Source organism: Vibrio tarriae, assembly GCF_002216685.1.
Classification (GTDB): Bacteria; Pseudomonadota; Gammaproteobacteria; order Enterobacterales; family Vibrionaceae; genus Vibrio; species Vibrio tarriae.
The window spans coordinates 1,730,146-1,960,831 of sequence record NZ_CP022353.1 but is presented as its reverse complement, the minus strand read 5'-3'; the positions used below and the strand labels follow the sequence as shown (position 1 = coordinate 1,960,831).

Below are 230,686 nucleotides of genomic sequence, written 5' to 3'. Positions count from 1 at the left end.
GTGAGTCGTTCTGCCTTGGTCTCGTTTAGTGCAGAGCAGATGTTTCATTTGGTCAATGATGTGGCGCGCTATCCTGAGTTTTTGCCCGGTTGTTCGGGTTCTCGTGTGCTGGAGCAGAGTGAGGCACATATGGTGGCATCGGTGGATGTTTCAAAAGCGGGGATCAGTAAGACGTTTACCACTTCGAATCAATTGACGCCCGGGGTGTCGATTGCCATGAGCTTGGTGGATGGGCCTTTTAAAACGCTACGCGGTGGATGGTTTTTCACTCCGTTGGATGAAGCCGCGTGTAAAGTTGAGCTGCGTTTGGAGTTTGAGTTTTCCAGCAAGATGATTGAGTTGGCGTTTGGCAAAATTTTTAATGAATTGACCGGCAATATGGTGAATGCGTTTACTCGCCGAGCAAAACAGGTGTATGGAGAGTGATGATGAGCAGTGAAATGATTCATGTTGAAGTGGTGTATGCGTTACCGCATGAGCAGCGTGTACTCAAGCTGGTGGTTGAGCAATCGGCAACGGTGGAAGAGATCATCCGTACCTCAGGCATTTTGCAGATGTATCCTGAGATTGATCTGACGGTCAATAAGGTGGGCATTTTCAGCCGGAATGTGAAGTTGGATGCTAAGGTGCGAGATAAAGATCGGATTGAGATTTATCGCCCATTATTGGCTGACCCGAAAGAGATTCGCCGTAAGCGTGCGGAACAAGCCAAAGCTGCTGCTAATCAAAGTTAATGTGACGGCTGAAGAATCAACACCAAAAAAAGAAAAGGCTTGTGAAAGCCTTTTCTTTTTTAATCAGCAAAGTGCGCTTAGTTGACGCCTTCGAAGAAAGAATCGCCAGCAGGGAAATCTCCCGCGACATTCACGAGCTTGCCACCATCGTTAAATTTCACGATCAGGTTCTTTTGTACCGGATCGTTATGGCCTTGGGTGTGGTGGTAAATGTAATACCAAGTATCTGGGTAGCCATTTTCAACCAACATAGGTGAGCCGAGAACAAAACGAACTTGATCTTTGCTCATGCCAAACTTGAGCTGATCAACGGATTGTTGATCAACATAGTTACCCTGATTGATATCGATTCGATACACCAAGCGCTCTAATAAAGAGCAGCCGGATAAGGCGGTGACGGCAAGGGGAAGGGCGATGAACCACTTAGTAAACTGCATTGTTAAAACTCTCTGTCCCTCAGGGCTAAAAACTTGGCTGATAATAAACAAGCTCAGAGCAGATGTAAAAACCTCGATCGTGCTCTGAGCCTATTGAGACTGTGAATTTTGAGTTTGGTTGCAAAGCTGAACAAAAAATCCAGTGATGCGATATGAAATTAGGCTGCGATTAATAGCTCTTTAGCATTCGCGAGCGTGGATTCGGTAATTTGGCTCCCTCCGAGTAAGCGTGCCAGTTCAGCAATGCGCTGTTCCTGATCCAATTTGAGCATTTGCGTTTCGGTTTTGCCTGCTTTGGTCTGTTTGGCGACAAACAGTTGATGGTGTCCACAACCTGCCACTTGTGGTAAGTGGGTGACACACAGTACTTGAGTCGACTCGCCCAACTTACGTAACAGTTTACCGACCACGGCTGCTGTTGGCCCTGAAATACCCACGTCAACTTCATCGAAAATCAGGCTTGGAGTATCGACCTTCTGCGCAGTAATCACTTGGATCGCCAATGACATACGTGATAGTTCACCACCAGAGGCCACTTTGGCGATGGGTTGCAGCGGTTGACCCGGGTTCGTCGAGACTAAGAAAGTCACGGCATCAAAACCTAATGGCGATGAGTGCGCGCTGTCTTGCAGCACTTCGATTTTGAATTGCGCTTTTTCCATGCTCAGCTCATGCATGCTTTGGCTAATCAATTTATCCAATTCTTTGGCATAGCGAACACGAGATTTGTGCAGTTTGTCAGCGGCCGCAACAAAGGTTTGGTAGAGCACGTCGACTTCACTCGCGAGTGCTGACATTTTCTCGTCAGAACAATCTAGCTGAGCAATTTGCTGCAAGAGCGCTTGGTGATGCTGATACAGCTCTTCTGGCAGTACATGATGTTTACGCGCGAGCGACATTACTTTCGAGTAGCGCTCTTCTACATACGCCATGCGTTCAGGGTCGACATCAATCGAATCCAAATAGTTGCGTAGTTCATGGTAAGTCTCTTCAAGCTGAATCAGCGCCTCGGCCACCATAGAAGGGAGCGCTGTCAGTTTGCTATCCATTTCAGCCAGATCAATCAGCGTATGGCTAACACTTTGTAAAAGGCCTAAGGCGTTTACTTCTTCCCCTTCATTGAGCAGTTCAATCGCGCGTTGGCAGTTGAGTGCCAGATCGCCGCTATTGGCTAAGCGTTTATGCTCTTGTTCTAGCTCGACAAACTCATCCTCACCGAGAGCCAATTCGTTGAGCTCTTTGATTTGGTATTCTAAAAGTTGTAACTGTGCCTGATTTTGTTGGCTATTTTCGCGCAGCTGTTTGAGTTGATTGCTCGCTTGACGCCAATTTTGATAGGCGTGACGCGTGGCTTTGAGCAAGTCTGCATGACCTGCGTATTGATCAAGCATGCTGAGTTGATATTCCGGTTTCATCAGTTGCTGATGTGCGTGTTGACCATGCACATTGATCAGCAGTTGCCCCAATGTTTTGAGTTGAGAGAGCGGAACTGGGCTGCCATTAATAAAGGCTTTAGAGCGCCCATCTTTGGTGATGATTCGGCGCAGAATGCACTCTTTGCCTTCAAGCAGTTCATTATCTTCTAACCAACGGCTGGCGAGCAGATTGTTATCCAGATGAAAGGCGGCGCTGACTTCGGTTTTATCTTCACCTTGACGCACCATGCTGGCTTCGGCTCGACCACCGAGACATAAACCTAAAGCATCAATCGCAATGGATTTACCAGCACCAGTTTCACCGGTGATGGTGGTCATTCCTTTTGATAATTCGAGTTGTAGTGACTTTACGATAGCGAAGTTATTGATACTTAAGTGAGCCAGCATGTTTGCACCTGTATGATTAACCAATACTGTATGTTTAAACAGTTTATACTGTTTCTTTATACAGTAAAGTCACTCAGGTAAAATTTTTTGGTCACTTTTACGCTCTATGAGCAAAATCTGTGAACGAAATCAAAACAGTTTGCTCGACCAGCCAAGCTTAGTGCGCAGTACGTGGTAGTAACTGTAGTCTTGAGGGTGGATAAGTTTCAGCACATTGGGGCTTTGATAGATGTGGATTTCATCACCAGGCGACACAGGTAATGAGACTTGTCCATCACAGCTCACTTCTTGAGTGCCGCGGTTTTCAGGGGAAACCACCAGTTTAATGCGTTGATTTCCGCCCACCACTAATGGGCGGCAGGAGAGGGTATGCGGAAACATAGGCACTAAAGTAATGGCATTCAGGCTTGGCGAGAGGATCGGGCCTCCGCCGGAAAGTGAATAAGCAGTCGAGCCGGTTGGGGTTGAGACAATTAACCCATCGGAGCGCTGAGAGAAAGCAAAGTTATCATCAATATAGACTTCAAATTCAATCATATGCGCTATTTTTCCTGGATGAAGCACGGCTTCATTCAAGGCGGCATTATGGCTTTTCACTTGACCGTGGCGATGGATTTCCGCTTCAAGCAAAAAGCGAGTTTCTTGCAAATAGTGACCATCCAACACTTCTTGTAAGCGCTGTTGGAAATCTTCTGGGTTTAAATCGGTCAAAAAGCCTAAATTGCCACGATTAACCCCGATCACACTGATATCAAAGCGGGACAACACGCGCGCAGCACCAAGCATGTTGCCATCGCCACCGACCACAATCGCCAAATCGGCTTTTTTGCCCAGTTCAATCAGGCTTGCAAAATGTTCGGTGGGTAAATCGGTCAGAATTTCCCGTAAACGATCATCGATAAACACGGTATATCCGAGCGATCTTAGCCAGTGGTAAATCTCTTTATGAGTTTGAATGGCTTGTTGATCGCGCGGTTTTCCAATGATGGCAAGAACGTTGAACGGCTTTTTCATAAGGTTTCCAACCGATTTAGGCTTGAATCAGAATTCATCGTCCCCATAATAAGGGCAAGTTGTGCTTTTATGCGAATTTTTGTGTTGGGAAATCGACGATTAGACGATTTCTCCTGACCAGTATGAAGTGAATTTTGGAGATATCATGAGCAACGAAGAGATCAAGAACAAAGACGAGCAGCTGCAACAAGACGCGGTTGAGACTGAAGCTGAAGTTGTAGGAACAGATGCCGATATCGACTGGAACCAAGCCGCTGACGAAATCGATGAGAAAGAAGCGAAAATTGCTCAGTTAGAAGCGGCGCTGCTTGTGAGCGAAGAGCGCGTGAAAGAGCAGCAAGACAGCGTACTGCGTGCCCGCGCGGAAGTCGAAAACATGCGTCGCCGTAGCGAGCAGGAAGTGGATAAAGCACGTAAATTTGCGCTGAGCCGCTTTGCTGAAGAGCTGCTGCCAGTGATTGATAACCTTGAGCGTGCGATTCAAGCCGCCGATGGTGAAGTTGAAGCGATCAAACCTCTGCTGGAAGGTGTAGAACTGACGCACAAAACTTTCGTTGATACGATTGCTAAGTTCGGCTTGAAAGAGATTAACCCGCACGGTGAAGCGTTTAACCCTGAATTCCACCAAGCGATGTCGATTCAAGAAAGCGCCGAGTATGAGCCAAATACGGTGATGTTTGTGATGCAAAAAGGCTATGAACTGAATGGCCGCGTATTGCGCCCTGCCATGGTGATGGTGTCTAAGTAAGTTCAATCTTGTTCTGTACACGGATTTTGGCGAACATGTGGCCATGCTTCATGGTGGTTTGGCAAAATCGTTGAATCCTTCTTTTAAAAATTAAGGGCTTACGTAAATGTAAGCCCTTTGTTTTTTCAGCCATTTAATTTGTTAATTAGGCGTACCCAAACCGAACAAGCTGTCGCAAGGGGTATGGCTTAAATTAATGTTGATGATCTTCTTTAGTTGTTCCAAGCCAAGTGATAGAACCAGGAACAAAGCTCAATTGATGCTCTTTGATACTTGGTGTTGAGCTGACGGTCACCTCTAACAAGGTACTGTTGGCTGGGTTTGTAACGATAATATTACCTGTACGTTTATCCTCCGCTAGCTGGATGCGTTGTCCGTTGGCGAGCGTTGGTACTGTGTCCCATAATTTGATGCTGTGGATCTGAGTGAAATTAGTCGCGGCATTAAACACTTTCAGTGCACCGGTAGAGCTGACGATGATGAGCTTATCCTGGGTTGCATAGTAAGCTAGGGATCTTTCATCCGCGGATGATTTCCACGTTACCTCTTTGAGTTGACCTTGAGAGAGATAAAATGCTTGAAGTTTAGAGGTAACAAATAGCAGTTGGTCAGCGGAAGGGAAGCCGATTACGGTTCCAATGCGAGTGTCTACTTCCAAACTTGCTGGGTTCGGCAGTTTGGTAAATTGCGGTGTAGTGTCTGGATTATTCACTATCATCACGCCATCATCACATCCAAAACCTAAGTAGGTTTTTGCTTGCGCACTGCCGTGCAGCTCAGGGCAGAGATCAGTGGCTGCGCTCAATTCATGGAAATGATCGCCATGTAATTCAAGTGCCACCACTTTATTCGGCAGAGGTTCCGGGGTGGTGCTGTCGACAATCCCAGTAAAAACATGGTCACCAAAAATCTGCGCTGTACCGTGAACCGGATAATCGAATGTGTAACGCGCCACTTGAGTTGCGTTGGCTATCGTCGCATCGGTTAGAACACTGAAACTGGCATTTTGTGTCTGATTTCCATCCCAAAAGAGCGCCACACTACTACTTGCAAGATCATAATGTGTAGGTTTCGGTCCTTGATAATTGCTAGAAAGTAATACCGGCGGTTGGGAGTGTACGTGGAAGTGATCGCCATGTGCTTCGGCGTAGATACCGCCATCAATGATTTCGACTAAATCGAAATTTCGTTGAAGGGCTAAAGCGTAGCGACCATCAGGGCTGGTTTTTAGTCCCGACGGTTTATTTTGTATCGTAAATTGTGCCAACGTATCGAGAGTTGAACCATCCATCACATAAATGCTGTTGGTATTGAATTCGTTGATGGCGAATCGACTCATGTTTATCTTTTTCTCTACAACGGGTGCAGATACTGCCCCTGAGCCGGGTTTTGTTGCTTGTGTTGCATCTACACTATTACTTCCCTCTTGGCATCCGCCAATTGCGGCCAGAGTTATGAGCCAAATCGGCATGTGTTGCATCTTTTGCATTGGGCTAAATTTCATCGAGTATTCCTTTCTGTTAGTTAAATAACTATTCATCAAGTTGATATGTATCATGATTGACATAGTGTCATGTTATAACATAACATTCTGTCTCTTCAATATATTTGTTAATGATTATCATTTGTTCTAGAGGGTTTTATGAAGGGTTTACAAATCAGTAAGTTATTGGCCGCATCACTAGGTGTTATCTTGGCTAATCCAACTCTGGCGCAAAATAGTTTAGATATAGGTGTCGTACTTGATGGAAGCTATCAAAATGAGGCTCGCCATTGGGGATCCCGTGATGAAGGTTTTGCTCTTGGCCATTCAGAGTTGGTACTAAGTAGCAATATTGATCATCATTTTAAAGGTCAATTAGTGTCCGTATTGGCAAGCCATGGCGGTGAGACAGAATTAGAACTTGAAGAAGCTTGGATAGAAACACTGAGTTTGCCTTTCGGGGCAAAATTGAAAGCGGGGCGCATGCTTTCTAACATTGGGTATTTAAATAGTAAACATATGCATGAAGATGCTTTTGTGGAGCGGCCTGCCGTATACCGCGCGTTACTTGGCGGACATTATTTTGATGATGGCGTGCAACTAAGTTGGTTGCTGCCTACAGATTTTTATTTACAAACCAGTTTTGAGATATTAAGCGGTAAGTCGATTGATGCAGGGTATAAGGATCCGGTTACTCTCGGTGTTTATACAGCGAATCTACAGATAGGTGCAGATCTCGGTGTTGAACACAGCTGGCGTTGGGGATCAGTTCTCTCTACAATGCGAATGGGCGACAATTCTCCGCTGAGCATACCCACGCTGCACACAGGCATGCTCATGATCATGTCCATGATCACGCCGGACATTCACATGGCCCTTCATTCACTGGGCGAAACCTCTACGGTACGGATTTCACCTGGAAATGGGCACCGGAAGGGAATTATCGCCAAAGTAACGTTAGGGCTACCAGTGAATTCTGGTATCTAGACAATCGATTTGATGAACAAATGTCAAAAGCCCCTGGAGCGGAGCAAAATGCTCATGGTTGGTATGCTGAACTGGCTTACCAATTTTTACCGAGTTGGACAGTGAGCACTCGTTATGGAGAAATGCGTACAGTAGATGGCGATGTACATGCGCATATTGATCATTTCCATGGTGAGTTTTCTCGTGATGACCTCAAGGAATTGGATTTGGCGCTCGATTGGCATGCCTCCCATTTTGGTCGCGTACGTGGCCAAGTGACTTACGAAAAACAAATTCATCGCGATGAGACACTATTTAGTTTGCAATACGTCATGTCTTTTGGAGCTCATCATGCGCATGCGTTTTAACTGGCTAAGTGTATTTGCCCTATTCAGTTTTCCTAGCGTAGCTAGCCTAAATGTCTTTGTTTGTCAGCCTGATTGGGAGGATTTGGTTCGCCAGCATGCGCCAAGCGCGCAAATCTACTCCGCGACGACAGCGATGCAAGATCCGCACTACATTCAAGCGAGGCCATCATTGATCGCGAAGATGCGCAGCGCCGATTTGGTCGTCTGCTCGGGGGCTGAACTTGAAATTGGCTGGCTGCCTGAATTGCAAAGACAAAGCCGCAACCCCAAAGTGCAACCGGGGCAAGCGGGTTTATTTTGGGTGAGTGACTACGTGGATGTGCTTGATAAACATGAGCATGTCGACCGCGCGATGGGCGATGTTCATGCACACGGTAATCCTCATGTACAGTTTGCTGTCGCCGATATGCCAGACATATCGCATGCGTTGGCCAAGCGTTTGTCGGAGATCGACCCTGAAAACCAGGCTTTGTATCAAGGCATGGGCTTGCGCTTTCGTGCAGATTGGCAAAAGCGAGTCTCTGCATGGCGTGAACAGGGCAAGGCATTACAAGGTATGCGAGTGGTTGGGTACCACCAAACCCACCGTTATCTGTACGCTTGGTTGGGTGTTGAACAAGTTGCAGATTTGGAGCCAAAGCCAGGGTTACCCCCTACAATGGCACACCTGAATGAACTCGCTCGGACGGATTTTAGTCAAGTCAGTGGCATTGTGTATTCGAGCCATCAGCCAGTTGATGCCGCGAATTGGTTGGCTCAGCGCAGTCAGTTACCGATTGTTCAACTCGCTCAGAGCGTAGGGGGCAGAGAGAATACCGACAGCTTAGTCGAATTGATCGATGACAGCATTGCCCAGTTACTCAAGTTGAGAGCGGAGCCATGACCGAGTATAGCTGGCTGATCGCGCCTATTACGATTGGCCTTTTTGCACTGGTTAGCAACATCATTTTGGGGCGGCAAGTGCTACTTCGTGGCGTGGTGTTTATTGACCTTGCAATGGCTCAAGTCGCCGCGTTAGCTATGGTCTTGGTTGAACTGTACACCGGCTTAGAAATCAACGTCTTTATCAAACTGATTGCATCGTATTTGCTTACCCTTCCGACCGCTTTACTGTTGGTGTACTTAGAACGCCACCTTGCTGCACATTTAGAAGCCTTGATCGGGCTGCTGTATGTGGTTGCAGCTTGCTTGGCGGTCAATCTCATCAGTACTCAGGCGCATGGTAAGGAATTAATTGATTCCTTGCTCAATGGCAGGCTGCTGTGGGCGGATACTCGAGACATATGGCCTGTGGTCGTTGTGACGATTATTTTGTGTTGGGTCAATTGGCAAAAGAGTGCTTGGCTAACCGGGCCGGCATTCTATGTATTATTTGCACTTGCGATTCCCCCGTTGGTGATTAGCCTAGGCGTCTACCTTGAGTTTGCTGCGTTAATCATGCCAGCCTTGTTTGCGCTGCTGTTTAAGCCTAGCCAATACTGGTGGGCTGCTTTCGGGATTGGATTGACGGGCGGCGCTATCGGATTTTTCACCTCGTTATGGTGGGATTATCCGCTTGGACCCAGTGTGGTGATTGCGATGGCAAGTTTTGGTATTTTGGGAGCCCTCTGCTATTGGCGCTTGGCGGTGGTTAAACGACCTTATTTTTGCGTTAAGCAATAATTAAACATTCATCCACACATTGTGACGTTCAATTTCAGTCACCTTGTTGAATTTATGATGATTAGCGAAGCCGATTGGCTTCGCTTTTTTATGCCTTAAAACATAATAAATTTGAATTTTTTTCACTTTTACCCTTGAAATGGCTTTTGAAGACCTTATTTAAGGGGCATACGAGAAGCAAACAAGCCCGTTTTGGTTTGTGAGTAGGGGTTGAAACCCGATTCTCCATCCCCACATTAGGGGTATACAAATCGAACATAGAATTTTTTTGGAGATAGCCTGATGGGTAAAATCATTGGTATTGACTTAGGTACTACAAACTCATGTGTTGCTGTGTTGGACGGCGACAAGCCTCGCGTAATTGAAAACGCAGAGGGTGAGCGTACTACTCCTTCTGTAATCGCCTATACAGACGGTGAAACTCTGGTGGGTCAACCTGCAAAACGTCAAGCAGTCACTAACCCACAAAATACGCTATTTGCAATCAAGCGTTTGATCGGTCGTCGTTTTGAAGACGAAGAAGTTCAGCGCGATATCAAAATCATGCCTTACAAAATCGTTAAGGCTGACAATGGTGATGCTTGGGTTGAAGCGAAAGGCCAAAAAATGGCGGCTCCTCAAGTGTCTGCTGAAGTGCTGAAGAAAATGAAGAAAACCGCGGAAGATTTCCTCGGTGAACCAGTTACTGCAGCGGTTATCACTGTACCTGCTTACTTTAACGATGCTCAGCGTCAAGCAACCAAAGATGCTGGCCGTATCGCAGGTCTAGAAGTGAAACGTATCATCAACGAGCCAACCGCAGCCGCTCTGGCTTACGGCCTAGACAAGCAAGGCGGCGATCGCACAATCGCGGTATACGACCTTGGCGGTGGTACATTCGATATCTCTATCATTGAGATCGATGAAGTTGAAGGCGAGAAAACCTTCGAAGTTTTGTCTACCAACGGTGACACTCACCTAGGTGGTGAAGACTTTGACAACCGCATGATCAACTACCTGGTTGACGAATTCAAAAAAGACCAAGGTATCGATCTGCGTAACGACCCGCTAGCAATGCAACGTCTGAAAGAAGCGGCTGAGAAAGCGAAAATTGAACTTTCTTCTGCGCAGCAAACTGACGTTAACCTGCCATACATCACGGCAGATGCGACCGGTCCTAAGCACATGAACATCAAAGTGACTCGTGCGAAACTGGAAGCGCTGGTTGAAGATTTGGTTCAACGTTCTCTGGAGCCTCTGAAAGTTGCTCTGGCTGACGCTGGCCTGTCTGTGAACGAGATTACTGACGTTATCCTTGTCGGTGGTCAAACTCGTATGCCAATGGTTCAGAAGAAAGTGGCTGAATTCTTTGGTAAAGAGCCACGTAAAGACGTGAACCCTGATGAAGCGGTAGCGGTAGGTGCTGCGGTTCAAGGTGGTGTTCTGGCGGGTGAAGTAAAAGACGTTCTGCTGCTAGACGTAACGCCTCTGTCTCTGGGTATTGAAACCATGGGCGGAGTGATGACCAAACTCATCGAGAAAAACACCACTATCCCAACCAAAGCGAACCAAGTGTTCTCTACGGCGGAAGATAACCAAAGCGCAGTAACCATCCATGTACTGCAAGGTGAGCGTAAGCAAGCGATGTACAACAAATCTCTGGGTCAATTTAACCTAGAGGGTATCAACGCAGCGCCACGCGGTATGCCACAAATCGAAGTAATCTTCGACTTGGATGCGGACGGTATCCTGCACGTTTCAGCAAAAGACAAGCAGACAGGCAAAGAGCAGAAGATCACTATCCAAGCTTCTGGCGGTCTGAGCGATGCTGAAATCGAAAAAATGGTTCAAGAAGCAGAAGCGAACAAAGAAGCGGACAAAAAGTTCGAAGAGTTAGCGACTGCACGTAACCAAGCAGACCAGATGATCCACGCGACTCGCAAACAAATCACTGAAGCAGGCGAAGCACTGCCAGCGGATGAGAAAGCGAAGATCGAAACGGCGATTAACGAGCTAGAAACAGCGAAAAAAGGCGAAGACAAAGCGGAAATCGATGCCAAAGTGCAAGCACTGATGGCAGCGGCACAGAAGCTGATGGAAATCGCGCAGCAACAAGCTCAAGCACAAGGTGCAAACGCTGAACAGTCTTCAACAAAAGAAGATGACGTAGTTGACGCTGAGTTTGAAGAAGTTAACGACGATAAGAAGTAATTGAGCTATACCGCACGAAATAACTCGTGCGGTTTGCTGAGTTCTTATTGAACTTTGAAACAGCGGGCGTTTGAGGTAACTCTTACGCCCGTCTGTTTGAAGCGTGTCGCTAAAGATAAAGGCAACTTGATCCCCTTATCTATATCGATACCCACCGAGCGGCGTAGCCGTTGGCAGTAATAAATTGGTGACTGAGAACATGTCAAAACGTGATTTTTACGAAGTATTAGGCGTAGGCCGTGACGCCTCCGAGCGTGATATTAAAAAGGCATACAAACGCCTTGCGATGAAATACCACCCGGACCGCAACTCGGGAGATGCTGGTGCGGCGGAAAAGTTTAAAGAAGTCAAAGAAGCGTATGAAATTCTGACTGATGCGCAGAAGAAAGCCGCTTATGACCAATACGGCCATGCGGCGTTTGAGCAAGGCGCAGGTGGTTTTGGTGGTGGCGGCTTCGGCGGTGGCGGTGCTGCTGACTTTGGCGATATCTTTGGTGATGTGTTTGGTGACATCTTCGGTGGTGGTCGCCGTGGCGGCGGCCCAAGAGCACAGCGTGGCTCCGACCTACGTTACAACATGGAACTGAGCCTTGAAGAAGCGGTTCGTGGCTGCTCGAAAGAGATTGAAGTACCGACATTAGTACACTGTGACGCTTGTGATGGCTCAGGTGCGAAAAAAGGCACCTCAGCACAAACTTGCGGAACCTGTCATGGTCATGGTCAAGTTCAGATGCGTCAGGGCTTCTTTGCGGTGCAGCAAACCTGTCCAACCTGTCATGGTAAAGGCAAGATCATTAAAGATCCTTGTAACGTCTGTCATGGCCAAGGTCGTAAGCAAAAGACCAAAACACTCAATGTGAAAATTCCAGCCGGTGTGGATACGGGTGATCGCATCCGTCTGGCTGGTGAAGGTGAAGCGGGAGAAATGGGGGCGCCAGCAGGCGATTTGTACGTACAAGTGCATGTCAAAGAGCACCACATTTTCGAGCGCGATGGCAATAACTTGTACTGTGAAGTGCCAGTGAGCTTTGCGATGGCGGCTCTGGGCGGTGAAGTGGAAGTTCCCACACTTGATGGCCGTGTGAGCTTAAAAGTGCCGGCTGAAACCCAAACCGGCCGCATGTTCCGCATGCGCGGTAAGGGTGTGAAAAGCGTTCGCTCTGCAGCATTAGGCGATCTGATTGTCAAACTTGTGGTCGAAACCCCAGTCAATTTGAGTGCTCGTCAGAAAGAGCTGTTGAAAGAGTTTGAAGACTCCTGTGGTGGCGAAGCGGCAACCAAACACAAGCCGAAAGCCGAAGGCTTCTTTAACGGTGTGAAGAAGTTTTTTGATGATCTAACCAGTTAAGTACGACGGAATAAGTCACTTAGAGAAAAGACCAGCAAGCTGGTCTTTTCTTGTTTCAGGCAAAGCGAAATGAACCGGGTTGCTATTTCCAGCACGTACTCGGTGATGTGACCCCTTTCTCATTTAATGTGAGGGATGTGTAGGTGTTCCCTGCACATTTATCACTATTTTGCCCTTTACTAGATTGTGGGGTAGCTGTAATCGTGTAGCTGCTCGTTGTTGTTTCGATAACAATCTTGTAGCGGTCGCTGTTTACGCTGCAAAACGCATTACATACCTTCTGCGCATCAACGATGCCCGTAGCTGTATAACCATTGTTATATTTTTCTTCTAAGTAGAGCTGAATTTTGGCCATATCTGCCATCGCCTGCTTACGATGCCCCTCTTTGACATAGTTGGTATAAGCAGGATAGGCGATGCTCGCTAATACACCCACAATCACCACGGCGATCATTAATTCGATCAATGTCATACCTTGTTGCCGACTCATGCTTGGCTTGCAGAAAATTTTTCGAATCATTTCCATTACTTCTCTTTATAAAACAACACCATTGTTGATAGCTGTTAGCATCTATGCAAGTTGATTCATCATCCTCTCACAGTTTGCAAAGGATTTTGGGAAATGCATCGCGGCTTTACTTTATTGGAGCTTCTTATCACTGTCGCAGTTTTAACTGCGCTATTGCTTTTTGCTGCCCCTAATTTTTCCAAAGTCAGCCAGCAAACTAAAATGGTGAATTTAGCCAATGAATTGCAGGGTTTTTTGATTCAAGCGAAATCTGAATCAGTGTTGAGAAACCAAGACTTGTGGGTTCACATCCAAGACTTTCCGTCATCCACCGGGAATTGGAAGTTATTGCTCGCGAGTGTATCTGATGTTGCCGCAATTACGACAGCTAATACGGTTGCTGAACTTCAAGGTAATCGATATCGGAATTTGGTGGTCTCGAGTACGAACTCTTTAACTAGCGTGAAATTTGATCATGTAATGGGGAATCCGCAAGAAGCGGGAAGTATAGCGATTAAGCAATCTGAATCGGATACGAATCCGATAAAAATTACGGTTCATAATCGAGCTGGACGGATAAAAGTATGCACTGAGAGTGAGGCAAAATATGGCTTTGAAAAGTGCTAAACAACAAGGTAATACGCTCATTGAATTTATGATCGCAGCCTTGGTTGGAGCGATAGCACTGGGAATTGTTGGGGCTGTGTTTCTTTCTAACCAGAAAGCTGCCGCACAGCGTAGTAAAGAAATTATGCTGCTGCAACAGATGAGCAGTGTGATGCAACAAATGAAAGAGGATATTCAGCGTGCGGGGTTTGATGGAATAGCAACAAACTCAATGATGCTTTCTGGCTCAGCTAATGTTCTATATCAACAAGCGAATAAAATCGGTTATGTCTATAGAAAGACTGCGAGTGAAGCGAGCAATACTGTATATCAGCTCAACAATAATATGTTGAATTATTGCCAAAAGGACTCCATTTCACCTTTGAACATCGTTTCGGCAGCGACAGGATGTTTTGATCTCTTTGATCCAAAACAAATTAAAGTAACTCAGTTTGAAGTTCATCGAACAGTGTTATCAGGTTCTGCAGTTGAAAGTGCATTTATTTCTATCTCTATGGCGGCTGAGTTAAAAAATGATCCCTCGATTTCTCATGCAATGTCATTACAGGTTCAACAAAGGAATTGGCAATGATGCGTCAATATCAACAAGGGGTAGCGACCTTATTAATCACGTCTATATTACTTTCTGTTGCTTTAGTGGTCACCTTAGGCTCCTATAAAAATCTGTTTTACCAAATTAAGCGGGCGCAGAATGAGGTTAAAGCGAGGCAAGAACATTGGTTAGCTGAGGGTGGATTAGAGTGCGGATATTCCCAGTTCTTAATTACCAATGGCCTTCCTGGGATAGTTAACGATTGCGATAGTGGGTTGGGCGTAATTCCTCAATTTAGTTTAATCAGTTCAGGGTATAAAGTTATTTCTCGATATAGTTATACATTATTAGTTAAAGATATTCTTATCTCAGGAAACAGGGCTCACGGTGCAATCCAATCGGCTTCTGATATTTATGTTCGAGGAAGTATCGATATTATTCCAGACCCAGGGGTTTTCAATATTGATGGCTGGGAATGTATAGCACTAAGGTATAAGAATATTTTTGATGCATCAGGTGCTATACAAAATGATGGAATATTGATTCCGAATAAACCACCCTATTCTGGTTTCGTAAATCCAAGCGGTAAAGATTGCAAAACTACATATAAATCTAGTGCGACTGGAGAATTGCCTTCTGGACATGATTTTGTTAAACAGCCAGATATGAGTTTGTTTGAAGAGTTTTTCGGTGTAAGTGCAGAACAGCACGAAAAAATAAAAAATAATCCAAAGTTTACTCAAATAACCGCACCTGAAAACAGTGGTGGGCAGCCTAAAGTTGTTCCTGAATGTGGCAAAAAAATATTGGAGCAAATAGAAAGTAAAAATTATCACCTATGGATAGAGGGAGGGTGTGAGCTTGATGCTAGTTACACAGAAAAAATTTCTTCAGCCTCTCAAAAAACACCTGGAGTGTTGATATTAGTACATGAGGGGATATTTTCTGTTATGGGAAATGGAGAACTGAAAGGTGTTCTTTTTCATTTTAATAAAGACTATGTGCCATCGACTGAACATTGGGCTTCTTTTGACGCTAATGCTCATTTAAACCACAATCCTAGTGTGATACCAGATTCTTTCAGAACCATTGCATCTTATTATCAGCATGGCTCTTTTACCGTAACTGGAGGACAATTTCTTGATAGTTCCGGACAAGCTGCTGCATTTAATAATTCTCTAGTGTTTAATTTTAATAAAGATGTGATTGATAATATTACAAGGAATTTTGTTAATCCTCGTTGGAAAGAAGGTAGCTGGAATGCGCAATAAGCAAGGTGGTTTTAGCTTAATTGAAGTAATGCTCTCTTTTGTGCTGATTGGGGTTGGTGCGCTTGGTCTGGTGAAACTGCAAGCTTACATTGAGCAGCGTGCCGATTTCGCCATGCACAGTATCGAGGCTCTGAACCTTGCCGAGCAAAAATTGGAGTGGTTTCGTACTCGTGGCGCTTCTTCGGCCAACCCAGCGATGCCTGCAGCTGATTTCGCGACCGATATTGTATCTGGGAATGATGCTTCACATCCTTTCTATACCTTGTCTTGGTCTGTACCTGCTGCAACGTTATCGGGGTCATTAAAAACTATTCGTATCGAAGCGTCATGGGAAGATCGTCATGGTGAAACTCAGTCGGTGGAGTTGAAAACCATGATCTCTAAATACAGCGAATTTGATTGAGAAAGGGCTATGAGGAAAGTATTGCTCTCGCTTTGTTCTATTGTGATTTTCGCATTCGTATGTACTTCCCTACCATTGTTTGCCGCTTTCAATTCTGTTGGCGGCGATATTTGCAAACTCATGTTTTGCAAATTCGTTTCTTAAATGTATGTGTTGTTTTTTCGATAATGTTTCGAGTGTGTATCTTTGGTTTTCTTTTTTTGCAAAATATGTCTCTAAATATGTAAAAAAAGAACGAACACTGTGCTTTGGTTTAGGCGTTTCTATACAATGCCAAACGACAAATCGCCGTTTCATTGTGACCAATCTCAATGGCTACAGGGAAACTCGAAACGGATACAGAAGGCCACTCTAACAAGGCCTCACGCAGCAACATCACATTACGGAATTTTCTATGAGTAACCAAGCTATCAATCAAGCGCCATCGGCCAAATCAAGTGGGATGGACCGCTTTTTAAACTTTATTGAACGGGCAGGGAACAAAATCCCAGATCCTGCGATTCTTTTCTTTTGGGCATTAGTTATCGTCTGGGTTTCCTCTGCTCTGCTCTCTAACGTTAGTTTTGATTTGACTAACCCTCGTACTAATGAAGCTCTTGAAATCAAAAATTTACTGACCGGCGAATCACTGGCTCATTTTCTTGCCAATATGGTGACCACGTTTACCAGTTTTGCGCCATTGGGGATTGTTCTTGTCGCTATGCTAGGGGTGGGCGTTGCTGACTCTTCAGGCTTTATTACCACTGGCCTAAAGAAAATGCTTAATGTCACGCCTGCGAAACTACTAACACCTATGCTGATTTTGGTGGCGATTGTTTCGCATACTGCGGCCGATGCAGGCTATGTACTGGTGATTCCACTGGGCGGTATTATTTTCCATGCTGCAGGTCGTCATCCGCTCGCAGGTATTGCTGCCGCGTTTGCTGGCGTATCTGGTGGTTTCTCGGCAAACTTTATTCCGTCAGGTATCGATCCGCTGTTGGCGGGCTTTACGCAAACGGCAGCGCAAGTGTTGGATCAGTCCTACCAAGTAAACCCATTAGCCAATATTTACTTCACTGGCCTTTCTTCTATCGTCATCGTTGCTATTGGCTGGTATGTCACCGATAAAGTCATCGAACCTCGTCTAGCGGCCACTAAAGTGGATGAAGATGCAGAATCAGCTCCTGATTTGGGCTCTTTCACTGCGATTGAATCAAAAGCTTTCCGCTACGCAGGCTGGGCAATGATCGCTGGTATCGCACTGTTAGTGGCGGCAGTATGGCCTGACAATTCGGCACTGCGTTCTCCTGATGGACAAATTACGGCCTTCACTGCGCCGATCATGAAGTCAATTGTGCCATTGATTTTTATCCTGTTTATCATCCCTGGTATCGTCTATGGCCGTGTTGCGGGAACCTTCAAGAATAGTAACGATGTAATCAAAGCGATGTCGGCAACCATGTCGACCATGGGCGCGTATATTGTAATGTCGTTTTTCTGTGCGCAGTTTTTGTCTGCTTTTGGTCAATCGAACATTGGTACTATGTTGGCACTTTACGGTGCCGAAGGTTTGAAAGCTATGGATCTGCCAGGCCAAGCCACTATTGTGGGCATGATTCTACTCACCGCTATGGTCAACTTGCTAGTGGGTTCAGCATCGGCCAAGTGGGCTCTGATTGGTCCAATTTTGGTGCCTATGTTGATGGCTGTGGGCATTTCTCCTGAACTGTCTCAAGCGGCGTACCGTGTGGGTGATTCGGTGTCTAACATTATTTCGCCATTGATGGTGTTCTTCCCACTGGTGGTGGTGTATTGCCAACGCTATGTGAAATCAACAGGGATTGGTACTTTGGCTTCGATGATGATGCCGTACTCAATTGCTATGCTGATTGGTTGGTCACTGTTCCTGCTGGTTTACTGGGCATTGGGGATCCCGCTGGGTATTCAAGCGCCATACACCTATACAATGTAATCTCATTGGATAAGCAAAAAGCCTGCAATGCAGGCTTTTTGCTTTAAACGGAAAGATGTTGCCAATGGAAGGTAAGATGTTCAGCAATAAAGCTCTGAATGAAAAAATAGCTGTGGTCATAGCCGGGCTGCTGACGAATCTCTATTTTCTTGGTTTCACTCGGTATCACTTGTTTAAGCGCTTCAATTTGCAACTGTTCTTCAAGGAAAGGGTCTGCCATTCCTTGGTCTATCAATATTGGCAGTTCAAGAGGCTGAGTTTTGAGTAACTGAACAGTGTCATACTGTTGCCAATCTTCGGTATTTTCCCCTAAATAATGACGAAAGGCTTTTTGCCCCCATGGTGCATTAATTGGATGGCAAATCGGACTAAATGCAGAGATGGAGCAATAGTGCCCTTGGTTACGTAGGCCGATAGTTAGCGCACCATGTCCTCCCATGCTATGCCCTGCGATTGCTTTTTTTTGAGTGACAGGGAAGTTTTCTTCAATCAGCTTGGGTAATTCGTAGGCTATGTAGTCATACATTTGATAATGCCTTTTCCAAGGTTGCTGAGTGGCATTGAGATAAAATCCCGCACCAAGACCTAAGTCATATTGTCCATCTGGATCATCAGCCACTCCTTCTCCTCTCGGGCTAGTATCAGCTGCTACTATTGCCAACCCAAGTTCAGCAGCTTTTTCAAATGCTGCAGCTTTTTGCATAAAGTTTTCGTCGTTACAGGTGAGACCAGACAACCAATACAAGACTGGAACTTTGTGGTTATTGGTAGCTTGTGGAGGCAAAAATATCGAAAATCGCATCATGCAGTTGAGTACTTCTGAGCGATGTTGGTATTGCTTATGCCAACCCTGGAAAACTCTTGATTGACTAAGATGTGTTAAAACCATGCAGACTCCTTTGGCGAGCATGAGCTCGCCAATCTACTGTTTATTAATAATTTATTCGAAGTGAACTACCGATCGAATGCTCTCTCCAGAGTGCATGAGTTCAAATGCATCGTTAATTTCTTCCAGTGGCATGGTGTGTGTAATGAATTCTTGTAATCCAAACTCACCAGCGAGGTATTGTTCAACGATTGTTGGTAATTGAGTGCGGCCTTTTACACCACCAAATGCACTGCCCCGCCAGACTCGGCCAGTGACTAACTGAAACGGGCGAGTAGAGATTTCTTGCCCAGCACCTGCAACCCCGATGATGATCGACTCCCCCCAACCTTTATGACAGCATTCGAGAGCTTGGCGCATCACATTGACATTACCGATACACTCGAAAGAAAAATCAACACCGCCATCGGTCATTTCGATAATGACTTCTTGAATCGGTTTATCAAACTGTCGAGGATTAATACAATCTGTCGCGCCTAGTTGTTTAGCCAGTTCAAATTTTTTGTCGTTAATGTCTACGGCAATGATACGGCTTGCTCCGACCATGCGTGCTCCAATAATAGCTGAGAGGCCAATACCGCCAAGGCCAAAGATAGCCACTGTATCGCCTTGCTTCACCTTAGCTGTGTTTAATACTGCTCCCATGCCTGTGGTAACACCACAGCCGAGTAAACAGATCTCTTCCAAAGGGGCATCTTTATTGATTTTCGCCAGCGAGATTTCCGGTAACACTGTATATTCAGAAAAAGTTGAACAACCCATGTAATGGAAAATAGGCTTACCATCTTTATAAAAGCGAGTGGTGCCATCAGGCATTAGCCCTTTGCCTTGTGTTTCACGAACTGCTTGGCACAAGTTGGTTTTGCCAGAACGACAGAACTTACATTCACCACATTCTGCGGTGTACAAGGGAATAACATGATCGCCAACCGATACACTGGTAACGCCTTCGCCAACCATTTCTACAATACCGCCACCTTCGTGTCCTAAAATTGCAGGGAAGACACCTTCTGGATCGTCTCCAGAAAGCGTGAAGGCATCAGTATGACAAACGCCTGTCGCAACGATACGAACGAGAACTTCTCCATATTTCGGTAACATTACATCGACTTCTTCGATGCTCAGTGGTTGATTTGGCCCCCAAGCAACTGCTGCACGTGATTTGATGAATTTATCTTGAGTCATGGAATGGATCCTTTAATTGTCTAACTAAGCGGAGGTTTATCTACACACCGAACGATGAGGTTTAGTATAGTTATTTCAATTTGGTTTATAATCCTGTTTAATTGATAATTACTTTTACTAAATTGTAATAATGCAAGTGAGGTAGTGATGTAATGGCGAATATTCATTGGGAAGGTGTGAATGAGTTTGTTGCAGTGGCTGAAACTAACAGCTTTACTCTTGCTGCGACGCGCCTTGAAACTTCTGTAGCTAATGTGAGTCGACGAGTCGGCCAATTGGAAGATCGTTTAGGTGTGAAGCTGTTGTTGCGTTCTACAAGAAAGGTCTCATTGACTGAAGCGGGGCTGATCTATTTTCAACATTGTCGTAGTCTATTAGAAGGGCTTCATCAAGCCGAACTTGCTGTGACACAAATGCAGGAGACTCCTCAAGGCAAATTAAGAATCACAGCACCAGTCACTTATGGTGAGCAAAAAATTGCCCCCTTGTTGAATGATTTTCTGTTGCTCTACCCCAAAATTGATTTGGAACTGGTACTCAACAACCAAAAACTTGATTTGATTGAGCAAGGAGTGGATGTCGCGATTCGCCTTGGCCAACTTGAAGATTCCAGTTCCATAGCCCGTCGATTGAACGACCGACACCTTCATGTTTGTGCAACACCAGACTATTTTGCACAACACGGTATGCCCCACACTTTATCGGATTTGTCTTCGCACAATTGCTTAGTTGGTACGCACGATCATTGGCGTTTTAAAGAAAATCAACAAGGTCGCACTGTCAAAGTGAATGGGCGAATTCGTTGTTCTAGCGGCGTTGTTTTATTGGATGCTGCATTAAAAGGGATTGGCTTAGTTCAGTTGCCCGATTATTACGTTGATGAGCATCTGAGCTCCGGCCGGCTTATCGAAGTATTGGTTCATTTCCGAGATGATCGTGAAGGAGTTTGGGCTCTCTATCCGCACAATCGACATTTATCACCAAAAGTTCGTTTACTGGTTGAGTATTTGGCACAGCATTTATGTACCTCCGATTAACCGTTATAATTTCCGCCCTAGACGATAGAGGTAAACATGGCAGAGAAATTCCCATCATTTTCCCTTCTCGATGAGCAATTTATGCGCCGAGCCATTGCGTTAGCTGCTCAAGCAGAGGAACTGGGAGAAGTCCCTGTTGGAGCTGTGTTGGTTCGAGATGGGCAAATCATTGCAGAAGGCTGGAATTGTTCTATTACGCATCATGATGCAACTGCGCATGCGGAAATTGAAGTGATTCGAAAAGCAGGGAAAGCGCTGAATAACTATCGACTACTCGATACCACCTTGTATGTCACACTGGAACCTTGCCCCATGTGTGCAGGAGCACTGTTGCATAGTCGGGTAAAACGTATTGTGTATGGCGCGCCAGATTTGAAAGCGGGCGCGGCGGGAACGGTGATAAATCTGTTTAGCAGCCAAGCGGCTTACCACTACGCGACGGTTGAGAAAGGGCTTTTGGAAGAGGAATGCCGAGCTCAGCTACAAGCATTTTTCCAGCGTCGAAGAAAAGAGATCAAAGCGAAACGGGATGCGGAAAGGAAAGAAAAGAAGTAAATCTTTGGCAAACATCGACAATGATGTTTGCCATTCGAGTGGTATCTAGCAGCTTAACTGGACGAACGCACGGTGACGAGCCAAGACTTTTTTCTTGCTATTGGCCAGCATACGGCGTCTGCGGTTAGCGGATACGGTTTTGTTCAGGAGTTTTGATTGACGTTTACGTCTCAACATAAAACACCCTCCTACGACTGACTGACATAAAAACCCTGACTACTTAACGTCAGGGAACCTAATAAATCGCTTATCGATCTGCTTTATTATTGCATTGGAATGTTACCTGTTTCTGACAACAGGAAAGCGATTTAATTCACACATTGATTTACGTGTTTTCTTCCTAAAAATCAAGTGGCTAATTTTTGCTCTCAGTGGATGGCTTGGCAGATGGCTCGGCGCTAGATTCACTACTTTCAAGTGAATCAGATTCGAGTGTTACCGCTTCTTCATCCAAAGCTTCACGGCTGGTTTCTTCATTGAAAAACTCGTCATCAAGAGCAATCACGGCAAGATCTTCAATGCTTTCATCGCCTGTCGCCAATTGACGCTGCTCAAGATGGCCGATGATGCTTTGGTAGTAACGGCGGATGTTTTCTACATAGCTGCGTGCCTCATCGCCACGCGCATAACCATAGCGGGTTTGAGTGAAATATTTTTTCTGCTGTAACTGCGGCAGGCGATCTTTCACATCCGCCCATGAGTCAGGATCTGCGCCTTGGCTTTTGGTTAAGCGCCGCGCATCCATCATATGTCCGTAGCCAATGTTGTAAGAGGCTAAGGCAAACCAAATTTTTTCATGTTCGGAAATCGAATCAGGAACGCGTTCCATCATACGCCGCAGGTATTCCACACCGCCACGAATCGACTGTTCTGGATCGAGGCGATCGCTTACCCCTACGCTGCGCGCGGTTGGAAGTGTCAACATCATCAAACCACGGACACCTGTGGGCGATTTTGCGTACGGATTCCAGTGCGATTCCTGATACGCAAGCGCTGCAACTAAGCGCCAATCAAACTCTGCCGAGTACTTTTGAAAGAGAGGTGTCCATCGAGGTAATCGAGTATCCAGCGCGCGAATAAAGGCGCGGGTATCGACATAATCAAAGGCACCGATATGGCCGATGTATTTTTCTTCCAAAGACGCCAAATAGCCCGATTGCTTGAGATTGCCAAAGAATTCAATCATTAAGGCATACAGACTTTCATCGTCGGAACGGCGGATAAACCATGAGATCGGCTGATCTTCGGTTAATTCAAATGCCGCTGCCAGTTCAGGATAGATGCGTTGAGAAAGCGACACCTCAACAGAGTCGGCCATAGTAAACAGTAACTCGCCTTGTGAGACCTTTTTCAGTAAGTCATTCACATCGGAATTGCTGTCGACGTGAAATTGAAAATCGGGGTATTTCTGCTGTTTGGCTAGCAAGGTGTGCTCAAAATGTGAGTCGTCCACCACGCTGAAAAAGGATAATTCAGGATTGTCCTTTAATAAGGCTTGCTGACGTTCGACCAACTGTTTGAAGCTGCGTGGTCGCCAGTCACCTTTTTTATAGACCACTTGCTGTGAGACGTAATAATAAGCAGGCCCGGCACGAAAATCCTTAAGTCGCTGTTCGGATTGGCTTAAGCCGGCGGCAATGATGTCCACTTCGCCGTTTTTTAAGGCAGGAAACAGGCTAGATAGGCGGTATGCCGGCTTCATTTCCAATTTTACGCCAAGCTCTTTGGCAAATTCGCGGGCTAACTCGTAATCCAATCCCGTTGGACCATCAGGGCCGATGTAATAGGAGAGGGGGTTGTTGAGAGTACCGACGCGTAAAACACCACGTTCACGAATTTTCTCTAGCTCGCTTTTGGGCTCTGAGTCGATTTGGCAACCGACTAAGAGCAGGCTTAATAGGCCTAGCCAGAGTGCGCGAACGGGGAATTTATAAGCAAAAGGAGTCATCAATTTGGGTTTTCTCTCATCAAGACAGATGCCTTTATATCAAAGGCGCTGGTTTTGGCAAAGTCCTCACTGATTAAGCTGTCATTTTGCTCGAAGATTTGTGCAAATGGGTCGTAACTCAAAATTAACGAAAAAAATGACGCAAACGGTTGCTTTTGGTGTTACGTCACAAAAAGAAATCCTCTATAATGCGCAGCCATTAGTAGAGGTGAAATCGGCATACATTCAACAAATAGAGTTTAATGTTCTGTATTTGAAAGAGTTTATGCCAATTACACCTCAATCAATTGGACATAGAGACCTAAGCACATGAGAATTTTGCGTGGCTCCCCAGCTCTTTCAGAGTTTCGTGTTAACAAGCTCCTCACCGCGTGTCGTGAACAACACCTCCCAGTGACAGGCATTTACGCCGAGTTTATGCACTTTGCCGATCTCAAGGCAGAGCTCAATCCGCAAGAGTTGGAAAAGCTCGAAAAACTGCTCACTTACGGTCCAACGATCCAAGAACATGAACCGCAAGGTTTACTGTTATTGGTCACGCCGCGTCCGGGTACCATCTCACCTTGGTCTTCTAAAGCCACCGATATTGCACACAACTGTGGTTTACGCAGTATCAAGCGTCTTGAGCGCGGTACGGCTTATTATGTTGAGACAGAAATGCCGCTTACCGAAGCTCAAGTTGTCACTCTAAAAGCCTTGCTACACGATCGCATGATGGAAGTCGTATTCGCAGAACTCACCGATGCCCAGCAACTGTTCAGCGTGGCGGAACCTGCACCGATGAGTCAGGTCGATGTGTTAGCGGACGGTCGTCGTGCGCTTGAAGAGGCAAACGTTTCCCTTGGTCTGGCATTGGCGGAAGATGAAATTGATTATCTGGTTGAGAGCTTCACTAAACTGGGGCGTAATCCTAACGACATTGAACTCATGATGTTTGCGCAGGCGAACTCAGAGCACTGCCGCCACAAGATTTTCAACGCCGATTGGACGATTGATGGGGTTAAGCAAGACAAGTCACTGTTCAAGATGATCAAAAACACCTTTGAACAGACGCCGGATTATGTGCTTTCGGCTTATAAAGATAATGCCGCGGTAATGACTGGCTCGACGGTTGGCCGTTTCTTCCCCGACCCCGAGAGCCGTCAGTACTCTTATCACCATGAAGATGCCCACATTCTGATGAAAGTGGAAACGCATAACCACCCAACTGCGATTTCGCCTTGGCCGGGGGCTTCAACGGGCTCTGGCGGTGAAATTCGTGATGAAGGCGCAACCGGTATTGGCGGCAAGCCTAAAGCGGGCTTGGTGGGCTTTACCACCTCGAACTTGCGTATTCCCGGTTTTGAACAGCCATGGGAAAGCGATTTTGGTAAGCCAAGCCGTATTGTGAATGCGCTGGATATCATGCTGGAAGGGCCACTTGGCGGCGCGGCGTTCAACAACGAATTTGGTCGCCCGAACCTACTTGGGTATTTCCGCACTTATGAAGAAAAAGTGACCTCACATGCCGGTGAAGAGGTGCGTGGTTATCACAAGCCGATCATGATTGCCGGCGGTATGGGCAACATTCGCGCCGAACATATTCAGAAGAAAGAGATCCCTGTGGGGGCAAAACTGATCGTGCTCGGTGGTCCTGCGATGAACATTGGTCTCGGTGGTGGCGCAGCCTCTTCGATGGCTTCTGGCCAGTCTGCTGAAGATCTGGATTTTGCTTCTGTGCAGCGTGAAAACCCTGAGATGGAGCGCCGTTGTCAGGAAGTGATTGACCGCTGCTGGCAGCTTGGTGACAAAAACCCAATCGCCTTTATCCACGATGTGGGCGCGGGCGGTATCTCTAACGCACTGCCTGAGCTGGTGAATGACGGCGATCGCGGTGGTAAATTCCAACTGCGCAATGTGCCGAATGATGAGCCGGGCATGAGCCCATTAGAAATCTGGTGTAACGAATCGCAAGAGCGTTATGTGCTGGCGGTTGCAGTGGAAGATATGCCGCTGTTTGATGCGATTTGCCAGCGTGAGCGCGCCCCTTATGCTGTAGTGGGTGAAGCGACCGAAGAGCGCCATTTGACGCTGGAAGACAGCCACTTTGCTAACACGCCGATTGATATGCCGATGGATATTCTGCTGGGTAAGCCGCCGAAAATGCATCGTGAAGCGAGCACGCTGAAAGTTTCAAGCCCAGCGCTAGAGCGTTCTGGTATTGAGCTCAATGAAGCGGTGGATCGCGTACTGCGTTTACCGGCAGTAGCAGAAAAAACGTTCCTGATCACCATCGGTGACCGCTCAGTGACTGGCTTAGTCGCGCGGGATCAAATGGTCGGTCCATGGCAAGTTCCTGTCGCAAACTGCGCGGTAACGGCCGCGAGTTTTGATTCTTACCACGGCGAAGCCATGTCGATGGGGGAGCGTACCCCAGTTGCGCTGTTGGATTTCGGTGCCTCTGCACGTTTAGCGGTCGGTGAAGCCATTACCAACATTGCCGCAACCGATATTGGCGATCTGAAACGTATCAAACTCTCTGCGAACTGGATGTCACCAGCGGGCCATCCGGGTGAAGATGCTGGTCTGTATGAAGCAGTGAAAGCGGTCGGTGAAGAGCTTTGTCCAGCACTGGGTATCACTATCCCAGTCGGTAAAGACTCGATGTCGATGAAAACTAAGTGGCAGGAAAATGGTGAGCAGAAAGAAGTGACTTCGCCGCTGTCACTCATCATCACCGCTTTCGCACGTGTGGAAGACATTCGCAAGACCGTGACCCCACAACTGCGTACTGACCTTGGTGAGACAAGCTTAATCTTGATTGACTTGGGTAATGGTCAAAATCGTCTTGGCGCAACCGCATTGGCGCAAGTGTACAAACAGTTGGGTGATAAGCCGGCTGATGTGGATAACGCGGCGCAGCTCAAAGGCTTTTTTGATGCAGTACAAACGCTGGTGCGTAACGACAAGCTGGTGGCTTACCACGACAAAGGTGACGGCGGTTTATTGGTGACGTTGGCGGAAATGGCCTTTGCGGGTCACTGTGGTATTAAAGCCAATATTGAAACCTTGGGTGATGATGCACTGGTGGCACTGTTCAATGAAGAGCTTGGCGCTGTGATTCAGGTGAAAAATGATGAGCTGAATGCCGTTCTGGCAACGCTTGCCGCCCATGGCTTAGATGCGTGTGCTCACGTGATTGGTGAAGTAGAAGCATCCGATCGTCTGCTGATCACTTGTGGTGAAGAAGTCTTGATTGAGCGTTCTCGTACTGAGCTGCGCACCATCTGGGCGGAAATGACCCATAAGATGCAAGCGCTGCGTGATAACTCGGTGTGTGCCGATCAAGAGTTTGCGGCCAAACAAGATAACCGTGACCCGGGCTTGAATGCGAAGTTAACTTACGATGTGCAAGCCGACGTTGCTGCGCCTTACATCGCCAAAGGTGTGCGTCCGAAAATGGCGATTTTGCGTGAGCAAGGCGTCAACTCACATGTTGAGATGGCGGCAGCGTTTGACCGCGCTGGTTTTGATGCGGTTGATGTGCATATGAGCGACATTCTGACTGGGCAAACCGTGCTCGATGCTTACCAAGGTCTGGTGGCTTGTGGTGGCTTCTCTTACGGTGACGTACTGGGGGCGGGCGAAGGTTGGGCGAAATCGATTCTGTTTAACGCCCAAGCGCGTGAGCAGTTTGAGCAATTCTTCCAACGTAAAGATACTTTCTCACTTGGGGTGTGTAACGGCTGTCAAATGCTGTCTAACCTGCGTGATTTGATCCCGGGCGCAGAGCTGTGGCCACGTTTTGTGCGTAACGAGTCGGATCGTTTTGAAGCACGCTTTAGCTTGGTCGAAGTGCAAAAATCACCATCGCTGTTCTTTAGCGAGATGGCGGGCTCAAGAATGCCGATTGCGGTTTCTCATGGTGAAGGTCGTGTGGAAGTGCGTGATGCTCAGCATCTGGCGGCAATTGAGCAATCTGGCACCGTAGCGATTCGTTTCGTGGATAACTTTGGTCAGCCAACCCAAGCTTACCCAAGCAACCCGAACGGTTCACCGAATGCGATTACCGGTTTAACCACTCAAGATGGTCGTGTGACGATTATGATGCCGCACCCTGAGCGTGTATTCCGTACCGTCGCCAACTCGTGGCACCCTGATAACTGGGGTGAGAATGGCGCTTGGATGCGTATGTTCCAAAATGCCCGTAAATACCTTGGTTAAGTAGGCACCTTAAACTTAAGGACAAACAAAAAGCGCAGAGAACTTCTGCGCTTTTTTCGTTTTTTCAGACCCGATTTGAAAGGGCGCTTTGCGATAACCGTTGATTTAGCGGAATTGGCCGACTTGCGGTAAAAATTCAAAACCAGCGCTTGCTAACTTAGCTTCTAACGCGCTGCGATCAATATCGAAATAGCTGACGAGTTTATCTAGATCACCACCAAAGTCGTCACGCAGTTTCATGTTAATGATGCTCATCAGCATGATCGGATCCATAGTGGCAAAATTCGCGAGATTCATGGTGATTAATCCTCAAAATCGGAAATCAGTAAATTCGCCGCCGCAAACGCCGCTTTTTCTCGTGCTGCCAGTGGTAGGGCGGTATCAGCCGCAATCTCGTTTAATGCACGTACAGCGCAGCTGATGGCTTGCGGAATATAGCCTTGATCACCACTACCAATTTGCGCGTAAAGCTCGCGTACCAGTTCGCAACAGTCATAAACTTTCATCAGGGTGTCCTCAAATGATAACTGCTCTCAATATACCTTGAGAGCAGAAAAATACCAAACCTACAGCTTGCGTTGGCTCAAGGAATCCGTATGACTGACTAATTACTGACCAGTAACTTGTAAGTTCAGTTGCGCGACCAATTGATCATCCAAGCCGAGCTGTTTAGCCAGTTCGTTGAGATAGGCTTTTTCCATAAAGTTCTGTTCATCCGCAATCAATAATGAAGCCAAATAAAGCTCAGAGGCTTGAGCTGTATTTTGCGCAAAGCGAGCAATTTCAGCAGGATCCAGAGGCTTGCGTAGCTCTTGTTCCACCAATTGTTGTACTTGATTATCCGCGCCCAGTTCATCAATCGCTTGTTGGATTCGTGCCATCTCCTGCTCATCGACATGTCCATCCGCTTTCGCGGCGGCGATCATCGCTTTTAAAATGATCAACTCATGGCGAGGATTGCTTTCATCAAAAGGGGTTGGTGCTGTATTGCCTTTTTGATTGGCATTCCAATCGTTGTAGACCTTATAGGCGAGCGCACCGAGCGCCGCCGCTCCACCAACTTTTAAAGCGCTTTTGCCCCATTTTTTGCTTTTTTTAGAGCCAAGCAACATACCAAGCAGACCGCCACCTAAAGCTCCTGCTCCTAGCGTGCTGAGTTGGTTTTTATCTTGGCTTAAGGTTTTCAACTGCTCGCTGCCTTTTTTGACAAGGTCTGAGCTCAGTGCTTGGTTGAGTAATGATTTAAGATCCATGGCTTATCTCCTCTGGTTTTGACTCAGTGTAGGGGGAGAAAAATGAATCCAGTATTAATGGCGGGCAATAAAAAAGGCTGCTCGAAGGCAGCCTTTGTAAGTGAATGTGACCGAAAATTAGGCCAGTTTAGCGTGGATAAAGTCGATGATGGATGCCATCGCCACGGCTTCTTTTTCACCACTACGACGATTTTTGTATTCGAAGTTGCCTTCATCCATGCTGCGATCACCAATGATGATGGTGTGTGGCACGCCGATCAGTTCCATATCTGAGAACATAACACCTGGGCGCTCTTTACGATCATCAAACAACACTTCGATGCCAGCGGCAGTCAATTCTGCGTATAGCTTTTCTGCTGCTTCCTGAACGCGCTCAGATTTGTGCATGTTCATTGGCACAATCGCCACTTGGAAAGGCGCTAGCGCATCTGGCCAGATGATGCCGTAATCGTCATGGTTTTGTTCGATGGCAGCAGCCACGACACGAGATACACCGATGCCGTAACAACCCATCTCAAGGATGACGTTTTTACCGTTTGAATCGAGCACGCCACAGTTCATTTTTTCAGAGTAGTTGGTGCCCAACTGGAAGATGTGACCGACTTCAATACCGCGCTTAAGCATCAGTGTGCCTTTGCCACATGGGCTTGGATCACCTTCTACAACATTACGCAGATCTTCGACTTTGCCGAGTTCAACGTCACGACCCCAGTTGATACCGAAGTAGTGTTTGCCGTCGATGTTCGCGCCAGCGCCGAAATCGCTCATTACTGCAACCGTACGGTCAACGATGAATGGCAGTTTTAGGCCTACAGGACCTAATGAACCAGGGCCTGCTCCGATCAACGCACGAATCTCTTCTTCGTTGGCCATTTCCAGTGGAGAGGCAACTTCTGGCAGATTTTCTGCTTTGATTTCGTTCAGTTCGTGATCACCACGGATGATCAGTGCAATGATAGATGCATCGATCGCATCAGAGGCTTTTACAAACAGCGTTTTCACGGTTTTTTCGATTGGCAGACCGTGTTGCTCAACCAATTCCGCGATGGTTTTCGCGTTTGGAGTATCCACCAACGTCATTTCCTGAGTTGGCGCCGCCGCTTCAGTCGCTGGTGCCAGTGCTTCTGCTTTTTCGATGTTCGCTGCGTAGTCCGATTCGGTTGAGAATACGATCAGATCTTCGCCGCTTTCTGCCAGAACGTGGAACTCTTGTGAACCGTTACCACCAATTGCACCGCTGTCTGCCAGCACTGGACGGTAATCCAGACCCATGCGATCGAAAGCTTTGCAGTAAGCTGCGTGCATCGCGTCATAAGATTTTTGCAGGCCGTCTTTGTCGATGTCGAAGCTGTAAGCATCCATCATTGAGAATTCACGCGCACGCATCACACCAAAACGTGGACGACGCTCGTCACGGAATTTGGTTTGGATTTGGTACAGGTTCAGTGGCAGTTGCTTATAAGAGTTCACTTCATTACGAACGAGCGCGGTGATCACTTCTTCTGCGGTTGGGCTTAATACAAACGGACGTTCATGGCGATCAGTAAAGCGCAGCAACTCTGGCCCCATTTTTTCAGAGCGACCAGTCTCTTCCCACAATTCAAACGGCTGTACCACCGGCATCAAGGTTTCGATTGCACCAGCATTATCGATCTCTTGGCGAACGATGGTTTCGACTTTACGCAGTACACGCAGACCGGTAGGCAGCCAAGTATAAAGACCTGAAGCCAGCTTACGGATCATACCTGCACGTAGCATGAGCTTATGGCTCACGACTTCTGCGTCGTTTGGAGTCTCCTTCAGAGTGGAAAGAAGATATTTACTGGTACGCATTCTATGGTATCCGTTTCATCAAAGTTTAAGGGATCGCTTTATTTATAGGAGTAACGTTATAAAGCGAATTTGGGCGCTAATAATATCAGCCAAATGGTTTTGTCAAAAGGGTTCAATTGCGTTGACAACGATTGCTTCAGTGTTAACCGTAAATTTCACGTTCCAATCGTACAAATTCACCGCATATAACTTATCGTCAGCGCGATGTTTTTTGTAAGCCGGGCGCGGATCTTGCGCTAACACTTCACAGAGTACCGCTTGGCGAATCTTACCTTCAGGATGTGCTTGGAGCATTTGCCGCGCTGCATCACTGAAGGTAACCGCCATGCGTTGTGGCTCTTGCTCAGCATAGCCACCTTGCGCGTCGGTAATGGAGTCGGAGTAGGGGATATAAGGTTTGATATCAATGATCGGTGTGCCATTGACCAAGTCGACGCTTCCGAGCTCTAAATAATATTGATCGCCTTCTTTGCTTACCCCTTTTAACTCGACCGCTGACATGCCAATCCCATTAGGGCGAAAAGTTGCTCGTGAAGCGAAAACACCGACTCGTTCATTACCACCCAGACGAGGAGGACGTACGGTCGGTTTCCAACCTGCGGCGAGGTTTTGGTCGAACAAAAATAGCAGCCACACATGGCTAAATTGCTCTATGCCACGAATGGATTCAGCGCAGTTGCACTCACCGAGCAATTTGACTCTTGCGGTCGCGCTTGGCACCAAACGTGGTTGACGAGGTACGGCAAATTTTTCTTGGTATGGGCTTTCAATAATTGCAATAGGTTCAATGGGATACATGTTTTTTATCGATATTTACGCGATGTTGGGGAAAAAAAATAGCATAGCTAGACGTAAAAATCGCTTGCAAATCACCTTGAGAATAATTATTAATTAAAATGTTATAACATAACAATTTGAGGTTTTGAGTTTAAGATGAAAGCAGGCATTCATCCCGATTACCGTAAAGTGGTGTTTCACGATACCACGGTTGATCACTATTTTGTGGTTGGTTCTACTTTGCAAACCGATCGCACCATTGAGTGGGAAGGCACAACTTACCCCTACATTACCATCGAGGTTTCGTCAGAATCTCACCCGTTCTATACCGGTAAACAACGTGTGGTACAAAAAGAAGGTCGCGTTGCGAACTTCACTCGTCGTTTCGGTCAGTTTGCTAAGGAGTCAAAATGAAAGTGCTCAGCTCGCTAAAAAGCGCTAAAAATCGTCACCCAGATTGTCAAATCGTCAAACGCCGTGGCCGTTTGTATGTGATCTGCAAATCAAATCCTCGCTTTAAAGCCGTTCAGCGCTAGTAGCAAGATTTTTATCTAACCAGATGATCATTTATGCTCATGATCATCTGGTTATTTTTATTTTTTGGTCAAAAAATAGTCTTGTTGATAAATTTTGTAACATCTTTGCTTTTTAATTTACCTTTCTTGTCGAGTACTCTGCGCGCGCTTTTGACATTTCTGTCACAAATGCATAGGAATCAAAACAAGGAGGGAACAGATGAGTTCATCTGCTTCAATAAATCAAAACGCACCTAAGAAACCTTTACTTACCCGTTTTCTTGATGGTGTGGAATATTTGGGAAATTTGTTACCCCATCCCATCACATTATTTGCCATTTTCTGTGTTGTACTACTGGTTGCTTCGGGTATCGCTGGGTACTTCGAACTGTCAGTTGTGGATCCTCGTCCTGAAGGCGCGAAAGGTCGTGCTGCAGATGGCATGATCCATGTTGTTAGCTTACTCAATGCCGATGGATTAGAGCTGATCGTAACCAACTTAGTGAAAAACTTTGTCGGCTTTGCTCCTTTAGGCACCGTATTGGTGGCCATGCTGGGTGTTGCGATTGCGGAGCACTCTGGGTTGCTCTCTGCGGCAATGCGTGGTCTGGTGATGGGCGCTTCAAAGCGCATGGTCACCTTCACTGTCGTGTTTGCCGGTATTATCTCTAACACGGCATCTGAATTAGGCTACGTGGTTCTTATTCCACTGGCAGCCATGCTGTTCCATTCGCTAGGCCGTCACCCGCTCGCGGGACTTGCTGCGGCGTTTGCCGGTGTTTCTGGTGGTTACTCGGCAAACCTGTTAATTGGCACCGTCGACCCTTTGCTTTCAGGGATTACCGAAACCGCCGCTCGTATGATTGATCCTACTTACAGCGTTGGTCCTGAAGTCAACTGGTACTTTATGGCGGCTTCTACATTTGTGATTGCGATTTTAGGTGCATTCGTGACCGAGAAAATCGTTGAGCCCAAACTGGGCAAATATGATGTATCAGAAGCCAGCGATGACTTAAGCCAAGACAAAATGGGTTCTCTGACGGCGCTAGAGAAAAAAGCGCTGGCCTATGCTGGATTAGCGGTTGTTGTGGTGAGCGTATTATTGGCTTGGACAATAGTACCGGCGGATGGCGTGCTGCGTGGAGAGGATGGCCTCGTTTCTGGTTCGCCATTTTTAAAGAGCATCGTCGCCTTTATCTTTATCTTTTTTGCCATTCCCGGCTATGTCTATGGCCGTGTGGTTGGCACGATGAAAACCGATCGTGATGTGATTAATGCGATGGCGAAATCGATGTCTTCTATGGGCATGTACATTGTGCTGGTATTTTTTGCGGCGCAGTTTGTTGCCTTCTTTAGTTGGACTAAGTTTGGCCAAGTATTGGCGGTATTAGGCGCAGATTTCCTGAAAGACATCGGACTGACGGGACCCATGCTGTTCTTCGCCTTCATTTTGATGTGTGGTTACATCAACCTGATGATTGGCTCTGCCTCTGCGCAATGGGCAGTCACCGCGCCGATTTTCGTGCCTATGCTGATGTTGGTGGGCTACGCTCCAGAAGTGATTCAAGCGGCCTATCGTATCGGTGACTCGGTCACTAACATCATCACCCCGATGATGAGCTACTTTGGCTTGATTCTGGCGGTGGCGACGCGTTATATGAAAAACCTCGGTATCGGTACTTTGATCGCAACCATGTTGCCGTATTCGGTGGTGTTTATGGTGGGTTGGAGCTTACTGTTCTACGTGTGGGTATTTGTGTTAGGTCTGCCGGTTGGTCCTGGCGCCGCCACGTACTACACACCATAGAGTTTTCTCTGAATACGAAAAAGCCTGCGCATATCGCAGGCTTTTTTACACATCAGAAAATGTCATTACCCAGTGCGCTTAGCCAAAATTCTGTCCAGATGATTGGCAAACTCGCGCCGTTCGGTCTGCGAAAGCGCGGCAGGGCCACCGGTTTGAATACCGCTGGCGCGCATAGTATCCATAAAATCGCGAATATTCAGGCGCGCTTTGATGGTCTCTTTGGTGTAGAGCTCTCCACGGGGATTCAATGCCAAACCACCTTTGCTGATCACTTCATCGGCGAGAGGGATATCGGCCGTTATGACTAAATCACCCACTTCAGTGCGTCTTACGATTTCGTTATCGGCAATATCAAACCCAGAAGAGACTTGCAGCGCGCGAATGTTGTCGCGTTTGGGCAGTGGGATCAGATGGTTGGCGACAAAGGTGCATTCAACGCCTGTACGCTCAGCCGCGCGGATCAGCGTTTCACGGATCACTTTCGGACACGCATCGGCATCGACCCAAATTTTCATCGTTGAGTTCCTTTAGTCGTGTTTTCGAGCGCTTCAATACGTGCTGTGAGCTGCAAAATTGTTTGCTCTAACATTTCAATGCGTTGCTCAAGGTTGTTGCCGGTATTGGCGGTGGCGACTTCCACCTTGGGGATACGCTGAGTGCTTTTCCAGCTTTTAATGGTGGCAATAATCGCAGGCATAGGTACAGGCGTTTTTAAGCGAGCTTTGACTAGCGCGACGCTAGGCTCTTTGCCTTGCTGCTGAAGGATATTGAGGATCTCTTCTAGCTCTTGAGACACGTCTTTGGTCAGCATAATCGTTCCTTATTCGGGTTTGCCGCCATCTTACTGAGAAACACTCGCGAGCAAAAGGGGCAATCGTTTGTGAGAGATCGCTTACACCTTGTGTAAGCAAAAACAGTGAATTGATGCAGGAATAACGAGGGATTTTGTTTATCTGTTTGATTTTTAATGTCTATTTTATTGGTTGGGTTTGGGGGCTTAGCCTGTAGGCCCGTAGCCGCTTGTACGAAAAAGCAAAACGGGTAAATTATCTCTTGTCGAAGGAAATGACCTAGGAACTGTGATTCTCAGGATGAGAAGTGGTGAGGATGACCACAAGCAGGAAGCTGGACACGCTAAGGATAGCGTTAGCGCACAGTGACGTGAGCTGCAAGGATGATTCAGGATACTCTAGGGATGTGAGAGGGAACCCCATCAGGACGATGGCAAGGACACCGCTCAAGGAACAAGTGATGAAGGCTGAATAGGATTATTCGGCATCAGGATGAATAGGACACCGCTAGGATGGCGATGCTCGGAGTTCGCTGAAAGGATCAGCCCGTTATGGATGATGCATGGAGCACATTCAAGTAGCCGGATGCTGCGACTAAGATTAAGCCCCGACACGTGTGTCGGGGCTTTCCTTAATCTCCCTTTCGAGTACTAGTACTCGCGCTAATAAGGCTTTGTAGGCCAACCATAGAATGAGTGCGCGGCTGTTTCTTCAGGAACATAATGAATATAACAATGTCACTAGGCTAGATCTTACATCACTGGTGTATTCAGGATGTTGAGATAACTTGATTGAGTTCAGGTAAAAATAAATAGCGCCTTCCTATCTGGGAAAGGCGCTGTTTCCGTTTGATTGATTTTGCTATACAAGGAATGTCCGTGACTATAGCGACCCGAAGAACGCTACTTATCCCTTACACTGAGGCGTTTGAGTCAGATTTTCTGGTGCTCAATTACTGTGCGAAAAACCGTGCCCTGATGAACGGACCAACGACCGTCGCGGCAGCGAAGCAGCTTTTTCAGCGGGTATTGCATGATTCTTCTCTGTACGCGATGGCCGTGCTGGATAACTATAACCGTGAATACATGGGGCATGTCTTCATCGAGTTTGAGAGTGAAGGTCGCGCTGAGTTGGGTTTTCTATTTGATAAAGCATACTGGGGACAAGGATTAGCCAGTGAAGCTCTGAATGCCTTTTTCCCCAATATGTGTCAGCGTTTTGGTTTACAGCGTGTGGTCGCAACCATTAAAGCGCAACATGAAGCTGCGCGTACTATTTTGCAAAAGCTCAGTTTTATCCACGCCATGGATTTGGATGAATTTTATGGCCCATGTAGCCAATTTGTCTGGACGGCTGAAACGGATAGGCTTAGCCCATCCGGTGTGGTGGCAGAGCAAAACCTACCGTTCTAAATCCCTGCATTTCTAGCTTACCTTGGTAACAATCATCGCCAAGTGAGGAAAACTCAAACAAGTAAATGGTGTGCCAACGCCACTGGCCAGAGGGCGTTTTGAGTTTATGTTGGCCAAAGGCGACGTTGAGCAACTGTAAATCAAGCTTGTCGCAGTGGCGTTGAATCGCTTGTTTGGCGATTTCCGCTTGATGGCGTTGCTGCCAAAACAGAAAACCGGCAAAACAGAGCGCCAGTATCAAGAGTAAATCGCCAATCATGAATTATCCTCGCGTCATCTGCTGTAACTGCTCTAGAGCTTGTGCCAACTCTGGTGATGGGCTGGCGTGCAATAAAGGCAGCATCACTCCCCGTAGTGCGGGCAGCATGACCACGTCCGCGAACAATTGATTAAATAAGGGTTGATTTTGAGTTTGCGCTAAGCGGATCAAAAAGCGTTGCGCACGGCCGCTATTTTCTAAGCTCATCCAACTGCGTCCTGCAAGCGCAATCAGCACTTCCGGATGGCAAACTGCGGGAGAGGCGAGAATCGCATCGCAAGTCGCATCAAGGATATTGGCAGGCGCTCCAGCCAAAGCTCGCACTAAGGCAGCGAGCAAAAACAGATCTGGATCGCTGGCTTTGACTTCCGCCTCCGCAAGCTCACTTAAGCGTTTCGCCAGTTTTTCCGGTAAGGTGACATGCTCTAATGCCCCGAGCACAGCGTAAAGTGGCTGGGCGGGCAAATGAGTCAGGGCTTTACGGAGCAATACGCCGTTTTGTTCTTGCTCTAAACGGGCACAAAGATCGGTAATCCCTTGCAAACCCACCGTATGCCACTTATCCCAGCCTAAACCGCCTGAAAAATAGTGCTGAGCGTGTTCGTAGTATTGGCTGCAGGCTAGACCAATCTGCATGCGAATCTGGCTATGCAGCATCGCGAGCTTGTCTTCACTGGGTTTGAAAGTGTAAGGATTATTGGCGAGCTTCTGTTGCTGCTCTTCCGTCAAAGATTGATGGAGTCGGCTGCCCATTGCTTCGAGCAGATATTGAATAAATAGCCCGACATCGGCTTGTTGCAGTAAGCCACGTTCATCAAGTGCAAATTTTAGCATCCAGATCCAAGGTTGACGCTGTTCATTCCAATACACGATAGCGAATTGCGCATGACGTTGTAGCGGAAACGGGTAAGCTTGTTGACCTAATTCCACTTGAGCAAATTGGCGGTTATCCATCGCTTGCACGCGGCGTCCGAGATCAAAAATTTGGTACTGGCAGCCGCTATTTTGCAGCAGAGCCGTGAGGGTACGAATAGTGTCCATGCGGAAATTGATCCTAACTTTCTTTCTCCAATAAATGGTACTCTATGGCACTTTTTCAAGGTCATCATAGAAATAAACCGGACGAATTATGCAGTTCAACGCCGTATTGGTGAAGTTACTCGATGAGTTGGAAGTCAGATTGCGTGCTGCGCAATTGTGGCAAGCGGCACCGCCTTCTTCACAAGCTCTCGCCAGCCAAGAGCCCTTTGCAGTGGATACACTGTTGCCCCATGAGTGGCTGCAGTGGATTTTTCTGCCCAAAATGCAACAGGCGATCGCCCAAAATGCGGTACCGCGTGGTTTCGCGCTGGAGCCGTATTTCTCAGAAGTGTGGCAAGGTGAGCCCCGTTATCAAGCGGTGCTTGCGGTCATTCAACAAATCGACAAGGTGTGCCAATAGATGCTCGAGATTGTTTATCAAGATGAATATTTGGTGGCGGTCAATAAACCGGCTGGCATGTTGGTGCACCGTTCATGGCTCGACAAGCATGAAACCGAGTTTGTGATGCAGACCCTGCGCGATCAAATTGGTCAGCACGTTTTCCCGCTACACCGTTTGGATCGCCCGACATCTGGCGTTTTAGTGTTTGCGCTTTCGAGTCAAATTGCATCCGATGTGATGCCGATGTTTGCCAATCATGAGATGGAGAAAACCTACCACGCCATTGTGCGCGGCTGGATTGAAGAGGCGGATGTGCTCGATTATCCACTCAAAGAAGAGCTCGACAAAATTGCCGATAAATTTGCCAAGCAAGATAAAGAAGCGCAGTCGGCGGTGACAGCTTATCGGCCACTCGCCAAAGTGGAACTGCCCATTTCCACAGGAAAGTTTGCCACTACCCGCTATTGCTTGATGGAGATGCAACCGAAGACCGGGCGCAAACATCAGCTGCGTCGTCATATGGCACATCTGCGTCATCCGATAGTCGGTGATACCACGCATGGGGATGGTGTGCATAATCGACTGTTTCGTGAACACTTTTCCGCGCAACGTTTGATGCTGCATGCCAGCGAGTTACGTTTTATGCATCCTTATACTCAGCAACCGTTAGTGATTCGCGCTGGACTAGATGAAGTGTGGCAAGGCTTGCTTAGTGAGTTTGGTTGGCAAGAGTCGCTGTTAATCAACGCTTGATGATTTTCTCAATCAGCCCAATAAAAAAGCCTTCATCATGAAGGCTTTTCTCTTTCTGATTTCTACCTCAGCGACGTTAAGCGGCGGGTGGAAAGGACTATTTGACCAGATAGTCGCGAATTGCTCGCTCAATGCCTGCACCATCAAGTCCAAGTTCTGCATGCATCTCTTCTTGCGTGCCTTGCACGATGAACTGATCTGGTAGGCCGAGATTGAGAACCGGCTTGAGCTGCTTCTCTTTCATCAGAAACTCAATCACGCCAGCCCCTGCGCCACCGGCAATCGCATTTTCTTCCAATGTCACGAGGACATCATGAGTTTGGGCGAGTTGCTTGATGAGGGCTTCATCCAGTGGTTTAACAAAGCGCATGTCAGCCACTGTCGCGTTGAGTTTTTCAGCGGCTTGTAAAGCGTTAGGCAGCAGAGTACCGAAACTCAAAATCGCGACTTTCTCACCTTCGCAGGCCGTGCTTTCACGCATTAAGCGGCCTTTGCCGATTTCCAACGCGGTAAAGCTGCTCTCTAACTCAACGCCCATGCCATTACCGCGTGGGTAACGCACGGCACTTGGGCCTTGATGTTGATGACCCGTGTAGAGCATTTGGCGACATTCATTTTCATCCGCCGGAGCCATGATCAGCATGTTGGGAATGCAGCGCATGTAGCTTAAATCAAACGCACCTTGGTGAGTTTGACCATCGGCTCCGACAATCCCCGCGCGGTCGATGGCAAACATCACCGGCAAGTTCATGATCGCCACATCGTGGATCAGTTGATCGTAACCACGCTGTAAGAAGGTGGAGTAAATCGCCACAATCGGGTGATACCCCGCAATAGCCATACCGGTTGCCAGCGTGACTGCGTGCTGTTCGGCAATCGCCACATCAAAGTATTGGCTTGGGTACTCTTTGGAGAAACGCACCATGCCAGAGCCTTCACGCATGGCTGGGGTAATCGCCATCAACTTAGGATCTTGCGCCGCCATATCACACAGAAAATCGCCAAAGATTTTCGAAAAGGTGGGCTTAGTATTGCTGCTTTTGGGCAAGCTGTGATGGCTCGGATCAAACTTAGGCACGCCGTGATAGCCAATCGGATCTTTTTCCGCAGGCGCGTAGCCTTTGCCTTTTTTGGTCATCACGTGGAGGAACTGTGGCCCTTTTAGCTCACGCATGTTTTTCAGGGTTTTGATCAGTTCCAGTACGTCATGGCCATCCACAGGGCCAATGTAGTTAAAGCCGAGCTCTTCAAATAGCGTTCCGGGGACCACCATGCCTTTGAGATGCTCTTCGGTGCGACGAACCAGCTCTTTGATTGGCGGAATGCCAGACAGCACTTTCTTGCCGCCTTCGCGAATAGAAGTGTACAGACTGCCAGACAGCACTTGCGCTAAATGGTTGTTCAGTGCGCCGACATTCTCTGAAATCGACATTTCATTGTCATTAAGTACGACCAGCATATCAGGGTGCACATCCCCCGCGTGGTTCATCGCTTCAAACGCCATACCGGCGGTGATCGCGCCATCGCCAATCACACTGACCACTTTACGGTCTTTACCTTCTTTACCTGCACAGATTGCCATGCCGAGTGCAGCACTGATCGAGGTGGAAGAGTGACCCACCGAGAGGGTGTCGTATTCACTCTCTTCACGCCATGGGAAAGGGTGTAGCCCATCTTTCTGGCGAATGGTTGGCATCTGATCACGACGACCAGTCAAAATTTTATGTGGGTAAGCCTGATGACCCACATCCCAGATCAGATGATCAAATGGGGTGTGGTAGACGTAATGCAGCGCAACCGTCAGCTCAACGGTGCCTAATCCTGAGGCCAAATGGCCGCTGGATTGGCTCACCGAGTTGAGCAAATAGGTACGTAACTCGTCACACAGCTTAGGCAGCACTTCTTTTGGAAGGCTACGCAGTTCGTCTGGCGTATTCGCCAGAGCCAGTGTTGGGTATTTTGAGATATCAAGAGTCATAAGTATGCGCGCTTATTGTTTAGTTCTTGCGCTCGACGACATATCGGGCGAACTCTTCCAGATGCTCCGTATTGTAGGGAATTGCTTCTAAAGCCAGAAGCGCTTCTTGTAACAGAGTGTGTGCTTTTTGTTGTGCTCCCTCTAAGCCTAAAAGAGCAGGGTAGGTACTTTTATTTAATTCTTGGTCAGAACCCTGTGGTTTACCAAGGGTTTCGGTATCGCTAATGATATCGAGAATGTCATCTTGAACCTGAAACGCGAGGCCAACCGCTTCTGCATAGCGATCAAGATGCGGTAGCATGGCGCGGCCTTTTTCACCTGCGGCTAAAGCACCTAAACGGATCGCGCAGCGCATTAAAGCGCCGGTTTTATTGCGATGAATGGTTTCCAATTCTTCTAGCGAAATTAAGCGATTTTCCGCCGCCAGATCTAACGCTTGGCCAAGGCACATGCCTTGTGCGCCAGAAGCTTCGGCAAGAGCTTGGATCATGGCGACGCGCTGCGTTTCGCCTGCAGCAGAAAGAGCGCCTTCCGCCAAAATAGTAAACGCCAAGGTTTGCAGGGCGTCGCCGGTCAAAATGGCGGTGGCCTCATCAAACTGGATATGGCAAGTGGGCTTGCCGCGGCGCAGCTCATCATCATCCATGGCGGGCAAATCATCATGGATCAGCGAATAGGCGTGAATACACTCCACGGCAGAGGCAGGAGTGTCTAAGTCGCTAAGTTCACAGCCAAGCATTTGCCCCGTGATGTACACCAAATATGGCCGTGCCCGTTTGCCGCCGAGCAGTAGCCCGTAACGCATCGCCTCGATTAAAGGCAAGGTTTGAAAGGGAATACGGTTCAGCCACTGATCCAGTTGCTGGTTATTTCGCTGTTGGTATGAGGATAACGCCTCAATCATAGGACACTCATCTTTGTCGGTTGTTCTGGCTGGTGGAGCGGGTTACTCTGCTACATCGCTAAAATCGCTGAGCGGGGCATCATCACTGTTACTGAGCAAAATCCGCACACGTTGCTCGGCGTCGTCTAGTTTGAGCTGGCCAGCTCTGGCTAAAGAGATGCCACGCTCGAATTTGCGCAGTGCTTCGTCCAGTGCCAGATCGCCACTTTCTAGCTGTTCGACCAACTGCTCCAGCTCTTCGATGGTTGACTCGAAGGACATGTTTTCCGGTTTCTTGCTCGCCATATTTTTTATGCCTTACTTAAGATGCACGAAAGTTACCTCAGGGGGCTTGGCTGGTCAAATTTAACCAAGCGATTTTGTCAGAAATAGAAGGCTTTTTTACCGCGCCAGATAACGAAATGGAAAAAAGTCCACAAAGTCATAATTCGAAGGCTAAAAACTCTGCGCGTGACAGGTGCATCTCTGCCAGTTTTACGTATACACTTGACTAAGGTTTTCACCTTCTATTCTGACAATTTCGTTAAAGAATTTATTCTGTTGCCGATAATGAAGGTAAGATTTTCATTATCGCGAATGTGTAGCCTGAGGAGTGCTTCGTGGATTTAGCAACACTGGTTGGTCTTATTGGCGGCATGGCTTTCGTGGTCATGGCGATGATACTGGGCGGCAGCATAATGATGTTCGTTGACGTGGTATCAGTTCTTATCGTGGTCGGCGGTTCGGTCTTTGTCGTACTCATGAAGTTCGAGATGGGGCAGTTTTTTGGTGCGGCCAAAATCGCTGGTAAAGCCTTTATGTTTAAAGCTGATGCTCCCGAAGATCTGATTGCAAAAATCGTCGAGATGGCGGATGCCGCACGTAAAGGTGGCTTTTTAGCGTTGGAAGAGATGGAGATCCCCAATCCTTTCATGCAAAAAGGGATCGACCTTTTGGTGGACGGCCATGATGCGGATGTGGTGCGTGCCACCTTGCAAAAAGATATTGTGTTGACCGATGAGCGCCACAGCAAAGGAACCCAAGTTTTTCGCGCCTTTGGTGACGTTGCGCCCGCGATGGGGATGATCGGGACACTGGTTGGTCTGGTTGCCATGTTGTCTAACATGGACGACCCCAAGTCAATCGGTCCTGCAATGGCGGTTGCTTTGCTGACGACTCTGTACGGTGCGGTACTTTCCAATATGATTTTCTTCCCGATTGCCGATAAGCTCGCGCTGCGTCGTGATCAGGAAACCCTCAACCGTCGTTTGATCATGGACGGTGTTTTAGCGATTCAAGATGGGCAGAACCCAAGGGTTATCGATAGTTATTTGAAGAACTACCTCAACGCAAGTAAACGCATTCTTGATGTTGATAAAGAGTAGCGGAGCCGACTATGGATGACGAACAACAATGTAAATGTCCCCCTCCCGGTTTGCCCGCATGGCTGGGGACGTTTGCGGACTTGATGTCACTGCTGATGTGCTTCTTCGTACTCTTGCTCTCGTTCTCGGAGATGGACGTACTGAAATTTAAGCAGATCGCTGGCTCAATGAAGTTTGCCTTTGGTGTGCAAAATCGTTTGGAAGTGAAAGATATTCCTAAAGGTACCAGTATTATTGCCCAAGAGTTTCGTCCCGGTCGTCCTGAGCCGACACCGATTGATGTGATCATGCAGCAAACCATCGATATCACCCAACAAACCTTGGAATTCCAAGAGGGTGAGTCAGACAGAGCGGGCGGTAATCAACGCGATTCCGGTCAGCTTACTGGCGGTCAGTCGGCAGAAACCTCAGTGCAAGATAGCCAGAACACCCAATCCGAAATGCAACAGCAGCAAGCTCAAGCGATGTCGGAGCAAATGGAAACCGTTGCAGAAAGCATCAAAAAAGCGCTGTCTAGAGAAATTGAGCAAGGAGCCATTGAAGTGGAAAACTTGGGGCAGCAGATTGACATTCGGATCCGCGAAAAAGGCGCGTTCCCAGAAGGTTCGGCATTCTTACAACCTAAGTTCCGCCCTCTGGTACGCCAAATTGCTGAGTTGGTCAAAGACATTCCCGGTAAAGTGCGGGTGACTGGGCATACCGATAACCAGAAACTGGACTCTGAACTGTATCGCTCGAACTGGGATCTCTCTGCGCAGCGCGCAGTTTCGGTGGCGCAAGAGATGGAAAAGGTCAAAGATTTTGACCATCTACGACTGCAAGTGCGTGGATTGGCTGATACCCAACCGTTAGGGCCTAACGATACCGAAGCGCAACGGGCAACCAACCGCCGCGTTGAAATCAGTATCTTGCAAGGCGATCCAGTCTACAGTGACGAAGTTCCTTCACTAGACAGCGGACAACAATAACCGAAGATATACACACCGACTGTAAACTAAAAAAGGCAAGCCATTGGGCTTGTCTTTTTTATGGGCTTTCCTCAATAAAGCGTGATCGTGTATAATCGCGCCCCTTTAGCGGTAAGCGCCTTGCCAAGGTTTACCTGCTGCTCGCCAGATTGTCTAACTCAGATTGCGAATAACTGTATGAAATTTATCGTTAAACCCCATCCGGAAATTTTTGTGAAAAGTGAATCGGTACGTAAGCGTTTCACAAAGATCCTTGAGAGCAATATTCGAATTATTGTGAAAGCCCGCACACAAGGGGTGGCGGTATTCAATCGTCGTGATCATATTGAAGTGACGTCAAACAGCGATACTTATTACGCCGAAGTGTTGGAGATACTGACGACCACACCGGGTATCCAGCAAGTGTTGGAAGTGCAGCAATCAAGCTTTACCGATCTGCACAACATCTACGAGCAAGTGCTGGAGCTAAATCGCGCTAACCTCGAAAACAAAACCTTTGTCGTGCGCGCGAAACGCCGTGGTAAGCATGATTTTACCTCTATTGAACTCGAACGTTATGTTGGGGGTGGCCTCAATCAAGCCATCGCCAGTGCTAAGGTAAAATTGATTAACCCTGATGTGACCGTGCAAGTGGAAGTGGTCGATGAGCTGCTCAACCAAGTGATCGCGCGGCATAAAGGTTTGGGTGGTTTCCCTCTGGGTACCCAAGAAGATGTATTGAGCCTGATTTCTGGTGGCTTCGACTCAGGTGTGTCGAGCTATCTGCACATCAAACGTGGTTCAAAAGTGCATTACTGCTTCTTTAATCTGGGGGGACCCGCCCACGAAATTGGTGTGAAGCAAACCGCTTATTACCTGTGGCAAAAATACGGTTCATCGGCCAAAGTGCGATTTATCGCGATCGATTTTGCCCCTGTGGTGGCTGAGATTCTCGAGAAAATCGATGATGGTCAAATGGGTGTAGTGCTCAAGCGTATGTTTATGCGCGCCGCAGGCATGGTGGCAGAGAAGTTTGGCATTCAAGCTTTGGTTACGGGTGAAGCGTTAGGCCAAGTATCTAGTCAAACCCTGACCAACCTGCGCCATATCGATAACGTGACCGATACTTTGATTCTGCGCCCACTCATCAACTGGGATAAAGAAGACATCATCCGTCTGGCGCGTGAAATTGGTACTGAAGATTTCGCCAAAACCATGCCTGAATTCTGCGGTGTGATTTCCAAAAGCCCAACCGTAAAAGCGGTAAAAGAGAAGCTGGATGAAGAAGAAGCCAAATTCGATTTTGCTCTGCTTGATCAAGTGGTGTACAACGCACGTCAAATCGACATTCGTGAGATTGGTAAAGAGTCACTGGAAAAAGCGCCTGAAGTAGAACTGGTAAATAGTGCGGAAGAGAGCAATGCCGTCGTGCTAGATATTCGTAGCCCAGACGAAGAAGACGAAAGCCCGCTTGAGATTGATGGCGTTGAAGTGAAACATCTGCCTTTCTACAAGCTTGCGACTCAATTTGGCGATCTCGATCAGTCAAAAACCTACTTGCTGTACTGTTCACGTGGTGTGATGAGCCGCTTACAAGCGCTCTACCTGCAAGAGCAAGGCTTTAACAATGTGAAAGTTTATCGCCCATAGTAGTTCATTGCCCATAACGCGATCATGAATGGATGAAACGCAGAGTTTGCTCAGCAGGCTCTGCGTTTTTTTCGCTTTATCCCCTTCCTACTTGAAGCTGCAGCGGTGTTGGCTACGCTCATTCACCCCAATCACATAGTTTGCCTATGCTCATGGGGATTATGAGAGCCATCCTTGGCTCTCACCAAAGGCCAGCCGATGGCTGTGCAAATTTGTTCCAGACAAATTTGTCACTCACTTGCCGCCTACCTGCAACTCCAAGTAGTTTGTGTATAAGCGTAGTATTTGCTGGGTTGGAGCTAAAAATGCAGATAAAAAAACACCGCCCAAAGGCGGTGCTAAAAATTTGACAGACAGGTCAAAAATAAATACAGGAAGTATTTGTTTTGTGGCAGGGATAACTGCACAAAACGGATGGTAGAAACTACCTAACTCGAATTTCGAGTTTGCAAACACAACATCGCAACAACTAAGCCTATTGATTTACAAGGAAATCAAGCCGTTCAGGCCGCTGCTGCGCGATGAAATATAGATTTTCTCTGGTCGGTTAGCAACGGACAAATTATAATGTTTCAGATTAAAAAAACTAATCTTTAACCGAGTATCCCTATGTCCAGAAGATTGCCCCCTCTCAATTCGTTAAAAGTGTTTGAAGCGGCTGCTCGCCATTTGAGTTTTACCCGAGCTGCCGAAGAATTATTTGTGACACAGGCCGCAGTTAGCCACCAAATCAAAGCATTAGAAGAGTTTTTAGGCTTGAAACTTTTTCGTCGTCGTAACCGCTCTTTGTTGCTCACGGAAGAAGGTCAAAGTTACTTCCTCGACATAAAAGATATTTTTAGTTCATTAGCTGAAGCGACCGATAAATTACTTGAGCGCAGTGAAAAAGGGGCGCTGACCATCAGTTTGCCGCCGAGTTTTGCGATTCAATGGTTAGTGCCACGTTTGGCGGATTTTAACCAGCAAGAGCCGGATATTGACGTGCGCATTAAGGCCGTCGATATGGATGAAGGTTCGCTGACCGATGATGTGGATGTGGCGATTTATTATGGCCGAGGCAGTTGGCCGGGCTTGCGCGCGGATAAGTTGTATCAGGAGTTTTTGATCCCACTCTGTTCTCCGGCGTTGTTGTTGGGTAACAAGCCAATGGAGAAGTTAAGCGATTTGGCTTATCACACCTTGTTGCACGATACCTCGCGTAAAGACTGGAAACAATTTGCTAAAGAGAACGGCCTTGATAACGTTAATGTTAACCATGGGCCGATCTTCAGTCACTCAACCATGGTGTTGCAAGCGGCTGCGCATGGGCAAGGGGTCGCGTTAGGCAATAACGTGTTAGCGCAACCAGAAATTGATGCTGGTCGCTTGATAGCCCCTTTTGATGAGGTATTGATGACCAATAACGCCTTCTATGTGGTGTGTCATGAAAAGCAGGCGGATATGGGACGCATCGCCACTTTCCGCGATTGGATGCTGAAAAAGGCGCGCAGTGAACAAGTGGATATTTTGCAACATAAGCACAACCAGTAAATTCGGGTTATGAGGTAAAGGATGAACAGTAAGTATTTACTCGCTCTCGGGGGCTTGCTATCGGGTGTTGCGGTGGGTTTAGGCGCCTTTGCGGCGCACGGTTTAAAAAAGATGTTAAGCCCGTATTTACTCGGTGTGTTTGAGACGGGCGTGCAGTATCAATTTATCCATGCATTGGCTCTGCTCGTTTGCGGCGTATTATTGTTGCTGCCACTCCATGAAGCCGCGCATAAAGGCTTTCGCCGCGCTGCACTGTTTTTCTTGGTCGGGATCGTCTGTTTTAGCGGTAGCTTGTACGCGCTCTCACTCACGGGTGTGAAGTGGTTTGGTCCTATCACGCCTTTTGGCGGCGTGATGTTCATCTTAGGCTGGATCTGGTTTAGTTACGCGGCGTGGAAAAGTCAGTAGTCTGTGTTGTGATGCCTAATCAGAGGGGATTTAGTCCGCGGACGATGAGTTAAAACGGATATCTTGCAAGTTAAACCCAAGCTCGATGTCCGTTTTCAAGGCACTGACTTGTTTACAGATGCGCGCCATTTCAATGTGAGGATCAAGTTTTTTGCGATACTTTGCCGGTAGTTCAGGGCTGGCATACGCCTCTTCAATGCTCGAGAACTGGTTTAAAATCTCTTTCGCCGCTTTCGGGCCAATGCCGGCCACGCCGGGAATTTGGCTTGAGCTGACGCCCGTCAATCCCCAATAGTCGGTTAATTGTGCGGGAGTAACGCCAAACTCCTGAGCGATAAAAGGCTCATCTAACCAACGTTGCTGAAAGTAGTCGCGGATTTGTAAGGTCGGAGAAAGTAACTGACAGTAGCCCTTATCGGTCGAGATAATTGTCACTTTTTCTTGATGAGCCGCCACTTTACAAGCCAATGTCGCAACCAGATCGTCCGCTTCATCGCCTTCCGATAACAGCGAATCAATCCCCAGTTGCCACCACGCATCTTGAATGGAGTCTAGCCCTTGCTGCAAAACGTCTGGCATGGGTTTGCGATTGGCTTTGTAAGTTGGGAGTAACTCAGCGCGCCAGCCACGATCAGATAAATGATGATCAAACACCGCAATCATATGACTGGGCTGCGCTTCATTAATGATGCGCTGCAGAGTGCGTGTTGTGGTTTCCGCGGTTCTGGCGATGTCATTGGGATCGGGCTGCGCGGAGTGAACGCGGCGGATCAAATTAAGCGCATCAATAATGACAAGATGAAGAGACATAACCAAAAACCATAAAAAATAAGGGCTTGTGAGGCCCTTATTGTAATCAAATCCGTCAAGATTACTACCCAAGCGACGGGTTTAGGCTTGAGCAAAGATTGGCTTTAGGTTTAAGTCACTATCTTATAGCAAGGCTCGTATGCGCTACCGCCTGGAAGTTTCATCCGGTTTTGGGCGACGAAATCATTGAGTAGCTGATCCATTTTTTTCATTAACACTGGGTCACCATGCATTTCAAAGGGACCATGGCGTTCAATTTCACGGATCCCTTCCGCTTTGACGTTGCCCGCCACAACACCAGAGAAGGCTCGGCGCAGATTGGCGGCAAGTACTTCTGGGCGTTGGTTCAAGTGCAAATCAAGGTTCGCCATGCTCTCGTGATTGGGTTCAAACGGCAGTTGGAATTCAGGCTCAATCTTGAGTGACCAGTTAAAACTGTACGCATCTTCTTTATCTTTGCGATGTTGGCGCACCAGAGGCATGGCATTACTCATAATGCGTGCCGCTTCCGCTGGATTATCAATAACAATGCTGTAATGTTTGCGAGCGGCTTCACCCAAGGTATCGGTAATGAATTTATCCAAAGAGCGGAAATAGGCTTCACTCTGTTTAGGCCCAGTCAGCACAATAGGCATCGGCTGATCGGCGTTTTCAGGGTGCATCATGATGCCCAAAATATACAGCAGCTCTTCCGCTGTACCGGGACCTCCGGGGAAAATGATGATGCCATGTGCCATACGCACGAAAGCTTCCAAACGTTTTTCGATATCTGGCATGATCACCAGCTCATTAACGATAGGGTTGGGCGGCTCGGCGGCAATAATTGAAGGTTCGGTCAATCCGAGGTAGCGGTATTCCGAATAACGCTGTTTGGCGTGGCCGACCGCCGCGCCTTTCATTGGGCCTTCCATCGCACCAGGGCCACAACCGGTACAAATATTCAGTTCACGCAAACCGAGCTCATGACCTACTTCGCGAGTGTATTGGTATTCAATTTCATTAATCGAGTGGCCACCCCAGCATACGACAAGGTTGGGCGTGGCGCCGGGAATCAGCGCTCCTGCATTGCGCAAAATACCAAAGACAAGATTAGTAATGTGTATTGCGTTAGTTAGGTTGAGGCGCTGACTATCGGCCAAATGCATATTGACGTAAACAATATCGCGCAACACGGCAAATAAATGTTCTTGAATTCCTTTGATGATCTGTCCATCGACAAACGCATGCTCGGGGGGATTCGCCAGTTCAAGTTTAATGCCGCGTTCACGGCGCATGACGGTGATATCGAAACTCTTATACTTATCCAGCAACTCTTTCGAGTTATCGGTATGGCTGCCGGAGTTCAACACGGCAAGGCTGCAATTGCGATAAAGCTGGTAGAGATCGCTCGAGGCTGTCTTCTTCAGACGTTCGACTTCGAGTTGTGACAGTAGGTCCATACTGCCGGCTGGGCTGACTTGAATAATCATAGTGTCCTCCTTCAACCTGAGGTTGAGGTCATGCTAGAGCATGAAGTTGAGCATTTGTTATAAAACAAGAGTAGCAGAGATACCCAGAGAATGGGTTGATAACTTCTTGATATATCTGGCTTCAATCTAGAGGTATCTAGTCTGGTAAGAAAATAGAGTGAAGGGGTAATTGTGAAATTGAGCACAAATTAATAGCTAATTAGCTTAAATATTAATCAGTTATTTCCAAACTAACTGACTTGTACCCATATGCTTGGCTTCACTTAGCGTCAGATTCAAACGATCCAGAACCGTTTCTGGGGTATCAGAATCCATGAAACGGATGCTCGCCGCAGACAGTGTGATGGTTAGGCTCTTATCGCGGAACTTGAACGGCAGCTTCGACACGTTGAGCTGAATTTGGTGAATGATCTGATAATTTTCGTTATCAGAGCGTTCTGGCAGTAGCAGAATAAATTCTTCACCGGAGAAGCGAGCTACGGTGTCACTGTCTCGCAATTCTTTTTTGATGGTGCGAGCAATGATGCTTAAGGCTTTATCGCCTGCTGCATAACCAAAACTGTCGTTAATCGATTTGAATTTATCAATATCAAATAGAACCACCCGCAAATTGTGTTGCGTGCGGATCCAGCGGCGGTACTCATGTTCAAGCCGTTCGGTAAAGCTACTGCGGTTGTACACTTTGGTCAGAGGGTCGAGTTGTGCTCGTAACGCCTGATCTTCAAGGCGGCGGCGATAGTCTTGCGCCAAATCAGACAGAGCTTCCATTTGATCTTTGCTGTAGCGCATACGTTCGAGAAGAGCTTGCTCACGTTGTTCTGCTAAGAGCAAGCGTTCAGAAAGCGAAGACATTTCCCGTAGTAACGGGGTCATTTTTAGCTTGAGTTGTTCTAATTCAGTTTGCTCTTTGAGAGCCGTCTGGCTACGAGCGACTAAACTGCTCAGCTCGCCATTCATCTCTTGGCGGTGTGCCATGTAACTCTGACTTTGTTCAAGGTTTTGGGTTGCGCTTTTTAGGTTATTGCCAATCGAGAGATTCACTTGCTCTAAGAAGGCTTCTGCTGCCTTTCGCTCTGCATGGCTTCCATCAACGACTAAACGCAGGACTTCGAGTGTCAGCTCAAGCAGAGTGTGAGTATTGACCCCAAGCAGAAGCTTAGTTCGGATATCCGTTAGTTGGTCACCCGATTCACCATTGAAGTCCAGCTCAGTAATCAAGTGTTGCAAATCGACAGAAAGACGCTGCAGTAGATCGCGATCCGCTTGTTGAGTGATTTCATTGAGTGCCAGATTGGGATTCGCACATTGAATTTTGACCGCGCGTTCATAAATTTCCAGCAAACGCAGAGCTTGCTGAGTTTTTTCCAGCGGTTGTGCGGCGGCAAAGCTCAGCAAATTACGAAGATCACGTTTGATCTTGGCGGGTAAGCCGGGAACACGCAGTAGCGTTTCACCACTGTGCTGTAGTTGGCTATCCAGATGACTATTTTGTTTGTCCATGGCCAATGACTGTTGTTTCAACATGCGTTCTAGCACGGCTAATTTCGGGATCAGCGTACTGATGTCTTTTTGTTGTTCTAATGCAAAACAGAGCTCTTCTAAACTTTGGTTTAGTCTAAGACTACTGCCGTGGCAAGTCGTAGCCAAGGAGGTGACCATTCGTTTAAGAACTTGCTGCTCTCGGTTAAATTTGAACGAAGTATCCCTATGTGTCAAACGTACTTGTTCTAACTGAGATTTCAGTTTTTGAAGCTCTGCTTGGATATCTTGTTCTAGAACGCCCATGTACAACAAACTGGATAGTTGAGGATCAATCCTGATCCTATTTATTGATTTGTCGATAATAGCAAATATTTTGCTGGCGTCACTCTGTGTTTATGCCGACTGGGTAGCATTTATCCATCTTTTAAGAATTTTTTGATGTTGTCCTCATTCTTATAAGAGGAGTGGACTTTGATCAGCCCTTGATTTATTGCTTGTTTACAAGAAAGCCGAATATTTTCTGAAGCAAAACTGGCGGCAGGGGCATTATCAATCGCTTTTAAATAGACCCATTGACTTTGACCTTCGCTTAGACTTAGCTCTCTGGCAATATTGGTTGCCATTAACAAAATATCCAGCAATTCTTTATCATTGATAGCGGTATAAGCCCGAGGTAAAAATGGGTAATCGGCAATACCTATACGAATTATTCGGTTTATTTTTCGTTCTGGTGAAAAATCATTCAGCCAAGTTTGAATCTGGTTGAATAATATTTCTGGCTCACTTCGCTCACTGCCATTTTTTTCGATATACAACAGGCTTGCATCTGAAAAGTGATACAAACGATCAGGTTCTTTTATTTTAGTTTTAAGAAATTTACCAAAAGCGCGCTCTAATTCTAAACCTGCCGTGTAGCCATTTTGCAGATACATGTTGCGCATGAAAGGGATATCAATCAGCACAAAACGTAACCTATCGTTGAGCGGTTGTTGAATGAGTTCTCCTAGCTGCCACTGTTCGTAGTTGCGGTTACTATTTTCTAATGAACTTGGTAGCTTAGCATTGAGCATCCGCAGGTTGCTCAGGCGCGATCTTGAGTGGGTAAATAAGGTGTCGTGTAACTCAGAGACTTCATCTTGATAGCGTTGAATAAGATAACCACGTCGCAAATTAATCATAAAAAGGATTAAGCTGACACTCAGTAGAAACAGGGCAATTTTGCGTAATTGGCTGAGTTGATTTTTTGTCTCTTGTAGTTCTTTCTCTTGTCCAACTAAATGTAAGGTTTGTTCAATAAACTCGCGCTGTTGGCGAAATGCATCTTCACTTATTTGATTAAGTTTATTTTGTCGCTTTTGGGCGAGACTCTGACTCTTTTTAAAATTATCTAACGCTTTGGTTGCCTGTCCCGTTCTTTCATAACCGAGAGAAAGTAAACGGTAAGCTTGCTCTTGAAGATAATCATCTTTAATCGATTCACCAATTTGCAGTGCCATTTCTGCATAGCGAACAATATCTTGGTTTATTTCTTGATAATAAGCTAACCCAGAATGCAACAAAGCGGCGTGCCCATTTAAACGAGGAATATCAGCTAATCCTAATAACTCTTCAGCGTTGGTTAAATATTGTTCAGCGATCGGATAGTTGTAGAGTTGTAAATAGGTAGCGGCGAGATTGATACGAATTTCAATTTCATCACTGAGCTGAGATTGACTATTTTTATGATCAATAACATTGAAATAATGCACTAAGGCTAAGTTATATTTTCCTTGCTGGTAGTAGACATCACCCATTTGTTTGAGAACAGCAGATAAAAATGGCGATTGTTCGTAGCGACCATAAAAATCTGCTGCTTGCGAGAAGTGGTCGAGGGCTTTATCTAAAACCTGACGGTTGAAAAAAAGCTTGCCTAACAGCGTATTCGCTTGGGCTAACAACACACTGGCGTTGTTTTCAATCGCACTCCAATAGGCGAGCAGTAACTCTGAAAGCGCCAGATTATAACGCTCATGACTGAGATGGTGTTCGCCTAAGGTTAAGTGATACTCGATAGCAGGTTTTTCGTTTTGTAAGGTTTCAAGATAAGGCTTGGCCTTTGCAAACAGCTTATCGGCCAATTCAATATCATTGGCTTTCGAAGCTATTTCGGCACTGAGTAACGTAAGTTTGTAATCAATGCTTTTCGCGATGTGATCGGCATTTTCGATCACCTGATACTGCTCATTAATCTGACGCAGTCTTTCACGCGCGGCCAGCGCATCGCCCTCTTTTTGCCAAATAAGGCGCGTGCTAAGGATTTGCACATCGAGGTGTAAATAGGGGAGTTGGTACTTCTCGGTCAGCGCGTTGGCATCGCGCAATATTAGTTGAGCTTGTTCATGCTCACCAAGATTATCCAGCGCTTGTGCCAAAATCATCAAAGCATCAACGGTACTGCCTGGCGTGCGAGTACGACTGTCAGCTTCATCTCGAGCTATCGTCGCTGGGTGTTTTTCCAGTTTTTCGGCTAAATGGCGCTCGTTAAGGTACTGTTGCGCCATTTTTTTTGCTTGTAAGGGAGAGACCTCGACCAAGCCGCTGGCTTCATTGAGCATAGGTGAAGAGTAAATTGTGGCCTGAGCCCAACTTGAAGTCAGCAGTAAGATCGCTATGGTTATCCAGCGCAGAAATCTCATCCTTAGTTTTGTCCTTATTGTCGCGCCATGCGCTGGTTATGCTCCGGTGCTGACTGGCAATTCGAGCGAAATGGGTTGATGTCTAAACCTCCGCGCCGAGTGTAACGGGCATATACAGTCAAACGCTGCGGATGGCAGTAACGCATAATATCGGTGAAAATACGCTCAACACACTGCTCATGAAATTCATTATGCTCACGGAAAGAGACTAGATAACGCAGTAGGGCTTCACGATTAATCTTGGCTCCGCGATAAGCAATTTCTACGCTGCCCCAGTCGGGTTGATTGGTGATAAGGCAGTTAGATTTGAGCAAATGACTGTGCAGCACTTCATTGACGATGTCACCCTGCGCGGCCTGTTGCAGTAGCGTATCATCAAACTCGTAGCCAGAGATCTCAATATCTTGTGCATCAATGCACTCGCCTTGCATGGTCACAATCGGCTCTGCGGTGTAATCACTCAGTGGTTTCACTTTAACGGAGACGGTTTCACCCGCGCAGGCCGAAAGATCGTGCACTAAGCGCGTTTGCACTTCATTCCAAGACGCAAAACGAGTCTGGTTGTAGCTGTTAAGGTAGAGCTTGAACGATTTGGATTCGATCAAATTGGTACTGGTTGCCGGAATCGACACTTCACCGATAGCCACTTGTGGTAGGCCTTTCTGATTTAGCCAAGAGAGCTCATACAGCGTCCATATATCACAACCTTGAAAAGGCAGAGTAGCGCTAAGATGCAGATCATTGCGGTTCAAGCTGCGTGGCACAGGTTGCAGTAAGCTTGGGTCATACTGGTTGGCATACTCGGTTTTTTTACCCAGAGTTAAACCAGTTAGCTCTTTGGCATCGGAATATTTGCTCATGTTTTTCAGTCGATTCAATTAGAATGTGCAGAATTTTACGCAATCCCAGTGCCAGTGTCATTAACGAGGCGGCGCAAACTCAACATGGAGATGATTATGACGCAAAGCGTAGTGCAAGCCTTGAGTGCATTTAGTCAGCGTTTTGTACAACAATGTGCACAGCAAACCTGCCAGTTACCGGCAAATGATGAATTGTTGGGACTGGCTTCGCCTTGTGTGGTTGAAGAGCTAACCGATGTGGTGCGCTGGCGTCCCGTCAATCGGGAGGTGTGGGCGGATTTCAGTAATGTCGAGCGAGCGATTGAGCTTACGCTGCACGAGGATATTAAAGCGTTTTACGCCAGCCAGTTTAGTGCAGATATGCCCGCGCATTGGCGCGGTCGTGAATTAACCCTGCTGCAAGTTTGGAGTGAAGATGATTTCACCCGCTTGCAGGAAAACATCTTGGGTCATTTAGTGATGCAGCGTCGCTTAAAGCAAAAACCAACCGTGTTTATCGCGACTACCGAGGATGAAATGGCGGTGGTTTCAGTGTGTAACCTGAGTGGCAATGTGATCCTAGAAAAGCTTGGCACGGCGCAACGAGAAGTGTTGACAGCTGACCTTGCCGCATTTTTAGAACAACTTGAACCTGTGGTGAATTGAGATGTACGTGGTTGAGTTGGAATTTGAGTGTTTTGATAACACCACCATCAGCGCCGTGGATAAAGCCATCAATGGTTTGATGGATGCGCTGCGCTATAACGGACAAGTATTGGGGCGTGAGTTTCCTATTGTGCTGGGCGACGGGGTGTTTTATGTGCGCGCCGTGTGTCCTGAAAAAGAGAGCTTGCACCCGAAATTTCATTCCGAATATGTTGAAACTTGTGTGAGCCGTTTAAGTGAGGCCAGTTTGCTCGCGCCGAAAGTTCGCGTGCTTGGGTTAGATATTAACTCAGAACAAGCTGCAGAAGAGGAAACTCCGAGTTGGCAAGTGCTGTACACTACCTATGTTCATACTTGTTCACCACTGCGCAGTGGTGAAAGTCTGTTGCCTATTCCACTGTATCGTAATCCGCCGACCTTTAATGGTGACCACAAAGCGGTGATCAAATGGCAAACTGAGTGGCAAGCGTGTGATGAGTTGCAAATGGCCGGAGCGTGCAAAGCTGAGCATGCCGCACTGCATGAGATATGCGATGTGGATAGTGATTTGTTCCGCCGAGGTTGGGATTTACGTGGCCGGATTGAATTTTTGACTAAAGTACCCACGTATTACTACCAGTATCGGGTGGGGGGCAGTAGTTTAGCGCAAGAAAAAGCGCGCCTTTGCCCTAAATGTGGCGGTCACTGGCTGCTTGATGAGCCACTGCATGACATCTTCCATTTCCGTTGTGAGCCGTGCCGAATCGTCTCCAATATTTCTTGGGATCATTTGAAATAGCGTTGGGAGAGCATCCACATTCGCGGTCTTTCTATACCCTTCCTACTTGAAGCTGCAGCGGTGTTGGCTACGTTTGCTCACCCCAATCACATAGTGTATCTATGCTCATGGGGATGAACTCACTTGCCGCCTACCTGCAACTCCAAGTAGTTTGGGTATCTCAGGATTAAAAGGATCGCCAGTATTAAAAGGATCGCGGTAATAAAAAAGGTTGGCTTAAAGCCAACCTTTTTTGATCTTATTTCAATGCTTTGTTTTTAAAGGCTAATGCTTAATGTTAAGCCATTACCAACCCTTAACTGCGCCACCTTGGAAGATTTCAGAAGCAGCTTTAGCGACTTCTTCGGTTTGGTAGGCTTTCTTGAAGTTTTGTACGTTTTCCGCGTTCACGTTTGCTTCACGTGCTACTAGGAGGTTTACATATGGTGACTCTTTATTTTCAACAAAGATACCATCTTTTTCTGGTGTTAAGTTGATTGAGCTCGCATAAGTGGTGTTGATGATAGACAGAGCAACATCATCCAGTGAACGTGGTAGCTGTGCAGCATCTAATTCGAGGATCTCAAGTTTCTTTGGATTTTCAACGATGTCACGTACGGTCGCTAGCAGACCGACGTCTTCACGCAGTTTGAGCAGACCTTGTTGTTGCAGCAGCAACAGTGAGCGACCTAGGTTAGTTGGATCGTTTGGAACCGCGATGCGTGCGCCATCTTGTAGATCATCAACCGATTTGACCTGTTTTGAGTAACCTGCGATTGGGTAAACGAAGGTGTTACCGACGATCGCTAGCTTGTAACCACGATCAGCGACTTGTTTATCTAAGTATGGTTTGTGCTGGAAAGCGTTCGCATCGATAGAACCGTCATCCAATGCCGCGTTTGGTGTTACGTAATCGGTAAAAGTCACCAGTTCGACATCCAGATTGTATTTTTCTTTAGCCACTTTGGCTGCCACTTCCGCAACTTGTGCTTCAGCCCCTGCCATAACACCAATTTTCACTTTGTTGTTATCCACGGCTTTTTCACCACAGCCGGCCAAAATCAGGGTTGAGGCTGCAGCAGCAATAGTCAGTAAACTTTTCAGGCTAAACTTCATGATGAACTCCTTGTTCAAAAAAGGCTTTTGTTTTGCTTATCGATGATCGACACGGCGTACCAACGCATCACCGATGGATTGAATAATTTGTACCAGTACAATCAGCATGACTACTGTGACCGCCATGATGGTGATGTCGTAACGGTGGAATCCGTAACGGATAGCCACATCGCCCAGACCACCACCGCCAACGGTACCTGCCATGGCTGAGTAGCTGACCAGTGTCACAAGTGTAATCGTGACTGAGTTTAAAATCGTCGGTAGCGCTTCAGGCAGCAGTACCTTACGAATGATTTGCAGTGGCGTCGCGCCCATGGACTGCGCCGCTTCCACTAAGCCGGTTGGCACTTCAAGCAGTGCACTTTCAATCAGTCGTGCTACAAACGGAATTGCTCCAATCGTAAGAGGGACAATCGCCGCCGTGGTACCGATGAAGGTGCCGACAATCAGTTTGGTGACTGGAATGATCGCGACCATCAACACTAAAAAGGGGACGGAGCGACCTACGTTAACAATCGCACCAAGAATGCTATTGAGCGGTAGGTTTTCTAGCAAGCCATCTTTTTTAGTGGTGTGTAGAATCACCCCAAGCGGAATCCCTAGCGCAAAACCCACCACACCTGCAATCGCGACCATATACAGTGTTTGCCATGTGGCGGTTAGCAGTAGGTCGCCATTGAGTGCAAGCCATTGTGCAATCGTATTAAAGGACATAGCCCAGCACCTCTACTTTAACGTTGTTTTCGCGCAGATAATTAATTGCGGCTTCATCATCATCGGCATTACCAAAAATTTCAGCGACCATCATGCCAAATTTCACTCCACCAGCGTAATCCAGATCTGAGCTCAGAATGCTGACATCAATATTGTATTTGCGGGCAATTTGCGTCATCAACGGCGCATCCACGGTCGCTCCGGTAAATTCCAAACGCACCAATGGGTAGCTGCCCGCCACGCGAGTTGGCTGTAAGCGTACTTGATAATCCTCTGGAATCGACAAATCCAACGTTGAACGGATAAATTGATGCGCCAACTCGGTTTTCGGATGAGCAAAAATATCGCCGACTGTGCCTTTCTCTACCAGCTCTCCGCCACCAATGATCGCCACTTCGTGACAGATGCTTTTCACCACATCCATTTCATGGGTAATCAGCAAAATGGTCAGGTTGAGCTTACGGTTAATCTCTTTGAGCAGTTCCAGAATCGACTGCGTTGTCGCTGGATCGAGCGCGCTGGTGGCTTCATCACACAGCAATACTTTGGGATCGCTTGCCAAAGCGCGTGCAATCGCGACACGTTGCTTCTGGCCGCCTGACAGATTGGCTGGGTAGCTCTCTCTTTTCTCAGAGAGACCAACCAGGGCCAGCAATTCAGTCACTTTCGTTTCGATATGCTGTTGTGATTGGCCCGCTAACTCAAGTGGCAGAGCTACGTTTTCAAACACAGTGCGTGATGAAAGCAGATTAAAATGCTGGAAAATCATACCTATGTTACGGCGAGCCGCGCACAGTTGTGGATTACTGAGCGTGGTGAGATCCACACCATCGACAATCACTTGGCCGCTGGTCGGTTTTTCTAGCATGTTGACACAACGGATCAGCGTACTTTTTCCGGCACCGGATGAGCCAATCACCCCAAAAATCGTACCCTGTGGAATGAATAAATTGATGTCTTTCAGGGCGTGGATTTGTTTATCCCCCTGATAGAACACCTTATTTACGCTTTTAATCTCAATCATGTGCAACCCTGTACTGCTCGAGGCAGAATAATCTGTTGGCCTCTTCCTCAATTGGTAGTCGATGCTATGGGCTTGCCGAGTTTAAGTCAATAGATATTTTTACGTCTAGACGTCTAAATGGTTGTAACTGATTAGACGAGAAAGTAATTAGATAGTGACTAAAAAATATAGATAGTGATGAAAAAAATAAAGCGTGCAATAATTCGCGCAAAGTGACTTGAAAGAGATAGCATTTTGGCCAAACCCGCCGTATTTCTGGACCGTGATGGCGTGATCAACGTCGATCACGGTTACGTGCATGATGAGCACGATTTCCAATTTATTGAAGGTGTATTTGAAGCGACTGCGGCTTTGCAGCGTATGGGCTATTTGTTGGTGTTGGTCACCAACCAATCCGGCATTGCGCGCGGCAAATTCAGTGAAGAGCGTTTCATTTCTCTCACCCAGTGGATGGACTGGAATTTTGCCGATAATGGCGTTGAATTTGACGGTATCTATTACTGTCCACACCATGCTGAACATGGAATTGGGCAATATAAAGAAGAGTGTGATTGCCGCAAACCTAAGCCGGGTATGTTTCTTTCGGCGCGTGATTTCCTCAATATTGACATGACTAATTCGGTGATGGTCGGTGACAAAGCGGAAGATATGATGGCAGCAGAAGCGGCGGGTGTGGGCACTAAGATTTTGGTGCGCACCGGTAAGCCTATTACTGAGCAAGGCGAAGCCTTGGCGAGCGTCGTGCTCGATAGCATTCGCGATGTGCCTCATTATCTACTGCGAGTGAAAAAATAAGGTCGCTTCAGCGGCCTTATCTGCTGATCTTTATCTTTCTTATTGATGATTACCAAACACAGCGCATGAATCGAAAACTGACGATTTTAGACATTGCTAGACTCTCGGGCGTTGGTAAATCCACCGTTTCGCGCGTGTTAACCAATGATCCCAAAGTGAAACCTGAAACCCGCGCTAAAGTGGAGCAGGTGATTGCGGAGTCGGGGTATGTGCCATCCAAATCGGCACAAACCATGCGTGGTGGCAGCCAAAAAGTCGTGGGTATTATTATCTCGCGTCTGGATTCTCCTTCTGAAAACAAAGCGGTCAGCACTATGCTGCAAGCCTTCTATGCTCACGGTTACGATGTGGTGATCATGGAGAGCCAGTTTAGCCGTGAAAAAACCAATGCCCATTTAAAAGTGCTGGCCAAACGACAAGTGGATGGCGTGATCGTGTTTGGCTTTACCGATATCGATCACGATGCCTTGCTCAGTTGGCAGCATCGCTGCGTGCTCTTGGCTATGCACAGCGACGAGATTTCCTCGATCAACTATGACAATGCAGGCGTGATTGAGCGTGCGCTGCAGCATCTAGCCCAAAAACAGCTACGTCATATCGCGTTCATTGGGGTCGACCCACGGGACAAAACCACGGGTGAGCAACGGCTTAATGCTTACCTTAACTGGTGCACGCAGCATAAGATTGTCGCGAATTACCAAACCGGGCAGCTACACCATGAAAGCGCCTATCAGCTAGTGGATAAAGTGCTGACTGAGCAAACTCAAGCGATTGTGTGTGCCAGTGATACTTTGGCACTGGGTGTGATTAAGCGTTTACAAGAGCTGCAACGTGATGATGTGGTGGTGACTGGGGTTGGGGGCAATGAACTGCTCTCTTTTCTATTTCCGAACATTTTTAGTGTCGACCCCGGCTATCGTGAAGCGGGCAAATTAGCTGCCGATTTACTGATCGAGCAACTGTGTGGCCCTGAAAACGGCTGTATGCATCTAACACAGATGCCAGTATCGCGGTAACGGCCTCCTTCTTTTTTATTTATGTCCTTTGATAATTCGTGAATTGTATTGTTTCGCGAGTTTGACTCTCTTTTTACTACACTAAAATCATGCGCAAATAACGCACAATGTGATCGCATTCAATTAATGGGATTGTTCCCATTTTTATCTGTTATGCATTGTGTCAATATCGCACCAATTGATTTGGGACTGTTCCCAATTGCTGCAAGCATAACAATTCAATAGGGTGGACGAGGATATGAGTAAGATTGCGAAACAAGACGTTACGCGTCTTATCGAATTGGTGGGAGGCGAAAGCAATATTGCGAGCGTTACTCACTGTTTGACACGCTTACGCTTTGTGCTGAATCAGCCAGAGCAGGCTGATAAGGCGGGCTTGGAAGCACTAAGTATGGTAAAGGGCTGCTTTACCAATGCTGGACAATTTCAAGTCGTGATTGGTACCGAAGTCGATCACGTATACAAAATGCTGCTGGAACAAACGGGTAAACAAGCGGTTTCCAAAGACGATGCGAAAGTGGCTGCGCGTCAAAACATGAATGTGCTAGAGCGTGGCATCTCCCATTTGGCTGAAATTTTTGTGCCACTACTGCCTGCGATCATCACTGGTGGTTTGATCCTCGGTTTTCGTAATGTGATTGGCGACATTCGCATGTTTGATGGCAAAACTCTGACTGAAATCAGTCAGTTTTGGGCATCAGTCCATGCGTTCTTGTGGTTAATTGGCGAAGCGATTTTCTTCTTCTTACCTGTCGGTGTCTGCTGGTCAACCGTGAAAAAACTTGGCGGTACGCCAATCCTCGGTATTACCCTTGGGGTAACGCTGGTTTCTCCGCAATTGATGAACGCTTACCTGATCGGTAAAGAAGTGCCAGAAGTGTGGGATTTCGGGCTGTTTGCGATTGAAAAAGTGGGTTACCAAGCTCAGGTAATCCCCGCTATCTTGGCCGGTGTGGCATTAGCCTTTATTGAAAATAATTTAAGACGTGTGGTGCCTTCTTACCTCTATCTGGTAGTGGTGCCGTTTGTATCAATCATTGTGTCAGTGGTGCTTGCCCACGCCTTTATCGGTCCATTTGGTCGCGTGATTGGTGATGGTGTTGCATTTGCGGCGAAAGCGGCGATGACGGGTGATTTTGCGGTAATTGGCTCGACGCTGTTTGGCTTTCTGTATGCGCCTCTCGTGATTACTGGTATTCACCACACCACTAACGCGGTAGATCTGCAGCTGATGCAAGAGCTGGGTGGTACGCCAATTTGGCCTTTGATTGCGCTATCCAACATTGCTCAGGCTTCGGCGGTAGTGGGCATCATTATCATCAGTAAAAAGCACGGCGAACGGGACATTTCTGTACCGGCGGCGATTTCCGCTTACCTTGGTGTAACTGAACCTGCGATGTACGGTATCAACCTTAAATACAAATTCCCTATGCTGAGCGCAATGATCGGCAGTGCTTTGGCTGCTGCAGTCTGTGGTAGCGCTGGTGTAATGGCCAACGGTATCGGTGTCGGCGGTTTGCCGGGTATTCTCTCGATTCAGCCGCAGTTTTGGAGTATTTACCTCGTCGCCATGCTAATTGCGATTTTGGTACCCGCAGCATTGACTCTGCTGATGTACAAGCGCGCACAGAGTTCAGGCAAACTGGCCGTTTCGGCTGCCTAATCTGTACCCGATTGAGGAGTGGTTTACGCCACTCCTTTCTCTGTTTTGGAGTCAATTTTTTTGAGTAAGTGAGAGTAGTATGAGTAGCTCAACCCAATCCATGCCTTGGTGGAAAACCGCTGCAATTTATCAAATTTATCCGAAAAGTTTTTGCGATAGTGGCGCGAAGGGCGTGGGCGATCTGCAAGGCATTATCAGCAAGCTCGATTATTTGCAAAAGCTTGGGATTGAAGCGATTTGGCTGACGCCGATTTATCAATCGCCTATGGTCGATAATGGGTATGACATTGCCGATTATTACGCGATTAACCCAGACTTTGGCACGATGCAAGATTTCGAACAACTGCTGAAAGAAGCCCATCGTCGTGGTATTCGCATCATCATGGATATCGTGGTTAACCACACCTCAACCGAACACGCTTGGTTCCAATCTGCATTGGGCGATCGCAATAGCCCTTACCGTGATTACTATATTTGGCATAAGCCGGTTAACGGTGGTGTGCCGAACAACTGGCAATCCAAATTTGGCGGGAGTGCGTGGGCGCTGGATGAAGCGACCGGTGAGTATTATTTGCATCTGTTTGCCAAAGAGCAGGCCGATTTGAACTGGGAAAATCCGCAAGTTCGAGAAGAAGTAAAAAACATCATCGGATTTTGGGCGGAAAAAGGTGTCGATGGCTTCCGACTTGATGTGATTAACCTCATTTCCAAGCAACAAGATTTTGCCAATGATGAAATCGGTGATGGTCGTCGTTTTTACACCGATGGCCCAAGAGTGCATGAGTATCTGCAAGAGATCAGCCATGATGTTTTCCAGCGTTATGGCAGCGTAACTGTCGGCGAAATGTCTTCAACTACCTTAGAACATTGCCAACAATATTCTGCGCTCGATGGTCGAGAGCTTTCTATGGTGTTTAATTTCCATCATTTGAAAGTCGATTATCCGAATGGCGAAAAGTGGACGAAAGCGCCGTTTGATTTTCTGCAACTCAAGCAAATTTTCAATCATTGGCAAACGGGGCTGAATGGCAAAGGATGGGGCGCACTGTTTTGGTGTAACCATGATCAGCCGCGGATTGTGAGCCGTTTAGGTGATGATCAGCAGTACCGAGTTGAGTCAGCCAAAATGCTGGCGGCCACCATTCACCTAATGCAAGGCACACCTTATATCTATCAAGGTGAAGAGATTGGAATGACCAACCCAGGCTTTACGTCGATCAAGCAGTATCGCGATGTTGAAAGCATCAACATTCACCAAATTATGGTGCAGCAACAAGGTGTCTCTGAAAGTGACATGCTGGCGATTTTGGCGCAAAAATCTCGTGATAATTCACGCACGCCAATGCAATGGGATGCCAGTCTCCAAGCTGGATTTACTCGTGGAGAACCTTGGATTGAAGTGGCGCATAACTATCCTGAAATCAATGCACAGGCCGCGTTAGAAGACCCGCATTCGGTGTTCTATTTCTACCGTCGTTTGCTATCGCTACGTAAGAAAGTGGCGGTGATTACGGACGGTGATTACACCGACTTGTTGCCGGAGCATAAAGAGATTTTTGCTTATCAGCGTCGTAATCAGAAACAAGTGTTGATCTGTTTGAACAACTATTACGGTCACGAAACCGAATGCGTTCTGCCAGAATTACCGCTCGATGATGCGCTCTACTTGCTAGGCAACTATCCGGGTATTGAATTACAGCGCGTGTTGGCGCACCAAGTGTTACGTCCATACGAAACACGCATCATCCTGATTGAGTCACCCCTATAGGATTCAATCACTTTTCAGCCCCGCATTGTCGGGGCTTTTTGTTCTTGGTTGGTCACAAATCGTCACATAAAGGTTAAGCTCAATTCGCTATAGTTTGGATTCTTGCACAATGGATGTGGACATAATGAACGGGACTTTACCTCAATCTAACAGAGTGATTCTGGTTGAAGATGACTTAGAGCTTGCGGAGCTGATTAAAGATTTTCTTAACCACTATGAATTTGATGTCACTATTGTTACTGATGGCCTTCAAGCGGTAGATAGCATCTTGAATGCACAACCCGATCTGGTCATTCTGGATATTATGTTACCTGGTCAAAGCGGTATGGAAGTTTGCCGCGCTATTCGCGAACAATATCAAGGCATGATCTTGATGCAAACGGCACTCGATGACGACATCGATCAAATGATGGGCTTAGAACTTGGAGCTGACGACTATGTCGTAAAGCAAGTTAAACCGCGGTTGTTGCTTTCTCGAATACGCGCTTTGTTACGTCGCCAAGAGCGCAATACTCAAGGCGATAAGTATGAGTTACGCATTGGCTCTTTATGGATGAATCTGCAACACAGGGCGGTGCTGTTAGCGCAATGCCCAGTCAGGTTAACCACAAGTGAATTTGAGCTTCTGTATCTGCTTGCGCAAAATGTCGGCACCATAGTCACGCGAGATGACATAGCTCAACAGATCCGAGGTTTTGAATATGATGGTTTAGATAGATCGATTGATAGGCGGATTTCAAGACTAAGGCGAGCACTTAACGATGACCCGAATGAACCTCGACTAATTAAAACCATTCGCGGCCGAGGTTATCAGTTGTGTGCGGTACAAGAAGGGGAGTGGCAATGATTAGAGCATTTTGGGTGCTTTGGGTTGCGGTGTTTCTCCCCATTTTATTGCTCATTATCCCCAATCAATTTAACCCAATCCAACAGCTTACACGCACTCTGTCGGAAGACTTCTATAAGCCTGTTTACCGAAGCAACTTTTCGTTTCTATCAGGAAAGCTACAGCACGCTCCACCTACCGAGTGGCCTGTGATCGTCGAACATTATGCTCAATATTTTACTTATTCGTTACGTTTGGATGAGTTAGAGAGCTACGCATCCTCCGCTTTGTTTTATCCAGCTTTACAAAGTGGCGAGCTTATTTTCCAAGATGGCGACCCTAATGTTTTATTACAACGAGTCCCGAACAGTAATAAGGTGCTCTATTTCGCGATTAATGAATCCAGAGAACTGGGCGCATTAAACCAAGCGCGAGGAACGCTATCACTCGCCATTGAAGATCTGCGTAGTCAACCTCGTAGCCAGTGGGAAACCAGTATCGCGGAGCAGAATCGTTTGATTCCGCTAAAACTAAGTTTAGTGCGAGAGGCAGATTTATTGCCGATTGAGCAGGAAAAGCTCAGTGCAGCCAAAGGACAGATGATCAGTTACCTGAATCCCCAAGGCAGCATGATTTTACTGGCTCCTATTGATGAAGGTATTTGGCTACATGTTGAAGACAATATCTCTTATCAAACGCAACTGAAACTGACAACAGCCATAGCGGGGCTTTTCTTTCTAGGTATTTCTATTGCCTTAGTGATGTGGATTTTTCCCTTGTGGCGAGATCTCAAACGGCTAGTGAAAACCGCCAATGAGTTTGGGCAAGGCGTACTTTCAAAACGAGCATCAACCTCTCGGCTTTCGGTGATCTCTCAATTAAGCGAGTCCTTCAATCAAATGGCCAACAACATAGAAAAGCTGATCGCAAGTCAAAGAACCCTAACTAATACGATTGCACATGATTTGCGTACACCGCTTTATCGTCTGCGTTTTGCCTTTGAAATGTTGGATGATCCAGACATAGCGCAAAGCCAAAAAGACAAATACCGCCAAATCATTCATTCCAGCATTGAAGACCTCGACCACTTGATCAATCAAACCTTAGTGCTGTCGCGCTATAACCGAATCACCGACATCAGCCATTTTTCTTACTGCTATTTCACGGAAAACTTAGACGCAGAAGCCGACCTTTTCCGGCTTGAGAATCCACATCTAAAACTGCAAGTGGACGTATCTGATTCTCTACGTCAGCAGAAGCTGTTTGTTGACCACCGGGCTTTATTACGAGCCGTTAAAAACCTGCTGAGCAATGCAGCGCGGTATGCCAAGCAGGAAATACATCTTTCTTTTAACGAAGCTCAAGGAGAGCTGATATTGGCTGTTGAAGATGACGGTGTTGGTATCACTCCTGACGATGTTGAACGTATTTTTGAACCTTTTGTGCAACTGAATAATCAGGAGCGCAGCAGTGAAAAAGAGCATGGTCTTGGGTTAGCGATTGTTAAGCAAATTACTCGTTGGCATCAAGGCCAAGTCGAGGTGAAACGTTCTGACTTACTCAGTGGTGCGCGTTTTGAATTACGTTGGCCGAAAGAGATTACGGTGGGAAATGTGACTAAGTTGGATACAAATAGTCAATGAATTGCTAAAGAGTCAGTTATCGCTTCGATGTTAACTTGATTGGGTGGAGGAATGAACCCACTTACAAGGAGTTAGCATGAATCGTAAACCATTGGCGTTATTGTTTAGTTGCGCCTTTTTCACAATCCCTAGTTTGGCTAAACCCATTGAATGGCGTCCTGGGTTTAGTGGAGATATCAGCTTAAATGCTGGGTTTAGCCAAACCAATTCCCAGTTGAATACGGATGATAGCAATGCCATCACGCAAAGTTTAAATGGAACAGGGAAACAGATCGAAACTGTCTCGCCTGTTATCTTAGGCCGCTTGCAATATACATTTGGTCATCAGGCACTCTTCTTTGGTAATAATGAAGACCAAATCAGTGAAGCTCAGTTTCAAAGTGAGCTTGGGTGGATTGGACAAATTACCGCGAATACTTATCTCACGCTTGCTGTGTTTGGCAGCATTCCAGGTATGGATGAAACTTGGCAAGACCCCTATCTCACAGGCTTACAACGTACAAAAACCGATCACAATGTAGTTGGGGGGCGAACCGCTCTTGAGGTCAATCTTCCTTTTCCTGTTACATTGAAATATGCCTACGCTGACAGTGAGATTGAGCATGACATCATAGGTCAATCACAAGCTCTCACCTCCAGTGAACAACATACGCTGTTACGCAGTAGCACTTATCAACGATTCGGTGCCGAAATTCATTTCCCACTTTCTATGAGCATTATGTTATCCCCTGGGTTCTATTACACCGATCAAGCGGCTGAAGGGAGTGCGCAGAGCCGCACAGAAACCGCGGCACAACTTAGTTTCTTTGCAAATCTGGATAGGCATCAAGTGGTTGTGACTTTACGTAGCAGCAAGAGCAACTATGAGCAGGACAACCCTGTCTTCGGCCGCAAGCGAGATGACGATGCTTTCGCCATGTTTGCTGTGTATGGCTATCAAGAGCCCTTTGCACTTTCCCACACCCAACTGAATGTGATGGCGGGTTACCAGCAGCAAGACGCGCAGATCGATTTCTATGACAGTGAGAATACGTTTATCGCCACTGGCATCAGTTACTCCTTTTAATCCATGATAGGAAAGAATCATGCTTAAGCTAAACCATTTGTTGAAGACATTTTGTATCGTTATTCTACTGTCGGGGTGTAAATCCGATGATTGGAAAGACACAGAAAAACTGACCAAACCCACAGTGAATGCAGGAAGTGATCAGTTACTGACACTGCCACTTAACAACATTACGTTGAGTGGTTCCGCAAAGTCTGAGTTATCCGTGTATACCATTAGAAACACGACTTGGCGGCAAGTCTCAGGGCCTCAATCGCTTGCTTTGCTCAACGCGGATACATTAAAAGCGACCGCGCTTTATCCTACTGTCGCGGGAACCTATCTTTTTGAATTATCGGCAGAAGACAGTGGCGGACGAAAGAACAGTGATCAAATACAAGTGGTCATCCAACCCGCTGCGCAAAGTATGCAGAGATCGAATGTGCAGGAGTCGCTTAATGTAGTGGATTGGCGTTATGCAAATCAGAATCAGGGGATATTGACGCTGAATCACTTGGACTCGGTTACCTTGGGTGAAGTGGATGAACAACTGATCAACGCATTGGCATCGCTCAATAGCGCCGCAGAGTTAACCTTATCGTTTGCGGAACATTCAGGGGGCAATCTACAAACCGCGATCATGCTGCTTGATAAACTCTCGGCTCAGTCTATTCCTCTCTGTCTGGAAGGCAGAAATTCTTGTATTAGTTTGGAACAAGGCTTTTTATTGCAGACGGATTTGTCCGAACAAGCCGATTGTGGTGATGCGCAAAGCTGTATTCATGCTTTACTTCAAGCTCAATAAGCAGAGAGTTCAGGTGATGAAAGCAAAAAAGCCAGCTCAATGAGCTGGCTTTCTGTATATGGTGGAGGGGGACGGATTCGAACCATCGAAGGCGGAGCCGGCAGATTTACAGTCTGCTCCCTTTGGCCACTCGGGAACCCCTCCAGGGTATTTTTCTTTTCAGTTTTGAAAAGACTTAACTGACGTTTTCCCAACGCATCAATCAAGGGTTTCTCTTACGAGAGAATATGGTGGAGGGGGACGGATTCGAACCATCGAAGGCGGAGCCGGCAGATTTACAGTCTGCTCCCTTTGGCCACTCGGGAACCCCTCCAGGGTGTTTTTCTTTTCAATTTCGAAAAGACTTAACTGACGTTTTCCCAACGCATCAATCAAGGGTTTCTCTTACGAGAGAATATGGTGGAGGGGGACGGATTCGAACCATCGAAGGCGGAGCCGGCAGATTTACAGTCTGCTCCCTTTGGCCACTCGGGAACCCCTCCAGGGTGTTTTTCTTTTCAATTTTGAAAAGACTTAACTGACGTTTTCCCAACGCATCAATCAAGGGTTTCTCTTACGAGAAGAATATGGTGGAGGGGGACGGATTCGAACCATCGAAGGCGGAGCCGGCAGATTTACAGTCTGCTCCCTTTGGCCACTCGGGAACCCCTCCAGAGTATTTTTCTTTTCATTTTCTGAAAAGCTTAAGTGATGTTTTCCCAACACATCGCTCAAGTGCGGAGCGCATCTTATCAAACTCGCTCTCTCTGTAAACTGTTTTTTTAGCAAATTGAATCGAATGATGGCTTTTTGGGCAAAGACGCAAATAATTGACCATTTTAGCTGCTTAAGTCACAGCGAACCTTACACTTTTACTGGCAATCTTTACGTTCCTTGACGTTTCAGTTGCGTATAACTCGCTACAATATAAACGGATTTTTTAGACACTAAGCCAAATCATGAACAAAAACACTGTACTTTCATTGACCTTACTGACCCTGCTAATGAACAGCGCTGTGCTATCGGCCAAAGAGCCAAACCAGCCGCCCGCGATTTCTGTTGTGACAGAGTCGGTTCAATCCCAGCAAATTTCTCAATCTCTTTCTGTTGTGGGTAAGCTTAAAGCCGAGCAATCGGTCGACATTGCCGCCGAAGTGGCGGGTAAAGTGGACATGATTGCGGTGCAAGCCAATCAGCAAGTTAAAAAAGGTCAGATTCTGATCAAATTGGATGACGACAAAGCTCAAGCGGCCTTGGTGGAAGCGAAAGCTTATTTACAAGATGAGCAGCGTAAACTGACGGAATACGAGCGCTTGCTAAAACGTAATGCGATTACGCCCACGGAAATTGATGCACAGCGCGCCCGCGTGGAGATTGGTCAAGCGAGATTGAATGCCGCTCAGGCCAATTTGGCCGATTTACACATTACTGCTCCTTTTGATGGCACGGTTGGGTTTATCGATTTTAGCCGCGGTAAGTGGGTGAGCGCGGGCTCTGAATTACTGACGCTGGATAATCTTTCCTTGATGCAGCTCGATCTGCAAATTCCAGAACGTTATCTGCCACAGTTAAGCAAGGGCATGAAGGTGCAAGGCAGTAGCGAAGCGTGGCCAAACGTGCAGTTTGAAGGTTCGGTGGTGGCTGTGGATTCGCGTATCAATCAAGAAACCTTAAATTTACGAGTGCGCGTGCATTTCCCCAATCCAGATCAGCGCCTCAAGCCGGGCATGTTGATGTCGGCACGCATCCATTTCCCCGCTATTAGTGCGCCGATTATTCCTGTGCAGGCCCTTGAGTATTCCGGCACCAAACGTTTTGTTTACGTGATTGGTGAAGGCAATGTAGCCAAACGACGTGAAGTGAGTCTGGGCGCTCGGGTTGAAAATCAGGTCGTGATTGAGAAAGGCTTACAGATTGGTGAGAAAATTGTCGTTCAAGGCATAGTCAATATGCGTGACAACGCGCGTGTTAGCGAAGTCACCGTAGAAGGGCGTCCGCTGAAGAAGGATGACAAATAATGTGGTTGTCAGATGTATCGGTAAAGCGCCCTGTCGCGGCGTTAGTACTGAGTATGTTGCTGTGCGTGTTTGGTGTGGTCTCTTTCACTAAACTCGCAGTACGTGAAATGCCGGATATTGAAAGCCCTGTGGTATCGGTTTCCACCCGTTATCAAGGCGCTTCGGCCACCATTATTGAAAGTCAGATCACCAGCGTGCTGGAGGATCAATTAGCGGGCATCAGTGGGATTGATGAAATTACCTCAGTTAGCCGCAACGGAATGTCTCGTATCACGGTGACTTTCGAGCTTGGTTATGATCTCAATACGGGTGTGAGTGACATTCGTGACGCGGTAGCTCGGGCGCAGCGTTCACTGCCTGAAGAAGCGGACGATCCGCAGGTGTTCAAGAATAATGGCTCTGGTCAGGCGTCGGTCTATATCAATCTCAGCTCCTCAGAAATGGATCGCACTCAGTTGACCGATTACATCGAGCGGGTGTTGCTCGATCGGTTTAGCTTGATCTCCGGTGTGAGTTCGGTGGATGTCTCTGGCGGCCTCTATAAAGTGATGTATGTACGCATCAAGCCAGAACTGATGGCGGGGCGCGGCGTTGCGACCAGCGATATTTCCGATGCACTCAACAAAGAGAACCTCGAAAGTCCCGGAGGTCAGGTTCGCAACGATTCGACCGTGATGTCGGTGCGTACCGCGCGTGGTTATCAATCTGCTGAAGATTTTGAGTATCTGGTGGTGAAACGTGCCAGTGATGGTACACCCATCTACCTCAAAGATGTTGCGGATGTGTTTATTGGGGCGGAAAACGAAAACTCGACTTTTAAAAGTGATGGCATCGTCAACGTGAGCATGGGCATTGTGCCGCAATCCGACGCGAACCCGCTGGAAGTGGCGAAGCGCGTGCATGAAGAAGTGGATAAGGTTCAGCAGTTTTTACCCAAGGGTACCCGTTTAGCCATTGACTATGACTCAACGGTGTTTATTGAGCGCTCAATAAGCGAGGTGTATAGCACACTCTTTATCACGGGTGGTTTAGTGATTTTGGTGTTGTACATTTTTATCGGCCAGTTGCGAGCCACCTTAATTCCTGCGGTAACGGTTCCGGTTTCGCTGATCTCGGCCTTTATGGCTGCGTACTACTTCGGATTTTCTATTAACCTCATCACCTTAATGGCGCTGATCTTATCGATTGGTCTGGTGGTCGATGATGCCATCGTGGTCGTTGAAAACATTTTTCACCACATTGAACGGGGCGAAAAACCTCTTTTAGCCGCCTACAAAGGCACACGAGAAGTTGGCTTTGCCGTGATAGCCACGACTTTGGTGCTGGTGATGGTGTTTCTGCCGATCTCGTTTATGGATGGGATGGTCGGACTCTTGTTCACTGAGTTCTCCGTACTACTGGCGATGGCAGTGATTTTCTCTTCTCTGATCGCGTTAACGCTGACGCCTGTGCTTGGCAGTAAACTTTTAAAAGCCAATGTAAAACCGGGACGTTTTAATCAGTTGATTGATAGGCTGTTCGCACGACTGGAATCGGGCTATCGCCAAGTGGTAAGCCGAGCCATTCGTTGGCGTTGGGCGGCGCCGGTTGTGATAGCGGCTTGTATTGGTGGTAGTTATGGTTTGATGCAGCTGGTGCCAGCTCAGCTAACCCCTTCTGAAGATCGCGGTGTGATTTTCTCTTTTGTGCGTGGTGCTGATGCCACCAGTTATAACCGCATGGCGGCTAATATGGATTTGGTTGAGCAGCGGTTGATGCCCTTATTGGGTCAAGGCTTTTTGAAATCGTTTAGTATTCAATCACCTGCTTTTGGTGGTAACGCCGGTGACCAAACCGGTTTCGTGATCATGATCCTTGAGGATTGGAATGATCGCACCGTTACTGCTCAGGAAGCATTAAGCCAAGTACGTAAAGCCTTAGCGGGCATTCCTGATGTGCGGGTATTCCCATTCATGCCCGGTTTTCGTGGGGGCTCTAATGAGCCTGTACAGTTTGTGCTTGGTGGCTCGGATTATAGCGAGCTCAAAACGTGGGCTGAGAAGTTAGAAGAGGAAGCGGAGAAGTCACCGTTTATGACGGGGACTGATATCGATTACTCAGAAAAAACGCCAGAGTTGGTGGTGACGATTGATAAGCAGCGCGCGTCGGAATTAGGGATCAGCGTAAAATCGATCTCCGATACGTTAGAGGTGATGCTGGGCGGCAAAAAAGTGACGACCTTCGTTGAGCGTGGTGAAGAGTATGATGTGTATCTGCGCGGGGATGAAAACAGCTTCAACAATGCGGCGGATTTAAGCCAAATCTATATGCGAACCGCAACCGGTGAACTGGTGACACTGGATACGGTGACGCGCATTGATGAAGTGGCGTCAGCGATTCGTTTGGCGCACTACAACAAACAGAAATCCATCACCATTACCTCAAACCTAGAAGCTGGGTACACGTTAGGGCAAGCGCTCGATTTTCTTGACCAAAAGGCGCAAGAGATACTGCCAAGTGATATCTCCGTTAGCTACTCGGGTGAGTCGAAAGATTTCAAAGAGAACCAATCAAGCGTGGCCATTGTGTTTGCTCTGGCGCTATTGGTTGCCTATTTGGTGTTGGCTGCTCAGTTTGAAAGCTTTATCAACCCGCTGGTGGTGATGCTGACTGTACCTATGGGGGTGTTTGGTGGTTTCCTTGGTCTGCTTGTGATGGGACAAGGGATGAACATTTACAGCCAGATTGGCATGATCATGCTGATTGGTATGGTAACCAAAAATGGCATTTTGATTGTCGAATTTGCTAACCAACTGCGCGATCGCGGTGTTGAGTTTGAAAAGGCGATCATTGATGCATCGGCGCGCCGTTTGCGTCCGATCCTGATGACGGCCTTTACGACACTGGCCGGTGCCATTCCTTTGATTGTTTCAACAGGGGCAGGCTATGAAAGCCGAATTGCGGTTGGTACGGTGATTTTCTTTGGGATGGGTTTTGCAACCTTAGTGACCTTGTTGGTGATTCCTGCCATGTACCGCTTGATTTCCGGCTCAACTCAAGCGCCCGGTCATGTTGAAGCAGAGCTTAGCCATGAGCTACAGCAAGATGTAAAAGGTCGTATCCAGCATTAATTCACTCTTCAAGCACCACCGCTAAGTGCGGTGGTGTGCTACCCCTTCCAAATCAAGCAATCAATAACCTATCTTGGTTTGCACTTGAGGGCACAGCAGTGTTGACTACGTTCCTGCCCCCCAATCATAGAGTTTGTTTATGCTCATAGGAATGAACGTACATGCTGCCTACCTGCAAGCTCAAGTAGTTTGAGTCTATTTTCAAATGTTCTTCCTGAAATAAATTACGCATAACGAGGATGTCAATCTTCATTTCTTAGTAAATATCCTCTGTCGTATTATTGATTCAAATCGATGACTTTTATTACTAATAAAATAAATAAAACTACTTTCATTTTACTGCTTTAGTTCTAATTAATATCCAGCTCAATTATGAGACAGACATTATTGGTAAGCTTGGGATACTCTGATAGTGAGTAGGTTGCGTATTATTTTAATGATATTAAATCATGTGCGTATTTGAGATATGAAGGTTAAAGATTTTTCAGTATTGGTAGTTTGTACGGGTAATTTGTGTCGTTCACCGATGGCAGAGATTATTTTACGCGATAAGATCCAGCAGAAACGGTTGAATATCCAAGTACGTAGTGCAGGTACGCTAAATACAGGAAAAAAAGTGCCGGATGGAAAAGCGTTACAAGCGGTGAAGCATTACGGGTATAGCTGTATCGTCAATCCAGTACAGCAAATTACTCAGCAAGATTTTATCGAGCATGATGTTATCTATGCCATGGATAAGACCAACCTTGCTGATCTGCTTGATCTCTGTCCGACAGAGCATAAAAACAAGTTAGCGCTTTTCCTTAGTAAGGCGAATCGTCAAGAAAAAGAAGTACCCGATCCCTATCGGCGCAGCAGTGAATTTTTTCAGCGTACAGTATTGTTGATTGAATTGGGGGCGATTGCGTTAGTTAATTCTTGGCAAGAGCAGGGATTAGCCAATCTGCACAAAGGCAATGTATCTCAATAACACAACAGAACTTTGATTATTTTTAAAGGGCAAGTTGAAATAAAAAACAAACTAAAGTTTAGATAATAATTAAACTATTTAATTATTAATCAAATTAAAACCAAGGCTATAGGATTATTTTATCTTGTAAAGATAACCAGCAATGACAACAGATTTTAATAATACGCTGACATACATTTGTAATCTCTCTCATTGAGATTAAATAAATACAACAACACGAAATAATTCAGTGTTTGCTTATGTATATGTTCCTCATTTAAGGAGCAGTGGGTTTCTATCGCTTGAATTTTGTGAAATTTCTTTTTTAAAGAGGATGTGGGGAAGTGAAAAAAGTTCTCATCGTATTTGGTACGCGCCCAGAAGCGATCAAAATGGCGCCTCTGGTGCAGCAACTCTGTCAGGACAATCGTTTTGTCGCCAAGGTATGTGTAACGGGCCAACACCGTGAGATGTTAGATCAGGTATTAGAGCTGTTTTCGATTACGCCTGATTTTGATCTCAACATCATGGAGCCAGGGCAAACACTCAGTGGCGTGACCAGCAAAATTTTGCTCGGTATGCAGCAAGTGTTGAGTAGTGAACAGCCGGACGTGGTTTTAGTGCATGGTGATACCGCTACCACTTTTGCTGCCTCTTTAGCCGCGTATTATCAACAAATTCCGGTAGGTCATGTTGAAGCGGGTCTGAGAACGGGCAATATCTATTCCCCTTGGCCTGAAGAGGGCAATCGCAAACTCACGGCTGCACTCACGCAGTACCACTTTGCACCTACAGATACTTCGCGTGCCAATCTGCTGCAAGAAAACTACAACGCAGAGAATATTTTCGTCACTGGCAATACGGTGATTGATGCGTTGTTGGCTGTGCGCGAAAAGATCCATACCGATATGGATCTACAAGCCACTCTAGAGAGTCAGTTTCCAATGTTTGATGCGAGCAAAAAGCTGATCTTGGTAACAGGACACCGCCGTGAAAGTTTTGGCGGTGGCTTTGAACGTATTTGCCAAGCGCTGATCACTACCGCAGAGCAGCATCCCGAATGCCAAATTTTGTATCCCGTGCATCTCAATCCGAATGTGCGTGAACCAGTCAATAAGCTCCTAAAAGGTGTCAGCAATATTGTCTTAATTGAACCGCAGCAGTATTTGCCTTTCGTTTACTTGATGGATCGCGCGCACATTATTTTGACTGACTCTGGCGGCATTCAAGAAGAGGCACCCTCGCTGGGTAAGCCCGTGCTGGTGATGCGTGAAACGACTGAGCGTCCGGAAGCGGTAGCCGCGGGCACGGTGAAATTGGTCGGCACCAACCAACAACAAATTTGTGATGCGTTAAGCTTACTACTGACTGACCCACAGGCTTATCAAGCCATGAGTCAGGCACACAACCCTTATGGGGATGGTAAAGCATGTCAACGTATTGCGGACATTTTAGCGAAATAGACTCATCAGGGGATGACAGATGTTTAATAAAGTTTCAGTGATTGGCCTAGGTTATATTGGTCTGCCAACAGCAGCCGTTTTGGCCTCTCGTGGTTTGGATGTGGTCGGTGTTGATGTCAATGCTCATGCAGTGGACACCATTAACAAAGGCGAAATTCACATTGTGGAGCCGGATCTTGATATCGTGGTACGCAGTGCTGTCATGACGGGAAAGCTCAAAGCGACATTAACCGCAGAGCCAGCTGATGCGTTTTTGGTGGCTGTTCCTACACCTTTTAAAGGGGATAACCACGAACCGGATCTTAGCTACATTGAAGCGGCGGCAAAAACCATCGCTCCCGTTCTAGCTAAAGGGAACTTGGTGGTTTTAGAGAGTACTTCCCCAGTAGGCACAACCGAAAAATTGGCGCAATGGCTTGCAGAAGCGCGTCCGGATCTGACGTTTCCTCAGCAAAAAGGCATCGCTGCGGATGTGAAGATTGCGTACTGCCCAGAGCGTGTGTTGCCAGGTTATGTCCTACAAGAGCTTGTGAGTAATGACCGCGTGATTGGTGGCGTGAGTAAGGCTTGTAGCGAAAAGGCTGTCGCCTTGTACAAAACCTTTGTAAAAGGTGAGTGCATTGTCACCAATGCGCGTACGGCGGAAATGGCTAAATTAACCGAAAACTCATTCCGTGATGTCAACATTGCCTTTGCCAATGAACTCTCTTTGGTGTGCGAGAAACTGAAAATCAATGTATGGGAATTGATCCGCTTAGCCAACCGCCATCCTCGTGTGAGTATTCTTAACCCAGGCCCTGGTGTCGGTGGTCACTGTATTGCGGTTGATCCGTGGTTTATCGTTAATAGCTGTCCAGATGAAGCACAATTGATCCGTACTGCACGTGAAGTCAATGATGGCAAACCTCATTGGGTTGTGGATCAAGTTAAACAAGCGGCTGACCAATTCAAAAAGCCAATCATTGCTTGCTTAGGCTTAGCGTTTAAAGCGGATATTGATGATCTGCGTGAAAGTCCAGCCTTGGATATCACTAAACATCTGGCTGAAAGCAAAGTGGGTCAGTTGTTGGCGGTTGAACCTAATATTACTGAGTTACCTAGCAAACTTGCGAAGCAAGGTATCGAGTTGGTTTCTCTAGAGCGCGCGCTTGAGCTCGCCAATATCGTTGTCGTGCTGGTCGATCACAAAGAATTTAAAGCGGCGGATAAAACTGAGTTTGCTAAGAAAGTGGTGATTGATACTCGCGGAGTGGTGGCATGAGTTCACCTTGGGAGCTGATTAAAGCTGATCTTTATCGGCATACTGGGCAGGTAAGTATTGGGTTAGTCGTAAAGCACCTACTACTCAATGCGGGTTTCGCCTACATGTTCTGGTTTCGGTTATGTCGTAGCAAGAATGTGTTGATCCGCACTGTAGCTCGTCTTATGCATCGCATTCTGTCAGTGCGTTATCAGATCCAACTCCCAAAAGAGACTCAAGTCGGCCCGGGGTTATACCTCGGGCATGCCACTGGGGTCATTGTTAATAGTACCGCTAAGATTGGCGCCAATTGTAATTTGAGTCCCTTTACTGTGATTGGCTCAAATCAAGGACAAGCCGCAACGGTAGGGGACTGTGTATATATTGGTCCGCATGTCTCGATCGTTGAAGATATCACGATTGGCGATGGTTCTATCATTGGTGCGGGGAGCGTCGTCATTCGTGATGTTCCCCCAAACTCGGTAGTCGTGGGTAACCCCGGACGCGTACTAACAAGACCAAGCCATCAAACCTATATTCGCCACACCGCGCCATTGGAAAGTAAGTCATGAGTAAAATATTGCTTATCATGCCACTCTCTACGCTCAATTGGGGGGAGAAAAATCTTGGTGGTGTGGATTCAGTATGCCAAATGTTGGTACGTCAACTCGCTCAGCAAGAGCGTCCATACCATTACCGAGTGTTAGCGTTTGATCCGCTCAACAATCACTCTTATTCAGGCGAGATTATCCAGTTGTCAAAACATCTGGAAGTGGTGATTTGTCCGTTGCGGGAAAAGCGATTTGGGCTGCCTTTGCCTAGCTTATTATCCAATTGGCTCCGCATCCAAGAGCAACTGAAAGACTATCAGCCAGATTTGGTTCACTCTCATCTCAACAGTTGGATGGTGGGACTTGGGCAGAAAACTCGTAATGTGTTGACCTTGCATTCTTATCGCAAGATTGGGCGTAAGCCAGTTTCAAAACTCAATGATTTTGTTTATGAACAAATCATTCCATGGGTAAGTAATTTTTCCGTCGATTTTTATACTTGTGTTGGCGAAGAGTTGCGTCAAGCGTTATCTCTGGAGACGAATAAGTCAATTCAAGTGATTGGCAATCCAGTCGATCCTGACTATTTCTCTGCCAACTCTGCGAACCAGAATCTGCCCCAGAATGAAGTCAATTTAGTTACTTGTGCATTGATTACTCGACGCAAGCGTATTGATCGAGCCATTGTATTACTGCGTGAGCTAAAACAGCGAGGGCAAGCGGCTACTTTACGTATTATCGGACCCAATATGGATTCTGCTTATTACGCGCAATTGCAACAATTGATCAAAGAGTATGAGCTTGAACAAGAGGTCATTTTTCTTGGCAAACTTAATCAGCGTGAAATTGTACAACAGTACCAACAAGCGAATATTGGAATATTTACGTCACAACAAGAAACGTTCGGCTTAGCGCCATTGGAAATGATGGCGGCGGGCTTGCCATTAATTAGTACTCCTGTCGGGATTTTAGGTGAACGGCAAGCAACGTTTGACCAGTTAGGGGTGGTTTTTATGCAAGAAGGGCAGGAAGCGATGATTGCTGAGCGAATCAGTCAGATAAAAATAACGGATACCCAAGCGATTCAAACCTATTTGCGCGATCAATTCGCAGTAGAAAATGTGATTGAACATTACCAGAATCTATATCGAGAGGTACTGAGTTGATTGCTAGTCTACTCAAATATGCTCCTGTTCAGGTCTTTTCCGCTCTGAGTGTCTTTGCTCTGATCGCTGTACAAACTCGCTTTCTCTCTCCGGAACATTATGGTGTGTTGGCGGTAGCGATGGTGGTGCTCGAACTCGTGCGTGCTTTTAGTGCTCAGTGGCTCAACACGTCGATGTTACGTCTTTACCCTGGGTATTCAGATAGGGAGCAAGTCCAACTCGTTCAAAGCATTTCACTGCTGGTCATCATCGGATCTTTGCTTGGCTTTATTGTTATTGCCGCGACTTTATTTATTTATCAGCAATTGAATTGGGAACGATTATTGGTACTGAGTGCTTTATTGTCGGTTAAATCGATATTTCAATACCAGTTAGAATTAAGTCGCTTAAATGAGCGATTGAGCGTTTATCGTCAAGCGACCGTATTGCAGTCAATTTCAGCGGTAGTGCTCTCCATCCTTTCGCTCTCTTGGGCGGCGACTATTGAGTCTACGTTATTTGCTTTAACCTTGAGCTTTGGCATTGGGGCTTTGTGTCTGGGTTTACCTCAGCGGCCTAAATGGCATATTGCAATGTTAAAGCGTTTGCTTGCTTATGGTATTCCGATCATGTTGGCTGGGGGAATTGGTGTACTTGGTGGACGAATCGATCGTTTATTTATCGCTCATTTTGTTGGGATGAATGAAACCGGTGTTTATGCTGCGCAAGCTAACTTATTGATGGGGGTTTTGGGGCTCGTTTTTATGGTGATTTCTATGCCTCTCTACCCTAACTTAGCCAAACATGCGGAAGATAAAATCGCTCTTGTGAGTCAGCATAAAACCTATCTGCATTTACTGGTTACCCTTACTTTTCCAGCTTTACTTGGTCTTGGCATATTACAAGATGAGATCATTAGGCTCTTTTTGGGTGAGCAATATCTGAGTCGTTCTAGCGAACTATTCTGGGTGTTAGCGATCGCTGTTTATCTGATTAATTTTAAAGGTCATTACCTTGATCATGGTTTACAGTTTCTATTACAGACTCGCAAGCTGCTATGGGTTTCTCTCTCGGGCTTAATCGCGAGCATTTTCCTACTACCTTTGATGCTCAATCAATTTGGCATGTTCGGCGCGGCTATCACCTTGCTTATAGTGAGCGGCTTAGTCGCAATACTCTCTTTTATTAGCTCATGGCGATCGGGGTATCGTTATGCTATCGGCATGGATGGCATCAAAGTGATCATTTCGGCACTGCTGATGGGTGGCTACTTATACCTAGTGAAACAGTGGCCATTGGCGATCCATTCGTTATTCGCTCTAGCCTTTTATGTCACTACCTCATTGTTGTTTTATGGTATCTGTTTGTGGTGCTTGAATGCTTTTAATGCACGTCAGCGTTTATTCTCAATCTGGAGGCCTAATTGAGCGAACGTAATCTCAATCGATGGATGATTCTGATTATCCTCAGTGCGTTTCTGTTGGGGGCTTTTTTACTCGAAAATATGGGTATTCAGTACGTTTCAGAAGGCGGAAGCCCCATACTCAAAATTCATGTCTATTCCTATTTGACTATGGGGATTTTTGCCCTGTTGATATTACGGGTAGGACTTTTCAATCTTATTAAGCCTTTGAATGAGCTTAAAAAGGCATGGTGGCTGGCCATAGTATCTATGCTGGCCGTTATTTTATACGGCTTTATGCGATTCGGTACGTCGGGACTCGCTTATCTTATCGATACGATTTTTATCCCTTTGGTTTTGGTTCCTATTGTATACGGGTTATCCGATACAGCTAAAAATCGATTACTTACTCTACTCGGCTATCTTCTATTTCTTAATGCTTGTATTGCTATTATTGAGCTTATATTGGCGCAGAGTATTGTGGCGGTAGAGATTGGAAGTTTTTCAACTTTCCGTTCGACCGCCTTTTTGGCGCATCCACTGAACAATGCGCTCATTACGGCGTCATTAACGCCGATTGTGATGCGTTATACACGAATTCCGGTGGCTTTGTATGTCTCTGTTATCGTGCTAGCCCTGTTTGCTTTTGGAGGGCGAGCTGCGTTGGGGATTTTCCTATTGGGGAATTTTCTGATGCTGTTACCTAAATTACGTGCCTTTTTAGGCCAAGGCGTTCGTTACCATAAGTTGAAATTCGCTTATCTGCAGGCCTTAGTCTATTTCTCTGTAATTGCCGTTATTTTGACCCTGGTGTTAAGTCCTATAGGTGAGCGAATACTGTCTAAATTGTATCTCGACAAAAGCGCCGAAGCGCGATTCGATGTTTTTATTTTGCTTGAACAGCTTTCACCTTCGGAGTGGGTATTTGGAGCCTCTCATGGATTACTGAGTGATATTGCCTTTTATATCGGGATCAATGTCGTGGAAAATTATTTAATTGGCTGGGTTCTTAACTTTGGCTTACTAGGGGCGGTCGGTTTATTACTGGCAACTTACACTGTTCCAGTGCGCTTGATTTACCGACAAGAACTTCCTGCTCAAGTTGCTTTACTCAGTTTTATGTTGATATCACTGACTAACAATGCGCTAACGGTGAAGACTCCTGCACTCGTGTTATTCGTTGTCGCTTTAGTTTGTCGTTATCGTTCATCTGATCGTTCGTTGGCGAGCAAGAGTCATTAGGAGATAAGAAATGTGGTTGTACCGTGTTGGCCATTTCTTCCATAAGCGCCGCATACCTCTATTACCTCAGGTCTGTAATGGTTTGATTCGTTTGGTTCATAATTGTGCCGTCTATAGTCAGTCTGAAATTGGTAAAGGGACTGTCTTTGGCTATGGAGGGATTGCAGTTGTAATTCATAAGCGCTGTGTAATCGGTAAAGAGTGTGTGATTGGGAGTAATGTGACTATTGGTGGCCGTTCTCGTTCACACAATGTTCCAGTGATCGGTAATTATGTCTATATCGCCACTGGGGCAAAAGTACTGGGTGATATTCGAGTCGGTGATGGAGCCGTGATTGGTGCGAATGCTGTGGTACTTGAAGATGTCCCGCCTTACAGCGTTGTGGTCGGAATGCCCGCCAAAGTGATCAAAACAAATATTAATCCCAAGGACTTTTACTGATGTTTACCAGTTCACTTTATGTTAAAGCACCAATCTGGCTGCAAAATGTCATGCTTTCTGTGCGGGCGCTGTCACGCAAAATGGTCAGAGAAAATGGTGAGATGCGCGCGGTGTTGCAAGAGATCCAAGCTAACGAGTTTTCACGTACTCATTTAGCGGATTATCAACACAAGCAGCTACAAAAAACCTTGGCGAATGCTCGTAACCATGTGCCGTTTTATCAGGATTTAGAGGTGCCTAATCTTGAGCTTGAGGCTTTCCCTTATCTGGATAAATCCGTATTACGCCGTGATCACAAACAGTTTATCTCACAAAATAAACCGTCAGTGGTGGTGAAAGGGGCGACCAGTGGCACAACGGGGACACCTTTGACTATTTTGCAAGATAGGCATTCGGTTATTCGTGAACAAGCCTTTGTCGAAAGACAGTTGGCTTGGGCGGGATATCGTAAAGGGGATAAACGAGCGTGGATCCGTGGCGATATGGTGGTGCCATTAAGTCAAAAGCAAGGACCATTCTGGCGCTACTCTTGGTTTGAGCAGATGATAGTGCTTTCCTCTTTCCATCTGACACCGCAAACGATGTCGAGTTACCTGCAAGCCATGGTCGATTTTGGGGTTGAAGTGATTCAGGCATACCCTTCTTCGATTGCTACGTTAGCCCGCTATTTAGAAGCCAACCAAAGCTATTATCCGGCGAAGCTTAAATCCATTATCACTTCATCAGAATCGTTGTCAGCAGAAGATAGGCAGGTGATTGAGACACGCTTTGGTTGCAAAGTTTTTGACTGGTATGGCCTATTTGAGCGAGTGGCTGCGATAGGGCAGTGTGAGCATGGTCGCTACCATTTGCTCTCCGACTATTCACATGTGGAATTGTTAGCTGCAGGCGACGGGCGTTACGAGTTGGTCGGCACTAACTTTAATAATCAGTATTTCCCTTTGATCCGCTATAAGACCGGTGATCATGTGCATTTATCTGAAAACGAGGCCTGCCCTTGTGGTCGAGTCTTTCCTGTGATCGAGCGTATTGAGGGAAGGATTGGTGATTATCTCGTCGGTGAAGACGGTCAAAAAGTGCATATTCTTAACCATATACCCAAAGGTATCGCTGGGATTATGGCATGCCAATTTGTGCAGAGTGAACGAGGGCAGATTGTAGTGAAAGTGGTGGCTGATGCTGAACAATTTAATCAAGAGCAGCAAAAACAGTTAATCAGCAATACTCAAGCTCGCTTAGGAAGCTCGCTCAATGTCACGATAGACATAGTGTCAGCACTTGAGCGCAATGCAAACGGTAAGATTCGCCAAGCGATTTGTACTATCAAGGATGTATTGTGAGAAAAGCGATTAATCTAATGGTTGCCACCGATCGCAAAGGTCAAGGTGGTGTGGCAACAGTGGTCTCAACCTACGCGGATTGTGGTTTTCTAGAAGAAAACCACATCAAGTTGATTGCCTCACACTCAAGTTTGGACCACGGGCAGAAATGGCGAATGACATTGCGCTTTATGCTGGCACTCTGCCAATTGTTGTACTGCTTTATGCGTTACCGAGTCGGCATAGTGCATATTCACATGTCATCAAGGGGAAGCTATCGACGTAAGTCTGTGATTGTGCGTCTGGTTAAGCTTTTGAAAGGAAAGGTTATTTTGCACTTACATGGTGCCGAGTTTCGTGATTTCTATCGAGATGAGTGCAATATGGATCAGCAAAGGCATATTCGACACACTTTTGCTCTGGCGGATCATGTGCTGGTTCTTTCAACTCAATGGCTCGCATGGCTACAAGAGGTAATAGGTAGAACACAAGGCGTTTCTGTTCTGTATAACGCCGTACCCAGTTTGGCTTTAGATCGCCACCTTGCTCAACCTGGCCGTATTGCCTTCCTTGGCCGTTTAGGGAAGCGCAAAGGAGTCGGTGATTTGATTCAAGCCTTTGCGTTAGTTAAGCAGCGCAGCCCTGAAGCACAGCTGTATCTTGCTGGCGATGGTGAGATTGAAACCTATCAAGCGATGGCTGAGCAGCTTGGCTTGAACGGGTCCGTTCACTGTTTAGGCTGGATAGCTGGCGAAGCTAAGCTCAAATTATTGACCCAAACTGATATTTACTGCTTACCCAGTTATAACGAAGGTTTTCCTATGGGCGTTATAGAAGCTATGTCGGCAGGTATTCCCGTCGTCGCAAGTCGAGCGGGCGGAATCCCTGATGCGATCAGTGATGGTGAGCAAGGTCGTTTAATTGAGGCCGGTGATGTGGTTGCTTTAGCGCAAGCACTCGGAGATCTGATTGAACAGCGTGCCGAAAATCAACGTATTGCGACCGCGGCGAAGCAAAAGTTTGCTGAAAACTTCTCTTTGCAAGCGGTGATCCCGCGTCTACAAACACTTTACGATGAGCTTTTAAAATCATGAAATCAACGACTGTAGCTGACATTAGCCAATGTTTATTGAATAAAGCTCGTACAGAACAATTCGCAGGATACGACCCTTTTGATGGGCTCAATTCAAGCTGGTTCAAGCGCTTACCGATAAGCAAAGATTCGACTTTTGGTTTAGCGTGGATCCAGTTGTTCAAACGCTCTCCGATTAATCTTCGCCCATGGCTAGGTGTACCCAAAGCGCGAAACCCTAAAGGCGTGGCTCTGTTTATTCTCGGATTAATCGAAGAGTATCAAGTGACAAAAGATCCCGCTTTGCTCACAGAAGCGGAGCAGCTGGCGCAGTGGCTAGTGACTCAGCGTTGTGATGAGCAAATCTGGCATGGTGCCTGTTGGGGATATCATTTTGATTGGAAAGCGCGTGCATTCTTTGTTCCTAAGGGGAAGCCGAATGTGATCACGACAGTCTATGTCAGTCGTGCCTTACACCAATTGGGGCAACTGACGGGGCGAGCTGACTGGGTCGACTTGGCGCTGCGCAGTGGTGATTTTATTGCTGGCCATTTATTGACTCAAAATGAGAGCGGGGAATTTTTTGCGTATATCCCCGGAGAAACGGCGTTTGTGCACAACGCCAGTTTGTGGGCTGCTGCTTGGCTGGCTGTGGTTGGCCGAGAAATGTCTCGTCCAGATTACACCGAGTTAGCATTACGTATTGCTCGAAACAGTGTGCAAGCACAAGCCTCTGATGGATGTTGGGCCTATGGCACTCGTCATCATCATGGATTTATTGACGGATTTCATACGGGCTACAACTTAGAAGCGCTACACCTTATACGAACGACTTTAGCGACAAACGAATTTGATGAGGTGATTGCACGCGGTTTTCATTTTTACAAGCAGCATCTATTTGAAGCCGATGGAACGGCGAAGTATTACCACAACAATCCTTATCCACTGGATCCGCATTCAGTATCACAGGCCATTATTACCTTACTCAGTGTTGGTGGTGAGGAGAGTGATATTGTTTTGGTTAAACGCGTCATTCAGCGTGCTATTCAAACGCTATACATGCCTGAGCGGGATCAGTTTGTTTATCAACGTAACAAACGTTGGGTTAACCGAATTCACTACGCGCGCTGGACACAGGCGTGGATGTACTTTTCATTCCGTTTTTATTTAAGAATTACCAATGAGGAATAACCGATTGAAACGCATTAATTTTCTGGGTAGCCCGATGGATGTGGCTTCGATGAGTGAAACGGTTGCGCTGATCCGCGATCGCATTTTGCGCCAAGAGTTTACCCAGCACGTGGTGGTCAATGTCGCTAAGTTGGTCAATATGCGTAAGGATCCGGAATTGGCTCAGTCCGTGACCGAGTGTGACATTATCAATATCGATGGTATGGGGGTGGTTTGGGGGGCACGCTTTTTAGGTCACCACGTTCCCGAACGAGTGGCGGGCGTTGACCTATTTCTTGAGCTCAATGCAATGGCCGCACAAGAACAAATGCCCGTATTCTACCTCGGTGCAAAGCCGGAGATTGTTGAAAAAACGGCAGCCGTGATGCAGGCAAAGCACCCACAATTAGTGATCGCTGGTTATCACCACGGTTATTTTTGGGATGATGAGCAAGCGATAGTTGAAAAAATCCGTCAGTCAGGTGCAAAACTTCTGTTTGTGGCGATCACATCCCCGAAAAAAGAGAACTTTATCAACCGCTGGCAAGAGCAGTTAGGGGTGTTATTTGTGATGGGGGTTGGCGGGACATTTGATGTTGTCGCCGGTCATGTTTCTCGGGCTCCCTTATGGATGCAAAAAGCCGGATTGGAATGGTTATATCGTGTATTACAAGAACCCGGAAGAATGTGGAAGCGTTATTTAGTGACGAATACTCGTTATGCTTGGTTGTTACTTAATGAAAAAATAAAACGAAAGGTCTAAGGTTGGTGTGAATAATAAGCCTTTAGTTTGATTTATTTTGGTGGTGGTGTTGGTTGAAATAAATTTACCTATTATTAATGCTTAGCCAATGTGATTGTCTTAGATTTGATAAAGGCTGATCCTTTAATAAAAATTGGATGTGTTTTTTACATTTATCAATTAGCCTTGTTTTGTAGTCGTGTTGTATAGCAACGCGTATAAATAATGGTTGTCTAACTTTAAAGGATCTATCATGAACAAACGTCAATTTTATTTGGCTCCATGCTTGGCATTGCTATTTTCAACTGCTTCTTTTGCTGAAGTAGATTGTGAATCACAGCCAGTGATTGAAGCAGATCTTTCATTAAATCAAAACCAGTTGGCAAGTAACGGTGGATACATTTCTAGTCAGCTAGGGATCCGTAATGAAAGCTGTGAAACAGTGAAGTTCAAATACTGGCTATCGATTAAAGGTCCAGAAGGTATCTACTTCCCAGCTAAAGCGGTAGTTGGGGTTGATACAGCGCAGCAAGAGTCTGATGCGCTTACTGATGGTCGTATGTTGAATATTACACGTGGCTTCTGGGTTCCTGAGTATATGGCAGATGGCAAATATACAGTTTCTCTCCAAGTCGTCGCAGAAAATGGTGAAGTTTTTAAAGCTAATCAAGAATTTGTGAAAGGTGTAGATTTAAATAGCCTACCTGAGCTCAATGGTTTGACTATTGATATCCAAAACCAATTTGGCATCAATAGTGTTGAAAGCACGGGGGGCTTTGTCCCATTTACAGTTGATCTAAATAATGGCCGTGATTCTGATGCCAGCGTAGAGTTTTGGATAACGGCAGTAGGTCCAAATGGGCTGATTATTCCAGTCAACGCGAGAGAAAAATGGACTATTGCCTCAGGTAATACTTATTCAAAAGTGCGTGGGATTGCGATAGATAAAAGCTATCCAGCGGGTGAATATACAATTAATGCACAGGTTGTAGATATTGCTTCCGGCGAACGAGTTGAGCAGTTAATGACTGTGGTAAAAAATTAGTTTTACTGACTCTAACCTTATGCATAAAAACCGCCTATGGCGGTTTTTATTTTATCTTTAGACTTAGTAACTAATGTTACTCATGGGTTATTAGTGCTGAGTAATATCCTACCTACATCATGCAGCGTTATCGCTATATTCGTTCCTATCACATAGTGTATTGATACTGATAGGGATTTACCTGGATTGTACATGTTAATCTTTAATAAAGTGCTGTATGTGATAATTTTCATCATAAAGATTTACATTATTTTCTATGTTAATAAGTTTGCTTTTATTGTCGATTGAGATAAATTTACTATATGGTGTTAATTGATACGTATTTCCTGTTATATTAATATATTCAAAGGAAACGAAATTATCTTGACTATTGGTTCTAATAATAGCTTGATACTGATTTTCTATGTCAGGTCCAAAGTAAACATTTTTAAAATTGTTGTCACTGATTTGAATGTTTTTAATGGGTTGATTGATTGAGTTGTTTTCATTGAAGCTTTGTAAACGTATGCCTTGCTTAGTGAGGTTAAAAATATTCCCAATTATAGAAATGTTTCCCCACTGAACATTTTGTTCCGTTCTTGAATTCGGGTAAATATTGATAGCGAATCCATTTATATTTGAAAAAGTGTTTCCTGAGTAATAAACGTCAGAATAATAACTAACTTCATTTGACGTGCCATTAATGTTTTCAAAATGGTTATTAATGACTTTTGCACCTCTAGTATCTGCTCGTGCAGATAATTTTAATTTACAAGCATTAAATTGATTGTTATCAATAATAATATCTTGTGTGCCTGGCATTTCTGTTCCTGCTGTTGCTTGCGTTGTGGTGACTTGAGCGCACTGCTCGAAGCGATTATGACTCACTTTGATTGCCATAGACCCTGGAGGTATCGAGTAGTCCTGACTTGCAGTGGTCATGCGCAATGCGGCGTCACCAAAGCGAGTAAATTGATTTTGAACTACTAAGGTACCTTTAGTGCTGCCAAGGTAAACACCTTGTTCTCCCCATATAGGTTTTAGATCGCCATCATTAAGACCCTCGAAACGGAGACCTTGCAGCTTGAGATTTTGTGTATACGTGATGTGGAGTAAATATTCACCATTAAATGAACTGCATTTCTTTAATTTGCTGTTGATAGAGCCAATGATTTCAATGTTATTTTTTTCTTTTAAATAAAGTGTCTTGCAAATATGATATTCCCCAGTTGGAACAATCAGAACATCCCCATTATTTATTTGATTCAGCGCGTTTTGAAATGCTAATGAATCATCCTGTCCATCATTCACGATGGCACCATATTCTATTACATTATGAGAAATGCTCTCAGCAAAAATGGCAGGGCTAATTAGAACAAGTGAAATAAATATGTAACGCAAGGTGCCACCCTCTCTATTGTGTTTTGTTGAGTATAACAGCACCCATAAAGTGGTTCGTAAAAAACAGAGAAATATTCACTGTAGTCTGTTTATTTCTCAACATTGAGATGTCTCATTACTGAGGCGTAAAAATAAGTGCGTTGTGTTGAAATAGCCCTTTCAGGTATTGATAATTTCGTCAGGTTGTTATTGGCAATCCGCAATACCAGTTCCTAGGTTTTAAAATAATAATTACAACAAATCAACCGGATGCATATTGCTTCTGGCTTTAAAAATTAACACACAAAGTAAAGGGAGTCTTACAGATGACGTCTCAATATATTGCACTTGCTGTCGGTCTTTTGTCGTTAAGCAGCACCGTGGTACAAGCTACAACACAAGGTGACAGTTCGGCACTCAACATGGAGCTTAAGTGGTCTTGGCAAGGCAGTGCTTTCCAACCTAATTCTAACCAAGTGATGGTGACGCCTGTTGTCGCGCAACTGAATGATGACAATGGCGATGGTAAGATTGATGAAAAAGATGTCGCAGACTTGATCGTAGTGACATTTGAAGGAAACAAATACGCTAATGGCGGCTTAGTGCGTGCTTTAAGTGGCGTGGAGGGTTCTGAGCTGTGGAGTTATGCGCATGGTGGTGTGATTGCGGATGCGCGTTATTCTCCAGCCGTAGGCGATCTGGATGGTGATGGAGTTGTTGAGATTGTGACAACCAACAATCGCGATCAATTTATCACGATTTTGGATAACCAAGGCAATATCAAAAAACAGATCCCAACAACTGAAAGTGGTTGGCGTATTGTTGGTGACATCACGTTGGCTGATTTAGACCATGATGGCAGCGTAGAAATTCTGGCTGCTGATGGTGTGTATAACTACCACACCGGACTCGTTTTTAACCATGCTTGGGCACCTTCATCCATCAACGTAGATGTCGATGGCGATCAGCAACAAGAAGTGTTTTCGGGTGGTACTCTCTTTCAAAATAATGGTGCGATCAATTGGCAGTATCAAGCGAACGATGCAGTTTGGTTCTCTTCGTTAGTCAACCTAGATAATGATGCTGAGCCAGAGATTGTGGCCTCTGTTCCTGCGACTTTTGCGACAGGAGATAACGCTCGTTTTGCTGTACTAGAACACGATGGCACCATTAAATGGGAAATCAACAATACTGCGAATCCAGGCGGTGGCGTGCAGGCGGTATCTAACTTTTTAGGCAAAGCTCAAGCAGTTGAAACGAGTGAGTTCTCAAAAGTCTATGGTTATCAACCTAATAACAAACCGACTTCAATTGATTTGGCCGTAGATGGAAAAATCTATGTGCGTTCTGGTTATGCGATCGATGCTATCGGCTCTTCAACCTCGAACTTGGTTGGTGGTGCTGGCGGTTACCTGAATTCTCCAGTCAATGTGAAAGATATTAAAGCGATTGACCTGACTTGGGGTAAATACTATTGGGGTGGTTATCATTTATTGGCACTCAATTTTAGAATGAATAACGGTAGCGTGATTTCTATGGGCTCTAAAAACTATGCCTACTCCAAGTATACCGAACGATTCACTGTCCCTGCAGGTAGCCGTATTAAAGGCATCAAAGCTTGGACTGCGGGTTGGTTGTTGGACGGTGTTCAGTTTGAGTTAGCCGCGCAGAATGGTACCAATGATTTAGATGTAAAAGGGATTGTTTACGCCGGTTATGCCGCCGTTGATATGTATAACAGCAAAGGTGAGCGTGTTTGGTCTGTTGCGAACGACGATACTGGCAGCGGCAAAATCGGTGTATCTGCCTATGACTTTGATAACGATGGCATCGATGAAGTGCTCGTGCAAGATCATGCTCGTGTGCGTGTGTTAGATGGCAAAACGGGTAAAGAACGTGCGTCGCTGGCGCATTCCACAGCGACGCTTTGGGAATACCCAGTAGTAGTCGATCTGGAAGGTGACAACAACGCAGAGTTGATCGTGGCAGCCAATGATTTCGATCGCCAATATTCGATTAATCACGGTGTGTATGTCTACAAATCTGCGGACAGTACTAAACCTTGGAAGAATGCAACTCGAATTTGGAACCAGCATGCTTTCCACCTGACCAACATCAATCAGGATGGTACTTTACCTACTTTTGTTGAGCCAAGTTGGTTGAGCCATAATACGTATCGCTCAAGCACATTGCGTGCAGCGGTGGGTGGTGAGTCTCCAATTTTCGGTTACTCAAATACTCAGCAATTTCAACGTGTCGTGACGTTGGACAACCAGATGTATCTGCGTTCTGGTTTTGCGATCGATGCGATCGGCACCACAGCCAGCAATTTGGTTGGCGGCCCAGTACAAGGCACCAATGGTGGTTCTTTTAGAGCGCCGATTGCTCTTGATCAATTGCAATCAGTGGAAGTCACGTCAGGGCTTTATAACTGGGGTGGTTATCACATAGTGGCCATTAAATTCACGATGAAGGATGGCTCTAGCGTGTTACTGGGTTCAACCTACTACGCGACCAATAAAAAAGTAGAAACATACACTGTGCCACAAGGGAAACGCATCAAGCAGATTAATGTATGGACAGGTGGTTGGCTAGTTGAAGGCTTCCAGTTTGTTTACTAGCTTCGAGTTTGCTTAGTAACTTACTACTTACTAATGGTTTACTGATTAGTTAATAAAATACCCCGATGCTTCGGGGTATTTTATTACTTGTCATCTCAAAAAGTCAGCGCTTTTCGCAGTGGTAATGTAGCGAATTAGGTGATTAGAGGAAATCAGTTTTTAGAGGAACGATATTTGGGGGTAGGAAGCGTAATGCTCCAATTGGCGATTAACAGACAAACTAGAAAGTAGAGTGCAGTGGCTGGGGCTTGTAGTGGAAAATCCACACTCATGTGCATCAGCATCCCGATGATGGCCATTAAACTGCCAAGGCCAATACCACGCATTGTCTTATTGGTACGATAGCGAAAGGCTGACAAAGCCCGCCATCCACAGAACAAGACCATGATGCCAAGGAGACCTGTGGCAATCAGCCCAGACTCCAAGGTGAACTGCACATAATCATTGTGTGCATGGTCATAAAAAAGCGCCACTTTACTCTGATTGTAGGAGGGGTACGTTGAGTAGAAAGTACCATTACCAAAACCAGTGAATGGTCGATCTTGAATAGCGCTCAACGAGTCACGTACTACATCATCCCGTGATTCATTTTGCAAACTGGTTTCCGCCAAACGCTGGCGAACTTTATCTAAGCCAAACCAGTTGCTGACAACGAAAGCGTCCACAATAAATAGGCTGACGATCAACAGATAGAGGCCTTTCGGCTTATGCTTATAGAAGAGAAGGATCAGTAAACTTCCGATACTGAGTGCGACAAAAAATGCAATATTACCCATTCTTGAGCGGGTGAGAACCAGTGCGATCACCATAATCACCAAGCCCAAACGGATAAATGCTTTGTCGGAGAGGAGTATTGACAATAATTTTTTTAGGCTGTTTCTCCAACCTTGCGCAGTTTGATGGTTAAGCTCAGCAATCAACAATCCAAAACCAAGGCAGAGATTCAGCATCAGGAAATTGGCTAAGTGGTTGTGATAAACAAAACTTCCGGAGGCCCGCTGATTTAAAGGCAAGGAAAAGATCGGTGAGGTTTGCAATTCGAGAAGCAGTATTACACCAGCATAGAAGGCTTGGCAGATACCGCTTGCGATCATAGTGGTAGCCAGTACTTTGAGTTTATGAGGCGTATCAACTAATAACGCGGCAACTAGGCAGATTTGCAAGTAATGTAAGGATTTTACGGCAGAGATAGACACCAAGGTTTGATCGGATGAAAGGCCCAAACTTGGCCAACTTTGTACCCAAGACCATAGAGTAAAAAGTGCCAGAGGGATAAGAATGACTTTAGCTCGTTGTATGGCTAACCACCATTGTGAGGCGGGAATAAGAAATAAACAGCCTAACAATAATAAGGCTACGTAAATTTCATTCAGCGACCATGCCCAAGGTCGATTACTGCCAAGAGGGATTGGTAACCAGAAGACAAACAGTAAAAATGCGAAAAACAGAGTTTTGTGAAACGAAAGCATAAAATCGGCGGCTCAAAGTAGCAGTTTACCCACTTAAAGATTAGATCGGCTTAAGTGGGTAATGAGGAACATTCTCCAACTTGTATCAGCCACAACGTTACCCGTTCACAACTTGAAACTTGGGTTTGGTTATGTTCGTTCACCAAACCCAAGTTTCTATGTGCATGGAGAAGTGTTTTTAGACGGCATGGCTGCAATATCAAGTTGATGATGTTGGATTAATTCGGTGATGCAGTTCCGCCACCATTACCGTTACCTGTGCCGAAGGTATTGGTTACGCCCGGAGCCAATGCAATTGGTGGCGGCGTAGCAATACCTGCCGCGGTTGGTTCAGTGATCGAGCCTGGATCTGCACCTCCTGCGATAGCGGCGATAATAATCTCGGTTGGATCCATCAACCCAGCTTCGGCAACGGCATCAACAATCGCTTGAGCAAGCTCTTGTGGCGCACTTTCAATCGCGGCTTGTACCACATCGGCACGCTGTTCTTGTTCGACACTTCGCACCGCATCAACGGCGAGTTGCACTCGCTGGTCATCAGCAACATCAGTAAAGAGAACGAGATAAATTTCACGTGTCAGTGATGGATTCAGGCTGCTCGCAAGGGTGGCGATTTGTACGGCATTATCAGGACATGCTGCCATGAGTGCTTTCACCGTCACCAGTAGATCTGTGGTTTGATTTAAGGCATCGTTCAACTGGTTATCCTGTGTACACAGAGCAGGGTCAAATGAAGTGATAGTGTTAATTTCAGATTCTGCGAATGCATTCATGCTCGGAAAAAATGCAATGAATAGCACCAACGATAATGGGATAGATTTCATATTGTTTTATTTTTCCTTTAAGAACCAATGATTCATACTCTTTCTTTACGACATTTTAAAACACGACTGACCAAAGTTGTTTGTTTAATAATTTGTTTTTGGTTTTTTCTCAAAATTAAATCAAACCAAATCCCAAGCATAATACTGCTCATGTTGTTTTTGTAATTCAATCTTTTGTTTTTTAATTGCACGAATTAGTAGGTTTATAGTTTATTTTATACATAAACTTAAGTTTATGTATTGATTTTATTAAATGTGCCAATCAAAAACCTTATTTGTTTAAGTTGTTGTTTTTATTTTGTTTTAATGAATTTTTCAATGTAATCTTATATGCATTAAAGCTCTTTTTAATAAGTTTTATTTGAATTTTTTATTTATTGCTAGTCTTAGAATTGACGCAGATTTTTCTATTGATAAAGATGTAGTCTTTAAAAAATAATTAATACATTCCAATTATTCTTTGGGAAATCTCACATCGGTTAGGAGCGTCTAGTGATGAAGGAAAAAAGTAGAATACGCATTACTAACTATCACGGTAAATTCTTCTACCGATTAATTGATAGCATTTTTATATTAGTAATTATGTATGTATCGATTAAGTTTAATCAGCATGTTGTCACCATGTCTTATATTTCGGTTGCGCTGCTCGGAGTGCTTTTTTACTCCTACATTGCTGAAAGTTTAGATATTTACAGTGGCTGGCGGACAGCAAAGCTGCGTTCACTTTCTTTGCATACGGCATTCTGTTGGACGGCGACCATCGCTAGCTTGACCCTATTGGGTTACTTCTCCAAAACAGGGATTGAGTTTTCTCGCATGGTAATGGGGGCTTGGTTTGTTGGTGTCTTTTTGGGTTTGATTGGCTGGCGTGTCTTAGCGTTTGCAACCATTCACTACATGCACCAAAAGGGGCTGCACACCAAGAAAGCGGTCATTATTGGCATGACCACCCAAGGGCAAGAGTTATCTGCCAATCTGCTTAAAAACCCTGAGTTAGGGATTGTGATGCAAGGTTTTTATGATGATCGTGCGCCTGAACGCCTTAAAGATGGTGTGCCTGTGTTGGGGAATGTCAATGATGCATTAAGTCTTGCGAAAACTGGGCAGGTGCAAAATGTTTACATTGCCTTGCCCATGCAAGCACAGCGCCGTATCAACCAAATTTTTGGATGCGTTTTCGGACAGTACGGTCAATACCTACATAGTGCCTGACTTTTTTACTTTTAATTTACTGCACTCACGCTGGTACACGATTGGTGATGTCAACGCGTTTAGCATTTTTGATACGCCATTTAATGGCCTACTTAACTGGGTTAAACGCTTTGAAGATCTGGTGCTGAGCAGTTTGATTTTGCTTCTGATCAGCCCCGTATTATTAGCCATCGCTATTGGCGTTAAGCTGAGCTCGCCTGGACCCATCATTTTTAAACAAAACCGCTATGGTTTAGATGGCAAACCGATCCAAGTTTGGAAATTCCGCAGCATGCGAGTGATGGATAATGGCAGTCATGTGCAGCAAGCCACCAAAGGAGATCCACGAGTTACGCGGTTTGGTGCGTTCATTCGTCGTACATCGCTGGATGAATTACCGCAATTTTTCAACGTGTTGCAAGGAACCATGTCGATTGTTGGGCCAAGGCCTCATGCTGTTGCACACAATGAGCAATATCGCACCATAGTGAACCGTTACATGCTACGCCACAAAGTGAAGCCCGGTATTACTGGATGGGCACAGATCAATGGTTGGCGTGGTGAAACTGATACGCTCGACAAGATGGAGAAGCGAGTACAGTTTGATCTGGACTACATCCATCGTTGGTCGTTGTGGTTTGACCTGAAAATCGTCTTTCTGACCATTTTTAAAGGATTTGTTGGAAAGAATGCGTATTAAGGCAGAGCACTTGCGCAGCGAGTGCTAGTGCTACTCTTGAATGAATATCGATTTAAATAAGTGCAGACAAATGGAACCGATTAAACTGACTTCTCTTTTTTCAGCCAGCTTGGTCACGCTGGTTGCGATTTATGCGCCATTGGGGGCTGCGAAGCCAACGCCGAATCCTATCGTGACAGAATCTGGGATGGCGATCGTGCCGTTTCTTAACCTTTCGACGGGCTACAACGATAACTTGGCCAAATCAAACCAACAGCAAGATAGTTCGGCCTTCTCGGTTATTGAATCGGGTGTCGGTTTTATGGTCGAACCGCAAGGCAGCAAAACCCAGTTGGGTTACCGCTTTCGTAACGGAACCTATTTTAGTTCTCAACAAGATAATTTTACCGATCATTATCTTGATCTGACTAGTGATTGGGAATTGAACTCCCGCCACCGCATCGGGTTTGAGTATAACTTAGCCTTAGCTCATGAAGGCCGTGGCGAGAACGATACGACACTCGGGCTTGATTACAACCAATATGAGAGCCACAGTGCCAATCTTGGGTATGGTTTTGGTTCAACAGAAGCGATTGGCCGGATTGAAACCAATATCGGTTGGCAAGATTTTACTTATCAAAATAACCGCACCATTACTCAATATCAGGATTGGGATGAGCTGCGCTTTAACTCCACTTTTTATTATCAGGCACTACCGCGTACCTCATTTATCGCGCAAGTGATTGCTAACTCTCGTCAATATGACGTGATCGCACCGGGAGCCAGAAGCAAAGATAATATCCACTACTTTGGCTATTTAGGTGCTTCTTGGGATGCCACAGGTAAGTTGCGAGGCAATGCTAAGATCGGCTACCAGCAAAAAGATTTCGATGCAGCCAATCGTAAAGACTTTGACTCTTTCTCATGGGATGTCGATGTCACTTATCTGATCCGTACTTACTCAGCGCTCCAATTGGTGACCAATCGACGTTCGACCGACTCTGATGGCGATGGTGATGCGATTGACGCAGCGACCTATCAAGTCAACTGGTCACACAATTGGAATACCCAATGGACTACCGAAGCGACATTAACGCGTTTAGAAGAAGACTACACGGCATCGAATCGTGATGATGAAACTACCAATGCGAGTTTACGTGCCAGCTATGATTTTCGCCGTTGGCTCACCTTTGAGTTGGGTGTAGGACGCGAGCGGAAAGATTCCAATATCGACTCGCTAAGCTATAGTCAAAATGTGTATTACCTGTCTGTACAGGGCGTGATGTAACCCATGATGAAGTACCTACTCTCTTTTTTGCTATGCCTAGTGGTGTGGCCATCATTGGCTGTAGCCAATGATGATTTTTATCGTCTCGGTGTTGGCGATCAGATTCGTATTCAAGTCTATGATGAGCCCGAGCTTTCAGTGGAGACCCGCGTCAGCGATAACGGTACGATTGATTATCCATTCCTTGGCAAAATTCGCTTAAAGGGTAAAACCTTAGAAGAGGTGAAAGTCGCCATCCATGATGGTTTGCTGGATGGTTATCTGCTTAACCCCAATGTCTCTGTTTCGATCCTTGAATACCGTCCATTCTTTGTGAATGGTCAGGTGATGAAGCCCGGAAGTTATCCTTATCATCCCGGTTTAACGGTGAATAAAGCCATCACCATCGCAGGTGGGTTTACTGAGCGTGCCTCAAAAACCAATCTGTTTATCTCCAGTAGCGACGATCCGGAAGCCAAACCGACCAAAGCCACACTACTGAGTAAACTTCAACCCGGTGACATACTGACAGTCGCCGAAAGCTTCTTTTAATTTTAGGGTGTAACGGTACACAAGATGACAGGTAAACAATTCACTCAAGAAGAAGTGATCGATATTCGTCAGTATTTTAATGTGCTACTTAACTATAAGTGGCGCATCTTACTTTTCTCCGTGATGGTGACGGCGATCACCTTACTGTTCGTGCTCTCAATGCGCTCAGAATACACAGCGCGTGCGACTATTTTGATTGAATCGACGCAAGCGAAAGCGGTATCTATTGAAGAAGTGTATGGACTCGATACCAAAAGTCAGGAGTATTACCTGACCCAAATTGAGATCCTCAAATCCGACACGATCGCTCAAGAAGTCATTGAACGACTTGATTTAGCCTCCGATCCAGAATTCGACTTAAGCCCAGAGAGCGACGCTTCTCCAAGCTTAAAAGAACGCTTGGTAGAGTGGATGCCATTCCTACAGGGATTTAAGCAGGAAGAGACCGTCGCCGATCCTGATTTGGAAGCGTATCGCCAAAATCGACTGATCTTGTATAAGTTCAAACGCGGGATGGAGATTAGCCCGATCCGCAAAACCCAGTTGGTGAATATCTACTACACTGCAGGTGATCCTAAGTTGGCGGCGAAAATCGCTAATGAGATTGCACGGGTATACATGGACAGCCATTTGGAAGCTAAGTTAGAGGTGGAGCTAAAGGCAAATACTTGGCTAAACACCCGTATGGAAGAGCTGCGTACTCAATTACGAGAATCAGAAGCTAAGTTACAAGCATTTTTGCAAGCGGAAGGCTTGGTTGATGTGCAAGGTGTCGAAGGGCTCGCAACGCAAGAGTTGGAAGATCTGACCTCGCAGATGAACAAAGCACGCGATCGCCGTGTGGCGGCAGAAACGTTGTATCAAGTGGCGAACAGTTACAGTAAAAATGACAGTGACTTGACGGCTTTGTCGTCGATTCCTGAAATTTCCAATCACCCAACCATTCGTGATTTGAAAGTCGCAGAAGTGGATGCCGAGCGGAAAGTCTCGGAGTTTTCTAAGCGTTATGGCCCTAAACACCCGAAATTGAAATCGGCATCAGCGCAGTTAGAAGCGGTGCGTAAAAATCTGCGTGCAGAGCTAAGGCAGTTACTCAATGGGATCAACAACGAGGTGCAAGCGGCCAAGCAATCCGAGCGATCATTACAAACGGAATTTAATCAGCGTAAATCTGAGTTTCAGACGCTGACTGTAAAAAATGCCAAGTATTCTGAGCTTAAGCGCGAAGTGCAAACCAACCGTGAACTGTTTGACCTGTTTTTAGCGCGTCAAAAAGAGACCAGTGCTTCGGGGGATTTTAATACCACGATCGCTCGCTTTACTGATCAAGCCAGTGCACCGTTAGCGCCGAGTAAACCCAACAAAAAGTTGATTGTATTGCTCGCCTTTGTGGTGTCGTTTGGTTTTGCTTGTGTAGTGGCGTTTATCGCTGATGCGATGACTGATACCTTTGCCGACATCAAACAGGTCGAGAAACAGCTGGCACTGAGTTTATTGGGTGTTGTTCCTGTGGTGCGTAAACAGCGTGGCAAACTGGATGCGAAAGCCTATTTTGATGAGAAACTGCGTGAGCTAACCGAAGCGGTGCGCACGATACGGACCAGCTATTTGCTTGCGCATGTCAATCAAGATCAGCATGTCGTGATGCTCACATCTTGTCTGCCCGGGGAGGGGAAAACGACATCTAGCCTGAACTTGGCCTTGTCGTTGGCACAAATGGAAAAAACCTTGTTGATTGACTGTGATTTACGCAAACCGGCGATTGCGCACCGTTTTGGCATTTCTGGCTCACAACCGGGCGTCACCAATTTACTCAATGGCACGCAGAGCTTAGAAGATTGCGTCTACCATGATGAGCAATCCGGGCTCGATATTCTCACTGCGGGTGTTTATGCCTCCAACCCGTTAGAGCTGCTCTCTTCGAGCAAATTTAGTGAACTGTTGGCCGATTTACGTACTCGCTATCAACGCATTGTGATTGATACGCCACCCTGTCTCGCGGTGAGCGATAGCTTTATGCTGGCGCAATACGTGGACTCTGTGATTTTGGTGATTGATGCCAACCATACTCGAACGCCAGTCGTGCGGGAAGTGGTGGGTAAATTGACTCAGCAGGGCAGTCGTATTGATGGTGTGATACTCAATCGTCTTAATGCGAAAAAGGCTTCACGCTACAGCGGCTATTATCACTACCAAGCTTACTATGGCGAAGAGACGAAATCGGGCGCGGCAAAGTGAACGCTTTTTTTTCAGTTTGGATGGCGTGTCGGGGTGGCGAGTTCTGCGTTGTGGGTGATCTATTTCGCCTTCCAACAAGGGATCGCCTCCTTGTATGGTGTTACCGCTGAGAAGGCTCTGCTAGCTTGGAATCATTCTCCGGCGACGCTCTCGGCCGTGGATGATGCGCACAAGGCTATCAAGAGTGCGATTGAGTATAGCCCTGAACATCCGCAGTATTATTTTTTACAGGGACGGATTTTTCAGTGGCAAGCGTATCTTGCTCAGGAGCAAGATACGCAGCAAGCGTTGCATGCGGCTAAAACCGCGTTTCTGGACAGTGCCGAGCGGCGCCCAACTTGGCCTGACACTTGGGCTGAATTGTTAAAGATTGAAGCTCAGTTATCTGCTCATGATGCAACGCAGCCTCATTCGAGCAAGGACTCTCTCGATAAATTTATGCGCAATGCTGACCGGTATGGGCCGTATACACCAGCCGTGAATATTGCCATCTCGCAGGTGGGGTTAGCACACTGGAAACAGTGGGATAGTGAACAAAAGTGGTTGGTGATTGAACATCTGGCGCGCGGACTAGACGGCAAAAACAGTCGACACCTTTTGGCGGATTACCTAAAATCGGCGCATCAGTTCAAACTGGCTTGCACTTTAGCCTCACGCCGTGAGCCCAAATTAGAGATTTCCATTTGCAACAGCGTCTTAAAATAGGCCGTCAAATCTATCAACAGCGTCCAGTTTCTTTGGTGTTGTTTGGCTTGTTAGCCTTGTCGACGGCTTTGGCTTCTTGGTTGAAATCTTCCGGCTGGCATGCCGATTATGTTTACCAATTAGAAAGGGCAGTGGGGGGAGATACCCATTTGCATGGCCTATTAGCCATGTTGCTGACGTTGGCGCTGTATCGAGTGCTTTCTGCCACGAGCCACAGCTATAAGATGATCATCGTCACTGGCCTGTTGGTGGCGATTTGCTGCTTGATTGATGAAGGTATTCAAGCCTTCACACCACTTCGCACTTTTTCTATTCAAGACATCTTAGCCAGTTTCATTGGGGTGACACTGGCCAGCGTGATCAACACTATGCTCGCGGGTTTACTCCAACGTAAGCAAAGAGAGCCTTATTAGACTTTCTTTTCACTATACCCTTCCTACTTGAAGCTGCAGCGGTGTTGGCTACGTTCGCTCACCCCAATCACAGTGTTTATCTATGCTCATGGGGATTCACTCTCTTGCCTCCTACCTGCAACTCCAAGTAGTTTTGGTATAACTAGCAGAACAGACTAATAGATGACGCGATAACGGCTCGGTTTGTGATTCATTACCAGCACGACATTGAGTAAAAACGCCCCCAAAATCGATAAACCTATGGTCAGTGGAGAAACAAAAAAGAACGAGGCGAGCAAGATTAAGCCATCTATCGCCATCTGACTTTTCCCGACTGAGATGCCAAATCTGTCTTGAATAAAGAGGCACAGCACATTAAAGCCGCCAAGGCTTGAGCGATGACGAAATAAAATCAGCATCCCTAAGCCCATCAATAGCCCTCCGGCTACCGCACAATAAACCACATTCACTTTTTCAAGAGTAATCAACATGGCCAGATGATCGGCAAAGATCGAGACTAAAGCGCCGGAAATCGCGCTATTAAACGCAAAACGAGCACCAAAGCGCTTCCAAGCCAACAGATAAAATGGGCAATTCGAGAGAAAATAAAGCACGCCAAAGGTCAGTGGCAAAAATTGGGTCATTAACAGCGCTAATCCTGTGGTTCCTCCGGTTAGCAGTTGCCCCGCTTGTAGAAAATAGACGCCCTGTGCGACAAGAAATGTCCCAGTTAGAATCGCGATCCAATCTTCTTTATGTGAATGTTTTTCCATAAATTCCGTTATCAGGAGAGAGAATGGCGCGGATGTTAATGAAAAGCGGATATTTTCGGTAGCTAGGGATGAAAAATTGAGGTAAACCTATGTCACATCCGCTTTACAGGGTGTAAAGCAAAAAATTGACAGTTTTGTTGTTTAGGTAGGTTTATCCCTACAGCAAGAACGCTGTCATAGTGGTTATGAAAAAACTGCATGATAAATTCATGAATTTGGGCTTTATGATAAAGATCAAATTATGTAGAATGCGCGCCATAATGTGATGACGAAAACGTTTGCGTTGAGTCATTGTGTGGTTTTTTTGCAATTTCAGTCAATCTGAGTCAGGAGATACAGATGCTTAAGCGTGATATGAACATCGCTGATTACGATCCGGAGCTATACGCTGCCATTCAGGAAGAGACGCTTCGTCAAGAAGAACATATTGAACTTATTGCTTCAGAAAACTACACCAGCCCGCGTGTAATGCAAGCACAAGGTTCTCAACTGACCAACAAGTACGCCGAAGGTTATCCAGGTAAGCGTTACTATGGTGGTTGTGAGTACGTGGACAAAGCAGAAGCTTTAGCGATTGATCGTGCTTGCCAACTGTTTGGCTGTGAATACGCGAACGTTCAGCCGCACTCAGGATCACAAGCGAACAGTGCGGTGTACATGGCGCTGCTCAACCCAGGTGACACAGTGCTAGGTATGAGCCTTGCTCACGGTGGTCATTTGACTCACGGTTCACCGGTTAACTTCTCGGGTAAACACTACAATGTGATCCCTTACGGCATCGATGAAGCGGGCCAAATTAACTACGACGAAATGGAATCCTTGGCACTGGAACATAAGCCTAAGATGATCATCGGTGGCTTCTCGGCTTACTCACAAATCGTAGATTGGAAACGCATGCGTGAAATCGCCGATAAAGTGGATGCTTACCTGTTTGTTGACATGGCACACGTTGCGGGCTTGATTGCGGCGGGTGTTTACCCAAGCCCAGTGCCTTTTGCACACGTTGTTACGACTACGACGCATAAAACGCTGGCTGGTCCACGCGGTGGCCTGATTTTGTCAAATGCCGGCGAGGAGATGTACAAAAAACTGAACTCAGCGGTATTCCCTGGCGGCCAAGGTGGTCCTTTAATGCACGTGATTGCAGCAAAAGCGGTGGCATTCAAAGAAGCGATGGAACCTGAGTTTAAAGCTTACCAAGCGCGTGTGGTGAAAAACGCCAAAGCCATGGTGGCTCAGTTCCAAGAACGTGGTTACAAGATCGTCTCTAACAGCACGGAAAACCATTTGTTCCTTGTTGATCTGATTGATAAAAACATCACAGGTAAAGAAGCAGATGCCGCTCTGGGCGCTGCCAATATCACGGTTAACAAGAACTCGGTACCAAATGACCCACGCAGCCCGTTTGTGACTTCAGGTATCCGTGTCGGTACACCTGCAATCACTCGCCGTGGTTTTACTGAGCAAGACGCAAAAGATCTCGCTAACTGGATGTGTGATGTTCTAGACAACATCAATGATCAAGGTGTGATTGAAGCGACGAAACAAAAAGTATTGGCGATCTGTCAACGTCTGCCTGTTTACGCTTAAGCGTTAAAACCCCAACCATGTGAAGTTGCAACGCCATGGTTGCAACTTTCTTTGGTTAGGTTGTCCTGATAAAAAAGCCTGCGAAGTTCGCAGGCTTTTTGTTGTCATCCCTAAACCACCGCTTTTAGCGGTGGTGATTGTTTGGTCAATGGCGTCAGTATTTACTTACTGACACTGATCATGGTGCCGGATTTACACTTGAACATGTAGTACTTGTTGCTTTCGGTAAACTTACCTAAGCCTTCCCCATCACAATAATCCACGTTGATATCGCGCATGATATCGAGAGTTTTCTCGGTTTTCAGGGCAAACTTTGCACCATCAGCGCACACAATACGTACTTGGCCATCATCGCTGACTGAGTAAATGTTCACTTCGGTATTACACAACTCAAAAGAGGCTTCACGATAGTTATCTTGCTGGGTATTCGAGGAACAACCAGCCAATAGCGCTGCAGCAGTGAGGGCAAATAAGCCGATATGATTCATTATTATTTCCTTGTGGTCAGGATTCACTCAAAAGCACCATCGGGCGAGCGAAAATTAATCGAAACTTTAGCCTAAGCCTATAGAAGCCAAGCGTAGGATTCAAGGTTAAATCGGGGAATCGGTTGAGATTATGGTGAAGGATCTCATCCCCGTGAAAAGCATCAAGCCTGCGAGGTGCAGGCTTGATGAGGAGGCTTATTTGACTTCTAAACCCTTGGCTTGTAAGTCAGCATGGTAAGAGGAACGTACAAAGGGTCCACAGGCTGCATGAGTAAAGCCGAGCTCTAGAGCAATCTCTTTCAGCTCATCAAACTCTGCGGGTGGCACGTAGCGTTCAACCGGCAGATGGTGGCGACTTGGTGCGAGATATTGGCCAAGAGTCAGCATGGTGACGCCATGAGCACGGAGATCTTTCAATACTTCGACGATCTCTTCTTTAGTTTCACCCAAGCCCATCATCAAACCGGATTTAGTCGGTACATGAGGATGCTGCTCTTTAAATTGACGCAGCAGTTCTAACGACCACTTATAGTTAGCGCCTGGGCGCACTTTACGATACAAGCGTGGTGCGGTTTCCAAATTGTGGTTGAACACATCGGGCGGATTGTCTTTTAAGGCCTCAAGAGCCACTTCCATACGACCACGGAAATCAGGCACTAAGGTTTCAATCTTGATGTGCGGATTCAAAGCGCGAATTTCACGGTTACAATCGGCGAAATGTTGTGCACCACCATCACGCAAGTCATCACGGTCCACCGAAGTAATTACCACGTACTTGAGCTTCATATCGTGAATGGTTTGTGCAAGCTTTTTCGGCTCTTCCGCTTCTGGTGCATTGGGGCGGCCATGGGCAACGTCACAGAATGGGCAGCGACGGGTACAGATAGCACCTAAAATCATAAAGGTCGCCGTACCATGGTTAAAACACTCAGCCAAGTTAGGGCAGGAGGCTTCTTCACAGACTGAGTGAAGATTGTTTTTACGCATGGCGGCCTTGATGTCTTGAATGCGCTGGCTATCCGCAGGTAGCTTTATCTTCATCCATTCTGGTTTGCGCAGAACTTCTTTCTGCTCTGTCGGCATGTTCTTGATGGGAATCAAAGCCATTTTGTCGGCGTCACGATATTTAACGCCGCGTTCCATCTGAATTGGTTTACTCATGATTGTATGCTTCTGTGCTGAATTCGACTTGCTCGTAGTCCAGTAGAGTAACGAGTTCTTGGATTAATACTTTTTCAACCTGTTCCATGCTGACCGGATGCAGGTCACTCACTTGAATCATCTCCATTCCAGCATACCCACAAGGGTTAATACGTAAAAATGGAGCAAGATCCATCTGAATATTGAGTGCGAGTCCGTGGAAAGAGCATCCCTTACGGATACGCAAACCTAAAGAGCAGATTTTTCTATTTTGTACGTAAACTCCGGGGGCATCGGGTCGTGCGGCTGACTCAATTTGATAATGTTTTAAGGTGTGAATAACCAAATTTTCAATGTGTGTCACTAATTCACGGACGCCGAGCTTTTTACGGCGTAGGTCAATCAGAAAATAGGCGACTAATTGCCCCGGTCCGTGGTAGGTGACTTGCCCACCCCTATCACTTTGTACAACAGGAATATCTCCAGTATTGAGGAGGTGTTCAGCTTTGCCGGCTTGTCCTTGAGTAAACACGGGATTGTGTTCGACAAGCCACACTTCATCACGCGTTGTGGAGTCACGTTGATCAGTGAATTGATGCATTGCCTGCCAAACGGGAGTGTAGTCCTGTCTGCCAAGGCGTCTCACCAATAGCTGGTTTTCCATTATTGTCATCCGCCAGAGATATATAAAGTTTTTCGATTATAAACTGCTTACCTGTAATGAACTACACATCAGGGGGAACTTTTTGACCCTGATAACAAGGTGGTTTTGTTAATTTTTTGAAAAATAAAGAAAAAGCAGCCTAAGCTGCTTTCAAAAATATTTGAATAAATAAAATAATAGCGAGGTTTTACAGAACCATACGCACGATATCGATTTCACCGAGCTCTTTATAAAGGATCTCTACTTGTTCAATCGAGGTCGCGTGAATGGTCACCGACACCGAATGATAGTTACCCTTAGCGCTGGGTTTAACGCGCGGGCTGTAGTCACCAGGAGCATGACGTTGAATCACTTCCAACACACGTTCTGGCAGCTCAGGCTTAGCGTGTCCCATCACTTTGTAAGTAAAGGAGCATGGGAATTCGAGCAGATCTTTTAATTTCGCATCAGAGTTGATGTTCAGCATGGTGAAACTCCAGTTTGAGCATTGGAAAAACGGGACGAAATACTACAGCCATTCGGGCATGATCTCAAGCTCACAAAAAAGCCGCACGAAGCGGCTTTTGGGGAGATAAATCTCTTTAGACAGTATTGGCTTTACTGGCTGAACGGTTTAAAACCAGCTTTTGAACAGCAGAACCAAGTAATCCCATAGGCGGCTAAATAGGCTACCTTCTTGCACATCTTCCAGTGCGAGCAATGGGTATTGAGCAATATCGTTACCAGCTAATTGATAGTAAAGTGTGCCGACGACATCGCCTTTCTTCAGCGGTGCTTTCAATTGTTTTTCAAGTACAAAGCTGGCGGTGAGATCTTTGGCCTGTCCGCGTGGCAAAGTTACGTAAGTATCTTTATCAACACCGAGTGCAATCGTGTCTTTATCGCCCATCCAGATGGTTTCATTCACGAAAGTTTCACCCGCTTTGTGTGGTGCCACGGTTTCAAAGAAGCGGAAACCGTAGCTCAGTAGCTTCTTACTTTCCGCTTTACGCGCGTTTTCGTTGTCAGTACCCATCACCACAGCAACCAAGCGCATGTTGCCTTCTGTAGCAGAGCTCACGAGGTTATAGCCAGCACCACTCGTATGTCCGGTTTTAATGCCGTCCACATTCATGCTTTTATCCCAAAGCAAACCGTTACGGTTGTATTGAGTTATGCCGTTGTAGGTGAATTTTTGCTCGGAGTAGATCGCGTACTCTTCAGGCACATCACGGATCAGAGCTTGGCCAAGTAGAGCCAGATCGTATGGCGTAGAGTAAAGATTAGGATCGTCCAAACCGTGAGAGTTAGTGAAGTGCGAATTCTTCATCCCAAGTGAGCTTGCCCAAGCGTTCATCAGGTCAACAAACGCATCTTCCGTTCCTGCTACGTGCTCTGCCATCGCTACACACGCATCATTACCCGATTGGATGATGATACCGCGGTTGAGATCGCTGACCTTAACCGTGGTTCCGACTTCAACGAACATTTTCGAAGAATCAGGGAAGTTTTTCGCCCAAGCATTTTTGCTGATCACTACATCGTCATTTAGCGAGATGTTGCCACGCTTTACTTCTTGGCCGATCACGTAACTGGTCATCATCTTGGTTAGGCTGGCAGGAGAGAGTTTGGTATCCATCTCTTTTTCAGCCAACACTTTTCCTGAATGGTAATCCATCAGTACATAGCCTTTAGCGGCAATTTGTGGTGCGTCTGGTGTCACGATAGGAGAGGCGAAAGCAGTGCTGCTTAGCGTGATAGAAAGCGTAATAGAAGACGCTAACACAGATTTGAGGATTGATTTTTTCATGGTGAATGCTTAGTTCTACTTAAGTGTCCGTAATCTTAACAAAAATAACGTCTCAAACCAGACCAGATAGACTCAGGTCAGGTTTGAGTGGTCATTTAGCACGTTTATTAATCGTCTTGATAAATGCGCTGTCATAGCCTGCGGATTTTACTTGTTCAAGTAAAGTCTGCGTCAGGTCATCGTCAGTAAATGGCCCGAGGAATAAGCGATGCGTATTATTTGTACTCTCGACGAAGCTCGGTGCCGATAAGTTCTGACCGAGGTTTTGCGCTAAAGTTCGCACGCGTTCGATATGTTGTGATGAAACCACCTGAATCACATATTCGAGGGCGTTGTTTTTACTTTTCGGGCGCGGTTTAGTGGGTTTATCGACGGTAATCACTTCAATGCGCACATTGGCGGTTCCTGCTTGGACCACCCCAATTTTATAGGCGGCTGCATAGCTAAGGTCGATGATTCTTCCATCATGGAAAGGCCCACGGTCATTGACTCTTACCACGGTCGATTTGCCATTGTCCGTATTGGTCACTTTGACATAACTGGGAATCGGTAGCGTTTTATGCGCTGCCGTCATCGAGTACATGTCGTAAATCTCACCGTTTGAGGTGAGGTGGCCATGGAATTTTTTGCCGTACCAAGAGGCTTTGCCACTTTCGGTAAAACCTTTAGGGTTTTTAATGATGCGATAGCTCTTACCACGCAGATTGTAATCTTTATTACCCCCGAAGCTGTACGGTTCATATTGCGGATGTGCATCTTCAATATGTTCGACAGACAGTGGTGTATCGGGTGCTTGATCGTCAGACATATCATAGCGCCCCCCCGGAGAGCTACATCCAGCGAGGATTAAAACGAGCAGTAAGTATAAATAAATTCGGTTCATTAAATCGTCTTCGAAAACGCTTTGCGGTGCGTATGGATGGACATCAAAATACCGAAACCGGCCATCAGTGTCACCATCGACGTTCCACCATAACTAATCAGTGGTAGTGGAACACCCACCACGGGTAAAATTCCGCTTACCATGCCTATGTTCACAAACACATAAACAAAGAAGCTCAATACGATACTGCCAGCCATCATACGCCCAAAGGACGTTTGTGCATGGCTAGCGAGATAAAGTCCACGACCAATAATAAATAAATAGAGGCTGAGTAGGACTAAGATGCCGATCATACCCCATTCTTCGGCAATGACTGCAAAGATAAAGTCAGTATGTCGTTCAGGAAGAAATTCAAGTTGTGATTGTGTGCCGTGTAACCAGCCTTTTCCTGACAAGCCACCTGAACCAATCGCAATTTTACTTTGGATGATGTGATAGCCAGCGCCAAGGGGGTCAGATTCAGGATCGAACAAAGTACGCACGCGGGTTTTTTGGTATTCGTGCATCAGGAAGAACCACAGCACAGGCACAAAAGCGCCGATGGCCACGGCCGCTGCAGTAATCAGCTTCCAGCTAATGCCCGCCAAGAAGATTACAAAAATGCCTGAGGCTGCAATCAAAATTGAGGTGCCAAGGTCGGGCTGTTTCGCAATTAGAATGGTTGGAACGAACACCATTACCAACGAGGCGAATAAGGTTTTGAACGAAGGAGGCAGTGCATGTTTGCCGATGTAACGTGCCACCATCAAAGGTACGGCGAGTTTGAGCAGTTCTGAAGGCTGAAAACGGACAAAACCGAGATCTAGCCAACGTTGCGCGCCTTTGGATATTTCCCCAAACAGCAGTACACACACCAACAATATGACGCCGCAAAAAAATAGGATAGGCGCAGCACTCTCATAGGTACGCGGTGGAATTTGCGCCAGAATCACCATGATGATGAGAGCCATGGCCATGCGCATGGCTTGGCGATCCATCATCGCTAGGCTCTGACCACTGGCGCTGTACATCACCACTAAGCCAAATCCCATTAGGGCAAGAACGCCAAGCAGTAGAGGCAGATCAATATGAAAACGCTCAAACAGCGCCCGGTTTTGTCCGGTTGCAGGATCCATCTTCATGGCTGTATTACCTCTTCTTTTGATTCTGCTTTTGGCTCTTCTTCTTTTTTGCCCAAAATCACGTGATCGAAAATTTGTCGCACGACTGGCGCACCATTACTGGAGCCGCCACCGCCATTTTCCAATACGAAGGTGACGATAACTTTGGGATCTTTGACAGGGGCAAAGCCCGTAAACAGAGCATGGTCATGTAAGTGCTCTGCTAACTCACTTGCGTTATATTTTTGGCCTTCCGCCAGACCAAATACTTGCGCTGTCCCTGATTTTCCCGCACTTTCGTAAGGCATATTCTGGAAGGCGCGACGTGCGGTTCCTTTAGCACCATGGTTAACCAGATACATGCCATGGATAGCCATGTCCCAATACTTTTTCGGCACGCCATCAATCGGCGGGTAAGTGGTGTACTCGGTCTCTTTTTGGGTTGAGAACTGTTCACCATTATCTATGGTGGCACGCAGCAGATGCGGGGCAATCACTTTACCGTGGTTAACTAAAACCGACGTCGCTTTGGCAATTTGCATCGGTGTGGCAGTCCAATAGCCTTGCCCAATCCCAACCGGAATGGTGTCACCTTGATACCAAGGCACTTTGTGACGTGCCATTTTCCACTCGCGTGTTGGCATATTGGCTTTACTCTCTTCGTAAATATCAATCCCCGTCAGATCACCAAAGCCAAAGCGCATCATCCAACTGGATAGTTTATCTATCCCCATGTCATAGGCGATTTGATAGAAGAAGGTATCTACCGATTCTTCGAGAGATTTAATGATGTCTACCCGGCCGTGGCCCCAACGTAGCCAGTCGCGGAAAGGCCGAGTATCGGTATTGGGAATGCGCCAGTAACCCGGATCATTACGGGTGGTATTGGGTGTAATGATCCCATCTTGCAGTGCGGACACCGCAATAAACGGTTTGACGGTTGACCCCGGCGGATAAATGCCAAGCGTGGTGCGGTTTACTAATGGACGACGTTTGTCATTGAGTAAATCGCTGTAGGCTTTACCTGAAATACCATGCACGAATGCATTGGGGTCGTAACTTGGGCTCGATGCCATGGCGAGCACGCCATTATCTTTAGGATCGAGAGCGACAATCGAGCCGCGGCGACCTTCGAGCAGCTTGTAGGCATAGAGCTGAAGTTCGATATCGAGATTGAGCACGATATCTTTTCCCGGAATGGGTGGGACGTATTTAAGGGTGCGAATGACACGGCCACGGCTGTTGACTTCGACTTCCTGATAACCAGCGGTACCGTGCAGTAAGTCTTCATAATAGCGTTCAATCCCGAGTTTGCCGATGTCTCGGGTGGCTTGGTAGTTGGCTTTTTTACCTTCTTTGTCCAAGCGTTCGAGATCTTTATCGTTAATCCGCGATACATACCCAATCACGTGGGTCAGTACTTCGCCATAGGGGTAATAGCGTTTGAGGTTAGCGGTGACCGAAACGCCGGGGAATTTATGTTGATTAACGGAAAACTTCGCCACTTCATCGTCGGTAAGCTGAGTCAGTAGCGGTACAGAATTAAAGCGGCGAGTCTGTTTGCGTTCCTTTTCAAAGGCGGCAAGCTTTTCTGGGCTGATCTCTATGAGTTGTTGTAAGCGCGCAATGGTCTCTTCCATATTTGGCACTTTTTCTGGGATCACTTCTAAGTTGAATACCGGACGGTTTTCCGCCAGAAGCACACCGTTGCGGTCAAAAATCAGCCCGCGGTTAGGCGCAATCGGAACGACTTTGATGCGGTTATCGTTGGATCGCGTTTTGTAGTCTTGATATTGGTTGATCTGAATATTGTACAAGTTGGTCACCAGCAGACCCATACAGATCAAGATCCCGACAAAAGAGACGATGGCACGATTACGAAACAGATGCGTTTCGGCTTGATGGTCGCGGATAGGGGTATGCTGGCGTAACATGTCACTCTATTCTCGGTGGTAAGGGTGGTTAGTAGTAATGCTCCACGCACGATATAAACTTTCTGCCATCACCACGCGCACGAGTGGATGAGGCAAGGTCAGTGGAGAAAGAGACCAACTTTGGTCTGCAGCGGCTTTACAGGCGGGCGCAAGGCCTTCTGGTCCACCAATCAGGATCGACACGTCACGCCCATCCAGTTTCCAGCTTTCCAACTGTACTGCGAGCTCTTCCGTATCCCAACGTTTGCCGGGAATATCTAAGGTGACGATTCGATTGCCTTTGGGCACTGCGGCCAGCATCGCTTCGCCCTCTTTTTGTAAGATACGCGCAATATCAGCATTTTTACCGCGTTTACCGGCGGTAATTTCTACCAATTCCAAAGGCATATCATGAGGGAAGCGACGACGATACTCTTGGAAGCCTTCTTCGACCCATTTAGGCATCTTAGTACCGACGGCGATCAGTTGAATCTTCACACTTAACCCCAGAGTTTTTCCAATTGATAGAGTTCGCGTGGCGCTTCTTGCATCACATGCAACATTACGCTACCCATATCCAGAACGACCCATTCACCTTCATTTTCGCCGTTCATACCCAGTGGTTGCAGGCCAGAAAGTTTGGCTTCATTGGCCACGTGTTCAGCGATAGAGGCGACATGTCTTTTGGATGTGCCAGTACAGACAATCATGTAATCAGTAACGCTGGATTTCTCTTTTACATCTAGAGTTACGATATCGACCGCCTTCATGTCGTCAGCTTTGTCGAAAAGAAAGTCTTTAAGTGCTTCACCTTGCAAGAGAATGTCCTCTGAAAATCATCAATAAAATACAGCTTTCGCTTAAAAGGGCGCAGTATATCACGCTTTTAGTGAGGCAAAGGTAGGTTTGCCTGAGGATTGCAGCATTCAAGGCTTAGTTGCTGCAAGATTGGCCATACTGGCTGTTCGTATTGCGTTTTTGCCAGTAATTCAGCCTGAGTTAATATTCCAACCAACCGAAGTAGGGCGCGACTCGGTAAGCGCTGTAAAGCGGCAGAGTAGAGTGGTCTTCGATTCTGCCAGACACGATAGCGATCAAAAAGACTCCCCAAATTACCCAGCTGTTGGCGCTCTTGTTGCCATTTAAGCAGTTGAGTGAGCTCTTTTTGCGCGGTGCGGATCAGAATAATTGGCTCACTCTCTTCGAGCATGAGCTGGCGCAAAATACGCTGAGCTCGGTTGGCTTTGCCTTCTAATAGCGCATCCATCCAGTGATAAGGCGTGAAATGGTTATGGCGGCTCAGCGACTCTTCCAAGCGCACTAAAGTCAGTAGACCATCGGGGTAGAGTAACGCTAATTTTTCGAGACTCTGGGCTAATGCAAAGAGATTACCTTCATGCCACTGCGCCAACATTTGTACCGCTTCGGCATCCGGTTTTAAACCGAGGGCAAAACAGCGCTGCTGAACAAACTGAGGTAAACGGCTCAATTCTGGCGTGAGGCAGTTAACCCAACAGGCTTGCTGCGCAAGCGTTTTGAACCAAGCTGCGTTCTCTTGCGCCTTAGTCAGTTTGGGGCCAATCACCAGCAAGAGAATGTCTTGGTGAAGTTGGCCTACCAGTGCGCTAAGTTCCTTTGCCGTTTGAGCATTGACCCCAGATTCTGGGATCTCAATTTCGATAAGTTGGCGAGATGAAAACAGACTCAGTGCTTGGCAACAGTCATACACCGCGTTCCAATCAAGCCCGGCATCCGCGCTAAATCGGTGTTTTTCCAAAAAACCTTGCGCTTGTGCCGTTTTTTCGATGGCGGTTTTGGCTTCTTGGAGCAGCAGTGGCTCATTACCGAATACGAGGTAAATCGGATAGAGCGTTTTGTGCAGTGATTCAGCCAGTTTTTCAGCGTAAATGCGCATCGAAACTACTCACTGCTGCCTTCTGTTGACACTGGGTTGGCTACTTCTTGCGTATCAACGCGATAGTCAGTGATCCCTTCGCCTTCAATACTTTCATCATCCAACGTTTTACGTGCAAAGTCTGCTTTTAAACGTGCCATCTGGCGCACAATTTGGCTGGCAGCTAGCTTGCGCATTTCATCTTCAATCATGTCACGCTCAACGGATTTTGCTAGGGCTGTTAGAGGGTTATCTAAGTAGCTGCGCGTTACGCTAGTGGTAAAGGTGCGGCTGCCCAGATCAGGTACGGTGACGCGATAGCTTGCGACAAAGGTCAGCTCAATTTCGGCTGCACGCGTGTTTTGATAAAGCGATAGGGTGCGTTCACCAGTACTTTCACTGAGTAGATGTAGATTAGGTAGATCTTCTGCTGGAGCTTGCAGATCGATTTTATTCAAACGTAACTGACGGTGCACCATACGAGTAAAGGTGCTGTATTGGTCATAGCTGGTCAGTGACATACGAGAGAGTTCTTGGGGAATATCGTAATCACCGCGCAAGTGGAAACCACAAGCCGTGAGTAAGCTTGTCATCAGAACCAAGAGTGACCATTTCAAAGTAGGGAAAAGAGTGTTACGCATGGATGCTTCAGTCTCGTTATTAGGCAAAATACTTATCTCAGCTCACCAAGAGCGAAAGCTTGCTGTGCGATAAGCTGAGATAAGTAAACAGGGTGAACCCTGTTTACTGACATTAAAATAAGCCATCAGTTCAGCGAGTGTTCTCATGGCTTAGTGACTCATCGATAAAATGTGAGTTAGTTGGCAACGATGTTCAGCAGTTTGCCCGGTACGTAAATCACTTTACGTACGGTGAGGCCATCAATGAACTTCTGTACGTTTTCATCTTGCATACCGAGCGCTTCAACCTGTTGTTGAGTAGCATCGGCAGCAACAGTGAGTTTACCGCGCAGTTTGCCGTTGACTTGCAGCACGATCAGCTTTTCATCTTCGACCAGTGCGGCTTCATCGTACGTCGGCCAGCTTGCCGTATCGATATTGCTTTGACCCAGTGCCACCCACATTTCGAAACAGATATGCGGTGTGATTGGGTAAAGCATGAGCGTGATGGCTTTGAGTGCTTCATCCAGAATCGCGCGATCTTGCGCTTCGGTCATCGGCGCTTTCGTCAGCTTGTTCATCAGCTCCATGATTGCCGCAATCGCTGTGTTGAACGTTTGGCGACGTGCTACGTCATCCGTCACTTTAGCGATGGTTTTGTGTACATCGCGGCGCAGCGCTTTTTGGTCTGCATTCAGTGCTGAAGCATCCAAAGCGGGAGCTTGGCCGAGCTCAGTGTGCTCACGCACCAGTTTCCATACGCGGCGCAGGAAGCGGTTTGCACCTTCAACACCAGACTCTTGCCATTCCAACGTCATATCCGCTGGTGAAGCAAACATCATGAACAGACGTACTGTGTCAGCGCCGTATTTATCGACCATCTCTTGTGGGTCGATACCGTTGTTTTTCGACTTAGACATTTTGATCATGCCTGAGTGTTCAACTTGACGGCCTGTGGCATCCACCGCAGAAACGATGCGGCCTTTACCATCACGTTCTACTTTAACCTCAGTTGGCGACACCCACTCTTTACCACCTTTGTCATTGGTGTAGTAGAACGCATCTGCCAGTACCATACCTTGACACAGCAGCTTTTTGAACGGTTCATCACTCTTCACATAACCAGCATCACGCAGCAGTTTGTGGAAGAAGCGTGAATAGAGCAAGTGCATACACGCGTGTTCAATACCACCGATGTACTGATCAACCGGCAGCCAGTAGTTGGCTTTTTCGGGATCTAAGATGTCATCAGCCTGTGGTGAACAGTAACGCGCGTAGTACCATGAAGACTCCATAAAGGTGTCGAAGGTATCGGTTTCACGCAGTGCTGGCTCACCGTTAAAGGTGGTTTTTGCCCACTCTTTATCGGCTTTGATTGGGCTAGTAACGCCATCCATCACCACATCTTCTGGTAGGATAACGGGCAGCTGGTCTGCTGGTACTGGGTGTACTTGACCATCTTCAGTGGTCACCATTGGGATTGGAGCACCCCAGTAACGTTGACGAGACACGCCCCAGTCACGCAGACGGAAGTTAACGGTTTTCTTACCTTTGCCTTCGGCTTCCAATTTGGCAGCAATCGCATTAAAGGCAGCTTGGAAATCCAAACCATCAAATTCGCCAGAAGCGAAAAGAACACCTTTTTCAGTGTAAGCCGCTTCAGACACATCCAGCTCGCTGCCATCGGCAGGCTTAATCACAGGGATGATGTCTAGGCCATATTTGGTGGCGAATTCAAAGTCACGTTGGTCGTGCGCAGGCACAGCCATTACCGCACCAGTACCGTAATCCATCAACACGAAGTTCGCGATATAGATAGGTACTTCACGGCCGTTGAGAGGATGGATCGCGGTTAGGCCTGTCGCCATGCCTTTCTTTTCCATGGTCGCGATTTCAGCTTCTGCAACCTTGGTGTTTTTACATTCATCGATGAAGGCGGCGAGGGCTGGGTTATTCGCTGCCGCTTTTGTCGCTAGAGGGTGGCCTGCAGCGATACCGACATAAGTAACCCCCATCAGAGTATCTGGACGCGTGGTGTACACTTCAAGATCGGTGTTTTCACCTTTAACGGCAAATTTCAGTTCCACACCTTCAGAGCGGCCAATCCAGTTACGTTGCATGGTTTTAACCATTTCAGGCCAACCGTCTAGGTTATCCAGATCGTCAAGCAACTCTTGAGCATAAGCGGTGATCTTAATAAACCACTGTGGGATCTCTTTTTGCTCAACCGGAGTGTCACAACGCCAGCAGCAGCCATCTTCCACTTGCTCGTTAGCCAGAACCGTTTGGTCGTTTGGACACCAGTTGACTGATGAGGTTTTTTTGTACACTAAACCTTTTGCAAACAGCTTAGTGAAGAACTCTTGTTCCCAGCGGTAGTACTCAGGGCGACAAGTCGCGAATTCACGATTCCAGTCATAACCAAAACCCAGTAGCTTGAGCTGGTTTTTCATGTATTCGATATTTTCGTATGTCCAAGGTGCTGGCGCAGTATTATTTTTTACCGCTGCGTTTTCAGCAGGCAGACCAAAAGCATCCCAACCAATAGGTTGCAGTACGTTTTTGCCTTGCAGACGTTGGAAACGAGAGACTACATCACCGATGGTGTAGTTACGCACGTGACCCATGTGCAGTCGGCCACTTGGATAAGGGAACATGGAAAGACAGTAGAATTTTTCTTTATTTGGGTCTTCACTTACAACGAAGGTTTTGTTGTTGTCCCAGTGCTGTTGAACTTTGTGTTCAATATCTTGCGGGTTGTATTGCTCTTGCATCGATGACATCCATCTTGGAATTTGTGAGTTCAGTAGGAACGAAGTCTTTCGGTTCGGCATAGAATACAGAAAGCAGGGGGTTACAACAATAGCTAATCCGGCAGCCATCAGGCTTGAGAGAGGTGAGAGATGCCAAAACAGAAAGCAAGTTATGAAGCCTTACTGGAAGAGGTAGTGGAAACACTCAAACACAGCCCAGATGGCGTGAATGAGATCGTTGAATCCTCTGCGAAATATGTCGATGCGGCGAATGATTTGACCAAGGATGAGCTTGCGCTGATCTCCGCTTATGTAAAAGCTGACCTTAAAGAGTTCTCGCAAAGTTTTGAGCAAAGCAAAAGCAGCCCATTCTATCTGATGATCACTAATTCCATCTGGCAGGGGCTACTGGATATTACCGACCGCACCAAAGTGGAATGGGTCGAGCTGTTTGCTGATTTAGAACACCAAGGCTTGTATCAGGCGGGAGATATGATTGGTTTGGGCGTGTTGATCTGTGATCAGTGCGGTCATAAAACCGAATTTAATCACCCAACGGAAATTGAACCCTGTTCGCAATGTGGCGGTAAAGCGTTTAGCCGCCAACCACTGAAACCTTAGTTGGATAAAGCGCTGCAATAAAAAACGGGAAGATAACTTCCCGTTTTGTTTTACTTATCTAGCCCGGCGCTGGCGCCAGAAAGCGAACCCAGCCGCTAAGCCTACCCAGAGGTAGAGTGGCGTTGTGCCCCATAGGAAGTAAGGTGTACTACCGCGAGTCGGGGTGACCGTTGCTTTTAGCACGCCAGTTTCAAATTGTGGCAGCTGAGCCATAATGCGTCCACGCTCATCGGTGACGGCCGTCACTCCATTGTTGGTGGAGCGGACCAGCGGCTTGCCCAATTCTAAGGCGCGCATGCGAGCGATTTCCATGTGCTGTAACGGGCCAATTGAGCGACCAAACCAAGCATCATTCGAAAGCGTCAGTAGGAAGTCGGTTTCCGGCGTCACATTATCGCGTACTTGCTCATTGAAGATGATTTCGTAGCAGAGTGCGGTAACAAATGCGAAACCCTTTGCAATCAAATTCGGTTGCACGTAAGCCCCTTGGCTAAAGGAGGACATCGGCAAATTAAAGAATGGAGCTAATGGACGCAGGATCTCTTCAAACGGCACGAATTCGCCAAAAGGTAACAAGTGGTACTTATGGTAGCGCTGAGTCAGATCATAACGGTATTCGCCATGAGGCGTATCACCGACGGTCAGCACGCTATTGAAGTACTGCTTATCTTCACTTTGATTGATGATGCCAGTAATCACCGCGCTTTGGTTCATACGTGCCGCAGCATCAAGATTATGCAGAAATGAGGAGATTTCATATTCAAAAGCGGGGATCGCCGCTTCTGGCCAAATGATTACATCGGCATCCCAGTTTTCGCGAGTAAGATCGGTGTATTTCATGATGGTTGGCCAGCGCTGGCTAGGCAGCCATTTCAATCCCTGTTCGATATTTCCTTGAATCAAGGCCAGTGAGGCTGTGCGCTCAGTTTGTGGGGTGACCCACTGCATCGCTTGGAGGCCATAACCGGTTGCGTAAACCACAAGAGGGATGCAAGCCATCAGCCAACGGCGATTAAGGACGGCATAAGCTAAGCTACCAGCACAAAACAGCAATAACAGCGTGATGAGCTCTACGCCACCGATGGGGGCAAAGTTGGCAAGAGGGCTATCAATTTGACTGTAACCAAGCCACAGCCAAGGAAAACCTGTCATCACCCAACCACGTAGCCAATCGGTAATCAGCCACAAAGCTGGGGCAGCACACAGCCATTTACTGCGTGAGTTGTTCGGAAACAAGCGATTAAGTAGCCAGCCGAAAAGGCTTGGATAAAGCGCCAGATAGCCGACCAATAGAGTCATTAAAAACAGGCTAGCGATTTTGGGCATGCCACCAAAGGTATCAATACTGACGTGTACCCAACTGATACCCACCGCAAATTGGCCAATCCCCCAGAGATAAGCAATCAAAGCCGCTCGCTTGGCGCTTTGTTGGTGGAGCAGAAGCAGTAGGATAAATGGGCTGAGTAGAGCCAAAGGCCAAAATTGATACGGGGCAAAAGCCAGAGGAGTTATGACGCCAACAAAAGCGGCCGCAAGCGGCCGCATTAGGCGATGAGATAATACGCTGTTCATCGTCTCTTTTCTTTACTCTTACTTAGTAAGAGAGTGGGGACTACTCTTCCGCAACGTGCGAAAGGGCTTCCAGATCGGGAACGGTCACTTGAAGAGCCACCACTCGGCGACTATCCGCCGCTGTCACTTTGAAGTTGTAGCCTGCAATGTCTACGACTTCACCGCGCGTGGGTAAGTGGCCGAATGCCGTCATCACCAAACCACCGACCGTATCCACTTCTTCATCACTGAATTTAGTGCCGAAAGTGTGGTTAAAGTCTTCAATTGTGGTGAGCGCTTTTACTGAGAAGGTGTGTTTGCTCAATTGGCGAATGTCTTTTTGCTCTTCGTCGTCGAATTCATCTTCGATGTCGCCGACGATCTCTTCCAGAATATCTTCAATGGTGACTAGGCCAGATACGCCGCCAAACTCATCCACCACAATCGCCATGTGGTAACGCTCTTCACGGAACTCTTTGAGCAGACGGTCAACCCGTTTACTTTCCGGAACCACGACCGCAGGGCGGATCACTTCTTGGATGTTGAATGGGGCACAGTTAGAGCCTAGATATTTGAGTAAGTCCTTCGCAAGCAGAATGCCTTCCACATGGTCTTTATCTTCGCTAATCACTGGATAACGCGAGTGCTGCGCATCCGTCATGATGGCAACCAAAGCATCTAGGTTATGAGTACGATCGATAGTGACCATTTGTGAGCGTGGGATCATGATATCGCGCACGCGCATCTCGGCGATTTCCATCACACCTTCGAGCATGTCGCGGGTGTCATGGTCAATCAAGTCATTGACTTCAGAGTCGCGAATCACATCGACCAGCTCTTGGCGATCTTTCGGCTCTCCCTGAAAAAGTTGACTTAGGCGTTCAAAGAAGGACTTTCTACTCGGACCTTCCGAATTCTGAGAATTGTCTTCGTTCATTATGTCTCAATTCACTAACGCTATCAGATGTGTGATAGCTCACATAGGCCTTATCTAAAAGGATAAGGGTTACTCTTTTTCTGCCAGATATGGGTCGGTAAAACCCATCTCTTGCATAATTTCGGTTTCGAGAGATTCCATCTCTTCGGCTTCATCATCCTCGATGTGGTCATAACCTAGCAGATGCAGGCTGCCATGTACAACCATATGCGCCCAATGTGCTTGCAAAGGCTTATTTTGCTCAATGGCTTCACGCTCAACGACTTGGCGGCAAATCACCAAGTCGCCAAGCAGATCCATTTCCATCCCCGGAGGAGCTTCAAATGGAAAAGACAGCACATTGGTCGGTTTATCTTTACCACGGTAGTTCAAATTCAGCGCATGGCTTTCTGCTTCATCGACAATCCGAACCGTCACCTCAGCTTGTGGCTGAAACGGTGTGATGGTTCGAGTGAGCCACAACGCAAACTCCGCTTCGCTTGGTAGCCCATGTTCATTTTCGACTGCCAATTGCAAATCCAGTTCAATACTCATGAGGGATTCGACTCATTGTTGTGGCTCAGCGTCATTTCCGCGCGTTGCATTTCGAGTAGTTTATTTTCACGTTCTTCACGACGACGCTGCTCATACTCTTTGCGCTCTTTTTGATCTTGCGCTTCCCACTTTTCATAAGCGTTAACGATACGAGCAACCACTGGGTGGCGCACCACATCGTCAGCTTGGAAGAAGTTAAAGCTGATCTCATCGACTTCATTGAGCACTTCAATCGCATGGCGCAGACCGGATTTCGCGCCGCGCGGTAAGTCGATTTGCGTCACGTCACCAGTAATGACGGCGCGCGAATTAAAACCAATCCGCGTCAGGAACATTTTCATCTGTTCAACGGTCGTGTTTTGGCTTTCATCGAGAATAATAAACGCGTCGTTTAAGGTTCGACCACGCATGTACGCCAGCGGAGCGACCTCAATCACATTACGCTCAATCAGCTTTTCTACCCGCTCAAAACCAAGCATTTCGAATAGAGCATCGTAAAGTGGGCGCAAATAAGGGTCGACTTTTTGGCTTAGATCGCCCGGCAGAAAACCGAGCTTTTCGCCCGCTTCAACCGCTGGACGAGTCAATAGAATTCGGCGAATTTCTTGGCGCTCAAGCGCATCCACCGCGGCTGCAACCGCAAGGTAAGTTTTACCAGTACCCGCAGGGCCAACACCAAAGGTGATGTCGTGCGTCACCATATTCATCAAGTATTGAGCTTGGTTTGGTGTTCGCGGTTTGATCACGCCTTTTTTGGTTTTGACAAACACTTCTTTGCCGTGAGCAATGCTGGATTCGCTGTGTTGTTCAAGCACGCCGGATTCTTTGATGGCAAGGTGAATTTGCTCAGGTTCAATATCGGTAATCTGACCACGCACCGGAGCCGTTTCAACGTAAAGTGTTTTGATGATGTCGAGTGCAGCAGCGGCAGTATGAGGTTGACCCACGATAGTGAAGAAGTTGCCGCGGTAGTTGATTTCGACACCCAAGCGACGTTCAAGGTGCTTGATGTTGTCATCAAAAGGACCGCATAGGCTGGCGAGTCGGTGATTATCGGATGGTTCTAAATTAATTTCTAAGGTTATGATTTTATTGCTCAAATTTGCCTCTCAGTATGTCAATAAACGTCCGATTTTGACCGGACGCTTATTGACAGTGTATACGAGATTAAGGAGTAAATGTAGCAACCCCAAGCTCATCCTCGCGGCGAGTCTTCGCTTTCATTTCAGAGGGAGAGGTCGCGATACGCAGATTCATCTCTTGTTCGGTACGCAGCAGTTCACCGCGCAGTGAGTTCGGGAAAACGTCAACGATCTTCACATCAACAAATTGACCGATCAGATCCGGTGAGCCTTCGAAGTTCACTACACGGTTATTTTCAGTACGGCCACGCAGCTCCATCAGATCTTTTTTCGATGGACCTTCAACCAAAATACGCTGTTCAGTACCCAGCATCAGGCGTGAATAACGCATAGCTTGGCTGTTGATCTGCTGCTGCAGTTCGTACAGGCGTTCTTTCTTCACTTCTTCCGACAGATCGCAAGGATAGTCAGCGGCGGGTGTGCCTGGACGAGGCGAGAAAATAAAGCTAAAGCTCATGTCGAAATCGACATCGCGGATCAGCTTCATGGTGTCTTGGAAATCTTTATCGGTTTCCCCAGGGAAGCCAACGATAAAATCAGAGCTGATTTGAATATTTGGGCGCGCTTTACGTAGCTTACGGATGATGGACTTGTACTCAATCGCCGTATGTGGACGCTTCATCATAGTCAGAATGCGATCGCTCCCACTTTGTACTGGCAAGTGCAGGAAGCTCACAAGCTCAGGCGTGTCTTCGTACACTGCAATAATGTCATCCGTAAATTCGAGTGGGTGGCTAGTGGTAAAGCGGATACGGTCGATGCCGTCAATGGTGGCGACCAAACGCAGTAATTCAGCGAAAGAGCAAATGCCGCCATCGTGAGTGGCACCACGGTAAGCGTTGACGTTTTGACCCAGCAGGTTAACTTCACGTACACCTTGTTCGGCAAGCTGAGCGATCTCGAACAACACATCGTCCATTGGACGGCTGACTTCTTCACCACGAGTGTAAGGCACTACGCAGTAAGTACAGTATTTTGAGCAGCCTTCCATGATAGAAACGAATGCAGTTGGGCCTTCCGCACGCGGCTCTGGCAGGCGGTCGAATTTTTCAATCTCAGGGAAAGAGATGTCCATCACGGGCGCGTCGCTGGTTTGCGATTGCTTTATCATTTCTGGCAGACGATGCAGTGTCTGTGGGCCGAAGATGACATCCACATAAGGCGCACGATCGCGAATCGAGTCACCTTCTTGAGTGGCGACACAGCCACCGACACCGATCACGACACCGGGCTTTTTGTCTTTCAGGTTTTTCCAACGACCGAGTTGGTGGAACACTTTTTCCTGCGCCTTTTCACGAATCGAACAGGTGTTTAGGAGTAAAACGTCAGCTTCCTCGGGTATTTCTGTCAGCTCATAGCCGTTTGCAGCATTAAGCAGGTCAGCCATTTTCGATGAATCGTACTCGTTCATCTGGCAGCCCCAAGTTTTAATTAGCAGTTTCTTACTCATCTCACTTTCGCTCGTTCAATAGTTCTTCAATCATTTGAGCTTTAGCTCACATTCTAGCCGCCCTCTCGGCGGTAAGCGGCGTATTGTACTGCTTTAAAAACCGACTGACTAGTAATTGGCAGAATTCTCTTGTAACCCTTGTTGTGATTGGCTTTTTACCTTATTCCAAGCAAGGTTTTAACGTAAAAAATGTCGCAATATTTCCCTTACTCCGTACAATGCCGTGAAGAGAAAATACTGGGTGGGAAAAGGTATGAGTAGCAACAAATTTGACATCCTCGTAGTGGGGGGCGGCATGGTGGGCGCGGCTGCTGCACTGGGCTTTGCACGCCAAGGACGCAAGGTTGTGATAATTGATTCTGGCGCGCCGCACGCTTTTGAGCCCAGTCAGCCTATGGATGTGCGTGTCTCTGCGATTTCGCAAACCTCGGTAGAACTGCTAGAAGCACTGGGTGCTTGGTCAAGTGTTGTTGGTATGCGCGCTTGTCCTTATCGTCACTTAGAAACGTGGGAACACCCAGAATGTCGTACGCGTTTTTCTTGTGAGTCGCTCGGGTTGCCACAATTAGGTTACATGGTAGAAAACCGAGTCATTCAATTAGCACTATGGCAGCAATTTGCAGCTTATCCGCAGTTGACCTTAATGTGTCCCGAACAATTGGCGCAGTTGAATGTGAGTGCAGAGGGATGCCGTGTTAGCTTGCAATCGGGCGCTGAAATTGAGTGTGATTGGGTAATCGGTGCGGATGGCGCAAATTCCCAGGTGCGCCAACTGGCGCATATCGGCGTAACGGCGTGGGATTATCGCCAACACTGTATGTTGATTAATGTGCAGACGGAGCAGATCCAACAAGAAACCACGTGGCAGCAATTTTTCCCAACAGGGCCGCGTTCCTACCTGCCTTTGGGCGGCAATCAGGCTTCTTTGGTGTGGTATGACACACCGCAGCGTATTCGCAAGCTCAGTGGTCTTAATCCGGAGCAATTGCGTAGTGAAATTCTGCAGTATTTTCCAGCCGAGTTGGGGAATATTCAAGTGTTGCAACACGGTGCTTTCCCATTAACACGCCGTCATGCTCAGCAGTATGTGAAAAATCGTTGTATTTTGATTGGTGATGCAGCACACACCATAAACCCACTAGCAGGGCAGGGCGTCAATTTGGGCTTTAAAGATGTGGCCGTGTTGCTGGCGGAATCACAGGATCAAGTGGTATTAAGTCAGACACGGTTTGAACGCTATGAACGTCGCCGCCGCCCTGATAATCTTCTGATGCAAACGGGGATGGATCTGTTTTACAAAACCTTTAGCAACTCAATTACACCGGTTAAGTTCCTGCGTAATGTCACTCTTGCTCTGGCAGAGCGTTCCGGGCCGCTAAAAACGCAAGTATTGCGTTATGCGCTGGGTTTTTCAAATGGATCTGTATCTTCGTTAAACAGTACGAACCAGTCTAATCAGTAAGCTCTGAAAAACAAAAAACGCTGCACTAGGCAGCGTTTTTTTAACATCACACAAGTGAATTACTTGGTTACGCGTAGAACTGGAGTTTCACCCACAGTTACTGAACCAGAAAGTTTGTTCAGCTCTTTGATTTCATCCATGTTAGAGATAACAACTGGAGTCAGAGTTGATTTTGCTTTCTCTTCGAGCAGTGCCAAATCGAATTCGATAATGGTATCGCCGATTTTCACTGATTGACCTTCTTCAGCAATACGCTTGAAGCCTTCGCCTTTCAGTTCAACAGTGTCGATACCGAAGTGAACAAACAGCTCAACGCCGTCATCTGATTCGATAGAGAACGCGTGGTTGGTTTCGAAAATTTTACCGATAGTACCGTTAACAGGAGCTACCATTTTGTTACCAGCAGGCTTGATCGCGATACCGTCACCAACGATTTTCTCAGCGAAAACCACATCTGGTACATCTTCGATGTTTACAATTTCACCAGAAAGAGGTGCGATGATGTCGATTGCACCTGCGTTAGCGCTGTCGTCAGAGACTAGCTTCTTAAGTTTGTCAAACAGACCCATTGTGTCATGCTCCTAACGTTTTAAATTTGTTCTGTCGAAGTATAGTATACCAATCGCTAAAGATAGACGACTATTTTCATCGCCTATCTCCTTGGTATCAACCGATAATTACGCTTTCGCTGCGATGAATTTATCTACGCAAGCTTCAATTTCTGCAGCCGTTGGCAGGGCAAGCGCCTCTTCAGCCATCGCTTTGATTTCCGCATAATTGGCGTTACGGATCACTTTCTTCACCTTTGGAATCGAGATGCCGCTCATTGAGAACTCATCCAGACCCATACCGAGTAGGAGCAGAGTTGCACGCTCGTCACCCGCTAATTCACCACACATACCGGTCCATTTGCCTTCTGCGTGAGAAGCATCAATCACTTGCTTGATCACGGTCAGAACCGCTGGAGAGAGTGGGTTATAGAGGTGAGAGATCATCTCGTTACCACGATCTACCGCTAGGGTGTACTGAGTTAAATCGTTAGTACCGATAGAGAAGAAAGAGACTTCTTTCGCTAAGTGATGAGCAATGGCTGCTGCAGCTGGTGTTTCCACCATCACACCGATTTCGATGTTCTCATCGAAAGCATAGCCTTCGGTGCGCAGTTCAGCTTTGTACTCTTCAATCGCTTTTTTCAGCTCACGAATCTCTTCTACTGAAATGATCATTGGGAACATAACGCGAAGTTTGCCGTGTGCAGAGGCACGCAGAATACCACGTAGTTGGTCACGTAGAATTTCACGGCGATCTAAGCTGATACGAACGGCACGCCAACCCAAGAAAGGGTTCATCTCTTTCGGCAGATCCATGTATGGAAGATCTTTGTCGCCGCCGATATCCATAGTACGGATAATCACGGCATGACCGCTCATCGCTTCGGCAACTTCTTTATAGGCTTGGTATTGCTCTTCTTCAGTTGGAAGAGCATCACGATCCATAAACAGGAATTCAGTACGGTACAGACCGACACCTTCGCCACCGTTACGGATGATGCCGTCACAGTCTTTCACTGTGCCGATGTTGCCACACACTTCAACGCGGTGACCGTCTAACGTTTCAGCTGGAAGATCTTTCAGCTTAGCGAGCTCTTCTTTTTCTGCTAGGAAAGCCGCTTTAACTGCTTTGGCTTCTTCAATTTGTGCTTGTGTTGGATTCACAATGATCTTGTTGTTCATTGCGTCCAGAATCAGAGTGTCGCCGTTTTTCACTTTCTTCGTGATGTCGTTAGTGCCGACGATCGCTGGCAGCTCTAGAGAGCGAGCCATGATAGAAGTGTGAGAAGTACGGCCGCCAATATCACATGCAAAACCAAGAACGTAGTTCAGGTTAATCTGCGCAGTTTCAGAAGGCGTTAAATCGTAAGCAACAAGAACAACTTCTTGATCGATTTCGCTCAGCGATACGATGTGCATGCCCAGAGCGTTTTTCACAAAACGTGTACCGATATCACGGATGTCTGTTGCACGTTCTTTGAGATATTCATCGTCTAAAGATTCAAGCGCAGTGGCTTGCTCTTCGATAACGGTATGAATCGCGTTATCGGCAGACATTTTTTCTTTTTTGATGAGGGCTAAAATCTCTTCTTCTAGCTCTTCATCTTCAAGCAACATGATATGGCCTTCAAAGATGGCTTCTTTTTCTTCACCAAAAGTTTCAAGTGCTTTTTGTTTGATCACTTCTAACTGCGCAGAAGATTTGTCACGCGCAGTGTAAAAGCGCTCAACTTCGGCTTCTACTTGATCGTCAGAAATGGTGTTTGTGTTTAGGACAATTTCATCTTCTTGAAGAAGTAATGCTTTACCAATAGCAATACCTGGAGATGCTAGAATGCCTGAAATCATAGCCTTACCTTAAACTGGTCAACTGTAAACGGGAGAGTGGACAATCGCTAATCGTAACGTTTAGCGTATTTCTCGGGTTATTTCCAACAAAGCCATTTTGCGTGAACAAAATGGCTTTGAAAGGAAGACCGGATTAGTGAAGTTGGTCCATCAGAGCAACTAGGTGCTCAACAGCTTCTTTTGCTTGAGGGCCTTCGGCAGAGATAGTGACTACAGTACCTTTTACCAGACCTAGCGTTTGCAGCTTGAACAAACTTTTCGCGCTTGCACTTTTACCGTTAGAAGTCACAGTGATGTCTGCATCGAAAGCTTTTGCTTCTTTAACAAACTGTGCAGCAGGACGAGTGTGAAGGCCGTTTTCTGCAGTGATTTCTACTTGCTTCTCGTACATGTTTTATACCCCAATAAGTTTATTTTTTGTAAGTTTGTTAACCAGATTTAGCTTAACTGCATAAACTGCTTTGTGCTAGCACTGTCACAGGCTTTTCGTGTTAGAACTAAGACTGGTTAAAATTTTATCAATCGCCTTTGCTATTTTTTGCAATTTGAGCAATTGAGTGTAAACCGTCTGCTTCTTTATTTTGAAGCTAAAAATAAAACATGCCGATATTACCAAAGGTGAGGCAGGGATCAACAAAAAAGCCCCTGACTGGGGCTTTTTTAAACGAAAATTTGATTTAACCACGTATTACTGCTGGTTTTCTTTGTCTGTAAAAATGCCTGCGAATAGGGCTGTGCTCAAGTAACGTTCACCTGAACTTGGTAGCACGGTGACTATAGTTTTCCCTTCAAATTCAGGCAATTGTGCGATTCTGTTGGCTGCAACAACCGCAGCGCCGGAAGAAATTCCCGCGAGAATGCCTTCTTCTTCCATGAGACGACGAGCCATTTCAATCGCTTCGTCTGAGGTGACACGCTCAACACGATCAATCAAGCTTAAATCTAAGTTGCCAGGGATAAAGCCTGCACCGATACCTTGAATTTTATGTGGCGCAGGTTTGATTTCTTCTCCCGCTAGAGCTTGTGTAATGACCGGTGATTCAGCCGGTTCAACCGCGACAGAGAGAATGGCTTTACCTTGAGTGCCTTTGATGTAGCGACTGGTACCCGTCAATGTACCGCCAGTACCCACACCCGCAACAAACACATCGACTTGACCATCTGTTGCATCCCAAATTTCTGGGCCTGTGGTCTTTTCGTGGATTTGTGGGTTGGCTGGGTTATTGAATTGCTGGAGGAGCAAGTATTTTTCTGGGTTGCTGGCAACAATCTCTTCCGCTTTCGCAATCGCGCCTTTCATGCCTTTTGCTGCTTCAGTCAGTTCTAAATTGGCGCCAAGTGCTTTGAGTAGCTTACGACGCTCTAAACTCATTGATTCAGGCATGGTCAGAGTTAACTTGTAACCACGAGCTGCAGCAACAAATGCTAGGGCAACACCAGTATTACCACTCGTTGGCTCTACTAATTCAACGCCAGGCTTGAGTTTGCCTTGCTTTTCAGCTTCCCAAATCATATTAGCGCCGATTCGGCATTTTACGCTGAAGCTTGGGTTGCGTGCTTCAATCTTAGCCAGCACTTTGCCGTTAGAGACTTTGTTTAAGCGCACTAGTGGAGTGTTACCAATAGTCAGTGAATTGTCTTCGTAGATTTTGCTCATGGCGATGTTCCTTCATTCGTTACGCAGTGAGTGTGCGTGAATACTTAGTGAATATGGACAGAGAATAAGTTCATATTCACTAAGCGAAAAGGATTAAAAAGTTATAACTTATGTGGTGCTTGTTATTGGCGCAGAGGGGAGTGTTGTGTCTTAAATTCCATCACCCACATCGCCGTCGCGCCACACACGGCAATTGGGACGATGAAGAGGTTCACAATCGGAATGCTCGTGAAAAAAAGCGACCAGCATACCAAATCCATAGGCCTTACTTTGATTTTGTTTCAAAGTGTTACGCATGTCATGGAAGCTGATTTTGTGGTTATCGAAGGGATAGTCGCAATACTGTATAGCCAACATCCAAGCCGTGAACAGGAACCAAGCAATAGGGCCTAGGGTTTGCCCAAGTGCTGGGATAAGTAATAGCAGGAATAAGCCAAGTGCTTTGGGAAGTACGTAAAGCAGTTTCCGCCATTCTCGACTAAGGATTCGAGGAACGTCTTTGACCAGTGCCCAGACTCCTTCCTCACCGATGCGTTCACCTGATAGATGCTGCTCCACCTTTTCGGCCAATAGACCATTAAATGGCGAGGCAATAAAGTTGGCTAAGGTACTAAAAAAATAGGAGAAAGTAGCGAGAATGGTTAATGCTAACAGCGGCCAAAGTACATAACTTAGCCAAGAGAGAAACGAAGGTAATTGTCCTATCCACTCGCTGATCCAAGTGTCTAAATGGCTGAATAAGTAGTACATAGCACCGCCGACTAAGATGATGTTAGCCAGTAGCGGAAGAACAACGAACCGACGTATGCCTGGCGTTAAAGCCAAACGTATGCCGTAAGAGAAGTAGCCGAACCCGGAACGTGAGCTGATCTGCATAAAAACGGTATTCTCCTTGATAAACCGAGTGAAGATTGTACTTGATTGACACTGAAGTGAAATGACGAAACTGCAAAAAACGCGTCATCTTTTCAACTTCTCACATTAAGTTGTTCTAAATTCAACGAGAGTTTTGGTAAAGTACCCCGACAAGTCAAAAACACACCCTGATAAACGTCCTGTCGGGCGCTAGAGCTCAGAACATCAAACGGGATACTGAGAGTTTAAGATGCAGGAACTGCGATTCGTATTGATAATTGTTGGCGCGTTGGCGATAGCGGCGTTGCTGTTTCATGGTCTGTGGACCAGCAAAAAAGAGGGAAAGTCCAAGTTTGGTGATAAACCTCTGCGCAAGATGAAAGTCGAAAGTGATGATCCGCCTTCGCGTGCCTTTGCGGCGGAAGACGATTTCGAAATCATCCGCAAGGAACGCAAAGAGCCTGATTTTGGCATTCCGAATCAACAGCACGATCCTCTGATCTCTGATTTCGCGGCCCATGATGAGCTGGATGAGGAAGAGGATGAGGAAGAGCACATTCCGGTTCAGCTTCAATCCCAACCTCAACCTAGAAAGGTTCAACCTCAGGTTGAGATGCCTCGAGTTGCGCCAAATGTGCCAATGGCTAAGGTGCAACCTGAAGCGGTGACCGAGATTGAGGTGCAAGAGCTGCAGGAAGAAAAGCTGGATGTGATAGTGCTCAATGTACACTGCGCTGGTAACCAGCCTTTTATCGGAACCAAACTGTTCGATAGCATGCAGCAAAATGGTTTGTTGTTTGGTGAGATGGATATTTTCCATCGCCACGCGGATCTCTCTGGAACGGGGAAAGTGTTGTTTAGTGTCGCGAATATGATGCAACCTGGTACGCTCATGCATGATGATCCTGCGGACTTTTCAACCAAAGGCATCTCCTTTTTTATGACACTGCCGTGTTTTGGCGATCCTGAGCAAAACTTCAAGTTGATGCTAAAAACCGCTCAACAAATTGCCGATGATCTTGGTGGGCATGTGTTGGACGATGCTCGTAACTTAATGACTCCAAACCGACTTGATGCTTATCGTAAGCAAATTCAAGAGTTTAAAGTTCGAGCCGCTCAAGCCTAGGTTTTGGGTATTCATTCAAGCACCACGCGATAGCGTGCTGCTTTACTTCTTCAGTAACAAGATAAAGATATCCCTAGTTATACTAAAAGGGCTCCGTAGCGGAGCCTTTTTTCATCATCCGAGAGAATTACGATGTCAGATGTCGCGCAACGATTAACAGAGTTAAGAAAAACCTTGCATGAGCATGGTGTCCGCTACTACGTAGAAGATGCCCCTACCATTCCGGATGCAGAATACGATCGCTTAATGCGCGAGCTGCTGGAATTGGAAGCGGCTCACCCAGAATTGATGAGCTCGGACTCGCCCAGTTTACGAGTCGGAGGACGTCCGCTGGATGCTTTTGAATCTGTCGTGCATGAAATTCCGATGTTATCGCTCGATAACGCCTTTGATGATGGTGAATTAGAAAGCTTTTATCGCCGTATGACGGATCGGATCCCGGCGGTACAGCATAGTGCCTTTTGTTGTGAGCCGAAACTGGATGGCTTGGCGGTCAGTTTACTATACGAAAATGGTGTTCTGACCCGCGCGGCGACTCGTGGTGATGGTACGACCGGCGAAAATATCACAGAAAATGTACGTACCATTAAATCAATCCCTTTACGCCTGCAAGGCGCAGATTTTCCAACTCGCCTTGAAGTGCGCGGTGAAATATTTATGCCTAAAGCGGGGTTTGAAGCACTTAACGCACGAGCGCTTAAAAAAGGTGAAAAGCAGTTTGTGAACCCTCGTAATGCAGCGGCGGGGAGCCTACGTCAACTCGACTCCAAAATTACCGCCCAACGTCCACTTGCTTTTTACGCTTACAGTGTTGGTGTTATTGAAGGTGGAGAGTTAGCGCCCAGCCACTATCAACGATTTTTACAACTAAAGGGCTGGGGGCTGCCGATTTGTCCAGAAACCAAACTGGTAACTTCTCTCGCCGAAGTCAAAGCTTTTTATCAAGACATTTTGCAACGTCGCCAGTCTTTGGCTTATGAGATTGATGGCGTCGTCATTAAAGTTGACGATATCCAGTTGCAAGAGCGATTGGGGTTCGTTGCTAGAGCGCCGCGCTGGGCGATTGCCTATAAATTTCCTGCACAGGAAGAGCTCACCTTGCTCAATGATGTTGAATTTCAGGTAGGTCGTACTGGTGCGATTACCCCGGTTGCTAAGTTGGAACCTGTGTTTGTCGGTGGTGTTACGGTAAGTAATGCCACATTACATAATGCCGATGAGATTGAGCGTTTGGGAGTGATGGTCGGAGATACGGTGGTGATCCGCCGTGCTGGGGATGTCATCCCACAAATCGTCTCTGTGGTGTTAGACCGACGCCCTGAGAATGCAAAGTCCATTGTATTTCCTACTCGCTGCCCAGTTTGTCAATCGGATGTTGAACGGGTTGAAGGAGAAGCGGTTGCTCGATGTTCCGGCGGACTGATTTGCCAAGCTCAGCGCAAAGAGGCATTGAAGCATTTTGTTTCTCGCAAGGCCATGGATGTAGAAGGCTTGGGCGATAAAGTGATTGAGCAACTGGTTGACCGAGAAATGGTGAGTACACCTGCGGATTTATTCCGATTAAGAGCGGGAGAGCTCACAATTTTAGAGCGAATGGGTCCCAAATCGGCGCAGAATGTGATTGATGCTCTCAATAAAGCGAAGCAAACCACATTACCTAAGTTTTTATATGCACTGGGTATTCGTGAAGTCGGCGAGGCTACCGCACTCAATTTGGCTCAGCACTTTTTAAGTTTGGAAGCGATTCAACAAGCGAGTTTAGAACAATTTATCGAAGTTCCTGATGTCGGAGTGGTTGTCGCAAGCCATTTACAGGCCTTCTTTGCGCAAGACCGTAACCAACAAGTGATCAATGAATTGCTAGAACAAGGCATCACATGGCCGGCGCTAACGGCTGCGCCCGTGGCGGTAGACTCTGCTCTAGCGGGCAAAATTGTTGTGTTAACCGGCAGTTTTACTCAATTGTCTCGTAATGATGCGAAAGCCGCACTACAAGCTTTAGGTGCTAAGGTGACGGGGAGCGTATCAAAAAATACTGATATGGTTTTTGCAGGAGAAGCAGCGGGCTCTAAGCTAGCCAAAGCGACCGAGTTAGGTATCCAAGTCTTCGATGAGCAAGCATTAATCGAATTTTTGAAATAAGCCTATTTGCTTAATATTTAAAGCAACAGTGGTGTTGGGGAGGTTTGTTCACTCCAACATCGCCTGCCTATGCTTATGGGGATGAATTTACTTGCAGCCTACCTACAGTTCCAACTCGATTCGGTATGTTTCATGTTGGATCTGCTGCATTTTTTATAAATAGATTGAACTTCTTGCTTATCCCAAGTCTAAACCTCAGCCGATGCTGGGGTTTATTTTTGCACAAAAACAACTCGCCAATTCATATCAAGTTCAGAACTTTTATTGTTTTTAAAAGTCATCTCTCATTTTGTTTTTATTCGACGTATTTCAAATAAAAGATATTAAGTAATAATAAAAATCAATACTTATCAGTAACTTAACTTTCGCCTGGTTTTGCGCTGGTAATAATTGGATCTCGATCACTTACTCCCCAGAAGTTTGCCGTGGCTCATATTTTTTTAGATAAAAATTAAGTTCTGATTGATGTTTTCTAACCGAGAGTTAGTCTACGGATATGGATACACGGTCAGTGTGCCAACAACTAAGAGAATCGGTTTCGATACTCGAAAAGGAAATGACTTCTCCCTTCGGCGGCCAACTTAAGGGCGAAACTCAAAAAACAGCTATATCCATTTTTAGGAGTTATCCATGGACAAAATGTTTAAACGTACTCTTCTGGGTGCAGCAGTAGCGATGGCGTCAACTGGTGCGTTTGCCGCATCTGAAACTGGTGCAATCGGTGTTCTGTCTGATTTCAACGTGCAAGCGTACGGTGTAGCGGCAATTTCTGTGTTCTATCAAGAAGACAGCAACGGCTATGACTACGAAAACGAATCTCGTATCGGTTTCCGTGCTAGCAAAGATATGTTTGATAACGTGAACGTTTTCATGCAAATCGAATCTGGCTACGTTGGTGAAGATGGTAAAGGCAGCACGCTTGGTGCTCGTGATACTTTCCTAGGTCTGCAAGGTGACTGGGGTAAGATCCGTTTCGGTCGTATGCTGACTCCTCTGTATGAAATCGTTGACTGGCCATATTCTAACCCAGGTTTAGGTCGTGTATTCGACTGGGGCGGCGACGTTAAAGCACACTACGATCGTAAAGGTGACATTGCTCGTTACGACTCTCCAGCATTTGGCGGTCTAACTTTCAACGTTTCAGCTGGTCGTGGTAAAACAGACGTTAAAGACTCTGATCACGTAGGTTTCGGTGTGCATTACAATGTTGCTGACATCGTTACACTGCACGGTGGCTATGAGTCTAACTCAAAATATGATGGTTCAAACTTTGACTCTACTGCTTACATCGTAGGTTTTGAGCTACCTCTTCCTGCTGGTTTTGGCTTAGCTGGTGCATACAAGTACAGCGAAGGTGAATCTAAAACTGTCGCAGGCCAAGAAGGTGAACAAGGTCAATACTCTCTGATCGGTCAATACTGGAACGGTCCATGGGGCTTCAAAGTGGGCTACGCTGCTAACCTTGAATCTGAAGTAAAAGGTGTTGAGCAAAAAGATGACGATGAAGTATTGTCTGCACAGCTAATGTACGTGAAAAATGGTTTCGTACCATACATCCGTGTTGGTCAGCATGATGCATATGACTCAGCAGACAAGAAAGGTTTCGTACGTGTAGGTCTGGAATACGGCTTCTAATTAGACGAATTCTGCCTTTCTTTAATAAAAACGCCGGCCTTGTGCCGGTGTTTTTACTCCATAAACAAGGACATAAATGATGAATTTATTTAAAACGACCATATTATTTTCAACCATCACCATGGCCGTTGGATGCAGTAATTTAGACAGTTCGAGTGTGTTCAATGATGTGGCGAAGAATGTCAAAGAAAGGCACAACTATGTTCAAGTTGTAGCAAAAGATATTACACCAGAAGCTAAAGCAATCTTAGGGCCTGATATTGTCAAATCTGAACTAAGTTATGTCGGTAATTTTCCTAAAGCCGAAGGGTTAAATATTGAAGGTTCATACGTTGATATGAACGTAACTTACTTTAAGAATTATGACCAATTTGACACGGTAGCATACTCATCAGAGCAATTTAAAGTAGACACGTATCGCCCATTGGCTGAGACCTGTACCGAGCATTGTACATCTACACAATGGTTTAAGTTTCCATTATCTCAAGAATATATTCAGCAACTGAACTCGGATTCAGTTGTGTTTGCGCTTACCTCATCAACAGGCAAAAACCAAGTAGAATTCACGGTTCCTAAAGCGTACTTTTTAGCGGTTATCAATGAAGCTAAATTTGCCTTACAAGGGGCAACAGTTACACCAGTGGCACCTATTGTCGCTGTTCAAACTCAACCAACAGCTTCCAAGCCCACAGAAATGGTGCAATATCTATTTGGTGAAGCCAATTCAGCCGAACGCCAAGAATTTGCTAACTGGGCATTTGCTAACCGAGCAGAAGTCGCTCAACCCATGGTTACGCAAAATAAACTGGTAGAAATGATGGCTGATTGGTACAAAAAAGCAGATAAGGCCGAAAAAGCATCGATTCTATCCTGGCTGATTAGCCAAGAATAATTGCATTTCTAGCTAGATAAAGGCATGGTCTTTCCATGCCTTTGTTATTTTTTATGTACTATGAACATTAGCCAGATTGCCAAACTCACCTCTCTTACCGCCAAGTCGATTCGTTTATACGAAGAGAAAGGTCTCATCACCCCACCATTGCGCTCTGAAAGTGGTTATCGAACTTACACTCAGCAGCATGTGGATGATTTACTGCTGATTGCTCGCTGTCGGCGAGTCGGTTTTAGTTTGGATGAGTGTAAAGCCATGCTCACTCTTGCCAATGATCCAAACCGAACGAGCGCGGCGGTGCGTGCGCGAGCGCAAGAAAAGTGGCAAGAAGTCTCGAGTAAATTGTCCGAGCTCACTATGATTAAGCAGCAGCTAGAAGAGTGGATTGCATCTTGTCCCGGAGATCAAGGTAGCGATTGCCCAATCATAGAACAGTTGAAGGGACATTGTTGTTCAAACAATAAAACTAAGACCCTGTAGGGCCTTAGTTCCGACTTGAAGTTGCCTACAGAATGATAGACTTTTAGATAGGTTGGACGACTAAGATAATCCCATCCACAGCAACGACAGAAACACGGCTCCCTGCGGCAAGCTCCTGATCGCAGCGCGCTGTCCAAGCCGTATCACCCAGTGTGACTTGAAACTCTCCTACTTGGGTATCTTGAGTTATCGGAATAATACGTCCGAGTAACTGTTTTTCTTTCTGGTTAAGGTCGCGTTCTGTATCTTGCTTTTTATCTCGGCTAAATTGACGTCGCCACCAAAGCCAAGTCGTGACCAGAGAAAAACTCGCAAAAGCCAGCCACTGCAGTTGCCAACCAAGAGGCATTACGGCCAGCAATACCCCAACTAACAGTGCTGATAGGCCAAGCCACAAAAAATAACCTGCAGTGCCGAGTAGCTCAGCGGCTAATAGAAGTAAGCCCAAGGCCAACCAATGCCAGAAATTCAATTGTGAGAGTAGCTCTACCACGGGGCACCTACTTAGTGGTTTGTGATGATTTAAACATTTCTGCAATTCCAGCGACAGAACCCATGAGGCCTGTTGCTTCAAGTGGCAGCATGATGATCTTACCATTCTCTGCTTGACCAATGGCTTTCAGCGCTTCGGTATAGCCTTGAGCAATAAAGTAATTGACCGCTTGCATATCACCTTTAGCGATGGCTTCTGAAACCATAGTGGTTGCCTTGGCTTCCGCTTCGGCGGCACGCTCACGTGCTTCAGCTTGTAAAATGGCGGCTTGTTTTTCCCCTTCAGCTTTCAATATTTCGGATTGTTTTTGACCTTCTGCACGTAAGATTTGCGCTTGGCGCACCCCTTCAGCTTCAAGGACTTCAGCCCGTTTGTTACGCTCAGCTTTCATCTGAGCATTCATTGCAGCGGTCAAATCAGCAGGTGGCTGCACATCTTTGATTTCAATACGTGTCACCTTTACACCCCACGGGCTAGTGGCATGGTCAACAATTGACAGCAGCTTGGTATTAATCATGTCACGTTGACTGAGCATCTCATCCAGCTCCATTGAACCCAATACGGTACGCATATTAGTGAGGGTGAGGTTACGGATAGCATGTTGCAGTTGGCTAACCTCATAAGCGGCTTTCGCAGCATCAATGACTTGCACAAAACAGACCGCATCAATCACAACATTCGCGTTGTCTTTGGAAATGACTTCTTGAGCTGGGATATCTAAAACTTGTTCCATCATATTGATTTTATGACCAACACGGTCAATAAAAGGGATGATTAGGTTGAGTCCGGGCTTGAGTGTTTGTGTGTAGCGCCCAAATCTTTCGACCGTCCAGTTATTACCTTGAGGCACGGTTTTTACTGCAGAGGAGATGAAAATAACCACAGCCAGTACGAGAACTGCGATAGTGATCAATGAATCAATAGCCATGACGTATCCTTGTTTTTTAAAGTAATAGCTTGCTACTTGCCGTTAAAGCGATGAGCGAATATTTAGTCAGCTAAGAATGAGCGCCTCTTGCCAAAAAAAATAGTCGAAAACGTTCTCAATCAGTGACTTGTGACTAAGTTAACAGCAACTAATGCTATTTACTATCCTAGAGAAGGGCTAACAATCAATTTTATAGCTGATGATTATCCTTCCTGCTTGAAGCTGCAGTTGTGTTGGCAGTATTCGCTCACCCCAATCACATAGTGTATCTATGCTGGAGGGGATTCACTTATTTGCCGCTTACCTGCAACTCCAAGTCGTTTGAGGATATAAATATGGCGCTCATATTAGAGCGCCATATGTCTTTTCCTATTTCAAGCAGCCGCCGTGTTGGCCGTATGCTTCACGTCGTGAATCGGCTGGACTTGGGCTAGTAAAGCAGGGAATAGAGTTTTTTACGATACTGATTCGCTAATGGATGACCTTGACCTAGGGCGGTTAGAATATCCATAAAGGTTTTTTTCATTTCACCATCTAAGGTGTTTAGATTTTTACTGAGCCAAGACCAGAGTAAGGTGAGGGCTTCCTCATCGCGTTTGACATGGTGATATTGTTTGGCAAGCTCTATAGCAATATTGGGATTCTGCGGGTCACTATTCCACGCTTGCTCAAGAGCGATAATTTCTGGGCTATTCGCGGCTTGTTGATGTAATTCGAGTCTCGCGATCAGCGTTTTGTATTCACCTTGTTGGTATTCAAGTGGCATGTTGGCCAGCTCGGTTTGCGCCGCTTCTACTGCGCCGGTTTCAAGATAACAGCGAGCTAGAGTGAGTTTGACCTCACCTTTATTGCGCCACTCATCACTCAATGTGCTGAGCAGAGATAATGCTTCACTAAATTGTTCTTGCTCTGCAAGCTCGAATCCTTGGTACATGAGGCGCTCTTCATCGCTAGGCAAATGACGCTTAAGCATTTCCTCCACCGCTGCAATTGGCTGAGGGCCACCTAATCCATCGACGGGTTTGCCTTCAATAAACAGCGCAATGGTCGGAATCGCTTGAATGCCAAACTGCGCAGCAATGCCTTGTTCTTCTTGGCAATTTAAGCGTGCAAGAACAAAGGCTCCTTGATAACGTTCTGTGAGTTGTTCAATCGCAGGCAACAACTGAGCACTCTCATGACTGATTGGCGCCCAAAAATAAAAAAGTACTGGTGAGAGTGTGGAGTGTTGGAGCACTTGGTGAAAGTTATGTTGAGAAACATCAATAATCTTCGCTGCTTGCATAGCAAATCCTTGGTTTGGATGGCACATCGCTGAATAAACTATGGGGATGCAGGATTCAAAACTCAAGCCTTGGTGATTTCCATCCTAAGTAAAGCGATTGCATAATCGGCTCGGTTCCCTTGTTTGAGCGGCGTCGTTGAACAGTGACGCAAGCGGTTGGTGTATACAAGGATTAAAACAAAATCACCACCCGAAGGTGGTGATTTTGTGGCTCTTACGAGCGAGCAAGCAAAGGTGTTTAAAGCAGTATAAATAAGGTCAGCGCAACACCGACACCGATCCAATTCCATTGGTTTAATGTCATTTTTTGTCGAACCACATGCAACGCTTGATAAAGATTGATGTTTTTACTCAATGTCTAGGACTTAATCCAGTGAGTATTATGAAGTTTGCCGCGCAATTGTTACCGAATAATGACAATTAAATAATTTATGCGGCTTTAAATAATAATTTGTCTAGCCAGCGCGTGGGTAAAAGTCGCTTTAATACCGCAAACACTTTGGTTGGCGTCGTAATGCGATAACGGATCTTCGGCTTGCGTGCTTCCAGAGCATGACAAAGTGGTGCCAGACAAGCCTCTGGCGGTAAGACAAAGCGGTTGTTGGAGTGCGTTTTGCTCAAACGTTGCATTTGTTGTTGGTAGGCGAGGTGGTGAACACTTTGTTCGATGTTTACCCAGTGCTTAAAGGCACGTAAGGCATTGGCGCGAAATTGAGTTTCAATCGGACCAGGTTCAATCAAACTGATATGAATATCCGACCCTTGCAATTCGAGTCTTAGCGTATCTGTCCAGCCCTCGATGGCAAACTTGGAGGCATTGTAAGCACCGCGGTATTTCATGGCGGCAAAGCCAAGTACAGAGCTGTTTTGAATAATGCGTCCGTAATCTTGACGACGAAAGTGAGGAAGTAAGCGGGTCGTCAGATGATGCCAGCCAAAAAAATTGGCTTCGAACTGTTCGCGCATAGCTTGTACGGGTAAGTCTTCCAAAGCGCCCGGTTGGCCATAGGCTCCGTTATTAAACAGTGCATAAAGCCGATGGTTGGAAAGTTCTAGCGCTTGCTCTACCGCTTGGTTGATGCTGGCTTCACTGGTGAGATCCAGTTGAATGCAGGTCAAACCCTCTTGGGATAGGCGCGCAACATCTTGTGTATCACGACACGATGCTATCACCTGATAACCCCGTAACTGCAATTGTTTCGCCGCCATGTAGCCAATGCCGCTTGAGCAACCAGTAATGAAAATCGATTTGGTCATCGCAATCCTATTATGTATGCGTTTGCTTGTGTCCGTTATGGCTTATTGTGATGCCGTAAGGAGCTGATTAAAGGCTCGATCAATGCGTGAATAGTGGAACTGAAAGCCAAGGTCGGTCAGTTTTTTCGGCTTGGCTCTAATGCTATCGAGCAGCAATTCAGAGGCTTCACCCAATAACATTTTTATGAGCCATTGCGGCGTTTTAAAAAGATGCGGACGCTTCAATGTGGTGGCTAATGTGAGGCTGAATTCGGCATTGGTCACAGGATGTGGGGCACAAAGGTTATAAGGACCTTGAGCGTGTTCGGTTTCAAGCAGAAAAAGGATGGCGCGCACCATATCCTGCATATGGATCCAAGGCATGTATTGTTGCCCATCGCCGATCGGCCCTCCTAACCCGAGTCGATAAGGGGGGAGCATTTTTTTGAGTGCCCCACCTTCCGGTGCCAGCACGATTCCTGTACGTAATAAACAGACCCGAGTCTGTTCAGATTGTGCTTTGAGGGCGCGCTGTTCCCACTGTTGGCAAACTTGGTGAGAAAAATGGTCACTTCTTACCTGAAGGCTTTCATCAAAGGCATGCTGTTGTTGGTCTCCATAAAAACCCACGGCAGATCCACTCAAAAATACGGCGGGTGGGTGAGCGCTAGCGTGAATTTTCTCGACTAATTGTTCCGTGATGTCTAGGCGACTAAGGGTAATATGCTGCTTTTGACTTTTGCTCCAGCGTTTATCGGCAATCGGTTCTCCGGCAAGATTGATGATGGCATCTATCCCGTTGAAATCAGAGAGCTCGTCTAACGAGCGCAGTAATTGAAGATTCTGACTTGGAATGTGCGCAAAGCGCTGAGCGGCTTTGGTTAGGTCACGCGTGAGAACCAGCAGCTCATGACTACTGAGCAACTTTATCAGCTCAAAACCGACAAATCCGGTTCCTCCAGTAATTAAAATTCTCATGGTGACTCCTTGTGTGAAGCGGGTTCGGTGATTCGAACTATACCTTTCTTACTTAAAGCTGCCGCGGTACTGGCTACGTTTGCTCACCCAATCACATAGTATATCTATGCTCATGGTGATTTCTCACTTGCCGCCTACCTGCAACTCCAAGTCGTTTGGGTATAACGCAGTATTGAAATAGTGAAGAGTGAAAGGGGGCTTTGTCAAATCTGGCTCATGGGTTATGCGGGCATTTACCCGTTTATCCTGCTCAATTTGAAGCGGTATCGGTTCCCTATTTAAAATCGTAGCGCTGTTGGCTAGGTTTATTCATCCTAAGATAGCGTTTGTTTACGGTGAGTAGGGTGACAAAACAACGGTGCACGGTAGAAAAGAAAGCCTTACAATTACCCAGTGTTTTTTAAGAGGTTAACCATGAAACTATTTTTTGTCTCAGATCTGCATGGTTCTTTACCTGCGACCGAACAAGCGCTTGCGCTTTACCAAGCATCGGGGGCGCAATCTCTGATTTTGTTGGGCGATGTATTAAACCACGGGCCACGTAATCCTATCCCGCAAGGGTACAACCCCGTAGCCGTCGCTGAAAAATTGAATCAGTTTGCTGAGCAGATCATTGCTGTGCGTGGGAACTGCGATAGTGAAGTCGATCAGATGCTGTTGAGTTTTCCTATGATGAGTGATTCAGCATGGGTACTGTTAAGTTCTGGGCGACGCTTATTTTTAACGCATGGGCATCTTTACCATAAAGATAAGCTGCCGCCACTTCGAGATGGGGATGTTTTGGTGCATGGCCACACGCACATTCCTGTGGCTGAACAAGTTGGCTCAATATACCTAGTTAACCCGGGTTCTATGACATTTCCCCGCGGTGAGTATGCCGCGAGCTATGGCGTGTTGGAAGGCGATACAATGACGGTGATATCGGTTGCTGGCGAAACGCTGGCCAGTTGCCTCCTTCAATAAATCTAAAGTTCGACATCCCCTTCCGACTTGAAGCTGCAGCGGTATTGGCCGTATTTTATTCCGAGTCGTTTGGGGATAGATTAATTTGCGTAGAAGAAGAGGGGCGATCAACATGCCCAAGATCGCGCTCAGGATCAATTAAATCACGCACTCTTTGCTTCAGCACTTTGGCTTCTGGAAATCCCCCTTCCTGTTTACGTTCCCAAATCTGCACGCCATTACAAAAAATCTCGAAGCGTCCGCCTGTATCGGGATGCAGGGCGACATACTCAATCTCTTCACTGAAGGTATGCAGTAGCTCCTGACTCAGCCATGCAGACCGCAGCATCCAATTGCATTGGCGGCAGTAATAAATCTCGATTTGGGCTTTGTTCATGGTGACGTCCTTGTTATGTCCTATTCTACGCTCAGTCAGGTTAAGAATTACTGAACAGTACCGTAGAACCATGACTTAAACTGGTAAAGAGAATAGTTCTTTCGTTAACAATGTCGACTCGACGACTTTGTTGCGCATCCATCTTGAACAGCTGAGTAATAAGCTGCAATTGCTCATCAGTAAAGTCTTTGCTTTGGTTGGACGAAATATCCTTAAATTCGACTGGCGTGACCAAAAGGTAATTATCACTGATATCCCATTCACCAAATTCGGAGATATTAATCACGCTTTCTGCACTATTGTCATCGGAAAATAGCTTCACGATAGAAACTCGTAAATAAGTGCCATTAGGCAGATATTTCACATTGGAGGTCACATCCACTCGACTGAGAGGTCCCATTGCAGGGCGGTTGCTGTTGGTCTTAATCAGAGAGACCATTTTGGATTGCCATTCTCGAGATGTTAATACTTGCTCAAGTTTGAAATCGCTTCCCCAATATAGCCAGCCACTAAACAGTAGAGAGATTAGGAGAATACCCATAGCGATGTGTCTATTTTGCATAGTAAGATCCTATTCACACACTTTGATGGCATCTTTAGGGTTAGCAACGATGCGTAAGGTTATGTTTTCACCTGAAACTTCAGGGCTGTGAATGTAATTCAACGTTAACTGGTTATTTTGTCCACCAGTGGCAATGACTTCTATTGGCTTTAGCCCACCAGTATGCTTCTCATTGTATTTTTTCACGCACAGTTCGATCGACGGTAACCAAGTCGAAAGGTCGGGGTGGTTATTGGGCATATTGACTGCGACGCCATCGACAACCGTTAGGGGCTTAAAACTTGATTGGCTCGGGTTAGTCAGCAGCAATACTGCGAGGGGCAGTAAGGCCGCGATCAGAAAAAGCAGTCGATTTCCCCAGTTTGGAGCCAATTTATTCTCCACGACATTGGCTGGCTGCGGCGTGTTTACCATAGTGGGCGATGAAGGCACACTGCTTGATTCTGTAAGTTCATTGACAGATTCCAGTTGAGAGATGTCATGAGCTTCGTTTTCGCGAGAAATCTCTTCTTCAACCGTTTCCACTCGGGCGATAAATTGATAACCGCGTTTCGGAACCGTTTTGACGTATTGTGGTGATTTTGTGGAATCTTTGAGCATTTTGCGCAGAGTCGATATTGCTTGAGTTAAGCTGGAATCATCGACTTCAAAACCTTGCTCTCGCCAAACAAAATCGTGCAAATGATTGCGAGAAATCACTTCATTTGGGCGTTGGGCAAGCAGCCAAAGAATTCGGCTTTCGTTGCTGCCTAACCGAATGACCTCTTCGCTATTTTCTTTATCAATCAGAGTATTGCTTAGGGGATCAAAGGTAAATCTTTCAGCAAGAATGAATTTAGTACCAATATGACTCATCGATATCTCTTTTGAGTTGTGTCCTAATCCGAACATCTAATGTCCCAGCATCTCCTTGTCACAACACTCAGACTTTACTGGTTTTTTTATCTTCTTTGATAAAAATGCAGGCCTAGAATAATCCAATCTCGATCAAAAAACAGTGTTTTTATGAGTTTTGACCTTGAATTTACATTTTTTGTCCATATCTCACTTGCACATCAAGGTAATTCCATTGAGTCTCAATGGATCAATTGTTTGAAACAGAAGTAAACGGAGCGATTATGAGCGAGACTGCAACCACTAATAAAGAAACGCGTGGTTTTCAATCGGAAGTTAAACAACTGCTGCACCTGATGATTCACTCTTTGTACTCCAACAAAGAAATTTTTCTGCGCGAGTTGATTTCTAACGCCTCCGATGCCGTTGATAAGTTGCGTTTTCAAGCGCTTTCTCATCCGGATCTCTATCAGGGAGACGCTGAATTAGGCGTAAAACTCTCTTTTGATAAAGACAAAAATACGTTGACCATTTCGGATAACGGGCTCGGTATGACCCGTGACGAAGTGATCGAAAACTTGGGTACGATTGCTAAATCGGGTACGGCTGAATTCTTCTCAAAACTTTCTCAAGAGCAGTCTAAAAACTCGCAGCTCATTGGTCAGTTTGGGGTAGGTTTTTACTCGGCTTTCATCGTAGCGGATGCGGTGACGGTGCGGACTCGCGCTGCAGGTAGTGCACCAGCAGACGCAGTACAGTGGTACTCAAAAGGTGAGGGTGAATACACGGTTGAAACTATCAATAAAGAGTCTCGTGGCACCGACATCATTTTGCATCTGCGTGAAGAAGGCAAAGAGTTCTTATCCGAATGGCGTCTGCGCGATGTGATTTCCAAATATTCTGATCACATCGGTATTCCTGTCTATATCCAAACCTCGGTGATGGATGAAGAGGGGAAAGCGACAGAAGAAACCAAATGGGAGCAGATCAACAAGGCTCAAGCTCTGTGGACGCGTGCTAAATCGGAAGTTACCGATGAGGAATATAAAGAGTTCTACATGCATGTATCACACGATTTTGCTGATCCACTCGTGTGGAGTCATAACAAAGTCGAAGGCAAAAATGACTACACCAGCTTACTTTACATTCCAGCTAAAGCGCCTTGGGATCTGTTCAATCGTGAACATAAGCATGGTTTAAAACTGTATGTGCAACGCGTCTTTATTATGGATGATGCGGCGCAATTCATGCCTTCTTATCTGAGATTCGTACGTGGTTTGATTGACTCAAACGATCTGCCACTCAACGTATCGCGTGAAATTCTGCAAGATAACAAGATCACTCAGTCACTGCGCCAAGCTTGTACTAAGCGCGTATTGACCATGCTTGAGCGCATGGCGAGCAATGATGCTGACAATTACCAGAAATTCTGGAAAGAGTTTGGCTTGGTGATGAAAGAAGGTCCGGCAGAAGATTTTGCTAACCGCGAGAAAATCGCTAGCTTGCTGCGTTTTGCCTCTACTCATGTCGATTCGGCAGAGCAAACCATCAGCCTTGCTTCTTATGTCGAGCGCATGAAAGAAGGTCAAGACAAGATCTACTATCTGACGGCTGACAGCTATACCGCTGCGAAAAACAGCCCACACTTGGAGCAGTTTAAGTCAAAAGGGATTGAAGTCATTCTAATGTTTGATCGCATTGACGAATGGTTGATGAATTATTTGCCAGAGTTTGAGGGTAAAGCGTTCCAGTCCATCACCAAAGCAGGCTTGGATCTCAGCCAGTTCGAAGATGAAGCCGAAAAAGAGAAACATAAAGAGACGGAAGAGCAATTTAAGTCTGTGGTTGAACGCCTCAAAGGCTATTTAGGTAACCGAGTGAAAGAGGTTCGTACCACATTCAAATTGGCTAACACACCAGCAGTCGTGGTGACCGATGATTATGAAATGGGTACCCAAATGGCGAAGCTATTGGCCGCAGCTGGTCAGCCTGTACCTGAAGTGAAGTACATCCTTGAAGTTAACCCTGAACATGCTTTGGTAAAACGCATGGCGGATGAAGCGGATGAGCAAACTTTTGGCCGTTGGGCGGAAGTGCTACTGGGTCAAGCTATGCTTGCCGAACGTGGCTCGATGGAAGATCCATCACAATTCTTAAGTGCGGTGAACCAACTGCTTGCACCTAGCCACTAGGTCCTTGCTATCGTATCTTAAGCCCGCTTCGGCGGGCTTTTTTCTGCCTTTGAGCTATCGAAGGACTGATTAGTGACTAGACAGGCGAATGGCTGTTTTGCGTCAGTATCATGAGGTCTATCTCAATTTTACCCATCACATTCTTTAGTCTTAGAGCGGTATGCCAAACGATTTCTGTGATAGAATGCGGCACTTGAATGTGGTCATTAACGCGTGTATTTTTGCACGCCAGCTCGCTGTGCGGGCTGTTCTGTCTGTTATACCGAAACTTACCGTGAGTTTTTGCAAGCGCTGTGAGCTTCGGTATAAAAATCAATTAGTATGAGGATAAAACATGCGCATCATTCTTCTCGGTGCTCCGGGTGCAGGTAAAGGCACACAAGCTCAATTCATCATGGAAAAATTTGGTATTCCACAAATTTCTACTGGTGACATGCTGCGTGCAGCCATTAAGGCGGGCACTGAGCTCGGTAAGCAAGCGAAAGCGGTAATCGATGCAGGACAATTGGTATCGGATGACATCATTTTAGGTCTTATCAAAGAGCGTATTGCTCAGGCTGACTGTGAGAAAGGTTTCCTGCTAGATGGTTTCCCACGCACGATTCCACAAGCCGATGGCCTAAAAGAGATGGGCATCAATGTTGACTATGTGATTGAATTTGACGTAGCGGATGATGTGATTGTTGAGCGTATGGCGGGTCGTCGTGCTCATCTACCTTCAGGCCGTACGTACCACGTAGTGTACAATCCACCTAAAGTTGAAGGTAAAGATGACGTAACGGGTGAAGACCTTGTGATCCGTGAAGATGACAAAGAAGAAACCGTACGTGCGCGTCTGAATGTTTACCATAACCAAACTGCACCATTGATTGAGTACTATGGTAAAGAAGCGGCAGCAGGTAAAACTCAATACCTGAAGTTTGACGGCACTAAGCAAGTGAGCGAAGTGAGTGCTGACATTGCTAAAGCGTTGGCTTAATCATTATTGTGATGTGCTGATTACATTGATAGGTGAAAAAAAGCGGCAGTAAAGCCGCTTTTTTTATAAACTTTTTACCAGAAAGAGACGTAATAACGCATTCAACAGTGCATTTTGAAGGAAGCCATGAATAATCATAAAAAACTTGGCATTTTGCTTGCCAACTTAGGTACTCCGCAAGCGCCAACCTCTCAAGCGGTAAAAGCGTTTTTGAGCCAATTTCTGCATGATCAGCGAGTGGTAGACATGAGTCGTTGGCTATGGTGCCCACTTTTACATGGCATTATCTTGCCAACGCGATCGCCTAAAGTGGCTAAGCTGTATCAATCAATCTGGATGGATGAGGGATCGCCTTTGATGGTCTACTCTCGACGTCAACGCGATAAATTGGCAGAGCTTAGCCAACGGCCTGTTGAGCTAGGGATGACCTACGGAGAGCCGAGTTTATTGGAGGGTGTACGCAAGTTGCAGCAACAAGGTGTTGAACAGATAGTGGTGCTGCCGCTTTATCCGCAATATTCCGCGACGACAACGGCGGCGGTGTTTGATGGTCTCGCCAAAGCGTTGCGACAGTTACCTGTAGTCCCTGAATTGCACTTTATTCGTGATTATCATGACCATCCACTCTATATCCAAGCCCTCGCGGAAAGCGTTCGTGCTTCATGGCAACAACATGGGCAAGGTGATCTGTTACTCTGCTCATACCATGGCATTCCCAAACGTTATGCGCAAAATGGCGATATCTACCCAGAGCATTGTCAAAAAACCACAGAGTTACTGGCTCAAGCATTAGGATTGCCTCAAGAGAAAGTCATGATGACTTACCAATCTCAGTTTGGTAAGGAAGAGTGGCTGCAGCCATATACGGACAAGACGATGGAAGCGCTTCCTCGTCAAGGCATTAAAAAGCTTGATGTTATTTGCCCTGCCTTTTCAGTGGACTGCTTAGAAACGCTGGAAGAAATTGCTGAGCAGAACCAAGAAATCTTTTTGCACAGTGGCGGCGAAGCGTTCCACTATGTTGCTTGTTTGAATGACAGTCAGAGCCATATTGAGCTGATGGCCGCGCTGGTTAAAGCCCATTGTTAAGCTTCAATCTGAGCGAGTCATGCATAAAGCAGCCATACAAAAACAGCGCCGAATAAGGCGCTGTTTTCAGTTTCACGGCGTATCTATGATTCCATCTTTATTGCGTCACCAGCTCTAACGGCTCTGATTCACCGCGGCAGATCCGAGTCAGCTTAGGTGCAATCATGAAGGTGACGATGGCAATTCCGGCAGTCACATAACCAATTTGCGCAAATACCTCACCATAAATATGCAGTGATTCGGTGGCGCCAGACACATTAGCAGGCGTTGAAGTCAGGCTAGCGACCCAGCCTGCAATGACCGCGGCAGACGCCGAAGTGAGGAACCACATACCCATTGCAAATCCCATCATACGTTGTGGTACCAATTGCGCGACCATCGCTAAACCAAGACCAGAGACAAGGAGTTCACCGATGGATTGGAAAGCATAACTTGCGATAAGCCAGTTTGAGCTAATGATGCCTTGCTCGTTAGCAAACAAGGTTCCCCAGCTTAGTACTAGGAAAGAGAGCGCACATAAAGCCATCCCGAAAGCGAACTTGAAAGGCATCGCTAATTTATCGCCAAGCTTGCCGTAAGTCGCCGCCAAAATGGGGCTCGCAATCATAATCCAAAACGGGTTGAGCGCTTGAAACTGCTCTGGTGCGATATCAAAACCCAAGATATGGTGTTCAACGTTATTGATGGCAAAGAAATTCAGTGAAGTTGGCATTTGGAAATAGAGTACAAAAAACACCACGCCTTGCAGCATCAGGATAAAGGCGACCAGCATTTTGGCGCGTTCAATGCCAGACATCGAGAACGCTTCTTTAAAATAACATCCCAGAATAAACAGACCTGCAACAACCAAAATTCCGTGTGCTAGGGTGAGGTTTTGTAGCAAATAGCTACACACTAAACTGGCAAGGATTGAGCCAACTGCGACAAGAACCAGATACATCTTGTTCACAGGCATAAGGTCCGCGGGAGAGCCAGTATCTTTTAACATGCGTTGGCAGAATAGGAAGTTAACCACAGTGATGGCAAGGCCGACTGCACTCACGCCAAATGCCATTCCATAGCCCATCTTGATTGCCACGAGTGGAGTAATGATCATTGAGAAGAAAGAGCCTAAATTGATCGCCATGTAGTACATGGTGAAAGCACCATCTAAGCGAGGATCATTCTCTGGGTAAATTTTTGCAAGTAGACTCGAAGGGTTCGCTTTGAACAAGCCGTTACCAACCGTAATAAAGCCCATCGCGATGTAGATTAACGTTGGTCCAACAAGCGGGTGATCCGCGGTGGAGAGTCCAAGCAGAACATAACCGACCATCATGACAATCGCGCCGAGAGTAATAGCACGTTTTGTTCCAATGACTTTATCGCCGATCCAACCGCCAATCGCGACAAAGCCGTACACTAACGCTGAAAAGGCACCGAAGAGTACGAAAGAAGCGGATTCATCCATGCCCATAATTTTGACCATGTAAACCGTCAGAATGGCTTGCATACCGTAGAAGCCAAATCGTTCCCAAAACTCGATAGAGAAGATCAAATAGAAGGCATTCGGTTGTTTAAAGATATTAAGGTTGGACATAAGCATTCCTGTATCATTGTGCAGTGCAATGGTTGAAGTCTGTTGTGAAGCTCCAACCGTCAAACATTATATTTATTCAACTCATCCATGAGAGTTTTTTATTCGGCTGATACCTATACATTCAAAATAAATGATGAGCAATACAGGTTTTCTCAGGATTCAGTTGTAAATAAATGTAACCCAATGAAAATCAATAAAACTTCCGAGAAATAAATCGTGATTTTTGTTGCGTAAACTAATTTTTCACAAAAAATACTTGTCATCAAAGTTGGGTGTGAATGCCCTATTTGATGGGGTTGTTGAGTCTATCGATATGATTAATTTGTGTTTTTTATTGTTTTGGTAGGCGATTTCTTACTGGATGTTTGCTTGGGAAATGCACAGATTAAGCTAATTTATGCATTTAAATCAGGTGCGGGGGGCTCAACGGTTTTTACAAGAGTGCATTTCATATTTGCTCTGTGAGTGTGGTAGCATGCCGAAAAAGGTTGGCATAACAGAATATAAATGAAACGTTGGTATCTACTTTACTGCAAACGAGGCGAGCAGCAGCGCGCGAAGATGCACTTAGAAAATCAAAGTGTTGAATGCTTCTACCCCGAAGTGTGCGTTGAAAAAATTCTACGGGGTAAGCGGCAAATGGTTAAGGAGCCGTTATTCCCTTCTTATATGTTTGTGCGTTTCGATTTCGAAAATGGACCTTCATTTACGACCGTACGTTCTACGCGTGGTGTCGTGGATTTTGTCCGCTTGGGGCCTCATCCACGTGAACTGCAAGGCGATTTGATTTATCAATTGAAACAGATTGATTGTGAGCAATTGAAGCACGCCACCAAACAATTGCCAGAAAAAGGGCAAACCGTTCGAGTCGCAAGAGGTCAGTTTGCGGGCATTGAAGCGATTTATTTAGAGCCGGATGGAGATACTCGCTCGATCATGCTGGTGAAGATGATCAGTCAGCAAGTACCAATGAGTATTGAAAATACCGATTGGGAAGTCACCTAATCTTATCTTTACCGTCTTGATTTTTCTGTTGATGAATCATCGGGCGATGAAAGAATTAAAAAGCCAGAATGAGTCATCACTCTGGCTTTTTTAATCACTATACTCGCCCTACTTGAAGCAGCAGCGCTGCTGGCTAGAACTTCAAGTCTTAGTAGGCTTGTTTGTGGACGGCTTTCACCGCGCGGCCTGATGGGTCAATACAGTTTTTGAATGACTCATCCCACTCAATCGCTTTGGCTGAAGAGCAAGCGACGGAAGGGCCTCCCGGTACGCAGCGTGCCGCAGATTCAAGTGGGAATAGCTCCTCAAAAATTTCCCGGTACACATAACCTTCTTTGGTGGTTGGAGTATTGTATGGGAAACGGAATTTCGCAGTTTCCATTTGTTGATCACTGATCTTAGCTTCTGCGGTGGCTTTTAGCGTATCGATCCAGCCATAACCTACGCCATCAGAAAACTGCTCCTTTTGACGCCATGCAATCGACTCGGGCAGATAGTGCTCAAAGCACTCACGCAGGATGTGTTTTTCCATTTTGCCATTACCACACATTTTATCGGCTGGGTTGAGGCGCATCGCAACATCGATAAATTCTTTATCTAGGAAAGGCACACGACCTTCTACTCCCCATGCTGCCAGCGATTTGTTGGCACGCGCACAGTCAAACAAGTTCAACGCCAGCAGTTTGCGTACGGTTTCCTCGTGAAACTCTTTAGCGTTTGGCGCTTTATGGAAGTAGAGATAGCCACCGAAAATTTCGTCTGCTCCCTCACCGGAAAGCACCATTTTGATGCCCATGGCTTTGATTTTACGCCCCATCAAGAACATGGGAGTAGAAGCACGAATCGTAGTGACATCATAAGTTTCGATGTGGTAAATCACATCACGAATCGCATCAAGCCCCTCTTGAATGGTGTAAGTCATTTCGTGGTGTACGGTACCAATTTTCTCTGCAACCTCACGTGCGGCTTTAAGATCTGGAGCCCCGTCTAAGCCGATAGCAAAAGAGTGAAGTTGTGGCCACCATGCCGCACTTTTCTCATCATCTTCAATACGCATTGCGGCAAAACGCTTCGCAATCGCAGAGGTAATCGAAGAATCCAGACCACCAGATAACAGTACGCCATAAGGAACATCGGTCATCAGTTGGCGTTTCACCGCGGCTTCTAAGGCTTGAGTTAACTCTTCTTTGCTGCTGACGTTATCTTTTACTTCATCAAAACTATTCCAATCACGCACATAGTAGCGTGTCACCGCTTGATCTTTTGAACTCAAGTAGCTGCCAGGAGGAAACTCACTCAATGTTTTACACACAGGAACCAGTGCTTTCATCTCTGACGCTACATAGAAGTTACCGTGTCCATCATGACCCTGATAAAGAGGGATGATGCCGATATGGTCGCGTCCAATCAGGTATTCATCTTTCTCTTCGTCGTAAAGAACAAAAGCAAAAATGCCGTTGAGCTCTTCGAGGAGATCAGCTCCTTTATCGCGGTATAGTGCCAAGATAACTTCACAATCAGAATCGGTTTGGAATTCATATTGACCCTTGTAACGCTCACGAATTTCTTTGTGGTTATAGATTTCACCATTCACGGCAAGGATGAGCTTACGATCTGGGCTATAAAGAGGCTGTGCGCCACTATTTAAACCCACGATGGCCAGACGCTCATGGGCCAGGATCGCTTTATCAGAAGCGTAGATACCTGACCAGTCTGGGCCGCGATGGCGCAGTTTTTTCGACATTTCGAGGGCGATAGGTCTTAGCGTTGCTGCATCAGTTTTAATGTCTAAGATGCCAAAGATAGAGCACATATGAATTCCTTTTAAATGTTTTTTAATCTGTTGGACTTAATTTGCCATTCTGATTAAAAACTTCAACCCCATGCTGAGTTTTATTTTAAATAAAAAGATTTTAATTAGAAATTTTCTATTTAATTTTGATGTTGTTTAAATGAGCTTTAAAAAGTGGTGAAAAAAGAAACGATAGGGCGATATTCGCCCTATCTTTTAGCGGCGAGTGAAGTTTGGTTTGAGCTGTTCGCATACATGGCGAGCAAAACCCGTACCCGCTTCACTGTAAATGTTGAATGCTGCGTGAGCACCATGCTCAAGCAAACTCTCTATCTGATCAGGGTATTCGGCAATGGCTGCGATTTGGCCTTGATAGTGGCGCTTTTGCAGTTGCTCAAGGGCAATTTGGTTTGCTTGATGGTGAGGCATAGCCAGCAGCACCAGCTTGACTTTGCCAGTATCGAAAATGCGCTCCCAAAAATCAGGGTCGGTTGCATCGCCAGAAATCACATTACGGCCTTCTTCACGATGGCTATTGGCCGCCTCTTCGCGAATTTCTACCCCAAGGCAGATTTCCCCGTGACGTGAAGTGAGCTCTTCATAGGCGCCGCGGCCGATACGCCCCATACCTAAGATAAGAACTTGCGCTTCTCCAGGATCAATTAGGCGATCCCTTGTGTGTAAGGATTCAGCGGCTTGCTCTTTCAGCCATTTGGCCGAACGTTGATAAATGGCATGCCCTTTACGTTCAATCGGAGCGGCTAAGATAAACGATAAGGGGACAGAAACGGCGAGAGCCACCAGAATGTCACTGTTTATCCAGCCCATTTTGAAAGCAAGTCCACCCACGATCAGGCCAAACTCACTAAAGTTGAATAGGGATAGTGAGGCTAGCAGTGACGTGCGTACACGGAAGTGGAACTGGTGGATTACCCAAAAATACAGCACGCCTTTTATTGGTAGCAGTAAAAGGAGCAGTAGAGCGAGCATAATTCCTGTGGTAGTCGGGTGAGCAGAAAGCCCGATGTTTAGGAAGAAGCAGACTAAAAACAGCTCTTTGAGATTAAATAGTGCTTTCGATAATTCAGAGGCTTTGTGGTGGCTGGCGAGCATCATCCCTAAGATCAGTGCTCCAAGGTCGGGTTTCATACCGACGAGCTGGAAGGATCCGGCTCCCACAACCAATGCAAAGAAAATCCCAAACAGAACCAACATCTCGCCGTGGCCGACCCAATCCAATAACTCATAAAAGAGCGGACGGAGTAAAGGCAGTACAAATAAGCCTATCGCATACCATTCAGGGAGTTTGCCAGTCGATGCGGTTAAGAACACCACAGCAAAGATATCTTGCATAACCAGAATACCAATGGCTAAGGTGCCATAGGTCGCATTCATTTCCCCTTTTTCTTGCAGTGATTTGACGGCAAATACGGTACTAGAGAAGGATAGGGCAAATCCGATCAAAATGAGTTTATCAAAAGAAAGATCCGCCAGACTATCGAGCCCTAACTGCTTAAAAATGAGTAAGAGAAGCGTAAACAGTGCGGTAGAGAGCAAGTTATGAATGGTAGACCCTGCCCAAATCTCTTTGGCGAGTAAAGTTTTGACTTCCAGTTTCAAACCGATAGTAAAAAGGAGTAGGGTTACCCCTAAGTCGGCGAGCAGAGAAAGGGTGTCATTACTGGTAAATCCGTAGGCATTGAGCGCAAAACCTGCAATCAAAAAACCAACCAGTGGCGGTAAATGGCATTTTAAAGCGATAAAACCTGCTAAAAATGCGGCAGAAAGAAGTATCAAATCCATGAGCTATGTTCTTAATTTAATAATAAAAAACGGTGGTATAAAAATACCACCGTCATTATAGGTCAATCGGTTGCGTAAGCTTAACTAAAAAGCTCAGTCTTCAAGCAATTTTTGTAACAGAACCCCATTTAGCATCGCACGTTTGATCATAGCAAAAGCGCCCATAGTGGGTTGTTTGTAGACTTGTGAAGATACAATCGGCAGATGTTGGTGGAACGTTTTCAGTGACTGATTTTCTACGTTGCGTTGAATCGCGGGGAATACGATCTCTTTGGCGGCGGTAATTTGCCCTGCAATCACGATCTTTTGTGGGTTGAATAGGTTTACGGTAATCGCAATCGCCTTACCCAACTGATTACCTACACGAACCAAAGCTTGTTTCGCCAGTTCATCCCCAGCATTCGCGTGCTCACAGACATCATCAATCGTAATCGTATCGAGAGTAGAGAGCGAAGATTCATACCCCTGAGCGATCAGTTTTTTCACACGAGAAGTGATAGCAGGGTTGGTCGCAACGGTTTCTAGACAACCAAAGTTGCCACATTGACATTGCTCACCAAGAGGATCGATTTGGATGTGGCCAATTTCACCGACGTTGCGGTTATAGCCTAAGAAGACTTGACCGTTAACGATAATCCCTGCACCTGTGCCACGGTGTACACTGACTAGTATGGAGTCTTGGCAATCTTGGCTGGCTCCGAAATAGTGCTCCGCTAAGGCAATACCACGAACGTCGTTACCCACAAAACATTCAACATGGAACTCATCACGAATGGTTGCACCGAGAGGTAATTCATTGATCGCGACGTTAGGCATGTACTCAACAACACCTGTTTCTGGGTTCACCAAACCGGGTAAGGCCACACCGATCGCAATCAGTTGATCAATTAATGCGGTGTGTTGTTGAATAAACTGTTTGATCTGTTTAATCAGGCTCGACATCAACACATCTTGCGTGTTGTAGTGAAACTCATGATGCTCATCAACCAGTGAGTTTCCACCTAGGTCATAGAGGCTGAGTTGAATATAGTCACGTCCGATACGCACGGCAATAGAGTGGAACGGCTTGACTTCTGTGGTCAGCGAAATGGCTCGCCGACCACCTGTAGAAGCTTGTTGCGCGACTTCTTTGATTAAGCCACGTTCAAGCAATTGGCGGGTAATCTTGGTAACACTGGCCGGAGCCAGTTGGCTTACATCAGCGACTTGAATCCGACTGATTGGACCTTGTTGGTCAATCAAGCGGTAAACCGCCGCACTGTTTAGCTGTTTAACTAAATCTACGTTACCAATCTGTCCGCCATTCATTATCAATTCTGCTCGTATTGTCCGTTAACTACCGTCGCTTTTACGTTGAAGTCACGATCAAAAACAGTCAGGTTGGCGATCATACCTTTCTTGATACGACCGAGTTTCTCATCAACACCGATTGCTTTCGCTGGATACAGAGTAGCCATTCGCAGAGCTTCATCTAAAGCGATACCGACATGCTCAACCGTATTTTGAACTGCTTCAATCATTGTTAGGGCTGAACCGCCAAGCGTGCCATTTTCATCAACACATTTGCCATCTCGGTAATATACTTTCTTACCGACAAAAATAAAGTAATCCATTTCAGCGCCTGCAGGAGCTGTGGCATCGGTCACTAATACGAGCTTTTCACCCTTAATTTTGTGGGCAATTCGGATGTTTGCGTAATCAACATGGAAGCCATCGGCGATGATGCCCGCATACACCTCAGGTGTATCATAAATCGCCCCGACAACTCCTGGCTCACGACCTACCATCGGGGTCATTGCGTTAAAGAGATGGGTCGCAAAGGTAATGCCGGATTCAAAGCTTTTACGTGCTTCGCTATAGGTCGCGTTCGTGTGTCCAATAGAAACAACAATCCCAGCTTTAACCAGCTTCTCAATATGTTCAGGCTTATTATTCTCTGGCGCGAGAGTGACTTTGGCGATCACATCACTATTGTCGCAAATCGTATCAATCATCGTATCGTCAGAGGGGCGGATGAAGTCAACGCTGTGGATCCCTTTTTTCATGACATTGAGATAAGGGCCTTCTAAATGAAGACCAAGCGATTGATTTGGGTATTTAGCCTGATATTCGCGAGCGGCGGCAATCGCTTGGCGCATGTTCTCATCGGAAGAGGTGATCAGCGTTGGAAGGAAACTGGTACAGCCCGATTTCAGGTTAGCTTTATGCATAATGTCGATGGTTTCTGCAGTGATCTCATCATTGAACATCACGCCACCACAACCATTGAGCTGCAAGTCGATAAAACCAGGGCTGAGGTTTGCACCGTTTAGGTCGACCACATTCATCTCAGATGGAAGAGATTCGATAGGGCAAACAGCTTCAATTTTGTCACCGTTGATGATTACCGCATGTTTCACAAGCACATCATTGCCTGTGTAGATTTTGCAGTTAGTTAGCGCATACATAATCAGCTAATCCTCTTGTCGATATTTTTAGATTCATTTTAGCGACTCGCCGAGATTACAGCCAAAGCGGAAGCTGTTTTACTTCAATCAGGTCGCGAATTATCTTTTGTGCAAAAGGCCACAGCAACTGCGGCTAAAAATAAGTCATTGGTCGAACCACTCTTTTCGGTGTTTAACCTAGGGGCATTAAGAAAGATACGCCATGCTAACAAGTGTAACACGGTGATTGTCTGACCAACAAATGCTGTAATATTAACGTTCAAAAGTTGTTTTTTTACATCATAAAATAAGTTTTATGATCTGGCTAGCAAAATCATTTCGTTCTTAGAGCCACGGGTGATTAGGATCACAAATGATGAGGTTTTAATTTGCGGAGCAAAATTAATGTCATAAACTGACTAGGACTAAATTGGGCGACTAAAAAAAGTCTCTCAATACTATACAAAAATCCTATAGGGGGAACTTAAGGTGAATATTCTTGGATATGCGCAAAAGTTAGGTAAAGCATTGATGCTACCTATCGCAACGCTACCTGTAGCGGCGCTTTTACTTCGTTTGGGTCAACCAGACCTGTTAGGTATTCCATTCATGGCTGCAGCGGGCGATGCAATTTTTAGCCAACTGCCACTATTGTTTGGTTTAGGTATTGCAATCGGTCTGTCGAAGGATGGTTCTGGCGCTGCAGGCCTAGCAGGTGCGGTAGCTTACTTTGTTCTGACTGCAACTGCAAAAACGATTGATGCTTCTATCAACATGTCTTTCTTCGGCGGTATCTTCGCAGGTATCATCGCAGGACATTCTTACAATGCGTTCCACACTACACGTTTGCCAGAATGGCTAGCATTCTTTGCTGGTAAGCGTTTAGTACCAATTATGGCGGGTCTGTTTGCTCTGGTTGCTGGTGCGCTTTCTGGCGTTATCTGGCCATCAATCCAAGGCGGATTAGATGCGTTGGCGCATGCAGTATCTACATCAGGAGCCCTAGGTCAATTTGTTTACGGCACTCTAAACCGCGCTCTAATCCCTGTAGGTCTGCACCACGTTCTGAACTCTTACTTCTGGTTCGGTATGGGTACCTGCCAAGAGATCCTAGTTTCAGGTGCTCAAGCGGCTGGTCAAGCTCTACCTGCACTCGAAAAACTGTGTGTGGATCCAGCTCTAGCGAAAACATTAGTGGTGGGTCAAGAGCATACCTTTGCATTCAAAAATGCGGTAACTCCTGAAATCACAGCAATGGTTAAAGAAGTAACTGAAGTGGTTAAATCTGGCGACCTACACCGTTTCTTCGGTGGCGATAAGAGCGCTGGGGTATTCATGAACGGCTTCTTCCCAGTAATGATGTTTGGCCTACCAGGTGCTGCGCTTGCTATGTACCTAGCCGCTCCAGCTGAGCGTCGTCACCAAGTGGGTGGTGCTCTATTCTCTGTGGCGTTTTGTTCATTCCTAACAGGTATCACTGAGCCTCTTGAGTTCATGTTTGTGTTCCTAGCACCAGCACTGTACGCAATGCACGCTGTGTTTACAGGTCTGTCACTGGTTGTGGCTAACATGTTTGGTACACTGCATGGTTTTGGTTTCTCAGCTGGCCTTATCGATTTCGCGCTGAACTGGGGCCTAGCAACGAAACCTGCAACTCTGTTTGTAATTGGTCTGGCGTTCTTTGCTCTGTACTTCTTCACGTTCACATTCGCCATTCGTGCGTTCAACCTGAAATCTCCAGGTCGTGAAGACGAAGAAGTGGAAACAGAAACAGACTCAGCAGATGCATCTAAAGGTGATTTGGCTCGCCAATACCTGAAAGCACTGGGTGGTCATGAAAACCTGACATCTATCGATGCGTGTATCACACGTCTACGCCTGACGTTGAAAGACCGCTCGGTTGCAAATGAAGCGGTACTGAAGAAACTGGGCGCGAAAGGTGTTGTGAAACTGGGTGAAAATAACCTGCAAGTTATCCTTGGCCCTCTAGCAGAAATCGTCGCGGGTGAAATGAAAGCCATCAGCCCGAAAGAAGATCTTTCTGACGTTAAACTGCCTTAATCGAGTTTAAACCCTAGCCTGAATCAAAGCCTTCGCGAAAGCGGAGGCTTTTTACTTATTTACCGCTTGAGAAGTGGTGATATAAGCATCGAACCGTAGAAATAATCACAAGAAATCCATAGTTTTTATTGTGCCCACCGCAAGAATTGTGGATGATTAGCGGCAATATTTTCTGTTTTCTAGCCTTGATGGCATAAGAAGCAGAAACGCTTTCTGACAATACTAAATGAATTTTGAGGTGCTATAGATGAGTGAAGCTGAGGCTCGTCCATCGAACTTCATCCGCCAAATTATCGATAAAGATCTTGCGGATGGTAAACACACGACCGTGCATACTCGTTTCCCGCCGGAGCCGAATGGCTACCTGCACATCGGTCACGCCAAGTCAATCTGTCTGAATTTCGGTATTGCTCAGGATTATCAAGGGCAGTGCAACCTGCGCTTTGATGATACAAACCCAGAAAAAGAGAACCTTGAATATGTTGAGTCGATCAAAAAAGATGTGACTTGGCTAGGTTTTGAGTGGTCGGGAGAGGTGTGTTACTCCTCTGACTATTTTGACAAGTTGTATGAATACGCGATTGAGCTGATTCAAAAAGGCTTGGCGTATGTGGATGAACTCACGCCTGAGCAAATTCGTGAATACCGTGGCACTCTAACTGAGCCCGGTAAGCACAGCCCATACCGCGATCGTAGCGTAGAAGAAAACCTAGCGCTGTTTGAAAAAATGCGTGCGGGTGAATTTGCAGAAGGCCAAGCTTGTCTACGTGCAAAAATCGATATGGCATCGTCTTTTATCGTAATGCGTGATCCTGTTTTGTACCGTGTGCGTTTTGCTGAACACCACCAAACGGGTGACAAGTGGTGCATCTATCCGATGTACGATTTCACACACTGTATTTCTGATGCGCTCGAAGGCATTACGCACTCTATTTGTACTTTGGAATTCCAAGACAACCGCCGTCTGTATGATTGGGTTCTTGATAACATCACGATTCCATGCCATCCACGCCAGTATGAATTCAGCCGCTTAAATCTCGAATATACCGTGATGTCTAAGCGTAAACTGAACCAGCTAGTGACCGAAAAATTGGTCACAGGTTGGGATGATCCACGTATGCCGACCATTTCAGGCCTGCGCCGCCGTGGCTTCACGCCGAGCGCTATTCGTGAATTCTGTAAGCGCATTGGTGTGACTAAGCAAGAAAACATGATTGAATACAGTGCGTTAGAGTCTTGTATTCGTGATGATCTTAACGAAAATGCGCCACGTGCGATGGCTGTTCTGGATCCGGTCAAACTGGTGATTGAGAACTTCGCCGCAGGCACAGTGGAAACCTTGACGCTGGCTAACCATCCCAACAAACCTGAGATGGGCGATCGCGAAGTGCCATTTACCCGTGAGTTGTGGATTGAACGCGAAGATTTCCGCGAAGAAGCCAACAAGAAATACAAGCGTTTGGTGTTAGGCAAAGAAGTGCGTCTGCGTGGTGCTTACGTCATCAAAGCTGAGCGCATCGAAAAAGATGAACAAGGTAATATCACTACGATCTTCTGTTCTTACGATCCTGAAACCTTGGGTAAAAACCCAGCCGATGGTCGTAAAGTGAAAGGTGTTATTCACTGGGTATCTGCTGAAAAAGGCGTTCCTGCTGAGTTTCGTCTCTACGAGCGTCTGTTCACTGTACCCAATCCAGGTGTGGCGGATAACTTTGCCGAAACCATTAACCCAGAATCTCTGGTAAAAGTTCAAGGTTATGTTGAGCCAAGCTTAGTCGAAGCAAAACCTGAATTTGGTTATCAGTTTGAGCGTATGGGCTATTTCTGTGCCGATAACAAAGATTCTAGCCCGCAGGCTTTGGTCTTTAACCGCACTGTTGGTTTGCGCGATAGTTTCGCCAAAATCGACGAAGAGTAAGCCGAAAAACGAGAGTAAAATGCAAAGCCAGCCAACGTGCTGGCTTTGTTTTTAGGCGTGGAGAAAGCGGTGTTGCCTCACGCTAGGACTGAAATTTGTGTGAGATTCCTGCGATTATTCCGGTCGTGACACATTTTTTGCCAGCCAGTCTATAGTTTTGCTAGGTGGATCCGATATATTTAACCAATCTCCGTACTTCAAAATTCAAAGCACATACTGAGCCTTTTATGCGTCGATTTTTCCAACGACTCCTGCTGCCAGTGGCAGTAATGGTCGTGACTCAGACTTCTTTCGTCAGTGCAGAAAGCATTCGTCTTGTTGGCCCCGATGGCCAAGTACAACCCACGCCCCAATATAGTGAAAATATTGTTCGTAATTCGGCTAATAATGAACCCGGTCGATTTTTCGGGCCGACCTCAGCCAACCAGACTTTGTGGTCGATAGCCAGCCAGTTACGGCCTTCTTCCAGCGTCACGGTGCAACAAACGTTATTGGCCATTTATCAGCTCAATCCTCAGGCGTTTGAAAATCAGAATATTCATACTCTGATCCCAGGTAGTACTCTACGTGTTCCGTCACTGGCACAAATCAGTCGCAATAGTACTCAAGACGCTGTCAACATCATGGCGTCTCACCAAGCAAAATTAAACCAAACACCCGATACGCCAGTGAGGCCTGTAGCTCCTCCTCGTCCAGCTCCTGTTGCAACGCCAAAAGTAGAAGCGGTCGCGCAAACGCCGCCTCAAGTCCCCTCTACGACCGCGCCGCAAGAGAAAGCGCCTACTGAGCTCAAGACGCCCGCTAAACCCAGCCAATCAACAGATGCTGACGTGATGGCTTTGGAAGAGAAGAATCACACCTTGCGCTTGATGCTTTCGCAAGTGCAATCGGAAGTCAGCACTCTCAAAGAAGAGCTGGGTGATGAGAACCGCATCCGCAGTGAAGTCGAGAGATTGTTGGAAGAAGAGCGCCGTAAAGCGGAAGAAGCTTCGCGTCTTGCGCCATCAGCTTTAGATAATTTGCTTTCTAATGGCTGGTTAGTGGCATTGTTAGCGCTAATCCCCGGTCTACTGATTGCTATCGTAGTGCTTCTGCTGCTTAACCGCCGCTCGAGTGCTCAGCAAGAGAATCCAACGCAAAACAATATCACTTCTGAAATGCCAACAGCGGCGCCTGTCACTTTAGGTCCAGAACAGACGGAAGATATTGGCGATGATCTGCTGCTGGATGATGACCTCTTCAGTACCACCGACGACAAAGAAGAAAATGACGCTGAAAAAGCGTTCTCGGATGAAGATGATGTCTTCGCCGATCTGAACGAAACCGATCTTGATTTCAATCTTGATGGACAGGACAGCGATGATCTGTTTGTAGGAATTGATGATGATGGCGATCTCGATACCGAATTTGATGCTCTAAATGAAAGTGCCAACGGCATTTCTGTTAACGCTGATGATAAAGCGCTCGGACTTGAAGAGATGGAGCGCGCGCTAAATGATGTTAGCGAACCAACCGACAACGATGATCTGAATTCTTTTGACTTGGCTGATGAAAATCAAATGTCGGAGGATGACATCGAAGCGCTGTTATCCGGTGATGAAGAGAATGAGCTGCTTAGCGATGGCAAAGTGGATCAATCGCTGCTGGATGACTTACTCGCCAGTGAACTCGACGCATTAGATGATGAACCCGCGATCCAAGATACCGAAACCTTGGATACGCTACTCAATGATGAGCTGGCGTCGCTCAGTGAAGAGGATAATGACGAATTTGATCTCAGTGGTGCAGGCGTAGCGGGTGACCAAGATTTGGATGACCTGTTTGCCTCTATCGAAGAGCAAGCTGACCTTGAGCAACTTGAAGCCAAAGCGATAGATGAAACGGCATTACTTGATGAAATACTCGCTGAACAAGATGCTCCTCTGAGCGAAGAGAGTACCGAGCTTTTAGATGAGTTGTTGGATGATTTTGATAAGCCAGAAAACGATGAGTTTGATGCCCAAACTGCGGATCTTCTTCAACCTGAAGAGCCCATTTTAGATTTAGAGGAAGATAGCACTCAGTTACTCAATGAGGTGTTGGGGGAACCCGTGCCCGAAGAGCTTGCCTCTGGGCTTGAAATTGACCAAAACAGCACTGAGCTTTTGGATGAATTACTGGATGATCTGGACTTGGATGATGAATCCATCGAAGCTACAGAATTCTCAGTGGCACCGGAAAAACTCAGTGTAGAAGATGGTACTGAGCTTTTTGATGAGTTGCTTGAAATTGAGCAGCATCCAGAGCCAGCAGAATCACTCCCGGAGTTGGCAACCGAAGATGAGTTTAATAGCGATACCTTCATTGACGACTTACTCAACTCGGCACCCGCAAAAGATCCGTTACTTGAACCTGTACTCGATGAAAATGAAGCTTTCGCACAAGCGGATGATTTTGATTTCAATCCTGAAATTGAAGGTGGTCTGGAAGACGACTTACCGCAGCCAAGTGCGCTACCCGCCAATGAGTTTGGTACTCCTCAAGATGAGGATTGGGTATTTGATGAGGATGACTCCTCACCAACTTTAGAGGGTAATGCTGAGCTTGAGCTATCTTCGGCTGAGGATGATTTGCCAGAGCAGACTACCGCCACAAATGAAACGGTGGATGAATTACTGGCAGATTTGGCTGCGCAGCCGCAATCAAATACAGTGGATACGTCTGATGATGTGTTAGCCCCTGACGCGCTTTCTCAGTCTGTCGAGGAGTCTCTCACTCTTAACGATTTGGAGCTGCCAGAAGAGAATGATGAGCCTCAATTGGCTGAAGTCACTCCGTCTTCTGCATTCGACGAACAACAAGTTGAGACCGAAATTGAGCCTGAGTCGGAGCCGTTGGCTGCAGAAGCATCTAATGATGAAAGTGACCTTACTGTGCTTAATGAACTCGATTTACCCGAGTACACCGAAGAGGACGCCTTGGCGGACGCGCAGTTAGAGCCCGCCGAAGAATCGGAAGTTGAGCCAGAGCTTGAGCTGGCAAGCGATCTCGACGAGGAAGAAGCCTTTACCGAGCTTAATGAGCTCGATTTGCCCGAGTACACCGAAGAGGACGCCTTGGCGGATGCGCAGTTAGAGCCTGCCGCAGAATCGGAAGTTGAGCCAGAGCTTGAGCTAGCAAGTGAGCCAGCCGAGGAAGAAGCCTTTACCGAGCTTGATGAACTCGATTTACCCGAGTACACCGAAGAAGATGCCTTGGCAGATGCACAGTTAGAGCCCGCCGCAGAATCGGAAGTTGAGCCAGAGCTTGAGCTGGCAAGCGATCTCGAAGAGGAAGAAGCCTTTACCGAGCTTAATAAGCTTGATTTGCCTGAGTACACCGAAGAAGACGCTTTGGCGGACGCGCAGTTAGAGCCTGCTGCAGAATCGGAAGTTGAACCCGAGCTTGAGCTGGCAAGCGATCTCGAAGAGGAAGAAACCTTTACTGAGCTTGATGAACTCGATTTACCCGAGTACACCGAAGAAGACGCCTTGGCGGATGCACAGTTAGAGCCTGCCGTAGAATCGGAAGTTGAGCCCGAGTTGGAGCTGGCAACTGAGCCAGCTGCGGAAGAAGCCTTTACCGAGCTTGATGAGCTCGATTTACCCGAGTACACCGAAGAAGATGCCTTGGCGGATGCACAGTTAGAGCCTGCCGCCGAATCGGAAGTTGAACCAGAGCTTGAGCTGGCAAGTGAGCCAGCTGCGGAAGAAGCCTTTACCGAGCTTAATGAGCTCGATTTACCCGAGTACACCGAAGAAGATGCCTTGGCAGATGCACAGTTAGAGCCTGCCGCAGAATCGGAAGTTGAGCCGGAGCTTGAGTTGGCAAGCGTTCTCGAAGAGGAAGACCCCTTTACTGAGCTTGATGAGCTCGATTTGCCTGAGTACACCGAAGAAGACGCCTTGGCGGATGCACAGTTAGAGCCTGCCGCTGAATCGGAAGTTGAGCCAGAGCTCGGTGATGAGACAGAAACGCTAGCACAAGAGACAGAAAGTGATGCGCTGATTGCCGATGAGGATTTACTGGCCAGTGTTGAAAGCGCAGTAGACGAGGTTCAGCCTGAACTTTTGGACGCGACTCAAGATGTGCCACCGACACAATCTTTGGCTAACAAGGCATTTGATGAAGAAGCGCTGCACGATTGGCTGAGTGATAATCCCGATGGTGAAAAACCGTTTAGCTTTGATCGTCCACTTGATGCTAAAACGATTGATAGCGCGGGCATGGATATTGATGCCATGTTGCAAATGGGCGGCGAAGACTGGAATGGTTTCCACCTAACCCCAGATCAGCAAGCGCAGTTGCCGGATGATGTACCTGAGGATGAGCAAGCGATTTGGGCGAGTGAAACACCGGAGCCGCAAGCGAAGCCTGAAAACTGGGGATCGCAAGAGGATTTGCTGGATTTCGACCCACAGCGTGACGGCTACATGACCATCGACGAGCTCATGGCACAGGTAGAATCGGAAGAGCAAGGCTTAAACCCTGATGAAGAGGAACTTAAGCTTGATGTGGGTCTGGATGAGTTCCCTGATGTGATTGGCGATATTCGAGACATTGATGTGGATAGTGGTGCGGAAGCAGCAGGTAAGCTGGATTTGGCCAAAATCTACATTGAAATGAACGATGAGAAAGGGGCGATTAAACTGCTCGAAGAGGCGATTGTTGACGGCGATGATGAGATTCGCCAACAAGCCAAACGGCTGATCGATGTGCTGAATGGGCGAGTGTAGCTCCCTCTGATTCTCTCGACACTTTAAAAGGCAGCTTAGCTGCCTTTTACTTTTGTGGTGATTAGAAATTTACTGGCAAACTGTTTATACTTCCCGACCCATTTTTATTGAGACAAACAGCATGAGAATCGCGTTAGGTATTGAGTATGACGGGGCTCACTACTACGGTTGGCAGCGCCAGAGAGAAGTCAAAAGTGTCCAAGAAGCGTTAGAAAAGGCGCTGAGTAAGATTGCCAACCATCCAGTGGAAGTGCAGTGTGCTGGGCGAACCGATGCGGGGGTACATGGTACTGGACAAGTGGTGCACTTTGATACCACCGCCGAACGGCAGATGGTCGCTTGGACCATGGGCGCCAACGCGAATTTGCCGAAGGATATTGCAGTACGCTGGGCGATGGCGGTTCCTGATGAATTTCATGCACGATTCAGTGCCACTGCACGCCGTTATCGTTATGTCATTTACAACCATGTTTATCGCCCGGGGATTTTGAATTCTGGTGTCAGCCATTACCACGGCGAGCTGGATGTTGAAAAAATGCAGCAAGCAGGGCAGTACTTGCTGGGGGAAAATGATTTCACCTCATTTCGTGCGGTGCATTGTCAGTCCCGTAGTCCTTGGCGTAATGTCATGCATCTGAATGTGACGCGTCACGGTCGTTATGTGGTGATTGATATTAAAGCCAATGCGTTCGTGCATCATATGGTACGAAATATCACGGGTAGCTTGATAGCCGTCGGGCGTGGTGAGCAGAAGCCAGAGTGGATTCAATGGTTATTAGCACAAAAAGATCGCACCTTAGCGGCGGCGACGGCCAAAGCGGAAGGGCTCTACTTGGTTTCTGTCGATTACCCTGCGCATTTTGGGTTGCCCGAAATGCCAATTGGGCCACTTTTCTTGCCTGATAATTTGAACTAACAGCTAGTAATTGACTCAAAAATAAACAATATTGTGCTTTGGCTAAAGCGTAGAAATAGGTACAACCAGTTTTTTGTCTACAGTTGGCATTTTCTGTGTTTTAATCCACACGCATTTTTGTCGAATTTATCTCTCCTGCTGATGGCGGGAGATTGAGAGTAAAAGGTCTTCCATGAGTTGGCTCGAAAAGATTTTAGAGAAAAGCAACATCGTCAGTTCACGCAAAGCCTCTATCCCAGAAGGCGTTTGGACTAAATGTACATCGTGTGAACAAGTGCTTTATTACGCGGAGTTGGAGCGTAACCTAGAAGTTTGTCCTAAGTGTGATCATCACATGCGCATGAAAGCACGCCGCCGTTTGGAAACGTTTCTGGATCAAGGTGAGCGTGTTGAGCTGGGTGAAGAGCTCGAGCCACAAGACAAACTGAAATTTAAAGATTCTAAACGCTACAAAGAGCGTCTTGCTGCAGCGCAAAAAGCCAGTGGTGAGAAAGATGCGCTGGTTGTAATGAAAGGTTCAGTGCTGGATGTGCCAGTTGTTGCTTGTGCGTTTGAGTTCTCCTTCATGGGTGGCTCAATGGGTTCTGTGGTTGGCGCTCGTTTTGTGCGTGCGGTTGAAGCGGCTATGGAACACAACTGCGGATTAATCTGTTTCTCCGCCAGCGGCGGTGCGCGTATGCAAGAGGCATTAATGTCTCTGATGCAAATGGCGAAAACCAGTGCCGCGCTAGAGCGTTTATCGGATAAAGGCTTGCCTTTCATTTCCGTGATGACCGACCCAACCATGGGCGGGGTGTCAGCGAGTTTGGCGATGCTGGGCGATATTAATATCGGTGAGCCCAAAGCATTGATCGGTTTTGCTGGTCGTCGTGTTATTGAGCAAACCGTACGAGAAGAGCTTCCGGAAGGTTTCCAACGCAGTGAGTTCCTGCTAGAGCATGGTGCGATTGATATGATCGTTGATCGCCGAGACATGCGTCAGCGTGTCGCTAGCTTACTGGCGAAAATGACTGGCCAAGCGTCTCCTCTCGTAGTTTCTGTGAACGACGCGCCAAATGAAGCGCCTTATGCGGTACCAGAAGCCAATAAAAAAGGGTAAAGTAAGCGCTAACTAAACCAACGGATTCTATGGTTGTACGTTAGATGACTCAAAAGCCTGTTCCTCAAGCCACATCTCCACTCGCGGTGTGGCTTGATTATTTAGCCCACATACACACTTCTGCCATTGATCTCGGCCTAGAACGTGTTCAAGCCGTCGCTCAAAAAGCCAAACTCACCAAACCAGCGCCCACCGTTATCACGGTGGCGGGCACCAATGGTAAAGGTTCCACCTGTGCATTAATGGAAGCGATTCTGCTGCAAGCGGGTTATTCCGTTGGCGTGTACAGTTCTCCGCACTTGATTCGCTATAACGAGCGTGTACGCATCAATGGACAAGATCTTGCCGATGAGATGCACACCCAAGCTTTTGCGCACATTGAGCAAGAGCGCGGTGACATAAGCTTAAGCCTATTCGAATTCGGTACACTCGCGGCTCTTTATCTTTTTGAGCAGCAGAAAGTCGATGTCTTGCTACTTGAAGTCGGGTTGGGTGGCCGTTTAGATGCGACCAACGTTGTCGATCACGATGTCAGTGTCATCACCAGCTTAGCGCTCGATCATACCGATTGGCTTGGCAACGACATCGCTGTGATTGGTTATGAAAAAGCGGGCATCTTCCGTTCAGGAAAGCCAGCGATTTGTGGGCAACCTAAGCCACCCGCAACTGTTGCTGCGCATGCCGATGATATCGGTGCCAAACTGCATCAGGTGGAAATCCAATTTAGTTATGAGAAAACCTCAGCAACGACTTGGAATTGGCGCAGTGGTTGCTTTGGATTGACCGATCTTCCCATTCCTTCTCTGCCGTTACCGAATGCGGCAACAGCTTTAATGGCGCTTGGTTGCTCTGGGCTTGCCATCAGCGATATTAATATCGTGGATGGGCTACGGAATGCCCAATTAGCAGGACGAATGCAGGTGATTAGCCATCAGCCTACGATAGTGCTTGATGTAGCGCATAACCCGCACTCAGCCCATTATCTGGTTCAGCAACTGACACAACGCTACCCAGAGCGCACGATTCATCTGGTGTTTGGGATGTTGCATGACAAAGATATTGCTTCAACGGTGGTCGAGTTAAGTCCAGCGGTGACGCATTGGTATCCCGCTTCGTTGTCTGGCCCTCGTGCGGCTACGGCAGCGCAGCTCTGTCAGTATTTACCTGCGGATATTACTCAATATGCCAATCCTGTGTTGGCATTTGAAGCCGCGTTGACACAGGCTGGGGCACAAGATGTCATTGTGGTAGCAGGCTCTTTCCACACGGTAGGTGAAGTGCTTGAACATTGGCAAAAGAGAGGGGAATAAATGGCCAGTAAGTTTCAAAGCCGTTTAGTTGGCACCATAGTGTTGTTCGCCATCGGGGTGATTGTGCTGCCCGATGTGCTTGATGGTAAGAAAACCCATTTTAAAGAAGAGATTGCCAGCGTACCGATTAAACCTGAGCCGGAAGGCGAGGTAGAAAAGTTCGAAGTGCTGGATCCGGTGCAAGATGACATTGCTTTACCTGAAGCGCCAGTTTCTGTCACCCAAACGGGTCAGGATGAGCAAGCCAGCAGCAACAACGACAGTGTTGCACTAACAACGCCGCCTGTGATGAATAACGCCACTCCGGCTAAAGTGGCAGCAGAGCAGCCTGTGCCAGTCACGGTCACTGAGGTTCCAGAAACGAATGAATACCAAGATTCCGCGTGGATCATTCAGTTAGTGGCACTGAAAAATGCCGATAATGCACGCAATCTCGTGGCTGACTTACAAAAGCGTGGTTACCAAGCGCATGTCAAACAAGAGAATGATTTCACCCGAGTGATTATTGGTCCTGATGTTTCAAAATCTAAGTTAGAAACCCAACTCGTGGAATTAGAAAAAATTACCGGTGCTAAAGGTCAATTGCTCAAATTTAAACCACTAAACCCATAAGAAAACGTTTGCGTCGCGTTTTTTTTCTGTTAAAATGCGCGCCAACTTAAGATGTAAGAACTCATGAACTGGTTAGATATTGTCATTTTAAGTGTGATCGGCTTGTCTGCGCTGATCAGTCTTGTTCGCGGCTTTGCCAAAGAAGCCTTGTCTTTAGTGATTTGGTTTGGGGCGTTTTATATCGCTTCGGAGTACTACGCCAAACTGGCGGTGTATTTCACCAACATTAAAGATGACATGTTTCGCAATGGAGCGGCGATTGCGGCTCTGTTTGTGGCGACATTGATCGTCGGTGCTATCGTTAACTACGTGATTGCCCAACTGGTCGAAAAAACAGGACTCTCAGGAACCGACAGAATTCTCGGTGTGGTGTTTGGTGCACTACGTGGAGTGTTGATTGTCGCAGCAGGTCTGTTCTTCATGGATGCGTTTACCGCATTTCCAAACACAGAGTGGTGGAAAAGCTCGCAGCTAGTGCCTGAATTCAGTCGCGTTATTGCTCCGTTCTTTGAACACCTAAAAGCAACATCAAGTTTTCTCTCTGGCGCGATTTAGCGCCGGAGACGGTTGAAATCGAGGATTAGGACATGTGTGGTATTGTTGGAATCGTGGGTACAACGCCTGTAAACCAGTCAATTTATGACGCTTTGACGGTCTTGCAGCATCGTGGCCAAGATGCCGCGGGTATTTGTACCATAGAAAACAATCGTTTTCGTCTGCGTAAGGCAAACGGATTAGTCAGGGATGTCTTTGAAGCGAAACACATGCAACGCCTGCAAGGCAACGTCGGGATCGGCCATGTGCGTTACCCCACCGCAGGTAGCTCTAGCGCCTCAGAAGCTCAACCTTTCTATGTCAACTCTCCTTTCGGTATCACACTTGCTCACAACGGTAATCTGACCAACGCGAACCAAGTGCGTCAAAAGCTGTTTGAAAAAGACCGTCGTCATGTGAATACCACTTCGGATTCAGAGGTGTTGCTCAACGTACTGGCTCATGAAATTGATACCGTAAAGGGTAATGTCACCGCCGAAGACGTGTTCCGTGCAATCAGCAATGTTCACCGTACCATTCGTGGTGCTTATGCGGTGGCGGCTATGATCATTGGTCACGGTATGATTGCGTTTCGTGACCCACACGGTATTCGCCCATTGTGTCTCGGTAAGCGTGAAGTCAATGGTCAGCTCGAATACATGGTCGCCTCCGAATCGGTCGCACTCGATGCGGTTGGGTTCGACTTCGTGCGAGATGTCGCGCCCGGTGAAGCGATTTATGCCACTTTCGACGGTGAGCTCTACACCAAACAGTGTGCCGATAATCCAGCACTCAACCCATGCATCTTTGAATTTGTCTACTTTGCGCGCCCAGATTCGTTTATCGACAAGATTTCCGTTTACAGCGCTCGTGTAGAGATGGGTAAGCGTTTAGGTGAGCGCATCAAAAACGATTACAGCGATCTCGATATCGATGTAGTGATCCCGATTCCCGAAACCTCTTGTGATATCGCCCTACAAATTGCACAGGCGATTGATAAACCATATCGCCAAGGCTTTGTTAAAAACCGCTATGTTGGCCGAACCTTTATCATGCCGGGTCAGCAGCAACGTAAGAAATCGGTACGCCGCAAACTCAATGCGATTCGCTCAGAGTTTAAAGATAAAAATGTACTACTGGTGGATGATTCTATCGTGCGTGGCACCACCTCAGAGCAGATCATTGAGATGGCTCGTGATTCTGGGGCGAAGAAAGTCTACATCGTCTCTGCTGCCCCTGAGATTCGCTTCCCGAACGTGTATGGTATTGATATGCCAAGTGCCAATGAGCTGATTGCTCATGGTCGTGATAACGATGCCATCTGTAAGCAGATTGGTGCCGATGCCTTGATATTCCAAACCTTAGAGGATTTGGTGCAAGCGGTGCGTTGTGGCAACCCAGATATCGTCAAGTTTGAAGCTTCGGTCTTTAATGGCGAATACGTGACCGGTGACATCGATCAGCAGTACTTAGATTTCCTCGAGTCGATGCGCTGTGATGATGCAAAATATCAACGTGAAATTCAGCAAGATCTGGCTAACCTTGAGCTGCATAACGAAGGCGCTTAAGCAAACAAACGGGTTCGGATAATCATCAAAAGGCTTCCCACGGGAAGCCTTTTGCGTTACCCCCTCACGATCGCTAAGCTTTGGTGAGGTGATGGTTTGACTCTCGGCTAGCGGAGGTTACAGCACCATGGCGGCAATCCAACCGAATACGATGAGTGGCAGATTGTAGTGAATAAAGGTTGGCACAACGGTTTCCCAAATATGCTCGTGCTGACCATCCGCATTGAGGCCGGATGTTGGGCCTAAGGTTGAATCGGACGCAGGAGAGCCTGCATCTCCTAACGCAGCGGCGGTACCGACCAGAGCAACGGTAGCCATTGGTGAGAAACCAAACGAAAGACACAGCGGAACATAGATGGTCGCGATGATCGGAATGGTTGAGAATGACGAGCCGATGCCCATAGTCACCAACAAACCTACGACTAACATCAGCAGAGCTGCGAGAGCTTTATTGTCACCAATGCTGGTGGAAAGCGAAGTGACCAGGGTTTCAACGCCGCCAGTGGCTTTCATTACCGCGGCAAAACCGGCCGCAGAAATCATGATAAAGCCAATCATCGCCATCATATGCACGCCTCTTGTGAACACATCATGCGTCTCTTTCCACGCAATCACGCCCCCAAAAGTGAATACCATAAAGCCTGCTAGTGCGCCGATGATCATTGACCCCGTCAACAATTGCACCGCTAATGCAGCCACAATACCGACACCCGCAATCGCAATATGCTGTTTATTGATCGACGAACTTTCTTGCTGCACTACGGTCAATTCCGTTTCTTGATACTCACGAGGTTTGCGATAGCTAAAAAGTACCGCTAGCAACAGACCAAAAATCATCCCTGCTGCGGGCAAAATCATCGCCGTGGGAACTTGGCTTGCGGTGATGCTTTCCAAACCATTTTCATGCAGGTTTTTTAGCAAAATGTTGTTGAGGAAAATGCCCCCAAAACCGACAGGAAGCACCATGTAAGGTGTGATCAAGCCAAAAGTGAGGACGCAGGCGACTAAGCGACGGTCGAGTTTCAGCTTAGCAAAGACACTCAGGAGCGGCGGGATCAAAATGGGGATAAAGGCAATGTGGACGGGGATGACGTTTTGTGAGGCCATCGCCATCAGCAGCAAAGAGATGAGTACGAGGTATTTTAACCCGGTTGATGCTGCGTGGCTTTCTTGGCCGTGAATGCGACGAATCACGCTTTGCGCCAGTAAATCGGTGATCCCCGATTTCGAAATGGCCACCGCAAAAGTGCCAAGCATGGCGTAACTCAGGGCGATCGTGGCGCCACCACCCAAACCGCTTTCAAATGCGGCAACGGTTTCATTCAAACTCATACCAGCGACTAAACCACCGACCACGGCACTGAACGTCAAAGCAACCACGACGTTCACCCGCATCAGGGCTAGCAGCAGCATGACACAAACGGAAATGACTACTGGATTCATATTTTTTCTCGGGATGTTGTGTATCCCCAGCCCACTTGAAGAAGCAAGAAGGGTAGGGATGGGCCTGATTGGTTAAAGCGGTTCATGGGTAGAACGAGCTTCAATTTAAATCGGCATCGTTGTTATTGTCCTTATCATCATTGACCAATGGCCAGCCACCTAAGGCTTTCCACTGGTTGACAATGGTGCAGAACAGCTCTGCAGTTTTTTGGGTATCGTACAAGGCGGAATGTGCCTCGCGATTGTCAAATTCCATCCCAGCAGTTTTGCAGGCTTTAGCCAGCACGGTCTGCCCGAAAGCAAGACCACTTAGCGTTGCCGTGTCAAACGTGGCAAAGGGATGGAAAGGAACACGTTTTAATTTACAACGTTCGCTCGCGGCCATCACGAAACTGTGATCGAAATGCGCGTTATGCGCCACAATAATGGCGCGGCTGCAATCTGCGGCTTTTTGCTCTTTGCGAACCAGTTTGTAAATCTCTTTTAATGCATGATCTTCACTCACCGCCCCCGTAGTGGGCTAAACGGATCGTAAATGCCGGTAAATTCTAGTGCGGCTTTTTCGAGATTCGCGCCTTCAAAGGGTTCGACATGAAAATGGATAGTACTTGCTGGGTGTAAATCGCCGTTTTCATCCATACTCAAGGTGACAGCACAAATTTCTAAAAGCGCATCGGTTTGCGCATTGAATCCTGCGGTCTCTACATCGATAACCACAGGAAAATAGCCACGAAAGCGTTTTTTCAAGGTTAGCGCGTCATTTTTATCAGTCATGCGGGTTCTAAATTGTGTGATAAGGCTGGCATTATTGCAGATTCTGCGGTGGAGCAAAACCTAGCTTATCTAAATCGCGGCAATTAATTGTTCAATAAAGAGAAGCGATAAGGTTGAAAGGGATTCATTCAAGGCTGTTTTGCGGCAAGCAAGTTGTTTGGGTACCGTCATGCCAGTATCGTGCTGGCTAGATTTTTGCATCATCTCCACCAAGTCTCGCAGGCGGCAAATTATCGCCTGAGCATGCAGTATCAGTAGTGAGAAAAAGTATTTATGAATAAATGGGTTATCACAAGTTTGTTTGCCATAAGCACCTTATCAGCGTCCGTCGCTTCGGCGTTGGAAGTGCGTTATGTGGCAACACCACAACAGTCTACGTGGCAAATGGCAACCAATACTCCGTTGGAATGCCGCCTTGTGCACCCGATCCCCAACTATGGTGACGCCGAGTTTTCGTCTCGCGCGGGCAAGAAAATCAATCTCGACTTTGAATTAAAAATGCGTCGCCCAATGGGGGATACCCGTAATGTCAGCCTAGTCTCTATGCCTCCGGTTTGGCGGCCGGGTGAAGGGGCAGATCGCATAACGAATCTGCAGTTTTTCAAACAGTTTGATGGTTATATCGGTGGGCAGACCGCGTGGTCGTTACTCAGTGAACTGGAAAAGGGGCGCTACCCGACCTTCAGTTATCAAGATTGGCAAAGCCGCGATCAACGTATTGAGGTTGCGCTCTCTTCAGTGCTGTTTCAGCAACCCTACAATGAGTTTAGTGACTGTATTTCCAAGCTATTACCTTACAGCTTTGAAGACATATCGTTTACGATTTTACACTACGACCAAGGCACCAGTGTTGAGTTGAATAAAGCGTCACAAAAGCGTTTGGCACAGATCGCTGAATATGTACGCTATAACCAAGATATTGATTTAGTGCTGGTTTCCACCTATACCGATTCAACAGACACCAATAACAATAGCCAAAATCTATCGGAACAACGGGCTGAGGTACTGCGCGAATACTTTAAATCGATCGGGTTGCCGGAAGATCGTATTCAAGTGCAGGGCTATGGCAAACGTCGGCCGATTGCCGATAACGCTTCGCCGATTGGTAAAGACAAAAACCGCCGCGTGGTGATTTCACTAGGCCGCACTCAGGTGTGATAGCGAGTCACACCTGAATCGTGAGGGGGAATTGGCTGGGTGACGCCCTTAATTGAGGCGGAACTGAGCAATAATCTCGCATTTCGAGGCGGTGTCTATATGTTGCACCATGTGTGCGATCTCTGGGTTTGGGTGACGCTTCATAAAATCGAGAAGTGCTTTACGGCAGCAGCCTAAAGAATCAATAAAAGCTTCGCAGCTCGGCTTATGGCACTGAGGGATCAGCGTGAGGACGCGCTCTGAGGCCAGTTGTAGGTATTTAAGCTCGTATTGATTATCGCCCATGGTGCGCCAAAACTTGGCCATATTGTGGCAAGAGATCACCGAGATCATCACACGATCTTCCATGTCAATCTCTTCACTTTCATCCAACTGTTGGCTGACGGTGAGCGCTTGTTGATAGTGAAGAATGCTGCGCAGGTGGTCTGACTCCTGCATAGCGATATCGGCTAATAGGGTATGCCTTTCCCACTCTTTTATATTCATCACACCTTCTCCTTGATTATCTGTTGCCTCAGATTAATTGATAATTATTATCATGTAAATGACAGGAATTGTGTGGGAATTATGCATTGCAGAAAAAGGGTGGAAGAACAGCGCGCAAAAAATGCCGTCCATAAGACGACATCATGCATCAGAATCGGCGATTAGCCTTCAAGACCTGCATGGGCTTGCTTGTTTTGGATGAGCTCAATCATGTAACCATCAGGGTCTTTCACGAAAGCGATGTGAGTTGTCCCGCCTTTCACTGGGCCTGGTTCACGGGTTACAATGCCTCCCGCCGCTTTGATGGTATCGCAAGTCGCATAAATATCATCAACCCCAATCGCGATATGGCCGTATGCGTTGCCTTTCTCATAGTCCGCCACGCCCCAGTTGTAGGTCAGCTCAATGACTGCACCTTGGGATTCATCACCATAACCTAAGAAGGCGAGGGTGTATTTGTACTCAGTATTCTCATTTTTGCGCAGCAGGCTCATACCCATTACTTGAGTATAGAATTCGATCGATTTATCCAAATCGCCGACGCGTAGCATGGTGTGCAAAATACGATGGTTGGACATTAAGAGCTCCTTACTTTCCGGATAACGGTTTTTTGGGAAATTAGCTTTCTGGGTACACTTTATCTTTGAATTCACAAAGATCTTCGATAATGCAACTGCCACAACGTGGTTTGCGCGCGACACAGGTGTAACGGCCATGCAGAATCAACCAGTGGTGCACATCGAGTTTAAACTCATTAGGTACGACTTTGAGTAGCTTGTGCTCTACTTCATCGACGTTTTTGCCGACCGCAAATTTGGAGCGATTGGAGACGCGAAAGATGTGCGTATCCACCGCAATAGTCGGCCAGCCAAAGGCGGTATTCAACACCACATTGGCGGTCTTACGTCCAACGCCGGGCAGCGCTTCTAATGCTTCACGATCTTCCGGCACTTCACCTTGATGTTTTTCAAGCAAAATACGGCAAGTTTTGATGACGTTTTCGGCTTTAGAGTTAAATAAACCAATGGTTTTTATATACTCTTTGACCCCATCCACACCCAGATCAAGCATGGCTTGTGGCGTATTGGCCACCGCATAAAGTTTATCGGTGGCTTTGTTGACGCTGACATCGGTCGCTTGCGCGGAGAGCAGCACCGCAATCAGCAACTCAAAGGGGGAGTTCCAGTTTAATTCGGTTTCGGGTTTTGGGTTGTTAGCCCTCAGCCGTTCTAAAATTTCAATCCGTTTCGCGTTATTCATTAGACGGGTTGGCTTCCTTGATCAGGTTAGATATTGGTCACGCGTGCACGCTCTATGGCTTGCTTTTGTTGTTTTGGTTGGCGAGCGGCAATCTGTTTATCAATCACACTTTTGGCGGCGATCAAAAAGCCCACCCCGATGAAGGCTCCGGGGGGCAACAGTGCCAGCAAAAAGGCGCTGTCAAAGTGAAACACTTCGATGCGTAGAACTTTAGCCCATTCTCCGAGTAGGAGGTCCGCGCCATCGAACAGCGTGCCATTGCCGATGATTTCGCGCAGTGATCCGAGCACAACCAGTACTGAGGTCATCCCCAATCCCATCCAAAATCCGTCTAACGCGGCTGGGAGCACATCATTTTTTGAAGCAAACGCTTCAGCACGACCTATGATGATGCAGTTGGTCACAATCAGCGGAATAAAAATGCCGAGCGAGAGATAAAGCCCGTAAGCGTAGGCGTTCATCAGTAACTGTACGCAAGTCACCAGCGAAGCGATGATCATCACGAACACGGGGATTCGGACTTCTTTCGGTACATAATCACGCACGAGAGAGACGGTGACATTCGAGCCGACGAGTACAAGAAGCGTGGCGATGCCTAATCCGAGGGCATTGGTCACGGTGGAGGAAACGGCGAGCAGCGGACACAATCCCAGTAATTGCACTAAGGCTGGGTTGTTGTTCCACATGCCATTTAACATCAGAGTTCGGTTTTCACTCATGTTATTGACCCTCACACGGATTCGGCTGATTGTGCAGCTGTTGTTGATGTTGGTTGACATACTCCACGGCTTTTTTGACCGCCAGTACGACAGCGCGAGGAGTAATGGTTGCACCCGTAAATTGGTCGAACTGACCGCCATCTTTACGTACTTTCCAGTCATCCTGATTATCGGCGGTGACTTGTTGGCCGTTAAAGCCTAATACCCAATTACTGATCCGTAAATCAATCTTATCACCTAGCCCCGGTGTTTCTTGGTGGGCAAGCACACGCACACCAAGCACGGTGCCGTTATTGGCGATCCCGACGATCAATTTTATTTCACCGTTATAACCATCGGGGCAATAGTCTCAATCGCAATGGCTGTGGGCTGGCCGTCACGTTGTGCCAGATAAGCATGCATGGTTTTGACTGTACCGAGTTTGTCATCATTGACTAAAGTACAGGCTTGCGCCAGAGGGTTATCGTGATACTTATGTGGGATCACTTGGTTGAGAACCTGCAGTAGCTGCTTTTGCTCTTGTTGTTGAATTTGCTCTGCGGTGAGGGCGTAAGTCAGCGCCACCAAACCCGTTGAAACACAGGCAAAGACGGCGAGAATCAGGCCATTTTTTCGAATTGCTGTCAGCATAAGTCGCGCTCTTAGTGTCCGTAAGTTCTCGGTTTGGTGTAGTAGTCAATCAGCGGTACGCACATGTTGGCGAGCAGTACGGCAAAGGCGACACCATCAGGGAAGCCGCCCCAACTACGGATCAGAAACACCATTGCACCGATGAAGAAACCGTAAATCAAGCGGCCTTTATCCGTCGTGCTGGCGCTGACCGGATCGGTCGCGATAAAAAATGCGCCCAGCATAGTTGCGCCTGAGAGTAGGTGGATCATGGGGGACGCGGTTGTTCCCGGTGCAAAAAGTTGTGCCAGTAACGCCGTGAAAACCAAACCTGCCAGCATTGCCATTGGAATGTGCCAACGGATAATACGCAGTTTCAGCAGAATCAGGCCACCGAGTAGATAGGCAATATTGACCCATTCCCAACCGATACCCGCAAAGCCACTAAACTGAGGCTGGGTCAAGGTTTCACTCATGGTGTGTCCTGCTTTGAGCGAGGTCTTGATCGCATCGAGCGGGGTTGCCATGGTAATGCCATCGATGCCCGTACGGATTTGCTGTAGCGATAGACCATCACTATCAAAACCGCCGAAGATCAGTGAGAACGAGTCTACGAGTGAGCTTGGCTCGGCGGTTAATTTGATGGGCGCCATCCAACTGGTCATCTGAACCGGAAAGGAGATCAACAACACTACGTAGGCGATCATCGCTGGGTTAAAAGGGTTTTGCCCAAGTCCACCATACAAATGTTTGGCAATCACGATCGCAAAAATCAGACCGATCACGACGACCCACCATGGTGAAAGGGGCGGGATAGCGACCGCGAGTAACCATGCGGTAACCACCGCGCTGTAATCGCGCAGTGCTGAGGTTGGTGATCGTTTACGCAGCAGCATAATGCCCGCTTCGAGTGCCACCGCGACCGAGATGGCCAGCAGTAACTGGATCAGTGTGCCGTAGCCAAAAAAGTAAGTCTGAGCGATCAGGCCGGGCAGTGCGCAGGCTAATACCCAACGCATAACGTCAGCCGTGCTGCGCTTACTGCGTAAATGTGGGGAGCTAGCAATAAAGAAGGCCACTAGTCTTTCTCCTCAGCGTTTAAATTAGATGATGATTGTTGGGCGGCTTTACGCGCTTTAGCGCGAGCAATGGCGGCAGCGACCGCAGCTTTTTTCGGGTCAGCGTCGTCACTGCTTGGCGTGGCTTTTTCTGGCTGAGCTGCGCTTTCGGTTTCCTGCTGCTCTGCTTTACGCGCTTTAGCGCGAGCAATGGCGGCGGCGACCGCAGCTTTTTTCGGGTCAGCGTCGTCACTGCTTGGCGTGGCTTTTTCTGGCTGAGCTGTGCTTTCTGTTTCCTGCTGCTCCGCTTTACGTGCTTTAGCGCGAGCAATGGCGGCAGCGACCGCAGCTTTTTTCGGGTCAGCGTCGTCACTGCTTGGCGTGGCTTGTGCTGGCTGAGCTGCGCTTTCGGTTCCCTGCTCTGCTTTGCGCGCTTTAGCGCGAGCAATGGCGGCGGCGACCGCAGCTTTTTTCGGATCAGCATCGTCACTGCTTGGTGTGGCTTGTGCTGGCTGAGCTGCGCTTTCGGTTTCCTGCTGCTCCGCTTTACGTGCTTTAGCGCGAGCAATGGCGGCGGCGACAGCCGATTTCTTATCGTCCGCATCATCACTGGTTGATGCCTCAGCCACTTCACCTTTTTGTGCCTTGCGTTCCCGAGCTTGGCGTTTACGCTCTTCACGCAGTTTAGCCATTTCACTATTATCAGGCTCACTGGCACCACTTTGCGCAGCTTCTGCCTGTTTGGCTTTGGCGCGTGCAATCGCAGCCGCAATAGCCGGTTTTACGCTGTTATCGGTTGGCTCAAGCTGAGCTTTTTGGGCTTTAACCCGTTCAATGGCCGCCGCAATCGCATCGGAGCCACCTTGCTGCTGCATCTCTTTACGGCGATCTTCCGCCGCTTGCTTGAAGCGATTTTCACGCTCCGCTTTATCCCGCTCCATGCGCGCTTTTTTTTCTTCAAAACGTGCTTTTGCTCGTTCAGCGGCTTCCGCTTCTAAGCTGCGGGTACGAATTTCTGCTTTGGCTTGGCGATAGTACTGCACCAACGGAATTTCACTCGGGCAGACATAAGCACAAGCGCCGCATTCAATACAGTCTTTTAGATTGAGCTCTTCGCACTTATCAAATTCTTCAGCTTTCGCGTGCCACTGTAACTGCTGTGGTAATAGCGATACCGGACATGCTTCGGCGCATTGACCGCAGCGGATACACGCCATCTCATTATCACTACTGGTTAACTCATTGCGTGTAGGCGCAAGAATACAGTTAGCGGTTTTAGTGATCGGCACTTGCGCATGGGGCAGAGTGAAGCCCATCATCGGGCCGCCCATGATGAGACGCGGCAGCTTTTTATCGGCTTTGTAGCCAAACTCATTGAGCAGCGCTTGGACAGGCGTGCCGAGCAATGCCCAAACGTTACGTGGTTTACGGAAACAATCACCGGTGAGTGTCACTACACGGCGGATCAGCGGTTCACCATGCACAATCGCGCGCGCAATCGCCTGCAACGAGCCGACATTTTGCACCATCAAACCGATATCGGCAGGAATACCGCCTTTCGGTACTTCCAAGTTAGTCAGGATTTTGATGAGTTGTTTCTCACCGCCTGACGGGTATTTGGTTGGGATAACGCGGATCACCATCGGTTTGTCTTGCGCGGCTTGTTGCAGCGCTGCAACGGCTTCCGGTTTGTTATCTTCAATCCCGAGGATGGTGAGTTTGGGCTTTAGAATGTGTTCAACAATCTCGATCCCCTGAATAATTTCATGGGCATATTGACGCATTAACACATCATCTGCGGTGATATAAGGCTCACACTCGGCGGCGTTAATGATCAAGATTTCGGTGCGTGATAGCCCAGATTGCAGTTTCTTCGCAGTTGGGAAACCTGCGCCACCCATGCCTGAAATACCTGCCTGACGGATCAGCTCCAACAGTGTTTCAGGGGACAACTGCTGAAAATCCGGCTGCGGTTGCAACTCAAACCACTCTTCTTGTTGGTCTGGCGTTAGTACGATACACGGCTCACTCAAACCGGAAGGGTGAGCGACAGTGCGCGGCTCAATAGCGCTAATAACGCCAGAAGTCGGCGCATGAATCGGCAACATGAAGGTCGACGTATATTCTGTCAGCGGCTGGCCTTTTAAAACGCGATCGCCCACTTTCACCAGTAAATCGCCTGCCTTACCAATGTGCTGCTTAAGCGGCAGTACCAGCTCATTAGGAATGCTCGCATTGATAATCGGCTGACGGTTGGATTGGTGTTTATTTTCAAACGGATGAATGCCGCCGGGGAAGTCCCAAAGCTTACCTGATTTGATTTGTTCGATTAATGACAACATACCCATCCTTAATTCGCACTTTTCTGCGCAGCAGGCGCAGAATCGGTCACATTGACCACAGGGATGGCATTGAGTTGCCACTTCCAGCTCTCTGGCGTGGTTTGTACCGGGATCATTTCAATACAGTCGGTCGGGCAGGGCGCGACGCACAGGTCACAACCCGTGCACTCATTTTTGATCACTGTGTGTACGGCTTTGTTACCGCCCACAATCGCATCGACCGGGCAAGCCTGAATACACTTGGTGCAGCCGATACACATGTCTTCATGAATAAAGGCGACCATTTTGACTTTGTTGTCCAGATCGTGGGCGGAGTCTTGAACTTCGACACCCATCAAGTCTGCAAGTTTTTCAATGGTCGCTTGGCCACCCGGAGGGCATTTGTTAATCGCATCACCATTAGCAATGGCTTCGGCGTAAGGGCGACATCCGGGGTAGCCGCATTGGCCACATTGGGTTTGTGGCAAGATAGCATCTATTTGGTCCACGATAGGGTCGGCTTCTACCTTAAAGCGAATCGAAGCAAAGCCGAGTATGGCTCCAAACACGGCGGCCAATGCCGCCAGCGCAATAACAGCGATGACGATGGTACTCATTACAGTTTCACCAATCCGGTAAAGCCCATAAAGGCCAAAGACATTAAACCTGCGGTGATCATCGCAATGGACGCGCCTTTGAAGGGAGCGGGGACATCGGCAACATGGATTCGCTCACGCATCGAAGCGAACAAGATGAGCACCAGCGAGAAGCCAACTGCAGCGCCAAAACCATAAATGATCGATTGAATAAAGTTGTGATTTTCGTTGATGTTGAGCAGCGCAACCCCTAACACCGCACAGTTGGTGGTGATGAGTGGCAGGAAAATGCCCAGCAGGCGATAGAGTGTCGGACTGGTTTTGTGCACCACCATTTCGGTGAACTGTACTACGACAGCGATCACCAAAATAAAGCTCATGGTGCGCAGATACTCAATGCCGAGCGGACGTAACACGTAACTTTCCACCAGATAAGCGCACACCGAAGCTAAGGTGAGGACGAACGTCGTCGCCAACCCCATGCCAATGGCGGTCTCTAGTTTTTTTGATACGCCCATAAAAGGACATAAGCCCAAAAACTTCACCAGTACAAAGTTATTGACCAGCACGGTGCCGATTAACAACAAAAGATATTCGGTCATAGTTATATAAATGTTTGCTTCCGATCCCGGCATTATCCTGCTTTGCCAAAGCAATAACAACCAAGGAAAGATAAGGTTTTAGGTAGATGGAGATAAATTATACGCAATAAGTGGCAAATAGGATGCGAATGGCAGGGATTGATAAGAGATCTTGACGGGAATCTTGCAGAGAAAAACATCAATAAAAAAGCCCAGTCGTTACTGACTGGGCTCTAAATTTGGCTCCTCCTGCGGGACTCGAACCTGCGACATACGGATTAACAGTCCGCCGTTCTACCGACTGAACTAAGGAGGAATAGTTTCGGCGCGGATGTTAACGACCCAACTAGTGGGTGTCAATGATTTTTAATGAAAAAAAGCGCACTTTTTTATGTCGTAAAGGGTTTACTTTTTTGTATCCCTTACCGCTATTGAGCTGTATTCACTTATCCACCAAAATTGTGGATAAGTGTGTTGATGGATCTTGAGTTAATGTTTGAGCGAATAAGTCTTGAGTAAACACTCAGTTTGATTTTGGTGTGATATTTTCGTTAAGTATTTATTTTTTTTGGGAATTTCAATCTTTTCCACAGTGGTAACTCAGCTCAGTAAATCGATGAATTACAGACAAGAAAATGCGTTCAGAAGAAAATCTGGGGAAAACAGGTGGATTATTTTTTGGATCAAGAGTGGCGCTAGGCCGATGTAGGGCTGAGGATGTTAGCAAACCTCTATTGAGGAAGCTAGGAATATTTTCACGAAGATTAAGATCTGCCCCACAGGAACTACGAAATCTGTTTACACCATGTTGTACGTGGCAAAAAGCGAGAGAAGAAGTGCTTGATCATCCGGTCAGCATCCCGCCACAATAGCGCTCAACACAAAAGCGTGACGAGGATGCAATGAGCAAAGCATTTGAATTGGTTTCAGACTATCAACCTGCTGGTGATCAGCCTACCGCGATTAAGCAATTGCTGGAGGGGTTGGAAGCGGGCTTGGCTCATCAAACTCTGCTTGGGGTAACGGGTTCGGGTAAAACCTTTACGTTAGCGAATGTGATTGCCACCGCGCAGCGTCCCACCATTATACTTGCGCCTAATAAGACACTGGCGGCTCAATTGTACGGCGAAATGAAAGCCTTTTTTCCCAACAATGCGGTGGAGTATTTCGTTTCTTACTACGACTACTATCAACCAGAAGCCTATGTGCCGACCACGGATACTTTTATTGAAAAAGACGCGTCCGTGAACGCGCATATTGAACAGATGCGCTTATCGGCCACTAAAGCCTTGCTTGAGCGCAAAGATGCGGTGATTGTCGCTTCAGTTTCTGCCATCTACGGTCTGGGCGATCCGGACTCTTATCTAAAAATGATGCTCCATTTACGTCGTGGTGATGTGATTAATCAACGTGACATGTTGCGTCGTTTGGCGGAGCTGCAATATTCACGCAATGATATGGCATTTGAGCGCGGTCAGTTCCGGGTACGCGGAGAAGTGATTGATATTTTCCCTGCCGAATCGGATCAAGAAGCTGTTCGAGTGGAAATGTTTGATGATGAAGTCGAATGCATCAGCTTATTTGACCCGCTGACGGGCGTGATTACGTCACGCGATTTAGCTCGGTTTACGATTTACCCCAAAACTCACTATGTCACCCCACGCGAGCGCATTCTTGAGGCGATAGAGCAGATTAAGAGCGAGTTGCAGGTCCGCCGCCAATATTTGCTGGATAACAATAAATTGCTGGAAGAGCAGCGGATTTCTCAGCGAACTCAGTTTGATATTGAGATGATGAACGAACTGGGATTCTGCTCAGGGATCGAAAACTACTCACGTTACCTAAGTGGTCGTGCAGAAGGCGAGCCGCCTCCAACGCTCTTTGATTACTTGCCTCACGATGGCTTGCTGATCATCGATGAATCACACGTCACCGTGCCGCAAATTGGCGCGATGTTTAAAGGCGATCGTTCGCGAAAAGAAACGCTGGTGGAGTTCGGTTTTCGTCTGCCTTCAGCCTTGGATAACCGTCCACTTAAGTTTGATGAATTTGAAGCATTAGCACCGCAAACCATCTTTGTGTCAGCAACACCAAGTGAATATGAGCTCACTAAATCGGGTGGTGAAGTGGCGGAGCAGGTGGTGCGTCCAACCGGTTTGTTAGACCCGATCATTGAAGTACGTCCGGTCGCCACTCAGGTGGATGATCTGCTTTCTGAAGCGCGCATTCGCGCGGCCAATGATGAGCGGATTTTGGTGACTACCTTAACCAAACGCATGGCCGAGGATTTAACCGAATATCTGCATGAGCATGGTGTGAAAGTTCGCTATTTACACTCGGACATTGATACCGTCGAACGGGTAGAAATTATTCGTGATTTACGATTAGGCGTATTTGATGTGTTGGTGGGGATCAACTTGCTACGTGAAGGTCTGGACATGCCAGAGGTCGCTTTAGTGGCGATTTTGGATGCTGATAAAGAAGGCTTTTTGCGTTCCGAGCGTTCACTCATTCAGACCATGGGTCGTGCAGCACGTAACGTGAATGGTAAAGCAATTTTGTATGCCGACTCGATCACCAAATCCATGCGTAAAGCGATCGATGAAACCGAGCGTCGCCGTGAGAAGCAGCTGGCTTATAATGAGCAGCGCGGTATCACGCCGCAGCCTTTAAAACGCAGCGTTAAAGACATCATGGAGCTGGGCGATATTGCGAAATCGCGTAAACAGAAGAACAGCAAAGTGGTGCCATTGGCGAAAGTGGCTGAAGAATCGGCGGCTTACCAAGTGTTGACCCCTCAGCAGCTTGAAAAAGAGATCAGTAAATTAGAAGCCGCAATGTATCAGCATGCACAGAACTTAGAGTTTGAGTTGGCCACGCAAAAACGTGATGAAATTCATCAGTTGCGTCAGCAGTTTATCGCCAATAGTTAGCCTTTCTTTCATTTTTAGAGGAAGCTGCGCGATAACACGACAGTGTTCGCCAATCATAGGTATCTTTATGTGAATTAGGGATAAATCAGGCGCCACTGAGCAAGTGTTTAGGAAGAGAAAAACACCGATTTCAAACACGCAGATAAAAAAATAGCCAATAGAATGAGTCTATTGGCTGTTATTTGTGAACATTGATTATTCACTAACAACGTCAGTTGGCTAGGTGACCCTTGCGGGTCAGTAGTAATCAAGCACATATCGTGCCAACTCAAATCGGTCTAGATGTGTGATGTTTGGCATCATTTATCAAGAAATTTTAATTCAAATTTGCAAAATGCAATTCCAAATGCAATTATTACAGCAAAATGCAAAATAATATGGCTAGGCTATGCAACATAATCAATCTTTGCAGAAAACAAAATATGTCCTCATGGTAGAAGACACGGCGTCGGTGGCGGCGCTGTATCGTTCTTACCTCACACCGCTGGATATTGATATCAATATCGTGGGTACCGGACGCGATGCCATCGAGAGTATTGGTCGTCGCGAGCCGGACTTAATCCTGCTGGATTTACGTTTGCCAGATATGACGGGGATGGACGTACTCTATGCAGTGAAAGAGAAATCACCGGATGTGCCTATCGTGTTTATGACCGCTCATGGTTCGATTGATACGGCGGTTGAAGCCATGCGTCATGGTGCGCAAGACTTTTTGATCAAGCCGTGTGAAGCGGACCGACTGCGGGTCACAGTGAATAATGCGATTCGCAAAGTCTCGAAACTCAAAAACGATGTTGATAATAAAAATCAAAACTATCAAGGCTTTATTGGTAGCAGTCAAACCATGCAGGCGGTGTACCGCACCATTGACTCTGCGGCGAGCAGCAAAGCCAGTATTTTTATTACCGGCGAAAGTGGTACCGGTAAAGAAGTGTGCGCGGAAGCGATTCATGCCGCGAGCAAGCGTGGAGATAAGCCATTTATCGCCATCAACTGTGCGGCCATTCCGAAAGATCTGATTGAAAGTGAGTTGTTTGGTCACGTCAAAGGGGCTTTTACTGGGGCGGCGACTGAGCGTCAAGGCGCGGCAGAAGCGGCTGATGGGGGAACCCTCTTTTTGGATGAATTGTGCGAAATGGATCTGGATCTGCAGACCAAACTTCTGCGCTTTATTCAGACAGGGACATTCCAAAAAGTTGGATCTTCCAAAATGAAAAGCGTGGATGTGCGTTTTGTGTGTGCAACGAACCGCGATCCGTGGAAGGAAGTGCAAGAAGGGCGTTTTCGTGAAGACCTGTACTACCGCTTGTATGTGATCCCGCTGCATTTACCGCCATTGCGTGCGCGCGGTGATGATGTGATCGAGATTGCTTATTCACTGCTTGGCTTTATGTCCAAGGAAGAGGGCAAAGATTTTGTCCGTTTGTCGGTTGAAGTGGTGGAGCGTTTTCGTCAATACGAGTGGCCGGGCAATGTGCGTCAATTGCAAAACGTTCTGCGCAACGTGGTCGTGCTCAATGAAGGTCGTGAAATCACCCTAGATATGCTGCCTCCTCCTCTTAATCAAATGTCCGCGCCGATCAATCGGGCATTACCGCTTGCGCATGAGAATAAAGTATCCGTGCATGAGATTTTTCCGCTGTGGATGACCGAAAAACAAGCCATTGAACAAGCCATCGAAGCGTGTGATGGTAACATTCCCCGTGCCGCAACCTATCTGGATGTCAGCCCGTCAACCATCTATCGCAAGCTGCAAACTTGGAATGAAAAAGTGAAAGAAAAAGAGAAGGAACGGTAAGCGATGAGAGAATGGATCAACCAAAGCAAAATCGACTTACTGGCGAAGGAGATCGGTGAAGAGAACGTGCCGATCTTGGTCAACATTTTTCTTGGTGAACTCAATGATTACCAAAGTAAGTTAGTCAGTGATACGGTCGCGGACAAACTCGGGTATCTCAAGGAAATCAGCCATGCGCTGAAAAGCAGTGCGGCCAGTTTTGGGGCTGATCGCTTGTGCGCCAAAGCGGTGGAGTTAGATAGTCGCGCCAAATCTGGCGAGATGATGGACATCTCGCTAGAGGTGGAACACATGCTTGAGTTACTGAAGCAGACGCATCAATGCTACTCCGATTTAGTTCATTAACTGCTCTTCGATAGCTTGTCTCAGCTTCTGCCGATCATGACGCCAGTCGCGGTTGGCGGAAGCCAAATCTCGGGTAACAAAATTCCAACGCTGTTCTAACTCTGGATGAGGGTGATGGCCCAATACCACATCAATTTTGCGCCCTTGGCAGGCGCGTTCACACCATTCCAATTTTTGCTCTAAGCTCATTCGTCCTGCAGGTCCATATTCTGGCGATAGGTTCTCGACAAAAATGACTTTCGCAGTTTGATTACGAGCAATCGCCTTGCCCAATTCTGGCAGCAGAAGAGGAGGCATGACGCTGGTTAAAAAGCTTCCGGGGCCCAGAATCACGCAGTCTGCGTCTTGAATGGCGGTTACCGCTTCTTTGGTGGCCGGGACTTCAGGCGCAAGGTCAAGTCTTCGCAAATCTTGAGTCATCTCATCGACGCTGGTTTCACCGGTGACCCATTTGCCATCCATAGCGAGGGCTGCCAGATCGGATGGATGTTCAGACATCGGTAGGATATTGACATCGACTTTGAGCATGTTGCGAATAAGATTGATCGCATCCAATGGGCGCACCGAAAGGTTATCTAACGCGGTGAGCATCAAATTTCCTAGGTTATGGCCGTTGAGCTCCCCCGCGCCTTTAAAACGGTATTCAAACATCATTGAACTGATCGACGGCTCGGTGATCAACTGGTTGATGCAGTTGCGGGTATCTCCCCAAGCAATCCCACCTTGGCAGTGGCGAATGCGCCCTGTCGAGCCGCCGTTGTCTGTGGTGGTGACTATGCCTGTGGCATTGGAACCAAACACTTTGAGCGCTGCCAGCATTCGCCCAAGACCGTGGCCGCCGCCAATCGCAACCACTTTTTTGTTTTCGTATAGAGACATAAGTTTTTTCTTATTTTTTCATAACTCGCAGCAATTTAGCTAACTTGGTTCATAATGAGTACCCATTTAGGGCTAATTTCTGCAAGGTAACCATTTTTTTCTGGTTAAGGCTAGAATCACGTACAATTATTAAGTATTTTACCAGCAGCCTGAGCTAAAGAGATGGCAACATCATAGTGCTTGGCCTTAACTCCGAGCTTACCGCGCTAAGTTTAAACCTTTAAATATGCGTTGTAAGCCAGTGACCGCTTGTCACAAGGGCAGAATTGGAAATGATTTTGCCTCCCGTATTTGGAAAGGTGTTCTGTGGCGCAACAATTCGAAGACAGATTTCAGCGTAAATTTTACTATTTACGTCTATCCATAACCGACGTTTGTAATTTCAAATGTACGTATTGCTTACCTGATGGTTACAAGCTATCAGCGGATCGCCCTGCCTCTTTTCTGACGGTGAATGAGATTCGCCGAGTGGTGAGTGCGTTTGCCCATTGTGGCACTTCCAAGGTCAGAATTACCGGCGGTGAACCTTCTCTGCGCAAAGATTTTGGCGAAATCATTCATACCATAGCGCAAACTCCCGGCATTCAAAAAGTTGCGACGACCACCAATGGCTACCGTTTAGCCAAACATATTGGTGAGTGGCGCGAAGCGGGGTTGACTCAACTGAATGTCAGCGTAGATAGCTTAGATCCGCGTATGTTTGCGCAAATCACCGGTGAAAACCGCTTCCAGCAAGTGATGTCCGGCATTGAGCACGCCTTTGAAGTGGGATTCGAGCAAGTCAAAGTCAACGTGGTACTGATGAAACATCTTAACCACCTTGAACTGCCCAAATTTATGGCGTGGATTAAAACTCGCCCCATCCAACTGCGTTTTATTGAGTTGATGCAAACCGGAGAAATGGACGCGCTGTTTGCTCGCCATCATGTTTCTGGCACTTCGATCCGCGACTATCTCCTCGGTAACGGCTGGTTACTCAAAGCCAGAGCCGATAACGATGGCCCTGCTCAGGTGTTTATCCACCCGGATTTCCAAGGCGAGATTGGCCTTATCATGCCTTATGAGAAAGATTTTTGTCGCAGTTGTAACCGCCTGCGGGTGTCGGCACTTGGCAAACTGCATCTGTGCTTATTTGGCGAACAAGGCATCGAGCTACGCGATCTTTTGCAAGACGATCACCAAGAAAACGCATTGATTGAACGAATTCAAACTCAGTTGCACAACAAGGCGGAAACCCACTTCCTGCATGATGGAAATTCGGGTGTGACGCCGCATTTAGCCTCGATTGGCGGCTGAGTTTCTACCGATAATCTGACCTCACCATTGAGGTTTAACCATTTTGAAAAGGTGAACAAATGGGTCACGCAGAAAGCAAATTTCAAGCAGCAAACATCGCCGTTTTAACCGTGTCAGATACGCGTACGGAAGAAAACGATACCTCAGGCCGTTACTTGGCAGAGCAGCTTCAAGAAGCAGGCCATACACTGGCAGATAAACAGATCGTGATTGACGATATGTACAAAATCCGTGCAGTGGTTTCACAGTGGATTGCGGATGAAACCATCCAAGCGATTCTGATCACCGGTGGCACTGGGTTTACTTCACGTGACAGCACACCTGAAGCACTTAAGCCTCTGTTTGATAAAGAAGTGGAAGGTTTTGGCGAGCTGTTTCGCATGGTCTCTTTTGAAGAGATTGGCACCTCGACCATTCAATCGCGCGCGGTTGCGGGGTTTGCTAACCACACGGTGATTTTTGCCATGCCGGGCTCGACTGGCGCATGCCGCACCGGTTGGACAAAAATCATTAAACAGCAATTGGATGCTTCCCATCGCCCATGTAACTTTATGCCGCACCTAACGGTATAGGGGAGGTTTGATGAGCCAACTCACTCACATTAATGCTTCGGGTGAAGCCAATATGGTGGATGTGTCGAATAAAGCCGATACCGTCCGTGAAGCTCGTGCCGAGGCCTATGTGCGCATGGCACCCGAAACGCTGCAACTCATCCTCTCTGGTCAGCATCATAAAGGGGATGTGTTTGCCACGGCGCGAATTGCGGGCATTCAAGCCGCGAAACGTACGTGGGAGCTTATTCCGCTCTGTCACCCGTTGCTGCTTTCCAAGGTGGAAGTACATCTTGAAGCCTTGCCAGAACAAAACTGTGTGCGCATTGAATCGCTGTGTAAACTCAGTGGTAAAACCGGGGTGGAAATGGAAGCGCTGACGGCGGCATCGGTGGCGGCACTGACCATTTACGACATGTGCAAAGCGGTTCAAAAAGACATCGTGATTGAGAACGTGCGATTGCTTGAAAAATTGGGCGGAAAGTCAGGACACTTTAAGGTGGATGCATGATTAAGGTGCTGTTTTTTGCCCAAACTCGAGAGTTGGTGGAGTGCGATAGTCTGGTGGTTGACCACGCTTTTGCGACGGTAGAAGCCTTGCGCCAACATTTAGCGCAGCAGCCGGGTAAGTGGGATATGGCACTTGAACCGGGTAAGCTATTGGCGGCCGTTAATCAATCGATTGTGCCATTCGATACAGAGCTACAAGATGGCGATGAAGTGGCCTTTTTCCCACCAGTAACCGGAGGCTAGTATGGACCATCGCGTATCGGTGCAGAAGGAAGATTTCTCTGTTGCTCAAGAATATGAAGCGTTAGCGCAAGGCTCCCAAGCGGGCGCTGTGGTAACTTTTGTCGGCAAAGTTCGAGATATGAACTTGGGCGATAATGTGGTGGGTTTGCACCTTGAACACTATCCGGGCATGACGGAAAAATCCTTGCTGGAGATTTGCGATATGGCTCAGGAGCGTTGGCCTCTACAACGCGTTCGCGTTATTCATCGTATCGGCGATATGCTCAGTGGCGATCAAATTGTGTTGGTTGGTGTGACCAGTGCGCACCGCAATGCTGCGTTTGCAGCGTGCGAGTTCATCATGGATTACTTGAAAACCCGCGCGCCATTTTGGAAAAAAGAGCTGACGACCGAAGCGAGTCGCTGGATTGATTCACGAGACAGTGATCATCAAGCCGCGCAGCGCTGGGAATGAGAAGAGTAATAAGGCTATTCATGCCAAGCGGTACTACTAAACATATGAATGGTGCCACGTTGCTCATGTTTGGCATGAAACAGCGCTTTGTCGGCCACTAACACAAGCTTTTCCGCGGTCATTTCTTTCTCTATTTGATCACAGTGGCGAATGCCTATGGTAATCGTCACATGATCCGCCACTCGAGAACTCAGGTGTGGAATGTTGAGCTCATCAATCATTGCCATCAGTTTTTCGGCTCGCTGCTGACTCTGCTTCGCGTTGACGCCCGTCATAAAAATCAAAAACTCATCCCCGCCGTAGCGAAAGCAGAGATCGAGATTCGATCTCCATTCGCGCAGCGTTTGGCCGATTTTGCGCAGAACTTCATCGCCTTGAATATGGCCATATCCGTCGTTGTACTCTTTAAAACAGTCAATATCGATCATCAATAATGCGCTGCTGACCCGATCGAGTCTGGCGATGTCCAGTGCTTGCGGCAGCAACGAATCCATTGCGTAACGGTTGTACACTTGGGTTAGATGATCCATATGAGTCAGGTGCTCAAGTTCCAGCTGATGCTGCGCGAGTTTTTCAACCGTGTGCTTGTAGTGCAGCGGCATGTGATTGGTTTTTTATCCGAACAGGATTTGTTGGATAAGCTGGTGCATGCCAGTTATCACTGCCAAGATGCCCATTTGGTGAGTGATTGTATGCACAAAGAGGTGCTATCGGTTGCGCCAGAGACTTCGATTATTGAGCTTGCGGCGATGATGAAGGTCGGAAAACCGAAAATGTATCCTGTGGTGAGTGATGGCAAATTGGTCGGTGTGATCACGCGACGTGATGTGCTACGAGCCTTGAGCAAAACCTTAACCAGCTGTTTTCAACATCCGGTTTAATGTGACCGATGAGCATGTCCAACTTTTTATGCTTTTGTGCTTGAATCTGCTTGACCTTGAAGTTGACTCCAAGGTGTAAGCTGATCACAGCACACAAAAAGGAGATGGAAATATGTGTACTAAACACCATGCTTGTCGTTCAAAATCGTTAACTCAACCTATGCACAGCCACCAAACGAGCTGTGATGGAAGCCCTAAAATTGTCGCCATTCGTGCGGCAGGCGTAAGCGCTTCTTGTGACGGCGATAGTTGCTGTACCAGTGATGGTGGTGGCGGTACGACGTTGGAAGAAGACCCCGAGCGACGTCACGAACCACGTTCATCACACTATCAGCAGAGTTGGTATATCGCAGGAATGGATTGTCCTTCTTGCGCACAAAAAATTGAAAAAGCCGTTAAGCAGTTGGGTGATGTCACTCAAGTGCAGGTAATGTTCGCCACTCAGAAACTGGTGGTTGGCTTTAATCAACCCTCAACCGCGCCGCTTATCGAACAAGCGGTACGCGACAGCGGTTTTAGCCTAAACCCAGCCGCCAGTTCAGCGGCAACACCATCCCAATCCAAGCCGCCCTTCTGGCAGAGTGAAAACGCACGAATTATCGGTATCGCTGCGCTGATGGCAGTAGGTGCCTTAGTCAACTCCAGTGAGATTAGTCGCTGGATTTATACGCTGACTTGTCTATTGGGGTTATTCCCCATCCTTCAACAAGCTTGGCGTCTCGCCAAATCGGGTTCTCCTTTCTCGATTGAAACCTTGATGTCGGTTGCCGCAATTGGCGCGCTTTATTTGGGGGAAACCTTAGAAGCCGCCATGGTATTACTGCTGTTTTTGATTGGTGAGCGCTTGGAGGCTTATGCCGCTTCTCGGGCACGCACGGGCGTACAAGCCTTGATGGCGCTGGTGCCAGAAACGACGATTCGTATACAACATGGGGAGCGTGTCACCGTTCCTGCCGCACAATTGCAACCGGGTGATGTCATTGAAGTGGCTCCTGGAGGTCGTTTACCAGCGGATGGGCGCTTACTTGCCGCCGCCAGTCTGGATAACAGTGCGTTAACGGGCGAATCCTTACCTGTCGAATTAACAGCAGGGGAGCGGGTTTCCGCAGGTTGTGTGATCGTGGATAAGGTGGTGCAGATTGAAATCACCTCGAAACAAGGTGAAAACGCCATCGACCGCATTTTGCATATGATTGAAGAGGCGGAATCGCGCAAAGCACCACTGGAGCGTTTTTTAGATAAATTCAGTCGTTGGTATACCCCGTTGATGATGCTGGTCGCGCTCGCCGTGATTGTGGTTCCGCCATTAGTGTTTGGTGCCGATTGGCAGACTTGGATTTACCGTGGCCTTGCTTTGCTGCTCGTCGCTTGTCCTTGTGCGCTAGTGATATCCACACCTGCGGCGATCACTTCGGGTTTAGCGGCGGCGGCGCGTCGTGGAGCTTTAATTAAAGGTGGTGCGGCATTAGAGCAATTGGGAAAAATCGAGACCATTGCTTTTGATAAGACAGGCACTTTGACCGAAGGTAAACCGCAAGTCACAGACCTTATCCCACTGCAAGGCTGGGATAGCGCGACCTTATTAGCTCGGGCTGCTGCGATTGAGATGGGCTCACATCATCCCTTAGCGACCTCGCTGGTGGCAAAAGCGCAGGCGGAGCAATTGACCATCCCGCAAGCGCAAGAGCGTACCGCCTTGGTTGGGCGAGGCATTAGCGGTCAGATTGATGGTGTCCAGTATCGTCTGCTTGCGCCAAATCGGGTCGAAATCAAATTGCCCGATGTGGTGAAACAGCATGTCGAAATGCTTGAAGCTGAAAGTAAAACCGTAGTCGTGATGCTGACAAGTGAAGCGGCGGTTGGCGTGATTGCTTGGCAAGACACGCTGCGCAGTGATGCACGTCAAGCGGTAGCCGCCTTACATCAACTCGGGATTAACGCCCTGATGCTGACGGGAGACAACGAACGCAGCGCGGCCGCAATGAGCCAGCAACTGAATATGGATTTTCGGGCAGGTTTATTGCCGCAAGATAAAGTCGGCTACATCCAGCAGCTGGCGGAACATCAACGTGTTGCCATGGTGGGCGATGGCATTAACGATGCCCCAGCCATGAAAGAGGCGAGTATTGGTATCGCAATGGGTGGCGGCACCGACGTCGCGCTAGAAACCGCCGATGCAGCGCTGACTCATAATCGCTTGATTGAGTTGGCGGGGATGATTGAGTTATCTCGTGCTACGTTAGCCATCATTCGCCAAAACGTGGTCTTAGCCTTAGGGCTTAAAGCGGTGTTTTTAGTCACCAGTTTACTTGGGGTCACCGGATTATGGATGGCGGTGCTGGCCGACAGTGGTGCAACCGCACTGGTCACGCTCAATGCACTGCGTCTGCTTAAATTTCGCTCGTCTACTTTGGCATAATGCTGTTTTAACTAGGAGGCGCACCTCCTAGTTTCTCCTCACTTGTTTCAAGTCTTAACGGCTAGAGTTACTATTTTGTAATAGGAGTTGGTTTGCATTGCAAATACATTGGTTTGTGATGCAAATCGATTAATTATGAAAATATGATATTCATTGCTGTTATTGGTGTGATTCTTATCACTTAAATTGAACGGGCTATCGGGTAGAGTGACGCTGTCCCCTAAATTATAGATGCGCTGAATAGACGCAATTGAAGGAGTCTCTTATGACCAAAACCGTATTCCACCTTGGTGTGACTGAAGCTGATTTAAACGGCGCAACATTAGCTATTATTCCAGGCGATCCTGCTCGTGTGCAGAAAATCGCTGAGTTGATGGATAACCCTGTTTTCCTTGCTAGCCATCGTGAATATACCGTATACCGGGCAGAGCTGGATGGTCAGTCTGTCGTCGTTTGCTCAACGGGTATTGGTGGTCCTTCAACATCGATTGCGGTTGAAGAGTTGGCGCAATTGGGCGTGCGTACTTTCTTGCGCGTTGGTACGACTGGTGCGATCCAGCCTCATGTGAATGTGGGTGACATGATTGTGACAACCGGTTCTGTGCGTTTGGATGGTGCAAGCCTGCACTTCGCGCCGATGGAATTCCCAGCGGTACCGGATTTTGATGTGGCGACCGCAATGAAAGCGGCAGCACAAGAAAGCGGTGCAACAGTCCATATGGGTGTGACAGCGTCCTCAGATACCTTCTACCCAGGCCAAGAGCGTTACGACACTTTCACTGGTCGCGTAGTGCGTCGTTTCCAAGGCTCGATGAAAGAGTGGCAAGAAATGGGCGTGCTCAACTTTGAAATGGAATCGGCAACTCTGCTGACCATGTGCGCGAGCTCTGGTTTGAAAGCGGGCTGTGTGGCGGGTGTGATCATCAACCGTACTCAAAAAGAGATCCCAGATCACGCGACGTTGAAAGAAACCGAAGCGCGTTCTATCAAAGTTGTGGTGGAAGCTGCACGTAAGATGCTGAAATAAGAGGCAGATTTTCTTCACTGAATTAAAAAGCGCCACTTGATGTGGCGCTTTCTATTTCCAATATCCTTTACCTGCCTATTTAAGCCACAACAAGCTGTGGTAACGGGTGATAGAGGCTTTCCACCAAATCATTGAGCATATGGTCGTATACCTGCGCAATGGTGGCCGAAAGTTCAGTGCTTAACTGATAGAGTTCTTGGTTCTCTGGCATTAAGCCACTGCTGTCGGTGATTTCGTTCAATTGGCGCATCGCGGATGAGCAGACCGGTGAGCCCAGCGTTAAAGGACTGATCAGCGCTAACTGATTGAGCTTACGTTGCATCAGCTCACAATAGTGGCGAATACGTAAGTTATTGTTTTCATTTCGAGAGTCATCAATGCACAAGCGCAATTGGGTGAGTGTTTCCATCGCATCAAAAATTTGTTGCCAGTTCATGTGGTACTCATCACTCAATTCTTCTCGTCCTGATTCCGCAAGCCAAGCGAGCACCACATCATCCATCAAATACATGCAGTGGCGGATCAATTTGCCATGCAGGCGTTGGTTTTTCCCCACATTGGCTTGCTCCCATTCGTTTAACACCGTTTTCAACGAGTTTTGCAAAATTCGATAGGAGGGTTTGTTGTCAAAGTGGGCGATCTGGATCAGTTGCTCCGACTTTTCTAACAAACGCTTTTGCAGCTTGGAAAGATCGTGCTCAGTTTGCGGATGCGTCTCTTGTTGGCTGAGTGTTTGATGAGTGAGACTACGGTGCTGGCGGCACAGCGCCAATGCTTCGCGCAAACAGATCAGCAGTTCAAATTTACGCTGTTGTGTTGAATGTTTCCGCTGAGAGAGCGTATAGATCAAACCAAGAATTGCTAAAGACAGAACCAGAGAAATTGTCACAAACATAGCCACCTCCGTGTTGGTATTGGATCATCCCATTCCTATGTGGAAGGGTACAGAGTGGTATTGCAGTTTGAATGCCAAAAATTTAACAATTAAAAATCAATGACTTATTATTTTTGGTTGATTGGGTATGCACACTTATGGGGCATAGTGCGCAAAAAATGTGAGCTAGACCGTGTAATGGTCAAGAGAGTCATGCTGGATAAGAAGAGAAAATGCGTGGCAGAGAAAGCGGGTGATGACAAAAAAGCCTTTGCAGATGCAAAGGCTTTTCAGGTGTTGGCTTGCTAATCAAGACGCAATAATTACATCACGCGCATGCCAGCTTGAGCACCTTGATGTGGTTCAAGCAACCACAGGTCGCTACCACCAGGGCCTGCGGCGAGGATCATGCCTTCAGACATACCAAACTTCATCTTACGCGGTTTGAGGTTTGCTACGACGACAGTATATTTGCCAATCAGATCTTCTGGTTGGTAAGCAGACTTAATACCAGAGAAGACTTGACGGGTTTCACCGCCGATATCGAGTTCAAACTTGAGCAGCTTGTCCGATTTCTCGACCGCTTCACAAGAAAGAATCTTGGCAATACGCAGATCCACTTTCGCGAAATCATCAAACTCAATTTCAGCCGCTAGGGGGTCTTTGCTCAGCTCGGTTTCTGCGCTCTTTGGTTTTGCGGCATCTGCTGCGGCTTTTTCGGCTGCCGCCTCGGCTTTCGACGCCTCAATCATAGCTTCAACCTGTTTCGGATCGATGCGGTTGAACAGTGCTTTGAATGGCGTTACCGCATGATCCGTTAGCGGAGTTGCCACGCCTTCCCAAGTCAATTCTTGGTTAAGGAAAGCTTCAGTACGCTCTGCCAACGCAGGCATCACTGGCTTGAGGTAAGTCATCAGTACGCGGAATAGGTTAATGCCTACCGTACAGATGTCTTGCAGTGCTTGGTCTTGGCCTTCTTGTTTCGCGACAACCCAAGGGGCTTTTTCATCCACATACTGGTTGGCTTTGTCGGCCAGTGCAGTGATTTCGCGGATGGCACGACCAAACTCACGCGCTTCAAACAGCTCAGCAATACGATCGGCTGCGCCAGCAAATTCAGCGTACAGCTCAGGCTCCGCAAAGTGTGCAGACAGCTTGCCATCAAAACGTTTAGTGATGAAACCTGCATTACGTGACGCAAGGTTAACGATCTTGTTCACCACGTCCGCATTCACACGTTGGGTGAAGTCTTCGAGGTTCAAATCGAGATCGTCAATGCGGTTGTTCAGTTTTGCCGCGTAGTAGTAACGCAGACACTCTGGATCCAAGTGATTCAGGTAAGTGCTTGCTTTCACAAACGTACCTTTCGACTTAGACATTTTCGCGCCATTGACGGTCACATAACCGTGCACAAACACGTTGGTCGGTTTACGGAAACCAGAACCATCCAGCATGGCAGGCCAGAACAAGCTGTGGAAATAAACGATGTCTTTACCGATGAAGTGGTAAAGCTCGGTTTTGCTGTCTTTATTCCAGTATTCGTTAAAGTCCAAATCGCCACGCTTGTCGCACAGGTTTTTGAATGAACCCATGTAACCAATTGGCGCATCTAGCCATACGTAGAAGAATTTGTCTTTCTCGCCTGGGATTTCAAAACCGAAGTAGGGTGCATCACGGGAAATATCCCACTGTTGCAAGCCGCCTTCAAACCACTCTTGCATTTTGTTGGCGGTTTCTGATTGCAGAGAGCCTGAACGTGTCCACTCTTTGAGCATGCTCTCAAACTGAGGCAGGTCGAAGAAGAAGTGCTCAGAATCTTTCATCACTGGCGTCGCACCAGAGACAGCGGATTTTGGATTGATCAGCTCAGTCGGGCTGTAAGTCTCACCACACGCGTCACAGTTGTCGCCGTACTGGTCTTCCGATTTACATTTCGGGCAGGTGCCTTTTACGAAACGATCCGGCAGGAACATCTCTTTTTCAGGATCGAACAGCTGAGAAATGGTGCGGCTTGAAATAAAGCCGTTCTTTTTCAGTTGCAGATAGATGTGTGAAGCCAGCTCGCGGTTTTCATCGCTGTGCGTGCTGTGGTAGTTATCAAAGCTAATATCGAAGCCAGCAAAGTCGCGTTGGTGCTCTTCGCTCACCATCTCGATCATCGCTTCTGGTGTCATACCCATTTGCTGTGCTTTCAGCATGATAGGTGTGCCGTGCGCATCATCCGCACAGATGAAGTTTACTGTATTGCCACGCAGACGCTGATAACGAACCCAAATGTCAGCTTGGATATGCTCAAGCATATGACCAAGGTGGATTGAACCGTTCGCGTAAGGCAGGGCACAAGTTACCAGAAGTTTTCTTGGATCGTTTGCCATACTTAATATTCGCTTTTCTTGATAGGGACCAAATTGAAGCGATAATATTACCCTAAGCACGCAGTCACGCCAAGGCGCGCAACAGTTGATTCCCCTATCTTTTTCGGGGTTCAGTTGCTCTTTGAGCGGTGGTAGCATGGGCAAAAAAGGGGAAGTTATGCAATCTATTCAATCCAAACAGGATCTCTGCCGCTGGCTGAGCCAATTTTCGCATCCCGATTTAATCAGTGATTGGGCGATGTCACCGTCTGTCGTGACGATAACGCCCAATCAGCAAGTCACGATTCAACTGCCGTTTGCTGCGAACACTCTTATCAATGAATTGAGTGACTGGATCGCCAAGCAGCAGGCAAGCGGCGCGATTGCGCCAGTAACCTTTGACATTCAAGTTAAACCTCAAGCGCTGGAAACTCGCGTAAGTGCGGCAGTCAAAGGGGTGAAAAATATTATTGCGGTGACGTCAGGCAAAGGTGGGGTGGGTAAATCCACGACGGCGGTGAACCTTGCACTCGCGATTGCGAAGTCAGGAGGCAAAGTCGGTCTATTGGATGCCGATATTTACGGCCCCTCAGTCCCGCTGATGCTCGGTAAAACCAAAGCTAAACCAGTAGTGCGTGACAATAAATGGATGCAGCCAATTGAGGCGCACGGCATTGCCACGCATTCGATTGGTTATTTGGTGGATGAGGCGGATGCGGCGATTTGGCGTGGACCAATGGCTTCTAAGGCGCTGGCGCAGTTACTCAATGAAACCGAGTGGCCGGATCTGGATTATCTGGTGATCGATATGCCGCCGGGCACGGGGGATATCCAACTCACCCTCGCGCAGCAAATTCCGGTGACGGGCGCAGTGATTGTAACCACACCGCAAGATTTAGCCTTAGCCGATGCCCGCAAAGGCGCGGCGATGTTTGCCAAAGTGGACGTGCCCGTGATTGGGCTGGTGGAAAACATGAGTTACCACATCTGTAGTCATTGCGGCGAAAAAGAGCATATTTTTGGGGTTGGCGGAGCGCAAACTCTTGCCGCTGAATTTGGCTTATCCCTGCTGGCGCAAATTCCGCTGCATATTGACATGCGAGAGGATATTGACGCGGGAGTTCCGACTGTGGTGGCGCGTCCCAATAGCGAGCATACCGAACGCTATTTAGCGTTGGCGCAGCGTGTGTGTGCTTCGCTGTTTTGGCAAGGCAAAGCCAAACCAGAGAGCATTCAAATCCAGTGGGTTAATTAAAGCCGCATCCTGCTCTAACAGCCAGAGTGAATGTAATCGTTTGCTCTGGTTTAATCTTATCCATCCGACATTTATGTGGCTGTTTTTGCCTAATGCAAACTGGTATCTCGGTCACATTCTCCCTATAATCAGGCGGTTTACCTTCATTCCTCACAACCATGTTCGGGTGCATAACCATGTCTGAGAATAATCAATGTGTCATCGTCGGTATTGCTGGCGCTTCTGCTTCTGGTAAGAGTCTCATTGCGAGCACGATTTATAATGAGCTACGCGCCAAAGTGGGTGACCATCAAATCGGTGTGATTACGGAAGATTGCTACTACAAAGATCAGAGCCATCTGAGCATGGAAGAACGTGTTAAAACCAACTACGACCACCCAAGTGCGCTAGACCACGATCTCCTTTGCCAACATTTGCAAATGCTGGCGCGTGGCGAAGCGGTTGAAGTGCCAGAATACAGCTACACTGAGCACACACGTACCGAGCAAACCACCACCATGACGCCGAAGAAAGTGATCATTCTGGAAGGCATCCTGCTTCTGACTGATCCACGTCTTCGTGATTTGATGCACGCGACCGTATTTATGGATACGCCGCTGGATATCTGCTTGCTGCGCCGTGTTAAGCGTGATGTACAAGAGCGTGGTCGCACCATGGAATCTGTACTGAAGCAGTACCAAGAGACGGTACGCCCTATGTTTATGCAATTTATTGAGCCGTCTAAACAGTACGCTGACATCATTGTGCCGCGTGGTGGTAAAAACCGTATCGCGATTGATGTTCTCAAAGCGCATATCGCAAAATTGCTCAAATCGTAATTTTGACCAGAGCTTTGCATCGCTTAGCTTTATTTTTCAAAGTAGAAGTGGCACTTTAAGTGCCACTTTCTTTTTCTCGTCAAGCAAGGAAAAGCAGATGAAAAAACTGTTTATTTCTCTTCTCGGTTTAGTTGTGCTGATTGTTGGCGCACTGCTGGCCTTAGTGTTGTTGGTTAACCCCAATCAATTTAAACCTTTAATCGTAGAGCAAGCCAAAAAACAAACTGGCTTAGATTTGGTGATTGAAGGCGATATTGGCTGGCAATTTTTCCCGTCTATCGGTTTTGAGTTAGGCAAAACCGAGCTGAAAAACCCGCAAGGTTTTGCTAGCCCAAACCTGTTTAAAGTTGAGAGTGTGGGTATTGATGTCTCAGTGATGCCACTGCTCGATAAACAGCTCAAAATCGGCAACATCCGTTTGGATGGCGCAGAATTCCATCTGGAAACGCTTAAAGATGGTCGATCCAATTTGGATGCGTTAACACAAGCGCAATCCAAGCCGGTGTCCACACCAACCACAACCGAACCTGTACCCGCTTCTCAGCCAAGTTCAAGCGAGCCTGCGGCGGCGTGGAGTATTGAGTTGGGTGGCGTTTCTGTCTCTAATGCCGTTTTGGAAATCACGGATAAAAATGCGGGTTCGCATACCAAGCTGTATGACGTTCAATTGAGTGTTGCTGAGTTTGTGCCAGACAGCTGGACGAAAGCGACCTTTGCCGCGAAAGGCGATAAAGATCAGCAGAAGTTTGCCGCGCAAGGTGAAGCTGAAGTGCGCCTATCAGCAGACTTCAAGCAATATGCACTACGTAACATTAATCTCGATGCGAGCTTTAGTGATCCGAGTAACCAAATCGATTCAGCCAAACTGAAACTCGATACTTTTGAGTTTGATAAAGCCAATGCTTTGACCTTCTCCGTGGCGGGTAAAGCGGCAGATATGAAGCTTAACGCGCAAGGTTCAGCCTCATTGATGGTCAATCAAGCGATCAGCAAAGTTGGTTTGGATACGCTGAAGCTGCAAGCTGAATTGGAAGGGGCTGCGTTACCGCAATCACCGATGAAGTTAAGTTTAGACTCGCAAATTGCTTTCGATTTGACACAAAACCATCTTAGTGTGCTGCTCAACAAACTGACGGCCAATGCGCTGAGTTTCGATGGCAAAGCGGATGTCACCCTCGCAGATATTCCGAAAGTGCGTTTCAACTTGCACAGCCCTGAGATTGACTTGGATGCCTTCTTAGGCACGAAAGCTCAAGAGTCGCAATCTGCGCCAGCCAAGGAAGCGGCTGCATCCTCATCGTCAGCACCCGCGGCAAATGCCCCAGCAGAAGTGGAACCGGACTTGTCGGCACTCAACGCCTTGGATGTGGCGGGTGAGATCAGTATTGATAAATTCAAAGCCAGCAACGCCCATCTGCAAAATGTAAAAGCGATTTTTGCGGTCAATCGTGGTGTGGTGGATTTGAAATCCTTCACCGCGAATCTGTATCAAGGATCCGTGCAAGCTAGCGCGCAAGTGGATGCGCGTAAAACGCCCGCGACTTACAGTGTGAAGAAGCAGATCAAAGGGGTACAGGTTAAGCCTTTACTAAAAGATGTGCTGAACAACGAAATGCTAGAAGGCACAGGCAATATTGATGTGAATGTGCAAGGCAAGGGCCTAACACCAAGCGGTATCCAGAAAAATCTGGTTGGTACTGTGGCGATTAACTTTGCCGATGGTGCGGTAAGAGGGATTAACGTGGCGCACCTGATTCGTACCAACTACGCCAAAATCAAAGGCCAAAGTGTTGAAGAAGTGGACACCGTCAAGAAAACAGACTTTAGTGCGATGACGACGACGCTGAAACTCAATAAAGGTGAAGTAACGACCAACGATCTTAATATGCAATCGCCATTGCTGCGCATTCATGGTGAAGGTAAAGCCAATTACCTACAGCAGAATGTCGATTTTCTGGTACGTACTTCGATTGTTGGAACCTTGGAAGGTCAGGGTGGTAAGGGTTTAGATGAGTTGCGCGATGTGACTATCCCGATCAATGTTTCAGGTGCATGGAGCGATCCGAAATTCCGTTTGGTGTTTGATGATGTACTCAAACAAAAAGCCAAGAAAGAAGTGGATCGCGGCGTGGAAAAACTGACCGATAAAATTAAAGATGAAGAGACCAAAAAAGCGGTGGATGGGTTGTTGAAAGGTCTATTTAACTAATGTTGATGCATCGCTAGTGGAACTAGAAAGGGCTGATATTCAGCCCTTTTTTATTGATTTTTTTAAGTGTTTTACCAATCGACCCCTTTAAGGGCTTTCACGCCGGATTCGAAAGCGTGCTTGATATTTTTCACTTCAGAAACCGTATCGGCCATCTCAATCAAAGTGCGGTGTGCGCCGCGCCCAGTGATGATCACCGATTGCATTTTCGGACGCTGATTCAATGCTTCGACCACTTCCTCAAGTTCGATGTAACCGTAGCTCACCATGTAAGTGAGTTCATCAAACAGCACCACATCCAGCGATTCATCCTGCAACATGCGTTTGCAGTGTTGCCATACTTCTTGTGCCGCTGCGGTATCGCTATCGCGGTTCTGGGTTTCCCAAGTAAAGCCAGTCGACATGACTTGAAATTCAACGCCGAGCTTTTCTAAAAGATTTCGCTCGCCATTCTCCCATGTGCCTTTAATAAACTGAGCTACCGCGCACTGTTTACTGTGACCTACCGCGCGCGCAATGGTGCCAAAACCTGAGGTCGATTTTCCTTTACCATTGCCAGTAATAATCAGCAGCAACCCTTTTTCTTCTTGAGCGGCGGCAATTTTGGCATCCACTTGCTCTTTGACTTTTTGTTGACGAGCTTTGTGACGCTCTTGTTTGATTTCATCGCCGGACATGGCAAATCCTTTTTCAATCTGAAACTTGTCGCTATGATAGCCCAACTCGTCAGTGGCAAACACCAAACAAAAATAGGGATATAAGATGCAGAAGGTACTCGTGGTGTGCATGGGCAATATTTGCCGTTCTCCGACCGCGGAAGCGGTATTGCGTGCTAAGGCTGCACAACTCAAGGTTGATGTAGAAATCGATTCAGCAGGCACGATTGGGTATCACCAAGGGAATCCACCGGATGCACGCTCAAAAGCGGCAGGAGAGAAGCGGGGATACTCATTTTCTGGCATCAAAGCGCGAAAGATCCGTGATGAAGATTTTGTGAAATTTGATTGGATTTTAGCCGCAGACAAAGAGAATTTAGCTGAGCTGAAAGCTCGCTGCCCTCAATCCCATCAACATAAGCTGTCATTGATGCTCAGCCATTGTGATTGCGGATGTGAAGAGATTCCCGATCCTTACTATGGAGGTGAGCAGGGTTTTGAGCGGGTATTAGATTTAGTGGAACAAGCGGCAGAGCAGTTCTTACTGAAACTACCACAGCAAGGCCAGCGTTAAGCTGGCCTTGCTAAAGTGGAATGACTTTAGAAGCGGTAGTTCGCTTGAACACCGATTAGCCAAACATTGCCTGATACATTACCTGTAAATGCACCACCGATTGCGGCTGCAGTTTGGTCTGAAGCGTCACGAGGTTCATTGATGGTTGCATCTTTCGCAAAGATATAGGTAAAACCGGCATCGAGAGTCAGTTGTGGCGTTGCAACATAACTACCGCCGACACTTACCCAAGTACGGTCTGTTTCTGGGATGGTTGCTGTGCGGTTTTTATCGTCTACCGCTGATGTGTCGTATGCGACGCCTGCACGCAGAGCGAGTTTAGCGTCGTATTGATACGTTGTGCCTAAAGCAAAGCGGTAGTTGTCTTCCCAGTTTTCTGATTTGATGAGGTCAGATTTTTCTGGGAACACAGTCGTCAACTCTTTGAATGAACTCCAATCTGTCCAGTTAATGCTAGCGTGAATCGCCCACTGGTCATTGAGTTGGTGGAAGCTTGCCAGTTCAGCCGTCGCTGGTAGAGTCACAGACATCATGCCGGGTTTATAACTACCGTAACTGACTCCTTCTGCATGGCCTTCAAAATCCATCACCACTTCCGATTTATAGGCGAAACCTACGCGGTGATCTTGATTGATTTGCCATGCACTGCCTACTTGCCAACCCCAAGAATTATCTTCACCTTCCATATATTTTAAGGTTGTACCTTTAGGTAAAGTCATGACGTTGTTAGTAACAGGATGACGAATCAGATTTTTTGCTGGCGCAGTTGCACCGAAATGACCTTCACCCATCACATAACGCACACCACCACCAATACTCAGTTGAGGCAAAACTTGGTAAGCAATATTGAGGTTAGCTTCTTTGCTGATCACGCTCGCTTGGTTGCCAAAGTGAGAGGCTGCAAACTCAGTGCCTAGATCGGTTTCCATGCCGTAGTTAGTACCAAGAGCAAAACCCAGTGCCACTTGTTCGTTTAACTGGTGTGACAGGTAGAAATTCGGAATCACTGCATCGTGGGCAAAATCGTTTGATGACGCGTGTGTGTTACCCAGTTGTTGATGGGTTACTGTGCCTTCAACATCCACGTTTGGATTCACGTAGATTGCGCCAGCAGAAACTTGAGTGCCTTCTAAATAGGTCAGCATTGCAGGATTGCGCCATTGTGCGCTGGCGTTGTCTGCCATCGCGGCTTCACCGGCGTAAGCACGGCCAAGACCCGTTGCTGAGTACTCAGCAAGCTGGAAGCCCGCCGCTTGGGTAAAAGTAGAAACACTGGCTAAACCGAAAGCCACAGCACAGGAGAGGAGAATCTTATTGGTTTTCATTGGGATTGTTCGCTGAAATTTGCTGGTTTTTGTTGCGGCAAGTCTACGTCTAGAGCAATTGCTTTAAAACTTCAAATCAATGAAAGTGTAGGATTTGAAGTTTTATCCTGTAAAATGGATATTTTATAGATGATATTTCTATTTATTAAACAAAGGTTATTAAAGGTTCAGCGTACAGATGTAGTGATATTGAGGCGGTTAATCGCACGCTTGTACGCTGACATTAAGCAAAACTAGGCAGTGAGCAAAATAAAGGGGCTGATAAATCAGCCCCTTAGTAATGATATGTTGTGACGTTTTAATTAAAACGTACGGCTGTATTGTAAGCCCAACAGGATTGCGTCTGCGTGGGTTGTTGCGGTTAGCTTAGAACCCGCATCATTTTCAGAAACTGCGACATCTTTACCCATTAAGTAAGTAAAGCCAAAGTCTACGTTTGATTTGTCATCGATGTTATAGGTAAAGCCTGCTGATAACCACTGGCGATCTGAATCTGGAACAGAGATAGAAGTACGTGAATCTTGTGCGCTAGTATCGTACATATAGCCTGCACGCAGTGTCCAATCACTATTTAAGTAGTATGTGCCACCGATAGAGTAGTGCCAGCCATCTTGCCACTCATACATCTTATCGTAGCTGCCTTTGGTTAGAGCGCCAACAGAAGAGCGAGACGTTACAAGGTTGCGGAACTCAATTTTGTCGAAAGCACTCCAGCCAATCCACTGTACGCTATAGTGTACGGCAAACTGAGTATTCTCGATTTTGTGGAAGCCAGAGAACTCAGCGATATCCGGTAGTGGTAGCGTGATCTCTTGTCCGTAATCGTCTTTAGCTTTAAATTCTGGGCTATAGCGGTAAGACAAACCAAAGCGGTTATTCTCATCCATTTCGTAAACTGTACCCAAGTTAAAACCTACTGCCCAACCATCCGCTTTATCGACGTTGAGTAGTGATGTGCCTCGAGCTGGGATAACGGTCGTCGGGTTCACCACAATTGTACTTGCTGGGAAACTGGTTCCGGCAATACGTTTCATCGTGCCTTGCCCATAAATCAGGTCTAAACCAGCACCAAAACTCCATTCTTTGTTGACGCGATAAGAACCTGCTAGGCCTAAGTTAAAGCTTTTAACGTCAGTTAAGCCACCGTATTCAGAGGCTGGATAAGAATCAGAAAACTCAGTTTTTGTACCAAAGTTTGAATAAGCATTAACCCCCCAAGCAAACTGTTCATTGACTGGAACGATCAAATGAATATTAGGTGCAACGGAAGTACCACCTACGTCATCCGTGTCTTGAACAGAAACTGAGTTACCGAGAACACCTCGATAAGAGACATCTTTAACGTCAATCATGGTGGTAATGGTTTCAAAACCAAGAGAGAGCGCCATCTCATCAAACAGTGCCATCGCCGCTGGGTTGCGAGACATTACGGCTGCGTTATCGGCGATAACGGCATCACCCGCAAAAGCGCGACCTAGGCCTGTAGCAGATTGTGCGTTGAGCTGGAAACCTGCTGCAAACGCTTGTTGTGTGGCTAGCGTTACCGTTACGGCAAGCAGAGATTTTTTAAACAGACGCATGTTGTTCATTAGACTTTTCCTTTTTGGTTTCGCCTCTTATGGGCGTTGTTGTATGAGCTTTTGCTTTATTTGAGCAATTGCTCAGTGGTGGCTGATCCTAGACGCTAGTATAGGAGATAGAAATCCGACCATTGTCTAATTGAGCGAGAAAATTACTGAAATGATGTCTATTTGGCAGGAATTTAGGCGAAAACTCTAAAACTTAGAGTTTTCGCTCTATTTTGGCCATTCACAACAATGAGCGAGTGTCATGTCGAGTATGCAAAAATCAGATAGATGATTGGATCATGGACATAAGTTTATTGGCAATATTGGTCAGGTTTTCGTCCTTTTCGCCCACCAAAATCAAACTTGCACTACCGACAGGCTCAATGACTACTGCCATATCATCTTGCTTAAATAGGCTGCTTTGCGTGCTGTGAATGGGCGTGAAAAACAGTGTTACTTTTCCTTTGTCACCTTGAAATACCATGTGTACGGCATTGTCTTTACCAAAACCGCAGTGATTGAGGTAATAGACGTGATAAGGAAAGTCACCTTCCATTTTGTAGGCAAAAGGTTGCATTTTTGCATTGATTTGCTGCATGTCCGCTTGTTCGTCTAGCCGGTTAACGAATCCTTTTTCATGGATAACATGTTGCACTGCCATTTCAGATAGGCTGGCTTGCGCGGGAGAGATGAAAAGGTTGCCCCACTGGATTTGCCCAACCAAGAGCCCCGCAGTAAAGGCAACCGATGCCGCGATCGCCATGGCTTTACGAACAAACTGAGGGCGGATGATTTTCTCATCTTCCATTAAAGTGCTTTGTTTGAATAAAATTTTATCAGCCAGATTATCCGGTACATCCACTTTGAATGCCTGAGCTATCTGTTTATCGAGCTGAAGTACATCATCGACAAACTTAGCGTTAGCCTCACTTGAGGCCATCATGTCAAGCATGTCGTTATCGCGCTGTTTGGGATCAGACATGACTTTGCGGCGAAATTCCAGTTCATCCATTTTGCTGCTCCGGGTAGTGTTCTGAACCATCCATCATCTCTTTAAGTTGGTTACGTGCTCTAAACAAACGGGTCATCACCGTATTTTTATTCAGTGAAAGGATGTCTGCGATCTCCTCACCACTGAATCCTCCCACCACTTGTAAAAAGAGGGGCTCGCGATATTCGATATCCAGTTTCAAAATTTGCTTTTGCAGCCACTCATTTTGATGGTGTTCATCGTCGTTGTACTTGGCTTCATAATCGTGTTCATCGATATCGACTAAATCGAACTGTTTACGCTCAAAGCGGCGAGCATTTTCTCGGCGCAGAATCGTAATTAACCAAGCTTTGGCTGCTTTTTCATCCAGCAGGCTATCGAGCGATTTCCACGCTCTCAAGCAGGTTTCTTGCACCAAGTCTTCGGCAATCGAGCGATCTTTACACAACCAATAGGCGTATCGGTAAAGGTCGCGATGATAAGCTCGCACCAGTGCTTCGTATTTTCTTTGTCTGTCCATGTCACTATTGACCGGACGTTGGGAAACTTTCTTTCCAAACAGATTCAATATCGACACCAAGGGCTCCCTATATGCGTCGTGTTATTCCAATTCATTTTGCCAAACTCCTGTTGCGCTATGCGGTTTGACTCGAAGATGGTGATATGACAGAAATAATGCGAAGGAGTTCACGACTTATGAAGTTTCAGCGCGTTATGGCTCTCTACCTCAACAAGTCGTTTAATCGCATTAAACTTGATCTAATTCAAAATCTCATACTCTGAAGCCGTTATAGTAGCTCCTGTCATCTCGTTAGTCATTATGACTGACATTGTTGAGCAAAGATGACACTTCCTTTTGAAGGCTGACTTTACTTTCTCCTAATCAGGAAACTGATTTTTCAATTGGCGTAAGTTAATTGCTTTACCCATTCCGACCACACAGTTCTGTGTGGTTTTTTTTTTTGCAAAAAATCCTACCTACACCGGTTTGCCAGTGTTTTTCATCTCGAAAGGATTGTTTAAATCACGATTATTTAAACGGTCGTTTGATTTATTTAACATTCTCGTTACAATGTGTCAGGTCAGACCTCTTATTCGAAGGAGAAATCATGGGCAAACAGGAAGTCAGGACTCGTTCTGGAGAACGAGTGGCGATTGTGGCCGGGCTACGTACGCCGTTTGCGCGTCAAAGCACCGAGTTTGGTCAAGTACCCGCAGTCGATCTCGGCAAAATGGTAGTACAAGAGATGATGGCTCGCACCGCTATCGATCCTAAATTAATTGAGCAAGTGGTGTTTGGCCAAGTGGTACAGATGCCAGAAGCGCCGAATATTGCTCGAGAAATTGTACTAGGTACCGGAATGTCGATTAACACGGATGCCTACAGCGTTACTCGCGCTTGTGCCACCAGTTTTCAAGCAGCCGTCAATGTGGCCGAAAGTATCATGGCTGGCAGCATAGATATTGGTATTGCAGGTGGTGCGGACTCTTCTTCTGTTCTGCCGATTGGTGTTTCTAAAAAACTGGCGGCTTCTTTATTAGCCTTGAGTAAAACTAAGACGGTCGGGCAGAAACTTAAACTGCTCAGCAACCTCTCTTTTAAAGACTTGATGCCCGTACCTCCTGCGGTTGCGGAATATTCAACGGGTCTTTCGATGGGGCAAACTGCTGAGCAGATGGCCAAAAGCTATGCGATCTCGCGCGCTGAGCAAGATGCGTTAGCACATCGTTCACATACTTTAGCGGCTCAAGCATGGGCAGAGGGCAAAATTCGCGATGAAGTGATGACGGCTTTTCCTGAGCCATACAAAAAATGGCTGGATATGGATAACAACATTCGCATGGACTCCAAGCTAGAGAGCTATGCGAAGTTGCGTCCTGCCTTTGACCGTCAATACGGCTCGGTGACCGCAGCAAACTCAACCCCACTGACGGATGGCGCCGCCGCGATTATGTTGATGCGTGAAGGTAAAGCGAAAGAGCTTGGTCTTGAGATCATGGGGTATATCCGCTCTTATGCGTTTGCCGCGATTGGCGTAGAAAAAGATATGCTGATGGGGCCTTCTTACGCCACTCCGATAGCCTTGGATCGCGCAGGCATCACCTTAAATGATCTCACCTTGATTGATATGCACGAAGCCTTTGCCGCGCAAACCTTAGCGAACTTGAAGATGTTCGCCAGTGACAAGTTTGCTCAAGAGCAGCTAGGTCGCGCACAAGCGATTGGTGAAGTGGACATGAGTAAATTTAACGTGCTGGGTGGCTCACTGGCTTATGGTCACCCATTCGCGGCGACAGGTGCGCGTATGATCACTCAAACTTTGCGTGAATTAAAACGCCGTGGCGGTGGTTTAGCCTTAAATACGGCTTGTGCTGCGGGTGGCTTAGGCGCTGCTATGATTCTGGAGGTGGAATAATGGATAACAACAATGCATTTCAGCTCTCGTTTGATGAGCAGCATTACGCTTGGCTGGCGATTGATGTCCCGGGCGAAAAAATGAATACCCTGCAAGCGGCATTTGCAGAAGAGATGCAAGCCGTTTTTGCAACGCTCAATGAAAAGCGAGGACAGATCAAAGGGCTGATTATCCACTCTCTTAAGCCGGATAACTTTATTGCGGGCGCGGATGTCCGCATGTTGGAAGCTTGCCAATCGGTACATGAAGCACAAGCGTTAGCCTCGCAGGGGCAACAGATGTTCCAGCAGCTTGCCGATTTGCCTTTTCCTGTGGTCGCGGCGATTCACGGCCCTTGCTTAGGCGGTGGTTTAGAATTGGCTCTGGCGTGTGATTATCGTGTCTGTACTGAAGGTGACGTAACACGTTTAGGCTTACCAGAAGTGATGTTGGGTTTGCTTCCGGGCTCAGGCGGTACGCAGCGTTTACCACGTTTGATTGGTTTACTGCCTGCGCTGGATCTCATCTTAACGGGCAAACAATTGCGTGCCAAAAAAGCCAAAAAATTGGGTGTGGTTGATGCATGTGTTCCGCACTCAGTACTGTTGGATGTGGCTAAACGTCTTTTAGAAGAAAAAGGGCACAAAAAGCGCGCCCAAGTTACGCTACCGATCAAAGAAAAACTGCTCGCCAATACCGGCTTGGGGCGTAAGTTGATTTTTGACCAAGCGGCCAAGAAAACGCAGCAGAAAACCCGTGGCAATTACCCCGCAGCGCAAGCCATTTTAGAGGTCATTCAGTATGGTCTAGAAAAAGGGATGCATGCCGGCTTGGAATATGAAGCCAAGCGTTTCGCTGAACTGGTGATGACCCGAGAATCGAAAGCACTGCGCTCCATTTTCTTTGCGACCACAGAGATGAAAAAAGATCTCGGTGCGGATGCCAAACCCGTACCTGTAGCGGCTGTGGGCGTGCTCGGTGGTGGTTTGATGGGGGCGGGCATCAGTCACGTTACTGTGGCGAAAGCCAAAACACCGGTGCGCATCAAAGATGTGGCGAATGATGGTGTGCTCAATGCCCTCAATTACAACTATAAGCTGTTTGATAAACAGAGACAGCGCAAGATGTTGACTAAAGCGCAGTTGCAAGCGCAGATGTCGCAGCTCTCGGGTGGGACTGGCTTTGTGGGTTTTGACAGTTGTGATGTGGTGATTGAGGCTGTGTTTGAAGATCTGAAACTTAAGCAACAAATGGTGGCGGATATTGAAGCGAATGCCAAACCGACAACGATTTTTGCGACCAACACGTCCTCGCTGCCGATCCATCAGATCGCGAGCCAAGCGCAGCGTCCGCAAAATATTGTGGGTTTACATTATTTCAGCCCAGTTGAAAAAATGCCGTTGGTGGAAGTAATCCCTCACGCGACCACCTCGGATGAAACCATTGCGACCGTGGTGACTTTGGCACGTAAGCAGGGCAAAACTCCGATTGTTGTTAAAGACTGTGCCGGTTTTTATGTCAACCGCATTTTAGCGCCTTATATGAATGAAGCCGCGCAAGTGCTGATGGCGGGTGAACCTATCGAAAAACTCGATGCTGCGTTACTGGATTTTGGTTTCCCAGTGGGGCCTATCACCTTGCTTGATGAAGTAGGGGTCGATATCGGAGCCAAGATCATGCCGATTTTGGTTAAAGAGCTTGGGCCGCGTTTCCAAGGACCGGACGTGTTTGATGTGCTGTTGAAAGATAACCGTAAAGGCCGGAAAAGCGGTAAAGGTTTCTACACCTACAAAGGCAGCAAAAAGAAAGAAGTCGATAAATCCGTTTATAAACTGCTGAAGTTAACCCCGGAATCTAAGCTAAACGACAAAGAAATCGCGATGCGTTGCTTGTTGCCTATGCTCAATGAGGCGGTTCGTTGTCTCGATGAAGGCATTATTCGCAGTGCACGTGATGGCGATATGGGCGCGATTTTTGGCATCGGCTTCCCGCCATTCTTGGGTGGCCCTTTCCGTTATATGGATACGCTTGGTTTAACCAAAGTGGTGGAAATGATGAACCAGCACACCGAGAAATATGGAGAGCGGTTTGCACCATGCGATGGCTTGTTGACCAGAGCGGGATTGGGTGAGAAGTTCTACTGCTAACCTCAGGTGACAATAGCCCAAAGTCAGCGACAGGAAAGAGGCCAAGTGCCTCTTTCTTACTGCGAGGGACTCTGAAAATCTGTGCTAGGATGAAACATAAAATCAAGAAGTAACAAGGAATTCAAAATGGAAGCGCTCGATTTATTGCTCAACCGTCGTTCAATCGCCAAACTGGATGCGCCAGCACCACAAGGCGAGGCATTAGATAATATTCTGCGTGCAGGTTTACGCGCACCCGATCACGGTGCACTCACTCCGTGGCGTTTTGTGGTGGCTCACGGTGATGGACTAGCCAAACTGGCCGCCATTTTAGAGCAAGCGGAGATTGCTAACGGTAGTGATGAGGCAGTGATCAGTAAAGCGAAAAATGCGCCTTTTCGTGCGCCAATGGTGATCACTGTGATTGCTAAAGTCACTCACACTGACAAAATTCCAGCGTTTGAGCAGCATTTATCCGCAGGTTGCGCGGTGCAAGCCATGCAAATGGCGGCCGTAGCACAAGGGTTTCAGGGGATTTGGCGCTCTGGAAGTTGGATGTTCCATCCGGTTGTCCGTCGTGCTTTCAAGGTGCAAGGCGAAGATCAAATTGTCGGTTTTCTCTATCTTGGTACTCCCGGTACTACGGCAGTTAAAGTGCCTGAACGTGAGCTTAGCAAGTACGTTGAGTATCTCTAAATATGGGGTACGTACAACAGTAAGAAAAAGGGCGCGAAGCCCTTTTTCTATTGAAATGCTTTATAAAAAGACGAGTGTTTATTGCAGGTGGTAGCCAATCACAAAATCAATAAACAGGCGCACTTTTTCCGGCTGGTGATCTTTGTGGTTATACAGCATGTAGATATCCCGCGGATTTGAGCTCCAATCCGACAGCACTTGTACCAAACTGCCATCCTCAAGAAATTCACGCAGCATCACATCGGGCATGAGCGTAATGCCTAAACCTTCTGAACATGCGCTGCGAACGACATTCAGTGCGCTGGCTTGAAAACGGCCGCGATCACTGTTGACGACAGTCTCACCTTGGCTGTTGGTCAGTTGCCATTTGAGCAATGGATAACCTTTGAGTAACTGATGTTGGTGCAACTCTTCAGCATGGGTCGGTTGCGGATTGCTCGCCAAGTATTGAGGGCTAGCAACCAAAATATCTTTCACTTCACCGATCTTACGAGCTATTAAGCTGGAATCACGCTGTGGGCCAACTCGGAAAATCACATCCCATTCGGTGGGGTCGAGATCGTCGGCTTGGTTACTCATCATCAGCTCAATATGGATATCGGGGTATTTCTGCATAAAAGCATTGAACATCGGCATCATCATTCGTTTAGTCAGATTGGATGGCGCAGAAATACGAATGCGCCCCGATGCACCACGACATTCATCGGTGATCTCTTCTGTCATTGAAGCGAGGCGCTCCAGCAGGGGAGAGCAATCTTTGTAGAAACGTTCGCCCGCTTCGGTCAGAGTCAGTTTACGAGCGTGACGATTGAGCAACCTAAGGTTTAGGGAATCCTCCAAGGCTTGGATCCGTCTTGTGATCGTTGCCACAGGGATCATGGTTTTTTTTGAAGTTGAGGTATAGCTTCCATTTTCGACAACCAGTCGAAAGAGGTTTAGGTCATCTAATTTCATCGTTTCTGACACATTATGTTGCAACTATCGCTAATTTATACACATATGAGCCGATAAATTTTGCGTGATGTCAACTTGTAAGAGGATTTATTGAAAACCATACATCTTGTGATTGATTAATTTTTAAGCCCCACGGTTTGTGTAATGCCCAATTCGAAGCTACTTTTTAACTAATCAATAATCCAACTTTTCCGCCGCAAGCAATTGGTGACTTGTGCGGTAGACTTTATGAGTGAGGTCGATGTTTATGTATAAATCTCACATCTCGGAAGACTGCGAAGATGAAGCGCAGATAACGGCAGCAAAGCTGATTTTGCTGGTGGATGACGATCCTGTTTTCCGACGAATGACCAAAGGCTATCTTCAAAAATATGGTTATCAAGTGATCGAAGCTGAAAACGGTTTAGATGGCTTGCGAAAATTACGTGACCACGAGCCAGACCTGATTTTGTGTGATTTGTCCATGCCCGTGCTCAACGGGATTGAGTTCGTTGAAGAGGTTAGCTCGTCCTATCCTTCCTTGCCTCTGGTTGTTGTTTCAGCCACCGAGGAAATGGCTGATGTGGCTAAAGCGCTGCGCTTTGGAATTCAAGATTTTCTACCCAAACCGATCACCAATCATTCGCATCTTGCCAGCGCAATAGAAAAAGTGTTGGCTAATGATGAGCATCAACGAGATTTTGCAAGTTGTTGGTATGGTGCTGATCGCCAAGGGAGCATCCCTGAAGAACAAGAACTACATTGGCATTTACAATATTTGAAAGACAACCCTAATGCCGCCAAAGAGTTACTCGAAGCACTATTACCAGAAAAGGATTCTCAGCTCGGGAGCTGGAAATGTAGTTATCGCTTACTACAGTCCGCCGAATTGATGCCACTGGTTTTTGACTACGCTTGGCTTATGAACGGTCAATTTGTGTTCTATGTGGTTGATGCGGCGAGCCACCGTGAGTGCGGTGCGGCATCCACATTGCTGGTGCGCGCCTTGTTCCATGATTATTTGCGTAATCTAGGTAACTTTAGTGTTGAGCTGAAAGATCTTGCCGAAATCATCGAGCGGGGTATTCGTTGCTCTGAGTGTATTGGTAAAGTATCGGCCCTGTTTGGGGTGGCAGATCTTGCCGATGGTACTTTGTCACTATTACCAGCGGGGCTGGATTGTCAGTGGTCAAATGGCTACGTACACAATCGGATTACTTCTGGTGTTCAGTTAGGCGATAACAGTTTACGCAATTTTATTACCAAAGATTTGCCAATTCGTTCAGCCTGCCAAATCAGTTTGAGTAAACCCAGAGCCTACAGTTTTACGTTGGATCTTTATCAGGGTTGTGAGGGGTGATTTTACCGCCTAAAGTGTGAGTGTGATTATAACTTTGTGTCGAGCTGCTAATAACCTTATACATTATCAGTGTTTGTTACAGCTCGCTTTCGCTATAGTTCTGACCACAAAATTAATGAGGCTACCCTAGAGTTGCCCAATTTAAAGTCACCCAAAAGAGAAGATTACAATGGCAAACCAAGAGTTCAAAGAACCCTTCAATATCTATTACTTTCTAGGCGTGGTTGCAGTACTACTGATCCCGACTCTGCCTGCTACACTGACTTGGATTCGTGTATTTAACGGGTACGCTGGTTTTTAATGCGTTCATCCTTACCACGTTTTTTGTTCAGTGTTATTGGAATAATCAGTTTATGCCTAGGGATACTAGGCATATTTCTTCCTCTCCTTCCCACAACGCCGTTTATCTTACTGTCCAGCGCTTGTTTTTTGCGCAGTAGCCCTCGGTTTCATCTCTGGTTGAATCAACACCCAACATTTGGTCCTATCATTCAAAACTGGCAACAACATGGCGCAGTCAATAAAACGGTGAAAAAGCGTGCAACACTCTTTATCGTGCTGAGTTTTGCTTTCTCGATCTGGATGGTTCCTTGGCTGTGGCTCAAGGTCGCGCTGTTTATCTGGCTTGTGCTTTTGATCACTTGGTTTATCCGTTTACCTACCCATGAGCTGGTTGCTAACCAACAAGAAAATCACTAGCATTAGCGGGAAGTGTGCCCACTCTTCGAGTGGGCTTTGTTTTTTCAGTGCTGTCTATCCCGTGTGGCAGACGGCACCGAAATTGTTCTGTCATCACCTAAGGTGATGAAGCAACTGAAGTTAAAGTAACTATGACAACTGAAACTCTTTCACTGATCAAATCCAGCATCAAAAGTATTCCTGACTACCCGAAAAAAGGCATTCTGTTTCGTGATGTGACCAGTTTGCTGGAAGATGCCAAAGCCTACCAAGCGACCATTCAACTTCTGGTGGATAAGTACAAAGACATGGGTTTTACCAAGGTTGTGGGCACAGAAGCGCGTGGTTTCTTGTTTGGTGCTCCGCTGGCACTAGAACTGGGTGTCGGCTTTGTGCCTGTGCGTAAGCCAGGTAAACTGCCGCGTCAAACCGTCGCTCAATCTTATGAGCTGGAATACGGTACTGATACGCTGGAAATTCATGTGGATGCGATCAAACCGGGCGACAAAGTGCTGGTGGTGGATGACCTGCTGGCGACCGGTGGTACGATTGAAGCGACCACTAAGCTCATCCGTCAATTGGGTGGAGAAGTCGAGCACGCTGCCTTCGTGATCAACTTGCCAGAAATTGGTGGTGATAAGCGCCTTGAAGGGTTAGGCTTGCAGGTTTACAGCATCTGTGAATTTGAAGGTCACTAACCGACAACGGATATTGGAATGAGTTATCTTGCTTTAGCACGCAAATGGCGTCCGACACGATTTAGCGAAGTGGTCGGACAATCCCATGTTTTAACCGCTTTAGAAAACGCTTTGGCGCAAAACCGTTTGCACCATGCGTACTTGTTTAGTGGCACTCGAGGCGTGGGTAAGACCACCATAGGTCGTTTGTTTGCGAAGGGGCTCAACTGCGAGACGGGCATAACGGCTACGCCTTGCGGCCAGTGTGCAACCTGTCAAGAGATTGATCAGGGACGCTTTGTCGATCTTCTTGAGATTGACGCGGCATCACGCACCAAAGTGGAAGATACGCGTGAGCTGCTCGACAACGTGCAGTACAAACCTGCGCGCGGACGCTTCAAAGTTTACCTGATCGATGAAGTTCATATGCTCTCGCGTCACAGCTTCAATGCGCTACTGAAAACGCTTGAAGAGCCGCCTGAGTATGTGAAGTTTTTGCTGGCAACCACTGATCCACAAAAGCTGCCTGTGACTATCTTGTCTCGCTGTTTGCAGTTCCATCTCAAACCGATCAGTGTAGAAAATATCCAGCAGCAGCTCGATAAAGTGCTGCACGCCGAACAGATTTCGAGCGACAGCAAAGCACTCAATCTGCTCGCCCATGCTGCGGATGGCAGTATGCGCGATGCTCTTAGCTTGACCGATCAAGCGATTGCTTTGGGCAATGGCGTAGTGAAAAGTGACATCGTCGCGCACATGCTCGGCACGCTAGACACGGATCATGCTCTACATCTCTTGCAAGCCATCAGCCTGCAAACGCCACAAGCAGTCATGGATTGCATCGAAACACTTGCCCAAAATGGCGTAGAGTGGGATGGATTACTGCAACAGCTTTCGACTCAACTGCATCGAATTGCTATGTACCAAGCGTTGCCTGCCACCTTGGATAAATCGCTGCCAGAGGCATCGCGTATTGAGTCGTTGGCCAAAACCTTAGCGCCGCAAGATGTGCAGCTTTACTACCAAATTGCGCTCAAAGGTCGACAAGATTTACCACTGTCACCCACGGCGCGAATTGGCATTGAAATGTTGATGCTGCGCATGATGGCGTTTCGTCCGTCGAGTGTATCTCTAGCTAGTGTGATCACGCCGGTCAATGCACAATCGGAAGTATCATCAGTTGCCTCACCAGCACCAATGGTTCGCCCTGCACCTCAAGCAGCAGTTCAAACACCACAGTCACAACCTGTAGTTCAGCCTCCAGTGTCGCAACCCGCACAAGCTATGCCGAATGCTATGGCACAGCCTATGATGGCTGCGGAGCCTGAGATGGAAAGGGCTGCTCCGGCCGTTCAGCGAGAAGAAGCAAACTCGATGAACTCACCAATGGGTACCGCTGTGCCCAATACGGATGCTCAAAACCAAACCACTATGCCTGCCTTAGCGGGGTTGCGTCATCAACTGCGCTCTAAGCGACAAGAAGTACAAAACAAAGGCGCGGATGGAAAAAAGTCTGACGCGACATCTGCTACTCCAGCGTCGGCGCTAGAGCGTATTGCGCAGAGAGCACAACAAGTGCAGGTGTCGCCAGAACGCAATGATGAAGATGAGTTGGAGCCTGAAGAGGAAATCTATCAATGGCGTCCAATGCAACCTATCGAAGTGGCGGTAAAAAGTGAAGTCACGCCAACGCAACTGAAAAAAGCGTTAGAGCATGAAAAAACGCCGGAAATGGGAGCGAAGTTGATTGAAGAAGCGGTCGCGCAAGACGCGTGGTCGGCATTGGTTCAACGGCTAGAGACTGCCAAAATGGTTGAGCAATTGGCGCTGAATTCCGCTTTTGTTCGTCAAGGCGATCAGATTTCTCTAACGCTGCGTCCAAGTCATGCCCATCTGCACAACGAAAAAGCGCAGCAAGAGTTAGAACAGGCATTGAATCATGTGCTTGGTGAAGCTTGTTCATTGAACATTACCGTGGGACAAGAGGGAGAAACCCCCCTTGAGCTGCGTGAGCGGCTCTACCAGCAGAAACTCACGTCCGCGCTGCACAGTTTACAAACCGATCCCAACGTGCAGTTTATTGAGCGTCGATTTAATGCGCAGCTCGATAGCGACAGCGTACGACCCATTTAACTGGGGTTGAAACCTAAGTGTCTCACCCCCACACTATGTGAAACATTCAACGATAACCAGAGAGATAAAGATGTTTGGTAAAGGCGGAATGGGCAACCTGATGAAGCAAGCCCAACAAATGCAAGAGCGTATGCAAAAGCTGCAAGAAGAGATCGCAAACATGGAAGTGACCGGTGAATCCGGTGCTGGCCTTGTGAAAGTGACCGTAACGGGCAGCCACAGCGTGCGCCGTGTCAACATCGATGAAAGTCTGATGGAAGACGATAAAGAGATGCTGGAAGATTTGATTGCTGCCGCATTCAATGATGCCGCTCGTCGTATCGAAGAGACGCAAAAAGAAAAAATGGCTTCAATCACCGGTGGAATGCAACTGCCTCCGGGCATGAAAATGCCATTCTAATCTGAGCTGAATTTATGCGTACCAGTCACATGCTGGAACATTTGATGGAAGCATTACGCTGTCTGCCGGGTGTTGGCCCAAAATCAGCGCAGCGTATGGCATTCCATCTGTTACAGCGCGATCGTAAAGGTGGTTTACAACTGGCTGAGGCACTGAGTCAGGCGATGGTCGAAATCGGCCATTGTCAGGAGTGCCGAACTTTTACTGAGCAGGATGTTTGCCACATCTGTAGCAACCCAAAACGTAAAGAAAATGGTCAGTTGTGTGTGGTTGAAAGCCCAGCAGATATTGCGGCGCTAGAAGCTACCGGTCAATTTTCTGGTCGCTATTTTGTGTTGATGGGGCACTTATCACCGCTGGATGGTATTGGTCCGAGCGATATTGGCCTCGATACGCTGGATTATCGCTTGCAACGCGGTGATATCAGTGAGGTGATCCTCGCCACTAACCCGACGGTGGAAGGTGAGGCGACCGCGCAATACATTGCCGAGTTGTGTCGTGAACATCGAGTCACCGCAAGCCGCATTGCACATGGTGTTCCCGTGGGCGGCGAACTTGAGTTGGTGGATGGCACGACCTTATCGCATTCGCTGTTGGGCCGTCACAAACTGTTTTAACTCAGCCTCAAAAATTACAATGCCGCTCGATGAGCGGCATTCTTTTATCTTTACTTGTCTTTTATCTGTGTTCGGAGGCGAAGTCGCGTTGCTGAATCCACGTTATGCTTAAGTTAATCGCTCAAGTTCGGTTAAGTTAGCCAAGGCTTGCTGATTGGTTTTTCCACAAACGACGGGGCAGGCTTTGAAATCGTGACACACTTTTGGGCGCTCAGGACGGCCAAATAGTTGGCACAAATTATCCTCATTGAGCTGAACACAGCGCACACCAGCCGGTTTGCCATTCGGCATGCCTGGAATCGGGGAGGAGATGCTTGGCGCTATGCAGCAAGCGCCGCAGCCTAATCGACAATCCATCATAATCTCTTTGCGCTGGAAAAATGGGCGGCCATCCTAACAGAAAGCTCGATAGGATGCACTGACTTGCGCTTTTCTTGCACTTTAGCGATGTAAAGAGTATAAATCGTCCCCCCGATAGATAAACCGTAAGACACTGCAATGAGTACACCCTTCTGGCAAAGCAAAACGTTAGACCAAATGACCGAAGCCGAGTGGGAATCGCTGTGCGATGGCTGTGGTAAATGTTGCCTGCACAAACTCATGGACGAAGATACGGATGAAATCTACTACACCAATGTGGCGTGTAGCTGGCTCAATAGCGACACCTGCTCTTGTAAAGATTACCCCAATCGTTTTAGCTCAGGTGAAGAGTGTTTAAAGCTCACTCGCGACAAGATTGAAGAGTTTAACTGGCTGCCTGATACCTGCGCTTACCGTTTGCTTGGTAATGGTCAAACACTTCCAGAATGGCATCCTTTGCTGACCGGCTCGAAAGACGCCATGCATGCCGCCGATGAAAGTGTGCGCGGTAAAATCGTTTATGAAGTGGATGTGATTGATTGGGAAGATCACATTGTGCTGATGAGCCGAGATTAAGCGCTTTACTCATCGATGGTGATGTTAGAGAACAAAAACGCCTTGCTACTTGCAAGGCGTTTGTCTTTGTGTGAAAGCCAAAACTAAACCGCGTTATTTCTTTGGCTGGGCATCAATACATTGACCGTGCACTTCACGGCCTTCTGGAGCCATCAAGTACAGATAGAGCGGCATAATATCGAGCGGTGTTTTTAACTTGTCTGCATCCTCTGCTGGGTAGGCTTTCGCGCGCATCGCGGTGCGAGTGCCGCCCGGGTTAATCGCATTGACTCGAATGGTGCTTTCACTCAATTCATCGGCCAGAATTTGCATCATACCCTCAGTCGCAAACTTAGAAATCGCGTAAGTCGCCCAGAAAGCACGGCCAATATGACCTACGGTAGACGTGGTAAACACAATTCGAGCATCGGCTGATTTGTGCAGCAGCGGTAGCAGCGCTTGAGTCATAAGGAACTGTGCTTTCACGTTCACTTGCATCACTTCATCGAAGCTGTCTTCGCCAATTTGATCGAAGGGGCTAAGTACGCCAAGTAAGCTGGCATTGTGTAATACGCCATCCAAACGGCCAAATTGATCTTCTATGGTATCGACCATATCCAGATAATTTTGTTTGGTTGCGCCTTTCATATCTAAAGGAACAATCGCCGGTGTCGGATAACCCGCTGCTTCAATAGCATCATAGGTTTGTTCGAGCTTTTTCACGGTACGGCCAAGTAAAATCACGGTCGCGCCGTGCGCCGCGAAACTGATCGCCGCTTGCTTACCAATACCATCACCCGCTCCGGTGACTAAAATCACTTTCTCTTTCAAAGCGTCTGTTGAGACTGAATAATTCACGTCTTATTCCTTATTATTTTTTAGCTCTTCCTGCTGGCAAACTCTGGCTGAGGCGTGTCAAAAATCCAAGGTTAGTCGAGTTGGAAGAGGATTTGCTTTAAGTCTTCGTGACAAGGTGGTTACAATACACCAATTCGTATTCAAGAAGGATGAGTCACTTGGAGTTTTTGTTAGATTACGGCCTGTTTTTGGCCAAGATTGTGACTGTGGTAGTCGCATTGGTCGCAGTACTAGTGATAGTAAAATCATTGGGCGGACGCAGTGGTGGTGCCAAAGGGGAGTTGGAAATCACCGATCTGACCGAACAGCATAAAGAGACGGTTGAGCGTTTAGAGGCTTATCTGCATGACGAAGCGTTTTTAAAAGCGCGCGATAAAGCGGATAAGAAGAAAGAAAAAGCTGAGCAGAAAAGTCGTGAAAAGTCGCTTAAGCAAGCGGCGAAAGAAGGCGAATTGGAAAGCAAACGCGATCCGCATCTGTTTGTGCTTGATTTTCACGGCAGTATTGATGCGAAAGAAGTCGCTTCACTGCGTGAAGAGGTGAGCGCGATCTTGGCGGTGGCACAAGCGGGTGATGAGGTGCTGCTGCGTTTGGAAACTGGTGGCGGCATGGTGCATGGTTATGGTTTGGCATCATCACAACTGGATCGCCTTAAAGCAGCTGGCTTACCGCTGACCATTGCGGTAGATAAAGTTGCGGCTAGCGGCGGTTATATGATGGCCTGCATCGCTGATAAAATCGTCAGTGCGCCATTTGCGATTGTCGGGTCTATCGGTGTGGTGGCTCAGTTACCAAACTTCCATAAACTGCTGAAAAAGAACGATATCGAGTTTGAACAGCTCACGGCGGGCGAATACAAGCGCACCTTAACCATGTTTGGTGAAAACACCGATAAAGCGCGTGAAAAGTTCAAGAAAGAGCTGGAAGAAACACATCAACTGTTCAAAGACTTTATCCGCGAGCATCGCCCCGCGTTGGATCTCGATAAAGTCGCGACTGGTGAACACTGGTTTGGCACGCAGGCCAAAGCTCTGGGGTTGGTCGATGAGATTCAAACGTCCGATGATTTGATTGTTGCCGCGTGCAAGAGCAAAACCGTACTTCTGCTGCGTTATACGCAAAAGAAAAAGCTGGCCGATAAACTGGCCGGAGTGGCCGGTGATGCCGCCGACAATGTGTTGCTGAAATTGATCAGCCGAGGCCAACGTCCCTTGGTTTAAAGTCGATGGGTTTAACGTCCCTTGGTTTAAGGTTGATTGGTTTAATGTTCGTTGCCGTAATAAAAAAACGCGCTTAGTTTGCTAAGCGCGTTTTTTCATGGTCATCCCTAAATCATCGCTTTTTGCGCTGGGATGGTTTGCATGGAGTAAGCACTTAATCCAAACAGCCTGTCGCAGAGAATGTTTCCAACTTGTGCAGGTATTTACTTAAATCGCCAATGTTGTTTTTGACCCACTCAGGGTTGTAATAGGTATCAAGGTAGCGTTCACCGCTATCGCACAAGAGCGTGACAATCGAACCTTGCTCGCCGCGGCGCTTCATTTCGCAGGCGAGTTGCAGCGCGCCATACAGGTTAGTGCCAGTGGAGGCGCCTGCTTTACGGCCAAGAATTTTCTCCAACCAGTAAATGGTCGCTACACTCGCGGCATCAGGGATCGCACGCATTTCATCCACCACATCAGGAATAAAACTGGGCTCGACTCTTGGACGGCCAATGCCTTCAATTTTGCTGCCGCAGTCACGGGTTAGCTCGGCATTTCGCGTGCGGTAGTAGTCATAAAAAACCGAGTTTTCCGGGTCAACCACACACAGTTTGGTGTTGTATTGTTGGTAGCGAATAAAGCGGCCGATAGTGGCTGAGGTGCCTCCCGTCCCCGAGCTCATCACAATCCAGCTTGGAACGGGGTGTTGTTCCATCTGCATCTGGCTAAAAATACTATCAGCGATGTTGCTGTTGCCACGCCAGTCGGTAGCTCGTTCAGCGTAAGTAAACTGATCCATGTAGTGGCCTTTCAGCTCTTTCGCGAGACGATGAGATTCTGCGTAAATTTGATCGGAGCGATCTACAAGATGCGCCTTGCCCCCATAGAACTGGATCTGTTCGATTTTTTTACGCGCGGTGCACTTTGGCATCACGGCAATAAAGGGTAGGCCAAGCAAGCGAGCAAAGTAAGCTTCCGATACGGCAGTACTGCCAGATGAGGATTCAATAATGGTAGTTTCTGGGCCAATCCAGCCATTACACAGTCCATATAAAAACAGTGAACGGGCGAGGCGGTGTTTGAGAGAACCGGTGGGGTGGGTACTTTCATCTTTCAGATAGATATCGACGCCAGAGACGCAAGGTAAATCGAGTTTAATCAGATGGGTGTCGGCAGAGCGTTGATAGTCTGCTTCAATTTTACGAATTGCACTGTTAATCCACTGATGGTCGGTACACATAATCCAGTTTCTCCCTTAGGTTACCGAATCAGTTTAGCTAGGCTTGGAGAGAAAAACTTTGCCATTTTGCCTATGCTTTTGTAGTTTTGTAGAAAAATTTTCTCTAAAAAAGGCAATTTGTATGTTGCTCGACAAAGTTGATCGGCAAATCTTGGCCATTTTGCAACAAGACTGCACCGTGTCACTCAATGAATTAGCCGAAGCGGTCAATTTAACCACAACGCCTTGCTGGAAGCGTTTGAAAAAAATGGAAGAAGGTGGCGTGATTCGCGAGCGAGTCGCACTGCTTGATGCGCAAGCCCTTGACCTCTCTTTCACGGCCTTTGTCATGGTGACCACCAATAACCACTCCCATGAATGGTACTGCCGCTTTGTGACTGCCGTGGAAGAGTTTCCCGAAGTGATGGAGTTTTATCGCATGGCGGGAGAATACGATTACATGATGAAGGTGCAGGTCAAAGATATGCCGTGTTTTGACCGATTCTATAAAAAACTGGTCAATAGTATCGAAGGGTTGAACAAAGTGACCTCCACCTTTGCGATGGAGTCACTTAAATACACGACTCAGTTGCCGCTCTAAGGGTGAGATCAGCTTAAAAAGCGCATCACGCCTTCTTGGACGGCTGTTGCGACCAAGTTGCCTTGGCGATCATAAATCTCACCACGCACTAAACCGCGTGTATTGCTCGCAGTAGGACTTTCGATGGCAAACAGTAGCCAGTCATCCATCTTAAACGGACGGTGGAACCAGATAGAGTGGTCAATGGTTGCCACTTGGAATTTTGGTGTCATCAGAGAAACACCGTGTGGATGCAAGGCGGTGACTAAAAAGCCCCAGTCAGACGCGTAGCCAAGCAAATACTGATGGATGAGCTGGTCATCGGGCATATCGCCATTGGCTCGGATCCACAAATACTGCTTAGGCTCCGCTTTTTCTGGCTTCAAGGGGTTGATGACAGTAACGGGACGCATCTCAATCGGTTTTTCACCACAAAAGGCTTTTTGCAGTTTTTCTGGTAAGAAATGCGCAATCTGCGCCGCGAGCTCGGATTCGGAAGCAAAGTTTTCAGGCCCCGGAACCACAGGCATGGTTTTTTGGTGCTCAAATCCCGGGGCATCACCATGATAGGAAGCGGTCAGATAAAAAATTGGCCGGCCGTTTTGAATGGCTTTGACGCGACGAGTGCTGAAACTTCTGCCATCACGAAGATTTTCTACATCGTAAATAATCGGCTTTTCGGGATCGCCAGGGTAAAGAAAATAGCTATGGAAAGAGTGCACAGTACGATCTGATTCGACCGTGTAGCGAGCTGCCGACAAGGCTTGGCCAATCACTTGCCCTCCGTACACTTGAGGAAGCCCCAAGTTTTCGCTGGCACCTCGATACAACCCCTCTTCCAGTTTCTCCAATTGCAGCAGACTTAACAATTCGTCTAACGGTTTACTCATGACTTAGGATCCTTTTTTGTATTTTGATGATTTTGTGATGTTAGTCAGACATTTGTCAATAATCCTGCAGCCCAATGACACAAATACTGCGGTGGCATATAATTTGCTCGTTTTTAATGTGATGTTTCCCCATTTGTAGTGAGGCGCTATGAAAAAGGTTCTACTTATTGTTATCTCTATTTTGTTTGGTTCTGTACTCGTAGGCTGCCAAATGAATGAATCCAACAAGACACAAGACAAAATCCAATCGATTACGGGGAGCGTGGCGTATCGTGAACGCATTGCCTTGCCGGATAATGCGGTGGTGACTGTCTATCTACAAGATGTTTCATTAGCCGATGCGCCAGCGACGGTCATTGCAAAACAGAACTTCATCACTAATGGTATGCAAGTACCGCTCGAGTTCAACCTAGCGTATGACAGCAGCAAGATCAAAACGAACCACCGTTACAGTGTGAGTGCACGTATTGAGGTTGATGGTAAGCTGCGTTTTATTACGGATACTCACTACGGCGTGATCACCGATCCTGAAGCGACTAAGCACGTACCCATGATGCTGATTGGTGTGCGTGGAGAGTAACTTACGATAATTAAGTTATTCCGTAAAACGTCGCGGATTGCACAATGGCAGCCACTAGGGCTGCCATTGGTATTTACGTAGCGATATTTTACCTGTTTCACTCACCTCTATACTCTCGGCTAACAATAATTGCCGCTGGCGCACAAAATCTTCCCCTTGCAACGATATTTTGCCTTGGCTGTTGATGACTCGAAACCAAGGTAACTGACTCCCCTCAGGCAAATGACCCAGCGCCTTGCCCACATGGCGCGCATAGCCCGGATAACCGGCCATTTTGGCGACTGCACCGTAAGTTGAAACATTGCCAAACGGAATTTGGTGAATCACCACAAAGATCTGTTGTAAAAACTGGTCCATAATACAAGTGCCCGAAACAAGTTTACCAAGGATAGGTATAGGGAGTTGGCATGATACTGTCTGCCTTACAATTTCTCATCGCGACTATTTTTACCATCGTTGCTGCGTATGTGGCAGGCTTAAGCAAGGGTGATATTCCGATCATCGCGTTTTTAATTCCAGCCTTATGGTTACTGCCCAAATCCGGTTTTTCTAGTGTTGTCATGTTAGCTGCGATGGGGATTTTGGGTCTTACGTTACCACTCCAGCCTGTCGCTTTGTCCATCAGTCAGTGGGTGCTTATTCCTCTGTTGATGGTGGCGTTTTCTCCACGTAGCAACTTGGGTGTCATCTTAGTCAGTGCTTTGATTGTGCTCACCTTGCAAGTCGGCATCATGGTAACGCAATCGGCAGGCAAACTGGAAGGCTCACCTATGGTGACTGTGGTGCAGATAGTCATGGTGATGTTGATCTGGTGGGCAGCCCGTGGTTGGAAGCCAAGTCATGCTCACAGTTGGTGGGCATTAGTATTAGTGATTCCGCTTTGGGTCGCGGAGCAGTTTTATGCTGCTACCTTAGCTTTGCTGATAACCGGAATTATTGCTGCATGTGAATATTTAGTTCCCAAAGCCACCCCGTCGTTAAACTGGGGAACTTTGCTTGGTTGGAGCTTGCCCTGTGTCAGTTTTGCCGCTTTAGTGGTTTCTCCTGCGACAGATGTGCCCAAGCCAGTCTTTGTGGTATGGATCTGTATTTTGGCCACGGCTTGGACTACCGACTATGTACTGAAAAGTACAGAAGAAGCTCCCGAATAGCCAGTTGGCTGTATCAAACAGGGATATAAGTACTTTATGAACCATAGGTGGTTCTATGAAATTTATTACCTAAATTGGATAGTGGGGTGGGGGTATTTACGATAAAATGCGCAGCAAAAAATACAACATACCATTATTCAACGTCTATGTTATTTAACGCTTTTTCACGCCTAGTTTTACTTTGGCTTGGTTGGCTAGTGATTTGCACCAGCAGTTTAGCCGCAACATCTACCACTTATAAGGTTGCCACAGAAGCGGATGATGTGGTGACTCGTGTACTATTTGATTCGATTGCCTACCACTTCAACCTTGAAATTGAATACGTCAACTACCCCAGCTTTAACGATATTTTAATAGCGATAGAGAACGGTAATGCCGACTTTGCTGCCAACATCACTTACACGGATTTACGTGCCCAACGTTTTGATTTCTCAAGTCCTACCAACATTGAGTACACCTATCTCTACAGTTATGGTGGGTTACGTTTAACCGAGCTTCGTCTCGTGGGTATCCCGAAAGGAACCATTTATGGAACGTTATTAAAAGAACATTATCCCTATATCCAGCAAGTGGAGTATGAAGGGCATTTAGAAGCACTCACTTTGCTGCAAAGCGGCCGCGTGGACGGAGTGGTCGATGCGATCAATCAGCTCAAGCCCATGTTGCTGAAAGGGCTTGACGTACAACTACTTAACGATCAATTACCGATTCAACCCGTCTCTATCGTGACACCTAAAGGTAAGAATTCAGCGCTGTTAGATAAACTTGAAAAGTATGCGCATTCGGCTTACGTACAACGCTTATTGCGTGAATCTATTCAAAAATATCAATTGGACATTCGCAAGCAAGCTCTGCGTCAAGCGGTTGTGGATAGCGGGCTAAACGTGCAGCGTGTACTGCGTGTCAAGCTAGAGAACAACCCACAATATGCACTTTACCAGCCCGACGGTTCTGTACGTGGGATCAGTGCCGATGTCGTGTTTCAAGCTTGTGAGATGCTACTGCTGAAATGCGAATTGGTCAGCCATGGTCAAGAAACGTGGGAGAGCATGTTTGATGATTTGCAGGATAAAAGCATCGATATTTTGGCTCCTGTCACCATTTCCCCGCAGCGTAAAAACTTTGCCTACTTCAGTGAAAGCTATTATCACCCACAAGCAATTTTGGTGAAACGAGAGCACTATAAAGACGATGTGTATAGCAATGTATCTGAGTTGGTCGCCGAACGTATTGGGGTAATCAAAGACGATTTTTTTGAAGAGCTGTTACAGCAGATGTTGCCAAACAAGATATTGTTCAGCTACGCAAATCAGGAAGAAACAGTACAAGCCTTACTGAATAAAGAGGTGGATTACATCGTGCTCAATCGAGCCAATTTTAACCTCTTGCTTCGCGAGTCTAAGGAGATGCTGCCGATTGTAGAAGACACCATGATTGGCAGCTTTTACCAATATGACATTGCGATAGGTTTTGCTAAAAATCCACTTGGCGCAACTCTTGCCCCACTTTTTTCCCGCGCAATCAAAATGCTCAATACCGAGCAAATCATTCATACTTATGATTACCAGCCGAATTGGCGAGCCACATTACTTACAGAAAAGAAATATCAGCACAGTACTCAATGGCTCTTTGCTATGGCTTTAGTTGTTCTGTTTATAGTGGCGTTTTACCTGCATGGCATCTCACATACCGATAACCTTACTAAGCTGCGCAATCGTCGCGCTTTGTATAACCGATACCGCCGCGGATTGTCGCCTCGTTTGAGCTTGATTTATCTTGATGTGAATACGTTTAAATCGATCAACGATCAGTATGGACATGAAGTGGGTGACAAGGTCTTAAAACAACTATCACAACGGATTGAGAATGTTTGGCGAGGTCGCAGCTACCGGATTGGCGGCGATGAATTTATCTTAATTGGCGAATGTTCCGCCAAGCGGCTTGAACATGTGGTTGCGCAATGTGAACGTTTTATGTTTGTGGATGCAGAGCGCGATGTCAGTTTTGAAGTGAGTGTGGCGATTGGTATTGCTAAGAATCGTGAGCGGACCGAATCACTTAATGAGGTGATGCACCAAGCGGATATTGCGATGTATCGCGCCAAGGCGGAATCGACGCAATCGCCATTTCAGGCTGCCAGCAAGGTAAAAGGATTACACATCGTTTAATCAAACTGGTGAAATGCTGTTCGGTTGATGGGCAATGTGGGGGTAAATCAGGATTATCGCTTGCATTGCCTAAGTCGATGTTTAATAATCGCTCCCGCTTTGGAGACAATCCAAACTCAAATCGATGGAGGCCCTGGTCCTCCCGCAACACTAGTTCGTGAACCTGGTCAGATCCGGAAGGAAGCAGCCACAGCGGATGATGTGTGTGCCGGGATGTGGCTGGGGCCTCCGCCCATCTGATGTCGCTGAAAGCATAAAGTGTCCAATTAAAAGCATAAGCTGTCCTTTTAAAACTCATAAAGTGTCCTAAACTTAATTTGGTTGTTTTATTACAACGTTAAGGGACAAGTTATGTACGTTCGAAATCTCCGCAAACCATCTGCAACAAAAAATGTGTACAAGTTTGCGAGTTCTAAAAACCGAAGTGTCATTTTGTGTGAAAGTTCTTTAGAACGAGATTGTTGTTACCATCTCGAATACTCTAAGGACGTTTTTTCATTCCAATCACAACCCGAAGGCTTCTATTATTCTTCAGGTTACAAACGTTGTCCCTATACTCCTGATTTTCTCGTGCGAAACCAAGATGGTTCAGAGTATTACCTTGAAGTTAAACCTCTCGCTAAAACCTTTTCTGAAGATTTCAAACGTTCCTTCGCTTTAAAGCGTATTGCAGCACAGCATCAAGGAAAATCATTGGTATTAGTCACAGATAAGCAGATACGTAATGGCGTGTATCTAGAAAACCTTAACTTAATACATCGATATAGTGGGCTAGTGGATTTCAGCTTGCCATCAACAAAAATTGTTGAGGAGTTGAGTGCTGCAGGAAGAATGTGTATTCGTTCGCTTGCTGATAACCTGAAACTATCGATTGGTGAAGTGATAGCAGCCGTCTTTTGTTTAATTGGATTAGGCAGAGTTAATGTGCCTTTAGATTCTGCAATTAATGAGATGTCTGTGATCTCGGTGAATTGAAATGGTCATGCCTTTTGATGATGAGTTTGAATCCATAACAGATAATACTCAGGCCGAATATGATTCAACTTCTGAGGCTAAGCTAACTCGAAAACAATACCTACCACTTGATTCAGTCACTATTCATGAGCGAGACCTGTCATCTTTTTCTGAAGAACAGAAAAACAAGGCATTGGAGCGATACAAACTTATTTCTTCTGTCGCTAAAGAGATATCTGGTGGTTGGACACCTAAAAATATTAACCCTTTAATTGATAAATACAGTCCCAACTTATCGATCAAACGGCCAAGTTACAAATCAGTTATTCGTTGGTATAAATCCTTTTGTGAGAACGATGGAAACATTGTGTGTTTAGTTGATCACAATCACTCAAAAGGTAATAGAACTAAGCGTATTATTGATGACGAAGCTTTTTTTGTTGAGGCCACCGAACGTTTCCTTGATGCAAAAAGACCCAACTATTCACAAGCGTATCAGTTTTACTGCGACAGAATCGAAATTGAAAACAGCAATATTATCTCCGGTCAAATATCCAAAGTTAGTTATCAGGCGTTTAAAGAAAGACTGAAAAAACTTCCCCCTTATGAAGTTGCATTAAA

General features: G+C 46.9%; 210 protein-coding genes, 5 tRNA genes, 1 other RNA gene, 6 pseudogenes and 1 riboswitch (2 of these 223 running past the window's edge). Of the genes and pseudogenes, 119 read left to right on the top strand and 103 right to left on the bottom strand.

Annotated features, from left to right (window positions below):
- Together CEQ48_RS14675 and CEQ48_RS14670 are read left to right on the top strand one after the other, a co-directional pair.
- Positions 1 to 426, top strand: the 3' portion of a protein-coding gene (locus CEQ48_RS14675) for an SRPBCC family protein (protein ID WP_089071757.1). It extends 9 nt beyond the left edge of the window; 426 of the gene's 435 nt are visible here — the last part of the coding sequence; its start codon lies off the left edge, out of view; the stop codon is at positions 424 to 426.
- A 2-nt stretch (positions 427 to 428) separates the two neighbouring features.
- Positions 429 to 734 carry an RnfH family protein gene (locus tag CEQ48_RS14670; RefSeq protein ID WP_001929603.1) on the top strand — a complete coding sequence of 102 codons (306 nt, stop codon included), beginning with the start codon at positions 429 to 431 and terminating at the stop codon, positions 732 to 734.
- 77 nt (positions 735 to 811) lie between these two features.
- Here CEQ48_RS14670 and bamE read toward each other — a convergent pair whose 3' ends face one another.
- From bamE to nadK, 3 genes are all read right to left on the bottom strand, one after another.
- Positions 812 to 1,171, bottom strand: coding sequence for an outer membrane protein assembly factor BamE (gene bamE, locus CEQ48_RS14665; RefSeq protein ID WP_001160907.1), 360 nt, complete (start codon positions 1,169 to 1,171; stop codon positions 812 to 814).
- Between the two features lie 158 nt (positions 1,172 to 1,329).
- Entirely contained in the window at positions 1,330 to 2,994 is a 1,665-nt protein-coding gene (gene recN, locus CEQ48_RS14660; protein ID WP_000879550.1) for a DNA repair protein RecN, read from the bottom strand.
- Positions 2,995 to 3,123: 129 nt separating this feature from the next.
- Positions 3,124 to 4,008: an NAD(+) kinase gene (nadK, locus tag CEQ48_RS14655; RefSeq protein ID WP_000742830.1), complete on the bottom strand. Its 885-nt coding sequence runs from the start codon at positions 4,006 to 4,008 to the stop codon at positions 3,124 to 3,126.
- Between the two features lie 145 nt (positions 4,009 to 4,153).
- Between nadK and grpE the strand changes: the two genes are divergently transcribed.
- Complete coding sequence (grpE, locus tag CEQ48_RS14650; protein WP_089071756.1) at positions 4,154 to 4,756, top strand: nucleotide exchange factor GrpE; 603 nt, start codon at positions 4,154 to 4,156, stop codon at positions 4,754 to 4,756.
- A 193-nt stretch (positions 4,757 to 4,949) separates the two neighbouring features.
- Here grpE and CEQ48_RS14645 read toward each other — a convergent pair whose 3' ends face one another.
- Positions 4,950 to 6,260 carry a hypothetical protein gene (locus tag CEQ48_RS14645; RefSeq protein WP_089071755.1) on the bottom strand — a complete coding sequence of 437 codons (1,311 nt, stop codon included), beginning with the start codon at positions 6,258 to 6,260 and terminating at the stop codon, positions 4,950 to 4,952.
- Positions 6,261 to 6,398: 138 nt separating this feature from the next.
- Between CEQ48_RS14645 and CEQ48_RS14640 the strand changes: the two genes are divergently transcribed.
- The 6 genes from CEQ48_RS14640 to dnaJ all read left to right on the top strand — a co-directional run bounded on the left by CEQ48_RS14640 (position 6,399) and on the right by dnaJ (position 12,773).
- Entirely contained in the window at positions 6,399 to 7,226 is an 828-nt protein-coding gene (locus CEQ48_RS14640; RefSeq protein ID WP_232477855.1) for a hypothetical protein, read from the top strand.
- 20 nt (positions 7,227 to 7,246) lie between these two features.
- Positions 7,247 to 7,573 carry a hypothetical protein gene (locus CEQ48_RS20425; protein WP_232477854.1) on the top strand — a complete coding sequence of 109 codons (327 nt, stop codon included), beginning with the start codon at positions 7,247 to 7,249 and terminating at the stop codon, positions 7,571 to 7,573.
- Positions 7,557 to 8,456, top strand: coding sequence for a metal ABC transporter solute-binding protein, Zn/Mn family (locus tag CEQ48_RS14635; protein WP_089071754.1), 900 nt, complete (start codon positions 7,557 to 7,559; stop codon positions 8,454 to 8,456). Before CEQ48_RS20425 ends, CEQ48_RS14635 begins: the two co-directional genes overlap by 17 nt.
- Positions 8,453 to 9,235 carry a metal ABC transporter permease gene (locus tag CEQ48_RS14630; RefSeq protein WP_089071753.1) on the top strand — a complete coding sequence of 261 codons (783 nt, stop codon included), beginning with the start codon at positions 8,453 to 8,455 and terminating at the stop codon, positions 9,233 to 9,235. Before CEQ48_RS14635 ends, CEQ48_RS14630 begins: the two co-directional genes overlap by 4 nt.
- A 282-nt stretch (positions 9,236 to 9,517) precedes the next feature.
- Positions 9,518 to 11,425 (top strand): molecular chaperone DnaK, encoded by a 1,908-nt coding sequence (gene dnaK, locus CEQ48_RS14625; protein WP_000516151.1) that lies wholly within the window; start codon positions 9,518 to 9,520, stop codon positions 11,423 to 11,425.
- A gap of 199 nt (positions 11,426 to 11,624) precedes the next feature.
- The gene (gene dnaJ, locus CEQ48_RS14620) at positions 11,625 to 12,773 is read left to right on the top strand and encodes a molecular chaperone DnaJ (protein ID WP_089071752.1); all 1,149 of its coding nucleotides are present in this window, start codon (positions 11,625 to 11,627) and stop codon (positions 12,771 to 12,773) included.
- Between the two features lie 82 nt (positions 12,774 to 12,855).
- Here dnaJ and CEQ48_RS14615 read toward each other — a convergent pair whose 3' ends face one another.
- The gene (locus CEQ48_RS14615) at positions 12,856 to 13,299 is read right to left on the bottom strand and encodes a type IV pilin protein (RefSeq protein WP_089071751.1); all 444 of its coding nucleotides are present in this window, start codon (positions 13,297 to 13,299) and stop codon (positions 12,856 to 12,858) included.
- Between the two features lie 96 nt (positions 13,300 to 13,395).
- Between CEQ48_RS14615 and CEQ48_RS14610 the strand changes: the two genes are divergently transcribed.
- The 5 genes from CEQ48_RS14610 (at position 13,396) to CEQ48_RS14585 (ending at position 18,068) form a co-directional block, all read left to right on the top strand.
- Positions 13,396 to 13,908 (top strand): GspH/FimT family pseudopilin, encoded by a 513-nt coding sequence (locus tag CEQ48_RS14610; protein WP_181710851.1) that lies wholly within the window; start codon positions 13,396 to 13,398, stop codon positions 13,906 to 13,908.
- Positions 13,889 to 14,479 carry a prepilin-type N-terminal cleavage/methylation domain-containing protein gene (locus tag CEQ48_RS14605; protein ID WP_181710852.1) on the top strand — a complete coding sequence of 197 codons (591 nt, stop codon included), beginning with the start codon at positions 13,889 to 13,891 and terminating at the stop codon, positions 14,477 to 14,479. The genes CEQ48_RS14610 and CEQ48_RS14605 overlap by 20 nt, the downstream gene beginning before the upstream one ends.
- Positions 14,479 to 15,711 carry a hypothetical protein gene (locus CEQ48_RS14600; protein ID WP_181713419.1) on the top strand — a complete coding sequence of 411 codons (1,233 nt, stop codon included), beginning with the start codon at positions 14,479 to 14,481 and terminating at the stop codon, positions 15,709 to 15,711. Before CEQ48_RS14605 ends, CEQ48_RS14600 begins: the two co-directional genes overlap by 1 nt.
- The gene (locus tag CEQ48_RS14595; RefSeq protein ID WP_089071747.1) at positions 15,701 to 16,114 is read left to right on the top strand and encodes a type IV pilus modification PilV family protein; all 414 of its coding nucleotides are present in this window, start codon (positions 15,701 to 15,703) and stop codon (positions 16,112 to 16,114) included. The genes CEQ48_RS14600 and CEQ48_RS14595 overlap by 11 nt, the downstream gene beginning before the upstream one ends.
- Before the next feature lie 394 nt (positions 16,115 to 16,508).
- Complete coding sequence (locus CEQ48_RS14585) at positions 16,509 to 18,068, top strand: AbgT family transporter (RefSeq protein WP_089071746.1); 1,560 nt, start codon at positions 16,509 to 16,511, stop codon at positions 18,066 to 18,068.
- A 43-nt stretch (positions 18,069 to 18,111) separates the two neighbouring features.
- Here CEQ48_RS14585 and fghA read toward each other — a convergent pair whose 3' ends face one another.
- Positions 18,112 to 18,957, bottom strand: coding sequence for an S-formylglutathione hydrolase (gene fghA, locus CEQ48_RS14580; protein ID WP_089071745.1), 846 nt, complete (start codon positions 18,955 to 18,957; stop codon positions 18,112 to 18,114).
- Positions 18,958 to 19,008: 51 nt separating this feature from the next.
- On the bottom strand, positions 19,009 to 20,139 hold the full coding sequence (locus CEQ48_RS14575) for an S-(hydroxymethyl)glutathione dehydrogenase/class III alcohol dehydrogenase (protein ID WP_089071744.1): 1,131 nt from the start codon (positions 20,137 to 20,139) through the stop codon (positions 19,009 to 19,011).
- A gap of 152 nt (positions 20,140 to 20,291) precedes the next feature.
- On the opposite strand from CEQ48_RS14575, the gene CEQ48_RS14570 reads away from it, so the two are divergent.
- Both CEQ48_RS14570 and tadA read left to right on the top strand, forming a co-directional pair.
- A complete protein-coding gene (locus CEQ48_RS14570; protein WP_089071743.1) occupies positions 20,292 to 21,176 on the top strand; it encodes a LysR family transcriptional regulator in 885 nt (294 codons plus the stop codon).
- 36 nt (positions 21,177 to 21,212) lie between these two features.
- The gene (gene tadA / locus CEQ48_RS14565) at positions 21,213 to 21,731 is read left to right on the top strand and encodes a tRNA adenosine(34) deaminase TadA (RefSeq protein WP_089071742.1); all 519 of its coding nucleotides are present in this window, start codon (positions 21,213 to 21,215) and stop codon (positions 21,729 to 21,731) included.
- A gap of 45 nt (positions 21,732 to 21,776) precedes the next feature.
- Here tadA and CEQ48_RS20485 read toward each other — a convergent pair whose 3' ends face one another.
- Complete coding sequence (locus CEQ48_RS20485) at positions 21,777 to 21,908, bottom strand: hypothetical protein (RefSeq protein WP_000946179.1); 132 nt, start codon at positions 21,906 to 21,908, stop codon at positions 21,777 to 21,779.
- A 178-nt stretch (positions 21,909 to 22,086) separates the two neighbouring features.
- Positions 22,087 to 23,679: a membrane-bound lytic murein transglycosylase MltF gene (gene mltF / locus CEQ48_RS14560; RefSeq protein ID WP_089071741.1), complete on the bottom strand. Its 1,593-nt coding sequence runs from the start codon at positions 23,677 to 23,679 to the stop codon at positions 22,087 to 22,089.
- 106 nt (positions 23,680 to 23,785) lie between these two features.
- Between mltF and CEQ48_RS14555 the strand changes: the two genes are divergently transcribed.
- Together CEQ48_RS14555 and purL are read left to right on the top strand one after the other, a co-directional pair.
- A complete protein-coding gene (locus CEQ48_RS14555) occupies positions 23,786 to 23,992 on the top strand; it encodes a hypothetical protein (RefSeq protein WP_181712757.1) in 207 nt (68 codons plus the stop codon).
- A complete protein-coding gene (gene purL / locus CEQ48_RS14550; protein ID WP_089071739.1) occupies positions 23,989 to 27,882 on the top strand; it encodes a phosphoribosylformylglycinamidine synthase in 3,894 nt (1,297 codons plus the stop codon). Before CEQ48_RS14555 ends, purL begins: the two co-directional genes overlap by 4 nt.
- A gap of 105 nt (positions 27,883 to 27,987) precedes the next feature.
- Here the strand turns inward: purL and CEQ48_RS14545 are convergent, their stop codons facing one another.
- The 5 genes from CEQ48_RS14545 to tsaA form a co-directional block, all read right to left on the bottom strand.
- On the bottom strand, positions 27,988 to 28,179 hold the full coding sequence (locus tag CEQ48_RS14545) for a DUF4250 domain-containing protein (RefSeq protein ID WP_001046696.1): 192 nt from the start codon (positions 28,177 to 28,179) through the stop codon (positions 27,988 to 27,990).
- Positions 28,180 to 28,184: 5 nt separating this feature from the next.
- Positions 28,185 to 28,388, bottom strand: a complete 204-nt coding sequence (locus tag CEQ48_RS14540; protein ID WP_000870111.1) for a YaeP family protein — start codon at positions 28,386 to 28,388, stop codon at positions 28,185 to 28,187.
- A 102-nt stretch (positions 28,389 to 28,490) separates the two neighbouring features.
- Complete coding sequence (locus CEQ48_RS14535) at positions 28,491 to 29,135, bottom strand: tellurite resistance TerB family protein (RefSeq protein WP_089071738.1); 645 nt, start codon at positions 29,133 to 29,135, stop codon at positions 28,491 to 28,493.
- Positions 29,136 to 29,252: 117 nt separating this feature from the next.
- A complete protein-coding gene (locus tag CEQ48_RS14530; protein WP_089071737.1) occupies positions 29,253 to 30,968 on the bottom strand; it encodes a proline--tRNA ligase in 1,716 nt (571 codons plus the stop codon).
- 102 nt (positions 30,969 to 31,070) lie between these two features.
- Entirely contained in the window at positions 31,071 to 31,766 is a 696-nt protein-coding gene (gene tsaA / locus CEQ48_RS14525) for a tRNA (N6-threonylcarbamoyladenosine(37)-N6)-methyltransferase TrmO (protein ID WP_089071736.1), read from the bottom strand.
- A 135-nt stretch (positions 31,767 to 31,901) separates the two neighbouring features.
- Here tsaA and CEQ48_RS14520 point away from each other — a divergent pair, with 135 nt between their 5' ends.
- The 3 genes from CEQ48_RS14520 to CEQ48_RS14510 all read left to right on the top strand — a co-directional run bounded on the left by CEQ48_RS14520 (position 31,902) and on the right by CEQ48_RS14510 (position 34,067).
- Positions 31,902 to 32,159, top strand: coding sequence for a type B 50S ribosomal protein L31 (locus CEQ48_RS14520; RefSeq protein WP_089071735.1), 258 nt, complete (start codon positions 31,902 to 31,904; stop codon positions 32,157 to 32,159).
- Positions 32,156 to 32,281: a type B 50S ribosomal protein L36 gene (gene ykgO, locus CEQ48_RS14515; RefSeq protein ID WP_000866542.1), complete on the top strand. Its 126-nt coding sequence runs from the start codon at positions 32,156 to 32,158 to the stop codon at positions 32,279 to 32,281. Before CEQ48_RS14520 ends, ykgO begins: the two co-directional genes overlap by 4 nt.
- A gap of 199 nt (positions 32,282 to 32,480) precedes the next feature.
- Positions 32,481 to 34,067, top strand: a complete 1,587-nt coding sequence (locus CEQ48_RS14510) for an AbgT family transporter (protein WP_089071734.1) — start codon at positions 32,481 to 32,483, stop codon at positions 34,065 to 34,067.
- Between the two features lie 65 nt (positions 34,068 to 34,132).
- Here CEQ48_RS14510 and CEQ48_RS14505 read toward each other — a convergent pair whose 3' ends face one another.
- Entirely contained in the window at positions 34,133 to 34,582 is a 450-nt protein-coding gene (locus tag CEQ48_RS14505; protein ID WP_000708229.1) for a YaiI/YqxD family protein, read from the bottom strand.
- On the bottom strand, positions 34,579 to 34,878 hold the full coding sequence (locus tag CEQ48_RS14500; RefSeq protein ID WP_089071733.1) for a hypothetical protein: 300 nt from the start codon (positions 34,876 to 34,878) through the stop codon (positions 34,579 to 34,581). The genes CEQ48_RS14505 and CEQ48_RS14500 overlap by 4 nt, the downstream gene beginning before the upstream one ends.
- Before the next feature lie 858 nt (positions 34,879 to 35,736).
- Between CEQ48_RS14500 and CEQ48_RS14495 the strand changes: the two genes are divergently transcribed.
- The gene (locus CEQ48_RS14495) at positions 35,737 to 36,270 is read left to right on the top strand and encodes a GNAT family N-acetyltransferase (protein WP_089071732.1); all 534 of its coding nucleotides are present in this window, start codon (positions 35,737 to 35,739) and stop codon (positions 36,268 to 36,270) included.
- Here CEQ48_RS14495 and CEQ48_RS14490 read toward each other — a convergent pair.
- Positions 36,227 to 36,529, bottom strand: coding sequence for a DUF3301 domain-containing protein (locus CEQ48_RS14490; protein ID WP_089071731.1), 303 nt, complete (start codon positions 36,527 to 36,529; stop codon positions 36,227 to 36,229). The two genes, CEQ48_RS14495 and CEQ48_RS14490, sit on opposite strands and share 44 nt — an antisense overlap.
- A gap of 3 nt (positions 36,530 to 36,532) precedes the next feature.
- Positions 36,533 to 37,570, bottom strand: coding sequence for a DUF3549 family protein (locus CEQ48_RS14485; protein ID WP_089071730.1), 1,038 nt, complete (start codon positions 37,568 to 37,570; stop codon positions 36,533 to 36,535).
- An 88-nt stretch (positions 37,571 to 37,658) separates the two neighbouring features.
- On the opposite strand from CEQ48_RS14485, the gene CEQ48_RS14480 reads away from it, so the two are divergent.
- Together CEQ48_RS14480 and truC are read left to right on the top strand one after the other, a co-directional pair.
- Positions 37,659 to 37,970: a YqcC family protein gene (locus CEQ48_RS14480; RefSeq protein ID WP_089071729.1), complete on the top strand. Its 312-nt coding sequence runs from the start codon at positions 37,659 to 37,661 to the stop codon at positions 37,968 to 37,970.
- Positions 37,971 to 38,705 (top strand): tRNA pseudouridine(65) synthase TruC, encoded by a 735-nt coding sequence (gene truC, locus CEQ48_RS14475; RefSeq protein WP_000890125.1) that lies wholly within the window; start codon positions 37,971 to 37,973, stop codon positions 38,703 to 38,705. It begins immediately after the preceding gene.
- Between the two features lie 97 nt (positions 38,706 to 38,802).
- Here the strand turns inward: truC and dxs are convergent, their stop codons facing one another.
- The 4 genes from dxs to CEQ48_RS20420 form a co-directional block, all read right to left on the bottom strand.
- Complete coding sequence (gene dxs, locus CEQ48_RS14470; protein WP_089071728.1) at positions 38,803 to 40,683, bottom strand: 1-deoxy-D-xylulose-5-phosphate synthase; 1,881 nt, start codon at positions 40,681 to 40,683, stop codon at positions 38,803 to 38,805.
- Between the two features lie 19 nt (positions 40,684 to 40,702).
- Complete coding sequence (gene ispA / locus CEQ48_RS14465; protein ID WP_000568613.1) at positions 40,703 to 41,587, bottom strand: (2E,6E)-farnesyl diphosphate synthase; 885 nt, start codon at positions 41,585 to 41,587, stop codon at positions 40,703 to 40,705.
- 42 nt (positions 41,588 to 41,629) lie between these two features.
- Positions 41,630 to 41,872 (bottom strand): exodeoxyribonuclease VII small subunit, encoded by a 243-nt coding sequence (gene xseB, locus CEQ48_RS14460; RefSeq protein WP_000157114.1) that lies wholly within the window; start codon positions 41,870 to 41,872, stop codon positions 41,630 to 41,632.
- A gap of 247 nt (positions 41,873 to 42,119) precedes the next feature.
- Complete coding sequence (locus CEQ48_RS20420; protein ID WP_223227073.1) at positions 42,120 to 42,329, bottom strand: hypothetical protein; 210 nt, start codon at positions 42,327 to 42,329, stop codon at positions 42,120 to 42,122.
- Between CEQ48_RS20420 and pomA the strand changes: the two genes are divergently transcribed.
- The 5 genes from pomA to CEQ48_RS14430 all read left to right on the top strand — a co-directional run bounded on the left by pomA (position 42,238) and on the right by CEQ48_RS14430 (position 47,486).
- On the top strand, positions 42,238 to 42,951 hold the full coding sequence (gene pomA / locus CEQ48_RS14455) for a flagellar motor protein PomA (protein ID WP_229310220.1): 714 nt from the start codon (positions 42,238 to 42,240) through the stop codon (positions 42,949 to 42,951). The genes CEQ48_RS20420 and pomA overlap by 92 nt on opposite strands.
- 11 nt (positions 42,952 to 42,962) lie before the next feature.
- A complete protein-coding gene (locus tag CEQ48_RS14450; RefSeq protein ID WP_089071727.1) occupies positions 42,963 to 43,919 on the top strand; it encodes a flagellar motor protein MotB in 957 nt (318 codons plus the stop codon).
- 177 nt (positions 43,920 to 44,096) lie between these two features.
- The gene (thiI, locus tag CEQ48_RS14445) at positions 44,097 to 45,548 is read left to right on the top strand and encodes a tRNA uracil 4-sulfurtransferase ThiI (protein WP_089071726.1); all 1,452 of its coding nucleotides are present in this window, start codon (positions 44,097 to 44,099) and stop codon (positions 45,546 to 45,548) included.
- Positions 45,549 to 46,157: 609 nt separating this feature from the next.
- Positions 46,158 to 47,078 carry a transcriptional regulator GcvA gene (locus tag CEQ48_RS14435; protein ID WP_000091135.1) on the top strand — a complete coding sequence of 307 codons (921 nt, stop codon included), beginning with the start codon at positions 46,158 to 46,160 and terminating at the stop codon, positions 47,076 to 47,078.
- 21 nt (positions 47,079 to 47,099) lie between these two features.
- On the top strand, positions 47,100 to 47,486 hold the full coding sequence (locus tag CEQ48_RS14430) for a DUF423 domain-containing protein (RefSeq protein ID WP_089071724.1): 387 nt from the start codon (positions 47,100 to 47,102) through the stop codon (positions 47,484 to 47,486).
- Between the two features lie 30 nt (positions 47,487 to 47,516).
- On the opposite strand, the gene xni is transcribed toward CEQ48_RS14430, so the two are convergent.
- The 5 genes from xni to queF form a co-directional block, all read right to left on the bottom strand.
- Positions 47,517 to 48,296 (bottom strand): flap endonuclease Xni, encoded by a 780-nt coding sequence (gene xni / locus CEQ48_RS14425; protein WP_162891993.1) that lies wholly within the window; start codon positions 48,294 to 48,296, stop codon positions 47,517 to 47,519.
- A gap of 110 nt (positions 48,297 to 48,406) precedes the next feature.
- Positions 48,407 to 49,765, bottom strand: coding sequence for a nucleotide 5'-monophosphate nucleosidase PpnN (gene ppnN / locus CEQ48_RS14420; protein ID WP_181712755.1), 1,359 nt, complete (start codon positions 49,763 to 49,765; stop codon positions 48,407 to 48,409).
- Positions 49,766 to 49,984: 219 nt separating this feature from the next.
- Positions 49,985 to 51,550: a GGDEF domain-containing protein gene (locus CEQ48_RS14415; protein ID WP_181710855.1), complete on the bottom strand. Its 1,566-nt coding sequence runs from the start codon at positions 51,548 to 51,550 to the stop codon at positions 49,985 to 49,987.
- Positions 51,551 to 51,660: 110 nt separating this feature from the next.
- On the bottom strand, positions 51,661 to 53,922 hold the full coding sequence (locus CEQ48_RS14410; RefSeq protein ID WP_089071720.1) for a tetratricopeptide repeat protein: 2,262 nt from the start codon (positions 53,920 to 53,922) through the stop codon (positions 51,661 to 51,663).
- Positions 53,923 to 53,936: 14 nt separating this feature from the next.
- Positions 53,937 to 54,782: an NADPH-dependent 7-cyano-7-deazaguanine reductase QueF gene (gene queF, locus CEQ48_RS14405; protein WP_089071719.1), complete on the bottom strand. Its 846-nt coding sequence runs from the start codon at positions 54,780 to 54,782 to the stop codon at positions 53,937 to 53,939.
- A gap of 96 nt (positions 54,783 to 54,878) precedes the next feature.
- On the opposite strand from queF, the gene syd reads away from it, so the two are divergent.
- Both syd and CEQ48_RS14395 read left to right on the top strand, forming a co-directional pair.
- Positions 54,879 to 55,427 (top strand): SecY-interacting protein, encoded by a 549-nt coding sequence (gene syd / locus CEQ48_RS14400; RefSeq protein ID WP_181710856.1) that lies wholly within the window; start codon positions 54,879 to 54,881, stop codon positions 55,425 to 55,427.
- A gap of 1 nt (position 55,428) precedes the next feature.
- The gene (locus CEQ48_RS14395; RefSeq protein ID WP_089071717.1) at positions 55,429 to 56,205 is read left to right on the top strand and encodes a Zn-ribbon-containing protein; all 777 of its coding nucleotides are present in this window, start codon (positions 55,429 to 55,431) and stop codon (positions 56,203 to 56,205) included.
- A 285-nt stretch (positions 56,206 to 56,490) separates the two neighbouring features.
- On the opposite strand, the gene metQ is transcribed toward CEQ48_RS14395, so the two are convergent.
- Genes metQ through metN form a run of 3 tightly spaced genes read right to left on the bottom strand, consistent with a single transcriptional unit; the run spans position 56,491 to position 59,038 of the window.
- A complete protein-coding gene (metQ, locus tag CEQ48_RS14390; protein ID WP_089071716.1) occupies positions 56,491 to 57,300 on the bottom strand; it encodes a methionine ABC transporter substrate-binding lipoprotein MetQ in 810 nt (269 codons plus the stop codon).
- A gap of 36 nt (positions 57,301 to 57,336) precedes the next feature.
- Positions 57,337 to 58,014 carry a methionine ABC transporter permease gene (locus tag CEQ48_RS14385; protein WP_089071715.1) on the bottom strand — a complete coding sequence of 226 codons (678 nt, stop codon included), beginning with the start codon at positions 58,012 to 58,014 and terminating at the stop codon, positions 57,337 to 57,339.
- Entirely contained in the window at positions 58,004 to 59,038 is a 1,035-nt protein-coding gene (gene metN / locus CEQ48_RS14380) for a methionine ABC transporter ATP-binding protein MetN (RefSeq protein ID WP_089071714.1), read from the bottom strand. Before metN ends, CEQ48_RS14385 begins: the two co-directional genes overlap by 11 nt.
- A gap of 234 nt (positions 59,039 to 59,272) precedes the next feature.
- Between metN and gmhB the strand changes: the two genes are divergently transcribed.
- The 8 genes from gmhB (at position 59,273) to CEQ48_RS14340 (ending at position 68,599) form a co-directional block, all read left to right on the top strand.
- Complete coding sequence (gene gmhB, locus CEQ48_RS14375; protein ID WP_089071713.1) at positions 59,273 to 59,833, top strand: D-glycero-beta-D-manno-heptose 1,7-bisphosphate 7-phosphatase; 561 nt, start codon at positions 59,273 to 59,275, stop codon at positions 59,831 to 59,833.
- A gap of 65 nt (positions 59,834 to 59,898) precedes the next feature.
- On the top strand, positions 59,899 to 60,849 hold the full coding sequence (treR, locus tag CEQ48_RS14370; RefSeq protein WP_089071712.1) for a trehalose operon repressor TreR: 951 nt from the start codon (positions 59,899 to 59,901) through the stop codon (positions 60,847 to 60,849).
- A gap of 238 nt (positions 60,850 to 61,087) precedes the next feature.
- Entirely contained in the window at positions 61,088 to 62,512 is a 1,425-nt protein-coding gene (gene treB / locus CEQ48_RS14365; RefSeq protein ID WP_181714758.1) for a PTS trehalose transporter subunit IIBC, read from the top strand.
- Positions 62,513 to 62,591: 79 nt separating this feature from the next.
- Positions 62,592 to 64,280 carry an alpha,alpha-phosphotrehalase gene (treC, locus tag CEQ48_RS14360; RefSeq protein ID WP_089071710.1) on the top strand — a complete coding sequence of 563 codons (1,689 nt, stop codon included), beginning with the start codon at positions 62,592 to 62,594 and terminating at the stop codon, positions 64,278 to 64,280.
- Positions 64,281 to 64,404: 124 nt separating this feature from the next.
- Positions 64,405 to 65,127 (top strand): response regulator, encoded by a 723-nt coding sequence (locus tag CEQ48_RS14355; protein ID WP_089071709.1) that lies wholly within the window; start codon positions 64,405 to 64,407, stop codon positions 65,125 to 65,127.
- Positions 65,124 to 66,749 (top strand): ATP-binding protein, encoded by a 1,626-nt coding sequence (locus CEQ48_RS14350; RefSeq protein WP_198301166.1) that lies wholly within the window; start codon positions 65,124 to 65,126, stop codon positions 66,747 to 66,749. The genes CEQ48_RS14355 and CEQ48_RS14350 overlap by 4 nt, the downstream gene beginning before the upstream one ends.
- Positions 66,750 to 66,825: 76 nt before the next feature.
- Positions 66,826 to 67,815: a DUF2860 family protein gene (locus CEQ48_RS14345; RefSeq protein ID WP_089071707.1), complete on the top strand. Its 990-nt coding sequence runs from the start codon at positions 66,826 to 66,828 to the stop codon at positions 67,813 to 67,815.
- Between the two features lie 19 nt (positions 67,816 to 67,834).
- Entirely contained in the window at positions 67,835 to 68,599 is a 765-nt protein-coding gene (locus CEQ48_RS14340; RefSeq protein ID WP_089071706.1) for a PKD domain-containing protein, read from the top strand.
- Positions 68,600 to 68,658: 59 nt separating this feature from the next.
- Here CEQ48_RS14340 and CEQ48_RS14335 read toward each other — a convergent pair.
- From CEQ48_RS14335 to CEQ48_RS14320, 4 genes are all read right to left on the bottom strand, one after another.
- Positions 68,659 to 68,743: transfer RNA gene (locus CEQ48_RS14335), tRNA-Tyr, on the bottom strand.
- An 84-nt stretch (positions 68,744 to 68,827) separates the two neighbouring features.
- Positions 68,828 to 68,912: transfer RNA gene (locus tag CEQ48_RS14330), tRNA-Tyr, on the bottom strand.
- A gap of 84 nt (positions 68,913 to 68,996) precedes the next feature.
- Positions 68,997 to 69,081: transfer RNA gene (locus tag CEQ48_RS14325), tRNA-Tyr, on the bottom strand.
- 85 nt (positions 69,082 to 69,166) lie between these two features.
- Positions 69,167 to 69,251: transfer RNA gene (locus CEQ48_RS14320), tRNA-Tyr, on the bottom strand.
- A gap of 286 nt (positions 69,252 to 69,537) precedes the next feature.
- Here CEQ48_RS14320 and vexG point away from each other — a divergent pair.
- The 15 genes from vexG to CEQ48_RS14245 all read left to right on the top strand — a co-directional run bounded on the left by vexG (position 69,538) and on the right by CEQ48_RS14245 (position 87,488).
- The gene (gene vexG, locus CEQ48_RS14315; RefSeq protein WP_089071705.1) at positions 69,538 to 70,596 is read left to right on the top strand and encodes a vibriobactin export RND transporter periplasmic adaptor subunit VexG; all 1,059 of its coding nucleotides are present in this window, start codon (positions 69,538 to 69,540) and stop codon (positions 70,594 to 70,596) included.
- Positions 70,596 to 73,706 (top strand): vibriobactin export RND transporter permease subunit VexH, encoded by a 3,111-nt coding sequence (gene vexH, locus CEQ48_RS14310; protein ID WP_089071704.1) that lies wholly within the window; start codon positions 70,596 to 70,598, stop codon positions 73,704 to 73,706. The genes vexG and vexH overlap by 1 nt, the downstream gene beginning before the upstream one ends.
- 466 nt (positions 73,707 to 74,172) lie before the next feature.
- Entirely contained in the window at positions 74,173 to 74,676 is a 504-nt protein-coding gene (gene vpsU, locus CEQ48_RS14305; RefSeq protein WP_089071703.1) for an exopolysaccharide regulatory protein-tyrosine phosphatase VpsU, read from the top strand.
- 323 nt (positions 74,677 to 74,999) lie between these two features.
- Positions 75,000 to 76,118 (top strand): UDP-N-acetylglucosamine 2-epimerase (non-hydrolyzing) VpsA, encoded by a 1,119-nt coding sequence (gene vpsA / locus CEQ48_RS14300; RefSeq protein WP_089071702.1) that lies wholly within the window; start codon positions 75,000 to 75,002, stop codon positions 76,116 to 76,118.
- 19 nt (positions 76,119 to 76,137) lie between these two features.
- Positions 76,138 to 77,379, top strand: a complete 1,242-nt coding sequence (vpsB, locus tag CEQ48_RS14295) for a UDP-N-acetyl-D-mannosamine dehydrogenase VpsB (protein WP_089071701.1) — start codon at positions 76,138 to 76,140, stop codon at positions 77,377 to 77,379.
- A complete protein-coding gene (gene vpsC / locus CEQ48_RS14290) occupies positions 77,376 to 77,930 on the top strand; it encodes an exopolysaccharide biosynthesis acetyltransferase VpsC (protein ID WP_089071700.1) in 555 nt (184 codons plus the stop codon). The genes vpsB and vpsC overlap by 4 nt, the downstream gene beginning before the upstream one ends.
- A complete protein-coding gene (gene vpsD, locus CEQ48_RS14285; RefSeq protein ID WP_089071699.1) occupies positions 77,927 to 79,075 on the top strand; it encodes an exopolysaccharide biosynthesis glycosyltransferase VpsD in 1,149 nt (382 codons plus the stop codon). The genes vpsC and vpsD overlap by 4 nt, the downstream gene beginning before the upstream one ends.
- The gene (gene vpsE, locus CEQ48_RS14280) at positions 79,072 to 80,481 is read left to right on the top strand and encodes an exopolysaccharide biosynthesis flippase VpsE (protein ID WP_089071698.1); all 1,410 of its coding nucleotides are present in this window, start codon (positions 79,072 to 79,074) and stop codon (positions 80,479 to 80,481) included. Before vpsD ends, vpsE begins: the two co-directional genes overlap by 4 nt.
- Entirely contained in the window at positions 80,478 to 81,698 is a 1,221-nt protein-coding gene (vpsF, locus tag CEQ48_RS14275; RefSeq protein ID WP_089071697.1) for an exopolysaccharide biosynthesis protein VpsF, read from the top strand. The genes vpsE and vpsF overlap by 4 nt, the downstream gene beginning before the upstream one ends.
- Before the next feature lie 10 nt (positions 81,699 to 81,708).
- Positions 81,709 to 82,140: an exopolysaccharide biosynthesis acetyltransferase VpsG gene (vpsG, locus tag CEQ48_RS14270; protein ID WP_000266826.1), complete on the top strand. Its 432-nt coding sequence runs from the start codon at positions 81,709 to 81,711 to the stop codon at positions 82,138 to 82,140.
- Complete coding sequence (gene vpsH, locus CEQ48_RS14265) at positions 82,140 to 83,480, top strand: exopolysaccharide biosynthesis protein VpsH (RefSeq protein ID WP_089071696.1); 1,341 nt, start codon at positions 82,140 to 82,142, stop codon at positions 83,478 to 83,480. The genes vpsG and vpsH overlap by 1 nt, the downstream gene beginning before the upstream one ends.
- A complete protein-coding gene (vpsI, locus tag CEQ48_RS14260) occupies positions 83,477 to 84,553 on the top strand; it encodes a glycosyltransferase family 4 protein (protein ID WP_220125356.1) in 1,077 nt (358 codons plus the stop codon). Before vpsH ends, vpsI begins: the two co-directional genes overlap by 4 nt.
- The gene (gene vpsj / locus CEQ48_RS14255; RefSeq protein WP_089071694.1) at positions 84,550 to 85,722 is read left to right on the top strand and encodes an exopolysaccharide biosynthesis protein VpsJ; all 1,173 of its coding nucleotides are present in this window, start codon (positions 84,550 to 84,552) and stop codon (positions 85,720 to 85,722) included. Before vpsI ends, vpsj begins: the two co-directional genes overlap by 4 nt.
- Positions 85,712 to 86,464 (top strand): exopolysaccharide biosynthesis glycosyltransferase VpsK, encoded by a 753-nt coding sequence (vpsK, locus tag CEQ48_RS14250; RefSeq protein ID WP_089071693.1) that lies wholly within the window; start codon positions 85,712 to 85,714, stop codon positions 86,462 to 86,464. The genes vpsj and vpsK overlap by 11 nt, the downstream gene beginning before the upstream one ends.
- Before the next feature lie 232 nt (positions 86,465 to 86,696).
- On the top strand, positions 86,697 to 87,488 hold the full coding sequence (locus CEQ48_RS14245) for an RbmA family biofilm matrix protein (protein WP_181713349.1): 792 nt from the start codon (positions 86,697 to 86,699) through the stop codon (positions 87,486 to 87,488).
- 195 nt (positions 87,489 to 87,683) lie between these two features.
- Here the strand turns inward: CEQ48_RS14245 and CEQ48_RS14240 are convergent, their stop codons facing one another.
- Positions 87,684 to 88,868, bottom strand: a complete 1,185-nt coding sequence (locus CEQ48_RS14240; RefSeq protein WP_373419682.1) for a hypothetical protein — start codon at positions 88,866 to 88,868, stop codon at positions 87,684 to 87,686.
- A 305-nt stretch (positions 88,869 to 89,173) separates the two neighbouring features.
- Here CEQ48_RS14240 and CEQ48_RS14235 point away from each other — a divergent pair, with 305 nt between their 5' ends.
- Complete coding sequence (locus CEQ48_RS14235) at positions 89,174 to 91,468, top strand: beta-prism lectin domain-containing protein (protein WP_089071690.1); 2,295 nt, start codon at positions 89,174 to 89,176, stop codon at positions 91,466 to 91,468.
- 152 nt (positions 91,469 to 91,620) lie between these two features.
- Here CEQ48_RS14235 and CEQ48_RS14230 read toward each other — a convergent pair whose 3' ends face one another.
- The gene (locus tag CEQ48_RS14230; RefSeq protein WP_089071689.1) at positions 91,621 to 92,937 is read right to left on the bottom strand and encodes an O-antigen ligase family protein; all 1,317 of its coding nucleotides are present in this window, start codon (positions 92,935 to 92,937) and stop codon (positions 91,621 to 91,623) included.
- Between the two features lie 218 nt (positions 92,938 to 93,155).
- A complete protein-coding gene (locus CEQ48_RS14225; protein WP_089071688.1) occupies positions 93,156 to 93,761 on the bottom strand; it encodes a hypothetical protein in 606 nt (201 codons plus the stop codon).
- A 492-nt stretch (positions 93,762 to 94,253) separates the two neighbouring features.
- Here CEQ48_RS14225 and vpsL point away from each other — a divergent pair.
- The 6 genes and pseudogenes from vpsL to vpsQ all read left to right on the top strand — a co-directional run bounded on the left by vpsL (position 94,254) and on the right by vpsQ (position 100,806).
- Positions 94,254 to 95,652, top strand: a pseudogene (gene vpsL, locus CEQ48_RS14220) (exopolysaccharide biosynthesis glycosyltransferase VpsL).
- Between the two features lie 70 nt (positions 95,653 to 95,722).
- Positions 95,723 to 96,919: an exopolysaccharide biosynthesis beta-barrel protein VpsM gene (gene vpsM / locus CEQ48_RS14215; RefSeq protein ID WP_089071687.1), complete on the top strand. Its 1,197-nt coding sequence runs from the start codon at positions 95,723 to 95,725 to the stop codon at positions 96,917 to 96,919.
- Positions 96,920 to 96,922: 3 nt separating this feature from the next.
- Positions 96,923 to 97,450 (top strand): exopolysaccharide export protein VpsN, encoded by a 528-nt coding sequence (gene vpsN / locus CEQ48_RS14210; RefSeq protein ID WP_089071686.1) that lies wholly within the window; start codon positions 96,923 to 96,925, stop codon positions 97,448 to 97,450.
- Positions 97,451 to 97,474: 24 nt separating this feature from the next.
- Positions 97,475 to 99,688, top strand: coding sequence for an exopolysaccharide regulatory tyrosine autokinase VpsO (gene vpsO, locus CEQ48_RS14205; RefSeq protein WP_071178559.1), 2,214 nt, complete (start codon positions 97,475 to 97,477; stop codon positions 99,686 to 99,688).
- A gap of 33 nt (positions 99,689 to 99,721) precedes the next feature.
- Positions 99,722 to 100,393: an exopolysaccharide biosynthesis protein VpsP gene (gene vpsP / locus CEQ48_RS14200; protein WP_089071685.1), complete on the top strand. Its 672-nt coding sequence runs from the start codon at positions 99,722 to 99,724 to the stop codon at positions 100,391 to 100,393.
- Positions 100,372 to 100,806: an exopolysaccharide biosynthesis protein VpsQ gene (gene vpsQ, locus CEQ48_RS14195; RefSeq protein WP_089071684.1), complete on the top strand. Its 435-nt coding sequence runs from the start codon at positions 100,372 to 100,374 to the stop codon at positions 100,804 to 100,806. Before vpsP ends, vpsQ begins: the two co-directional genes overlap by 22 nt.
- A 155-nt stretch (positions 100,807 to 100,961) precedes the next feature.
- Here the strand turns inward: vpsQ and CEQ48_RS14190 are convergent, their stop codons facing one another.
- Positions 100,962 to 101,558, bottom strand: coding sequence for a YitT family protein (locus tag CEQ48_RS14190; RefSeq protein ID WP_089071683.1), 597 nt, complete (start codon positions 101,556 to 101,558; stop codon positions 100,962 to 100,964).
- A 339-nt stretch (positions 101,559 to 101,897) separates the two neighbouring features.
- On the opposite strand from CEQ48_RS14190, the gene glyA reads away from it, so the two are divergent.
- Complete coding sequence (gene glyA / locus CEQ48_RS14185; protein WP_089071682.1) at positions 101,898 to 103,148, top strand: serine hydroxymethyltransferase; 1,251 nt, start codon at positions 101,898 to 101,900, stop codon at positions 103,146 to 103,148.
- A gap of 161 nt (positions 103,149 to 103,309) precedes the next feature.
- On the opposite strand, the gene CEQ48_RS14180 is transcribed toward glyA, so the two are convergent.
- The 13 genes from CEQ48_RS14180 to leuS all read right to left on the bottom strand — a co-directional run bounded on the left by CEQ48_RS14180 (position 103,310) and on the right by leuS (position 116,413).
- A complete protein-coding gene (locus CEQ48_RS14180) occupies positions 103,310 to 103,636 on the bottom strand; it encodes a hypothetical protein (RefSeq protein ID WP_001015526.1) in 327 nt (108 codons plus the stop codon).
- A gap of 195 nt (positions 103,637 to 103,831) precedes the next feature.
- A complete protein-coding gene (lipA, locus tag CEQ48_RS14175) occupies positions 103,832 to 104,797 on the bottom strand; it encodes a lipoyl synthase (RefSeq protein WP_000042590.1) in 966 nt (321 codons plus the stop codon).
- Positions 104,790 to 105,440: a lipoyl(octanoyl) transferase LipB gene (lipB, locus tag CEQ48_RS14170; RefSeq protein WP_000431346.1), complete on the bottom strand. Its 651-nt coding sequence runs from the start codon at positions 105,438 to 105,440 to the stop codon at positions 104,790 to 104,792. Before lipB ends, lipA begins: the two co-directional genes overlap by 8 nt.
- Positions 105,441 to 105,627: 187 nt before the next feature.
- Positions 105,628 to 105,906, bottom strand: coding sequence for a DUF493 family protein YbeD (gene ybeD, locus CEQ48_RS14165; protein ID WP_000932180.1), 279 nt, complete (start codon positions 105,904 to 105,906; stop codon positions 105,628 to 105,630).
- A 147-nt stretch (positions 105,907 to 106,053) separates the two neighbouring features.
- Positions 106,054 to 107,229, bottom strand: a complete 1,176-nt coding sequence (locus tag CEQ48_RS14160) for a serine hydrolase (RefSeq protein WP_000748292.1) — start codon at positions 107,227 to 107,229, stop codon at positions 106,054 to 106,056.
- Positions 107,230 to 107,320: 91 nt separating this feature from the next.
- On the bottom strand, positions 107,321 to 108,112 hold the full coding sequence (gene rlpA / locus CEQ48_RS14155; protein ID WP_001080121.1) for a septal ring lytic transglycosylase RlpA: 792 nt from the start codon (positions 108,110 to 108,112) through the stop codon (positions 107,321 to 107,323).
- Positions 108,112 to 109,233 carry a peptidoglycan glycosyltransferase MrdB gene (gene mrdB / locus CEQ48_RS14150; protein ID WP_000781440.1) on the bottom strand — a complete coding sequence of 374 codons (1,122 nt, stop codon included), beginning with the start codon at positions 109,231 to 109,233 and terminating at the stop codon, positions 108,112 to 108,114. The genes rlpA and mrdB overlap by 1 nt, the downstream gene beginning before the upstream one ends.
- Positions 109,230 to 111,146 (bottom strand): penicillin-binding protein 2, encoded by a 1,917-nt coding sequence (gene mrdA, locus CEQ48_RS14145; RefSeq protein ID WP_000945987.1) that lies wholly within the window; start codon positions 111,144 to 111,146, stop codon positions 109,230 to 109,232. The genes mrdB and mrdA overlap by 4 nt, the downstream gene beginning before the upstream one ends.
- Positions 111,147 to 111,152: 6 nt before the next feature.
- On the bottom strand, positions 111,153 to 111,623 hold the full coding sequence (gene rlmH, locus CEQ48_RS14140; RefSeq protein WP_000701620.1) for a 23S rRNA (pseudouridine(1915)-N(3))-methyltransferase RlmH: 471 nt from the start codon (positions 111,621 to 111,623) through the stop codon (positions 111,153 to 111,155).
- A 2-nt stretch (positions 111,624 to 111,625) separates the two neighbouring features.
- Positions 111,626 to 111,943, bottom strand: coding sequence for a ribosome silencing factor (gene rsfS, locus CEQ48_RS14135; protein WP_001161137.1), 318 nt, complete (start codon positions 111,941 to 111,943; stop codon positions 111,626 to 111,628).
- A 68-nt stretch (positions 111,944 to 112,011) separates the two neighbouring features.
- Positions 112,012 to 113,040: a DNA polymerase III subunit delta gene (gene holA / locus CEQ48_RS14130; RefSeq protein WP_001223841.1), complete on the bottom strand. Its 1,029-nt coding sequence runs from the start codon at positions 113,038 to 113,040 to the stop codon at positions 112,012 to 112,014.
- 5 nt (positions 113,041 to 113,045) lie between these two features.
- Entirely contained in the window at positions 113,046 to 113,660 is a 615-nt protein-coding gene (locus CEQ48_RS14125) for an LPS-assembly lipoprotein LptE (protein ID WP_089071681.1), read from the bottom strand.
- 176 nt (positions 113,661 to 113,836) lie between these two features.
- Positions 113,837 to 116,413 (bottom strand): leucine--tRNA ligase, encoded by a 2,577-nt coding sequence (gene leuS / locus CEQ48_RS14120; protein WP_001157864.1) that lies wholly within the window; start codon positions 116,411 to 116,413, stop codon positions 113,837 to 113,839.
- Positions 116,414 to 116,542: 129 nt separating this feature from the next.
- On the opposite strand from leuS, the gene CEQ48_RS14115 reads away from it, so the two are divergent.
- Positions 116,543 to 117,013, top strand: coding sequence for a zinc ribbon-containing protein (locus CEQ48_RS14115; RefSeq protein WP_001125919.1), 471 nt, complete (start codon positions 116,543 to 116,545; stop codon positions 117,011 to 117,013).
- A gap of 54 nt (positions 117,014 to 117,067) precedes the next feature.
- Here CEQ48_RS14115 and lnt read toward each other — a convergent pair whose 3' ends face one another.
- The 5 genes from lnt to miaB all read right to left on the bottom strand — a co-directional run bounded on the left by lnt (position 117,068) and on the right by miaB (position 122,627).
- Positions 117,068 to 118,585 (bottom strand): apolipoprotein N-acyltransferase, encoded by a 1,518-nt coding sequence (gene lnt, locus CEQ48_RS14110; protein WP_089071680.1) that lies wholly within the window; start codon positions 118,583 to 118,585, stop codon positions 117,068 to 117,070.
- A 40-nt stretch (positions 118,586 to 118,625) separates the two neighbouring features.
- Positions 118,626 to 119,501 carry a CNNM family magnesium/cobalt transport protein CorC gene (gene corC, locus CEQ48_RS14105; RefSeq protein WP_089071679.1) on the bottom strand — a complete coding sequence of 292 codons (876 nt, stop codon included), beginning with the start codon at positions 119,499 to 119,501 and terminating at the stop codon, positions 118,626 to 118,628.
- Between the two features lie 69 nt (positions 119,502 to 119,570).
- Positions 119,571 to 120,035 (bottom strand): rRNA maturation RNase YbeY, encoded by a 465-nt coding sequence (ybeY, locus tag CEQ48_RS14100; protein WP_000021211.1) that lies wholly within the window; start codon positions 120,033 to 120,035, stop codon positions 119,571 to 119,573.
- The gene (locus CEQ48_RS14095; RefSeq protein WP_000066204.1) at positions 120,032 to 121,135 is read right to left on the bottom strand and encodes a PhoH family protein; all 1,104 of its coding nucleotides are present in this window, start codon (positions 121,133 to 121,135) and stop codon (positions 120,032 to 120,034) included. Before CEQ48_RS14095 ends, ybeY begins: the two co-directional genes overlap by 4 nt.
- A gap of 67 nt (positions 121,136 to 121,202) precedes the next feature.
- Entirely contained in the window at positions 121,203 to 122,627 is a 1,425-nt protein-coding gene (gene miaB, locus CEQ48_RS14090; RefSeq protein WP_089071678.1) for a tRNA (N6-isopentenyl adenosine(37)-C2)-methylthiotransferase MiaB, read from the bottom strand.
- 253 nt (positions 122,628 to 122,880) lie between these two features.
- Here miaB and CEQ48_RS14085 point away from each other — a divergent pair, with 253 nt between their 5' ends.
- Complete coding sequence (locus tag CEQ48_RS14085) at positions 122,881 to 124,089, top strand: 2-octaprenyl-3-methyl-6-methoxy-1,4-benzoquinol hydroxylase (protein WP_198301165.1); 1,209 nt, start codon at positions 122,881 to 122,883, stop codon at positions 124,087 to 124,089.
- Positions 124,090 to 124,148: 59 nt separating this feature from the next.
- Here CEQ48_RS14085 and crr read toward each other — a convergent pair whose 3' ends face one another.
- The 5 genes and pseudogenes from crr to cysZ form a co-directional block, all read right to left on the bottom strand.
- Positions 124,149 to 124,658 (bottom strand): PTS glucose transporter subunit IIA, encoded by a 510-nt coding sequence (gene crr / locus CEQ48_RS14080; protein WP_000522239.1) that lies wholly within the window; start codon positions 124,656 to 124,658, stop codon positions 124,149 to 124,151.
- A 108-nt stretch (positions 124,659 to 124,766) separates the two neighbouring features.
- Positions 124,767 to 126,488 (bottom strand): phosphoenolpyruvate-protein phosphotransferase PtsI, encoded by a 1,722-nt coding sequence (ptsI, locus tag CEQ48_RS14075; RefSeq protein ID WP_089071676.1) that lies wholly within the window; start codon positions 126,486 to 126,488, stop codon positions 124,767 to 124,769.
- Positions 126,489 to 126,621: 133 nt separating this feature from the next.
- The gene (locus CEQ48_RS14070) at positions 126,622 to 126,879 is read right to left on the bottom strand and encodes an HPr family phosphocarrier protein (protein ID WP_000273061.1); all 258 of its coding nucleotides are present in this window, start codon (positions 126,877 to 126,879) and stop codon (positions 126,622 to 126,624) included.
- Between the two features lie 297 nt (positions 126,880 to 127,176).
- A complete protein-coding gene (cysK, locus tag CEQ48_RS14060; protein WP_089071674.1) occupies positions 127,177 to 128,145 on the bottom strand; it encodes a cysteine synthase A in 969 nt (322 codons plus the stop codon).
- A gap of 122 nt (positions 128,146 to 128,267) precedes the next feature.
- Positions 128,268 to 129,021: pseudogene (gene cysZ, locus CEQ48_RS14055) on the bottom strand (sulfate transporter CysZ).
- Positions 129,022 to 129,250: 229 nt separating this feature from the next.
- Between cysZ and zipA the strand changes: the two are divergent.
- The 5 genes from zipA to cueR all read left to right on the top strand — a co-directional run bounded on the left by zipA (position 129,251) and on the right by cueR (position 135,275).
- A complete protein-coding gene (zipA, locus tag CEQ48_RS14050; RefSeq protein ID WP_089071673.1) occupies positions 129,251 to 130,126 on the top strand; it encodes a cell division protein ZipA in 876 nt (291 codons plus the stop codon).
- A gap of 132 nt (positions 130,127 to 130,258) precedes the next feature.
- Positions 130,259 to 132,268, top strand: a complete 2,010-nt coding sequence (ligA, locus tag CEQ48_RS14045; protein ID WP_089071672.1) for an NAD-dependent DNA ligase LigA — start codon at positions 130,259 to 130,261, stop codon at positions 132,266 to 132,268.
- Between the two features lie 630 nt (positions 132,269 to 132,898).
- Positions 132,899 to 133,903 carry a chitoporin gene (chiP, locus tag CEQ48_RS14040; RefSeq protein ID WP_089071671.1) on the top strand — a complete coding sequence of 335 codons (1,005 nt, stop codon included), beginning with the start codon at positions 132,899 to 132,901 and terminating at the stop codon, positions 133,901 to 133,903.
- 76 nt (positions 133,904 to 133,979) lie between these two features.
- Positions 133,980 to 134,795, top strand: coding sequence for a hypothetical protein (locus CEQ48_RS14035; RefSeq protein WP_089071670.1), 816 nt, complete (start codon positions 133,980 to 133,982; stop codon positions 134,793 to 134,795).
- A gap of 60 nt (positions 134,796 to 134,855) precedes the next feature.
- A complete protein-coding gene (cueR, locus tag CEQ48_RS14030; RefSeq protein WP_089071669.1) occupies positions 134,856 to 135,275 on the top strand; it encodes a Cu(I)-responsive transcriptional regulator in 420 nt (139 codons plus the stop codon).
- Between the two features lie 43 nt (positions 135,276 to 135,318).
- On the opposite strand, the gene CEQ48_RS14025 is transcribed toward cueR, so the two are convergent.
- The 5 genes from CEQ48_RS14025 to CEQ48_RS14000 all read right to left on the bottom strand — a co-directional run bounded on the left by CEQ48_RS14025 (position 135,319) and on the right by CEQ48_RS14000 (position 140,195).
- Positions 135,319 to 135,768, bottom strand: coding sequence for an NfeD family protein (locus tag CEQ48_RS14025; protein WP_089071668.1), 450 nt, complete (start codon positions 135,766 to 135,768; stop codon positions 135,319 to 135,321).
- A gap of 7 nt (positions 135,769 to 135,775) precedes the next feature.
- Complete coding sequence (locus CEQ48_RS14020) at positions 135,776 to 136,696, bottom strand: SPFH domain-containing protein (RefSeq protein WP_000963390.1); 921 nt, start codon at positions 136,694 to 136,696, stop codon at positions 135,776 to 135,778.
- Between the two features lie 430 nt (positions 136,697 to 137,126).
- Positions 137,127 to 137,981 (bottom strand): co-chaperone YbbN, encoded by an 855-nt coding sequence (locus CEQ48_RS14010; protein WP_198301164.1) that lies wholly within the window; start codon positions 137,979 to 137,981, stop codon positions 137,127 to 137,129.
- Positions 137,982 to 138,410: 429 nt separating this feature from the next.
- Positions 138,411 to 139,238 carry an SDR family oxidoreductase gene (locus CEQ48_RS14005; protein WP_089071665.1) on the bottom strand — a complete coding sequence of 276 codons (828 nt, stop codon included), beginning with the start codon at positions 139,236 to 139,238 and terminating at the stop codon, positions 138,411 to 138,413.
- Between the two features lie 42 nt (positions 139,239 to 139,280).
- Positions 139,281 to 140,195: a TIGR01777 family oxidoreductase gene (locus CEQ48_RS14000; protein ID WP_089071664.1), complete on the bottom strand. Its 915-nt coding sequence runs from the start codon at positions 140,193 to 140,195 to the stop codon at positions 139,281 to 139,283.
- Between the two features lie 414 nt (positions 140,196 to 140,609).
- Between CEQ48_RS14000 and yfcE the strand changes: the two genes are divergently transcribed.
- A complete protein-coding gene (gene yfcE / locus CEQ48_RS13995; protein ID WP_146779261.1) occupies positions 140,610 to 141,158 on the top strand; it encodes a phosphodiesterase in 549 nt (182 codons plus the stop codon).
- A 55-nt stretch (positions 141,159 to 141,213) separates the two neighbouring features.
- On the opposite strand, the gene CEQ48_RS13990 is transcribed toward yfcE, so the two are convergent.
- Genes CEQ48_RS13990 through CEQ48_RS13980 form a run of 3 tightly spaced genes read right to left on the bottom strand, consistent with a single transcriptional unit; the run spans position 141,214 to position 142,951 of the window.
- The gene (locus CEQ48_RS13990; RefSeq protein WP_089071662.1) at positions 141,214 to 141,534 is read right to left on the bottom strand and encodes an Rdx family protein; all 321 of its coding nucleotides are present in this window, start codon (positions 141,532 to 141,534) and stop codon (positions 141,214 to 141,216) included.
- Between the two features lie 40 nt (positions 141,535 to 141,574).
- Complete coding sequence (toxS, locus tag CEQ48_RS13985; RefSeq protein WP_089071661.1) at positions 141,575 to 142,096, bottom strand: transmembrane regulator ToxS; 522 nt, start codon at positions 142,094 to 142,096, stop codon at positions 141,575 to 141,577.
- 9 nt (positions 142,097 to 142,105) lie between these two features.
- Complete coding sequence (locus CEQ48_RS13980; RefSeq protein WP_181712608.1) at positions 142,106 to 142,951, bottom strand: winged helix-turn-helix domain-containing protein; 846 nt, start codon at positions 142,949 to 142,951, stop codon at positions 142,106 to 142,108.
- 263 nt (positions 142,952 to 143,214) lie between these two features.
- Here CEQ48_RS13980 and htpG point away from each other — a divergent pair, with 263 nt between their 5' ends.
- The 3 genes from htpG (at position 143,215) to hemH (ending at position 147,190) form a co-directional block, all read left to right on the top strand.
- Complete coding sequence (gene htpG, locus CEQ48_RS13975) at positions 143,215 to 145,122, top strand: molecular chaperone HtpG (RefSeq protein ID WP_089072384.1); 1,908 nt, start codon at positions 143,215 to 143,217, stop codon at positions 145,120 to 145,122.
- A 334-nt stretch (positions 145,123 to 145,456) separates the two neighbouring features.
- On the top strand, positions 145,457 to 146,101 hold the full coding sequence (adk, locus tag CEQ48_RS13970; protein WP_089071659.1) for an adenylate kinase: 645 nt from the start codon (positions 145,457 to 145,459) through the stop codon (positions 146,099 to 146,101).
- Positions 146,102 to 146,227: 126 nt separating this feature from the next.
- Positions 146,228 to 147,190, top strand: coding sequence for a ferrochelatase (hemH, locus tag CEQ48_RS13965; protein ID WP_198301163.1), 963 nt, complete (start codon positions 146,228 to 146,230; stop codon positions 147,188 to 147,190).
- A 97-nt stretch (positions 147,191 to 147,287) separates the two neighbouring features.
- On the opposite strand, the gene dtpA is transcribed toward hemH, so the two are convergent.
- Positions 147,288 to 148,769, bottom strand: coding sequence for a dipeptide/tripeptide permease DtpA (gene dtpA, locus CEQ48_RS13960; RefSeq protein ID WP_198301162.1), 1,482 nt, complete (start codon positions 148,767 to 148,769; stop codon positions 147,288 to 147,290).
- 507 nt (positions 148,770 to 149,276) lie between these two features.
- Here dtpA and rfaH point away from each other — a divergent pair.
- Positions 149,277 to 149,774 (top strand): transcription/translation regulatory transformer protein RfaH, encoded by a 498-nt coding sequence (gene rfaH / locus CEQ48_RS13955; RefSeq protein ID WP_089071656.1) that lies wholly within the window; start codon positions 149,277 to 149,279, stop codon positions 149,772 to 149,774.
- A 148-nt stretch (positions 149,775 to 149,922) separates the two neighbouring features.
- Here rfaH and asnB read toward each other — a convergent pair whose 3' ends face one another.
- From asnB to nagA, 4 genes are all read right to left on the bottom strand, one after another.
- Positions 149,923 to 151,587 carry an asparagine synthase B gene (asnB, locus tag CEQ48_RS13950; protein ID WP_089071655.1) on the bottom strand — a complete coding sequence of 555 codons (1,665 nt, stop codon included), beginning with the start codon at positions 151,585 to 151,587 and terminating at the stop codon, positions 149,923 to 149,925.
- A 195-nt stretch (positions 151,588 to 151,782) separates the two neighbouring features.
- Positions 151,783 to 153,369 carry a cation:proton antiporter domain-containing protein gene (locus CEQ48_RS13945; protein ID WP_000364240.1) on the bottom strand — a complete coding sequence of 529 codons (1,587 nt, stop codon included), beginning with the start codon at positions 153,367 to 153,369 and terminating at the stop codon, positions 151,783 to 151,785.
- A gap of 93 nt (positions 153,370 to 153,462) precedes the next feature.
- Positions 153,463 to 154,677 (bottom strand): DNA-binding transcriptional regulator NagC, encoded by a 1,215-nt coding sequence (gene nagC / locus CEQ48_RS13940; RefSeq protein ID WP_001013118.1) that lies wholly within the window; start codon positions 154,675 to 154,677, stop codon positions 153,463 to 153,465.
- 2 nt (positions 154,678 to 154,679) lie between these two features.
- Positions 154,680 to 155,816: an N-acetylglucosamine-6-phosphate deacetylase gene (nagA, locus tag CEQ48_RS13935; RefSeq protein ID WP_089071654.1), complete on the bottom strand. Its 1,137-nt coding sequence runs from the start codon at positions 155,814 to 155,816 to the stop codon at positions 154,680 to 154,682.
- 468 nt (positions 155,817 to 156,284) lie between these two features.
- On the opposite strand from nagA, the gene nagE reads away from it, so the two are divergent.
- Both nagE and glnS read left to right on the top strand, forming a co-directional pair.
- Entirely contained in the window at positions 156,285 to 157,856 is a 1,572-nt protein-coding gene (nagE, locus tag CEQ48_RS13930) for an N-acetylglucosamine-specific PTS transporter subunit IIBC (RefSeq protein WP_089071653.1), read from the top strand.
- A gap of 247 nt (positions 157,857 to 158,103) precedes the next feature.
- On the top strand, positions 158,104 to 159,774 hold the full coding sequence (gene glnS, locus CEQ48_RS13925; RefSeq protein WP_089071652.1) for a glutamine--tRNA ligase: 1,671 nt from the start codon (positions 158,104 to 158,106) through the stop codon (positions 159,772 to 159,774).
- Positions 159,775 to 160,054: 280 nt separating this feature from the next.
- On the opposite strand, the gene CEQ48_RS20415 is transcribed toward glnS, so the two are convergent.
- On the bottom strand, positions 160,055 to 160,273 hold the full coding sequence (locus CEQ48_RS20415; protein WP_001889887.1) for a hypothetical protein: 219 nt from the start codon (positions 160,271 to 160,273) through the stop codon (positions 160,055 to 160,057).
- Between CEQ48_RS20415 and CEQ48_RS13920 the strand changes: the two genes are divergently transcribed.
- The 7 genes from CEQ48_RS13920 (at position 160,251) to purF (ending at position 170,567) form a co-directional block, all read left to right on the top strand.
- On the top strand, positions 160,251 to 164,528 hold the full coding sequence (locus tag CEQ48_RS13920; protein ID WP_232477853.1) for a FimV/HubP family polar landmark protein: 4,278 nt from the start codon (positions 160,251 to 160,253) through the stop codon (positions 164,526 to 164,528). The genes CEQ48_RS20415 and CEQ48_RS13920 overlap by 23 nt on opposite strands.
- 121 nt (positions 164,529 to 164,649) lie before the next feature.
- Positions 164,650 to 165,444: a tRNA pseudouridine(38-40) synthase TruA gene (truA, locus tag CEQ48_RS13915; protein WP_089071650.1), complete on the top strand. Its 795-nt coding sequence runs from the start codon at positions 164,650 to 164,652 to the stop codon at positions 165,442 to 165,444.
- A 172-nt stretch (positions 165,445 to 165,616) separates the two neighbouring features.
- Positions 165,617 to 166,543 (top strand): acetyl-CoA carboxylase, carboxyltransferase subunit beta, encoded by a 927-nt coding sequence (accD, locus tag CEQ48_RS13910; RefSeq protein ID WP_089071649.1) that lies wholly within the window; start codon positions 165,617 to 165,619, stop codon positions 166,541 to 166,543.
- A 44-nt stretch (positions 166,544 to 166,587) separates the two neighbouring features.
- Positions 166,588 to 167,853, top strand: coding sequence for a bifunctional tetrahydrofolate synthase/dihydrofolate synthase (folC, locus tag CEQ48_RS13905; RefSeq protein ID WP_089071648.1), 1,266 nt, complete (start codon positions 166,588 to 166,590; stop codon positions 167,851 to 167,853).
- Positions 167,854 to 168,465 (top strand): SPOR domain-containing protein, encoded by a 612-nt coding sequence (locus CEQ48_RS13900; protein ID WP_089071647.1) that lies wholly within the window; start codon positions 167,854 to 167,856, stop codon positions 168,463 to 168,465.
- Between the two features lie 63 nt (positions 168,466 to 168,528).
- A complete protein-coding gene (locus CEQ48_RS13895; protein ID WP_001104251.1) occupies positions 168,529 to 169,020 on the top strand; it encodes a CvpA family protein in 492 nt (163 codons plus the stop codon).
- Positions 169,021 to 169,052: 32 nt separating this feature from the next.
- Positions 169,053 to 170,567, top strand: coding sequence for an amidophosphoribosyltransferase (purF, locus tag CEQ48_RS13890; RefSeq protein WP_089071646.1), 1,515 nt, complete (start codon positions 169,053 to 169,055; stop codon positions 170,565 to 170,567).
- Between the two features lie 117 nt (positions 170,568 to 170,684).
- Here purF and CEQ48_RS13885 read toward each other — a convergent pair whose 3' ends face one another.
- The 3 genes and pseudogenes from CEQ48_RS13885 to CEQ48_RS20480 form a co-directional block, all read right to left on the bottom strand.
- Positions 170,685 to 172,010 carry a Na+/H+ antiporter family protein gene (locus CEQ48_RS13885; RefSeq protein ID WP_001880817.1) on the bottom strand — a complete coding sequence of 442 codons (1,326 nt, stop codon included), beginning with the start codon at positions 172,008 to 172,010 and terminating at the stop codon, positions 170,685 to 170,687.
- Positions 172,011 to 172,110: 100 nt separating this feature from the next.
- Positions 172,111 to 172,784: pseudogene (gene rnt / locus CEQ48_RS13880) on the bottom strand (ribonuclease T).
- 69 nt (positions 172,785 to 172,853) lie between these two features.
- The gene (locus CEQ48_RS20480) at positions 172,854 to 172,988 is read right to left on the bottom strand and encodes a hypothetical protein (protein WP_001938608.1); all 135 of its coding nucleotides are present in this window, start codon (positions 172,986 to 172,988) and stop codon (positions 172,854 to 172,856) included.
- A gap of 69 nt (positions 172,989 to 173,057) precedes the next feature.
- Between CEQ48_RS20480 and motY the strand changes: the two genes are divergently transcribed.
- Positions 173,058 to 173,942 carry a flagellar protein MotY gene (gene motY, locus CEQ48_RS13875; RefSeq protein WP_001045948.1) on the top strand — a complete coding sequence of 295 codons (885 nt, stop codon included), beginning with the start codon at positions 173,058 to 173,060 and terminating at the stop codon, positions 173,940 to 173,942.
- A 48-nt stretch (positions 173,943 to 173,990) separates the two neighbouring features.
- Here motY and CEQ48_RS13870 read toward each other — a convergent pair whose 3' ends face one another.
- The 10 genes and pseudogenes from CEQ48_RS13870 to CEQ48_RS13825 form a co-directional block, all read right to left on the bottom strand.
- Complete coding sequence (locus tag CEQ48_RS13870; protein ID WP_198301300.1) at positions 173,991 to 174,428, bottom strand: DUF2753 domain-containing protein; 438 nt, start codon at positions 174,426 to 174,428, stop codon at positions 173,991 to 173,993.
- Positions 174,429 to 174,589: 161 nt separating this feature from the next.
- Positions 174,590 to 175,006 carry a lactoylglutathione lyase gene (gene gloA, locus CEQ48_RS13865; RefSeq protein ID WP_000064966.1) on the bottom strand — a complete coding sequence of 139 codons (417 nt, stop codon included), beginning with the start codon at positions 175,004 to 175,006 and terminating at the stop codon, positions 174,590 to 174,592.
- Positions 175,007 to 175,046: 40 nt separating this feature from the next.
- On the bottom strand, positions 175,047 to 175,688 hold the full coding sequence (gene nth, locus CEQ48_RS13860; protein WP_089071644.1) for an endonuclease III: 642 nt from the start codon (positions 175,686 to 175,688) through the stop codon (positions 175,047 to 175,049).
- Between the two features lie 26 nt (positions 175,689 to 175,714).
- Positions 175,715 to 176,407 carry an electron transport complex subunit E gene (locus CEQ48_RS13855; RefSeq protein WP_089071643.1) on the bottom strand — a complete coding sequence of 231 codons (693 nt, stop codon included), beginning with the start codon at positions 176,405 to 176,407 and terminating at the stop codon, positions 175,715 to 175,717.
- A gap of 1 nt (position 176,408) precedes the next feature.
- Positions 176,409 to 177,037 (bottom strand): annotated as a pseudogene (gene rsxG / locus CEQ48_RS13850) (electron transport complex subunit RsxG).
- A gap of 11 nt (positions 177,038 to 177,048) precedes the next feature.
- Positions 177,049 to 178,095, bottom strand: a complete 1,047-nt coding sequence (rsxD, locus tag CEQ48_RS13845) for an electron transport complex subunit RsxD (protein WP_089071642.1) — start codon at positions 178,093 to 178,095, stop codon at positions 177,049 to 177,051.
- Positions 178,095 to 180,416, bottom strand: a complete 2,322-nt coding sequence (gene rsxC, locus CEQ48_RS13840; RefSeq protein ID WP_198301160.1) for an electron transport complex subunit RsxC — start codon at positions 180,414 to 180,416, stop codon at positions 178,095 to 178,097. The genes rsxD and rsxC overlap by 1 nt, the downstream gene beginning before the upstream one ends.
- A gap of 8 nt (positions 180,417 to 180,424) precedes the next feature.
- Positions 180,425 to 181,012: an electron transport complex subunit RsxB gene (gene rsxB / locus CEQ48_RS13835; RefSeq protein WP_000104488.1), complete on the bottom strand. Its 588-nt coding sequence runs from the start codon at positions 181,010 to 181,012 to the stop codon at positions 180,425 to 180,427.
- Positions 181,012 to 181,593, bottom strand: coding sequence for an electron transport complex subunit RsxA (rsxA, locus tag CEQ48_RS13830; protein WP_000141550.1), 582 nt, complete (start codon positions 181,591 to 181,593; stop codon positions 181,012 to 181,014). The genes rsxB and rsxA overlap by 1 nt, the downstream gene beginning before the upstream one ends.
- A gap of 219 nt (positions 181,594 to 181,812) precedes the next feature.
- Positions 181,813 to 181,888: transfer RNA gene (locus tag CEQ48_RS13825), tRNA-Asn, on the bottom strand.
- A gap of 586 nt (positions 181,889 to 182,474) precedes the next feature.
- Between CEQ48_RS13825 and uvrB the strand changes: the two genes are divergently transcribed.
- From uvrB to luxU, 3 genes are all read left to right on the top strand, one after another.
- A complete protein-coding gene (gene uvrB / locus CEQ48_RS13820; protein WP_089071640.1) occupies positions 182,475 to 184,505 on the top strand; it encodes an excinuclease ABC subunit UvrB in 2,031 nt (676 codons plus the stop codon).
- Positions 184,506 to 184,893: 388 nt separating this feature from the next.
- Positions 184,894 to 186,303: a quorum-sensing sigma-54 dependent transcriptional regulator LuxO gene (gene luxO, locus CEQ48_RS13810; protein ID WP_444851946.1), complete on the top strand. Its 1,410-nt coding sequence runs from the start codon at positions 184,894 to 184,896 to the stop codon at positions 186,301 to 186,303.
- A gap of 3 nt (positions 186,304 to 186,306) precedes the next feature.
- Positions 186,307 to 186,648, top strand: a complete 342-nt coding sequence (gene luxU / locus CEQ48_RS13805) for a quorum-sensing phosphorelay protein LuxU (protein ID WP_001209531.1) — start codon at positions 186,307 to 186,309, stop codon at positions 186,646 to 186,648.
- On the opposite strand, the gene CEQ48_RS13800 is transcribed toward luxU, so the two are convergent.
- Positions 186,637 to 187,527 (bottom strand): YvcK family protein, encoded by an 891-nt coding sequence (locus CEQ48_RS13800; RefSeq protein WP_000061070.1) that lies wholly within the window; start codon positions 187,525 to 187,527, stop codon positions 186,637 to 186,639. The two genes, luxU and CEQ48_RS13800, sit on opposite strands and share 12 nt — an antisense overlap.
- A 178-nt stretch (positions 187,528 to 187,705) precedes the next feature.
- A riboswitch (molybdenum cofactor riboswitch) is annotated at positions 187,706 to 187,845 on the top strand.
- Here CEQ48_RS13800 and moaA point away from each other — a divergent pair.
- From moaA to moaE, 5 genes are all read left to right on the top strand, one after another.
- Entirely contained in the window at positions 187,834 to 188,823 is a 990-nt protein-coding gene (gene moaA, locus CEQ48_RS13795; protein WP_089072382.1) for a GTP 3',8-cyclase MoaA, read from the top strand. Its footprint overlaps the riboswitch before it by 12 nt.
- Positions 188,824 to 188,882: 59 nt before the next feature.
- On the top strand, positions 188,883 to 189,395 hold the full coding sequence (gene moaB, locus CEQ48_RS13790; protein WP_000509705.1) for a molybdenum cofactor biosynthesis protein B: 513 nt from the start codon (positions 188,883 to 188,885) through the stop codon (positions 189,393 to 189,395).
- Positions 189,396 to 189,405: 10 nt separating this feature from the next.
- A complete protein-coding gene (gene moaC, locus CEQ48_RS13785; protein ID WP_198301159.1) occupies positions 189,406 to 189,885 on the top strand; it encodes a cyclic pyranopterin monophosphate synthase MoaC in 480 nt (159 codons plus the stop codon).
- Complete coding sequence (gene moaD / locus CEQ48_RS13780; RefSeq protein ID WP_000598590.1) at positions 189,882 to 190,127, top strand: molybdopterin synthase sulfur carrier subunit; 246 nt, start codon at positions 189,882 to 189,884, stop codon at positions 190,125 to 190,127. Before moaC ends, moaD begins: the two co-directional genes overlap by 4 nt.
- 1 nt (position 190,128) lies before the next feature.
- Positions 190,129 to 190,581 (top strand): molybdopterin synthase catalytic subunit MoaE, encoded by a 453-nt coding sequence (gene moaE / locus CEQ48_RS13775; RefSeq protein WP_089071638.1) that lies wholly within the window; start codon positions 190,129 to 190,131, stop codon positions 190,579 to 190,581.
- Positions 190,582 to 190,595: 14 nt separating this feature from the next.
- Here moaE and CEQ48_RS13770 read toward each other — a convergent pair.
- Positions 190,596 to 191,171: pseudogene (locus CEQ48_RS13770) on the bottom strand (GGDEF domain-containing protein); the annotation flags it as partial.
- Between CEQ48_RS13770 and CEQ48_RS13765 the strand changes: the two are divergent.
- The 3 genes and pseudogenes from CEQ48_RS13765 to udp form a co-directional block, all read left to right on the top strand.
- Positions 191,163 to 191,462, top strand: a pseudogene (locus CEQ48_RS13765) (CBS domain-containing protein); the annotation flags it as partial. The pseudogenes CEQ48_RS13770 and CEQ48_RS13765 sit on opposite strands and share 9 nt — an antisense overlap.
- A 112-nt stretch (positions 191,463 to 191,574) precedes the next feature.
- Positions 191,575 to 193,881: a zinc/cadmium/mercury/lead-transporting ATPase gene (locus CEQ48_RS13755; RefSeq protein WP_089071636.1), complete on the top strand. Its 2,307-nt coding sequence runs from the start codon at positions 191,575 to 191,577 to the stop codon at positions 193,879 to 193,881.
- 265 nt (positions 193,882 to 194,146) lie between these two features.
- Positions 194,147 to 194,908: a uridine phosphorylase gene (gene udp, locus CEQ48_RS13750; RefSeq protein WP_000169477.1), complete on the top strand. Its 762-nt coding sequence runs from the start codon at positions 194,147 to 194,149 to the stop codon at positions 194,906 to 194,908.
- A gap of 79 nt (positions 194,909 to 194,987) precedes the next feature.
- On the opposite strand, the gene CEQ48_RS13745 is transcribed toward udp, so the two are convergent.
- A complete protein-coding gene (locus tag CEQ48_RS13745; protein WP_089071635.1) occupies positions 194,988 to 195,803 on the bottom strand; it encodes a hypothetical protein in 816 nt (271 codons plus the stop codon).
- A 99-nt stretch (positions 195,804 to 195,902) separates the two neighbouring features.
- Here CEQ48_RS13745 and CEQ48_RS13740 point away from each other — a divergent pair, with 99 nt between their 5' ends.
- Complete coding sequence (locus CEQ48_RS13740) at positions 195,903 to 196,091, top strand: hypothetical protein (RefSeq protein WP_089071634.1); 189 nt, start codon at positions 195,903 to 195,905, stop codon at positions 196,089 to 196,091.
- Between the two features lie 14 nt (positions 196,092 to 196,105).
- On the opposite strand, the gene metG is transcribed toward CEQ48_RS13740, so the two are convergent.
- Entirely contained in the window at positions 196,106 to 198,157 is a 2,052-nt protein-coding gene (gene metG, locus CEQ48_RS13735) for a methionine--tRNA ligase (protein ID WP_001262543.1), read from the bottom strand.
- A 157-nt stretch (positions 198,158 to 198,314) separates the two neighbouring features.
- Between metG and apbC the strand changes: the two genes are divergently transcribed.
- The 3 genes from apbC (at position 198,315) to CEQ48_RS13715 (ending at position 202,418) form a co-directional block, all read left to right on the top strand.
- Positions 198,315 to 199,391 (top strand): iron-sulfur cluster carrier protein ApbC, encoded by a 1,077-nt coding sequence (gene apbC, locus CEQ48_RS13730; RefSeq protein WP_063069433.1) that lies wholly within the window; start codon positions 198,315 to 198,317, stop codon positions 199,389 to 199,391.
- A gap of 176 nt (positions 199,392 to 199,567) precedes the next feature.
- Entirely contained in the window at positions 199,568 to 200,209 is a 642-nt protein-coding gene (udk, locus tag CEQ48_RS13720) for a uridine kinase (protein ID WP_001293736.1), read from the top strand.
- Positions 200,210 to 200,306: 97 nt separating this feature from the next.
- Entirely contained in the window at positions 200,307 to 202,418 is a 2,112-nt protein-coding gene (locus tag CEQ48_RS13715; RefSeq protein WP_089071632.1) for an AsmA family protein, read from the top strand.
- A 71-nt stretch (positions 202,419 to 202,489) separates the two neighbouring features.
- Here CEQ48_RS13715 and cobO read toward each other — a convergent pair whose 3' ends face one another.
- Positions 202,490 to 203,206, bottom strand: coding sequence for a cob(I)yrinic acid a,c-diamide adenosyltransferase (gene cobO / locus CEQ48_RS13710; protein WP_308507408.1), 717 nt, complete (start codon positions 203,204 to 203,206; stop codon positions 202,490 to 202,492).
- Between cobO and CEQ48_RS13705 the strand changes: the two genes are divergently transcribed.
- Positions 203,205 to 203,648 (top strand): low molecular weight protein-tyrosine-phosphatase, encoded by a 444-nt coding sequence (locus tag CEQ48_RS13705; protein ID WP_198301299.1) that lies wholly within the window; start codon positions 203,205 to 203,207, stop codon positions 203,646 to 203,648. The genes cobO and CEQ48_RS13705 overlap by 2 nt on opposite strands.
- Positions 203,649 to 203,674: 26 nt before the next feature.
- Here the strand turns inward: CEQ48_RS13705 and CEQ48_RS13700 are convergent, their stop codons facing one another.
- From CEQ48_RS13700 to CEQ48_RS13685, 4 genes are all read right to left on the bottom strand, one after another.
- Positions 203,675 to 204,973 carry an outer membrane protein transport protein gene (locus tag CEQ48_RS13700; RefSeq protein ID WP_089071629.1) on the bottom strand — a complete coding sequence of 433 codons (1,299 nt, stop codon included), beginning with the start codon at positions 204,971 to 204,973 and terminating at the stop codon, positions 203,675 to 203,677.
- A gap of 302 nt (positions 204,974 to 205,275) precedes the next feature.
- Positions 205,276 to 206,562 carry an outer membrane protein transport protein gene (locus CEQ48_RS13695; protein WP_001061937.1) on the bottom strand — a complete coding sequence of 429 codons (1,287 nt, stop codon included), beginning with the start codon at positions 206,560 to 206,562 and terminating at the stop codon, positions 205,276 to 205,278.
- A gap of 259 nt (positions 206,563 to 206,821) precedes the next feature.
- On the bottom strand, positions 206,822 to 207,553 hold the full coding sequence (locus CEQ48_RS13690; RefSeq protein ID WP_198301158.1) for a DUF3379 domain-containing protein: 732 nt from the start codon (positions 207,551 to 207,553) through the stop codon (positions 206,822 to 206,824).
- Positions 207,546 to 208,052 carry a sigma-70 family RNA polymerase sigma factor gene (locus CEQ48_RS13685; protein ID WP_232477900.1) on the bottom strand — a complete coding sequence of 169 codons (507 nt, stop codon included), beginning with the start codon at positions 208,050 to 208,052 and terminating at the stop codon, positions 207,546 to 207,548. Before CEQ48_RS13685 ends, CEQ48_RS13690 begins: the two co-directional genes overlap by 8 nt.
- Before the next feature lie 589 nt (positions 208,053 to 208,641).
- Here CEQ48_RS13685 and fadI point away from each other — a divergent pair.
- The 3 genes from fadI (at position 208,642) to CEQ48_RS13670 (ending at position 212,750) form a co-directional block, all read left to right on the top strand.
- Entirely contained in the window at positions 208,642 to 209,949 is a 1,308-nt protein-coding gene (gene fadI, locus CEQ48_RS13680; RefSeq protein ID WP_000517921.1) for an acetyl-CoA C-acyltransferase FadI, read from the top strand.
- Positions 209,949 to 212,075 (top strand): fatty acid oxidation complex subunit alpha FadJ, encoded by a 2,127-nt coding sequence (gene fadJ / locus CEQ48_RS13675; RefSeq protein ID WP_089071626.1) that lies wholly within the window; start codon positions 209,949 to 209,951, stop codon positions 212,073 to 212,075. Before fadI ends, fadJ begins: the two co-directional genes overlap by 1 nt.
- Positions 212,076 to 212,201: 126 nt before the next feature.
- A complete protein-coding gene (locus CEQ48_RS13670; protein ID WP_089071625.1) occupies positions 212,202 to 212,750 on the top strand; it encodes an NAD(P)H nitroreductase in 549 nt (182 codons plus the stop codon).
- 78 nt (positions 212,751 to 212,828) lie between these two features.
- Here the strand turns inward: CEQ48_RS13670 and CEQ48_RS13665 are convergent, their stop codons facing one another.
- Complete coding sequence (locus tag CEQ48_RS13665; RefSeq protein WP_198301157.1) at positions 212,829 to 213,704, bottom strand: LysR family transcriptional regulator; 876 nt, start codon at positions 213,702 to 213,704, stop codon at positions 212,829 to 212,831.
- A 247-nt stretch (positions 213,705 to 213,951) separates the two neighbouring features.
- Here CEQ48_RS13665 and CEQ48_RS13660 point away from each other — a divergent pair, with 247 nt between their 5' ends.
- The 7 genes from CEQ48_RS13660 (at position 213,952) to recR (ending at position 219,548) form a co-directional block, all read left to right on the top strand.
- Complete coding sequence (locus CEQ48_RS13660) at positions 213,952 to 215,043, top strand: response regulator (protein ID WP_198301156.1); 1,092 nt, start codon at positions 213,952 to 213,954, stop codon at positions 215,041 to 215,043.
- Between the two features lie 169 nt (positions 215,044 to 215,212).
- Positions 215,213 to 215,344: a hypothetical protein gene (locus CEQ48_RS20475; protein ID WP_000013199.1), complete on the top strand. Its 132-nt coding sequence runs from the start codon at positions 215,213 to 215,215 to the stop codon at positions 215,342 to 215,344.
- Positions 215,344 to 215,742 (top strand): YbaN family protein, encoded by a 399-nt coding sequence (locus CEQ48_RS13650; RefSeq protein ID WP_089071622.1) that lies wholly within the window; start codon positions 215,344 to 215,346, stop codon positions 215,740 to 215,742. The genes CEQ48_RS20475 and CEQ48_RS13650 overlap by 1 nt, the downstream gene beginning before the upstream one ends.
- A 131-nt stretch (positions 215,743 to 215,873) precedes the next feature.
- Positions 215,874 to 216,419 carry an adenine phosphoribosyltransferase gene (apt, locus tag CEQ48_RS13645; protein WP_089071621.1) on the top strand — a complete coding sequence of 182 codons (546 nt, stop codon included), beginning with the start codon at positions 215,874 to 215,876 and terminating at the stop codon, positions 216,417 to 216,419.
- Positions 216,420 to 216,437: 18 nt separating this feature from the next.
- Positions 216,438 to 218,531 (top strand): DNA polymerase III subunit gamma/tau, encoded by a 2,094-nt coding sequence (dnaX, locus tag CEQ48_RS13640; RefSeq protein ID WP_089071620.1) that lies wholly within the window; start codon positions 216,438 to 216,440, stop codon positions 218,529 to 218,531.
- Positions 218,532 to 218,601: 70 nt separating this feature from the next.
- A complete protein-coding gene (locus tag CEQ48_RS13635; RefSeq protein WP_000467102.1) occupies positions 218,602 to 218,931 on the top strand; it encodes a YbaB/EbfC family nucleoid-associated protein in 330 nt (109 codons plus the stop codon).
- A gap of 14 nt (positions 218,932 to 218,945) precedes the next feature.
- On the top strand, positions 218,946 to 219,548 hold the full coding sequence (gene recR / locus CEQ48_RS13630; RefSeq protein ID WP_033930829.1) for a recombination mediator RecR: 603 nt from the start codon (positions 218,946 to 218,948) through the stop codon (positions 219,546 to 219,548).
- Positions 219,549 to 219,656: 108 nt separating this feature from the next.
- On the opposite strand, the gene CEQ48_RS13625 is transcribed toward recR, so the two are convergent.
- The gene (locus CEQ48_RS13625) at positions 219,657 to 219,905 is read right to left on the bottom strand and encodes a YkgJ family cysteine cluster protein (protein ID WP_000340598.1); all 249 of its coding nucleotides are present in this window, start codon (positions 219,903 to 219,905) and stop codon (positions 219,657 to 219,659) included.
- Positions 219,906 to 220,046: 141 nt separating this feature from the next.
- On the opposite strand from CEQ48_RS13625, the gene CEQ48_RS13620 reads away from it, so the two are divergent.
- Entirely contained in the window at positions 220,047 to 220,484 is a 438-nt protein-coding gene (locus tag CEQ48_RS13620; RefSeq protein ID WP_001880862.1) for a YcgN family cysteine cluster protein, read from the top strand.
- A 93-nt stretch (positions 220,485 to 220,577) separates the two neighbouring features.
- On the opposite strand, the gene CEQ48_RS13615 is transcribed toward CEQ48_RS13620, so the two are convergent.
- Positions 220,578 to 221,321 (bottom strand): YciK family oxidoreductase, encoded by a 744-nt coding sequence (locus CEQ48_RS13615; protein ID WP_001109956.1) that lies wholly within the window; start codon positions 221,319 to 221,321, stop codon positions 220,578 to 220,580.
- A gap of 158 nt (positions 221,322 to 221,479) precedes the next feature.
- Between CEQ48_RS13615 and sohB the strand changes: the two genes are divergently transcribed.
- Positions 221,480 to 222,541 (top strand): protease SohB, encoded by a 1,062-nt coding sequence (sohB, locus tag CEQ48_RS13610; protein ID WP_089071619.1) that lies wholly within the window; start codon positions 221,480 to 221,482, stop codon positions 222,539 to 222,541.
- A gap of 154 nt (positions 222,542 to 222,695) precedes the next feature.
- Here the strand turns inward: sohB and CEQ48_RS13605 are convergent, their stop codons facing one another.
- A complete protein-coding gene (locus CEQ48_RS13605) occupies positions 222,696 to 223,763 on the bottom strand; it encodes a PLP-dependent cysteine synthase family protein (RefSeq protein ID WP_089071618.1) in 1,068 nt (355 codons plus the stop codon).
- A gap of 121 nt (positions 223,764 to 223,884) precedes the next feature.
- On the opposite strand from CEQ48_RS13605, the gene CEQ48_RS13600 reads away from it, so the two are divergent.
- A complete protein-coding gene (locus tag CEQ48_RS13600; protein WP_000923262.1) occupies positions 223,885 to 224,343 on the top strand; it encodes an Lrp/AsnC family transcriptional regulator in 459 nt (152 codons plus the stop codon).
- Between the two features lie 8 nt (positions 224,344 to 224,351).
- Here the strand turns inward: CEQ48_RS13600 and tesB are convergent, their stop codons facing one another.
- Positions 224,352 to 225,212, bottom strand: a complete 861-nt coding sequence (gene tesB / locus CEQ48_RS13595; RefSeq protein ID WP_089071617.1) for an acyl-CoA thioesterase II — start codon at positions 225,210 to 225,212, stop codon at positions 224,352 to 224,354.
- Between the two features lie 148 nt (positions 225,213 to 225,360).
- On the opposite strand from tesB, the gene CEQ48_RS13590 reads away from it, so the two are divergent.
- A complete protein-coding gene (locus CEQ48_RS13590) occupies positions 225,361 to 225,792 on the top strand; it encodes a YbaY family lipoprotein (protein ID WP_089071616.1) in 432 nt (143 codons plus the stop codon).
- A 54-nt stretch (positions 225,793 to 225,846) separates the two neighbouring features.
- Here the strand turns inward: CEQ48_RS13590 and CEQ48_RS13585 are convergent, their stop codons facing one another.
- Entirely contained in the window at positions 225,847 to 226,149 is a 303-nt protein-coding gene (locus tag CEQ48_RS13585; protein WP_089071615.1) for a DNA base-flipping protein, read from the bottom strand.
- A 50-nt stretch (positions 226,150 to 226,199) separates the two neighbouring features.
- Here CEQ48_RS13585 and CEQ48_RS13580 point away from each other — a divergent pair, with 50 nt between their 5' ends.
- From CEQ48_RS13580 to CEQ48_RS13560, 5 genes are all read left to right on the top strand, one after another.
- On the top strand, positions 226,200 to 226,943 hold the full coding sequence (locus tag CEQ48_RS13580; RefSeq protein WP_089071614.1) for a VP0952 family biofilm-associated protein: 744 nt from the start codon (positions 226,200 to 226,202) through the stop codon (positions 226,941 to 226,943).
- 146 nt (positions 226,944 to 227,089) lie between these two features.
- A complete protein-coding gene (locus CEQ48_RS13575; RefSeq protein ID WP_198301155.1) occupies positions 227,090 to 229,111 on the top strand; it encodes a GGDEF domain-containing protein in 2,022 nt (673 codons plus the stop codon).
- A 131-nt stretch (positions 229,112 to 229,242) separates the two neighbouring features.
- An RNA gene (gene ffs / locus CEQ48_RS13570) (signal recognition particle sRNA small type) lies at positions 229,243 to 229,339 on the top strand.
- Between the two features lie 123 nt (positions 229,340 to 229,462).
- On the top strand, positions 229,463 to 230,086 hold the full coding sequence (locus CEQ48_RS13565) for a TnsA endonuclease N-terminal domain-containing protein (RefSeq protein ID WP_089071612.1): 624 nt from the start codon (positions 229,463 to 229,465) through the stop codon (positions 230,084 to 230,086).
- 1 nt (position 230,087) lies between these two features.
- Positions 230,088 to 230,686, top strand: the 5' portion of a protein-coding gene (locus CEQ48_RS13560; protein ID WP_232477851.1) for a TnsB C-terminal domain-containing protein. The gene runs 1,315 nt beyond the window's last position; only the first 599 of its 1,914 coding nucleotides appear in the window; the start codon lies at positions 230,088 to 230,090; the stop codon falls past the right edge of the window.

Bases quoted from the DNA above. Each gene is read 5' to 3' on its own strand.
- CEQ48_RS14670 (WP_001929603.1), top strand. From the start codon at position 429: ATGAGCAGTGAAATGATTCATGTTGAAGTGGTGTATGCGTTACCGCAT.
- bamE (WP_001160907.1), bottom strand. From the start codon at position 1,171: ATGCAGTTTACTAAGTGGTTCATCGCCCTTCCCCTTGCCGTCACCGCC.
- recN (WP_000879550.1), bottom strand. From the start codon at position 2,994: ATGCTGGCTCACTTAAGTATCAATAACTTCGCTATCGTAAAGTCACTA.
- nadK (WP_000742830.1), bottom strand. From the start codon at position 4,008: ATGAAAAAGCCGTTCAACGTTCTTGCCATCATTGGAAAACCGCGCGAT.
- grpE (WP_089071756.1), top strand. From the start codon at position 4,154: ATGAGCAACGAAGAGATCAAGAACAAAGACGAGCAGCTGCAACAAGAC.
- CEQ48_RS14645 (WP_089071755.1), bottom strand. From the start codon at position 6,260: ATGAAATTTAGCCCAATGCAAAAGATGCAACACATGCCGATTTGGCTC.
- CEQ48_RS14640 (WP_232477855.1), top strand. From the start codon at position 6,399: ATGAAGGGTTTACAAATCAGTAAGTTATTGGCCGCATCACTAGGTGTT.
- CEQ48_RS20425 (WP_232477854.1), top strand. From the start codon at position 7,247: ATGTCAAAAGCCCCTGGAGCGGAGCAAAATGCTCATGGTTGGTATGCT.
- CEQ48_RS14635 (WP_089071754.1), top strand. From the start codon at position 7,557: ATGCGCATGCGTTTTAACTGGCTAAGTGTATTTGCCCTATTCAGTTTT.
- CEQ48_RS14630 (WP_089071753.1), top strand. From the start codon at position 8,453: ATGACCGAGTATAGCTGGCTGATCGCGCCTATTACGATTGGCCTTTTT.
- dnaK (WP_000516151.1), top strand. From the start codon at position 9,518: ATGGGTAAAATCATTGGTATTGACTTAGGTACTACAAACTCATGTGTT.
- dnaJ (WP_089071752.1), top strand. From the start codon at position 11,625: ATGTCAAAACGTGATTTTTACGAAGTATTAGGCGTAGGCCGTGACGCC.
- CEQ48_RS14615 (WP_089071751.1), bottom strand. From the start codon at position 13,299: ATGGAAATGATTCGAAAAATTTTCTGCAAGCCAAGCATGAGTCGGCAA.
- CEQ48_RS14610 (WP_181710851.1), top strand. From the start codon at position 13,396: ATGCATCGCGGCTTTACTTTATTGGAGCTTCTTATCACTGTCGCAGTT.
- CEQ48_RS14605 (WP_181710852.1), top strand. From the start codon at position 13,889: ATGGCTTTGAAAAGTGCTAAACAACAAGGTAATACGCTCATTGAATTT.
- CEQ48_RS14600 (WP_181713419.1), top strand. From the start codon at position 14,479: ATGCGTCAATATCAACAAGGGGTAGCGACCTTATTAATCACGTCTATA.
- CEQ48_RS14595 (WP_089071747.1), top strand. From the start codon at position 15,701: ATGCGCAATAAGCAAGGTGGTTTTAGCTTAATTGAAGTAATGCTCTCT.
- CEQ48_RS14585 (WP_089071746.1), top strand. From the start codon at position 16,509: ATGAGTAACCAAGCTATCAATCAAGCGCCATCGGCCAAATCAAGTGGG.
- fghA (WP_089071745.1), bottom strand. From the start codon at position 18,957: ATGGTTTTAACACATCTTAGTCAATCAAGAGTTTTCCAGGGTTGGCAT.
- CEQ48_RS14575 (WP_089071744.1), bottom strand. From the start codon at position 20,139: ATGACTCAAGATAAATTCATCAAATCACGTGCAGCAGTTGCTTGGGGG.
- CEQ48_RS14570 (WP_089071743.1), top strand. From the start codon at position 20,292: ATGGCGAATATTCATTGGGAAGGTGTGAATGAGTTTGTTGCAGTGGCT.
- tadA (WP_089071742.1), top strand. From the start codon at position 21,213: ATGGCAGAGAAATTCCCATCATTTTCCCTTCTCGATGAGCAATTTATG.
- CEQ48_RS20485 (WP_000946179.1), bottom strand. From the start codon at position 21,908: ATGTTGAGACGTAAACGTCAATCAAAACTCCTGAACAAAACCGTATCC.
- mltF (WP_089071741.1), bottom strand. From the start codon at position 23,679: ATGACTCCTTTTGCTTATAAATTCCCCGTTCGCGCACTCTGGCTAGGC.
- CEQ48_RS14555 (WP_181712757.1), top strand. From the start codon at position 23,786: ATGGGTCGTAACTCAAAATTAACGAAAAAAATGACGCAAACGGTTGCT.
- purL (WP_089071739.1), top strand. From the start codon at position 23,989: ATGAGAATTTTGCGTGGCTCCCCAGCTCTTTCAGAGTTTCGTGTTAAC.
- CEQ48_RS14545 (WP_001046696.1), bottom strand. From the start codon at position 28,179: ATGAATCTCGCGAATTTTGCCACTATGGATCCGATCATGCTGATGAGC.
- CEQ48_RS14540 (WP_000870111.1), bottom strand. From the start codon at position 28,388: ATGAAAGTTTATGACTGTTGCGAACTGGTACGCGAGCTTTACGCGCAA.
- CEQ48_RS14535 (WP_089071738.1), bottom strand. From the start codon at position 29,135: ATGGATCTTAAATCATTACTCAACCAAGCACTGAGCTCAGACCTTGTC.
- CEQ48_RS14530 (WP_089071737.1), bottom strand. From the start codon at position 30,968: ATGCGTACCAGTAAATATCTTCTTTCCACTCTGAAGGAGACTCCAAAC.
- tsaA (WP_089071736.1), bottom strand. From the start codon at position 31,766: ATGTATCCCATTGAACCTATTGCAATTATTGAAAGCCCATACCAAGAA.
- CEQ48_RS14520 (WP_089071735.1), top strand. From the start codon at position 31,902: ATGAAAGCAGGCATTCATCCCGATTACCGTAAAGTGGTGTTTCACGAT.
- ykgO (WP_000866542.1), top strand. From the start codon at position 32,156: ATGAAAGTGCTCAGCTCGCTAAAAAGCGCTAAAAATCGTCACCCAGAT.
- CEQ48_RS14510 (WP_089071734.1), top strand. From the start codon at position 32,481: ATGAGTTCATCTGCTTCAATAAATCAAAACGCACCTAAGAAACCTTTA.
- CEQ48_RS14505 (WP_000708229.1), bottom strand. From the start codon at position 34,582: ATGAAAATTTGGGTCGATGCCGATGCGTGTCCGAAAGTGATCCGTGAA.
- CEQ48_RS14500 (WP_089071733.1), bottom strand. From the start codon at position 34,878: ATGCTGACCAAAGACGTGTCTCAAGAGCTAGAAGAGATCCTCAATATC.
- CEQ48_RS14490 (WP_089071731.1), bottom strand. From the start codon at position 36,529: ATGATTGGCGATTTACTCTTGATACTGGCGCTCTGTTTTGCCGGTTTT.
- CEQ48_RS14485 (WP_089071730.1), bottom strand. From the start codon at position 37,570: ATGGACACTATTCGTACCCTCACGGCTCTGCTGCAAAATAGCGGCTGC.
- CEQ48_RS14480 (WP_089071729.1), top strand. From the start codon at position 37,659: ATGCAGTTCAACGCCGTATTGGTGAAGTTACTCGATGAGTTGGAAGTC.
- truC (WP_000890125.1), top strand. From the start codon at position 37,971: ATGCTCGAGATTGTTTATCAAGATGAATATTTGGTGGCGGTCAATAAA.
- dxs (WP_089071728.1), bottom strand. From the start codon at position 40,683: ATGACTCTTGATATCTCAAAATACCCAACACTGGCTCTGGCGAATACG.
- ispA (WP_000568613.1), bottom strand. From the start codon at position 41,587: ATGATTGAGGCGTTATCCTCATACCAACAGCGAAATAACCAGCAACTG.
- xseB (WP_000157114.1), bottom strand. From the start codon at position 41,872: ATGGCGAGCAAGAAACCGGAAAACATGTCCTTCGAGTCAACCATCGAA.
- pomA (WP_229310220.1), top strand. From the start codon at position 42,238: ATGGCGATGATACTGGGCGGCAGCATAATGATGTTCGTTGACGTGGTA.
- CEQ48_RS20420 (WP_223227073.1), bottom strand. From the start codon at position 42,329: ATGAGTACGACAAAGACCGAACCGCCGACCACGATAAGAACTGATACC.
- CEQ48_RS14450 (WP_089071727.1), top strand. From the start codon at position 42,963: ATGGATGACGAACAACAATGTAAATGTCCCCCTCCCGGTTTGCCCGCA.
- thiI (WP_089071726.1), top strand. From the start codon at position 44,097: ATGAAATTTATCGTTAAACCCCATCCGGAAATTTTTGTGAAAAGTGAA.
- CEQ48_RS14435 (WP_000091135.1), top strand. From the start codon at position 46,158: ATGTCCAGAAGATTGCCCCCTCTCAATTCGTTAAAAGTGTTTGAAGCG.
- CEQ48_RS14430 (WP_089071724.1), top strand. From the start codon at position 47,100: ATGAACAGTAAGTATTTACTCGCTCTCGGGGGCTTGCTATCGGGTGTT.
- xni (WP_162891993.1), bottom strand. From the start codon at position 48,296: ATGTCTCTTCATCTTGTCATTATTGATGCGCTTAATTTGATCCGCCGC.
- ppnN (WP_181712755.1), bottom strand. From the start codon at position 49,765: ATGATTATTCAAGTCAGCCCAGCCGGCAGTATGGACCTACTGTCACAA.
- CEQ48_RS14415 (WP_181710855.1), bottom strand. From the start codon at position 51,550: ATGGGCGTTCTAGAACAAGATATCCAAGCAGAGCTTCAAAAACTGAAA.
- CEQ48_RS14410 (WP_089071720.1), bottom strand. From the start codon at position 53,922: ATGAGATTTCTGCGCTGGATAACCATAGCGATCTTACTGCTGACTTCA.
- queF (WP_089071719.1), bottom strand. From the start codon at position 54,782: ATGAGCAAATATTCCGATGCCAAAGAGCTAACTGGTTTAACTCTGGGT.
- syd (WP_181710856.1), top strand. From the start codon at position 54,879: ATGACGCAAAGCGTAGTGCAAGCCTTGAGTGCATTTAGTCAGCGTTTT.
- CEQ48_RS14395 (WP_089071717.1), top strand. From the start codon at position 55,429: ATGTACGTGGTTGAGTTGGAATTTGAGTGTTTTGATAACACCACCATC.
- metQ (WP_089071716.1), bottom strand. From the start codon at position 57,300: ATGAAGTTTAGCCTGAAAAGTTTACTGACTATTGCTGCTGCAGCCTCA.
- CEQ48_RS14385 (WP_089071715.1), bottom strand. From the start codon at position 58,014: ATGTCCTTTAATACGATTGCACAATGGCTTGCACTCAATGGCGACCTA.
- metN (WP_089071714.1), bottom strand. From the start codon at position 59,038: ATGATTGAGATTAAAAGCGTAAATAAGGTGTTCTATCAGGGGGATAAA.
- treR (WP_089071712.1), top strand. From the start codon at position 59,899: ATGAATCGAAAACTGACGATTTTAGACATTGCTAGACTCTCGGGCGTT.
- treB (WP_181714758.1), top strand. From the start codon at position 61,088: ATGAGTAAGATTGCGAAACAAGACGTTACGCGTCTTATCGAATTGGTG.
- treC (WP_089071710.1), top strand. From the start codon at position 62,592: ATGAGTAGCTCAACCCAATCCATGCCTTGGTGGAAAACCGCTGCAATT.
- CEQ48_RS14355 (WP_089071709.1), top strand. From the start codon at position 64,405: ATGAACGGGACTTTACCTCAATCTAACAGAGTGATTCTGGTTGAAGAT.
- CEQ48_RS14350 (WP_198301166.1), top strand. From the start codon at position 65,124: ATGATTAGAGCATTTTGGGTGCTTTGGGTTGCGGTGTTTCTCCCCATT.
- CEQ48_RS14345 (WP_089071707.1), top strand. From the start codon at position 66,826: ATGAATCGTAAACCATTGGCGTTATTGTTTAGTTGCGCCTTTTTCACA.
- CEQ48_RS14340 (WP_089071706.1), top strand. From the start codon at position 67,835: ATGCTTAAGCTAAACCATTTGTTGAAGACATTTTGTATCGTTATTCTA.
- vexG (WP_089071705.1), top strand. From the start codon at position 69,538: ATGAACAAAAACACTGTACTTTCATTGACCTTACTGACCCTGCTAATG.
- vexH (WP_089071704.1), top strand. From the start codon at position 70,596: ATGTGGTTGTCAGATGTATCGGTAAAGCGCCCTGTCGCGGCGTTAGTA.
- vpsU (WP_089071703.1), top strand. From the start codon at position 74,173: ATGAAGGTTAAAGATTTTTCAGTATTGGTAGTTTGTACGGGTAATTTG.
- vpsB (WP_089071701.1), top strand. From the start codon at position 76,138: ATGTTTAATAAAGTTTCAGTGATTGGCCTAGGTTATATTGGTCTGCCA.
- vpsC (WP_089071700.1), top strand. From the start codon at position 77,376: ATGAGTTCACCTTGGGAGCTGATTAAAGCTGATCTTTATCGGCATACT.
- vpsD (WP_089071699.1), top strand. From the start codon at position 77,927: ATGAGTAAAATATTGCTTATCATGCCACTCTCTACGCTCAATTGGGGG.
- vpsG (WP_000266826.1), top strand. From the start codon at position 81,709: ATGTGGTTGTACCGTGTTGGCCATTTCTTCCATAAGCGCCGCATACCT.
- vpsH (WP_089071696.1), top strand. From the start codon at position 82,140: ATGTTTACCAGTTCACTTTATGTTAAAGCACCAATCTGGCTGCAAAAT.
- vpsj (WP_089071694.1), top strand. From the start codon at position 84,550: ATGAAATCAACGACTGTAGCTGACATTAGCCAATGTTTATTGAATAAA.
- vpsK (WP_089071693.1), top strand. From the start codon at position 85,712: ATGAGGAATAACCGATTGAAACGCATTAATTTTCTGGGTAGCCCGATG.
- CEQ48_RS14245 (WP_181713349.1), top strand. From the start codon at position 86,697: ATGAACAAACGTCAATTTTATTTGGCTCCATGCTTGGCATTGCTATTT.
- CEQ48_RS14235 (WP_089071690.1), top strand. From the start codon at position 89,174: ATGACGTCTCAATATATTGCACTTGCTGTCGGTCTTTTGTCGTTAAGC.
- CEQ48_RS14230 (WP_089071689.1), bottom strand. From the start codon at position 92,937: ATGCTTTCGTTTCACAAAACTCTGTTTTTCGCATTTTTACTGTTTGTC.
- CEQ48_RS14225 (WP_089071688.1), bottom strand. From the start codon at position 93,761: ATGAAATCTATCCCATTATCGTTGGTGCTATTCATTGCATTTTTTCCG.
- vpsM (WP_089071687.1), top strand. From the start codon at position 95,723: ATGGAACCGATTAAACTGACTTCTCTTTTTTCAGCCAGCTTGGTCACG.
- vpsN (WP_089071686.1), top strand. From the start codon at position 96,923: ATGATGAAGTACCTACTCTCTTTTTTGCTATGCCTAGTGGTGTGGCCA.
- vpsO (WP_071178559.1), top strand. From the start codon at position 97,475: ATGACAGGTAAACAATTCACTCAAGAAGAAGTGATCGATATTCGTCAG.
- CEQ48_RS14190 (WP_089071683.1), bottom strand. From the start codon at position 101,558: ATGGAAAAACATTCACATAAAGAAGATTGGATCGCGATTCTAACTGGG.
- glyA (WP_089071682.1), top strand. From the start codon at position 101,898: ATGCTTAAGCGTGATATGAACATCGCTGATTACGATCCGGAGCTATAC.
- CEQ48_RS14180 (WP_001015526.1), bottom strand. From the start codon at position 103,636: ATGAATCATATCGGCTTATTTGCCCTCACTGCTGCAGCGCTATTGGCT.
- lipA (WP_000042590.1), bottom strand. From the start codon at position 104,797: ATGAGTAAACCAATTCAGATGGAACGCGGCGTTAAATATCGTGACGCC.
- lipB (WP_000431346.1), bottom strand. From the start codon at position 105,440: ATGGAAAACCAGCTATTGGTGAGACGCCTTGGCAGACAGGACTACACT.
- ybeD (WP_000932180.1), bottom strand. From the start codon at position 105,906: ATGCTGAACATCAACTCTGATGCGAAATTAAAAGATCTGCTCGAATTC.
- CEQ48_RS14160 (WP_000748292.1), bottom strand. From the start codon at position 107,229: ATGAAAAAATCAATCCTCAAATCTGTGTTAGCGTCTTCTATTACGCTT.
- rlpA (WP_001080121.1), bottom strand. From the start codon at position 108,112: ATGAACCGAATTTATTTATACTTACTGCTCGTTTTAATCCTCGCTGGA.
- mrdB (WP_000781440.1), bottom strand. From the start codon at position 109,233: ATGAAGATGGATCCTGCAACCGGACAAAACCGGGCGCTGTTTGAGCGT.
- mrdA (WP_000945987.1), bottom strand. From the start codon at position 111,146: ATGTTACGCCAGCATACCCCTATCCGCGACCATCAAGCCGAAACGCAT.
- holA (WP_001223841.1), bottom strand. From the start codon at position 113,040: ATGCGCATTTACGCTGAAAAACTGGCTGAATCACTGCACAAAACGCTC.
- CEQ48_RS14125 (WP_089071681.1), bottom strand. From the start codon at position 113,660: ATGCGTAACACTCTTTTCCCTACTTTGAAATGGTCACTCTTGGTTCTG.
- leuS (WP_001157864.1), bottom strand. From the start codon at position 116,413: ATGCAAGAGCAATACAACCCGCAAGATATTGAACACAAAGTTCAACAG.
- CEQ48_RS14115 (WP_001125919.1), top strand. From the start codon at position 116,543: ATGCCAAAACAGAAAGCAAGTTATGAAGCCTTACTGGAAGAGGTAGTG.
- lnt (WP_089071680.1), bottom strand. From the start codon at position 118,585: ATGAACAGCGTATTATCTCATCGCCTAATGCGGCCGCTTGCGGCCGCT.
- corC (WP_089071679.1), bottom strand. From the start codon at position 119,501: ATGAACGAAGACAATTCTCAGAATTCGGAAGGTCCGAGTAGAAAGTCC.
- ybeY (WP_000021211.1), bottom strand. From the start codon at position 120,035: ATGAGTATTGAACTGGATTTGCAATTGGCAGTCGAAAATGAACATGGG.
- miaB (WP_089071678.1), bottom strand. From the start codon at position 122,627: ATGAGTAAGAAACTGCTAATTAAAACTTGGGGCTGCCAGATGAACGAG.
- CEQ48_RS14085 (WP_198301165.1), top strand. From the start codon at position 122,881: ATGAGTAGCAACAAATTTGACATCCTCGTAGTGGGGGGCGGCATGGTG.
- crr (WP_000522239.1), bottom strand. From the start codon at position 124,658: ATGGGTCTGTTTGACAAACTTAAGAAGCTAGTCTCTGACGACAGCGCT.
- ptsI (WP_089071676.1), bottom strand. From the start codon at position 126,488: ATGATTTCAGGCATTCTAGCATCTCCAGGTATTGCTATTGGTAAAGCA.
- CEQ48_RS14070 (WP_000273061.1), bottom strand. From the start codon at position 126,879: ATGTACGAGAAGCAAGTAGAAATCACTGCAGAAAACGGCCTTCACACT.
- cysK (WP_089071674.1), bottom strand. From the start codon at position 128,145: ATGAGCAAAATCTACGAAGACAATTCACTGACTATTGGTAACACTCCA.
- zipA (WP_089071673.1), top strand. From the start codon at position 129,251: ATGCAGGAACTGCGATTCGTATTGATAATTGTTGGCGCGTTGGCGATA.
- ligA (WP_089071672.1), top strand. From the start codon at position 130,259: ATGTCAGATGTCGCGCAACGATTAACAGAGTTAAGAAAAACCTTGCAT.
- chiP (WP_089071671.1), top strand. From the start codon at position 132,899: ATGGACAAAATGTTTAAACGTACTCTTCTGGGTGCAGCAGTAGCGATG.
- CEQ48_RS14035 (WP_089071670.1), top strand. From the start codon at position 133,980: ATGATGAATTTATTTAAAACGACCATATTATTTTCAACCATCACCATG.
- cueR (WP_089071669.1), top strand. From the start codon at position 134,856: ATGAACATTAGCCAGATTGCCAAACTCACCTCTCTTACCGCCAAGTCG.
- CEQ48_RS14020 (WP_000963390.1), bottom strand. From the start codon at position 136,696: ATGGCTATTGATTCATTGATCACTATCGCAGTTCTCGTACTGGCTGTG.
- CEQ48_RS14010 (WP_198301164.1), bottom strand. From the start codon at position 137,981: ATGCAAGCAGCGAAGATTATTGATGTTTCTCAACATAACTTTCACCAA.
- CEQ48_RS14005 (WP_089071665.1), bottom strand. From the start codon at position 139,238: ATGACCAAATCGATTTTCATTACTGGTTGCTCAAGCGGCATTGGCTAC.
- CEQ48_RS14000 (WP_089071664.1), bottom strand. From the start codon at position 140,195: ATGAGAATTTTAATTACTGGAGGAACCGGATTTGTCGGTTTTGAGCTG.
- yfcE (WP_146779261.1), top strand. From the start codon at position 140,610: ATGAAACTATTTTTTGTCTCAGATCTGCATGGTTCTTTACCTGCGACC.
- CEQ48_RS13990 (WP_089071662.1), bottom strand. From the start codon at position 141,534: ATGAACAAAGCCCAAATCGAGATTTATTACTGCCGCCAATGCAATTGG.
- toxS (WP_089071661.1), bottom strand. From the start codon at position 142,096: ATGCAAAATAGACACATCGCTATGGGTATTCTCCTAATCTCTCTACTG.
- CEQ48_RS13980 (WP_181712608.1), bottom strand. From the start codon at position 142,951: ATGAGTCATATTGGTACTAAATTCATTCTTGCTGAAAGATTTACCTTT.
- htpG (WP_089072384.1), top strand. From the start codon at position 143,215: ATGAGCGAGACTGCAACCACTAATAAAGAAACGCGTGGTTTTCAATCG.
- adk (WP_089071659.1), top strand. From the start codon at position 145,457: ATGCGCATCATTCTTCTCGGTGCTCCGGGTGCAGGTAAAGGCACACAA.
- hemH (WP_198301163.1), top strand. From the start codon at position 146,228: ATGAATAATCATAAAAAACTTGGCATTTTGCTTGCCAACTTAGGTACT.
- dtpA (WP_198301162.1), bottom strand. From the start codon at position 148,769: ATGTCCAACCTTAATATCTTTAAACAACCGAATGCCTTCTATTTGATC.
- rfaH (WP_089071656.1), top strand. From the start codon at position 149,277: ATGAAACGTTGGTATCTACTTTACTGCAAACGAGGCGAGCAGCAGCGC.
- asnB (WP_089071655.1), bottom strand. From the start codon at position 151,587: ATGTGCTCTATCTTTGGCATCTTAGACATTAAAACTGATGCAGCAACG.
- CEQ48_RS13945 (WP_000364240.1), bottom strand. From the start codon at position 153,369: ATGGATTTGATACTTCTTTCTGCCGCATTTTTAGCAGGTTTTATCGCT.
- nagC (WP_001013118.1), bottom strand. From the start codon at position 154,677: ATGAATGGCGGACAGATTGGTAACGTAGATTTAGTTAAACAGCTAAAC.
- nagA (WP_089071654.1), bottom strand. From the start codon at position 155,816: ATGTATGCGCTAACTAACTGCAAAATCTACACAGGCAATGATGTGCTT.
- glnS (WP_089071652.1), top strand. From the start codon at position 158,104: ATGAGTGAAGCTGAGGCTCGTCCATCGAACTTCATCCGCCAAATTATC.
- CEQ48_RS20415 (WP_001889887.1), bottom strand. From the start codon at position 160,273: ATGGCCAATAACGTTTGTTGCACCGTGACGCTGGAAGAAGGCCGTAAC.
- truA (WP_089071650.1), top strand. From the start codon at position 164,650: ATGAGAATCGCGTTAGGTATTGAGTATGACGGGGCTCACTACTACGGT.
- accD (WP_089071649.1), top strand. From the start codon at position 165,617: ATGAGTTGGCTCGAAAAGATTTTAGAGAAAAGCAACATCGTCAGTTCA.
- folC (WP_089071648.1), top strand. From the start codon at position 166,588: ATGACTCAAAAGCCTGTTCCTCAAGCCACATCTCCACTCGCGGTGTGG.
- CEQ48_RS13900 (WP_089071647.1), top strand. From the start codon at position 167,854: ATGGCCAGTAAGTTTCAAAGCCGTTTAGTTGGCACCATAGTGTTGTTC.
- CEQ48_RS13895 (WP_001104251.1), top strand. From the start codon at position 168,529: ATGAACTGGTTAGATATTGTCATTTTAAGTGTGATCGGCTTGTCTGCG.
- purF (WP_089071646.1), top strand. From the start codon at position 169,053: ATGTGTGGTATTGTTGGAATCGTGGGTACAACGCCTGTAAACCAGTCA.
- CEQ48_RS13885 (WP_001880817.1), bottom strand. From the start codon at position 172,010: ATGAATCCAGTAGTCATTTCCGTTTGTGTCATGCTGCTGCTAGCCCTG.
- CEQ48_RS20480 (WP_001938608.1), bottom strand. From the start codon at position 172,988: ATGATGCAAAAATCTAGCCAGCACGATACTGGCATGACGGTACCCAAA.
- motY (WP_001045948.1), top strand. From the start codon at position 173,058: ATGAATAAATGGGTTATCACAAGTTTGTTTGCCATAAGCACCTTATCA.
- CEQ48_RS13870 (WP_198301300.1), bottom strand. From the start codon at position 174,428: ATGAATATAAAAGAGTGGGAAAGGCATACCCTATTAGCCGATATCGCT.
- gloA (WP_000064966.1), bottom strand. From the start codon at position 175,006: ATGTCCAACCATCGTATTTTGCACACCATGCTACGCGTCGGCGATTTG.
- nth (WP_089071644.1), bottom strand. From the start codon at position 175,688: ATGAATAACGCGAAACGGATTGAAATTTTAGAACGGCTGAGGGCTAAC.
- CEQ48_RS13855 (WP_089071643.1), bottom strand. From the start codon at position 176,407: ATGAGTGAAAACCGAACTCTGATGTTAAATGGCATGTGGAACAACAAC.
- rsxC (WP_198301160.1), bottom strand. From the start codon at position 180,416: ATGTTGTCATTAATCGAACAAATCAAATCAGGTAAGCTTTGGGACTTC.
- rsxB (WP_000104488.1), bottom strand. From the start codon at position 181,012: ATGAGTACCATCGTCATCGCTGTTATTGCGCTGGCGGCATTGGCCGCC.
- rsxA (WP_000141550.1), bottom strand. From the start codon at position 181,593: ATGACCGAATATCTTTTGTTGTTAATCGGCACCGTGCTGGTCAATAAC.
- uvrB (WP_089071640.1), top strand. From the start codon at position 182,475: ATGAGCAAAGCATTTGAATTGGTTTCAGACTATCAACCTGCTGGTGAT.
- luxO (WP_444851946.1), top strand. From the start codon at position 184,894: ATGCAACATAATCAATCTTTGCAGAAAACAAAATATGTCCTCATGGTA.
- luxU (WP_001209531.1), top strand. From the start codon at position 186,307: ATGAGAGAATGGATCAACCAAAGCAAAATCGACTTACTGGCGAAGGAG.
- CEQ48_RS13800 (WP_000061070.1), bottom strand. From the start codon at position 187,527: ATGTCTCTATACGAAAACAAAAAAGTGGTTGCGATTGGCGGCGGCCAC.
- moaB (WP_000509705.1), top strand. From the start codon at position 188,883: ATGGGTCACGCAGAAAGCAAATTTCAAGCAGCAAACATCGCCGTTTTA.
- moaC (WP_198301159.1), top strand. From the start codon at position 189,406: ATGAGCCAACTCACTCACATTAATGCTTCGGGTGAAGCCAATATGGTG.
- moaD (WP_000598590.1), top strand. From the start codon at position 189,882: ATGATTAAGGTGCTGTTTTTTGCCCAAACTCGAGAGTTGGTGGAGTGC.
- moaE (WP_089071638.1), top strand. From the start codon at position 190,129: ATGGACCATCGCGTATCGGTGCAGAAGGAAGATTTCTCTGTTGCTCAA.
- CEQ48_RS13755 (WP_089071636.1), top strand. From the start codon at position 191,575: ATGTGTACTAAACACCATGCTTGTCGTTCAAAATCGTTAACTCAACCT.
- udp (WP_000169477.1), top strand. From the start codon at position 194,147: ATGACCAAAACCGTATTCCACCTTGGTGTGACTGAAGCTGATTTAAAC.
- CEQ48_RS13745 (WP_089071635.1), bottom strand. From the start codon at position 195,803: ATGTTTGTGACAATTTCTCTGGTTCTGTCTTTAGCAATTCTTGGTTTG.
- CEQ48_RS13740 (WP_089071634.1), top strand. From the start codon at position 195,903: ATGACTTATTATTTTTGGTTGATTGGGTATGCACACTTATGGGGCATA.
- metG (WP_001262543.1), bottom strand. From the start codon at position 198,157: ATGGCAAACGATCCAAGAAAACTTCTGGTAACTTGTGCCCTGCCTTAC.
- apbC (WP_063069433.1), top strand. From the start codon at position 198,315: ATGCAATCTATTCAATCCAAACAGGATCTCTGCCGCTGGCTGAGCCAA.
- udk (WP_001293736.1), top strand. From the start codon at position 199,568: ATGTCTGAGAATAATCAATGTGTCATCGTCGGTATTGCTGGCGCTTCT.
- CEQ48_RS13715 (WP_089071632.1), top strand. From the start codon at position 200,307: ATGAAAAAACTGTTTATTTCTCTTCTCGGTTTAGTTGTGCTGATTGTT.
- CEQ48_RS13705 (WP_198301299.1), top strand. From the start codon at position 203,205: ATGGGCAATATTTGCCGTTCTCCGACCGCGGAAGCGGTATTGCGTGCT.
- cobO (WP_308507408.1), bottom strand. From the start codon at position 203,206: ATGCACACCACGAGTACCTTCTGCATCTTATATCCCTATTTTTGTTTG.
- CEQ48_RS13700 (WP_089071629.1), bottom strand. From the start codon at position 204,973: ATGAAAACCAATAAGATTCTCCTCTCCTGTGCTGTGGCTTTCGGTTTA.
- CEQ48_RS13695 (WP_001061937.1), bottom strand. From the start codon at position 206,562: ATGAACAACATGCGTCTGTTTAAAAAATCTCTGCTTGCCGTAACGGTA.
- CEQ48_RS13690 (WP_198301158.1), bottom strand. From the start codon at position 207,553: ATGGATGAACTGGAATTTCGCCGCAAAGTCATGTCTGATCCCAAACAG.
- CEQ48_RS13685 (WP_232477900.1), bottom strand. From the start codon at position 208,052: ATGGACAGACAAAGAAAATACGAAGCACTGGTGCGAGCTTATCATCGC.
- fadI (WP_000517921.1), top strand. From the start codon at position 208,642: ATGGGCAAACAGGAAGTCAGGACTCGTTCTGGAGAACGAGTGGCGATT.
- fadJ (WP_089071626.1), top strand. From the start codon at position 209,949: ATGGATAACAACAATGCATTTCAGCTCTCGTTTGATGAGCAGCATTAC.
- CEQ48_RS13670 (WP_089071625.1), top strand. From the start codon at position 212,202: ATGGAAGCGCTCGATTTATTGCTCAACCGTCGTTCAATCGCCAAACTG.
- CEQ48_RS13665 (WP_198301157.1), bottom strand. From the start codon at position 213,704: ATGAAATTAGATGACCTAAACCTCTTTCGACTGGTTGTCGAAAATGGA.
- CEQ48_RS13660 (WP_198301156.1), top strand. From the start codon at position 213,952: ATGTATAAATCTCACATCTCGGAAGACTGCGAAGATGAAGCGCAGATA.
- CEQ48_RS20475 (WP_000013199.1), top strand. From the start codon at position 215,213: ATGGCAAACCAAGAGTTCAAAGAACCCTTCAATATCTATTACTTTCTA.
- CEQ48_RS13650 (WP_089071622.1), top strand. From the start codon at position 215,344: ATGCGTTCATCCTTACCACGTTTTTTGTTCAGTGTTATTGGAATAATC.
- apt (WP_089071621.1), top strand. From the start codon at position 215,874: ATGACAACTGAAACTCTTTCACTGATCAAATCCAGCATCAAAAGTATT.
- dnaX (WP_089071620.1), top strand. From the start codon at position 216,438: ATGAGTTATCTTGCTTTAGCACGCAAATGGCGTCCGACACGATTTAGC.
- CEQ48_RS13635 (WP_000467102.1), top strand. From the start codon at position 218,602: ATGTTTGGTAAAGGCGGAATGGGCAACCTGATGAAGCAAGCCCAACAA.
- recR (WP_033930829.1), top strand. From the start codon at position 218,946: ATGCGTACCAGTCACATGCTGGAACATTTGATGGAAGCATTACGCTGT.
- CEQ48_RS13625 (WP_000340598.1), bottom strand. From the start codon at position 219,905: ATGGATTGTCGATTAGGCTGCGGCGCTTGCTGCATAGCGCCAAGCATC.
- CEQ48_RS13620 (WP_001880862.1), top strand. From the start codon at position 220,047: ATGAGTACACCCTTCTGGCAAAGCAAAACGTTAGACCAAATGACCGAA.
- CEQ48_RS13605 (WP_089071618.1), bottom strand. From the start codon at position 223,763: ATGTGTACCGACCATCAGTGGATTAACAGTGCAATTCGTAAAATTGAA.
- CEQ48_RS13600 (WP_000923262.1), top strand. From the start codon at position 223,885: ATGTTGCTCGACAAAGTTGATCGGCAAATCTTGGCCATTTTGCAACAA.
- tesB (WP_089071617.1), bottom strand. From the start codon at position 225,212: ATGAGTAAACCGTTAGACGAATTGTTAAGTCTGCTGCAATTGGAGAAA.
- CEQ48_RS13590 (WP_089071616.1), top strand. From the start codon at position 225,361: ATGAAAAAGGTTCTACTTATTGTTATCTCTATTTTGTTTGGTTCTGTA.
- CEQ48_RS13585 (WP_089071615.1), bottom strand. From the start codon at position 226,149: ATGGACCAGTTTTTACAACAGATCTTTGTGGTGATTCACCAAATTCCG.
- CEQ48_RS13580 (WP_089071614.1), top strand. From the start codon at position 226,200: ATGATACTGTCTGCCTTACAATTTCTCATCGCGACTATTTTTACCATC.
- CEQ48_RS13575 (WP_198301155.1), top strand. From the start codon at position 227,090: ATGTTATTTAACGCTTTTTCACGCCTAGTTTTACTTTGGCTTGGTTGG.
- CEQ48_RS13565 (WP_089071612.1), top strand. From the start codon at position 229,463: ATGTACGTTCGAAATCTCCGCAAACCATCTGCAACAAAAAATGTGTAC.